Genomic DNA, 230,686 nt, shown 5'->3' on the forward strand with positions numbered 1-230,686 from the left:
CGGGCCTCATTTATTGTTAAGACCACGAACGACCCGGGCCGCATCCTCTCCGGGCGAGCAGACAAGGATAACAACGTGTCGGAAAGCTCCCCAGCCGACCCTTCAGCCTCGGACAAGCGCTCGGGCGCCGCGATCCTGACGCAATGCCTGGTCGATCAGGGCGTGGAATTCGTGTTCGGCTATCCCGGCGGCGCAGTGCTGCCGATCTACGACGAGCTGTTCGGCGACGAGCGCATCCGCCACATCCTCGTCCGCGCGGAAGCCGGCGCGGCGCATGCCGCGGAAGGCTATGCCCGCGCGACCGGAAAGCCGGGCGTGGTGCTGGTGACTTCCGGCCCCGGCGCGACCAACGCCGTCACCGGTATCGCCGATGCGTTCATGGATTCGATCCCCATGGTGGTCATCACCGGGCAGGTCCCGACTGCGCTGATCGGCACCGATGCATTTCAGGAAGCCGACACGATCGGCATTACCCGCCACTGCACCAAGCACAATTACCTGGTGAAGGACCCGACCGATCTGGCCGCGACCATCGAGGAAGCGTTTCGTATCGCCACCACCGGGCGCCCGGGCCCGGTCCTCGTCGATATTCCCAAGGACGTGCAGATCGCGGTGCCTTCGCAAAGCCGCGCCTCCAAGCTCGTCGCCTCGCACCGGTATGCCCCGCAGATGGCGGCTTCGGCAGAGCAGGTCATCGAGGCAGTGGAGCTGATCGCGCAGGCCAGATCGCCGATCCTCTACACCGGCGGCGGAATCATCAATTCGGGTCCGCAAGCGAGCGAGCTGCTGCGGAAATTCCAGGACCTGACCGGCGCGCCGCTGACTTCGACGCTGATGGGCCTCGGTGCGTTTCCGAGTACGCATCCCGACTGGCTCGGCATGCTGGGCATGCACGGCACCTACGAAGCCAACATGGCGATGAACCGCGCCGACGTGATGATCTGCATCGGTGCGCGGTTCGATGACCGGGTAACCGGGCGGCTCGACGCGTTCTCGCCCGACAGCACGAAGATCCACATCGATATCGATCGCTCCTCGATTAACAAGAACGTGCGGGTCGATCTCGGCATTGTCGGCGATTGCGCGACGGTGCTCGGCCAGTTGATCGAGGCGTGGGGCGACCGCAAGCCGCAGGATCTCGGCGAATGGAAGGCACGGATCGCTGGGTGGCGCGCGCGCGAATGCCTCGCCTACCCGGAAAAATCGCGCAAGAACCCCGGCATGATCATGCCGCAGAAGGCGGTCGAGCAACTGTACGAACTCACCCGCAAGCGCGAGCCGATCATCTCCACCGAAGTCGGCCAGCACCAGATGTGGGCTGCGCAGTATTTCGGGTTCGAGAATCCCAACAAGTGGCTGACCTCGGGCGGGCTCGGCACCATGGGCTATGGCCTCCCCGCCGCGATCGGCGCGCAGCTGGGCGATCCGGACGCGCTGGTGATCGACATCGCGGGCGAGGCTTCGATCCAGATGAACATCCAGGAGCTCGGCACGGCGAGCCAGTATCGCCTGCCGGTCAAGGTGTTCATCCTCAACAACGAATACATGGGCATGGTCCGCCAGTGGCAGGAACTCACCTACGAAAGCCGCTATTCGAACAGCTATTCCGACAGCCTGCCCGATTTCGTGAAACTCGCCGAGGCTTACGGCTGGAAAGGCATCCGCATCCATGACGAAAGCGAGCTGGAGGCAGGGATCGCGGCCATGCTCGATCATGACGGGCCGGTGATGGTCGATTGCCTCGTTGCGCAGGACGCCAATTGCCTGCCGATGATTCCGAGCGGTGCCGCGCACACAGAGATGCTGCTCTACGGTGACCATGTCGATGGCACCATGGATGACGAAGCGAAGGCGCTGGTCTAAGCGCGTTCGCCGGAGGGATCACCGAACATGAAAATCAAGAGCGCCGAGGCGGAGCGCCACGTCCTGACCGTTACGGTCGACAACGAGCCGGGGATCCTCGCCAAGATCACCGGGCTGTTCACCGCGCGCGGCTACAATATCGACAGCCTCACCGTGGCTGATATTTCGGAAGACCACGCCGTCAGCCGTATCACGATCGTCACCAGCGGGCCGCCCGAGGTAATCGACCAGATCGAAGCGCAGCTCGAACGGCTCGTGCCGGTCCACCGTGTGACCGATCTCACCACCGCCGGGGCCCATGTCGAGCGCGAACTGGCGCTGATCAAGGTCGCAGGCAAGGGTGAGCCGCGGGTCGAGGCGCTGCGGATCGCAGAACTGTTCCGCGCCAATGTCGTGGACACCACCACCAGCAGCTTCGTATTCGAATTGACCGGCGCGCCGGACAAGATCGACAGTTTCATCGCCCTGATGCGCGAGCTTGGGCTGGTCGAGGTCGGCCGCTCGGGTGTGGTCGGGATGATGCGCGGGGCCGAGGGCGCCTGAACAAAATCAAAGGGAAATAGGGAACACTGATGAAAGTCTATTACGATGCCGACGCTGATCTCGGCCTGATCAAGTCCAAGAAGATCGCCGTGCTTGGCTACGGATCGCAGGGCCATGCCCATGCGCAGAACCTGCGCGACAGCGGCGTCGCCGAGGTTGCGATTGCGCTGCGCGAAGGCTCCTCGACCCGCAAGAAGGCCGAGGATGCCGGGTTCAAGGTGCTGTCAAACACAGAAGCGGCGAAATGGGCCGATATCCTCATGATCCTCGCTCCCGACGAGCATCAGGCGGCAATCTGGGAGAATGACATTGCGGGCAACATGAAGCCGGGCAGCGCGCTCGCCTTCGCGCACGGCCTCAACATCCATTTCGGCCTGATCGAACCGCCCGCCGACATCGACGTCATCATGATCGCGCCCAAGGGCCCCGGCCACACCGTGCGCAGCGAATACCAGCGCGGCGGCGGCGTCCCCTGCCTGATCGCGGTCCACCAGGATGCAAGCGGAAGCGCGCACGACGTCGCCCTTGCCTATGCCAGCGGCGTCGGCGGCGGCCGCAGCGGCATCATCGAAACCAATTTCAAGGAAGAGTGCGAAACCGACCTGTTCGGCGAACAGGCTGTGCTGTGCGGCGGCATCACCCACCTGATCCAGGCCGGGTTCGAAACGCTGGTCGAAGCCGGATACGCGCCCGAAATGGCCTATTTCGAATGCCTCCACGAAACCAAGCTGATCGTCGACCTGCTGTATGAAGGCGGGATCGCCAACATGCGCTATTCGATTTCGAACACCGCGGAATATGGCGATATCACCACCGGCCCGCGGATCATCACCGACGAGACCAAGGCGGAGATGAAGCGCGTTCTCGCCGACATCACCAGCGGACGGTTCGTCAAGGATTTCGTGCTCGACAACCGCGCCGGGCAGCCCGAACTCAAGGCCGCGCGCAAGGCGGCTGAAGCGCATCCGATCGAAAAGACCGGTTCGGAGCTGCGCGCGATGATGCCGTGGATCGGAGCCAACAAGCTGGTCGACAAGTCGAAGAATTAGTAGTCTTCCCCCGCGCGATCGACGCGTGAGGAGGATGCACATGAGCAAGCCCTGGATCTACACCCAGCCCTTTGCCTCGATCTATCCGATGTATGTCGAGAAGGCCGAGAAAAAGGGCCGGGGTCGTTCGGAAGTCGACCGGGTGATCGGCTGGCTTACAGGCTACGACGAAGCAGCGATGAAGGCCGAGATCGAACGCAAGACCGATTGCGAAACCTTCTTCGACAAAGCGCCTGCACCCAATCCCAATCGTGAACTCATCACGGGCGTCGTCTGCGGCGTCAGGGTCGAAGACGTGGAAGAGCCGGTAATGCGCGAAATTCGCTATCTCGACAAACTCGTCGATGAGCTTGCCAAGGGCAAGGCAATGGAGAAGATTCTCCGCGAACCCTGACCCTTGGGGCCCGCGCCAACAAGCAGGTCGACATGTCGGAGAACTAGGCTATGCGACCAGGCGGCATGGAGACGTCCCGCAATACTGCCCTGATCTTCGGCGCGTGCGCAATCGCCTGGGTGGTGATCGTGGCACGGGCCTACACCAACGTGAAAGGGCCCGAAGACTTCGTCGTTACCGTGTCGCAGCCCGAAGTGCAGGCTTTCGCCCGCGACCAGCTCGGCGCGTTGCAAAAGCGGTCGTTCGCCGAGGATGTCGAACTGTGCGCGATCATCTTCGAGGACAGCGAAGGCAAACTCGGCAGCACCCCGGTGCGGGTCGGGGCCGAGGCGAGCTGCGACATCGCCTATTTCGACGAACCCGGCATGGCTCCCGTCGCCAGCTTTCACACGCATGGCTCGTTTGGCGAGGAATACGACAACGAAGTGCCCTCGCTGACCGATATTCAGAGCGATATCGGCAGCGGGATGGACGGCTATGTCTCGACCCCCGGTGGGCGGCTGTGGTGGATCGACTGGCGCGGCGAACGCGCGGTCGAAGTCTGCGGCGAAGGATGCCTGGAACAGGACCCCGATTATCGCCCATGCCCAGGCGACCGGATCAATCGCGAATTCTCTCTGACGCAGCTCGTCGCCCGGAACGACAGCGTCGCTGCCGATTGCTGATCGGTTTTTCAGATTCCCTCGCGCCACCGTTTGGTGCCTGCGGCAGCGCCAACACGCCGACAAGAAGAGATGTGACCGAGGGAATTAGGAGGACAAATCCCCCCGGCCACACCTCTAGAACGCGCCGTCAGGCTTTCGGCGCGCGAGCCGTGAACCTACGTACGACTGGCCGGGCTGTGGGCCTGTTCGGGCCATGATGCTGTTCCTCCAGAGCCAGCCGCGAGACGATCGTGCAGCGACCACCCGGCTGGTCATCGGGGTGGGGTCACAAGGGGGACTTGCCGGTGGGGGATTACCGGCAGATCATCCCGAGAGCTGCCAGATGGCCGCGCACATTCTGGAGTTCGCAGCGCCCGCCGGTTTGGTGACAGATCCTGCAAAAAATTTTCGAGACGTTCCGGAGATGCGAGAAAGGCCCGCTCTCGACAGGTTTCGCGCAATCGGTCACACGCGTCGCAGCGATGAAACTCCACGACTGTCACAGTATCGACGATTTCCGCCGGCTCGCGCGGGCGCGGCTGCCGTTCCCCGTGTTCGACTATATCGACGGCGCGGCAGATGACGAATTGACGAAGGCGCGCAACACCGCCGCCTACGACAGCGTCGATCTGGTGCCCGACGTGCTCGCCGGGGTGGAGACCATCGACACGTCCTGCACTATCCTTGGCCGCAAGAGCGCGCTGCCGCTGATGCTCTCGCCCACGGCAGTGCAGCGCGCGTTCCACTGGCAGGGCGAAACGGCGGTAGCGAAGGCTGCGGAGAAGTTCGGCCTGTGGTTCGGCATTTCCAGCCTCGCGACCCGCAGCATCGAGGATATCGCGGCGCTGACCGATGGCCCCAAGCTGTTCCAGCTCTACGTCCACAAGGACAGGGGGCTGAACACCCACATGATCGAACGATGTCAGGCGGCGGGATTCGACGCGCTCGCGCTGACGGTCGACACGATCGTATCGGGAAAGCGCGAGCGATGCCTGCGATCGGGCTTCACTACCCCGCCCCGCTTCACCCCGGCGAGCATGTGGAGCTACGCCACCCGCCCGCGCTGGACGCTCGATTACCTGTTTCGCGAAGCGTTCCGGCTGCCCAATCTGGACACGCATGTGAGGGAGGGATCGCGCAAAGCGGTGAGCATCGCGGAATATTTCAACACCATGCTCGACACGTCGATGGACTGGTCGACCGCCGCCGCGATCCGCGAGCAATGGGGCGGCACATTCGTGCTGAAGGGCGTCATGAGCGCAGGCGATGCGCGCCGCGCGGTCGAGCTAGGCGCGGATGCAATCATGCTGTCGAACCATGGCGGGCGGCAACTCGATGGCTCGCGCAGCCCGTTCGACCAGCTTCCCGAAATCGTCGATGCGGTCGGTGGCGAGATCGAGATCATCTGCGATGGCGGCGTGCGGCGCGGTACGCATGTGCTCAAGGCGCTGTGTTCGGGAGCGACCGCGGCGTCGGGTGGGCGGCTGTATCTCTACGCGCTCGCAGCGGCAGGTGAGGAAGGCGTCGAGCGAGCGCTCGGCATACTCAAGGACGAGATCGAGCGCGGGATGCGGTTGGCGGGCGTGACGCGGATCGATCAGCTGACCGAGGATCGTCTGCGACGGCGATGATTGTCACGATGCCAGATGCTGAGTGCATCATCCGCGACGCGCGCTGCATATAGACAAGAACCCCCGCCGCTGGCTCTGTGGCGGAGCTTCGCGACGGGGGCCCTGGTCAGCCTGAGGATTGCCTGGACCTAGTCCTGGAAATGTTCGTCGGGCGAATGGGTCGGATAGTTGACATCGCCCTTGGCGATGAAGCCGGGAATGTCCTTTTCCCAGCGGCCCTGAACGTCTTCGCTGAAATTCAGGTAGAGCGTGCCGTCGACGATTTCGTAGACGTTGGGATCGCCTGGCGCGAGCGCATCGTTTGCGCCGATCGCCCAGGCGCAATAGCCGCCGTAGGCCGGAGCGTACTTGGCCGGATCGGCGACAAACGTCTTCGCGTTGTCTTCGTTGGCGAAGCGGTAGTCGAAGCCTTCGTAGCGGACGGTATAATCGGCGACGCCTTCGACCGGAACGCCGTCCCCGGTGAAGTAGCTGACCACGTCGAAACCGCGCACGGCCAGCGTATCGCCCTTGGACTGGGTATAGATCGGGCCGGCCGGATCGCCGCCGAGATCGGCGTAAAGCGTGGTTTCCGCACCGGCTTCCACGGCGGCCGTCTGGTCGGCCTGGTCGGCGGTTTCGGCGGGGGCACTGCACGCGGCGGCAGTGGCAAGCAAGGCAATGGCAAACAGCGACTTCTTCATGATTTCCTCCTGGAACAAGATCGTTGCGGGGCAACGCCTCAGGGTTCGCGAATGGCGGACACAAGGTTACACAATTTTTTCGCGACGCGGTTCAACTCGCCGATTTCCGCTTTCGCCCCGGCTTGCCAAGCCGCGCGAATTGCGCAATGCAACGGGCATGACGGAACGCTTCGGATTGCTGCTACGACTTATTCGCCCTTGGGCGTGAGCGGCGGCGTGCGATTGGACGCGGCCTGACGCCCAAGGGTTCAGCCGCCACCAGACACCCCGAAACTTTCCGACGAGCCTTCTTTCATGCCCATGCTCACACAGCCTTCCCGAAAATACAGCGCCTTTCCGCAGGTGCCGCTGCCCGATCGGCAATGGCCGACGCGCACCATCACCGCCCCGCCCCGCTGGCTGTCGACCGATCTGCGCGACGGCAACCAGTCGATCATCGATCCGATGGACGGAGTGAAGAAGCGCCGGTTCTTCGATTTGCTGGTCGAAATCGGGGTGAAGGAGATCGAGATCGGCTTCCCCAGCGCGGGCGCGACCGAGTTCGATTTCATTTCGGGGCTGGTAACATCGGGCGCGATCCCGGACGATGTCACAGTGCAGGTGCTGACGCAGAGCCGCGAGGACCTGATCCGCACCTCGTTCAAAAGCCTCGCCGGAGCGCGCGCGGCGATCGTCCACCTCTACAACGCCGTCTCCCCCGCATGGCGCGATATCGTGTTCCGCATGTCGAAGGACGAGGTGCGCGAAATCGCCATTGCGGGAGCGAAAGTGATGCGCGACGAAGCAGCGAAGCGCCCCGACACCGAATGGCATTTCCAGTATTCGCCCGAGACCTTCTCCACCGCCGAGCTCGATTTCAGCATCGAGGTTTGCGCCGCGGTAATGGAAGTGCTCGCCCCGACCCCTGAAAAGCCGATCATCCTCAACCTTCCCGCGACGGTCGAGGCGGCCACGCCCAATATCTACGCCGACCAGATCGAATATTTCTGCCGCAACCTGCCGGGTCGCGAGGCGGCGGTCATCTCGCTCCACACCCACAACGATCGCGGCACCGGCGTAGCGGCGGCGGAACTCGGGCTCATGGCGGGCGCCGACCGGGTGGAAGGGTGCCTGTTCGGCAATGGTGAGCGCACCGGCAATTGCTGCCTCGTGACGATGGCGCTCAACATGTACACGCAGGGCATCGATCCGGGCCTCGATTTCTCGGATATCGACCGTGTGATCGAGACCGTCGAGTATTGCAACGACCTGCCGGTGCACCAACGCCACCCCTATGGCGGGGAGCTTGTTTTCACGGCGTTCTCCGGCAGCCATCAGGACGCGATCAAGAAGGGCTTCGAAGCACGCGACACGCAAAACGACGAAGGCTGGCGCGTGCCCTATCTCCCGATCGATCCAGCGGACCTGGGTCGCAATTACGAGGCGGTGATCCGCGTCAACTCGCAGTCCGGCAAAGGCGGCTTCGCTTGGGTGCTCGAACAGGATCAGGGCCTCAAGCTGCCCAAGCGGATGCAGGCCGATTTCTCGAAAGCGGTGCAGCGTCTTGCCGACGAATTGGGGCGCGAACTCAATGCAGCGGACATCTGGGCCGCATTCCAGCGCAACTACCACGTCCAGACGCCCGACAAGCATTTCCAGCTGGTCGATTACGAGGAAAGCCGCGCTTCGGACGGCACCCGCGTGTTCGTGGGCAAGATCGCGGTCGATGGGCAGGAACAGAGCGTGTCGGGGCGCGGCAACGGCCTGATCTCCAGCGTCGTGGCGACGCTCGAGGATACATTCGGCCTAGACCTGAAAGTGCTCGACTATACCGAGCACGCACTCGGATCGGGCCGCGACGCCCGCGCGGCGGCGTATCTGGAATGTGAAAGCGGCGGACACACGATCTGGGGCTGCGGCATCGACGAGGACGTGGCGACGGCCAGCGTTCGCGCGGTGCTGAGCGCGGCAAACAGCGCGTTGGCGGTCTGAGACTTCTCACGCCAGCGCTGTCGGCCTATGATCGGCGCCGATGACGGCGCGCCTGATCGAGATTTTCCTGCCCGAAAGCGAGGTCGAACGGCTCGAGTCCATCCTGGCGCGGCATTCGCGCAGGTTCTGGCGTGAAACCGTTCCCGGACGCGCCGAGAAATACACCTGTATCGTCCAGCAGAGATACACCGAGCGGTTGCTCGGCGATCTGCAAGCCGCTTACGGCGACAACCCAGATTTCACCGCGCGGATTTCCAGACTGGAAGCGGTGATCCCGCCCGTGCTCGAGACTGCTGATACCGAACTCCCCGCCCCCGACGAACTGCGCCCGCCGACCGCCATCGAACGGTTCTTCAGTCGCGATCGCATCAGCACCACCGAGCTTTACGAGGATATCGAAGAAAGCCTCCACATCACACCCACATTCCTGCTTACCGTTTTCCTGTCCTCGGTAATCGCCGCGCTGGGAATGCGCAGCGGACAGACGGCGGTGGTGATCGGGGCGATGGTCATCGCGCCGCTGCTGGGGCCGACAATGGGGATCGCCATCGCTGCCACGATCGGCGATCCGCGGCGCGGTGCCAAGGCGGCGACCGCGCTATGCGTGGGAAGCACGGTCGCGATCCTGGCCGGGGCATTGGTAGGCGCATTGGTCGATATCGACCTGACTGTATCGGAACTGCGCAACCGTTCGCTGGTCCAGCCCGCCGATATCGCGCTTGCGCTCGCCTGCGGCGCGGCGGGTGTGCTGGCGATGAGCAAGGCGGCCTCGCTATCGTTGGTCGGGGTGATGATCGCGGTCGCGCTAGTCCCGCCGCTCGCCGCGACGGGCATCTTTCTGGGCATTGGCGAATGGGTGCTGGCTGCCAATGCGCTGTTCCTGTTCACGATCAATTTCGTGTGTCTCAACGTAGCAGGGATCGTGATGTTTCTGGTCGAAGGGCTGCCGCCCAAGAGCTGGCGCGTCACCACCGGCCTGCTGTCAGCGTGGACCGCGATCCTCATCGTTCTGGCACTGGTTGCCGCCGGGCGATTGGTCTTCGGGCTCGGAACTCTGGAACGGATCGGGAGCCTGATGGTCTCAGGGTGACTTGACCCACCGCAAAGACGGGCACCGACCCGCGTGGTATGCTGCGCCATCCCCGGGAGAGGAGGAGCGTCGATGTCTACTCTGGATCAGGCTGCACCCGTCACGCCGCTAACCGCCACCGATCTTTCGCTCGCCGATCTGCGACCGGCGCTCGCAGCCGGATGGCGCGACTTTCTCGCCATGCCGCAATACGGCGCGTTCTTCGGCGGAGTCTATGTGCTGGCCGGGCTCACATTCGGCTATTTCGCCGTGGTCGGCGGCGAATTGTCATGGCTCATCCCCGCCATTGCGGGCTTCCCGCTGGTCGCCCCGTTCGTCGCGGTCGGTCTCTACGAGGCCAGCCGCCTGCGCGAAACGGGCGAGCCACGCACATGGGGCAAGGTGCTCGGAGCGCTGAGGGGACACGACGACGATCAGATCCTGAGCATGGGAGTGATCGTGTTCGTTGCCTTCGGCTTCTGGACGATCGTCGCGCATGCGGTGGTGGCCATCTTCATGAACGAAGCGGGTGCCGGATCGGAATCGCTCGCCTTCCTTACCACCGAGACCGGCCTAACCATGCTCGGCGTCGGCAGCGCGATCGGATCGGTCATGGCCTTCGGGTTCTACGCCATGACCGTCATCAGCCTGCCACTGCTGGTCGATCGACAGGCGAGCTTCCTTACCGCGATCATCGCCAGCTTCGCCGTCGTGCGCGACAACCTGTTCGTGATGGTGGTGTGGGCCTTCATCATTGCCGTCCTTCTCTTCATCGCGATGCTCCCGGCCTTCCTCGGTTTGCTTGTCGCTCTGCCCGTTCTAGGCCATGCAACGTGGCACCTGTATCGCCGAGCCGTGCACTGAGCGCGTTCCAGCCATGAAAGCGAGCCCATGAGCGAGACCATTCTCGAACCCGACCTGCCCATCATCGATCCGCACCATCACTTGTGGGACCTGCGCCCGATGCTGCCGATGTTTCCCGAGCCCCGGCACCACTTCATCGCGGGGCTGGTCGATAACGCTCATTACGGCTTCGACCAGCTGCACGCGCATCTTTCCGGCGGGCACAACATCGTCGCCACGGTCTTCATGGAATGCGGCGCGTTCTACAACGCCGCCTACGGCGAAACGAAGAAGGTCGTCGGCGAAGTCGAATATGTGAATGGCGTTGCGGCGCAATCGGCCAGCGGGATCTACGGCGATCTTCGCGCCTGTGCCGGCATAGTCGGCCACGCGGACCTGATGCTGGGCGGCGATGTGGCAGAGGTCCTTGACGCCCTGCAGGCTGCTTCCCCCCGGTTCCGCGGCATCCGCCACCAAGGGGCATGGGATGTCGATCCCGAAGTGCTCGGCCCTCCCTTCCACGCGCCGGAAGGCTTGTATCGCGAGGCGACCTTTCGCGAAGGCTTTGCCGAACTCGGCAAGCGTGGCCTCTCGTTCGACGCGTGGGTGCTCGAACCGCAATTGCCCGATGTCATCGACCTCGCGCGCGCTTTTCCCGATCAGCCGATCTGCCTCGATCACTGCGGCACCCCGCTCGGCGTCGCGAGCTACAGGGGCAAGCTGCACGAACGCTTCGACACCTGGCGGCGCAATATCCGTGAACTCGCGCAGTGCGAGAATGTGCAGGTCAAGCTCGGCGGGCTCGCTATGGCATTTTGCGCCCTTCCGGAGGAAGGCCCGGCCGCCGGAACGACATCCGAACACCTGGCTGGGCTGTGGCGCCCCTATATCGAAACCTGCATCGACGCGTTCGGCCCGAAGCGGGCGATGTTCGAGAGCAACTACCCGGTCGACTACTGGGGCGCGGACTATCAGGTTCTGTGGAATGCGTTCAAGCATCTGACCCACGGGGCGAGTTCGGACGAGAAGGCGGCGCTCTATGCCGGGAACGCGGCACGGTTCTATCGCATTGAAGAGGTGCTTGCGTAGTTGCAAACTGCAACTTACCGCGCGATTTGATCTCAGGAGACCTCAATGCCGCTTCCCGCCCCGTTCGACCGTTTGCGCCTGCCGCTGATCGGATCGCCGCTGTTCATTGTGTCCGGTCCAGAGCTGGTGATCGCGCAGTGCAAGGCGGGAATTATCGGCAGTTTCCCGGCGCTCAACGCCCGCCCGCAGCCGCTGCTCGACGAATGGCTGCACCAGATCACCGAGGAACTCGCCAAGCACAACCGCGAGCACCCCGATCGCCCGGCTGCGCCGTTCGCGGTCAACCAGATCATCCACAAGACCAACGACCGGGTAGAAGCCGACATGGCGACCTGCGAGAAATGGCAGGTGCCGATGATCATCACCTCGCTCGGCGCGCGGACCGAGGTTTTCGATGCGGTGCGCAATTGGGGCGGGATCACGATGCACGACGTGATCAACAACCGCTTCGCCAACAAGGCGATCGAAAAGGGTGCGGACGGTCTGATCCCGGTCGCAGCCGGTGCCGGTGGACATGCGGGCGCGTTGTCGCCCTTCGCTCTGATGCAGGAAATCCGCGAGTGGTTCGACGGGCTCGTGGCGCTCTCCGGCTCGATCGCGCACGGCGCCTCGATCCTCGCTGCGCAGGCGATGCGCGCCGATTTCGCCTATTCGGGCAGCGCCTTCATCGCGACCGAGGAAGCCAACGCGGACCAGGCCTACAAGCAGGGCATTGTCGAAGGCGATGCGAGCGGGATCGTCTACACCAACCTGTTCACCGGGGTGCACGGCAATTACCTGCGCAGCTCGATCGAAAAGGCCGGGCTCGATCCCGACGATCTGCCCGTAAGCGACCCGTCGAAGATGAACTTCGGCAGCGGCGGCAACACCAAGGCCAAGGCCTGGAAGGACATCTGGGGTTCGGGCCAGGGGGTCGGCGCGGTCAAGTCGGTCGGCAGTGTGGAGGATCTGGTCGCGCGGATGGAACGCGAATACCACGAGGCAAAAATGCGGGTGCTGGCAAACGCGAACTACACGCCGTGGACCGCGCTGGCCGAGGCTGCGGAGTAGCTTTTCAGGTCGCGACCCACAAGGCTTCGGCCATCGCGTCGAGTTCTGCAAAGTCGAAACCCGCGCCGAGCGGGTCCTTGCGGTTGAGGATGATCCGGCGTCGCTGATGGAGCAGGCGGCGACGCAGCGCGGTCTGGAGCAGGAATAGCCGCATCAGCGCCTCTTCCCCCGCAGCCTCGGCATCGCGACGGCGCGATTGCTGCCATCGCTCCTCGACCCGGCCGACCCACTCGATCACGATCTCGTTGTAACGGCGGTGCGGCCCGCGGTGCAGCGGCATCCCGGTGCGGATCGTCGCGGCTTCGGTGGCGGGCAGCAGCAACCCGTTGGCGCGAAAATCGTCGAACCCCACCTGCTCGCGACCCAGCTCCGCAAACATGGGGCCGAAACAGCGCTGGCCCAGCAATTGCCTCGGCAGCAGATGGTGACGCTGAAACGACGGATCGTGATCGGGTGCTCCAGCCCGGTTGACATGGCGAAACGGGATTGCTGCGCGTCGATGCGCGGCCGCCATCGCCGATCCGATGCAAGTGCTTTCGATGCTGCGCCCCCGAACCATCCGCTATTCGCGCCACACCCTTATGAATTTGCGGTTGCGCGAAGGACGCATGACCAGCTGCGTCCCGTCGGGAGCGATGATCCGTTCGGCCTCGGCGAGCCCACCCACGATCACCAGCTGATTGACGATGCGAACGCCCAGGCGGGTCGCGGCGACCTTGTCGGTGGAAAGCGGCGGTTCGATGCGCAATTCCTGCCCGATCCAGTATTCCAGCCCGACGCTTTGCAACGCCCCGTCGATCGTCTCGCGGAAGGCGGTAAGGCCAAGCGCAGGAAACGCGCCGCCTTCAAGCCAGGCGGTGGCGACCGATTCGAAGAACCGTCGTCCGATCACGCTCCTCGCCGGAGGCCAGACGATGGCCGCGAGATCCTCGAAATGGTGCGTCAGGTCGCGGGCTAGCGCGATCAGCCCCTTCATCACCGGCATGCTCGCCTCGCCGCCGGCGAGATGCTGCCCGGGTTGAAGCCGCAGGGTTTCCAACCGGAATGCTCCGGGCGTGCGATCGAGGTCGAAGCGATGTTCGAACTCGGGAAAATCGCAGGGCTCGCCCGGGGCAAGACCGTGGAGATCGAAGGTCAGCCCCTCGTGCAGCAACTCGAGCCAGACCGTGCCGTTCGCTTCGGGTCCGGTCTCGATCGGATGTTGCACCTCGCCGTCCGCCGCAACCAGATGGAGCGGAGACGATTGCGAAGGATCATGCGAAATCGACGCGGATCGCTGTGCTTCGGTGAACTGCCTGATTGCCGCGCGGGTCGGTCGCTTGCCCGCCGCGAACAGCAGGAGCATCCCCTTCGCATCGGCATGCTGCGATTGATCGATGGTCAAAGACCCCTCTTAGCCCCGCGGTTCCCTGTCCGGACCCTCGAAGCGAGACCTTGACCTGATTCGCAGCCAGCGTCGAGTCCCGATTTTTGACGGTTTGCCCCTTGAACTTTCAGTAAGGGCTAGAATACCCCCAGCGTTAACCCCTCGGCTAACGCCAGGCCCATTTCCCGGCATGCTTTCAGGGTGTTATCGGGAACCCGCTTGGGCGCCAGTATGGCCTCGGGAGTCTGCGCCGCGAAATTGACGATCATCGGGTCGGCCACCCGCTTTAGCCGCCATCCGGTGGCAATCCGATCGAGCTGCCGCTGGGCTCCCTCACCGTCGGATCCGGCAGCGATGATCGAAGCGTACGGCCGCCCCTCGATCCTGCCCAGCACGGGATAGTACGTGCGGTCGAACATCTCCTTCATCGCCCCGCTCATGGTCGCCAGATTCTCCGGACATACGAACAGGTAGCCCGCCGCCGCGATCAGGATTTCGGCAGTGACATCCTCGCACCGCAGCAACAGCGCGTTGTCGCCTGCAGCGGCGGCCTGCGCCATCTGCTCGCTCGCGCCGGTGCGGCTGTGCCAGGCAACCAGCAAGGTGTGAGGAGGCAGCGCAGGTGACATGGCCATCGAGCATGCAAGGCGCCTGTCGATTGTCAATCCCGGCACCTGTTGCGCAGCGTAGCGTTCGGGTAAGGCCAGCAGATGGCCACACAATCGCTGACCTATGTCTTCGGGGTTGCGCAGTCCCTGTCGGGCCGCGCCTGGCACTGGCGCGGAGGCAACATGGAGCTTGGCGACGGTGCCGGCGCGCTCGATCGCGACATCCTCTCGCAATTGCTGATGACGCGCGGCGTGGCGCGGGACGACGTCGCGCGCCATGCCCGCCCGACCCTGCGCGATTTCCTGCCCGATCCTTCGGCTTTTCGCGACATGGACCAGGCCGCCGAGCGGATCGCGCAGGCCATACTCGCTGCGGAACGGATCACGATTTACGGCGATTACGATGTCGATGGCGCGACCAGTGCCGCGTTGATGGTCGAAGTGCTGCGCGCGCTCGGCAGCGAGGCAGATTTCTACATTCCCGATCGCCTGCTGGAAGGATACGGCCCCAGCGGCGAGGCGCTGGTGGCGCTGGCCGAAGCCGGATCGAGCCTGATCGTTACCGTCGATTGCGGCGCGATGGCGCACGAAGCCCTGACCATCGCACGCGACGCCGGGGTCGACGTGATCGTGGTCGATCACCACAAATGCGCCGCCGATCTCCCCCCTACGGCGGCGCTGGTCAATCCCAACCGGCTCGACGAAAGCGACCTGGCCGCCAGCCATGGCCATCTGGCGGCGGTCGGGGTCGCGTTCCTGCTGGCGATCGCGCTCGTGAGGACCCTGCGCGCGCAGGATTATTTCACGCAGCGCGAGGAGCCCGACCTGATGGGCCTGCTCGATCTGGTGGCGCTAGGCACCGTGGCTGATGTTGCCGCACTTCACGGGCTCAACCGCGCGTTCGTGGCGCAGGGTCTCAAGGTGCTGGCCCGGCGCGAGCGGATCGGGATGGCGGCACTGATGGATGCAAGCCGGTTGAAGCGCGCACCGCAGGCCAGCGATCTCGGCTTCGCGCTCGGTCCGCGCATCAACGCCGGCGGAAGGATCGGCGAATCCACGCTGGGCGTGCGGCTGCTGACCACGCGCGACCCCGAAGAGGCGCGTGCCATCGCCGAACAGCTTTCCGCACTCAACGAAGAGCGCCGCGCGATCGAAGCGGAGGTGCAGGAAGCCGCAGAAGCGCAAATCGCCGGACAGCACAATTGCGCCGTGCATGTCATCGCCGGTGCAGGCTGGCATCCCGGTGTGATCGGCATCGTCGCAGGCCGGATCAAGGAGAAGACCGGACGACCCGCGATCGTGATCGCGCAGGACGATAAAGAGGGCACCGGCAAGGGCAGCGGTCGCTCGATCAGCGGAGTCGATCTCGGCGCGGCGATCATCGCGGCGCGCGAGGAAGGGCTGTTGGTGGCGGGCGGAGGGCATGCCATGGCGGCAGGCCTGACCGTGCCGAACGACAAGCTCGCAGCGTTCACCGAATTTCTCGATCAGCGGCTGGCACGCGATGTCGAACTGGCGCGCGCGGGCCAGGCGATGAAGCTCGATCTCGCGCTTGCTCCAGGCGGCCTGACGCCCGAACTGGTCGATACGCTCGAGACCGCAGGCCCCTACGGGGTTGGCTGGCCTGCACCTCGCGTCGCGGTCGGCCCCGTCCGGGTGGTAAAGGCGGACGTCGTCGGCAAGGATCATCTGCGGGTGATCGCCAGCGGTGGCGATGGCAAATCGTTCAAGAGCATCGCCTTCCGCGCGGCCGAGACCGAGATGGCGCAGACCCTGCTGCATCGCAGTGCAGGCCGGCAATTCCACTTTGCCGGGCGCGTGAAGATCGACGATTGGGGCACCCGCCCTGCCGCCGAATTGCATCTCGAAGATGCCGCATTTGCCGATTGAGCCGAGCCGCGCGCACATTTTCCGTGCGGGACGAAGAAAGGGTTGACCGGTTGTTGCTGCATCCCTAGATGGCGCGTCTCGCACCGAGTGTGGCCCCTTCGTCTAGCGGTTAGGACGCGGCCCTTTCACGGCTGAAACACGGGTTCGATTCCCGTAGGGGTCACCACCTCCCTTCCCGCTCGATTGGCACCGGTCTCTTGCACGGCAAGAAGGCTGCGCCGCGGCCTTTCCATCGGCCAAGCTTGTCGGTAAGGGCTGGCCGCATGAGGCAGTCGATCCCCATCGCCGGCATCGCGCTGGCCGCAGTGACTTTCATTGCTCTGCTCGCGCTCGGGATCGATCCGGTCATTGCCCTGTCGGTGCTGATCGTCTGGGCGGGTTCGCTGATGCTTGTTGCGGTTCGTTCACAGGAACCGGCAAACCCCGTCGCCGAGCAACCGATCGGCAGCGATGCGATGCGCAAGCTGATCGAAAACTCGGCCACCCCGTTGCTCGTCACCGAACGCAACACGATCGCCATCGCGAACAACGCAGCCAGGAGCCTGCTGGGCGGCCATATCATTGGCCAGGATTCGCGGGTCGCGTTTCGGCAACCCGAAGCGATCGAGCTGTTCGGCCAGCAGGGCAGCGGGCAGGCGATTGTCCGCGGGCTGGTGCGACGGCAGGATATCTGGCGGATCAATCGTCAACCCATCGATCGGCATCGCGCGGTTATCGAACTGGTCAACCAGACCAGCGAGGCCGCCATCAGCCGGGCGCACACCGACTTCGTCGCCAATGCCAGCCATGAATTGCGCACGCCGCTGGCCGCGATCCTGGGCTATGTCGAAACGCTCAGCGAAAGCGGTGAGACCCTCGATTCGCCCACCGCGCAGAAATTCCTCGGCACGATCATGCGCGAAGGCCGGCGACTGCAGAGCCTTATCAGCGACCTCATGAGCCTTTCGCGCGTCGAAGCCGAAAAGCACGATCTGCCAACGGAAGTGCTCGACCTCGGCTCGCTGGTCGGACGCGCGGCCCGCGATGCGGCTGGCCCCGAACGGGTGGAACGGATCGAATTCGAAGAAGCCCGCGCGGCGCAAATCAAAGGCGATCCACAGCAGCTTGAACAGATGGTCCGAAATCTGGTCGACAATGCGCTCAAATACGGCGCAGCCGATGCGGTGGTGAAGATCGTGCTGGATCATTCGCGCGACGGACAGGCACGGCTATCGGTCCGCGATGAGGGTGAAGGCATTGCCGCAGAACACATTCCCCACCTTACCCGCAGGTTCTTCCGCACCGATCCGGGCCGCAGCCGCGCTTCGGGCGGGACAGGGCTGGGCCTGGCGATAGTCAAGCACATCGTAGAGCGGCACCGGGGCCGGCTCGACATCGCTAGTGAACTGGGCAAGGGAACCGAAGCCGTGGTGCGTATCCCGCTCGTGGAGCCGGACGATGTCACCGGGAATCCCGCAACCGTTCCGGGCCGCGAACCCGAACCGCAGCGCTTGTCTTGAGATTGTCTTATTTCTCCGACATGCGCTGGACTGGATGCGCCTGCCTGGTTGGCCGGATTGGTCTCAGCAGGGGGCAAATGTGCATTCCACAGCCCGGCATGCTTCCACAGCCAAGGACGTTTGCCTAAGGCAAGCTACGAATCTCGCGGCGATGTCCGGTCGCCGTGGTCCGACCCGGTTGAGGTCGTTGCAGGGGTCTTGAAGCAGTTCCATGTCGCCGATCACGTTCATCCTGATTGCTATCGGACTTGGTCTTGCCGGCTGGCTGGCAGGGCGCGCGCGGGCATGGAGCTTTCAGAAAAGCGCGCCCGAAACGCGCCTTGTCGCGCGCCCGACCTACCATGCCTGGTACGTGGCGATCTGGGTTCTCGTCCCGGTGCTGGCTTTCGTCGTCCTTTGGTCGATCATTGCCCCGCAATTGGTGACCCAGTCGGTGCTTGCCTCACCGGGCGCACAGAACCTTCCCAGCTTCGGTTTCGAGCGCGAGGCCTGGCTGTCCGAGGCACAAGCCGTAGCGCGCGGAAACGCCAGCAACGTCTTCAACGAGGGGGCACGCGCGCTCATTGAGCCCTACCGCGAAGCGATCGCGCGCTACAACCTGATCGGCATCGCCACCACGTTCCTGATCGCCTTCGGCTGCGGGACCTTCGCATTCCTGAAGGTGCGCCCCGATTTCCGCGCCCGCACGCGGGTCGAGCGCAGCGTCATGATCGTGCTTTTGCTCGCCTCGCTGGTAGCGATCCTGACCACGTTCGGAATTTTCGCGAGCCTGGTGTTCGAAACGGTGCGGTTCTTCGGGATGGTATCGCCGATGGACTTCCTGTTCGGCACCTTCTGGGGGCCGGATCCGATGAGCAGCGCCGACAGTCCCGATGGCTCGCGCTATGGCGCGGTCCCGCTGTTCTGGGGGACGATATTCATTGGCGCGATCATCGCGATGATCGTTGCAATCCCGCTGGGGTTGATGAGCGCGATCTACCTCACCCAATACGCCGATCCCAGGCTGCGGGCGTGGGTCAAACCGGCGTTGGAAATCCTCGCCGGGGTTCCGACGGTAGTCTACGGCTATTTCGCGGCGCTCACGGTCGCTCCGGCGATCCGCGATGCCGCCGTGGCGGTCGGGATCAGCAACGCCTCGACCGAAAGCGCGCTGGCGGCCGGGGTCGTGATGGGGTGATGATCATTCCGTTCGTGTCCTCCATGGCCGACGATTCGATCGCCGCAGTGCCAAGCGCAATGCGCGACGGCAGTTACGCCATGGGTGCGACCAAGTCGGAAACCATCCGCCGCGTGCTGTTTCCGGCGGCGCTGCCGGGAATCGTGGCGGGCATCATGCTGGCGATCAGCCGCGCCATCGGGGAAACGATGATCGTGGTCATGGCTGCATCGACCGCAGCGAACCTGAGCGCCAACCCGCTCGAACGGATGACCACCGTGACGGTGCAGATCGTCAAGATGCTGACCGGCGAAGGCAGTTTCGATCACCCGGCCACGCTCAGCGCGTTCGCGCTCGGGTTCGTACTGTTCCTCGTCACACTGGCGCTCAACTTCATCGCGTTGCGCGTGGTCAAGCGATTCCGTGAGGCTTATGACTGAGATGGTAGAAATCGACGCGGCCGGCCCCACCCGCACGCCTGAATTCAAGGCGCGGCTCAGGCGTCGTTACCGCGCAGAGCGCAATTTTAAACGGCTCGGCCAGGCCGCGATCGTGTTTTCGGTCGCGGTGCTGGTGTTCCTGCTCGGCAACATGCTGATCAACGGGGTCGGCGGGTTCCAGCGGGCCGAACTGGCGGTACCGATCGACTTCGCCGAAAGCGGGATCACCGCCGACGCGGCCTCGCTGCGCGGGTCGAGCGCGGTGCAATCGCTCGAGATACAGGGCCTCCCGCAAGTTGTGGAATTCTATGCCGAACGCGCGCTCGGCGCCGAAGGTGCGGCGGAGCTCAGCAACGACGCGTGGCGCGATGTGGCCGAGGCGCTGACGTCCGACCCCTCGCTGATCCAGAAGACCAGCACCTTCTCGCTACCGGCGTCCTCGGATCTCGCCGCAGGCCTTGCGGACGAGGGATCTGCAGAAATGCAGGCGCTAGCGGATCGGCTGGCGGCGGATGGCAAACTCTCGGAAAACTGGGACCTTGGCTTCCTGGCACGCTCGGATGCTACCAGCCCGCAGCAGGTCGGCATCTGGGGGGCGCTCAAGGGGTCGATCCTGACCATGATCGTTACGCTGCTGCTGGCCTTCCCGATCGGCGTGCTCGCCGCGCTCTATCTCGAAGAATACGCGCCCAAGAACCGCTGGACCGATCTGATCGAGGTTTCGATCAACAACCTTGCGGCGGTCCCCTCGATAATCTTCGGCCTGCTCGGCCTGGCGGTGTTTCTAGCGATCTTCCCCAATTTCCGCTCCGCACCGCTGATCGGGGGCATGACGCTCGCGCTGATGACCATGCCGGTGATCGTCATTTCCGGGCGCAACGCGATCAAGGCGGTCCCGCCTTCGATCCGCGACGGCGCGCTCGCCGTTGGCGCATCGCCGGTGCAGGTGGTGTTCCACCATGTGCTGCCGCTGGCGATGCCCGGGATGCTGACCGGAACCATCATCGGCATGGCGCGCGCGCTCGGCGAAACCGCGCCGCTGCTGATGATCGGCATGCGTGCGTTCGTCGCGACCCCGCCCGAAGGCTTTACCTCGCCCGCGACGGTGCTGCCGGTGCAGATTTTCTTGTGGTCGGACGAAATCGACCGCGGCTTCGTCGAGCGGACCAGCGCCGCGATCATCGTGCTGCTGCTGTTCCTCCTGCTGATGAACGGCCTCGCAATCTATCTCCGCAACAAGTTCGAGAAGACCTGGTGACTGTGATTCACGAAAATATCGACCAGACCGACGCCAAGATGCGGGCGCGCAACGTGTCGGTCTCCTATGGCGACAAGAAGGCGATCGACGATGTCTCGATCGACATCTCGCCCGATTACGTGACCGCCTTCATCGGCCCGTCGGGCTGCGGAAAATCGACCTTCCTGCGCTGTTTCAACCGCATGAACGATACGATCGCCTCTGCGCGGGTCACCGGGGAAATCGAGCTCGAGGGCGAGAACATCTACGGGGCATCGATGGATGTCGTCCAGCTCAGGGCCCGGGTCGGCATGGTGTTTCAGAAACCCAATCCGTTCCCGAAAACAATCTATGAAAACGTCGCCTACGGCCCGAAAATTCACGGTCTGGCCGAAAAGAAGCCCGATCTCGATGCGATCGTCGAACGTTCGCTCACCCGCGCCGGACTGTGGGACGAGGTCAAGGACCGGCTCGAAGATTCCGGCACCGCGCTATCGGGCGGCCAGCAGCAGCGGCTGTGCATCGCTAGGGCGATCGCGGTCGATCCCGAAGTGATCCTGATGGACGAACCGGCCTCCGCGCTCGATCCGATTGCCACCGCCAAGATCGAGGAGCTGATCGACGAGCTTTCGGGGCGATACGCGATCGTGATCGTGACCCATTCGATGCAGCAGGCCGCCCGCGTCAGCCAGCGCACCGCCTTCTTCCACCTCGGGAAGATGGTGGAATACGGGCGCACGTCGGATATCTTTACCAATCCGATCGAAGAGCGCACAAAAGATTACATCACGGGACGTTACGGATAATGACAGAGCACACCGTCAAGGCTTTCGACGAGGACATCACCCGGCTGCGCGGCCTGATCGCGGAGATGGGTGGTCTCGCCGAGGTTGCCATCCACGAAGCGCTCGACGCGCTGGTACGCGGCGATGTGGATCTCGCCGACAAGGTAGTCGACCGCGACAAGAAGATCGACGCGATCGAATCCGAGGTCGACAAGCTGGCGGTCCGGATCATTGCGCTGCGCGCGCCGATGGCGGACGACCTGCGCGAAGTAATCGCGGCGCTCAAGATCGCCGGCGTGGTGGAGAGGATCGGCGATTATTCCAAGAATATCGCCAAGCGCGTGGGGTCGATCGAGGGGCGCGACCGGTTCGAGCCGCTCACCCTGCTCCCCGCAATGGGCGAGATCGCGAGCGAGATGGTGCACGACGTGCTGACCGCCTACGCCGCACGCGATCCCGAACTGGCGCGGGAAGTGATCGCCACGGACGACAAGGTCGACGCCTTCTATAACAGCATTTTCCGCAATCTGGTTAGTTACATGGTCGAGAATCCTGCCACCATCTCGAGCGCTGCGCAGCTGCTGTTCGTGGCTCGCAATCTCGAACGCATCGGCGATCATGCCACCAACGTCGCCGAAATGGTGCACTTCGCGGCAACCGGCACCTACCCGCCCGAAGAGGACCGCTGAGGCACGGTGCAAGTCTGTGGACGGCATGTGGATGGCGTGGGGATAACCCGGTCGGTTTCGTGTCACGAAACGGTAGCCGTAACGACGCATAGCGGCACAGCTGCCGCTTGCAGTGATGAGGGAGACAGCCAGCCATGTCCGGCGCCAAATTGCTGCTTGTCGAAGACGACCCGTCGCTGGCCGAACTGCTCGAATATCGCTTTCAGAACGAAGGCTACCGTGTCCGCAGCACTTCCGATGGCGATGAAGCGCTGGTGCTCGCGAGGGAGGAATTGCCCGACCTCATCATCCTCGACTGGATGATCGAAGGGACCAGCGGGATCGAAGTCTGCCGTCGCCTGCGCCGCGACAAGCAGACCGCGCACGTGCCGATCATCATGCTCACCGCGCGCGAGGCCGAAGACGATCGCGTACGCGGGCTCGAAACCGGGGCTGACGATTATCTGACCAAGCCGTTTTCGCCGCGCGAACTGCTCGCCCGCGTGGCCGCGGTGATGCGCCGTATTCGCCCTGCCCTCGCCGGCGAGACGATCAAGGTCGGCGATATCACGCTCGATCCGGTCGCTCACAAGGTCGAACGGCGCGGACAGGCATTGCAGCTGGGCCCGACCGAATACCGGTTGCTCAAGTTTCTCATGGAAAGCCCCGGCCGCGTGTTCAGCCGCGGTCAGTTGCTCGACGGCGTATGGGGCACCGGTTCGGATATCGAGCTGCGGACGGTCGACGTGCACATTCGCCGGTTGCGGATGGCGATCGACATCGATGGTGCAAGGGATCCGATCCGCACCGTGCGTTCGGCCGGATACGCGCTCGAACCGGCCTAGCCCCTAATAGCCCTCTAGCGGCAGACGCTGACCCAGCGGGCGTCCTGGTCGAAATGGAAATGATCGGTGTGCGCGGCGTTGTAATCGGGCGAAAGCGTCGTCGCGAACACGCCGCACGCGCCGTCGCGAACGGTGCGCAGAAAACGTGCCTCGCTTACGCTGCCGTCCCAGCCCTCGATCACGCTGATTCTGCGTCCGTCGGCAAGGCTAAAGGCGGCGATATCGATCGCATTGCCGGTCGCGTGCTGGCTCCATGCGCCCGCATTGTTGCCGCGCATCCGGCGGCAATTGTAGACACCAAGATGCTCGATCCGCGCCAGCTCGCTGCCGAATATGTCCCGCGCCGCAGGCTCGACGACCTTGACCCGCCACATTTCGAGCGCCGCTGCAACCGGACAGGTGGTCGCCGGGGTATCGGGCGACAGGGGATAGTTCGTCAGCCGGGTCCGGTCGGTGCGTTCGCATGGCCCCTCGCCTGCGGCAGGCAGCACCCCAAAGGCAACGTCGCTGCGTTCAAGTACCGCGCGGCATTGCGGCGCATCGTCGCGCAGCGCCACGAGTTTTTGCGTCGTGGCCCAGCCCACCGGATGGCGCAGATCGAGCGGCGCCCACGGATCGTGCTCGGGATGCGCTCGCAGCCAGCTCCATCCGCCGATCGCCAGTGCGAACAGGATCAGGATGAGGATTGCGCGTCGATCGCCGGCAAATGTGCCGATCCGGCGGCTGATTGCGAGATTGCCGTTCTTGCGAGCCATATCAATGGAAGTCACGAGACTTGGGAATGATCCGGTGATTGCGGGGATGCCCGGTGACGTTTGGCAGCTGATCGATCAGGTCGCGTGGTTTCACGGGTTCCTTGCCCGGCGGCAGCTTGTGACTGGTGAGCGGGGAATTGACGTGATCTGCCCGCGCGACCGGAGCGTTGAGCATGTCGTCCGAAAGACGATACAGCTGATCGGTCGCATCGGTCATGTGCTGGGCGATGACGTGGATCACTTCGTCGTCGTACTCGACCCGGCCGCGCACTTCCATCAGCCGCGCGCCCATCACGACGCGGCGCTGCTTCTCCTTGAGATCGGGCCAGACGACGAGGTTGATCACGCCGGTCTCGTCCTCGAGCGTGATGAAGCACACACCCTTGGCGCTGCCGGGACGCTGGCGGATCAGCACCACGCCCGCGACCTGCACCATCGAGCGGAACTTGCGCTCCCGCAGGTCGCAGGCACGCACGAAACCGCGCTCGGCGAGCTCGGGCCGCAGGAACGCCATCGGATGCGCTTTGAGGCTCAATCGCGTGGTCTGGTAATCGGCAACCACCTCTTCGGACAACGGCATCTGCGGCAGGCGTGTCATGGCACGCTCCGCACCCTCGTCGCGCTCCGCCGCCGCGCGGAACAGCGGCAGGTCCGGCCCGGCGATCAGGCTGCGCGCATCCCACAGCGCCTGCCTTCGCGAAAGGTTCATCGAGGAGAAGCAATCCGCGCTCGCAAGCCGCTCGATATGCGCAGGCGAAAGCCCCGCCCGCTCGCGCAGTTCGGCGACGTCGCGATAGGGGCCGTTCCCGGTGCGTTCGGCGATCAGCTGCGCGGCGACATGTTCGGGAAGGCCATCCACCTGCCGCAGGCCGAGGCGAAGGGCGATATGGTGGTCGAGGCGGCCCTCCTGCCTATCCTCTGCACACCCGATTTCCTCAAGCGTGCAATCCCACTGCGAGCAATTCACATCCGCCGGGAGTACCTTTACCCCGTGCTCGCGCGCATCGCGCACGATCTGCGCCGGAGCATAGAAGCCCATCGGCTGCGAATTGAGCAAGGCGGCTGCGAACGCTGCCGGGAAATGGCATTTGAGCCAGCTCGACACGTAAACGAGATGCGCGAAGCTCGCCGCGTGGCTCTCGGGAAAGCCGTATTCACCGAAACCCCGAATCTGGTTGAAACAGCGCTGGGCAAAGTCGCGTTCGTAGCCGCGCGTCACCATCCGTTCGACCATCATGTCCTGAAGCTCGTCGACCATCCCTCGCGAACGGAACGTCGCCATCGCCTTGCGCAGCCGGTTGGCCTCGAGCGAGGAGAACTTCGCCGCGTCGAGCGCGATCTTCATCGCCTGTTCCTGGAAGATCGGGACGCCGAGCGTGCGTTCGAGAATGCTCGAAAGCTCATCGGGCGGCCCGTGCTGCGGCGACGGCTTGGGAATGATCACCGGCTCCGCCCCACGGCGGCGCTTCAGATAAGGGTGCACCATGTCGCCCTGGATCGGCCCGGGTCGGACAATCGCGACCTGGATCACGAGGTCGTAGAATTCGCGCGGGCGCAGCCGGGGAAGCATGTTCATCTGCGCCCGGCTTTCGACCTGGAACACGCCGAGCGAATCCCCCTTGCGCAGCATCGCGTAGGTTTCCGGGTCCTCGCGCGGGACCGTCGCCAGCGTCAGCGCGCGGTCATGATGCGCCTCGAGCAGATCGAGACACTTCTTGATGCAGGTCAGCATACCGAGCGCGAGCACGTCGACCTTCAGGATACCGAGCGCCTCAATGTCGTCCTTGTCCCACTCGATGAAGCTGCGATCGGGCATTGCGCCATTCCCGATCGGGACGGTTTCGGTCAGCGCACCCTCGGTCAGGATGAACCCGCCGACATGCTGGCTGAGATGGCGCGGCATGCCGATTATCTGCTCGGTCAGCCTGAGCACACGCTTCAGATGTGGATCGGCGACGTCCATGCCGGTTTCGGCGGCGTGCTTCTCGCTGATTTCGCGTCCCCATCCGCCCCACACCGTGCGCGCGAGCGAGCTGGTGACGTCCTCCGAAAGCCCCATCGCCTTGCCGACCTCGCGGATCGCCATGCGCGGGCGATAATGGATCACCGTTGCGGTCAGGCCGGCACGGTGCCGACCGTATTTGCGATAGATGTACTGGATCACCTCCTCGCGCCGCTCATGCTCGAAATCGACGTCGATGTCGGGCGGTTCCTTGCGCTCTTCCGAGATGAAGCGGTCGAACAGCAGCTGGTGCTTGGCCGGATCGACGCTGGTGATTTCGAGGCAGTAGCAAACGGCAGAATTGGCCGCGCTCCCCCTGCCCTGGCACAGGATCGGCGGATCGACGCTGCGGGCGAAATCGACGATATCCTTGATGGTGAGGAAATAGCGCGCCAGGTCGAGCTTGGCGATAAGCGCCAGTTCGCGCTCGAGTGTCTGCTGCACGCCGTCGGGCACGCCGTTCGGGTAGCGCCGCTCCGCCCCGCGCCAGGTCTCGACTTCGAGATATTCCTGCGGGGCCATGCCGTCAGGGTAGATCTCCTCGGGATATTCGTAGCGCAGTTCGTCGAGCGAGAAGTCGCACGCATCCGCCACCTCACGCGCGGCGGCAATGGCATGCGGCCAGCGCGCGAACAGGCGCTGCATCTGCTCGGGCGATTTGAGATACCGCTCGGCATTGGCGTGAAGCAGGTGCCCCGCCTCGGCGACGGTGGTCTTGTGCCGGATCGCCGTCATCACGTCCTGCAACGGGCGACGCTCGGGCGCGTGGTAGTGCACGTCGTTGGTGGCGAGCAGGGCAAGGCCGTGCTCGCGCGCCAACGTATCGAGCCGGTCGATCCGGGCGATGTCGTTGCCGCGATAGAGGTAACTGGCCGCGAGGTGGCGCAGGGTGGGGAGTTGGCGGGTCAGGTGCGGGAGAATGTCGGGGAATGGGCCAGTGATCTCAATTCTGTCGTCACCCCGGACTTGATCCGGGGTTTGGCTTCTTTCTTGTTTTCCCGAAGAAAGCCTGGCCCCGGCTCGGGGGCCGGGGCGACGAAAGGGGACGACGTTACTGGGTACCCGAACCGTGAACTCCGCCCCAATATCCTCCGGTGGCAGCAGGATCAGCTGCACGTCCTCGGAATGCTCCGCCAGCATTGCCAGCGAAATTTCGCACACGCCCTTTTCCTGCCACTCCCCATTGAGCGTCTGCATCCGCCCCGCGCTGATGAGCCGGCACAATCGCCCATAGGCGGCGCGGTCCTTGGGATAGGCGAGGAAGGCGAGCCCCTCGACCGTCTCGATCCGGCATCCGATCACCGGGCGCAGCTTGAGCGTCGTCGCTTCGGTATGGATGCGCACGACGCCCGCCATCGAATTGGCATCGGCGATCCCGATCGCGTCGTAGCCGAGCGCCCGCGCGGTCATCGCGAGATCGACCGCGTCCGAGGCCCCGCGCAGGAAGCTGAAACAGCTGACCAGCCCGAGTTCGACGAAGGGTGCGCGCGGTGGCGCTTCGATCAGGTCGGGATCAAGCTCGATGGTCCGCTTGGGAATCTGGAGGTCGTTTTCGGGCATGACTGACAGGCCTCTAGGCCGCCGTCATCCCCGCGCAGGCAGGGGTGACGAAGAATGGGTTTACCGTTTTCATCCCAACTCCCCCACCCGCGCCTTCACCGCCGCGAGATCGCGCGCGAACAGCGCCGCCTGCTCCTCGCGCGCCGCGCCATCGAGCCGCAACAGGTAGGAAGGGTGAGCGGTGACCCACAGCTCGCTGCCATCCTCCAAGGCGATCGGTGTCCCACGCGCCTTGGAAATGCTCACCGTCTTGCCCAGCAACCCGCGCGCGGCGCTTGCACCGAGTGCGAGGATCACGCGCGGTTTGACGATGTCGCGCTCACCTTCGAGCCACCAGCGGCAGGTGTCGATCTCCTTGGCTTGCGGAGACTGGTGCAGCCGCCGCTTGCCGCGCTGGACGAACTTGAAATGCTTCACTGCATTGGTGACGTAGGCCGCGCTTCGATCGATCCCGGCCTGCATGAGGCACTCGTCGAGCAATTGCCCCGCCGGCCCCACGAACGGCCTGCCGACCAGGTCCTCCTGGTCGCCCGGTTGTTCGCCGACGATCATCAGCCCTGAAAAGCTTTGGGCACTATCAGGCCCCTCGCCCATCACCGCCCGCGTTCCGCATTCCGCAATCGGGCAGTCGCGGCAGGTCGCGATCGCTGCGCCGATTGCCGCCAGAGACTCGGGCCGCTGGCGCTCCTCGCGCTCTCCCGCCGCGACCATTCGCGCCTCGCGCGCCTGCGCCCCGGCGATCAGATCGGGAATCAGCTCGGCCTCAGGCATGTTCTTCCAGTATTTCTTGGGCATTTCCGACAGCATCGCGCCGACCTTCAGCCGCGCCGGGTTGAAGATCGAGGAATAGTACGACTTCCACAGCTCCTCGACCGGATCGCCCTGCGGGGCATCCTCGCGCCGGGCTGGCCCGCTTTCACGCATCGTCTCGCCGTCCCAATGAATACACCCGCGCGGGGTGAGGATCGACCAGTTCATGTTGGCGAAGCGGCGCATAAAGAACCCGGCATTGGCGCGCACGATGTGATGGTCGGGCTCGAACCACGCGACATAGTGCTCGCTACCGTCCTCGGAGCGGACTTCGCGGAAGCGGACGAAGGCGTGCATCTTGTGGCTGTCGCGGCGCACCGACTTGTCGAGCTCCTCGATCCGGCGGACGTCCGGATCGGCCTTGTCCTCCATCGCACGGAGATTGCGCTGGAGCCGCCACAGCATCCGGTAGAGCAGGCCGAAGCGCTGCGGATCGGAATGCAGCGCGGCGTTGCGCGCAAGCTTCATGAAACGCTTGGACGCGCGCACCGGGCGGGCATCCTTCTCCGGCACCGGCAGGCGTTTGTCCCCGCGAGATGGTCCCTCAACCGCAAACAGGTCTCCCGTCCCGCCCGGCTCGGCCCAGCTCACCCGATCGGGCGGCACGTCGCACTGGATCAACCCCCGCGCCCGCTCGCGCCAGAACGCGAAATCGTCAGGCGCGGCCAGGTGGACGACGTAATGCGCGCCGAGCGAGACATTCTGCATCGCGGTCATGGCGGGTCCCCCAACCCGTCACCCCTGCGAAGGCAGGGGTCCAGATAAGGTCCGTGGCGCACACCAACATCGTTATCCAGGCCCCTGCCTTCGCAGGGGCGACGAAATGAGACGATCATCAAAACAGCTCCAGCTGTACCTGCTTCGGTGCCAGCAGCGCGCGCAGGTCGGCGCGGTCGGTGAGCGTCGTCGGGCGCCAGTCGAGCGCGATCAGGAACGGGCGCACCTTGGCGATCGACTGGGTCAGCCGCGCCACATCGTCGAGCCGCAGCGTCCGGTGCCGCCGCGCCGAAAGGATCTTGCCCACCGCATTCGTCCCCAGCCCCGGCACGCGCAGCAATTGTTCCTTCGACGCGCGGTTCACATCGACCGGGAATTGCTCGCGGAACTTGAGCGCCCAGGCGAGCTTGGGATCGATATCGAGCGGCAGGTTCCCATCCGCCCCGGTCGCCTGCGCGACTTCCTGCGGGGCAAAGCCGTAGAACCGCATCAGCCAGTCCGACTGGTAGAGCCTGTGCTCGCGCAGCAGCGGCGGGCGCTTCAGCGGCAGCACGGCAGAGGCGTCGGGGATGGGCGAAAAGGCGCTGTAATAGACCCGGCGCAACCCGAAATTGCCGTAGAGCGCGCTCGCCTTGGTGACGATATCGGCGTCGTTCGCATCGTCCGCGCCGACGATCATCTGGGTCGACTGGCCCGCCGGGGCGAAACGCGGCGCGTGTTTGAACCGCTTACGCTCGTCCTTCGCCTGGATGATCCGCGCCTTGGTGTTGCCGAGCGCGCCTTCGATCTGGCGCGCGTCCTTGTCCGGCGCGAGGCGGGTCAGGCCGCTATCGGTCGGCAGTTCGACATTGATCGAGACCCGGTCGGCATAGAGCCCCGCCTGATGGATGATCTCGGGATCGGCCTCGGGAATGGTCTTCAGATGAATGTAGCCGCGAAAATCGTGCTCCTCGCGCAGGATGCGCGCGCACTCGACCAACTGCTCCATCGTGTGGTTCGAGCTCTTGATGATGCCCGAGGACAGGAACAGCCCCTCGATATAGTTGCGGCGATAGAAATTGAGCGTGAGGTCGGCGACTTCCTGCGGGGTGAAGCGCGCGCGGCGCACATTCGAGCTCTTGCGGTTGATGCAGTAGTGGCAATCGAAAATGCAGTGATTGGTCAGCAGGATCTTGAGCAGCGAGATGCAGCGGCCATCGGGCGCATAGGCGTGGCAAATGCCCATCCCCTCGGTCGATCCGATGCCCTTCCCTCCCAGCGAGTTCCTCTTCGCCGTCCCCGACGACGCGCACGACGCATCGTATTTCGCCGCATCGGCGAGGATTTCGAGTCTTTCGCGGAGCGATTGCGTAGTGATTTTCTGGGCCATGGAACACCTGTGTGTTCTTTATATGTTCCCATTCTCGTTTCGCCAAATGCAAAGGTTGCAAGTTGGCGGGAACCCTCCCGGCCAAGAGACATTGTAGCAGCACGGACCGGGCCCCTCTGGCGAGCAATCCTGCTCGTGATGTCGGACGTCGGCGGCGTTTTCGACGCCGCTCGAGCACAACGGGGGGCAGGATGCTCCCCGCTAGGGAGTATGACATGAAGAAATTTGCCAGTGTTTCTGTTCTTGGTTTGAGTGCCCTTGCCCTCGCTGCCTGCGGCGCGGATGAAACTGTCGCAGCCGAAGGCGGCGACAGCGATCCGATCACCGCCGAAGAGGTCGCAGAAGCCCAGAAAGCCTGGGGCGAAGGCATCGTTGCCATCGGCCAGACCTTCATCGACAAAGGCGATTTCCGCGCCCGCGCGGAAGAGCACATCAGGACGCATTACGCCTATGGCGACGATGCGACCGTCCTGTTCAAGCCCACCCTCGCTGCCGAAGACCAGTTCCGCGAGAATTACGACGAGGCGCTGAGCTATTTCGTCGGCACCGAAGGCACCGAAGACGGTGGCTTTGCGATCGCGCCGTACACCGCCGTCCGCTGGGAGAACCACGGCACCGTTATCGACGAGGATGGCGATATGGCCGTGGCGATGGGCAATTACTATTTCACCGGCACGGACGGCAACGAGACCAAGGTGGAATATTCGTTCGCCTACGAGAAAGACGAGAACGGCGATCTCAAGATCGTGCTGCACCACAGTTCGCTGCCCTTCAGCACGAACTGATCGTCGAAAGCTGGAAATGCGGGTCGGTGCCGGTCTCGGCACCGGCCCTTTTTACGAGACGCTGCGGCGCCCTTCGATGATTCTGTGTGCCGCCGGCGTGAGTTTGCTGCCGTTGCGCGCGCACAGGTGATCGATCACCGCCGGATGCATTTCGCCTTCGAACGAGACTCCGGCGAACTGGCCGTTGACCCAGGCGACGATGCCCAGCGGGGCGTTGATCCCGCCAACCTTCATCACCACCCGGTCGCCGACGCTGGCAAAGCCCGCGCGCGCCTTGATCTTGCAACCGCCTTCGGAAATGTCGATCAGGTCGACGAACACCACGCGCGACTGCACGCGGCTCTTCACCATCAGGCTCAGCGGACGACGCCGCTCCGAACGGGGGATCGAATACATATTCATCGCGACGAAGGGCGTAGCAAAAATGCGTAAACGAATGCTGACCGAAGCCGTACGGGAGTTGGGAACGGCAGTTCAGGCGCATAGCCCCTGAAGATACCAGTCGGGTGCGCCGCCGCGCCCGTCGCCGACGATCCCGTGGCGGTAAATCCAGAAGCGGCTGCCCCCCGCATCCTCGATCCGGTAGTAATCGCGCAGCCGCACCGTCGATTTCGCGCGCCACCATTCGGGGGCGATCCTCTCGGGCCCTTCGACGCGGACGACTTCGTGCACCCGTCCGCGCCAGCGAAACCGCTGCGGCAAGCCATCGGGCGAAGCATAGAGCACCGCCACTTTCTCGGGTCTATCCAGCAATTTCAATGGCCTGTGCTGAAATTCGAGCATCCCTTGCGAACTGGGTTCGGGATCGAGCGCGGCCTGCCAGCGCTGCGCGCGTTCGGGCAGGTGGCTGGCGAACGGAACCGGGCGGCGCACCGCGCCGGGGCCCAATCGCACCGTCAGCCGGTCGATGCAGGCGGACAGCGAAGTGCCGTGCCGTTCCGCCGCCTCCTCGACATCGCTCTGCGCCGGAGCCAGCGGCTCGGCCCAGCTCGTCCGCAGCCGCACCGTCTCGATCCCGAACCCGGCATCGATATCGTCAAGCCTGGTGGTGAACAGCCGGGTAATATGTCCGGGTTCGCGGGTCGCAGCGGCGAGTTCGATTCGCCGCACCAGCACCTCGCCATCGACCCGCCACAGCCCGAGTTCGAGACGCCGTGCCCCCTCGCCGCGCGCTTCGAGCTCGCGCGCCATGTCGGCGGCGAGGTCGGCGAGCACGCGGTCGAGCAGGCTGCGGTGCCGAATCGGCTCCATCAACCGCCGCTGCACCAGCGGCATCTGCTGCGGAACAACCGGCAGCAGCGGTTCGGGCACCTTGCCCAGCAACTGGTCGAGCCGGATCAGCGGGTTGGCCGAGGGCGACTTGCGGTTACGGAACCGGCGCTGGAGCGCATCGCGGGCGGCAGCCTCGGCGCGGTCGACCGCCCCGGTGGCAATGTTTGCGAGGTCTCCAAGGCGCTTGAGGCCAAGGCGGCGCAGGACGGTGAGCACATCCTGATCGAGCCGCAATGCCGCGACCGGGAGATCGGCAAGCCTTTGCAATGCGTTGTCCTGTGAGCCGACGACCGCTCGCACTGGCCCGTAATGCGCCAGCGCCCAGGCCGCTCCGGCGGTCGGGGCGATTGCCGTGCGCACCGCCAGTTTGCGCCGGGCAAACGCCGCTTCGACATCAGTCAGCAGGCGCGTCTCCCCGCCGAACAGGTGTGCCGCAGCGGTGATATCGACCAGCACGCCATCGGGCGGATCGAGCGTGCTCCATGGCCCCCAGCGCTGCACCCAGAGGGCGAGTTTCTCGAGGAAATCGAGATCGCCCGCCGGATCGGACGGCGCGACCCTGATCTGCGGGCAGATCGTGCGCGCATCGGCCAGCATCGTGCCCGGCTGCGCGCCCGCAGCGCGACCGGCGTGGTTGACCGCGTCGATCCGCGGCCCGTGCGCAGTCTCGGTGATCAGCGCGGTCGGCTCGGCATCCGCGCCCTCACCCAGATCAAGCCCGTGCGCAAGCCGCCAGCGATCGACCGACAGTCGCGCGCACCAGATCGCGAGAATCCGGCGTGGCGGCGTTGGCGGCAGATCGCGGTGGCGACTTTCGGGCGCTGAGGCGTCCGTCGTCATTGCTCAAAATCCACTTTCCGGGGGCGTGGCTGCGCGCGCGGAACAATTCGGCCTGCCATGCGGGCGCACCGGGCGCATCGGCGTTCCAGCGCGGGCGCGTCGAAGGCGCAGCTTCGATCCGCCAGCGCATCCGCGCCGAGGACAGGTCCGCTTCCGCTTCGAGCCGCACCAGCCACAGCGGCACGCCATGCTTTTCCGCCGCAAGGCTCAGGCGGCGCGAAGCGGTGAAATCGAGCGCGCGCGGATTGCCAACGATCTCGCCGATCACGCAGGCGAGGTCGCGGCAGCGCAGCCCCTCTTCAAGCGCGAACAGCGCGTCTTCGGGAGTCTTCGCCTCGACATGGATCAGCCGGTGGCGCAGCTCGCGCGGCAGGCCATGGTGGTAGGGGCGCCCGCTGCGCGCGATCGCGCGGGATTCCTGCACCCACAGCACCTGTCGGCGATCCTCGGCCTCGGTGAGCGGATCTTCGACTGCCTCAGCCACCCGCAACGCATCACGCGCCAAGGCGAGCGCCACCCCCGCCCCGCTGGCATCGCCGGTCGAGGCGAAAATCTCGCTGTGCAGCGGTTGGTCGGTCAGCCCCGGACGCCAGCGGGCCTCGCGCGCCTGCGACAGCGCAGCGATATCGCTCGCGGAAAGGCGCGCAGAGCCACCAGGCCTTGGGCGCGAGGGGACGGGAAAGTTGTGCAGCGCTTTCGCGCCGGAGGAGGAAACGGATTTTGGCATAGGAACACTCACGGAGACTCGTGCGAGTCTCATTTGTTCCTATTATGTTCCATATCTGCGGAGTGATTGCAACGCGGAATTCCGTCAGCGGCCACCACAGCCGCCTGAAACTCGATCAGCCAAACAGCCCGAACAGCAGGATAACCGTCAAAGCGATCGGGCAGACGAACCGCACCAACGCCCGCCACGTCTGATGCAGCCAGCCATCGAGCCCGTTCTCGTCGTCGATCAGACGTGCATCGGCGATCCAGCCGACGAAAATGCAGGTCAGGATCGCGCCGATCGGCATGAACAGCTTCGCCGTCACTCCGTCGAGCGTGTCGAAGAAATTGGTCTCTGCGAACAGCGGGACGAAGCCGAGCGGATAGAACTCCGCCATGTCGTTGAACGACAGCGAAGACAGCACGCCGAGTACCGCCGCGCCCGCGCCGACAATCAACGTTGCGACCATCCGCGGCATCTTGAACTTCTCGAACACATAGGCCGTCGGCGCTTCGAGCAGCGAGACCGAGCTGGTCAGCGCGGCGAAGAACACCATGGTAAAGAACGCCAGGCCGATCAGCGAGCCAAACGGCATCGCCTGGAACGCGACCGGAAGCGACTGGAACATCAGCCCCGGACCGGCATTGGTCGGCAGCCCGGCCGCGAAAACGATCGGGAAAATGGCAAGACCGGCGAGCAGCGCCACCCCGGTATCCGCACCGGCGATGATCCCCGATGTCTCGCCCAGATTGGTATCGCGGCTGGCGTAGGCGCCATAGGTCATCATCCCGGCCACCCCGAGCGACAGCGAAAAGAACGCCTGCCCGACCGCGGCGAGCATCACTTCCCCGGTCAGCTTCGAAAAATCGAAGGTGAAGAGATACGCAACCGCCTGCCCGAAGTTATCGGTAAACGCGCCGTAGACAGTAATGCCGAGAAACAGCAGGAAGAACAGCGGCATGAGATAGACCGCCACCCATTCGATGCCGCTCGAAACCCCGCGTGCGACGAAGAACATCGTCACCGCGAGAAATCCGAGATTGAGCCCGATCATCAACGAACCATTGCCGAACAGTCCAGGCATCAGCGCCTCGATATCCTCTGCCGGACGCCCCTGGAACGCGCCGCCAGTGAGGCCCGTCTGGATCAGGTCGCCCAAAAAGACGCCGATGTAATAGACCACCCAGCCGCCGACGACGCAGTAGAAGCTGAGGATCAGGAACGCGGCAAACACGCCCATCGAGGCGAGGATGCTCCAGCCTTCCGGCGCATTGGAATCGCGCGCGACACGGCGGACGCTTTCGGGCGCATTGGCCTGTCCGTGCCGCCCGATCAGCACTTCGGACAGCAGCACCGGCAAACCGATCAACAGCACGCACAGGATATAGAACAGCACGAACGCGCCGCCGCCATTCTCGCCCGCTTCCGCCGGGAATCGCCACATATTGCCGAGGCCGACCGCCGAGCCGACTGCGGCGAGAATGAACGCAGTGCGCGACGACCAGTTTTCGTGGCCCGAACCGGTTGCTGCCATGATGTGAAAAATCCCTCTTCCCGCGCGCTTCCTGACGCGCCGTCCCATATCATTGCACCCTGCAATGAAAATGCACGCGCGCCAAGGGGCAAGCTTTGCGTTCTCCCCGCGCGGGCGCTAGATGCTGCGCTCATGTCCACCACATTCCAGCTCGATACGAGTACCAGCCGGGCCAACCCCACACCGGCCCCGATGAAACGCCTCACTGTGCCGCGCATCCGCGCGCGCAAGTCAGACGGCGTGACCGCCGAACCGCTGGTCATGCTAACCGCCTACACCGCGCGGCAGGCGCAGCTGCTCGACGCGCATTGCGACATGCTGCTGGTGGGGGATTCGCTTGGCCAGGTGATCTACGGCCTGCCTTCGACGATCCCGGTTACGCTGGAGATGATGGCGAACCACGGCGCGGCCGTGGTGCGCGGGTCGTACCATTCGGTGGTGATCGTCGACATGCCGTTCGGCTCCTACGAAAGCTCGCCCGAACAGGCGTTCGAAAGCGCGGCCTACCTGCTGAAGGAAACCGGCGCTGCGGCAGTCAAGCTCGAAGGCGGCGAAGCGATGGCGCCGACCGTCGAATTCCTCAATTCGCGCGGCATCCCGGTGATGGGGCATGTCGGACTCACCCCGCAGGCGGTGAACGTGCTGGGTGGCTATGCCGCGCGCGGGCGATCGGATGCGGAAGCGGACAAGATCGTCAGCGACGCGGTTGCGCTCGATCAGGCGGGCGCGTTTGCGATCGTGATCGAGGGGGTGGTCGAACCGATCGCGATCGAAGCCACCAAAGCGGTCGGATGCCCGACCATCGGCATCGGAGCCTCGGCACAATGCGACGGACAGGTGCTGGTGACCGAGGATATGCTCGGCATGTTCGAGCGGGTGCCGCGCTTCGTGAAGCGCTACGAGGACATCGCCAGCGTCATCGAGAAGACCGTGGCGACCTATGCCGAGGAAGTGCGCGCGCGCAGTTTCCCTGGCGAAGAACAGACCTACCAGCCCAAGCGCTGATCCTCCCGCAACCGAGACCGAACCCCGATGCAAACGCTCCTGCGCTACTACACCTTTTCGCTCGCCTTCACGGCGGCCTGCTTCGCGCTGGCCGCCTGGTATGGCTGGGTCAGCACGGGTTCGATCGTCGGCATGCTCTCGGTCCTGTGGATCGTCATCGTCCTATCGATCCTCGAGGTTTCGCTGAGCTTCGACAACGCCGTCGTCAACGCCACCGTGCTGCGCGAGATGGACCCGGTGTGGCAACAGCGCTTCCTGACGATCGGCATCCTGATCGCGGTGTTCGGGATGCGGATCGTGTTTCCGATCGCGATCGTCTCGATCGCCGCGCAGATCGGGCCGTGGGATGCGGTGCAGCTTTCGCTCGGCAATCCCGAGGAATACGAACGCATCGTTTCCGGCGCGCATATCGGGATCGCCGGATTCGGCGGCGCATTCCTGGCGATGGTCGGGCTCACCTTCTTCTTCGACGAGGAGAAGGATGTGCACTGGATCCACGCGCTCGAGCAGTCGATCAATCGCTTTTCGAGCGTGCCGGCAGTCGAGATCGGGCTGGTCCTGCTGCTGGTCTATGGCGTTTCCACCATGCTCACGCCAGACGACGCGCTGACGTTCCTCACGGCCGGGCTGCTCGGCCTGGTCACCTTCATCGGCGTTCACGCGATCGGGGCGATTATCGAACAACGCGAAGCCCGGAAGAAGGCGGCGGGAGAGATCGTGCGATCGGGACTTGGCGGATTCCTGTATCTCGAGGTGCTCGATGCCAGCTTCAGCTTCGACGGGGTCATCGGTGCGTTCGCGCTGTCCAATAATATGATCGTGATCGCCATCGGCCTGTCGGTGGGAGCGATGTTCGTGCGCTCGATGACGATCCACCTGGTGCGTACCGGTACGCTCGCTCAATATCGCTATCTCGAACACGGCGCGTTCTGGGCGATCATCGTCCTCGGTGTGATCATGCTGGTATCGGCGCGGTATCACATCCCGGAAACGATCACCGGGCTGATCGGAGCTGTGCTTATCGGATTGTCGCTGTGGTGGTCGATCCGCCACAACCGCGCAGAGCGCGCGGCTAATGCGGCTGCGACCGAGCCAGGCGCGTAGCGATCGGCGCGGCCCAGACCAGCTGCAGCAGGTGATAGAGCAGCAGCGGCGCGATCACGAACCCGGCCACCTCCGGCGGAAACAGGATCGCGGCGAGCGGCGCGCCGATCGCGACGCTCTTCTGCGCCCCGGCAAACAGGAACGCGATCCGGTCGCCGCGCGGATAGCCGCACAGCCCCCGACGCTCCACGCCCCGAACGTGCCGACGATCAGGAACCCGATCACCAGCGCCAGCAGCACCGCCCAGTCCGCGGCCGAAAACATCGTCGCCAGCCCCTGCTCGACCGCGCCCGAAAACGCGACGTAGACCGCGATCCCGATCACCATCCGATCGAGCCAGGCGACCTGCGCCTTGCGGTCTGCCAGCCTGTCGATGGTCCAGCCCTGCACCGCCTGCCCGATCAGGAACGGCAGGATCAGGATCACGCCGATGCGCACGATCGTCTCGCTGCCGATATCCACCGCAGTGCCGCCCGCCAGCACCGCAAACAGCGGCGCGGTCACGAATACGCCGGCAATGTTGATCAGCGCGGCCCCGACGACTGAAAGCGCCACGTTGCCGCCCGCAAGGCTGGTGTAGGACGTCGCCGACTGGATCGTCGAAGGCAGCGTGCCGAGATAGAGAAAGCCGATCGCGACCATCGGCGGGAGCAGGGTCGATCCCAACTTGGCGAAGCCGAAACCTGCCAACGCCATCGCTCCGAACACCCACACGAACAGCGGCAGGAAGAAACGCCAGTTCGCCAGCCCTCGGGCGATCTCGCTGCGCGGTATGCGCATGCCATTGACGAGGAACAGCAGGAAAATGCCGACGCTCGAGACCGTGCGGGCGGTGTCGCCCGTGTCGCCCGTCGCAGGGGCCAGCAACGCCAGCAGCGTGGCGGCGATCAGGACCGCGATCATCGGATCGGCGAGCGGGGCGAGACGTGCTGGCATCGCCCGCGCCCCTGCCCCTCCTACCGGGAAAAGTCGAGCCGCCGCTTTCAGCCGGCTACGAAGTTCCCGGGGCGCAGTTCGCGCAGTCGTGCATCGAAACCGCGCGCCTCGTCCTCGCGCCCGAGCGCGGCAGCGGCATCGGCGCGCAATGCGATCAGCTTGGGATCGTTGCCCGCACCAAGCGCAATCGCGTGGTCGAGCAGCACCGCGACGCGCAACCAGTCGTCGGCCTGCGCGCTCCGTTCCGCGAGCATCAGCAGCGCTTCGGCATTGTTGGGTTCGCCAACCACGTGCCGCGCCAGCAGCGTGTCCGCCGCGGTATCGTCACCATAGGCGCGATAGGCGGCGATGATCTTGCGGGTTAGCGGCCACGGTCGCCGGATGGCGGCAGCAACGCGGTAGCGTTCGAGCGCGGTTTCAGGATCGCCCCCGGCAAATGCAATGTCCCCGGCAAGCGCGTGCGCATCCGACGAAAGCGGGAAGCGTTGCAAGAGATCGTCAGCGACGCGGCCGGCTCCGGCAAGATCGCCTGCCGACACGAGGTCGCGCAGCTCTGCGGTCGATTGCGGCAATTCGGCGCGCCCGAAAGGCGTGCTGCCAAGCACCGTTAGGCGGACCTGATACGCGCCCGAAGCACGTTCGAACAGGGGTGCCGCCGCGGCTCGATCGCCCAACCGTTCATGCGCGCGGCCGACCAGCATCGTCAGATAGGGCGAAGCGTCGGGTGAGAGCGCGCGCGCGCCGAAGCGCTCGACCAGTTCCTGGTCGCGTCCGCTGAACCACAGGGCCTGCGCGAGCAGTTCGAGCACGCGGATATTGCCGGGCTGGCGTTCGTGCAGCGCATCGAGCGTTTCTGCGGCCTTGTCGTTGTTGGCTTGCTGCAGGTCGGTCAAGGCATCGAGCAGGATCGCCGCCGGGACCCCGCCGCGCCCGCTCATGCCGCTGCGTTCGAGCAGGCTGCGCGCCAGCACCGGGTCCCCGGCACGCGCGGCGAGCACGGCCTGGAGATAGTAAATGCCCGGATAGGTGCGGTCGATTTCCGCCGCCCGGCGAACGATGGCGAGCATATCCCGGTAGCGACCCAGATCGCCAAGCGTGGCGGCATAGTCGACCAGCAGCTCGACATTCGCCGGGTCGGCGGCGACTGCGGATTCGAACCAGGGAATCGCGTCGGCGAGACCGTGCGCATCGCGCACCAGCTGAGCCCGCAGGAGCAAGGCGGGCGCATAATCGGGACCGAGTTCGAGTGCGTAGTCGGCTGCTTCGAGCGCGGTCAGGTGTTCGCCGCCGCTGAACCGCAATCGGGCGATGGTCACCCACAGGCCGGGATTGTCCGGCTCGATCGTGCGCGCCTGATCGAGCAGCACGCCCGCATCGTCCAGCCTGCCTTCGCGCATTTCAAAGCGCGCATCCTCAACCAGCCGGACGAATTCCGCGCTGCCGGATAGGTCCGATGCACTGCTGCGCTCGCCGCCGCCTGAGCAGCCGCACAGCAGCGCCGCAGCCAGGGCGACTGTGAAGAATGAGCGACCTCGATCAGGCATGCAGGTCGTATTGCTTGAGCAGGTCGTAAAGCGTCGGGCGGCTGATCCCGAGCATTTTTGCGGTGCTGGAAATGTTGCCTTCGCTGCGCGCGAGCGCGTGGCGGATGACGCGCCGGTCCGATTGTTCGCGTGCCGCCTTCAGATTGAGCACGTCGGACGGCTCCTCGTCGTTTTGACCCAGATCGAGATCGTCCGCGCTCACCAGCTTGCCTTCCGCCATGATGACAGCGCGCTTCACCCGGTTTTCCAGCTCGCGGACATTTCCCGGCCAATCGTGCGAATCGATCACGGCCAACGCATCGGGGCCGAAACCGGTCACCGCAGGGTTCATCTCGGCAGAAAACCGCTTGAGGAAAGCCTTCGCCAGCAGCACCGCATCGCCGTGGCGTTCGGCCAGCGTCGGGATCCGCACCACGATCTCGGCAAGCCGGTAGAACAGGTCTTCGCGGAAGGTCCCTTCACCGATCATTTTTTCGAGATCCTGGTGCGTCGCGCACACGATCCTGGTGTCGACCGCGATACTCTTGCGCCCGCCGATCCGTTCGATCGTGCGTTCCTGCAGAAACCGCAGCAGCTTGACCTGCAAGGGCAGCGGGATGTCGCCGACCTCGTCGAGGAACAGCGTGCCGCCATGCGCGCTTTCGATCTTGCCCTCGGTGGTCTTCACCGCGCCGGTGAACGCGCCCTTCTCGTGGCCGAACAGCTCGCTTTCGAGCAGGTTTTCGGGGATCGCGGCGCAATTGATCGCCACGAACGGGCCATCGCCGCGATCGCTCGAATCGTGCAGGCCCTGCGCCAGCAATTCCTTGCCCGTCCCGCTTGCGCCGAGCAGCATCACCGAAACGCTGGTGCAGGCGACCCGCTCGATCGTGCGGGCGACCTTGACCATCTCGGGCGCGCCGGTAATCAGGCGCCCGAGCACGGTCTTGTCCTCGCTGGCATGCGCGACAAGCCGACGGTTCTCGCTTTCGATCGCGTGGAGATTGAAGGCCCGGCGGACGATCAGGCCAAGCGCCTCGATATCGAGCGGTTTCTGGTAGAAATCGTACGCCCCGCGCTCGATAGCCCTGAGCGCGCTTTCGCGAGCGCCATGGCCGCTGGCGACGATCACCTTGGTGTCGGGCTTCAGCTCCATGATCGTGTCCAGCACCGCGAAGCCCTCGGTCGTGCCGTCGGGGTCGGGGGGCAGGCCGAGATCGAGCGTCACCACCGCCGGTGCCTCGCTGCGCAACGCCGCGATCGCACTGTCGCGGTCACCCGCGATCACCACTTCAAAATCGTCATACGCCCATTTGAGCTGCGCCTGCAGCCCTTCGTCGTCTTCGATCACGAGCAAAGTCGGTTTTTTGTCAGCCATCAGGCGACCTCATCGGTTTCGGAGTTGGTTTCGGGTTGCGTTGCTGTCGCACCGGCCAGCAAGCGGGCGGCCTCGGGAACCGGCAGGGTCACGCTGAACCGGGTGCCCACGCCTTCGCGCGATTCGACCTGCAATCTGCCGCCCATCGCTTTGATCATCTCGCGCGCTTCGAACGCGCCGATCCCGAAGCCGCCTTCCTTCGAAGATACGAACGGTTTGAACAGGCCGCTGCGGACGAACTCGGGCGACATTCCGCGCCCGGAATCGATGATCTCGATCTCGCCGGTGAGCCCGTCCTGCGCGATGTGGAGACAGACCGGAACGTCGGCTTCGCTCGCATCGATGGCGTTCTGGACCAGGTGGATCAGCGCCTGTTCGAGCGCTTCGGGATTGGCGACGACCAAGACGGGATCGTTGCGCGCCAGGGTGACGGGATGCAGCCGCTTGAAGCGGTCGCAGATGCTCGCCGCGAGCGCCGACAGTTCGACCTCGCGCACCTGCTGGGCGTGCCCCGGACCATAACGCCCGAGCCGTTCAAGCAGGGCCGTCAGCTTTTCCGATGATTTGCGCAGAGTGACCAGCATATCGGCACGGAAATCGGGATTGTCGGCATGCTTCTGCGCGTTGGCGGACAGCAGCGAAAGCTGGCTCGCAAGGTTCTTGATATCGTGCATCACGAACGCCATCCGGCGGTTGAACTCGTCGAACCGGCTCGCATCCATCAGCGCCTGCTGCCCCGATTGTTCCGCCAGATAGCTTGCCAGCTGCTGGCCGACGACGCGCAGCAGATCGAAATCTTCCCAGTCCAGCCGGCGCTCGATCCGCGGACGGGCGAGGATGATCGTGCCGACCAGACGATCGAAATGGATCAGCGGCACCAGCGCCCACGCGTCCTCCGCCTCGACCAGCCAAGCCGGAACATTCGCGACTTCGCCATGATGATCGGTCCCAGCGCGCACCTCGTCGAGATCGACGATGAAACTGTGCTGCTCGAGCAGACCGGACAGCGCGTATTCGGCCGCGATTCCCGGCACTTCGATCATCGGCCAGTTCCAGCGCGCCGACAGTTCCAGCTGCGCCTCCTCGTTCGGCACCAGCAGCAGTCCGGCCGGACTGTCGGTGATGTCGGCTACTGCCTTGACCGCGCGCTCGTGAAAGCTGGGGCTGGCGCTTGTCCCCAGACCGATCGTCCGGGTGAACCGCAGCCATTCCTCGCGATAGTCGTAGCGATGCTGGAACAGATGCTTGGTCGCCGTCACCTTGAACCAGCCGCGCACCCTTCCCGATGGCAGGAACGCGATCGCCGCCAGGATAGCGCCGACCAGGAAGATCATCTGGCTGGCGCGCGCGATGTCTTCTCCAAGCGCTTCGAGCGACCGCGTCACCAGCAGCATGACCAGCAGATAGCTGCCGATCACCAGCAGCGAGAGCGTCTGGAACGTCACGGCCCGCGACGGCCGGAATTGCATGCCCGCCCCGGCCTCGTTCGATCCGAAAGCGAGCAGACCGATCATCGCACCGGTCACGAGGCCGCGCGCAGCCAACAGCGCTTCGGGTTCCTCTCCACTCAGATAGGCGATGGTGTAGAGATTGAGATCGTAGGCGAAAATGCCCGCCAGCCCGATCCCGCTCCAGCGCAGGATTCGCCGCGAGGAGGGAGCCGCTCCGGCATACAGGTTGTGGAGCAGCACGAGCGCCCCGATTGCGACCAGCATGTGGAGGACGGCGGACACCTCGAAAGAGAGCTGCGCGATCTCCGGGAACCCGGAGAAGCGACCGTCGAAGATCAGCAGGATCGGATGCATCAGCTCGACCAGGACGAGCGTAACGACGACTGGACGGGTGGGCTTGAGGCTTTCGTCCCGTCCGTCGGCAGAGAACAGACAGAAAATGACCACCACGAGCACGACGTTGCGCGAGGTTTCGGCCAGCGCCACGGCCGCTTCGTCGCCGCCGATCGACGCAACGAGGCTGCACCACAGCGCGGTCAGGCCGCACGCGGCGAGCACCGCCAGGCGATCCGGGCGGGCGCGGTCGCCGAAGCGCCAGATCCACAGCCCCGCCCCGGCGCTGAGGACTGCCCCCGCCAGAAAGCCCGCAAGCGCGGCGTAGATGGCCAGGATCGACACGCCGGGCATCAGCGGGCGCCTTCCGGCCAGAGGATCACCCGGACCGTCTGGAGCAGGATCACGAAGTCGAGAAACGGTGTGTAATTCTTTGCATAATAGAGATCGTATTCGAGCTTCTTGCGGCTGTCCTCGGTCGACGCGCCATAGGGATAATTGATCTGCGCCCAGCCGGTGATGCCGGGCTTCACCATGTGGCGCTCGCCGTAGAACGGAATCTCGCTTTGCAGATCGTCGACGAAATCGGGAACTTCCGGACGCGGCCCGACGAAGCTCATCTGCCCCATGAGCACGCTCCATGTTTGGGGCAGCTCGTCGATCCGGACCTTGCGAATAAAGCGACCGATGCGAGTGATGCGCGGGTCGTTTTCCTCGGCCCACTTCGATCCGTCCTTTTCGGCGTCGGTGCGCATCGAACGCAGCTTGATGAGATGAAAGGGCTCGCCATACAGGCCGACGCGTTTCTGCCGAAAGAAGGCTGGTCCCTTGCTGTCGAGCTTCACCAGCAGCGCGAAGATCGCGATGATCGGGAACGTCAGCAGCAGCAGCAGCAGGCTCGCGACGATGTCGAACACGCGTTTCATTGCGCTCGAGAACATGCGCCCGCTGGAAAACCCGTCCGAAAAGATCAGCCAGCTGGGGTTGACCGTGTCGAGATCGACCCGCCCGGTCTCGCGTTCGATGAAGCTGGAGAAATCGTTGACGTGCACGCCCTTGGTCTTGATCCGCAGGAGGTCGCTCAAGGGCAGCGAATTGCGCCGTTCCTGCAACGCCAGCACCACCTCGCTGACGCCGAGGTTCTCGACGAAGCGGCCGAGATCATGGATCGCCTCGCGCGGGATCGCTTCTTCGACCACGCGTTCGGGTTCGCTCATCGCGATATAGGAAGCGATGGCAAAGCCGCTTTCCGGCCGGTCGGCGAGCTCGCGCAGGCGCTGCGCCCGGTCGCCAGCACCAAGCACCATCACCCGCCGTCGAAAGGCGGAGGACCCGATGAAGGAGTTGAGCAGCAACCGGTCGACAACCAGCACCAGCACCGCGAAGCCCATCGCGTAGAGCAGGGTCGAGCGCCAGAAGTTCTCACCTCCGATGAGGAAATCGATGAACGCCAGAGCGATGATCCCGAGGCTGATCGCCACCAGCAGGCGCGCACCGGCAAACCGCAGGCTGCGCAGGGCATTGGGTCCGTACACGCCGACCGCAACCATTGCGAGCCACACGACCGCAGCCGAACCCATCAGCGGTAGCCACCGATCCGACAGCATGCCTGGGTCAGTCGCGATCTGAGTTGCGCGCAGCTGCCACGCGAGCTCGCCCGCCAGCATCAGCAAGCCGAAATCCAGCAGGCCGAGCAGAAGAACGGCATGCGGGATGTAATGCTTGAAGAGACGGATCATCGCGTCGGCGCTTTGCTCGCAAGGGGAACACTGGCGCCGGCAATAGGCCTCAGAAATTAAGTGTCGGTAAACTTTACAGCACCGCCGCGCGCTCGCTTGGCAAGCGCAAGACGATGCTTAATCGATGGTTACTCGCCGGTCACCGAATCGGCCACGTCCTGCGCCGCTTCGCCGACCTGCCCGGCAGCTTCGCCGACATCGGAAGCAGCGTCCGCGATCGCGTTATCCTTGGCGATCTCGGCGCTGTTGGTCTGCGTCAGGAGATAAACCCCGACCCCGAGCGCGATGACGAGGATCAGCAGGAATGCCCATTTCGCCATTCCACCGCCGGAGCCGCCGGTTTCTATGGTGCGCGTGGTGTGGGTGTTGCCCTGTGCATCGGTGTGTTCGGTAATGCGTTCTTCTGTCATTTCGTATCCTCCCTTGGGAAAAATGATGGACAGGGCGAGAGGTTCCAGAGCACGCCCGGTCGGTCAGAGGCTGGCCGTCAGGCGCGGCGTAGCCGGGGTAAGGCAATCCGCGCGGCGACAGCGCGGACAGCCGACGCCGAGCGGCACCGCATCCTGCGGATCGAGCGAAATGCCGCGAGCCTGCGCGAGCTCCCCTGCGAAACGGGCTTCGACACCCAGCACGATCGCCTTGCGCGCCGAGCACGCGGCCCCGTCGACCTCGACCGTGCGGGCAATCGTGAGCCAGTGCTTGGGCGCCGCCTCGCCTTCGCCGAAGGTTACGGCCTGCGTCAGCATGGTGCCCCTACTCTCGAACGCGGCGTAGGGCACCCAGGCCGGCCACCGCGCCCCGGTAAGCGGGTAGATCGCGCCGCTCGCGCCTGCCGTGAAGGCGACCATGCGGCCTGTCCGGCCGAACCTGGCGCTGAAGAACGGCAGACCGCGCTCGCCGACCCGCTGCAGCGTGGTGAGACGCTGGGCGACCTGATCGAAGCTCGCAGCGAACCGGCGCTGAAGCACCGCGAGATCGTAACCGGTCTGCTCGCACGCGCGCAGAAACCGGCGATAGGGCATCAGCAAGGCACCGGCGACATAATCGGTCACGTGCTCGCGAAACAGGGCGCGCGCCTCGGGCGATCCGAGCCCCGCCCCCGCGACCAGCAGATCGATCGCCTCGCGCTGTTCGAGCGCGCCGATCTGCCGCGCGATCTGGAACCGCCGGGCCGCGCCGGGCAGCATTTCAGAGAGCTGCAACTGACGCGCATGCAGATCGAGCCGGTGCACGAGGCCGGGAATGACGTCCGACGGGAGTATGCGGACCGTGATCTGATGCTTTTCGCGCAGCCGGTCGCGCAGCGAGGCACCGATATCGCTGCTGGAAAGCCGCAATTGGTCGGACAGCTGCTCCGCCGCTTCGTCGAGATCGGCGAAGTGGTTCTGCCACCGCTCGACCGCCTCGCGCGCCTTCGCCGCAGGATCCTCGCGGTGCCCGGATTGGCTCCCCGCACTGTCGTACAGACGCGCAAAGGCCGCGGCCGCCTGCGGCGCAGCGGCGAGGAATTCCTGCACCTCCTCGCGGTCGATGCCGAGATCGACGAAACGCTCGTCGCTCAGGCGCCGGGCGAGGCCGTCCAGCCCGCCGATCGCTTCGTCTTCGCGCAGGCTGCGCGGATCGAAGTCGAACCGCTCAATCACCTGGACAAGAACGCGCGCGGAAAGCGGGCGCTGGTTGCGCTCGATCAGGTTCAAGTAGCTCGGTGAAATGCCGAGCGATGCCGCCATGGCGGCCTGCGTGAGCCCTTCGCGCTTGCGCAATCGGCGCAGCGCGGGTCCGGCAAGAAGTGCGTTATCGGCCATGGGAAAGGTCTGTAAATTACTTTACATCATGACACAAGATTTGCCGAATATCACCCGATACAGACAAGAAAGTCTGTAATTTTTCCTGTCATGTTGCACTGCAACAGTGCACACCGGTCTCACACCTCCCCAAGCAAGCAGGAGACCTCTCATGACCTATCAGACCCAGATCGCGCAGATGCGCAAGCTCATCGATGCCAACGGCCCCAGCTGGGGCGCGGTCGACGCCGAAAACGCCGCGCGCATGACGATCCAGAATCGCTTCAAGACCGGGCTCGACATTGCCAAGTACACCGCCGGAATCATGCGCGCCGACATGGACGCCTACGATGCCGATCCTGCGGCCTACACCCAGTCGCTCGGCTGCTGGCACGGGTTTATCGCGCAGCAGAAGATGATATCGATCAAGAAGCACTTCGGCAGCACCAAACAGCGTTACCTGTACCTCTCGGGCTGGATGGTTGCCGCGCTGCGCAGCGAATTCGGGCCGCTGCCCGATCAATCGATGCACGAGAAGACCAGTGTCCCGGCGCTGATCGAGGAACTCTACACCTTCCTCAAGCAGGCCGACGCCCGCGAACTCGGCGGCATGTTCCGCGCACTCGACGGCGCCCGCGAAGCGGGTGACGACATGGAGGCCAAGCGGCTCGAAAACGCGATCGACAACTACGAAACCCATGTCGTTCCGATCATCGCCGATATCGATGCCGGCTTCGGCAATCCCGAGGCGACCTACCTCCTTGCCAAGAAGATGATCGAGGCAGGCGCCTGCGCGCTCCAGATCGAGAACCAGGTTTCGGACGAGAAGCAGTGCGGTCACCAGGACGGCAAGGTCACGGTTCCGCACGAGGAATTCCTGCAGAAGATCCGCGCGATCCGTCACGCGTTCCTCGAACTCGGGGTCGATAACGGGATCATCGTCGCGCGCACCGACTCGCTCGGCGCCGGTCTGACGAAGCAGATCGCCTATTCGAAACAGCCTGGCGATCTGGGCGACCAGTACAACGCCTTCCTCGATTGCGAGGAGGTCGATCCGGCCAATGTCACCAACGGCCAGGTATTCATCAGCCGCAACGGCAAGCTGATGGCCCCCAAGCGTTTGCCTTCGAACCTGTTCCAGTTCCGCGCCGGCACCGGCGAAGACCGCTGCGTGCTCGATTGCATCACCTCGCTTCAGAACGGCGCAGACCTGCTGTGGATCGAGACCGAAAAGCCGCATGTCGAACAGATCGCCGGAATGGTTGACCGCGTGCGCGAAGTCATCCCGAACGCCAAGCTGGTCTACAACAACTCGCCCAGCTTCAACTGGACGCTCAACTTCCGCCAGCAGGTCTATGATGCGTGGGTCGAAGCCGGGAAGGACGTGTCCGCTTTCGAACGCGACAAGCTGATGAGCGCGGATTACGACGGCACCGAACTCGCCGCGCAGGCCGACGAGAAGATCCGGACATTCCAGTCCGACGCCGCAAAACGCGCGGGCATCTTCCATCACCTGATCACGCTGCCGACCTACCACACAGCCGCGCTCAGCACCGACAATCTCGCCAGGGAGTATTTCGGCGAGCAGGCGATGCTCGGCTACGTCAAGAACGTCCAGCGGCAGGAAATTCGCCAAGGCATCGCCTGCGTGAAGCACCAGAACATGGCCGGATCCGACATCGGCGACGATCACAAGGAATACTTTGCCGGCGAAGCCGCGCTCAAGGCGGGCGGCAAGGACAACACCATGAACCAGTTCGAGGCTGCGTGAACACAGCGATGGGGATCGAATTCGAGGCAGATTGATCCGGTTGGAGAGGAGGTTCCTGCAAGTTCGAGAAACTCTCGGTCTTGCGGGAACCATCCAAGCCTTCCATGAGCTGTAGCTCCATCCCCATCAGGAGAGAGACGATGAGCGATACCGACACCCAGAGCCGAGAGCCGTCGCGCGCCCGCGCCCTGCTTTCGACCGCCGATATGAAGCTGTTGCGCCGTGCACTGGAAAGCCACGCCCGCAACACCGAAGACCGGGACGAGCTCGCCAAGATCAACGCGTTGCACCATCGGCTCGGCACCTACGTGCCGTCCGCCGAATAGAAGAGCCGCACCCGCCCCCGGTTTGCACCAGTTCTCCTGGGGAGGAGAATACGACCGTCGAAGCCGGGCTTCGCCTTGCTTCGGCGGTCGTTCTTTGCGCGTTACCTAGCCGCCGTTTCCGGGCATCAGGTTCAGCGTCGCCGCGGTCAGCGCCTCGGTCGCGGTGGCGATCACGACCGGCGCGTCGGGTGCCCAGAACGGCGAGTGCAGCGACACCAGTTCGGCTTCGCCGCGCTGCGACGCTTCCCATGTCGCCATCGGCACCCCGCCGACCCAGAAGATCAGCGACTGGACATTGTCCGGATCGGCGCGGCGGAACTGCCCGAAATCCTCGCCACCCATCACGCTCGGCACTTCCTTGATCCGGCCTTCGAAACGCGCCTGCAATCCGGCCATGACTTGATCGGTGAAATCCGGATCGTTGTAGGTCGATGGGGTGTACGGATCCTGCACGGTCACGCGCGGCAGCTTGTCCTCGGGCATGCCCGCCGCCAGCGCTTCGCCGCGCGCGATCCGCGCGATCCCGTCGAGCAGCAGCTTGCGCGCCTCGTCGGTGTAGCTGCGCACCGTGATCTGCAACCGCGCCTCGTCGGAGATGATGTTGTGCTTTGACCCGGCCTGGAAACTGCCGACCGTGACCACGCCCGGATCGAGCGGATTGAGCTCGCGGCTGACCAGCGTTTGCAGCCGGGTGACGATGCTGGCCGCGATGACGATCGGGTCCTTGGTGGTGTGGGGATAGGCGCCGTGACCGCCGATGCCGGGGATCACCACGTCGACGCTGTCGACGTTGGCGAGCGCGAAACCCTTCGAATAGCCGATGAAACCCGCCGGAGCCTGCGCCGCGTCGTGGAACGCGAGCACGTAATCGGGCTTGGGGAACCGTTCGTACAGCCCGTCCTCGAGCATGGCGAGCGCGCCCTCGCCGGTTTCCTCGGCAGGTTGCAGGATCATCACCAGCGTGCCGGACCATTCATCCTTGCGCTCGGCCAGCAGCTGTGCCGCCCCGATCCACGCGGCCATGTGGGTGTCGTGGCCGCAGGCGTGCATCACCCCGGTCTCGATCCCGCTGGCCGGTATCGCCGTTTGCCTGGACGCATAGGGCAAACCGGTCTGCTCGATCACCGGCAGCCCGTCCATGTCGGCGCGCAGCATTACCGTCGGACCATCGCCGTTGCGCATCACTGCCACCACGCCGGTCCGGCCGACACCCTCGGTCACTTCGAAGCCGAGCGCGCGAGCGCGCGCCGCGAGCTTTTTCGCGGTCTCGAATTCCTGAAACGACAGCTCGGGATTGGCGTGCAGGTCCTGATAGAGCTCGATCAGGCCCGGCATGTCCGCCATGACGTCGTCGCGCAGCTCGTCGGCCTGCGCCGGAAGTGCGAATGCGGCGAGGCAGGCACCGGTCAGCGCCAATCGGATGTTCATGTCAGTTTCTCCCCAAGGTCCGGCTACAATTGGTAGGTGAACGAAAGCATCACGGACAGCGCGGTCACCATGATCAGCACCAGCGGCACGCCGGTGCGGATGTAGTCGACGAACTCGTAATTGCCCTCGGCCATGATCAGCATGTTGGTCTGGTAAGCGATCGGGGTGGCGTAGCAGAGGTTGCAGCCGAACAGCACCGCGAGCACCAGCGGTTCGGGCGGCAATCCGAGCTGCGCCGCGATGCTGAAGGCGATCGGCGTGCCGACCGTCGCCGCAGTGGCGTTGGACGCGAAATTGGTGAGCAGCGTCACGAACGCCATGATTGCTGCCAGCACCAGCGCGGGCGGGAGCATTCCGAGCCCGAGCGACAACGCCTCGCCGAGCCACGCCGCCGCCCCGCTTTCGTCGATCACCCGCCCGATCGCGATACTCGCCGCGACCAGCACGATCACCTGCCCCGACAAGGCTCTGCCGACCCGGTCGAACTTCACGCAGCCCGTCACGAACATCAGGATCGCGCCCGCCAGTGCGGAAATCGCGATCGGGAAAATCCCGATCGAAGCGGTGAACACCGCGAAGCCCATGATTGCAGCCGACAGCAACGCCTTCGAGCGGCGCGGAAGCTCGCGCCCGCCTTCGAGCATCAGCAGGCTGTCCCCCGCGAAAACGCCTCGAGGTCGTCCTGCAACCCCATCACCAGCAGCACGTCGCCTTCGACAATCCTGAGGTCGCCGCCTTCGGAATACTGGTCGCGCCCGCCGAGCAGGCGGTCCGGACGGTGGATGCCCAGCACCGCGACGCCATACAGATCGGCGATCCCGGAGGAAGGCAGGGTGCGCGAAATCAGCCGCGAATCCGCGGTTACCGTCATCTCGACGGCCATGATGTCGGTACCCTGCGCGGAGGCGAGCCGGCGGATCCGGTCGAGCACCCAGCTTGGTGCAAGCTCGCCCTTGAGCACCCGCACCGCGTCTTCGAGCGCTTCGTGGCTGCCCGAAATATGCAGCCGCTGTTGCGCCTGCAGCGGCCCGCGAGTCTGTTCGTGAATGGTGATTCCGCGCGGCAGGGTCGGCTGGATTTCGCTCACATCCTTGCCGATCAGCGCGCTGTCGCCCGCGATCCTCAGGCGGGTGTGAAACCGGCGAACGTTGTCGTCGGCCTCGACCCGGTTGTCTCCGAGCAGGCGCGGCGTGACCAGCCAGATGAACGGCAGCGCCACCAGCGAAGCGAGCAGCACGATCGGGGTGAAATCGAATACCCCGATCTCGCGCATCCCCAGATCGACCGCGATCGAGACGACCAGGATGTTGGTCGAGGTGCCGATCGTGGTCGCCATCCCGCCGAGCAGCGACGCCGAATTGAGTGGCATCAGCGTCTTCGAGGTCGGCATCGCCCCGCGCTGCGCCAGGGCTGCGAAGATCGGGATCATCAGCACCAGCACCGGGGTGTTGTTGACGAACATCGACAGGAAGAACGCGATCAGCAGCGACACCAGCAGCCCGATCTGGAGATTGACCTTGAACACCTGTTCGAGAATCCGCGCCGCCGGTTCAAGCGCGCCGGTGACCACCAGTCCCCTGCCCATCACCATCAGCGCGCAGATCGTGATCAGCGCGTAATGGCCGAACCCGCCGAACGCGAGCGCCAGCCCGTCGATCGGGCGCGTGCCTTCGAGCGGGAAGAAATACAGACCCACCGCGATCACCGCGATGGTCAGCAGCGACACGATCTCGATCGACATCCGCCCGCGGACGAAGCCCACGAACATCAGGATGGTAATCACCATGGCGGCGATGGCGTGATAGGAAGGCAAGGAAAGCATCGAGCGGTGGAATACCCTTCGCCCGCGAACTTTCAAAGCTTACCTTCAATTTCAAGCGATTTTGGTGCCCCTGGCCCGACTCGAACGGGCACTCCCGAAGGAAAGCGATTTTGAGTCGCTCGCGTCTACCAATTCCACCACAGGGGCACGCCTGAAACGGAGCGCGGCTGTTAGCGCCGCGCGCCGGTCACTTCAAGCTGTTGACGAGCAGCTTGTGCAGCTTCGAATGCAGCGCATTGTTCGCGGCCAGCACCTGCTCCGAGTGGATCGGATTCGACCGGCCCCGGAAATCGGTGACGAATCCGCCCGCTTCGCGGATCAACAGGCACCCGGCGGCGGTGTCCCAATCGTTCAGCCCGCTTTCCCAGAACCCGTCGAAGCGGCCCTGCGCGAGATAGGCCATGTCGAGCGAGGCCGCTCCGAACCGGCGGATGCCCGCGACTTCGGGTCCGATCGCGCCATAGATCCGGCTCCATTCCGCGAAATCGCCGTGACCCTGGAACGGGATGCCGGTCGCAATCAGGGCATCGGACAGGTGCGATCGCGCCGAAACGCGCAGTCGCGCATCCTGCAACCAGGCACCGCGGGTCTTTTCGGCCCAGTATGTCTGATCGTTGATCGGGTGATAGATGACGGCCGCAGTCACCTCGCCCCACCCCTTCCCGTCGAGCCGCGGTTCCTGCACCGCAATGCTGATCGCGAAATGGGGAATCCCGTGAAGGAAGTTGCTGGTCCCATCGAGCGGATCGATGATCCAGCGCGGCTTGTCCGGATCGCCTTCGATGATGCCCGCCTCTTCGAGTACGAAGCCCCAGCCGGGCCGCGCGTTGAGAAGCTCGTCGTAAAGCGTGCGCTCGGCGCGCATATCGGCCTTGCTGACGAAGTCCGCCGGCCCCTTGCGGCTCACCTGCAGGTGCTCGACCTCGCCGAAATCGCGCCGCAATCGCGCGCCCGCCTTGCGTGCGGCGCGCTCCATCACGCGGATCAGACCTGAAAACATCGACATCGGAGGTTAGCCAGCCTTCCCGACGTAGGATTGTTCGTAGACGTCGACCACGATCCGGGTGCCGCTTTCGATATGCGGCGGGACCATGATGCGCACGCCGTTGTCGAGCACGGCCGGCTTGTAGCTGGAGGAAGCGGTCTGCCCCTTCACCACCGCATCGGCCTCGACGATTTCGGCTTCGACCTGCGCGGGAAGCTCGACCGAGATCGGCTTTTCCTCCCACAGTTCGAGCTGCACCTGCATCCCGTCCTGCAGGAACGGGCGCGCATCGCCGAGCAGGTCGGCGGGCAGGTTGATCTGTTCGTAGGTGTCGCCGTCCATGAACACCAGCATGTCCCCGTCTTCATAGAGGAACTGGTATTCGCGCGTGTCGAGCCGCACCTTCTCGACCGTGTCGGCGCTGCGAAATCGCACGTTGGTCTTGCGCCCGTCCTGCAGGTTCTTCATCTCGACCTGCATGTAGGCCCCGCCCTTGCCGGGCTGGGTGTGCTGGATCTTCGCGACCTTCCAGATGCCGCCTTCATATTCGATGATATTGCCGGGGCGAATATCGACGCCGCTGATCTTCATGGGGCTGAGTGCCTTTGTATCCGAAGGAACGGGCGCGCACTCGCACGGCGCGCCGCAGAAATGAAGCGCGCCAATAGCCGAGCCGGTGGGGGTCGGCAAGCGCAGCGACAGCCGCCGGCCATGGATGGTTAACGAACTGGCCTCCAGTACCGCACAATGATATGTCATGGACCTATGGGATTATTGCCATGAAAACGCGCTACGTCCTGATCCTGACGGCGATAGCGGCAGCGATTGCCGCCGCCTCTCCATTCGCCACGCAGGCGCAGGATCCGAATGCGCCCGTCCCCGGCGGAATGCTGCGGACGATGCCGCACGGCACCTATCAATGCGCGCTGCCGGGCGATGCGGCGGGCAAGGCGTTTGAAGTGGTCGAGGCGGAGCAGTTCCGGATCGGAACGGCATCGAGCTATCGCAGCGAAGGTGGGCGCGGCGTCTACATCATGCGCGGCGACGAGCTGACCTTCACCCGCGGGCCCAGGAAAGGCGAGACGTTTCGCCGGGTCGGGACCAACCAGTTGCGCAAGCTCGAAAACGGTGTCGAGACCAAGCTGCTCTGCACTCGCCTCGGCGGGTCGGGCTAGGCCCTAGGGAGCGGTCAGCAACGGATAGGGATTGACCGCGTTCGCGGGCTCCCACCATTCCGCATCGGCGGTGGTGCGCAGGATCGCGAAATGCAGGTGCGGCGATTCCGCCGAGGCATTGCCGGTGCTCCCGACCGTCCCCAGCCGCTGGCCGCGCCGCACGCGCTGTCCTTCGCGCAGCCCCTCGGCATATTCATCCAGATGGGCGTAGAAATGGATCGTTTTCTTGTCGGGCGAGCGGATGTAGATCGAATTGCCGCCGCTCGCCGAGCGGTGCAGCTTTGCGATCGTGCCCGGCGCAGCGGCGACGACGCTGGTGCCCTTGGGGGCCATGATGTCGATCGCCTCGTGCGGCCTGCCGCCTTCTTCCTCGCTGGTTTCGAGAAAGGTGTCGGACAGATCGGAAGCGCGGACGTTGAGCACCGGGATCCGCAGCGCGATCGTGTCCTCGGTCGGCGATGGCGACGGTGTGGGATCGAGCGGCGGAGCGGCGGTGGGAGCAGCTTGCCCTTCCGGCACAGCGCTTTCGCTGACGAGCGGTGACGGCGCGGCCTCCGCCGGGCGAAGCGAATCCTCGCCCTCCTGCTGGCTTGCCAGTTCTATCAGACTGCCACCGGCGACGATCCATATCGCCGAAGTAAGCGTGGCGGTGACGACGATGGTAAGCAGACGGTCGAAAAAGCTCATGCCCGGCTTTTACTCTACGCCGACGGCTTTGGCGAATGCTTCGATGGCGGCCGACTCGTCGCCATTCCAAACCGCGCCCGACACCGCAAGAAAGTCCGCCCCGCCGCGATCAGGGGTGCGCAATTGTCCGGCGTGATGCCGCCGATCGCGACGCAGGGAATCTCGAACAGCTTTGCCCACCATTCGATCAACTCGGGCGAGGCGCGCTCCGCGTCGCGCTTGTCCTTCATCGTGCTTTCGTAGAACGCGCCGAACGCGACGTAGTCCGCGCCTGCTTCACCCGCTTCCATCGCGAGATGTCTGGACGCGTGGCAGGTCACGCCGATCTGCGCCTCGCGGCCCAGCGCCTCGCGCGCTTCCTTCGGGTCGCCATCGTCCTGCCCCAGATGCACCCCGTCGGCCCCGAGCCGCTTCGCCAGCGAAACGCTGTCGTTGACGATGAACGCCACGTCGTGCGCCGCGCAGATAGCCTGCAACGGTTCGGCCAGCGCCGCCGCCGCGTGCTGGTCGACATCCTTAACCCGGAACTGGAACGCGGCAACCAGCCCTTCGCATGCCTTTAGTGCGCGCTCGAGACGCTGCGGGAACTCGCCGCTGACATCGAGCGGAGAGATCAGATAGAGCTGGGTCGCGGTCGCGCTCCTCACCCCGCAAGGCTCGCATCGGTAATCCGGCCGATGGCACCGCTCAGTGCCGCATCGAACTCCTCGTCGGACTGGTCCTTGCGCAGGTCCTGCAGCAGGCCGCGGCTGAAGCTGGCGATCATTCCCGGATTCTTCGCCAGGTGCTCGCACGCCTGATCGGTCGAATAGCCGCCCGACAGCGCTACCACCCGCAGCACCTTCGGATGCGCGATGGCGGGAGCGTACAGCCCCGGCGTGACCGGGATCGAGAGCTTGAGCATGACCTTCCGGCCTTCGGGCACGGCGTCGAGCTGCTGCATGATCTCTTCCAGCAGGATAGCTTCGCCCCCCGCCCGGTCGAGCGCCATGATGTCGTATTCGGGCTCGAGAATTGGCACGAGCCCGGCATCTAGGATCTGCTTGCCGACCTCGAATTGCTGCGCGACGATCGCGGCGATGCCCGCGGGATTGGCTTTCTTGATGACGGATCGCATTTTGGTCCCGAACATGCCCTTGCCGACCGATTTTTCGAGCAGCGCGGGCAGCTTGTCGAGCGGCTTCATCAGCTGGACGCCGTCCGCTTCCTCGGCGAGTCCCTGATCGACCTTGATGAACGGCACGATACCGCGCGCCTTGAGCGCGTCAGCGGTCGGCATGCCGTCGACATCGCCGTCCATCGTCTTTTCAAACAGGATCGCGCCGATCACCTTGCCGCTGCCGAAGCATGGCGAGGTGATGACCCGGCTGCGCATCGCGTGGATCTGCGCGAACATCTCGTCATCGCCGTTCCACTCATCGTCCCCGACACCGTAGCCGCGCAGCGCCTTGGGCGTCGATCCGCCCGACTGATCGAGTGCCGCGATAAAGCCCTGCCCTGCGGCAATCTTTGCCGTCATCTGATCGCTGTTCATTGCTGTCCCTTGCCTCGGATGAAAATTTTGCATTGTGTTGTGACGCGGGCATTAGCCAGCGCGTTCGGCCCTCGCAACAGCGCGCGCGCAAACCGCCAACAGAAAGGGCGGAGCACCCGTGGATGCCCCGCCCTTCCGTTGTCAGAACCGGTCCGGCTTAGTCGCGATCGGCGATCTTCACCAGCCGGTTGGTCAGGACCTCGAGGCCCTCGTTGGAGCCGGTGCGCACGTCGATGTGACCGATCTTCTCGGTCACGCGTTCGAGCGCTTCGAGTTCCTTCAGGCGCATCAGCACCGGGTTGTCGGCCATCAGCTTCGCGGTGTTGAGCAGGCTGCGGGTCGCAGCCGTTTCTTCACGCCGACGGATCAGGTTCGCCTGCGCGACCTTTTCCGCTTCGACCACCCGGTTGATAAGCTCGCGCATCTCGCCCGGAAGGATCACGTCCTTGATGCCGAGTTCGGTCACCCGAACCCCGATTTCGCCCACTTCCTTGCGGACGTGCGCGACGATTTCGCCGTCGACCTTGACCCGGTCGTTGAGCAGCTCGTCGAGCGTCCGACCCGCCACGGCCTCACGGACCGCGAACTGGATCAGCTTGTAGACGTGCCCCTCGTAATCCGGGGTCGACAGCGCCGCCTGTTCGACGCCGGTAACCTGCAGGAACGACGTGAGCGTGATCCGCACGGACACACGATCCTTCGTCAGGATTTCCTGCGCGGTCACCTCCATCGGCACCGGGCGGGTGTCGAACGCCATGCTCGTCACCTTGCGGCCGACCTGCCAGTAACCGTGCTCTCCGGCACCGACAGTCTCGTGCAGCGCGCTATCGAACAGCACGATGGCGCTCTGCGCCTGCCCGACCGACACGATCTCGACCGGCGCCGGGATCGGACGCCCGAACACCGTCGCCTGCTTGACCTCGGCCAGAAGCCGCTTGGCAAGCGTCGGCTCGGCTTCGACATCGATCGCCTGCACGGTGACTTCGTCGAGAACCTTCCAGACCCGCGCGACGTCGCCCCCGCGCACGATCAGGCTGACCCGCCCGTCGATCCGCACGATCGCGACTTCGCCGACTGCCGGCGCGACGATCTCGAAATTCGCCTCCGCGAGCTCGGGGTGGCGCTTCTCGATTCCGTCTACCAACGGTGAGTGGCAGGCACCGGTCGCAGCCACGATATCGAGCTGCATCCGGGAGCTGTTCCACAGCCAGTAGAAGTGACGCCCGGGTTCGAGAACCCGAACGAGGCGGCCATCCTTGACCAGGAGACCGCGCTGGTTTTCTGCAATGATGAACCACTTCATCTTGCGTCTCCTGTGCTCGCTTTGTCGGGCCCATCCCGACAAGCCTCCCCGATTGGGGGAGCGCGCGGCTAGACGCGATTCGTTTCAGTTGCAACCGGTTTCTTCGCGATAATCTCCCGATGCCGTAGCGTCCTTGCTGTGATGTGCTCGGGAAATGGGTCGGCCGGGAGGCAATTCCCCGATACCGCGCCGGGCCCTCGGTTAAGGCAGACAGGCCCGGTTTCCGCTGCGCCCGCGTCCATGCCGCCGTAGCGAACATGCCGGTGGGCACCGCGTCATCGGGTGCCATGCCTGCCGGTATCCCCGAGAGCGCGAAGGCTCGATACCGGTGCCTTGGTCGCTTGGCTCGCCGAGCCCGAAGACCCGGCTCGCCGCGCTTCCGCGGCTGGATTGCCCGCCCGGCCTTCCCGTGCTCGAGAAGCCGTGTAAGGGCCGTTTGGTGCGGGAGTCGAACCCGCGACTCGTAGATTATCAGTCTACTGCTCTCCCACTGAGCTAACCAATGGTGCTGGATTCGAACCAGCAGGGCTTGCGCCGTTCCCATGGAGACGATTTTGAGTCGTCGCTTGGACCTGAACCAAGTGCCTTGCAGGGCAGCCTTCACCGGGAACACACACATGGCAGAGCCACAGCGCGCCCTGCGGCTCGCAATACCGCTGGCGAAGGGCCGCGCGGTTAGGCGCATCACTGGGTCGTGTAAAGCCCTTGCGGGTTCAGCCGCGCCTGGTCAGGCGGCGGATGATCCCGGTAAAGCTCAGCGCCGGTTCGCCATCGGCGGTCACCAGCCCACGCACGAAGATCGTCTTGCCGCCCCCGCGTGTAACCTCGCCGCGGGCCTCGACCAGCGCGCCTGCGGCGACCGCGCCCAGGAAATCGCCCGACAAGTTCATCGTTACCGCGTTGTCGCCGGCGAGTGCGTCGGTCGCGATTGCGAACAACGCGAAATCGGCGAAGGTCAGCAGGCACCCGCCATGCATGAACCCCGCGCCGTTCATGTGATGCTCCGCTGCGCGAAAAGCGCACACGAAATCCCCGTTATCCTCTCGCCGGGTGAAGAACGGGCCGGAGCGGTTTTCATAGGGATCGTGATTCCAGAAACGCCATCCCGCAAATTCGCCGTCGTGCGCCTCGACCGCATTGCCGTAACCGTATTCGGTTTCACTCATTGTGCGAACTGCTCCAGAAACCGCAACGCGATCGGGCTTTCGACGATCTCGGCCTTGACCAGCGAATTGCTCCACCACACCGCCTCGGTGTTCGCCAGCACGATCAGCGTCAGCCGCTTTTGCGGGACCTTGAGGTACAGCGCCGAGTACTGCTTCTCGTTCCAGCCCGAATGCCACATCAACCGCTGATCGTTCCAGTCTTCGAGGAACCAACCGTCGCGGTAGTCGCCCAGCGGTCCGACCGGCGTGGCGATCAGGTCCGCGGTCCCCGCAAACATGCCCGAATCGAATGCGATATCGAACTGGGCGATGGCTCGCGGGCTGGCGATGATTCCGGCCGCTGCGCGGAAGTCGTCGTCAGGAAGCGGTTGCTTGACTGCACGGCCATCGACAACATCAAACGGTTCGGCGAGGTATCGCAGTGCCGCACCGCCATCAGGATCGCGCCAGCCCAGGGCGGTATCCTTCATGCCGGCAGGGTCCGCGACCCTGTCGCGCACGATCGTGCGCAAATCCCGTCCCCCGCTCCCGAAATCGCGCGGTCGATCCGGGCGAAGGCAATGGGATTGTAGACGAACGCATCGCCGTTCACCCGCATGTCGAGCATGTCGCGCAGCGTCGATGGCTTGCTGCACGCCATCGGTGCGATGGCATTGCCGTGACGGTCCTTTCCGCCCGCCATAAAGGGAATACCGGTGGTTACGAAGAACTCGCACAGGTCGGTCCAGCCTTGGTCTGAAGTCATCGGTATCGCGAGGTCGATGCCGCCCGCTGCCGCTTCGGCGAGGATCGCGCTCGCCGCGATCGGCTTGGTCACCGATGCGATCTTGTAGGTGGTTTCGGCGCGCGTCGGCAATTCACCTTCGTCGTCATAGGTTCCCAGGTACGTTTCCCATGCGATCCCGCCATCCCTGACGATGACGGCACTGATTGCCGGTGTGCCCGTTTCCCTGCGGAACTCCTCGAGAAACGCGCCAAAGCTATCGTAGTCGGCATCCTCGGCAGCGGCAGGCGCGCCGACCATGGCCGCAGCGAAAGCGGCCAAGGAAGCCAACCGCCGGGCGACAAATCCGATTTTCACGCGTCGGGCTTTCGCGCCGGGATGAGATTGATCGCGATCGAGATGCGCGTGCCGGGTCCGTGGAACGGGCGCACCGCGTGTTGCAGCCAGCTGGGAAACATCACGATCATGCCGGTAGCAGGTCGAATCAGGGGTTCGCTGACCTGCGCCTGCCCGCCGGCGTCCTTCAACCGCAGATCGGGAGCGGTCATGCGGATCATCGGCATTCGCGGGTCCATCAGCTGCAGTTCCCCGCCCAGCCTGGGGTCTATCGCGCCGTCGTAACCATCGTCGATATAGGCGACCGCTGACCAGAAGCTACCCGGATGCATGTGGTATTGATTGGCATTGCCCGTGCCCGAAACGTTGGCCCACATTTCCGGGATCCAGCTGTATCGGCTGTCGCGCGGGGCCTGTGCATCGATGGTTGCTGCGTCGGCCATGGTCATCGCCTTGTAAGCGAGCGCGCGCGCCGCCTCGCCGCCCCAATCAATCATCTGCGTGTTCGAATGCCACCCGCCGATATTGGATATGCTGACACCGGCCTGGTCGCGCGCGCGCTCGGCCAGGATCGCGTCGCGCAGCACCTTGATCCCTTCGGGACTCTGGAGGCGGTCGACAACGAAAGGAGTTGCGAACAGGTGGCGCGTTTCGCTCATGATAGTGGCCTCTCCCGGGCGCTCAGTTCCATAGCTGCAATCGGTGCATGGCGTGAGCGAGCACCTCATCGGGCTCCATCCGCGCCAGGCTCCGCTCGGCGAGCTTCCAGCCACGCCCAAACGCGTTCTTGCGCCACAGGTCGGAGATCCAGAATTCTCCCTTCCAGTCGAGCCGACCGAGCTTCATCTCAAGGTCGAATCCCGCGGTAAACCACACGCTCTTGCCATGCTGGCGCGAGAACACCTCGCGCATGCGATAGGCGGAGCAGTGGAAGTCGCCCTGGCAGGCCTCGAGAAAGCTGGGACGGTCGAGCAGCTCGGGTCGCGGCGAAGCCATGACCAGCAGGAAGTCGCGTGTCAGCAGCTTCTTGAGCTCGCTCTTTTCGCGCTTCATCCACGCCCGCATGAAGCGGTGTTCGAGCGTTTCGATCTCGGCGGATATGTCGGCCATGGCTCAAGCGGAGAGCGCGGCGACGCCGGGCAGGTCCTTGCCCTCCATCCATTCAAGGAAGGCACCGCCAGCAGTTGAAACATAAGTGAATTCGCCCGCTACGCCCGCCTGCGCCAGCGCCGCCACGGTATCGCCGCCCCCGGCCACGGAGGTCAGCGACCCCTCCTGCGTGAGCGCGGCCGCATGCCGGGCCAGTGCGATGGTTGCGGCGTCGAACGGTTCGGTCTCGAACGCGCCCAGCGGGCCGTTCCACACCAGCGTGCGGCAGGTCTTGAGCACATCGGCAAGCGCCTCGGTCGCTCCGGGACCGATATCGAGGATCATCTCGTCCGCGGCGACTTCGTGAACGTTGCAGGTGCGCAGGGACGGCGGGTTGGCGGCGAATTCCTTGGCCACCACCACGTCGTAGGGCAGATGCACGGTGCACCCGGCATGATCGGCCTGGTCCAAGATGGTCGACGCGGTGTCGGTCAGGTCGTGCTCGCACAGCGACTTGCCGACATCGACTCCGCGCGCGGCGAGGAAAGTATTAGCCATGCCCCCCCGATGATGAGGTGCTGGACCTTGGTCACGAGGTTTTCGAGCACAGCAAGCTTGGTCGAGACCTTGGCCCCGCCGACCACGGCGGCGACCGGCTGCTCGGGATTGCCGAGCGCGGCGTCGAGCGCCTTGAGCTCGGCTTCCATCGCGCGGCCCGCGTAGGCCGGCAGATGGTGCGCCAGCCCCACCGTCGTCGCATGGGCGCGGTGCGCGGCGCTGAACGCGTCGTTGACGTAGAAATCGCCATGCGCCGCGATCGCCTTCGCGAGGTTGGGATCGTTGCCTTCTTCGCCGGGCCAGAACCGGGTATTGTCGAGCAGCCCGATATCGCCCGGGCTCAAGATGCCGATCGATTGTTCGACCACCGGCCCGGCGATTTCGGGCACGAACATGAGCTCCTTGCCCAGCACGCCTTCGACATCGCCGACGACCATGCTGGTCGAAAGAACGGACGAACGCTTGCCGCCCGGACGCCCGAAATGCGCCAGCAGCAGGACTTTCGCGCCTTTCTGCGACAATTCGAGGATGGTCGGCTTGACCGCCTCGACCCGTGTGACATCGCTGGCCGAGCCATCCTTCATAGGAAGGTTCAGATCGACCCGCACGAGCGCGACCTTGCCGGTCAGGTCGGCGGGGAGATCATCGAGGGTTTTGAAGCTGCTCATGTTCCAAGCCTATCCGTTCGGTTCGAGCGAAGTCGAGAACCATCAGCACAATCGTGTCTCGACTTCGCTCGACACGAACGGAGATGCCGAAACTACAGGAACTCCGCCATCACGCCAGCCGTGTCGATCATGCGGTTCGAGAAGCCCCATTCGTTATCGTACCAGCTGACGACGCGCGCAAGTTTGCCTTCCATCACGCTGGTTTCGAGGCTGTCGACCGTCGAGCTGGCCGGGTGGTGGTTGAAGTCGCTCGAAACGAGCGGCTGGTCGGTGTAATCGAGCACGCCTTTCATCGGGCCGTCGGCGGCCGCCTTCAGCGCAGCATTGAGCTCTTCGGCCGACGTATCGCGGCCCGGCTGGAACACCAGATCGACCAGCGAAACGTTGGGCGTCGGCACCCGGACCGATGATCCATCGAGCTTGCCCGCCAGTTCCGGCAACACCAGCCCGACCGCGCGCGCCGCACCGGTCGTGGTCGGGATCATGTTCTGCGCGCCGCCGCGCGCCCGGCGCATGTCGCTGTGCATCTGATCGAGCATACGCTGATCGTTGGTGTAGGAATGGATCGTGGTCATGAAACCACGCTCGATCCCCACCGTGTCGTGCAGCACCTTGGCCACCGGCGACAGGCAGTTGGTGGTGCAGCTGGCGTTGGAGACGATGACGTCGTCCGCCGTCAGAACATCGTGGTTCACGCCGTAAACGATCGTGGCCGATACGTTCTTGGCCGGGGCCGAGATCAGCACCCGTTTCGCCCCTGCTTTGAGGTGCGGTTCTGCAGCCTCGTGGCTCTGGAAGAAGCCGGTGCATTCGAGCACCATGTCGATGCCCTGCGCCGCGTGCGGCAGGTTGCCGGGGTCGCGCTCGCTGGTCACCGCGATCGACTTGCCGTTGACCACGATAGCGCCGTCGGCGACCTCGACCGTGCCGGGAAAACGGCCGTGGGTGCTGTCGTACTGGAACAGCAGCGCGTTCGACTTCGTATCGGCGAGATCGTTGATCGAAACCAGTTCCAGATCGTGATCGCTGCGCTCGAGGATCGCGCGCGCGACCAGCCTTCCGATGCGACCGAAACCGTTGATGGCGACCTTGGTGGCCATAAGAGAAACTCCTGCTTAGTGGTTCAGTTTGTTCTGGATTTGCGGGACGATCGCGTCCGCCGTGAAGCCGAAATGGGCAAACAGATCCTTGGCCGGGGCCGATCCGCCAAACCGGTCGAGCCCGATATTGAGGCCACCGCGACCGGTGTAGCGCTCCCACCCGAACGTGCTCGCCGCTTCGATCGAAACGATCAGCGCATCGCCAGGCAGGATTTCGGCGCGATAGGCCTCGTCCTGCTCGTCGAACAGTTCGGTGCAGACCATCGACACGACATCCGCGCCCACGCCTTCCGCCTCGAGCCGTTCAGCACATTCCATCGCCAGGCCGACTTCGGACCCGGTCGCGAGGATCACGACCTTGCGGTTGGCCCCTGCATTCCTGAGTCGGTACCCCCCGCGCGCCGAGCGGTTCTCGTCGACGGTTTCGAGCCGAACCTGCGGCAGGCCCTGTCGGCTGAGCGCGAGGACCGACGGGCGATCCTTCGCCTTGAGTGCAATTTCCCAGCATTCGGCGGTTTCGACCGCGTCCGCGGGACGCATTACCAGCAGGTTGGGCATGGCGCGCAGCGACGCGAGATGTTCGACCGGCTGGTGGGTCGGCCCGTCTTCGCCCAGCCCGATGCTGTCATGCGTCATCACGTAGATCACCCGGCATTCCTGCAAGGCCGAGAGCCGGATCGCGCCGCGGGCGTAGTCGGTGAAGACGAGGAAGGTTCCGCCGTAGGGGATCACACCGCCGTGCAGCGCCATCCCGTTCATCGCCGCCGCCATACCGAATTCGCGGATGCCGTAGTATACGTAGCGACCGGAATAGTCGTCAGCGGTGAAGGCTTCGATCCCGCCCGCCTTGGTGTTGTTAGATCCGGTCAGGTCGGCGCTGCCGCCGATCGTATCGGGCAGGCGCGGGTTGATTTCGGCCAGCGCCATTTCGCTCGCCTTGCGGGTCGCGACGCTTTGCGGGTTTGCGACGAGGTTGGCGATATGGTGCTTCGCCGCATCACCGTGGGGCAGTTCGCCCGCCATTCGCCGCTCGAATTCATCCTTGTGCGACGAATTCGCCAAGCGCGCATCCCACGCGGCGGACGCCTCGCGCCCTGTATCGCCGGTGGCGCGCCAGTTGGCGAGGATTTCGTCGGGCACGACAAAAGGCTCTGCGTCCCAACCGAGCATTTCGCGCGCGGCGGCGACCTCATCCGGCCCGAGCGGTGCGCCGTGGGTCGCGCTGGTGCCCTGCTTGTTGGGCGCGCCCTTGCCGATCACGGTCTTGCACGCGACCAGCGAAGGACGATCGGCTGCCTTCGCCTCGGCCAGCGCCCGCTCGATATCGGCGAAATCGTGCCCATCGCACTCGGTTACGTGCCACCCGGTCGCAGCGTAGCGCGCCCTGATGTCCTCGCTGGTCGAAAGGTCGGCGCTGCCGTCGATCGTGATGTTGTTGTCGTCCCACAGCACGATCAGGCGATCGAGCTTGAGGTGCCCCGCGAGCCCGATGGCTTCGTGGTTGATGCCTTCCATCAGGCACCCGTCGCCCGCGACGACCCAGGTGCGGTGATCGACCAGCTCGTCGCCGAACACAGCGTTGAGATGCCGCTCGGCCATCGCCATGCCGACGGCCATCGCCACACCCTGTCCCAGCGGACCGGTGGTGCATTCGACTCCGTCGAGCAGGAAGTTCTCCGGGTGCCCCGCGCACGGGCTGCCGAGCTGGCGGAAGTTGCGAATGTCCTCCATCGTCGGCGCCACGTATCCGGTCAGGTGCAGCAGGCTGTAAATCAGCATCGATCCGTGTCCGGCACTGAGCACGAATCGATCCCGATCGGCCCAGTCGGGACGGGACGGGTCGAATTTCAGGTGGTTCGAAAACAGCACGCTGGCGACGTCGGCCATGCCCATCGGCATCCCCGGATGTCCCGAACTGGCGGCCTGTACCGCATCCATCGACAATGCGCGGATGGCGTTGGCCATCGGTTGCAGGCGGGCGGCGTCAATCGTCATGCGCGAGGATGCTCCTGCTGGCAGCGAGATGCTGTGGAAGCCCGTCGAAATCCTGTTCGCCCGGGCGATTCGATCCGTGCGGAGAGCCATTGCCGAGCGGTAAAGTGAGGTCAAGCTGCGACCGGCGAGGGTCCCCGGCAGAGTGAGTGGCCATGGGCCAGAGCACTTATCAACAGGGCGCGGCAAGACTTTGCGCGCGCTTGTCAATCTTGGTAAATCGCAGATCATGACCGAAAGCCGGATCGAGCAGGCGATGGCGCGACTGGACGCGGCGATGGCGCGGATCGCGAAGGCGCGCACCGATGCAGCCGGCAAGGCGTCCGATCCGGCGGGGTCGGCACGCGTGATGGCGCTGGTGAACAACCACGAGAAGCTGCGCGAGGAAGTCGCCGACACGCTCGGCGAACTCGACGCGCTGATCGAAGAACTCGAAGGATGAAATCTCCGCGATGAGCCAGGTGACGATCACGATCGGTCCCAAGCCCTACACCATCGTCTGCGGTGACGGCGAGGAGGCGAAGATCGCCGCGCTGGGCGAGGTGATCGACGGCTACTATGCCAAGCTCGGCAGCAGTCGGGCGGTACAGGAAACGCAGAATCTGGTTTTCGCGGCCCTGTTCATGGCGGACGATCTCGAAGAAATCCGCAAGTCCGCCGATGCTGCGAGGCGCGCGGTCGAGCATACCGAAGCCAAGAACGGCGGACGGGACTCCGAAATGCGCACCGAGATCGAAACGCTGCGCAAGGCCGAAGAGCGCGCGCGTGAGGACGCGAACGCGCTGAGAGCGGAGCTTGCGAAAATGCGCGAGGCGGCCCGGCATCAGCACGACCTGTTTGGCGACGAGAAACAGGCCGAGGCGATTGCCGCAAAGCTGGAAGCGCTCGCCAGCCGCGCCGAAGAAACCGCTTCCGCGCTCGAAGGCGCCGCTTGAAGCGCGACCGATCGAGGCTTAAGTGGATGTTGGCGGGACTGCCCGGCACGAGCCGTTCGAATATCCCTGAGGCTATAAGCATTCCTAGGGAGCTGTCCCTGCCTGGGTCCACCGGTTCGGCCGTGGGACCCGGGTATACGGCGCCCACCTGACGTTTAGGCGTCAGAGGATTTCTCTGGCAACGACCCATGGTGGTTCCGTCACTTGCCGCACCATGCACAGCAATGATCCGTTCGGGCTGAGCCTGTCCAGGCCCCGCACTTCACTCATTCCGCAACCATCGAAGGATGAACGGCCTTCGGAAAGCTCAGGGCGACCGGGATTGGACAAGGCGAACCTCCGAACGACAATGCGCAAGGCCCGGCGCGAGCATGTCGCTGCGCAGTCGGACAGCATTCGCGCGCTGCTGTTCCACCGCCCGCCGGCGCCGCTGCTGACGATGGTGGAACCCGGGACGGTAATCGGGCTCTACCATGCAACCGGTCACGAAGCCCCGACATCGGGATACATGAAATTCTTTCATGAAAGCGGACATCCGATTGCCCTGCCGCACTTCGCCGACCGCGATGCGCCCATGACATTTCGCCGGCATTCCGATCCGCACGCCGAAAGCGATCTGGAGGCCGGGCCCTTCGGATTGCTCCAGCCCGCCGCACGCGCGCCGGTCGTAATCCCCGATCTGCTGTTCGTGCCGCTGCTGGGCTTCACCCGGCATGGTGACCGGCTCGGCCAGGGTGGCGGACATTACGATCGCTGGCTGGCGGAACATCCGGGCCGCACGACCATTGGGCTGGCATGGGATGCGCAGCTGGTCGATGCGCTCCCGCTCGAACCGCACGACATCAGGCTCGATGCGGTCGTCACCCCGACCCGGATGTATGGACTGGATTGATGCGCGAAACACCGACCTGGCGAATTCCGGTAGGCATCATCGGGCTGTTCGTGGCGCTGATCGTCTACGGCGCGATTATCGTCGGCCTGCTGGCGGACACGTTGCGGGCATGGCCGTGGTGGGCGCAGACGATCATCTACCTGGTCCTGGGGCTGGTCTGGCTGCTGCCGCTGAAACGCTATCTGATCTGGATGGAAACCGGCAAGTGGTCCGCCCCGGACCAGCAGCCCCCCCTGCCCAAGGACTAGGGCAGGTTGCGTCCCGGCGGCAGAATGCGCCGCCCGCAATTCCATTGAGCTTCATGAAGGTCCCAAGTGGCGCGAGTGACGGGACTCGAACCCGCGACCCTCGGCGTGACAGGCCGATACTCTAACCAACTGAGCTACACCCGCGCATTAACGCGTCAGCGCCTCTTGGGAAGCAGCGCCACTAGGGCAGTGCAGGAGGGCTGTCAACGCTCTCCGCATGCCCTCCGGCGCATTTTTTTCGCCGTCAATCCGACAGCAGAAGAACCGGCGTCTCGATCAGCTTTTTCAGCTCCTGAACGAAGCTCGCCGCGTCGTAGCCGTCGACCACGCGGTGATCGCAAGAGATCGAAATATTCATCAGCTTGCGCTTCTCGATCCGCTCGCCGCCCTGGCCATCGGATACGAACATCGGGCGTTCGATGATCCGGTTGGGGCCGATGATCGCGACTTCGGGGCGATTGATCACGGGGGTGGTCGCCACACCGCCAAGCGGGCCGAGCGAGGTCACCGTCAGCGTCGATCCCGAAAGTTCATCCGACTTTGCCGAGCCATCGCGCGCGGCGTTTGCCAGCCGCCCGATCTCGCTCGCCAGCTGCCACAGATTGCGGCTCTGCGCATCCTTGATCACCGGCACGATCAGCCCGCTATCGGTCTGCGTCGCCATGCCGAGATGCACACTGCCGTGGCGGGTGACGACGTTTGCCTCGTCGTCGTAGCGCGCGTTAATCATCGGGAAGTCGGGGATCAGCTTGCAGATCGCGCTGATGAGCAGCGGGAGCATGGTGAGCTTCGGCTTGTTGCCGCGTGCTTCGTTGAGCTGCGCGCGCATCCGCTCGAGCTCGGTGACGTCGCATTCTTCGACATAGGTGAAGTGCGGGATGTGACGCTTCGCGGCCGACATGTTCTGCGCGATCCGCTTGCGCAGGCCGATGACCTTGATCGCTTCATCCGCGCGGGTCCGGCCCGCAGGCGAGAAGCCGCCGCCGGAATTGTAGGCCAGGAACTGGTCAAGGTCGCCGTGGCGCACACGGCCATCCTCGGCAGGCTTGACCTGCGCCAGATCGATGCCGAGGTCCTTCGCACGCTTGCGCACGGCTGGTGAAGCGAGAACCTTCTCTCCCCCTCCCTCGAGGGAGGGGTCGGGGGGTGAGTTTCCGACGTATCGGGCGTGGCCCCCCCATCCCCAACCCCTTCCCCCACGGGAAGGGGCTTATCCGGTTCGTGCTCGGCTTCGGGCTCCGGTTCGGGTTCCTGCTTGACCGGCTCAGGGTCCGGAGCATCCTCCACATCCCCCTCTACCTCGATCACCAGCAGCATCGATCCGACCGCGATCGTGTCGCCGAGATCGCCGGCCACTTCGAGCACTGTGCCGTCGACCGGGCTTTCGATGTCGATCGTCGCCTTGTCGGTCATCACGTCGACGAGGTGCTGGTCCTCGGACACCGTGTCGCCGACCTTGACGTGCCATTCGACGATCTCCGCCTCTGCCACGCCCTCGCCCACATCGGGCATGTTGAATGTGAATTTCGCCATCGTCTCAAACCGTCCTTTTCAGCGCGCCGTGGCTCGCCGGAGAAGCCCTTCGAAGTTGACACACTTGACACTGTGTCATCCTGCGAAACCCGCTTCAATTACCTGAAATTGCTCGGTAAACATGCCCACTCGCGAAGTTGACGCTTTTCCAACCCGGTTTCGCGCCCAATCGCCAAGTATTGCATTTGCCCTGCCACCGGAAAGCGGGTGTAGGAAAGCCCTGCGCGCCATGCCCTACTCCCCGAGAATCTTGTCGATTGCCTCGCCGATGCGGACCGGGCCGGGGAAATAGGCCCATTCGAGGCTGTGCGGATAGGGTGTGTCGAAGCCGGTGACGCGCTCGACCGGCGCTTCGAGGTGGTAGAAGCAGCGTTCGGTCACCAGCGCCGAGAGTTCGGCGCCGAAGCCGCTGGTGCGGGTCGCCTCGTGGACGATCAGGCAGCGCCCGGTTTTCCTGACCGACGCTTCGATCGCCTCGATATCGAGCGGAACGAGCGTGCGCAGATCGAGGATTTCGGCGTCCACATCCTTCGCCGCGCACACTACCTCGGCCACATGAACCATCGTGCCGTAGGTCAGCACGGTCAGCGCCTCGCCCTCGGTCACGTAGCGCGCCTTGCCCAGCGGGATCTTGTAATAGCCCTCCGGAACGACGCTATCCTTGTGCTTTTTCCACGGTTCGACCGGCTTGTCGTAGAAGCCCGAAAACGGCCCGTTATAAATCCGCTTGGGCTCGAAGAAGATCACCGGATCGTTATCTTCGATGCAGGAGATCAGCAGGCCTTTCGCGTCGTAGGGCGTTGCCGGGATCACGGTCTTGAGCCCCGAGACATGGGTGAAGATCGCCTCGGGCGATTGCGAGTGCGTCTGCCCGCCGAAGATGCCGCCGCCGAACGGCGAGCGCACCGTCATCGGCGCGATATAGTCGGTCGCCGAGCGATAGCGCAGCCGCGCGGCTTCGGAGATCAGCTGGTCGAGGCCGGGATAGATGTAATCGGCGAACTGGATTTCCGGGACTGGACGCAAGCCGTAGGCGCCCATGCCGACCGCCACGCCGATGATCCCGCATTCGCTGATCGGCGTGTCGAACACGCGGGTCTTGCCGTGTTTCTCCTGCAAGCCTGCGGTGCAGCGGAACACGCCGCCGAAATAGCCGACATCCTCGCCCATCACGATCACGTCGGGATCGCGATCCAGCATCACGTCGAGCGCTTCGTTGATCGCCTCGATCATGTTGATGCGGCGTTCGGTCACTTCGGCGACACCGTCTGCTGTGGTTTCGGTCTGCGCGCTCATTTGCCTCGCCCCAAACCAGCAGCGTCCATCGGATGGTGATCGGGCCACTTGATCTGCCGTTCCCGCGTCGCCTGCGCCGCCTGCTCCTCGAGATGCCAGGGCAGCTCTTCGAACACGTCCTCGAACATGGTGTGGAACGGATGGTGCAGGCCGTGGCCGAGGATGCCGTTCTTCTCGGCTTCCTTGGTGGTGGCCTTGACCTCCTCGGCGCAGCGCTGGTCCATTTCGGCCTGCCGCTCCTCGTCCCACTCGCCGATCGCGATAAGGTGCTTCTTGAGCCGGTTGACCGGATCGCCCAGCGGCCATTCCTCGCGCTCTTGCGCGCTGCGGTAGCCGGATGGGTCATCCGAGGTCGAATGCCCTTCCGCGCGATAGGTGAAGAATTCGATCAGCGTCGGGCCGTGATTGGCGCGCGCGCGGTTCGCCGCCCATTGCTGCGCCGCATAGCACGCCAGCGCATCGTTGCCGTCCACGCGCAGGCCAGCAAGCCCATAGCCCAGCGCGCGCGCGGCGAAGGTGGTGCGCTCCGCCCCGGCAAACCCGCTGAAGCTGCTGATCGCCCACTGATTGTTGATAACATTGAGGATAACCGGTGCATTATACACGGTCGCAAAGGTGCAGGCGCTGTGGAAATCGCCCTCGGCGGTCGAGCCCTCGCCAACCCAAGTCGCCGCGATCCGGCTGTCGCCCTTGATCGCGCTCGCCATAGCCCAGCCGACCGCTTGCGGCGTCTGCGTGGCGAGGTTGCCGGAGATGCTGAAGAAGCTGTGCTCGCGGCTCGAATACATGATCGGCAGCTGGCGGCCCTTCAGCTTGTCGCCCTTGTTCGAATAGATCTGGTTGATCATTTCGATCAGCGGGTATCCGCGCTCGATCAGGATGCCCTGTTGACGGTAGGACGGGAACACCATGTCGTCGCTCGCCAGCGCCATCGAGGCGGCGACGCTGGTCGCCTCTTCGCCGGTGCACTTCATGTAGAAGCTGGTCTTTCCCTGCCGCTGTCCGCGAAACATGCGCTCATCGAACGCGCGCACCAGCGCCATGTGGCCGAGCATGGTGCGCAGGGTTTCGGGATCGAGCTTCGGATCCCACGGTCCGTGCGCCTGGTCGTCCTCGCCGAGCACGCGGATCAGGCCGTAGGCGAAATCTTTCATATCGCCGGGATCGGCGCTTTCGTCCGGGCGCGGCTGCGCACCCGCTTTGCCGATATCGATATCGCTGAAATCGGCCTGGTCGCCGGGGCGAAACTTCGGCTCGGGAACATGCAGCGCGAGCGCGGGACGATTGTCTCCGGTTGGCTGCGGGGTGTCGGCCGGATCGGCCATATGAGCGCTCTCCCTCGCTGGAACCGTCAGGGTGACGGCGCAATTCCAATCATTGCGCGCAAGGGAATTTTTATTTCAAAGGCGGGAGTCGGTCAAGCACTCCCACGCGGTGCGCATCAAACGGCAACAGGCGCTTTGATCGGAGGCAGCGGCGCGTAATCATGCACCACGAAATCGGCGATTGTGTAATCGAATATTGTTTCGGGCTTGCGGACGATCTCGAGCGTCGGGTTGCCCTGCGGCTCGCGCGAAAGCTGCTCCTCGATCAGGTGCGCGTGGTTGAGGTAGAGGTGCACATCCCCGCCCATCCACACCAGCTCGCCCGGTTCGAGACCGGTCTGCTGCGCGATCATCCGCGTCAGCAGCGCAGCGGACCACAGGTTGAACGGCAGGCCGAGCGCAACGTCGCAACTGCGCTGGTAGAGCATGCAGTTGAGGCGGTCCCCAGCGACGTGGAACTGGTAGGTCTTGTGGCACGGCGGCAGAGCCATCCGGTCCAGTTCGGCGACGTTCCAGCCTTCGATGATGTGGCGGCGGCTGCCGGGATTGGTGCGCAGGCTTTCGATCACCTCGGCGACCTGGTTGATCCCCTCGCCCTTCTCGTACAGCCCGTCCGCGCGGTAGCGGTAGGTCGGCCAGTCGACCCATTGCTTGCCGTAGACCGGGCCGAGATCGCCCCATTTTGCCGCAAACGCCTCGTCGTCGGCGATCCTCTGGACGAAGGTGTCGAGCGCGATATTCTCACCCGTCTCCTTGACGTAGCGGGCGTGCGGCCACTCGTTCCAGATCTTCACACCCTGCAGGACCAGCGGTCGGATGTTGGTTTCGCCGGTCAGGAACCACAGCATCTCGCGCGTCGCGGTCTTCCAGTAGACCCGCTTGGTGGTGAGCAGCGGCATCGCGCCATCGGCCAGGTCGAACCGCAGCATCGCCCCGGCGATCGAGCGGGTGCCGACGCCGGTCCGGTCCTCCCGCTCGCTGCCGCCGTCCCAGATGTGCCGCATCAGATCCAGATACTGCCACTCATAGTGACCCGACCCGTGAAGTTCGGAAGGAATCGTCTCAGCGGTTTCGAGCGTTGCCATGGCGAAAACTATAGGCGGCAATTGCCCGCTTGCCACCCCGCCCATCCACACCTATAGGGCGCGCCTTGCCTCGACCTGCGCGGGCTCGTTTCTGCGCAGGACCGACACGGTCGGGGAGTAGCTCAGCCTGGTAGAGCACTGTCTTCGGGAGGCAGGGGCCGGAGGTTCGAATCCTCTCTCCCCGACCAGTTTCGCAAAACTCCCAACCGCAAGGGCGGGAGGCGGCTCAGAGCCAAAGCCAGATCACGCTTCGATCCCAATACAAAAAGCCACCGCGCCGCAACTTTGTTGTTTAAGCGCGCCAATCGCGGTGCTATTTGCATCGCGCCGACTGGCTGGACGCAATTGCGCTGTCGCGGGTCGCCGAGAATTCCCACATGATACTAGACCGGATCAAGCCGCTCGACGCCATCCTGGCCACGGCGCAGAAGAAGTCGCTCAAACGTTCGCTGGGCTGGCTGCAACTCACCCTGCTCGGAATCGGATGCGTTATCGGAACCGGGATATTCGTGCTGACTGCCGTCGGCGCGCAGAAGGCGGGACCGGGTCTGATGGTCGCCTTTGCGATCGCCGGACTTGTCTGCATTGTCGCCGCGCTGTGTTACGCGGAGATCGCAGCGATGATCCCGGTGGCGGGCAGCGCCTACACCTACAGCTATGCGACGATGGGCGAATTCCTCGCGTGGACCGTCGGTTGGGCGCTCATCATGGAATACGCCATCGCCGCGAGCGCGGTATCGGTCGGCTGGTCGGGCTATTTCAGCGGTACGGTGCTCGGCGGGCTGGGGATCCATCTGCCCGCGTGGCTCAGCGCCGGCCCGCTTGCTTTGGGCGGAGCCGAGGGCGGTTTGATCAATCTTCCCGCCCTGGTCATCGCTCTGCTGGTCACCGGGCTACTGGTGGTCGGCACCAGCGAGAGCGCCAAGTTCAATGCGGTGCTGGTCGCGATAAAGGTCACCGCGCTGACGGCGTTCGTGGCGCTCACGCTGACCAGCGCGGATTTCACCGCTGAACATTTCAACCCGTTCCTGCCCGCCGGAATTTTCGGGGGTTGGGGCACCGGGGTCGGCGCGGTCGGCGCGGCGGCGACGATGTTCTTCGCCTATGTCGGGTTCGATGCGGTTTCGACCGCCGCCGAAGAAACCAAGGACCCGCAGCGCAACGTGCCGATCGGGCTGGTCGGATCGCTGCTGTTCTGCACGGTGTTCTACATCCTCGTTGCAGGCGGGGCGATCGGGACGCTGGGCGGACAACCGATCATGGACGCGATGGGTTTGCCGCTGGAGGCCGGCTCACCCGAACTGGCGCGGCAATGTGCCCTTCCCCAGTATGCCGATGCGCTGGTGTGTTCGAACGAGCCGCTCGCCCATGTGCTCAAGGTGCTGGGTTTTACCGGGTTCGGCAACGCCATCGGGCTTGCGGCTTTCGTCGCCCTGCCTTCGGTCATCTTGGTGCTGATCTTCGGCCAGACGCGGATTTTCTTCGTGATGAGCCGCGACGGACTGCTGCCGGAGGCGCTGAGCCGGGTGCATCCCAGGTTTCACACTCCGCACATCGTGACGCTGATCACCGGCGTGGCGGTCGCGATCGGTGCGGCATTCTTCCCGGTCGGGCAACTGGCCGATATCTCGAATGCGGGGACGCTCTATGCCTTCCTGATGGTCGCGATCGCGGTCATGGTGCTGCGGGTGAAGGACCCCGCGCGCAAGCGTCATTTCAAGGTTCCCGCCGTGTGGCTGATCGCGCCGCTGACGATACTTGGCTGCGTCCTGCTGTTCTTCAACCTGCCAACAGCGGCGATGCTATTCCTGCCCGGTTGGGGTGTGATCGGGATTGCGATCTACCTGTTCTATTCGCGCAGCCGCAGCCATCTCGGAAGGGGAATTGTCGAAGTGGTCGACGAGGTTGCGGGGGAACAGACCATGGTTCCGATCCACCCGCCGGGAGAATGATCGTCAGACGATCGCGTTGGCGACGAGGCCCAGTGCGATCGTCAGCGCACCGAGACCTGCCGAGAGTTGCACCCGCAATCGGAAAAAATCCTGCGCCGCGTATCCCAGCGCGCGGTCGACCAGCGGGGACAGCAGGATCAGCGCGCCGAGATACAGCAGCGCCGGGCCGGGCCATTCCCAACCGAGCGTCCACGGCAGAAACAGCGCGACGGAAAGCAGGCTGGGCATGACGGCAAGCACATAGGCGCCCGCTCCGCCTTTCCCGGCCTGAATCGCCTGCCCCCACCACACGCCGCCGAGGAAGCTGAAAATCGCAGCGGCATAGGCGAACCCTCCCGCAAGCGCGGTGTAGCCGTATTCGTGCCCACTCCACGCCAGCGCAAGACACAGGATTTGCGGCAACAGCCCGGCAAAGCCGAGCCAGCGCGACGCGGGGGTCAGCGATGTTTTTCCGTCCATGGGGCCAGAACCGCGTGGAGACCCCGCCGGTTCCCGGCTGCTTGCAGACCGGCAACATTTGCGGCACCGCCCACGCCCATGGACCTGTTCGATCTATCGGGCCGCGTCGCGGTCATCACCGGCGGCAATGGCGGCCTTGGACTCGGGATGGCGCGCGGGCTGGTGAAAGCCGGAGCCAATGTCGCGATCTGGGCGCGCAATGCGGAGAAGAACCGCGATGCGCTGGCAGAGCTGGCCGCATTCGGCGGCGGCGAGGCGATCGCGCTCGCTTGCGATGTCTCTCAGGAATACCAGATCGAAAGCGCCGTGGCCGCGACGCTGGAGGCGTTCGGCCGGGTCGATGCCTGCTTCGCGAATGCGGGCCGCCCGGGTCAGGGAGCGGGCGTGCCCGATCTTACCGCAGAAGGCTGGGACGCCGTGATGGCCGTCAACGCCCGCGGCCCTGCCCTTACTTACAAGCACGTCAGTCGCCATATGATCGAGCGCGCGAAGAACGGCGATCCGGGCGGAAAGCTGATCGCAACCTCGTCCGGTCAGTCGATCATGGGGGTGAACCGCAGCTCCGACTACGCAGCGTCGAAGGCTGCGCTCAACGGTCTGACGCGCGGGGCCGCCTTCGAGCTGGCACGGCATCAGATCACCGCCAACGCGCTGTTGTTTGGTTACTACGAGACCGATATCACCGCCGCCGCCGACCCGAAGTTCGCTGCATGGATGGAAAAGCGCATCCCGCTGCGCCGCCCGGGCGATCACGCCGGGCTTGAGGGACTGGCGGTGTTCTTCGCCTCGCCGCACTCCGACTATATCACCGGGCAATGCCTACCGGTCGACGGCGGGTTATCCATCAGTTGACGGCGCCTCCGCAAATGCATGAGCAAACTATTGGTTCCGCACAATTTGTCGGAACATGTTGCGCTCCGCAGCCGTTGATTGGGCAAACGACGACGCGACACCGCGCCACCCTGCAAACCCAATCACGGAGCCGCAAGACATGCTCGAACTTCTCGCTCTTATCGCCACCATCCTCATTCCGCCGCTGGGCGTCGCCATGAAGAAGGGTCTCAGCACCGATTTCTGGATCAACCTGATCCTGACGCTGTTGTTCTTTGTCCCCGGCCTGATCCACGCATTCTACGTGAACTACATCGCCGGCGGGACGCGTTCGATCGCGTAAACCGACGTCACATTCCCTCGACGATTATCGAGCGGCCGGAGCCCGGGATAAAACCCGGGCTCTTGTCGTTCTGTATGCGGGAACCACATGCTAACGGAAGCTCATGGACGACACGCCATCAGATAAATCACGCGAACGCGCGGTTCCTTCGGGTCGCCTGGCCCGCATCGGCACGTTCGGACGGCTCGTCGGCGGAGTTGCCGGAGGGATGGCGGCCGAAGGTGCGCGGCGACTTGCAAGCGGCGGCAGCCTGTCGGCGCGCGATCTGATCCTTACGCCGGGCAATGTCCAGCGGCTCGCTGATCGCCTGTCCCACCTGCGCGGCGCGGCGATGAAGATGGGCCAGATGATCAGCATGGATTCGGGCGATTTCCTGCCCAAGGAGCTCGCCGATATTCTCGCCACCTTGCGCGATCAGGCGAACTTCATGCCTGCGCGCCAGCTCGACGGTGTGCTCAAGGACCAATGGGGGCCGGATTGGCGCAAGCAGTTTCGCTGGTTCAATCCGCGCCCGATAGCAGCGGCTTCGATCGGTCAGGTGCACAAGGCGCTGACCCGCGACGGCGAATTGCTGGCGATCAAGGTGCAGTATCCCGGCGTCGCCAAAAGCATCGACAGCGATGTCGACAACGTCATGACGCTGCTCAGGATCGCCGGGTTTGCTCCACCCGAGCTGGAAATCGACAAGCTTCTGGTTGCGGCGAAGCAACAGCTGCACGAGGAAGCCGACTATCACCGCGAAGGCGCGCAGATGGAGCTGTATCGCAAGAAGCTCGCCGATACGCCCGGCTTCGTCGTTCCGCGTCTGCACCACGGGCTGACCCGTGAACGCATTCTCGCGATGAGCTTCGAAGAAGGCACTTCGATCGAAGCGCTGGCCGAAGAAACCGATGCGAGGCGCGACGAGATCGTTGGCCGCTTGATGAACCTGGTCGCGCGCGAACTGTTCGATTTCGGGGTGATGCAGACCGATCCGAATTTCGCCAACTTCCAGTATCGGCCGCGGACCGGGGAAATCGTGCTGCTCGATTTCGGCGCCTGCCGCGATGTCGATCCCGATGTCTCGAACGGCTATCGCAAGATGCTGCAGGCAGGCCTTTCCGGGGATCGCGAACAGGTGATCGAAGCGACGATCGACGCCGGGTTCATGATGCCGATCGTGTTCGAACGCCACCCCGAGCGGGTGGGCCGCATGGTCGATATCGTCATCGGCGAAATGCGCGAGGACAAGCCGTTCGACTTCGGTGACCGAGCATTTGTCCCTCTGCTGCGCGACGAAGGCTGGGCCATCGCGCAGGACAAGGAGACCTGGGCCTTCCCGCCGGTGGAAACGCTGTTCGTGCAGCGCAAGGTGAGCGGCACGGCGCTGCTCGGCGCGCGGCTGAAGGCGCAGGTGAACATTCGCCGGATCACCGAGGAGGTGCTGGCGAACACCGAACCGATGCCGGCGAAAGCGGCCTAGCCCTCCGCCTGCTCCCGCGCGATCCAGCGATCGACGTGCGCTTCAAGCACGTCGAGCGGCACCGCGCCGTTCTCCAGCACCGTGTCGTGAAACGCCCTGAGGTCGAAGTCCGGCCCAAGTGCTTCCTCCGCCCGCGCCCGCAACTCGCGGATCTTCAGCTCGCCGATCTTGTAGGCCAGCGCCTGGCCCGGCCAGGTCATGTAGCGGTTAACCTCCGCGTCGATATTGGCGGGTGAGAGCGCCGTGTTGTCGAGCATGAAATCGACCGCCTGCTGCTTCGACCATCCTTTCGAATGGATGCCGGTATCGACCACCAGCCGGGTCGCGCGCCACATTTCGTAGCTGAGCCGGCCCATTTCCTTCGCGGGTGTGTCGTACAGCCCCATCTCGATCCCGAGCCGCTCGGAATACAGCCCCCAGCCCTCGACAAAGGCGGTGAAAAACGTGCCGTTGGCGCGCAGCGGATGGATGTCGAGTTCCTGCTGCAGCGCGATCTGGAGGTGATGCCCCGGCACCGCCTCGTGCACGCCGAGCGCGGGTAGCTCCCACAGCGGGCGCTGGTCGAGTTCGGTCAGGTTGAGGCGGTAGATTCCCGCCTGCCCGGTCTCGAGCGAGCCGGGCTCGTAATAGGCGGTGGTGTTGCCCGGCGCGTTCGCGGCGGGGATCGGTGCCACGGTATAGGGCTGGCGCGGCAGGCGACCGAACAGCTTGGGCATGAAGCCGTCGATGTGCTTGGCCAGCGCCTGTGTGTAGCGCAGATACTCGTCCTCGTCGGTCATGTAGTATTGCGAGTCGGTTCGCAGGTGCTCGATGAACGCCTCGCGACTGTCGAACCCGGCGCTCACGGCGACTTCCTCCATCTCGGCGCGGATGCGCGCGACTTCGGACAGGCCGAGATCGTGCACTTCGTCGGGCGTCATGTCGGTGGTGGTGAAGCTCTTTACCCGGTGGACGTAATACTCGGCCCCGCCCGGCGTCGCGAGAATGCCCGGAGTGCCGGTGCGGCAATTGGGTTCGTATTCTTCGCGATAGAATTCTGCGAAGTCGCGGAACGCGCCGTTCACGCTACCGCTGATCGCCTGCCTTGCACGCTCGCTCAGGCGCTCCCAGTCCGCCTCGGAGATCGCGGCCGGCCGCTCTCCGGCGAAAGGCTGCCAGAATGCGGACGCTTCAAGGTCTTCGATGATGTAGGAATCGAGCCGGTCGCCGAAGCCTTCCATCGGTTCGCAAGGCTGCGTCAGGCCGAGTTCGATTGCCTTGCGGGTGCGTTCGATCCCGTCGTCATTGACCTTCGCATAGGCCTCCAGCCGCCCGACATAGCTTTCGTAATCGGCAAGGGTGAACAGCGGCGAGCGATAGGGGAGCGAATTGAAGCCGGAGAACCACCCCCCGCGATTGGTGAACAGGATGTAGTAATCGTGCTGGTGATCGCCCGCTTCGACCGCGTCGGACAGGCTGCTGCGGATCACGCCGAGGTCCACCTGCAGGTCCTGCGGCAGGGCATCGCGGTCGATCGCATCGAGCCGCTCCACGAATGCGCGCGCTTCCTCGATGCTGCGGGTATGCGCTTCGATCGACCAGTCGCCCAGCTTGCCGTCTCCCCGCCGGTCACCGACGCTCGTCGCCAGTGTCGGGTTGTTGTCCAATCGCCATTCCCACACCTCCTCACGCAGCGCTTCGTAATCCTCTACGGGTCCGGCCCACGCCGGTGCGATGGTGGCCATGGTCAGCGCGAGGCTACAAAGCAGGTGCCGCATGATTTTCTCTCCTGTTGCGAGACGCATATTGCGATGCGCTGCCGTGGTCCAGTAGGGTGGTCCCATGCCGCAAAATCCCGCGTACCTGTTCGTCTGCCTCGGCAATATCTGCCGCTCCCCCCTGGCCGAAGGGGCGATGCGTCTCGCCGCCGAGCGGGCGGCGCTGGACATCGCCATCGACAGCTGCGGCACGGCGGCATACCATGTCGGCGAACCGCCCGATCCACGCTCGGTCGAAGTCGCTGCGGCAAACGGGGTCGACATTTCCGGGCTGAAAGGTCGCCAGCTCGATCGCGAGGACTTCGCGCGCTTCACCCACATCTTCGCGATGGATCACCAGAACCTGCGCAATATCGAGGCGGTGCGACCGCCCAACGCTACCGCCGAGGTCATGCTGCTGCTCGACGTGGTCGAGGGGCGCGAAGGCGCAGCCATCGCCGATCCCTATTACGACGGGGAAGAAAGCTTCGAGGCCACCTGGGAGGATGTCTGGGCCGCAGCCGAAGCCCTCGCGGTCGGGTTAACCCGGTCCGGGTAGAATCGATTAACCATAGCCCTTGACGCATTTTGTTATGCGTGAGGCGCATAGACACGGGATTGCTTCGACAATGAGGTTGAATGTCGATCCTGAGTGCCTTTCGGATTCGCGGAATAGACCGGCGATCATCGGCGTGGCGCGGCCACGTCCTGATCGCTTTCGTCTTCCTGTTCGCGGTCCTGCTTGCCGCGACGAGCTTCTTCGCGCACCGGTCTGCGACCGAGCGCGGAGTGGCCGAACAGCGGCGCGCGCATGCCATGGAGGTCTTGCAGGCCACCGACGAGCTCAAGATCGCGACGCTCAGCATGGTGCGCGGCGAGCGCGGCTACGTGATCAGCGGCAAGAGCGAATTTCTGCAGCCCTATCTGGCCGGCCAGCCCAATGCGCGGGCGCAGATCGCGCTGCTCCGCTCGAAACTGGCGGACAGTCCGGAACAGATCGCACGGCTTGATCGGGTCGAAGCCGAATTCGATCATTACTCGGCGTGGTCCGCCGACGTGATCGCGCTCAAGCGTCGTTCGCTCGCAAGGGATGCAGTCGCTCAGGTTGCGCTCGGCGAAGCACGGTTGTCGCTCGATTCGATTCTGGGAGACCTCAGGCGGATCGAAGCCAAGGAGCAGGAAATCCTCGCGCGTCACGCGCTCGCCGCCAATCAGCGCGCCAGCGAGAACGAGATGTTCCAGTATTGTCTCAGCATCATCGGGATCACGCTGATCTCGTTGTGCGTGCTGGCGACCGGCGCGCTCAAGCGTGCGGTCGACGCCGAAGCGGCAACGCGCGCCGAGCTGCGCCGCCTTGCCTCGACCGACGAGTTGACCGGGACTGCGAACCGCCGCGAATTCATGCAGCAGCTGCAACGCTCGATTGAGCACGCGCAGAAACGGCACGAGTTGCTGGCTGTGGCGATTTTCGACATCGACCACTTCAAGCGGGTCAACGATCGCTATGGACATCCGGCGGGCGATGCGGTGATCCGCACCGTCGCCGCCATCGCGCTCGATACGGTGCGCGCGCAGGATATCGTCGGACGGATCGGCGGCGAGGAGTTTGCCATCATCCTGCCCGATTGCACGCCCGGCGATGCGTATATCGTATGCGAACGGTTGCGGATCGCGGTCCAGCAGGCGGACCTCGAAATGGAGACCGGCGAACCAATATTCGTGACGCTCAGCACCGGCCTGGCATCGATCGTAGAAGGCGACGATGCGCGCGGACTGATCGCGCGCGCCGACCGGGCGCTCTACGATGCCAAGAACAACGGCCGCGACCGGGTGCTGATGGCGGCGTGAGGCTAGCCGCCGCGCAGCAGCTGCACGCCCCAGTCGCGTTCGAACAAGTACAGCAGGATCCGCGCCGCTTCTCCGCGATCTGACGTCAAGCCACCATCGCGCTCGATCAGCAGCCGCGCATCGGCATGCGCGGCGGGGAGCAGCTTCTGAACCTGTTCCAGATTGGCGATGTTGAACGCCGCCTCGCCCGATTGGCGGGTGCCGAGCAACTCACCTCCGCCGCGCAATTCCAAGTCTTCCTCGGCGATGCGAAAGCCGTCCTGCGTCTCGCGCATCAGGGCGAGGCGTTTCTTCCCGGTTTCGGATAGCTCGTTGCCGCGCAGCAGCAGGCAGCGGCTCTTCTCGCTCCCGCGTCCGACTCGTCCGCGCAGCTGGTGCAGCTGCGCAAGACCGAAGCGCTCGGCCTGCTCGATCACCATCAGCGTGGCGGAGGGTACGTCGACCCCGACCTCGATCACCGTGGTGGCGATCAGCAGCTTCGCGTCACCGCCTGCAAAGCGCTCCATGTTGGCGTCCTTGATCTCGGACCGCAGCTGCCCGTGGACCAGCACCACATCATCGCCGAACCGCTCCTTCAGCGACGCGTAGCGCGCCTCGGCCGCCGCGATATCGGCGATCTCGCTGTCGCGGACCATCGGGCACACCCAATAGGCCTGCTGCCCGGTCTCCAGATGCCGCTCGACCCCAGCCACGACGTCATCGACCCGTTCCTGCGATACCACCAGCGTCTCGATCGCCTGCCGTCCGGGCGGCAGTTCGTCGAGGCGGCTGACGTCCATCTCGCCATATTGCGCCAGCGTGAGCGAACGCGGGATCGGCGTCGCGGTCATTGCCAGAGTGTGCGGTGCGCGCTTTCCTTTGCCCGCCAGCGCGAGGCGTTGTTGCACTCCGAACCGGTGCTGCTCGTCGATCACGACCAGGCCGAGATCCTTGTAGTTGACCGTGTCCTGAAAGATCGAATGCGTGCCCACCAGAATGTCGATCGAGCCGTCGAGCAGGCCCATCAGGATGCCCTCGCGCTCGCGACCCTTGGCGCGGCCAGTGAGGATCGCGACCTCGATTCCGGTCGGCGCCGCCATCGTGCGCAAAGTCTCGAAATGCTGGCGCGCGAGAATTTCCGTCGGCGCAAGCATTGCCGCCTGCCTGCCTGCCTCGACCGCGATCAGCATCGCTGCCAGCGCCACCACCGTCTTGCCCGCGCCGACATCGCCCTGCAGCAGTCGCAGCATCGGCGCTTCCTGGTGCAGGTCGCCTTCGATCTCGGCAATCGAGCGCTTCTGCGCCGCGGTCATCTCGAACGGCAGGTCCAGCTTACCGCGCAGCGATCCGTCGCCCTTCAACGCCTGCCCCTTGCGCCGCCGCCCTTCGGCCTTGACCAGCAGCAGCGCCAGACTGTTCGCCAGCAACTCGTCATAGGCCAGCCGGTCGCGCGCCTGCTCGTGCTCGCCCTTGTGCGCGAGATGCAGCGCATCGCGCCAGTTTGGCCAGCCCGCGCGCTCGAACTGGCCCGGCTCGATCCATTCCGGCAGCTCCGGCATGCGGTCGAGTGCCTGCGCAACCAGACCCGCGACGCGAGGTTGGGTCAGCCCTTCGGACAGGCGGTAGACCGGCTCGTTGAGCCGCGCGAGATGCGCTGAACTTTCCTCTTCGATATGATCCGGATGGACGATCTGGAGCATGTCGCCGTAGCGATCGAGCCGCCCGGCGACCCAGCGCTTCTCGCCCACCGGCAGCTGCTTTTTCGCGGTGTAGGACGCGCGCCCGAAATAGGTCAGCGCACAGATATTGCCCGCCTCGTCCTGAGCCAGCACCCGGTACGGCCCGCGCCCGGGGTTGCGCGCGGCGCGGTGTTCGGTCGGGGTCAGCGCGACGATCACCTGCTCGCCCTCCCCGGCCTCGTCGAGATTGGCGACCGCGCGGCGTGTCACGAACCGTTCGGGCAGGTGATAGGCGAGGTCGCGCACCCGCGTCAGCCCAAGCTTTTCGAGCGGCTTCATCAGCTTCGGCCCGACACCGTCCAGCGTCTGGGTCTCGGCGAACAGGGGATTGAGGGCGTCGGGGCGCATGGCGAACGTCTATACCCGCTTGAACGCGCTTGCCGAGTGCCTTACCTCGCGCGGCATGACGGATATGCCCACCTTCGACCAACGGCTCGCGCGCGCGAAGTTCCGCGCGTGGCATCGCGGCACGCGCGAGGCCGATTACATGATCGGCGGGTTCTTCGATCGCTATCATGCCGACTGGGGCGAGCCGGAGATGGACTGGTTCGAAGACCTGCTGGCCGAAGACGACGTGGACGTGATGGCGTGGGCGCTCAAGACCCAGCCCGTTCCCGAGCGGTTCCGGGGCGCGCAGATCGAGAAGATGCAGGCGCTCGACTACGTCGATATCCCGCGCTAGGCGCCACGCCGAACACACCATCTCAGCCCCGTGCGGGAACGCGCGGGGCCTTTGCCATTTGAGTCACCATCGATGCCCGACCTCAACCGCATCCTGAAGGCGGACCAGCCGCTAACCCTGTCGTCGCTCCCGCGCGGCGCGCTGCCGCTTGTGATGAGCGACCTGGCCCGCGCAGCGAAGCAGCGCGCGGTGTTCATCGCGCCCGACGATGCCGCGATGCGATCGGTAGCGGATGCGGCGCGGTTCTTCGCTCCCGAGGTCGAAGTGCTCGAGTTCCCGGCTTGGGACTGCCTGCCCTACGACCGGGCCTCGCCTGCGCTTTCCGTCAGCGCCGCACGCCTATCCGCGCTGTTCCGGCTGCAGCGGCCCGAGAGCGGCTCACAGCTGCTCGTCACCACCGTCAACGCCGTGCTGCAGCGCGTGCTGACCCCGTTCCGCATTCGCGAAAGCGTGCGCGAATTCAGACCGGGCACGACGATCGGGCACAATTCCCTCGCCGCGCTGCTCACCCGCCAGGGCTATTCGCGCACCGACACCGTGGTGGACCACGGCGAGTTCGCTGTGCGCGGGTCGATCGTCGATATCTTCCCCTCCAGCCTCGATCAGGGATTGCGGCTCGATTTCTTCGGCGATGAGCTGGAGAGCCTGCGGCTGTTCGATCCTTCGACCCAGCGATCCACCGGAATCGTCAACTCGCATCTGCTCCTGCCCGCATCCGAAGCGCTGATCGACGACGACAGCATCAAGCGCTTCCGCACGCGCTATCGCGAGCTGTTCGGCGCGGCAGCGACGCAGGACCCGCTCTACGTAGCGGTGAGCGACGGACGGCGGCTGGCCGGGATGGAGCACTGGTTGCCGCTGTTCGAGGAACAGCTGGCGACCGTGTTCGATCATCTCGGCGAGGACGATGTGGTGGTGATCGACAACGCCGCCATCGGCGCTGCCGAGGAACGCCTGAACGACATCGCCGACTACCACGACCAGCGAGAGCGCATCGCGGGCGACAAGTCGGGCAGCTATCGCCCGCTCGACAAGCGGGCGCTGTATCTCGGCAAGGACGAATTCGACGCGGCGCTGGCCCGAGCGCCCGCGCATCGCAGCGTGATCTTCGCCGCGCCGGAGGCGGAAGCGAGCCTGGATTTCGGCTTCAAGGCCTCGCGCGATTTCTCGCCCGAGCGCGCCCGCGGCGACAACGTCTACGAAGCCGCCGCCGGGCATGTGCAGGCTATCGCCAAGACGGGCCGGAAGCCGCTGCTCGCCGCCTATTCGACCGGCTCGCGATCGCGCATCGCCTCGATCCTCGACGAGGCCGGGTGCAGGACGGCGATCGCGGACAATTGGCAGGAGGCGCTGGGGCTTTCCGCCAAGGGGCAGGTCGCGGCCATGGTGCTCCCGCTCGAAGCGGGCTTCGCCAACGACGATCTCGAACTCCTCACCGAACAGGACGTGCTCGGCGACCGGCTCGTTCGGCGCAAGAAGAAGCGCAAGGATTCCGACGCCTTCCTCGCCGAGCTTCAGGCGCTCGCAAGAGGCGATCTCGTCGTCCATATCGAGCACGGGATCGGCAAGTATCTCGGCCTCGATCCGATCACGGTCGGCAAGAGCCAGCACGATTGCGTCGCGCTCGAATATGCGGGCGGCGACAAGCTGTTCATCCCGGTCGAAAATATCGACGTGCTGTCGCGGTACGGGTCGTCCGAAGACAACGTCCCGCTCGATCGGCTGGGCGGCGAAGGCTGGCAGCGCCGCCGGGCCAAGCTGAAGGAACGGATCACCGCGATTGCCGGCGAATTGATGAAAGTCGCCGCCGAACGCGCGCTGAAGAAAGCTCCCGTACTCGAGGCCGAGGAAGCCAGCTTCAACCAGTTCGTCGACCGCTTTCCGTGGGAGGAAACCGACGATCAGGACGCCGCCATCGCCGACGTGCTGCGCGATCTCGAAAGCGGCAGGCCGATGGACCGGCTGGTGTGCGGCGATGTCGGCTTCGGCAAGACCGAGGTCGCTTTGCGCGCCGCTTTCGTCGCGGCGATGAGCGGGCAGCAGGTCGCAGTCGTTGCCCCCACCACCCTGCTCGCGCGCCAGCATTTCCAGAATTTCGCCGAGCGCTTCGCCGGGTTCCCGCTCAAGGTCGGACGTCTCTCGCGCCTCGTTTCCTCGAAGGAGATGAGCGACACGCGCGAGGGGCTTGCCAACGGCACGATCGACATCGTCGTCGGCACCCACGCGATCCTGTCGAAATCGACCAGCTTCAAGAATCTCGGCCTCGTCATCGTCGACGAGGAGCAGCGTTTTGGCGTGACCCACAAGGAGAAGCTCAAGCAGCTGCGTGCCGATGTGCACATGCTCACGCTCACCGCCACCCCGATTCCGCGCACGCTGCAGATGGCGATGACGGGCCTACGGGAGCTTTCCACGATCCAGACGCCGCCGGTCGATCGGCTCGCGGTGCGGACCTATGTGATGGAGTGGGACGACATGGTGATGCGCGAAGCGCTGCTGCGCGAACACCATCGCGGCGGGCAGAGCTTCATCGTCGTCCCGCGCATCGCCGATATGGCGGCGGTCGAGGAATGGCTCCACCAACATGTGCCCGAGATCAAGGCGATTTCTGCCCACGGACAGATGGGCGCAGGCGAGATCGAGGAGCGCATGAGCGCGTTCTACGAGGGCAAATACGAGGTGCTGCTTTCGACCACGATCGTCGAGTCCGGACTCGACCTGCCAAGCGCCAACACCATAATCATCCACCGCGCCGACCGCTTCGGCCTCGCCCAGCTGTACCAGCTGCGTGGGCGGGTGGGCCGCGCGAAACTGCGCGCTTATGCCTACCTCACCTACGAGAAGGACGTGCAGCTGTCCGAGGTGGCGGAGAAGCGCCTCAAGGTGCTGGGCGATCTCGATTCACTGGGGGCCGGCTTCCAACTCGCCTCGCACGATCTCGACATTCGCGGCGCGGGCAACCTGCTGGGCGACGAGCAATCGGGCCACATCCGCGAGGTCGGGTTCGAACTCTACCAGTCGATGCTGGAGGACGCGATCCTCGCGGCCAAGGCGGGTGAGATGGGTCTGGAAGCGGCCAAGGACAAAGTCTCGCCGCAGATCACCGTCGATGCGCCGATCATGATCCCGGAAGATTACGTGCCCGACCTCGCGGTGCGCATGGCGCTCTATCGCCGCCTCAACCAGGCGCAGGACAAGGCCGAGATCGAGAGCCTCGCCGCCGAGATGATCGACCGCTTCGGTGACCTGCCCGGGCCGACCAAGAATCTCGTCCGCCTGATCGAGATCAAACATCAGGCGATCGAGGCGAACATCGCCAAGATCGATGTGGGGGCGCGCGGCACGCTGGTGACCTTCCACAACGACGATTTCCCCGACGGGCCGGGCCTGATCGCCTATGTCGACCGGCTGCAGGGCACCGCCAAGCTGCGCCCGGACATGAAGCTGGTGATCAACCGCGCGTGGGGCGACCCGCAAAGTCGCCTCAACGGGCTGTTCCAGCTGACCAAGGGACTGTCCGGAATCGCGCGCAAGGCGAGGAAGCGCGAAAAGGCGGCGGCCTGACCGCGCCTCTCTACCCGTGCCCCTGCCCGCGTGCGGTGCGCGACAGGGCGACCACGGCCTGACCCTTCATCGGCTGCGCGCGCAGGAAGCCCTGCCAGTAATCGCACCCTTCGCTGATGATCGCGGCGCGCTGGATTTCGCTTTCGATACCCTCGGCGTAGATTTCCAGCTCCAGCGCGCGGCACAGCGCGATGATCGCGCGCAGCACGGCCAATGCCTTGGCGTCGCCGGGCACGCCCACGAGCATCTGCCTGTCGAGCTTGAGCGCATCGAGCGGCAGGTCGCGCAGATAGCGAAAATTGCAGAATCCCGCTCCGAAATCGTCGAGCGCGGTGCGAAAGCCGAGCTTGCGCAGCGCCCCCAGCGCGGCCGCCGCCTGTTCGAGATTGCGCAGCAGCACGTCTTCGGTGATCTCCAGCATCAATCGCCCGGGTGCCAGATCGCTGCGACCGATCAACGCTGCGAAATCGGCGGCAAAGCGCGGATCGCCCAGTTCTTCGGGCGTGATGTTGAGCGAAAGGTGCAATTCCTCCGGCCAGCTTGCCGCTTCCTCCAGCGCCCGCGCGACCACGTGGCGCGACAGCGGCGCGACCAGTGCCGCGCGCTCGGCGATCGCAAACAGATCGCGCGCGCCGATCTCGCCCAGCGTCGGATGCCGCCAGCGTGCCAGCGCTTCCGCGCCCGCCACCGCGCCCGTGCGGCTCGCGAATTGCGGCTGGAACAGCACTTCGATCTCGCGCCGGTCGAGCGCGCGCAGCAGGTCTGCCTCGAGCGAGTCGGGCTTGACCCCGGGAAAGGTTCCCCGGGCCGGTTTTCTCAGCGACGGCGTATGCGACTCCATGGTGATCCCTTAACCGCGCGATCGGCACCATGGGCGGATCAATTGCAATCCGCCCGAATTTGGAACATCAGGATAAGTCATTTGCGATGCTGCGCAACGGCAGGCGGGGGTTGAGGATTACATGGCCAACGACAACGGCTCGACGCGCGCGGCGCTGGTCGCTTCGGACACCGAACGCTCGCAGGAAGCCTATGAAGCGCTCACCGGGCGGCACGACTGGGTCCCGCTCGAACAGGCGGACGTGGTGGTGGTGCTGGGCGGCGACGGTTTCATGCTCCAGACGTTGCACGCAATGCTGGATTCGGGCCGCATCATTCCGGCCTACGGGATGAACCTCGGCACGGTCGGGTTCCTGATGAACCGTTACGACCGGCGTGCCAATGTCTTGCAGCGGATCGCCAAGGCGCGGCGCATCCGGATCGCCCCGCTCAGCGGTCAGGCGGTGACGACCGGCGGAGAAACGCACGAGCTTTCCGCTATCAACGAGGTATCGCTGCTGCGCGAAACCCGCCAGACCGCGAAGATCGAAGTCACCGTCGGCAACCGCGTGCGCATCCCGGAACTCGTATGCGATGGCGTCCTGGTTTCGACGCCTGCCGGATCGACCGCCTACAACCTTTCGGCCAACGGCCCGATCCTTCCGCTCGACAGCAAGGTGCTGGCGCTGACCCCGATCAGCCCGTTCCGCCCGCGACGCTGGCACGGCGCAATCCTGCCAGACCGGGTGCGGATCGAATTGCGCGTGCTCGATCCGGTCAAGCGCCCGGTCGCCGCGGTGGCCGATCAGAAGGAATTCCGCGATATTGCCGAGGTGACGGTGGAAATCGACCACGAAACCGAGCTCGAATTGCTGTTCGATCCGGGCCAGTCGCTCGAGGAACGAATCGTCGCGGAACAGTTCGTCACGGATTGACGCAGGCGGGCGGCATCGGGGCAATCGGACGCGCCGCCGAAAACGAAAACCCCTCTTGCAAACCCGCCGCCGCGCCCATATAGGCGCGCTTCCGCCTTCGGGCTGCTCCCCGATAGCTCAGCGGTAGAGTAGGTGACTGTTAATCACTTGGTCGTTGGTTCGAATCCAACTCGGGGAGCCATTTCATCACAGCACCGCGTTAAGGTTTGACCGACCGGCGATCCCGTTTCGGGACTGCGCCGATACAGCGTTGTCGTTAACGTCTGAAACCCGACATGATTTCGGCCTTGGTAACAGGAGCCCGTCATGTCGATCTACAGTTTCCGCGGTAGCGGCCCCGATGCCTGGAGCAGCCCGCGTCCGTACCGCGATCCGTCGCTGCGCCGCTATCACTACGGCAAGATCCAGCCGATGGAAGAGGACCGTCCCGGTTTCCTCGCACGGCTGCTGCGCGCAAGCTGATATCACCCTTCAAGGGGCGATCAGCAGTCGCACTCCCACGGCGGTCACCAGCGCGGCAGTGAGCCACCGGATCCAGCGTTTGGGCAGGATTCTCACCGCCATCAGGCTGCCGATCTGGCCACCGATCGCGACCGCGATCAGCAGCGGAAGCGCGGCACCGACCGCGCCGCCGAGTGCGGCCGGCCCTTGTTTGAGCAGCTGACCGGCAAGGCCGAACAGCGAATTCACCAAAATGAAGAAGCTCGCGGTCGCGGCGATCGCGCGGGTGTCGCGCCAGCGGGTGAGGTGCAACAGCGGCGCAAGGAAAATTCCGCCGCCGATGCCGACCAGACCGGCGAGATAGCCCAGCGGCGCGGCGGCAACCGGCATGTAGCGCGCCAGCCTGCCCGGCTGCCCCATCGCACCTTCGTCTATCGGTATCAGCATCGTGGCGCCGGTCAGCAACAGGCTCGCGCCGAGCAGCAGCATGAAGGTCGCCTGGTCGATCGGCGTCAATCCGCCCAGCAGCGCCGCCGGGGCCGCGAGCGCGGTGAGCAGCAGCGCACCGCGCCACGGAGTCACCCCTGCCCGCGCGAAACGGATCGTTCCGCCCGCCACCACCACGATGTTGCAGGCCAGCGCCACCAGCGGCAGCAAACGATAGTCGAGTCCCGAGAGCGCCAGCAGCGCAGCATAGGTCGACCCGCCGCCGAACCCGACGCTGGCATAGAGCAGCGCGGTCAGCAGGAAGGCGAGCGCGAGCCCGATCGGCACCGCTGCGATCATCGCGGCTGGGTTCTCACCGCGCGCTCAGGCGCTCAGGCGATCTGCCTGGCGCCCGCTGCCCCGTGGCAATGCTTGTACTTGTTGCCGCTCCCGCAGGGGCACGGCGCATTGCGGCTGACGTTGAGATTGGCATAGGGATTGTCGGTGTTGGCCCCGCCCGGCCCCGACGCTGCGCGCGGACTGCCGGCGAGCGAACCGAACAGCTCGGGCCGATCCTCCGACCCGTCGCCATCGGCCGAATTGTCGAGCCCGGTCAGGGGATCGATATGGCCGGTGAGGAAATCGGGCAGGTCGGGCAAGGCATCGGCTTCGGGCTGCGCGATCCGCAGTTCGGCCTTGAACAGGATCTTGGTGACTTCCTCGCGCAGTTTCTCGAGCATCGATTCGAACAGGCCGAACGCTTCCTGCTTGTATTCGTTGATCGGCTGCTTCTGCGCGATCCCGCGCATCCAGATCACCTGCCGCAGCGCATCGAGCGTCGCGAGGTGTTCCTTCCAATGGAAATCGAGCTGCCGCAGCAGCACGTCCTTTTCGACCATGCGCCAGATCGATGGATCGTTGGAGGAAATCTTGGTCTCCATCATCTCGTCGGTCTGCTCGCGGATGCGTTCTTCGAGCAACTCGGGCTCGACCTGGTCTTCCTTCATCCAGTCGTCGATCGGCAGCTCGATACCGAACACTTCGCCGATCTTTTCCTTCAATCCCTCGACATCCCACTGCTCGGGATAGGAGCCCGGAGGACAGGCAGTGCCGACGAGTGCATTGATCGTATCGTGCCGCATGTCGACAACCACATCGTCGACCGTTTCGGATTCCATGATCTCGCCGCGCTGCTCGTAGATGACCTTGCGCTGGTCGTTCATCACGTCGTCGTACTGCACGACCTGCTTTCGGGCGTCGTAGTTGCGCGCTTCGACCTTCTTCTGGGCGGTCTCGATCGCCTTGGAAAGCCACTTGGACCCGATTGCCTCGCCGTCTTCGAGGTTCGAATTCATCATCTTGGCGAACAGGGTATCGGGACCGAAGATGCGCAGCAGGTCATCTTCGAGGCACAGGTAGAAGCGCGACAGGCCGGGGTCGCCCTGACGGCCGGAACGGCCGCGCAGCTGGTTGTCGATGCGGCGGCTTTCGTGGCGCTCGGTGCCGAGCACGAACAACCCGCCCGCTTCGAGAACCTTGGCTTTCTCGGCAGCGACCTCTTGCCTGATCCGCTCGATCGCGGCGTCCTTTTCCGGGCCATCCTCCATCTCGCCGAGCTCGTCGCCGATGCGGAATTCGAAATTCCCGCCCAGCTGAATGTCGGTCCCGCGGCCGGCCATGTTGGTCGCGATCGTCACCGCGCCCAATCGCCCGGCCTGTGCAACGATATGCGCCTCGCGCTCGTGCTGACGGGCGTTGAGAATTTCGTGCTTTACACCTTCCTGATCGAGGAAGTTGCTGAGCAGTTCGGACTTCTCGATCGAGACGGTGCCGACAAGGATCGGCTGACCGCGTTCGTTGTGCTCCTTGATCGTCTTGGCGATGGCCTGAAACTTGTCGAGCGTGTTCTTGTAGAATTCGTCTTCCTCGTCGATCCGCGCGACCGGCAGGTTGGTCGGAATCTCGACCACATTGACCTTGTAGACGTCCCAGAATTCGGCCGCTTCGGTCGCGGCGGTACCGGTCATCCCGGCGAGCTTGGGATACATGCGGAAGTAGTTCTGGAAGGTGATCGAAGCCATCGTCTGGTTCTCGGGCTCGATCTTGACGCCTTCCTTGGCCTCGACCGCCTGGTGCAGGCCGTTGGACCAGCGCCGCCCGTCCATCATTCGCCCGGTGAACTCGTCGATGATCACGACCTTGTCATCCTTGACGATGTAGTGATCGTCGCGGCGGAACATGTGCACTGCCTTCAATGCCTGGTCGAGGTGGTGGACGACCTGCGTGTTCTCGACGTCGTAGAGATTTTCGGTCTGGAGCAGGCCCTTGTCGATCAAGATCTTCTCGATCTGATCCAGCCCATCCTCGTTGAGCTGGATGTTCTTGGTTTTCTCATCCTTCTCGTACCATTCTTCCGGGATTTCCTTCGCCACTTCGTCGAGCGCGACATAGAGGTCGGACTTGTCCTCGGTCGGGCCGGAAATGATCAACGGCGTGCGCGCCTCGTCGATCAGGATCGAATCGACTTCGTCGACGATCGCGTAATTGAACGGGCGCTGCACCATCAGGCTGCGCTCGTGCTTCATGTTGTCGCGCAGGTAGTCGAAACCGAATTCGTTGTTGGTCCCGTAGGTGATGTCGGCGTTGTAGGCGTCGCGCTTGGCGTATTCGTCCATGTTGGGCACGATCACCCCGACCGTCAGGCCGAGAAATTCGTAAAGCTGCCCCATCCATTCGGCATCGCGGCGAGCGAGGTAATCGTTGACGGTGACGACGTGAACGCCCTTGCCCTCGAGCGCGTTGAGATAGACCGCGAGCGTCGCCATCAGCGTCTTGCCCTCGCCGGTGCGCATCTCGGCGATCTCGCCGCGCTGGAGCACGATCCCGCCGATCAACTGCACGTCGAAATGGCGCATGCCGAACACCCGGACCGATGCCTCACGCACCGTGGCGAAGGCTTCGGGAAGGATTTCCTCGTGCGTGCTGCCCTGATCCAGAAGGGCGCGAAACTTGTCGGTCTGCGCCTTCAGTTCGTCGTCGGACAGCGCCTTGATGCTGGCCTCCAGATCGTTGATCTGATTGACGATCTTACCGAGCGATTTGACATAGCGATCGTTGGACGAGCCGAAGATCGATTTGGCGATGGCGTTGAACATGGATCAAGTCCTGAAATATGGGAAAGGCCCGTTCGCGGGGCCGGATTTGTCTGGGCTGGATTTGCGCTGCCAATGGCGCGCAGCAGGAAAAATTCGCCGACGCTGCCTATTCGAAGGCGCGCTCTATCCCCATTGCCACCGGAACCCGCAGGACCTGCGGAAGCAACACGCGCCTGGGCACCGTCACGGTACGGCAACGCACACGCCGCCGGGTGTCGGCTTCCCGCACTTCGGAAGGCGCGCCGGCCTTGTCCTCGCGCGCATCGGCCGAGGCGCCGATATCGCACGTCACTTCGCTCAGCACCGACGCATGAGCCGGAGTGCCCAGCACGGCTAGGCCCGAAAGCAGGGCCAGGAAGGCAAAGAAGTGACGCGTCATCGCAACACTAAATAGGGGGTCTTGCCGCGTTCGTCCACATCCAGAAGCGAGGTAATTCTCAATCCTCGTCAGACGCCGATGGTCATTGCCGCGCAGGACTTTGCCGATTACGGCGGCCCCGACATGGACCTTCAAACCTCGCCCCTGGCTCTCCCCTTTCCCGAATTGCCGCCGATCGACGGCGTCACGCTGCGCGTCGCACGCGCACAATACAAGAGCTGGGATCGCTGCGATCTCACCTTCGTCGAGCTGACCGAAGGGACGACGGTTGCGGGTGTGTTCACGCAAAGCGCCTGCGCCTCGAGCGAGGTCGAGCTTGGCCGCAGTCAGGTCACGGCGGGCAGCGCCCGCGCGCTGGTGGTCAATGCCGGCAATTCCAATGCCTTTACCGGCTATCGCGGGCGCGAAGCGGTGGAGGCGATCATGGCGCAGGTGAGCGAGGCTCTGGGCTGCGAGCCCGCCCAGGTGTTCGTCTCCTCGACCGGGGTGATCGGCGTGCCGCTGCCGCAGGACAAGGCGCGCGCCGGTGTCGCCGCCGCGCTGTCGGCCGAGCCATGCGGCTGGCTTGATGCGGCCAATGCTATCGCCACCACCGATACTTTCGCCAAGGGAGCGCAGGCATCCGCGATGATCGGCGCAACACGCGTCGACCTCGCCGGGATTATCAAGGGTTCGGGCATGATCGCACCCGACATGGCGACGATGCTCGGCTACATCTTCACCGATGCGGCCGTGGCTCCCGCGTTCCTGCAGGAATGCCTGAACCGCGCCAATGGCGGGAGCTTCAGCTGCATCACCGTGGATGGCGACACATCGACCAGCGACACGGTGCTTGCGTTCGCGACAGGCAAGGCCGGCAATGCGCGGATCGAGAACTGGGATAGCCCCGGAGCCGACGCCTTTGCCGCCGCGCTCGCCGATATCTGCCGCCAGCTGGCGCAGCTGGTGGTGCGCGACGGCGAAGGGGCCACGAAATTCATATCCGTGCGCGTCTCCAGCGCCGTGTCCGACGAAAGCGCGCGCCGGATCGGGCTTGCCATCGCGAATTCACCGCTGGTCAAGACCGCGATCGCGGGCGAGGACGCCAACTGGGGCCGCGTCGTGATGGCAGTCGGCAAGGCGGGCGAACCGGCCGATCGCGACAGGCTCTCGATCGCGTTCGGCGACGTCTGGACCGCGCGCGACGGACTGCCGGTCGAAGATTACGACGAAACCCCCGTGGCCGATCATCTCAAGGGGCAGGAGATCGAGCTCGCGGTCGATATCGGCCTTGGCGAAGGCCGGGCTACCGTGTGGACCTGCGATCTGACGCATGGCTACATCTCGATCAACGCGGATTATCGGTCGTGACTGCGCTCGACGCCGAAATCCGCGATTTGCTGCTCTTCGCGGCGCAGCGATCGATGCTGCCGCGCTTCCGCGCGCTCGCCGACGACGAGATCGAGATGAAGGGCAAGGACGACCCCGTCACCGTGGTCGATCGCGAGATAGAGAGTTTCCTTACCGAAGCGCTGACGAAGCTCGCGCCCGGTGTCGCCGTGGTCGGCGAGGAAGCGGTTGCCGACGATGCAAGCGTGCTCGATCAGCTGACCGGCCAGTGCTGGATCATCGACCCGCTCGACGGCACGGCGAACTTCACCGAGGGGAAGCAACCCTTTGGGATCATCGTTGCCCTTGCCGATGCCGGGAAAGCGGTGGCGGGCTGGCTATACGACCCGATCAGGGACCGGCTCTGCCATGCGAAGGTAGGCGAAGGCGCGTTCGTGAATGGCGAGCGCATTGCTGCGCGGACCACCGGCCAGCAGCCGCCCGTCACCGCGGTGAGCCGGATGTTCCTGACCGAGGAGCAGGCGGCAATGGTCGATGCCAAGCTCGCGCCGCATTACACGCTGGTCGACATTCCGCGCTGCGCCGCCGAGCAGTATCCACGCCTTGCCCTTGGCGAAAACGACGTATCCAGCTTCAAGCGCACCTACCCATGGGATCACGCCGCCGGGGTGCTGTGGCTCAACGAGGCCGGCGGAAAGGCCGCGCGGCTCGATGGCAGCGAGTACCGGGTCGACGAGCACGGCAAGCCGGGGCTGGTCGGCGCGTCGAGCCCCGCCATCTGGGACGCATTCGTCGGGCGGGTCTTGGCGGAGAGGTGAGTCCCCGCGCAGGCGGGGACCTCTCAGCCGCAAACATGCTCCCGCCGGCGCGGGAGCTCACGATCGGATCAGATCTCGCTCTCGATCCATTCCTTGAGCTGGCTCTTGGGCGCAGCGCCGACCTTGCGCGCGACCGCTTCGCCGTTCTTGAACAGCACCATCAGCGGGATCGACTGCACACCGATATCGGCGGGCACGCCGGTGTTCTCCATGATGTCCATCTTGGCGATGGTCACCTTTTCGCCCAGCTCCTCGCTGATTTCCTCGAGCGCCGGGGCGATCATCTTGCACGGACCGCACCAGTCGGCCCAGAAATCGACCAGCACGGGCTTGTCGCTTTCGAGCACATCGGATTTGAAACTGGCATCGGTAACGTTGACGGTAGCCATGGCGGCGTCTCCTGTTTTGCGTTGGTCGGAACTTAGGCGGATTTGCGCTTCACTCAATATCGAGCGGCGCATAGGATTCCTGCGTCTCGCCCAATCGCTGCTTGTGCGGTGCGAGCCGGTCGGGCGAAATTTCGAACAGGCACGGCGTCTGCGTATACAGGATCGCCGCGCGAATGGCGCGGCCGGGATAGATCACCCCGAGCGCCGCCACATAGGCCGCCATCTGGCGCAGTGCAGCGGGAGGGATATCTTCTTGTCGGCGGGGCGGGCGGCGACTGGTCTTGAAATCGACCACCGTCACCGCATCGGAGGTCACCAGCAGCCGGTCGACGGTACCGGCAACGACCATCCCGTCGACCGTCGCGGCGAGCGGGACCTCGGCCAGCGCGTCGGGCGAGAAAATCACCGCAAAGCCAGGATGATCGAGCACCGCAAGCGCGCTTGCGAGCATCTCGGCACGTGCATCGGCATCGAACGCACCGCCCTGCCGATCGAGCCACGTCCGCGCCACCTCGGCCCGGGTTTCGCGCGGCACGTCGGGGAGGCGTTCGAGCAGGCGGTGGACCAGCACGCCGCGCCGAGCGGCCTGTTGCACAAGCTCGGGTGCGAGCGGCGGATCGGCGCCCTGATCCTCGCCTGCGGCGCTCGGCGCCAGCGGTCGCGGCGGGCGCGGTTCGGGGCCGATCGGGGCTGTGACCCAGCGCGGAAGATCCGGGCCGGTTTCCGACAATGTCTGGGCATCCTCACCGGACAGCGGATCGGCACGCCTGCCGATTTCGCGCCGCGCGCCCCAGATCGGGTCCGCGAGCTCATCTCCGAACAAGGGTTCGAGCCGGGCATACCAGCTGTCTTCGTGGGGGCCGTTCTTGAGGTCGCGCTTGCCCAGCGATCCGCCGATGAACAGCGCCTCTTCGGCCCGCGTCATCGCCACATAGAGCAGCCGCCAGTGCTCCTGCATCGCGCTCGCCGCCTTCGCTTCCGCTGCCGTCTTTACCGGACCCGCGCGTTCTTCCTTCTTGACCGAAGGCAGCGGGACCTTGCGGCGCTCTTGCTCGGGAGTGGCCTCGCCCAGCGGGGTCTCCCCAAGCTCGAGATCGCCGGGATCGCCCGGCTTTCCGGTCGCATCGGCGAGGATCACGATCGGCGCCTGCAATCCCTTCGACCCGTGCACGGTCATAACCCGCACCTGCCCGCCGGCATCGTCTGCATCGCGCTTCAATTCCTCGCTCGAAGCGTCGAACCATTCGATGAACGCAGCAAGGCTGGGAACGTGCGCGCTCTGATAGGCGAATGCGGTGTTGACCAGCTCGTCGATCGGATCGTTCGCCTCGCGACCCAGCCGTGAAACCAGCCTGCGCCGCCCCTGCCACGGGCCGGTGAGCAACCACGCCAGCAGCGCCTGCGGGGTCTCGAAGTCGGCCCGGGCCAGCAATTGCCCGAGCCGCGCGCACGTTTCCCGGACGAAGGGCGCGGCGTGATCGCGGAGGTGATTCCACAGCCGCACGTCGCGACCGCGCGGGACGTATTCCAGCAGGTCGTCCTGGCTCCAGCCGATCAGCGGCGATCCGAGCAAATTGGCGAGCGACAGGTCGTCGAGCGGCTGCGCGGCGAACCTCAACGCCGCCATCAGGTCCTGCACCGCCAGCGGCGCGCCGAGGCGCAGCCGGTCGACCCCGGCCACCGGCACCTTGCGCGCGTGGAGCTGCGCGACGATCTGCGCCGCGAGCGCACCGCGCTTGCGCACCAGCACCATGATATCGCCCGGTGCGGCATGGCGGCGCCTGCCGCCCTTTTCGAGCACGAAGCGCTCTTCGCCTTCGACCCAGCGCTGCACCTGCTCGGCGATCTTGCCAGCCAGCACGGTCTCGTGGGCGGGCAGCCAGTCGCGTTCCTGCGCTTCGTCTTCCTCCGGATCGAGCGTTTCTGCGGTCACCGGCGTCCACAACGTGACCAGTCCGGCGCGCTCGTCGCCTTCGTGCGGAGCGGGTGGATCGGGCAGGCCGAAGGCATCGTGCCCGAGCGTTTCGATCGCGCGGTTGACGAAGGCCAGCACCGGCTGCGACGTCCGGAACGACCGCCCGAGATCGAGCTCCTCCCAATTGGGGATCAGCCGATTGGCGCGCAGCTGCGACGCGTTCTCGCGCGCATCCATGATCCGTTGGCGGATCTTGATCTTGGCGCGCTCGTAATTCTCCGGACTGGTCCCCTGGAATCCGAAAATCGCCTGCTTGTAATCGCCGACCGTGAAGATGGTGCGCAGCTTGTCCCCCGCCGCGCCCTCGCCGCTGAAGAAATCGTCGATCAGCGCATCGACGATGTCCCATTGCGCGCGATTGGTATCCTGCGCTTCGTCGATCAGGATGTGATCGAATTGCCGATCGAGCTTGTAGCGAATCCAGTCGGACGCGATGCTGCCGTTGAGCAAGGCGGCCGCCTTGCGGATCAGGTCGTTGAAGTCGAGCAGCCCGTCGCGCCGCTTCGCCTCCTCCCAGCGCAGCCAGAACGCCCGCCCGAGCTCGAGCGCGTGAGTGAGGAGATCGGCGAGGTCGAGCAGGGCTTGGTGCTCAGAATAGATCGCTACCGCTTCGGCAACTTCCTGCTGCCGATTTATGAACTCAGGATCGTGCTTGGTAACAAATCTGATTTTTCCGTTGGGAAGCCCATCTGCATTGAGGACGGTTCCGAGGAGGCATGGAAGGCCCTGAGAACGGTCGGCCTTTCCAATGGCTAGCCATTCCCGAATAGCAGCCAGGGCCTTCAATCCATCTTTCTTTCCCCATTCTTCAAGCGGGCCGATCATCGCCTGAAGTTGATGGTCGGGGAACGTCGCAGGTTCGAGCAATCGGCTCGCCCAATTGTCATCGGCATCGGCCGGCATTTCAAGCAAAGTATGCACCCGCGGTCGCATCGGGGGCTGCCACGCGCCGGTCCCTTCCCACATCTCGGCCTGGCTGGCGCAGCGCATCAGCCAGCCGCGCAGCGCGCCCGGTTCCTTGCGCGTGGTGAACATCTCGACCGCATCGAGCACCGCCGCATCGCCGCGCGTGTCGGCGTCGTCGAGCATGTCGGCGAGGACTTCGCGCGCCAGCAATTCGCGCTCGCGATCCTCCATCGGCCGCGCTCCCGGCATCAGATCGGCTTCCTCGGGGAAATTGGCGAGCAGCCATTGCGAGAAGGCATGGATCGTATCGATTCTGAGGCCGCCGCCGGGGCAATCGAGCACGCTTGCGAACAGCGTTCGGGCGCGCTCGCGCACCGCGTCGGTCTGCTCCGCCCCCAGATCGCCGAGTTCCCTGAACAGCTTGGTGTCGTCCAGCCGCACCCAGCGCGCCAGCACCGCGTTGATGCGATTGGCCATCTCCGCCGCGCCAGCCTTGGTAAAGGTCAGACACAGGATTTCGGACGGTTTGACGTCGGGCCTCAGCAAAAGCCGCAGCACCCGCGCGGACAGCACCTGCGTCTTGCCCGTTCCCGCGGAGGCCGAAAGCCAGACATTGTCGCGCGGATCGACTGCGCGGCGCTGGTTTCCCTCCAGCGGAAAGACGAGGCCCGAACCGGAGCTGCTCATGTCGGATCCCCCCGCGTCCCTGACGCGGTCGCCTCGGCAATCCATTCTTCCAGCCGCATCAGCTGGTCATAATCGGTGTAGCCCGGATAGTCGGGATTTTCCTTGGCGGTGAACGGATCGCGACCGTTGATGAAGCGGCGGATCGCTTTGCCCAGCTTTTCCTCGTGCGCGGGAAGGAAGCGGTCGGGATCGAGCCCGGTGTTCTTTCGGTCGACCTTCAGGGGCTTGTCAATGAAACCGAATTTGCCGTCCTTGCGACAGCGCGCCAGGGACCAGTATTCGAACCCTGTCGCCTCGCCGCTGATCGATGCCCCGTCCGCCTTGAAGCTGCCGTCGCGCGCGATCAGTCCGAGCACGCCGAGTTGCAGGGCATACCCGGCTTCGACCTGCCTCGCAGTGGGCGGTGTGCCGGTCTTGTAATCGACGATCGCAAGCGAACCGTCGGCCAGTCGGTCGATCCGGTCGGCGCGGCCGCTGACGCGAACTCCGTCAAACACGATGCTGCCCTTGGTTTCCGTCGCGACAACCGTGCGCCCCTGCTCGCGCGCTTCGTCGATCCATCGCTCGAACCGCTCGAGCGCCGCGACGATCCGGGGTCGCCACAGGCCCCAGAACAGCGGATGGACCTCTGCCGCGCGCAGTTTGGCCTCTGCGAAGGGGCGGATCGCGAGGTCGGGCTGCTCCACCCTTGCCTTATGCCAGGCATCAAGGATGTCGTGCACCAGCGTTCCGCGCAAGGCGGCGTCGTCGAACGGATCCGCAGCCAGCGGATCGAGCCTGTCCAGCCGCAGGATTTTCTGCGCGTAGAACTGGTACGGATCGCCCAGCAGGCGATCGAGCGCGGTGGCGCTTATTTCGGTCTGTCGGAGCTCCGGCGCTGGGTCGGGCGCGGGCCGAGGATAGGGTTCCGCCTTGGGCGGCGCGCGGTCGAGCTGCGGCAGGATCGCCGGAATGCGCTCCTCGCGGTGATCCGTGGCCAGATCGCCCAGCAGCGCTTCGACCCGCAGCAGGAATCGCGAAGGCCGCGTCGGCCCGTCGGCATCGCGCTGCGCCCGGCTCAGCACAACTTCGGGCGCGCCCATCGCCCCCGCGAGATCGTGCGCCGAAAGACCGATCCGGAACTCCGCACCGGGCACGCCGAGCGCGCGCAACACGCCCGGTGCCAGCAGGGCGTCCGGCGCCGGTGCCTGCGGCCAGCTGCCTTCGTTGAGGCCGCCGCAGACAACCAGGTCGGCGCGCGTCATGCGGCTTTCGAGCAGGCCGTAGATCGCCACGCGCGGGTGCCCGCCATAGGGGGGGCGAACGGCAATCTCGTCCATCGCGTCGCGCAGCACCCCGGCGAGGTCGCGCGGCTCGATCATCGTTCCGACGTCGCGGGCGTGGAGGCGAAGGTCCTCGACCATTGCCGCCAGCGCCCGTCCATCCTCGCGCGCCCACACCGCCTCGCCGGCGAGCGTTTCGGTCGCGACGACCACCGCGTCGATCAGGCTCGCGAAGGGCAGCGCATGGCTGTCGAAAAGCAGCGGCTCGACGACCGCTTCGACCGCCTGCCACCACTCGGCGAGCTCAGCCTTCGCGGCCACCCGCCGCAGCGGCGCGAGACCCGGTGGAGGCGTGGGCCCACGCAGCGCGCGGTCGAATGTGCGCAGCGCGCGCAGCCACGCCGCCCGCTTCTCCCCGTCCTGCGAATGGACCAGCGGATGCGCGAGCAATGCAATCAGCCCGGCCGGCGGCAGACCATGCGAGACAATCTCCGCCAACAGAGCCAGCAACCGTCCGGCGGGTGTCAGCGACAAGGCGCGCCCGGCGGAATCGTCTGCGGCGATGTTCCAGCGCTCGAGGTGCTGCACCACGCGGCGCGCAAGCGCACGGTCGGCGGTCACCACCGCCACGCGCTTTTCAGGCTCCTCCAGTGCCTCTCGCACCAGCAATGCTATCGCCTGCGCCTCTTCCTCGCCGGTCGCGCTCGTCAGCAGGCGCACGCCGGACAAACGGCGATTGTCGGGGCCCAGGTGGACCCATGTCTGGCTCGCCTGCGGCGGCAGGAACAGCGAACTGATCGCGCGGCTGCGATCGGGCTCCGAAGCGGACGCACCCTTGCGGTGCCAGGGGCGGACTTCCTCGCGGGCGATGCCCATGCGGCCCAGCAGCAGCTTGAGGTGATATTGCGGATGGGTCAGCGCATCGCCCTGCGCAAACACGGTCTCGCCCGGTTCGGGAGCCATTCCCGCCCGGCCCAACTCGTCCCACGCTGCCTTGTCCATCGCGAGGTCGAGATCGGGCAGGATCACCGCGCCACGAGGCAGGTTGGCAATCGCGCGCAGCATCCGCGCCAGCGCCGGCGCGGCGCTGGTAACCCCCGCGGCCACGATCGGGGTCGGGGGCGGATTGGCACGCCAGCGCGCTGTGGCACGGTCGAACAACAAATTGCGCCGGGTCGCCGCATCGACTTCGCCCCGATCACCGAGCGTGAACTGCCAGCGCGTATGGACCTGTGCGAACAGCCGGATCGAGTCTTCCCAATGCCTGGCGAGGTTGGGAGCCAGATCGAGCACCCTGGGGTCGATCAGGTCGCCCGGCGACTTCTCCTCGACCAGCAACCGGTCGATCGTGCGCGCGATGTCGCGCGCCATCCGCAACCGCGCGGCTCCGGGAAGCGGTGGCTTGCCCTGCGCGGCCATGGCCTCATCGAGCAGGTCGGCAAGTTCGAGCCAGCGCCGCGTCGGTTCGACCGCCGGAGGGACATCAGTTGCGCCGAGCGGGTCAAGCAGGTTGCCCAGTGCCTCGTCGAGATCGAGGTCGCCGACGGTGACCATGCGGGGCCTCAGCAGGCCCGTGTCGCCCGAATGGCGGATAAACGCATCGGCTAGGGTGCGCGCGGCACGGCTGCTGGGCACCAGCAGCGTGAGCCGCGCCAGTCCCAGCTCCCCCTCGGAATAGCGCGGCACTAGCCCTGCGACGAGCGCATCGGCAAAGCCGCGATGCGCAGCGATCGAATAGATGCTGGGGGCGGCGGCCTCAGCCACGCTCGATCGCGTCTTCGGTGGGCTTGATCGCGTCCGGCGTTCCGACTTCGAACCATCGCCCGGTGAACGACAGGCCGAACAGCCGGTCTTCCTCGATCGCACGGTTCCACAGGATGTTGGTCGAGAACTTGCCCTCCGGCGCGTTACGCAGCAGCCGGTGCGAGATCAGCTGGATGCCGGTGTAGATGAACGGAGCGATGCGGCCCGAACTGCGGCGCGAAAGCCTCCCTCGCGGGTCCATGTGGAAATCGCCTGGCCCGTTGAAGTTGCTCGCGCGTGCGTGCGACACCACCAGAAGCAGTGCGTCCATTTCTTTCGGGTTCCAGCGCGCGGACAGGTCGGCAAAGGCGTCCCGCGGGCCTTCGAGCCAGATATTGTCGGCGTTGAGGCAGAAGAACGGATCGGGCAAATGATCCCGCGCCTTGATCAGTCCGCCGCCCGTTTCGAGCAGTTCCGCCCGCTCGTCGGAGATCAGGACCTGGGGGTGCGCGCGCTCGAGCACATGCGCTTCGAGCGCGTCGGCGAGATAATGCACGTTGACGACCGCGCGGGCGACGCCGGCTTCGGCCAGCCGATCGAGCGCGTGATCGATCAGCGGCTTGCCCGAAACCCGCACCAGCGGCTTGGGCATGGTCGCGGTGAGCGGGCGCATGCGCTTGCCGAGGCCCGCAGCCATCACCATCGCGGTGTCGCTCGCCAGCTTGCTCACGCGACCTTGCCCCCGCCCGATCTGCGCAATTCGTCGGGGACATTGGCGGCGAACCATTGCGCCACCGGCTCCAGCGCCGGGTGCGCCAGATCGCGCTCCATGGCCGTCCAGACCCGCGGGATGAAATCGAGGTAGCGCGGCTTGCCGTCGCGTTTGTGGAGCCGCGAGAAGATGCCGACGATCTTGGCATTGCGCTGCGCGCCGAGCCGCGCATAATCCGCCGCAAAGTCGCCATCGACCTCGACACGGTCGCAATAGCGCGCCAGCATCGCCGCCTCGAGCTCTTCCGAAACGTCGCGCCGGGCATCCTGCAACAGCGAGACCAGATCGTAGGCCGGGTGCCCGACCAGCGCGTCCTGAAAATCGATCAGCCCCTGCGGCGCGCGCCGGGCGGGGTCGCCCAGCAGCATGATGTTTTCCGCGTGGTAATCGCGCAGCACCGTCACACCGTTGCGCTGGCGCGGCATCATCGGAGCCAGCGCGGCATCCCATGCTTCGCCGTAACCCGCAACATCCACGTCCAGTCCCCGCGCCGGGCAATACCATTCGGTGAACAGCCCCGCCTCGCGCTGATAGGTCGGCATGTCGTAATCGGCAAACGGCCCCGCCGGTCGACCATGCAGTTCGACCAGCGTATCGATCGCGCCTTCATAGGCCGGCACCTCGCGGTCGGGGTGCGCGTCTAGCCAGTCGCGCATCCGGTCATCGCCGAAATCCTCGAGCAGCACCCAGCCTTTGGCGGGATCGGCAGCGAATATCTCGGGCGCGCGCATCCCGTGTCGGTTGAGCCAGTCCGCGACCTTGAGGAACGGTTCGGGGTCCTCGTGCGGCGGCGGGGCGTGCATCAGCATCGCGCGCGACCGGTCGGGGCGGCGCACGCGGAAATAGCGGCGGAACGAGGCATCGCCCGGAATGGGATCGACCGCCGCGCCGCCCCATCCCGCTTCGGCGAGAAATTCCTGCAACCCTTCGGGAAGTTCGCTCATGGTGCGCGCCCTACCCAATCCGTGCCGGGATTCGCAATCGCAACCCGCCCCTCGTCCGCATTTTCCAGCCGGATCGACAGGCAGCCCGGTTCGTGGCCGAACCCGCCCGCGTTTTCGGGCCATTCGGCGATCAGCGCCGCCCCCTCGCGATATTCGTCGAGCCCCAGCTCCACCAGCTCGGCGAGTGTCTCGATCCGGTAGAAATCCGCGTGCACGACAGGCACTGCGAGCGGCGGGGCGTCATAGGTCTCGATGATGGTGAAGGTTGGTGACGGCACTTCGCCCTCGTACCCGAGAGCGGCAATTATCGCGCGCGCCAGCGTGGTCTTGCCCGCGCCGAGCGCGCCGGACAACGCCACCACGTCGCCCGCGCGCAGCTTTGCGGCGATTGCGGCTCCATAGCGCGCCATGGCGGCGAGATCGGGCAGGTCGGTTTTCGTCATGGCAGGCGGATGATCGCGGCGGTGCCGACGCCTTCCTCGCTGGTCAGTTCCAGCTCACCGCCGTGCGCCTCGATCAGCTGGCGGGCGAGCGGAATGCCCAAACCCTGCCGCCGCTCGATCGCGCCATCCTCGCCCGTGCGCACACCATCGAGCGCGCGCCCGAGCTCATCTTCGGTCATCCCACTGCCGTTGTCGGAAATGACGAACTCGGCGGACCAGCGCCCGTCGCCGGGGTTCAGGATTTCCATCAGGATCTTGCCGTCCTGCGGGGTCCCGGCGATCGCGTTGTCCAGCAGTGCGCCGACGGCGCGGCCCAGCTGGCGCGGGTCGGCTTCGAGCGTGCGCCCTCGCCGCCCCTTGAGATCGAGGGCGAGGCCGGACTCGATGATCGCCTGCTCGCGCTCGCGCACGACCTTGGTCAGGAACCCGAGCAGGTCGATTTCTTCCTTGTAGATCGGCAGCAGTCCGGCTTCGCTCTGCGACAGGTCGAGCACGTTTTCGACCTGTTCGGTAAGCCGCGCGACCGATGCCAGGATCGCATCGACATATTCGCCGCCCTGTTCGCCCAGCTCGCCCGCCGCGCCGCCCTTGAGCAGCTCGGCATATCCGCCGATGGTGGTGAGCGGGGTGCGAAATTCGTAGGACATGTTGGCAAGGAAACGCGCTTTGACCGCGTCGGCCTCCTCGAGCGCGACGGCGCGATCGCGCAGCGCCTTTTCGGCCTTTTGCGAGTCGGTGATGTCGAGCACCGTGAGCAGCCCGTTGCCATCGGGCAGCGGCACCCCGGCGAATTGCAGCGTTCGCCCGTCGGCCAGTTCGACCCGCCCGACCTCTTCGTGCCGGTCGAGCGTCGCGGCGCGCACGACCGCACCAATCTGCGCCGCATCGCGGGGGTTCCTGAGGTTCTGCCCGATCGCCTCGAGCAGCCCGTCGGCGCTGGGATGCGTATCGAGGAATTCGGCAGGCAGACCCCAGGTCCCGGCAAAACTGCGGTTCCACAATTGCACCGAACCATCCGGCGCGAATATCGCCAACGCCTCGAACAGGCTGTCGAGCGTCGCGGTGCGAGTCCGCAACAGCGTATCGCGCGTGGCCGACAGCGCGAGGCTTTCGGTGCGATCCTCGGCGATCATCACCAGACCGCCATCGGGCATCGGCTGCGCGACGATCCGCAGGTGTGTACCACCGGGAAGCGGCCACGCCTCTTCCTGGGCCTCGCGCTCGCCGAACCATTCGACATGCTCGGCCCGCCATTCCGGAAAGTCGCGCACTTCGGGGGTTTTGCCGCGCTCGCGCGAATCGGCAAGGAATCGCTCGAACGACAGACGCTGCTCGATCATTTCGCCGGTCACGTCGAAGGTGCGGCGAAACGGGCGGTTGGCAAAGGTCAGGCGTTCATCCGAATCGAACAGCGCAACCCCGACCGAAAGCTGGTCGAGCATCGCGCGCTGGGCCTCGCGGAAGGCACGGAACTCACGGCGCTCCTGCTGCTGCTCCTCGATATCGATCGCGTATCCGGCGACCCCCTCGCGGCCGAGCGGCAATTCGCTGACCCTGAGGCTGCGTCGGGACCCGTGCAACGTCGAGGCGACCGTCCGTTCGGCCTCCTCCTGCGCTTCGAGCGTCGCCCGGGCAATGTCGGCAGGCGTGCGCCCATCTTCGGCTTCGAGCAGTTCGATCTGGTCGGCCACGACCTGTTCAGCACTGTCGGCACCGACCGCTTCGACATAGGCATGATTGACCAGCTGCAGGCGCATGTCGCGCCCGCGAAACCACATCGGCGTCGGCGCGGCCTCGATCAGCCCTACCAGCGCGGCGAAGTCTCCTTCGGCCCGCGCGGCGGCGGCGCGCAGCCGCGATAGCTCGTCCTCGCTTTCGGAAAAATCGAACACCCACACCAGCGCCGCACCACCGGGCGAAACCTGCGGATCGGCCAGCGCTCCCTGCATTGCCAGACTGCGACTCGATCCCGGAGGGGTCAGCGCCAGCTGGAACGGTGCCGCGGTCTTTTGCGTTACCCTCACCTTTTCGGTCAGCTCCGCGAGCTGCTGCGCGGACAAGCCGACGCCTTCTCCGCCATCGAGTTCGCTGAGGTATCCGGGCATCGTTTCGAAACCGAGCCAGCGTGCCAGCCGCTCGGACCCGTCGATCCTCCCATCGACGCGCACCAGCATCGGCACGGCCGGGGCGACGTCGAGCATATGCTGCATGCGCTTCTGCGAGGTTTGCAGCGCCTTCATCCGCCGCGCCTTGGCGTTGGCGCGCAACATCGCCAACGCCGCGCCGACCGTCCAGGCGGCCAGCACGAGGCCGATCAGGGCCAGCGCGGTCGGAGTGAGTTCCATGCACCACCAGCTATGCCGCGGACTGTCGCGATGCAACGGCCCGCAAAGAGAAAGCCCCCGCAGATGCGAGGGCTTTCAGGTGATTGGAGCGAGCGGCGCCCGCGTTCGCGGGAACCGAAACCGATCAGTAGCGGTAATGATCCGGCTTGAACGGCCCTTCCTGCGGCACGCCGATATAGTCGGCCTGCTTCCGCGAAAGCTGGGTCAGCTGGACGCCGAGCTTGTCGAGGTGGAGCGCGGCGACCTTTTCGTCGAGGTGCTTGGGCAGGACATAGACGTCATTCTCGTACTCGTCCGACTTGGTGAACAGTTCGATCTGGGCGAGCGTCTGGTTGGTGAAGCTGGCGCTCATGACGAAGCTCGGGTGGCCGGTGGCGCAGCCGAGGTTGACCAGGCGACCCTTGGCAAGGATCAGCAGGTTCTTGCCATCGGGCAATGTCACCATGTCGGTGCCTTCCTTGATTTCCTTCCAGTCGTAATTGTCGAGCGCGGAAATCTGGATCTCGCTGTCGAAGTGGCCGATGTTGCACACGATCGCCATGTTTTTCATGTTCTTCATGTGCTCGCCGGTGATCACGTCTTCGTTGCCGGTCGCGGTGACGAAGATGTCGGCGCGCTTGCACGCTTCTTCCATCGAGACGACCTCAAAGCCGTCCATCGCCGCCTGCAACGCGCAGATCGGGTCGATTTCGGTGACCATGACGCGCGCGCCGCCGTCGCGCAGCGACGCTGCCGAGCCTTTGCCGACGTCGCCGTAACCAGCGACGCAGGCAACCTTGCCGGCCAGCATGACGTCGGTCGCGCGGCGTATCGCATCGACCAGCGATTCCTTGCAGCCATACAGGTTGTCGAACTTCGACTTGGTCACGCTGTCGTTCACGTTGATCGCCGGGAACGGCAGCTTGCCCTGCTTGGCGATCTGGTAAAGGCGCATGACGCCGGTGGTGGTCTCTTCCGACACGCCCTTGATCGCCTTGACCGAACGGGTGAGATAACCCGGCTTCGCGGCGACATAGGCCTTCAGCGCGCGCTGGAATTCGATTTCCTCGGCATTGGCCGGGGCCGGCATTTCCTCGCCCGCTTCGATGCGGGCGCCCCACAGCGCGAACATCGTGGCATCGCCACCATCGTCGAGGATCATGTTGGCGGTCTGATCGGGATCGGACTCGGTCGCCCAATCGAAGATGCGGCCGACATAGTCCCAATAATCGGCCAGCGTTTCCCCCTTGATCGCGAACACCGGGATGCCCTGATCCGCGATGGCAGCGGCGGCATGGTCCTGGGTCGAGAAGATGTTGCAGGTGGCCCAGCGCACGTCTGCGCCGAGCGCGACGAGCGTCTCGATCAGCACCGCGGTCTGGATCGTCATGTGCAGCGATCCGGTGATCCGCGCGCCTTTCAGCGGCTGCGCAGCGCCGTATTCCTCGCGCAGGGCCATCAGGCCCGGCATTTCGGTTTCGGCGATGGCGATCTCGTCGCGACCATATTGCGCGAGACCGATGTCCTTGATGATATATTCGTGTTCGAGAGCTGCGGTGGCCACGGGGTTGTCCTCCTGCCTGTGAAATCGGGGTATGCGAAAGTCTGCGCATGGCCCTAGCGTCCGGGGCCTGCCCAAGCAAATATAAAGTTATCTTTATATGTGTAATTGTTGCCGCATCGCCAACAGCCTATATATCGGACCCGGCGACATGATTTTGCGAAAGGAAATTACGCGATGACGATTTCGGTGGGTGACAAGCTGCCCGATGTGACCATGGTGAAAGCGACCGCTGAGGGTCCGCAACAGGTCCAGTCGGGCGAATACTTCGCGGGCAAGAAGGTGGCGCTTTTCTCGGTCCCCGGCGCGTTCACGCCGACCTGCTCGGCCAAGCATCTGCCGGGCTTCGTGGAGAAGGCGGACGAGCTGAAGGCCAAGGGCGTCGACGAGATCGTCGGCACTGCCGTCAACGATGCCTTCGTGATGGGGGCCTGGAACGAGGCAGCCGGATCGGACGACATCACGATGCTCGCCGATGGCAATGCCGATTTCGCTGAGGCGGTGGGCCTGACGATGGACGGCTCGGGCTTCGGCATGGGCAAGCGCGGGCAGCGTTTTTCGATGGTGGTGAACGATGGGGTTGTCGAACAGCTCAACGTGGAAGAGCCAGGCGATTTCCGCGTCTCCAGCGCGGAGCACATGCTCGGGCAGCTGTAGACCTCACCCCATGCAAAACGAGAAGGGCGCCCGATCGCGGCGCCCTTTTTCGATTCAGCTAGGCCTGCGCCGATCAGGCTTTCGGGAACCGGACCGCTGTCACCTTGGCCTTGAAGAACGCAAAATAGTCGTCGGAGCCAAAGAAATTCCCGGCTTCGACTCTTGTCGGCAGGGTGAATCCGTCGAACTGTTCGAATTCCGAGAGGTATCCGCCGAACCGCTGGATGCGGTAGGTCTTTTCGGGATTGGCATCGCTCCAGCGATCGAATTCGACCCGGATCGGGCGACCGTCACGGGCGATGAAGATGTCGACCGACTGGCTGAGCCCGTCGTGGTCGACCGTGACCCGGGCGCAATCGTCCGCCACCGCTTTCCAGGAGACGCCGGGGCCGGGAAGAAACGCGGCGGGAGTCCAGAATGCGGCTTCGGCCACATATCGTCCGAAGGCGGCGCGGCGATGATCCAGCGTTCCACCCAGGCGAGCGACCGGGATCACGCCCGCGAGCCAGAAGCGGGTCCAGCTCGCGCTGTCGGACCCGGACATTCTGAAGGCTCCGCGTCCGGCGCGCATCTTCCAGACGAACCCGTGCGGTGCGGCCAGAACCTGAGTCGCCTCCATGTCGAGATAGTTGGGACTGCTGTTGTCCCCCATCCCGAATTCGCCCTCCATTTCCAGCTCGGCGACACGCCAGGTCGGTGTTCCTTCGGCAATCAGGTATGCGAAATACCGCCGCGCGGGCTCGGGTAGGTCGGCGACACTATCGAGCGCGAACGGCGGCGGATCGGACGGCTGCATCGCCGCGAGCCGCGCCATCTCGTTGAGGTCGTCGCGCGTATCGTTCGCGCGCCACTTCACGAGCCCTCCGATCGAAGCGGCAGCCGCGACACCGAAGAATGGAACAAACCAGGCCATGGCGATCGATCCTTGCTTATCGGTAACGAATGGCGATTCGACGTGCCTTCCCAATACGCGGGCGGTGCAAGCGGATGTTTGATGCGGATCAATTAGCTCCATCCGAAAAATGAATATTCTGAAGCGCGTCGCAGAGGCTCTCGCGGTTTCGGCGAACACGAAAGAACGCACCGACACGGAGCAGATATGGCCTGGTCTCGACGTCAGTTCCTTGCCGCGAGCGGCGCGGCGACCACCCTGGCGACCGTCGGTGGATGCACCGGACGCGGCATGGCGACTTACGATGCGGTATCCTCTGCATTGCGTGCCGAATTGCCGACCGAACCACGCCTGCAGGACCTGATCCGGTTCGCGACGCTTGCTCCCAATTCGCACAACACCCAGCCCTGGAAATTCCGTCCGGGCCACCGCGCCGTCGAGATACTTCCCGACCTCGCGCGCGCCTGTCCCGCGACGGATCCAGACGATCACCACGTATTCGTGACGCTCGGCTGTGCTGCGGAAAACCTCTTGATCGCCGGCAACGCAAGCGGGATGCCGGGCGAAATCGTCGTGAGACCGGCCCGCGAGAAATCCTCGATCGAAGTGGCGCTGGGCACTGGACAATCCAGCGACAGGGAATTGTGCGATGCCATTGCGTTGCGGCAATCGACCCGCTCGGAGTACGATTCTCAACCGCTCTCGCTGGAAGAGCTTCGGCTGCTCGAAGACGCGGCCGCTATGCCCGGTGTGCACACCATCTTCATTACCGACCGGACGAGGCTGGATGGGCTGCTCGCATATGTAATCGAGGCGAACAGCCTGCAATGCGACGACCCGGCTTTCGTCGAAGAGTTGAGGGACTGGATTCGGTTCAATCCCGAAGTTGCTCTGGATACGCGCGACGGGCTGTTTACCGCCTGCTCAGGCAACCCGACCTTCCCGACCTGGATGGGTCGTTTCATGTTCGACCGGTTCTTTTCAAAAGAGGCCGAAAATGAAAAGTATGCCAGCCACCTCAACACCTCCGCCGGGGCGGTGATTTTCGTCGCCGATGTGGAGGCACAGGAAGGCTGGATCGCAGTCGGCAGGAGCTTCCAGCGGTTCGCGCTTCAGGCCACGGCTCTCGGCATTTGCCATGCGCATCTCAACATGCCGATCGAAGTCGCAGCCGTCCGCCCGCAATTCGCGAATTGGCTGGGGATCGAGGGCAAGCGGCCCGATCTCGTCATTCGGTTCGGAAAGGCTTCGCCGATGCCGACGTCTTTACGCAGGCCCGCCGAAGCCGTCATGTTCGCCTGACGCGGCTTGGCTGTCAGCCGAAGCCCATCAGGGCCATCACTTCCTTGCGGCTGCGATGGTCTTCGAGGAAGCATCCCAGCATGCGGCTGGTTGTCATCTCGACGCCATGCGTCTTGACCCCGCGACCGGTCATACAGCCGTGCTGCGCCTCGATCACGACAGCGACGCCCTGCGGCTCGAGATGGTCCCAGATGCATTGTGCCACCTCTGCGGTGAGACGCTCCTGGATTTGAAGCCGCCGCGCAAAGCCGTGCAGCACGCGCGCGAGCTTCGAAATCCCGACGACCTTCTTGTCCGGCAGGTAAGCGACATGCGCCTTGCCGGTGATCGGGGCCATGTGGTGTTCGCAGTGCGACTGGAACGGGATGTCCTTGAGCAACACGATCTCGTCGTAGCCGCCGACTTCCTCGAACACACGGCTGAGGTGGATCGCGGGATCCTCCTGATAGCCTTCGCAATATTCGAGCCACGCGCGGCCCACGCGCTTGGGTGTATCGATCAGCCCTTCGCGTTCCGGATCGTCTCCGGCCCAGCGCAACAGAGTGCGGATGGCCTCCTGGACCTCCTCGGGAACATCGGGCTTGTTCAAGGGATTCTCGGGATCGAATTCGTCGTGATCATGGACATGCATGTAGTTCATAGCTTGCAGGCTTCCTTTGGCAACCGGCGGCCCGGCGCGTGGCCTTGCCCGATGTAATAATGATCCCGGAGGTAATACCGATCAGAACGCCAAGGGTTCCGCCACTTGCAAAGGTCGCAAGTGCCGGAACCGGCAGGCGTTTCGATCCGTGTGCTATTCCTTGGCGTCCTCAGCCGCTTCCGGCGTCACTTCCGCCTCGTCCTTCTCGACGGCTTTTCGCTCTTCGAAGACCTTCACCATTTCCTTGTCGCGCGCGCCATCGATTTTCTCGGCGAAATCGGGAAAGTGATCGTCCTCTTCCTCGGTGATATGGTGGCGATAGCGCTCGTCGAGCTGCTTGAATTTCTGCAGCCAGCCGGGCGAACTCATGTCGGTGGCAGCCAGGTCGTTGAGCATCTCGTCGATTTCATGATGTTCCGCGACCGAATGCCGCGTTTCTTCGGTGACTTCCGGTTCGGCGAGCATTTCCGAGTACACGGCCTGCTCTTCGGCTGCGGCGTGGCTTTTCAGCTCCTTGGTCAGCTGAATGAACAATTCGCGGCGACGTTCACTGTCGCCGGTGGTTTGCGCGATGTCATCGAGCAACTTGCGCTGTCGGTCGTGGTCGTTGCGAAGATGTTCGAGCACTTGGGGTTGGTCGGTCATGATTGCTCCTTTGATGGGTTTGGTGAATCAATGGAGAAGACGCGGCTCGGTTCCGGACTGTTGCGCTGCGCACGACAGTTCCCCACATGAAAGCGATGTACGGTTTCTCCCGCAGCCCGTCGCCGGACGAGTTCGACCGCGTCGCGCGTGCCGTGCTGTCGCGGCTGCCGCAGGAATTCCGCGACAAGCTGGGCGATGTCGTGCTCAAGATCGCGGAGTTCGCGACCGCCGAACAGCTTGCATCCGTCGGGATCGATAGCCGCTGGAACCTTTCGGGCCTCTACGAAGGAACGCCGCTGACCGAACAATCGGTATGGCAGGCATCGGAGATGCCGCCCGTCATCAGTCTGTTTCGCCAGCCGTTGCTGCTGGAAATGCGCGACACCGGCGTCGGGTTCGAGGAGCTGGTTCGGCATGTGGTGATCCACGAGGCCGGGCATCACTTCGGATTCTCCGACGACGACATGCACTGGCTGGAAGACAGCGTCGAAGACTAGGGCCTGCGGCAGGATTGCCCGCGCCGGGTCTCCTGAATCCCTTTCCTGTCCTTGACCCTACCAAAAAAGGGACCGCCCAGCGGGCAGTCCCTTTCTTGGCGCGCCAGGAAGGATTCGAACCTCCGACCGCCTGATTCGTAGTCAGGTACTCTATCCAGCTGAGCTACTGGCGCGCGAGAGACGCGGCACATAAGGTGGCACGCACGGCTTGGCAACCTCTGATTTGGAGCCTTCCGGTGAGGATCATCGGCGCGCGAACACCCGTTTCGCCAGCGCGCGATCGAGCGGCGGAGTCGCGAGTCCTGCAATCTCCGCCGGAGTAAACCAGCCGATTCCTTCGCCTTCCAGCGCCCGCGGTTCGCCACTCCAGCGCGTGACGGTGTAAAGCAGGATGACAATCGACCGACCGCCGGTTTCGCGCGATTCCTCTGCAAAGGCGATCGGTTCGCACGCGTCGGGATCGATCGCGATGTCCAGCTCTTCGCGCAGCTCTCTTTGCAAGGCTTCCGCTGGAGTTTCAGCAACTTCCACCTTGCCCCCGGGAAATTCCCATAGGCCGCCGTGATGCTTTTCCAAAGGTCTCTGGTGCATCAACCAGCGACCATCCCGCCCCCGCAACGCCCCTGCAACGACCCATGTTACGCCCGTAGTCATGTCGGATTTTTTTCCAAGAAGGAGCCGCCAATCAACCCTTTCTTAAACTTCTGCGGCGATTTGTAACTCATCAGGAGCGTAAGAAACGGGTGTTCCCATGATTTTGACGAAATTCCTAAAGCACATTGGAAACGACAAGTCGGGTGCCACTGCTGTTGAATACGGCCTGATTGCTGCGCTGATCGTGATCGCTGCCGTTGGCAGCTTCCAGGCCGTCGGCAACCAGAACTCGACGGGCTGGGGCGCTGTGCAGCAAGCTGTCGAAGATGCGATGAGTTAAGGTTTTTGAAAGGCTCCCAATTAGGAATTCTTCAAGAGCAGGCCGTTACATCATCGAATGTCTGATCGTTTTACGACGGGCACGGGTACCGAAGACTGAACCAGGAGACTACACATGAAGTTCATCAACAAGATGCTCCGCGACGAGCAGGGCGCCACCGCCATCGAATACGGCCTCATCGCCGCTCTGATCGCAGTTGCTGCGATCACCGCGATGCAGGGTCTCGGCAACCAGCTGAGCGACACTTTCTCGGAAGTTTCGACCGAAATGGCTGGCTAAGTCGAAAGACAAAGCTGAAACGGAAAGCGGCGGGGTTTCCCCGCCGCTTTTTGTTTGTGCGCAGCAAACGCCGACGGACCCGTCAGCGAGTCCGTACCACCAGCTTGACCTTGCTCCCGGCGATCAGGCCTTCGTTGGCGCCAAGACCGTTGAGCACCCGGAAGCGTTGTTCCTGCGCATCGCTATACGCCATCCGTCGCGCCAGCCCGCTGACCGTGTCGCCGCGCTGAACGGTGACGATATCGAGTTGGCGCGGGATCACTGAACCGGCTTCCGACTGGCTGATCCGCCGCATCGACTGGAACATCGACGTGAACGTCGCCGATCGACCTGCCGGGGTGATCGCAGCGAAGTGATAGGCGCGATCGTTCGCGAATTCGTAGGCGAACACCACCACATCGACCTGGCTGCCGCCGTTGTTGACCCTCGCCGTGCCATACGCGGCCCGCAGGCCGTTGACGGTCGTGCGCTGGATGCTCGCCGGCGCCAGATTGCTGTTCTGGCCGCCCAGTGCGGTGAATTGCTGCCGGACATAGCTGTCGAGATCGCCGGCATAGGGCGCGAGCGTCAGCTGCGCCTTGCCGCTCTGGCCGTTGATGCTGACCGCACGGGTGCCGTTGACCATGTAGAACCCCTGAGGCGCGGTGAAGGCCAGGCGCAGCTGGGGGTGGATGAACTGACTGCCTTCGATCACCCCCTGTTCGGGGTCATCGCCATACAGCAATCCGTCGATCCGGGTCAGAAAGGTATCGCGCTGGGTGACACCTCCGCCCAGCCCCTGCGTCTTGGCCAGCGCGGTCTGCACGCGGCTGGCCGGGTCGGGGTGGGTCGATGCCCATTCGGGCACCGTCGCGTTGTTGCGCCCCTGCAACTGCGCGTCGAGCGCATTTTGCGCCGCGAGGCTGGCCAGCACGGTGCTCATCGCGCGCGGATCGTAGCCGGCCCGGGTCAGATAGGTGATCCCGAGATCGTCGGCCTCGAGCTCCTGCTTGCGCGAGAAGCGCAGGGTCAGCAGCTGCGAGCCCTGCAGGAAACCGCGAGACAGCGTGTCGCCGATCCCGCTGTCGCCAAGCAGGATGCCCGACAGAATCGCGCCGCCGATCCCCAGCAACTGGTTGCGCTGCGCCGCCTGCTGGCGCCGCTGCGAATGGCGCGCGGCGACATGGCCGACCTCGTGACCCAGCACCGCCGCCAGTTCCGCCTCGTTGTTCATCAGCGAGACGAGCTGCCGGGTCGAATAGATATAGCCGCCCGGGATCGCGAACGCGTTGTTCACCGAGCTGTTGAGCAAGCTTACCGTGAAGCTTTCGCGGGCGTTGCCGAGGCCGGAATGGACTGCGATATTCTTTCCTACCTGCTCGACATAAGCCGCCTGCGTCCCTGTCATCGCCCCGCCGAATTCCGCAAGAAACTGCGGGTGGTACTCGGCACCCTGCTTTGCTTCGTTATCGGTGATCGGTGTCGATGCCGAAGGGATCGGCCCGCCGGCCATGCATCCGGCAAGCGAAATTGCGAGCGCCGATAGGGCCACGGTGCGGTACGATGTTTTCTTGATTTTCATGTGCCTGCTCCTCCTCGATCCGCATAAGCCCGGATCCTGTTCTGCGGCGAATGCCTGCCAAAAGAATGAGTGGCAGCGACAGTCGTTCCGCGACGAAGCGAGCGGCTCAACCGCCCAGTTGCAGGAAACGCTCCTCGCGACTTCGTATCAGGGTCTCGCTCGGCTGATCGACGAGCGCGTCGAGTTCCTCGCCCAGCGCTTGTCCGAGCGCCTGCGCCGCCGCCGCGATATCGCGATGCGCCCCGCCGACGGGTTCCTTGACGATCCGGTCGATCACGCCGAGCCGCAGGAGGTGTTGCGCGGTGACCTTCATCGCCTGCGCCGCTTCGGGTGCCTTCTCGGATGTCCGCCACAGGATCGACGCGCAACCTTCCGGCGAAATCACCGAATAGACCGCGTGTTCGAGCATCAGCACGCGTTCCGCACTGGCGAGCGCGACCGCGCCGCCCGATCCTCCCTCGCCGACGATTGCCGAAACCATCGGCACCGGTAGCGCGAGACAGGCCTCGGTCGATCGCGCAATCGCTTCCGCCTGGCCGCGCTCCTCGGCCTCGATCCCCGGAAACGCGCCCGACGTGTCGACCAGCGTCACCACCGGCAACCCGAATCGTCCGGCAAGATCCATCAGCCGGATCGCCTTGCGATAGCCTTCGGGCTTGCCCATCCCGAAATTGTGTTTCAGCCGGGACTGGGTGTCGTTGCCCTTTTCGTGCCCGAGCAGCATTATCTTGCGACCGTTCAGCTTCGCGAAGCCGCCCATGATTGCGAGGTCGTCCCCGAAATAGCGGTCGCCACCCAGCGGCGTGAAATCCTCGAAGGCGTGCTCAACGTAGTCGCGGAAATGCGGGCGCGCAGGATGCCGCGCTACTTGCGTTTTCTGCCACGGGGTAAGCGAGGAATATGTGCTTGCCAGCAATTCGGCGCTTTTGGTCTCGAGCCGGGCGATCTCGCTCGCGACGTCGACCTCGCCGCCCTCCTCGACATTGCGCAGGTCCTTGATGCGCTCTTCGAGCTGCGCCACGGGTTTCTCGAACTCGAGATAGGAAATCATTCGCCCGCGCTAGTCCGATGCGCGCCGCCGGGCAAGAGGATGCTTGGCATTGACCAGCGCAACCAGCCGGGCGGCATCGACATGGGTGTAGATCTGCGTGGTCGCGATGTCGGCATGGCCCAGCAGCGTTTGCAGCACCCGCAGATCGGCCCCGCCTTCGAGCAGATGCGTGGCAAAGGCGTGGCGCAGGACATGCGGGCTGATCCCCGCCGGATCGAGCCCGGCGCGCACCGCAAGTTCCTTGAGCAGCTGGAACAGGCGCACCCGGCTGAGGTGCTTTCCGCCGCGCGAGGGGAACAGGTAACGCGACGGCGGATCGGTGGGACGAAGCGCCAGCCACCGCCCCAGCGCGTCGCGCGCGCGTTCGCTCACCGGCACCATGCGCGCCTGCCCGCCCTTCCCCGTTACCGTCAGCAGCGGCGCGTCGCGCGGCACCGCGCCGAGCGGCAGGGCCACGAGTTCGCTGGCGCGCAATCCGGAACCGTACAGCAGTTCGAGCAAGGCAAGTTGCCGGATCGCCACCGGTTTTCCGCCCGCAGCTTCGGTCTCGGCCCGTTCGAACAGAGTATCGACCTGCGCGTGGCTCAACACCTTGGGCAACGGGCGGCGCGTGCGCGGCTTGGGCAGCGCACCCGACGGGTCGTCGTTGCGCCAGCCTTCGTCGAGCGCGAAGCCGAAGAATTGCCTCATGGCCGAAGCCTTGCGCGCGACGGTCGAGGGCGCAAGCGCGGACCATTCCCCCGCCAGTCTGGCCACCTGCGCGCGCGACACCCCGGCAAGGTCTCCGAGCAGTTCTTCCGCTCCTGCAAGATCGCGGCGGTAGGCGGCAAGGGTGTTGGCAGCCGCCCCCGCTCGGCGGCGAGCATGTCGAGAAAGGCCTCGGTCGCGGCGGACATTATCCCCGCGCGACGGCCTCGGCCGCGATCATGCGCGCTTCCGCATCAAGTCCCACCCGGCGCAGCGCCGAGGTGATGTGATAGAGATGCAACGGCGTCATCTGCGACCAGTCCGAACCCTGCATGCCAAGCCCGGCGAGCAGCGCGACCAGCGCAGGATTGCCGACATCGGCCGCGCGCGAGATCGCGCGGCTCCAGCGCGTTTGCCGCGAAATGTCGATATCCAGACGATCGGCAAAGCCCGCCGCTTCGCCTTGGCTAAGCCGCCCCAGCCCGGCAAGCCCGGCCACAAGGAACGCCGATTTGCGGGATTCATCGCTGTCGTCGTTGCCGATGAAGCCATCGACTCCGTCCTCGCTGGCGTAACCGGCATTGCTGCCGCCTGCAGCGATGAGCGCCCAGGCGAGGCTGCCGACTTCGACAGCATTGCCCCAGCTGGCCGCATCACGATCGAGCCCGGCCGACAGCATCGAGACGATCAGGTGGTCCGCATAGCGCGCGAAGTCGGCGCCCGGCGTGATGCGCGCGGCGGCATAGGCCGTGGTCACGCTGGCGGCGTAATCGGGCTGATCGAGATCCCCGTCGAGCGTACCCCATAACCGGCGCATGGCCGCAATCCGCGCCGCCGGATCGGTCGCGACATAGGCCTCGCGCAGCAGCCTCGCGCGGTTGGCGGAATCCCCCGTGATCGCGTTGTCGGCATAGATCTGGCTGTAAAGGTCGATCATCGCCTGCGACGAGAATACCCCATCGCGCGCCGCCCGTTCGGCGTAGGTAAGCCGCTGCGCCAGAGGAACTGCGGCCGTTATCGCCCCGCTGCGAGAATAATAGGCCGCCGGGTCCTCGATCAGGTCATCGGGCACCGGCTCGCCGACCGCGTTGGCGAGCGAAAATCGCCATGGGTTGAGCTCCTCTACTCCGTCCCATTCGATTTCGACCGCGCCGCGTCCGCGCCCCGCTGCTCCGGCATAGCGCTGGGCCAGAAGGATATCGATCGGCGGTGCGATCTCGTCGCTCAGCGCGCGGTTCAATTGCGACGCTGCGAGCGCGCCCTCGCCCGCGTAAGCGTTGCAGATCGCCTGCATCATCGCCCATTGAGCGTCTTCGCGGCGCGATCCCTGCAAGCGCACCGCGGGGCAGGCTCCGACGAAATCCGCTGCGGCGATATAGGCGGTCAGCGCTTCGTCGGTCAGCGCGTCGTTCCAGTTGCCGGTGTCGACATCCTGCGCCAGCCGACGCGCCACCGCGTATTCGCCAATCCGGTTGAGCACGCCCGTGCGCAGCGCCGCGAATTCTACCGGGTTCATCCCTTGCGGCGCGGCAAGGCGGCTGGCCAGTGCCCGGCGCAACAGAATATGGCCCCAGCGCGACACGACCGGCCCCTTGGTTCCGGAAAGCGCGGCGCGGACCAGCGACGCAGGCTGTTTCGCCAGCGATCCGGTCGGCAGGCCGCTTTCGGACGGTGCCAGAACCCCGACCTGTTTGAGCGAACGCCGCGCAGCCGGCGGAATATCGAAACGCGGCTTCAGTCCGAGCAGATCGTCGAGTTCGTCGGTCGACATCGATTCGAGCTGTTCGAGCGACGGCAGGCGGGAGAGCTCCTGGCTCGATACCTGCGGAACCGGTGGCAGGTTGCCCGGATCGGGCGCGGTCCCGGGCAGTACAGTGCCCGGCTGAACGCTGGGAGCGGCAGGCGAGCCCGGAGTGGAAGGTGGCGCGGCAGTGGCGCGCGGCGCCGGCGTCGGCGAAGGGGCTGGTGCCGGATCGTCGAACCCCGGCGGCAGAATCGATTCGGGTGCCTGCTGCGCGGTCAGCGAGCCGGTCGCGAAGGCTCCCGTCAACGCACCCGTCAGACCGACGGTCGCCGCCGTTGCCAGCCACATCCTGCGACGCATCAGCTGTTCCCCTGCACTTCGAGCGGTTGCACAATCGGGTGGATCGGCTCCTCCCCGCCATCGATCCACGCCAGCGCAAGCACGGCCAGCAACGCAGCTGCCGCGTAGTAGGGCAGGCGACGACGCAGCCCGGCCAGATAGGTCGATGACCCCGAGAGTAAACCGGGCTTCGAGGCGGTCTGCAATGATTGGCGCAATTGAGACATGTTGCGCGCGCTCTAGCCCATCTATAGGCCATGCGGCAATGACCGAGCAGGCCCTATCGAACGATGCCGAAATCGCCCGCATGGCACGGCGGATAACCCGTCCGATCGTGCTGGTCGGATTGATGGGTGCGGGCAAATCGACCGTCGGCAGGCGACTGGCGACAATGCTGGGTCGCGACTTCATCGATGCCGACGATGCGATCGAAGAGGCCGCGCAGCGCAGCGTCGGGGAGATGTTCGAGGAATTCGGCGAGGCCTATTTCCGCGACGGCGAGCGCCGCGTGATCGCGCGGCTGATGGAAGAGAACAGCGGCGTCATCGCGACCGGTGGCGGCGCGTTCGTCGATCCCGAGACGCGCGCGCTCATCCTGGAACAGGCCATCGCGGTGTGGATCGATTGCGATATCGACACTCTGGTCGAGCGCACTTCGCGGCGCGACACCCGCCCGTTGCTCAAGAACGGCGATCCCAAGGCGATCCTGACGAAGCTTTTCAACGACCGCAGCGAATACTACGCGCAGGCTCATGTGCGGGTGCTGAGCGAGGACGGTCCGCATGCCGACACCGCGCGAGCGATTATCGAGGCGATCGACCGATGGATGTGATCCGCGTAGCGCTGGCAGGGCGTGGATACGATGTGACGATCGAGCCGGGGCTGCTCGGCGACCTTTCTCGCAAGGCCGAGACGTCTCTTGCTTCGTATCGCGAGGGGCGAAAGATCCCGTTCGTCGCGGATTCAAACACGCATCAGCAATTCGGCGAGAGCGTCGATGCCACCTTGCGCTCGAGCGGCTACCGGGCCGAATGGTTCGTGGTCGAACCCGGCGAAGGCGCGAAATCGTGGCCGGTGCTCGAGAGGCTTACCGACTGGCTGCTCGATCTCGGCGTGACCCGCAGCGATCACGTCTTTGCACTGGGCGGAGGGGTGGTCGGCGATCTCACCGGCTTCGCCTGCGCAGTGACCAAACGCGGCTGCGGTTTCGTGCAGATTCCCACGACGCTGCTGGCGCAGGTCGATAGTTCCGTCGGCGGGAAGACCGCGATCAACACGCGCGCGGGCAAGAACCTGATCGGGGCTTTCCACCAGCCGTCCGCCGTGCTGATCGACCCGCAGGTGCTCGATACCCTGCCCGATCGCGAGATGCGTGCGGGCTATGCCGAGGTGCTCAAATACGGCCTGCTCGGCGACGCGGAGTTCTTCGCCTGGCTCGAAGCCAGCGGCGACAAGGTGCTGGCGCGCGAGCCGGAAGCGCTTGCTCACGCCATCGCCACCAGCATTCGCGCCAAGGCGCGCATCGTTGCCGAGGACGAACGGGAGACCAGCGGGGTGCGCGCGCTGCTCAATCTCGGGCACACGTTCGGGCATGCGCTGGAAGCCGAGACCGGCTTTTCCGACCGGCTGCTGCACGGCGAAGCGGTCGCGCTCGGCATGGTTCTGGCGGCACGCTATTCGGCGCGACGGGGGGAGATGCCGGCGGAGGAAGCGGAACGGGCAGCGCACGCCATTGCGGCGGCCGGCCTGCCCTCCGAAATCAGCGGACTGTCGCTGGATTGCGACGGGCGGCAGCTTGCCGATCACATGCGGCACGACAAGAAGATGGAGGGCGGCACCCTGCCGTTCCTGCTGCTCAAGGCGATCGGCACCGCGTATCTCGCGCGCGATGTGGAATTCGCCGATATTGCCGCATTTCTCGATCAGGAATTGCAGCGCAGCGAGACAGTTTCGGCGTGACCCGCTTCGTCGATCTTTCGATACCGATCACCAACGATGTCGTGTCCGACCCGGAGGTGATGCGGCCGAAAATCGAATACATGACTCACGAAGATACGTGGGCGCAGATTGCGATGTTTTTCCCGGGTCTCGAAAAGGACGACCTGCCCGATGGCGAAGGATGGGCAGTCGAGAAGGTCGAACTGGCAACGCATAACGGCACCCACATGGACGCGCCGTGGCACTATCATTCGACCACGGACGAAGGCGCCTCTCCCGCCCCGAGCATCGACGAAGCGCCACTCGACCTGTTCTTTCGCCCTGGCGTGAAGCTCGATTTCTCGCACCTGCCCCATGGCCACGTCGTCAGCGCTGCCGAACTCGAGGAAGCATTCGCCGCAATCGAGTACGATCTCCAGCCGCTCGATATCGTGCTGATCCAGTCGGGCGCGGTCTATGGTACCGACAATTTCATCGATCAGGGTGTCGGGCTGGGCGCGGAGGCGACCCTGTGGCTTACCGAGCGCGGCGTGCAGGTCGTGGGAACCGATGCGTGGAGCTGGGACGCGCCGTTCAGCCACACGGCAAGACGATGGGCCGAAACGCGCGATCCCGCGATCATCTGGGAAGGCCACAAGGCCGGCCGCATCCGCCCGTATTACCAGATCGAGAAACTCACCAATCTCGAAAGCCTGCCACCGCACGGCTTCATGTTCAGCTGCTTTCCGGTGAAGATCGAACGCGCCAGCGCGGGCTGGATCAGGGCGGTGGCGATGGTCGAGGCGTGAGCGGCAAAGTCATCATCCTGAACGGCGTCAGCAGCGCCGGCAAATCGACACTGGCCCGCGCCATCCAGCAGCAATCAAGCGCGACATTTCTGCATGTGGAAATGGACGCGTTCATCGCTTTCCTCCCGAACGGTCACGAATTCAGACCTGACTGGTTCAAGCTGGAAACAATCGCGACGGAGTTCGGCGAGCTGCCGCGGATTTCGAATGGCCCGCGCGGTGCTGCGCTTCTCGGCGTGATGCGAACTTTCGTGATCGACGCAGCCGGTAAGGGGCTGGATCTGGTTGTCGATGAAGTCTGTCATGCGCCTGAAGCAAACCAATACCGCAGCGGCTTGCCGGCCAGCCATTCCCGGTTCGTCAAGGTTTCCGCGCCGATCGAGATTATCGAGAAGCGCGAGAAAGCGCGGGGTGATCGACTGATCGGGCTCGCACGCGAGCAGTCCGCTCACCTGCACGAAGGGATTGATTACGATATTGAAATCGACACGAGCACCGCAAGTCCGAGCGAGCTTGCTGCTCAGGTGCTGAGGACCATGGGCGGCTGAACTAAACCGCCGGTCTGGTCGGCAGCTTCGACACCTTGCCGCCGACTTCGGTCAGATCGGCTGACTTTGCCGCTTCGTAATCCGCCATCATCTCGTCATGCTCGATGAATAGCTGTTCGATTTCCGCGCGCCGCTCGATCAGTTTCTGCGCAATCCCGGGTGCGAGGCTTTCGCCCTCGCCGATCTGGCCGAGCACCGATGCAATATCGCTGGCTGTCGCTTCGCGCGGGGTCTTGAAGAAGTGCCCCTTGCGATCGAAGTACCCTGTGCCTTTCCTGGCCATTACAATTTCCCCAGAGGGTCGCGGGCGCGGACAATACCGACTCGCTGACCCAATTGTCGCCAAAACAGTCGGAATAGACCACCCCGTTAACGACGTTCCGCTGGAAAACGCTCAAATTGACGCGGAATTACAAAGGCTTTGGAATATTGCGTTCTCGCGGAAAAATCTTGTTACGCAGTGAAGTCGATTAAGTTCGTCGCACGATATTTCCGGCAATCGCCGCGTGCCCTACTCGAGCTCGAGAATCACCGCATCGACCGCCAGGCTTTCGCCCTCGGCTGCGTTGATCGAAGCGATCGTGCCTTCCTTTTCGGCGCGCAGGATGTTCTCCATCTTCATCGCCTCTACCGTTGCCAGCGGCTGGCCGGGCTGCACCGCGTCGCCCTCGGCCACGTGCAGCTTCACCAGCATCCCGGGCATCGGGCAGATCAGCATCCTGGAAAGATCGGGCGGTATCTTCTCGATCATGTGTGCGGTGAGCGGTGCGATATCGCCGGGCAGGACCAGCGCTTCGTGCGACGCACCGCGCGTGGTGATCCGCCAACGCACGCCGATCCGCTCGATCTGGACTGTCATTGTGTTGTCGCCGGTAACCTGCGCTAAGCGGTTTCCGACTTCCCAGTCCCAGGTGCCGCGCACGCTCTCGCCATCGACGATCGCCCCGCCCTCTTCAAGCAGGACGTCGAAATCGCGTGCGCCGATCCGCACCATCCAGCGCGAGGGCGGATTGTCGGTGCCGTTGAGCTGGCCGGATATCTGTCGCGCGCGCACCTGTTCGGTGAACTCGGCCCCTGCAAACAGCGCGGCGAGCTGGCGCAGCCAGGCATCGTCGGCCGGCGCACCGGTAAAGCCGTCGGGATACTCCTCTGCGATGAAGCCCGTGGTGAGCTCGCCCGAACGGAACCGCTCATGCTGCATGATCGCGCTGAGGAAATCGACGTTGTGGCCGAGGCCCTTGATCCGGAACCGGTCGAGCGCCTCGATCTGCAGGTCGGCGGCCTCGTCGCGCGTGGGTGCCCAAGTGATCAGCTTGGCGATCATCGGATCGTAGAACATCGAGACTTCGCCGCCTTCGAAGACGCCATCGTCGACCCGCACGCCATCGACGCCGCGCCGCCCGTTGGCGCTGCCATCGTTGGTCCAGCCTGCGAGCGGCGGTTCGTATTCGACCAGCCTGCCGGTGGAGGGCAGGAACCCGCGATAGGGGTCCTCGGCATAGACGCGGTTTTCGATCGACCAGCCGTCGATCCCGATATCCTCCTGCGTCATTTCCAGCTTTTCGCCGGCGGCAACGCGGATCATCTGTTCGACCAGATCGACGCCGGTGATCGCCTCGGTCACGGGATGCTCGACCTGCAGACGCGTATTCATCTCGAGGAAGTAGAAGCTTTCGCCGGTCGGGTCCGCGCCGCTGACGATCAGCTCGACCGTGCCCGCCGAATGGTAATCCACCGCCCGTGCCAGCGCGACGCACTGCTCGCCCATCGCCTTGCGCATTTTTGGCGTCACAAAAGGAGACGGCGCTTCCTCGACAACCTTCTGGTGCCGCCGCTGGATCGAGCATTCGCGCTCGTTCAGATAGAGAATGTTGCCGTGCTTATCGCCGAGAATCTGAATCTCGATATGGCGCGGATTCTCGATGAACTTCTCGATAAGGACGCGGTCATCGCCGAAGGAATTAAGCCCCTCGCGCTTGGTCGCCTCGAACCCCTCGCGCACGTCCTTTTCGCTGTAGGCGAGCCGCATACCCTTGCCGCCACCGCCAGCGCTGGCCTTCATCATCACCGGGTAGGTGATCTCGTTCGCGATCTCGACTGCGTGATCGGTATCGCGGATCTCGCCGACGAAGCCGGGGACGACATTGACGCCCGCTTCCTTGGCCAGCTTCTTGGACTCGATCTTGTCGCCCATCGCCGCGATCGCGCCGGGAGGCGGGCCGATAAAGGCGATGCCTTCTTTCTCCAGCGCCTCGACGAAGCTCGCCCGCTCGGACAGGAAACCGTAGCCCGGATGCACCGCCTCGGCCCCGGTTTCCTTGCACGCGGCGATGATCTTTTCCGGGAGCAGATAGCTTTCGGCTGCCGGCGGCGGGCCGATATGCACCGCCTCGTCCGCCATCCGCACGAACGGCGCATGGCGGTCGGCATCGGAATAGACCGCGACCGTCGCGATGCCCATCTTCTGCGCGGTGGTGATCACCCGGCACGCAATCTCGCCGCGATTGGCAATCAGGATCTTGGAAAACATATCAGCCCTGTTTTTCTCTCTCTTGCGCGCTCGCATAGCCGATTAGAGCGCTTGCGTAAGCCCCCGCGCCGCGCCGGTCGCCTTCGCCTTCCACCAGCGACTGGATCGCCTGCGCGAGCATGGCGATGTTGTCCTTCGCCAGAGCGCCCAGCGGTTCGACGTAAATGCCGATTGTGAACAGGATTGCGCCCGTTTCGGGCAGGCGGCGCAAGGTCTGGCGTTCGGATCGAACGAACAGCGTTTCGCCCGCATTGTCCGAGGTGACATGGGTGAATTGCGCGTCGGATTTGCTCTCGGCGATCCAGCGCTTTGCTCCGGTGGGCGCGATGAACCAGTTGCAGCGCCCATAAATCCGCCCGGCCTCCAGCGTGTCCATGAAGCGGTCGACGCCGGTCGCAAGCTGCTCCCCGTAACCCGCAATCGGCGCGTGAAGCGCGCGCAGCGGCAGGCCGATCTTGTCCTTGGGATGCCAGTCGGACGGCCATGCAACCGCCGCGCCGATCAGGCGATACTGGTCGTCGCCTACGCGCTTGGTGAGCAGGCACATGTCCTCGTGCGCCGTGAGCGCAGCTTCAAGCAGTCCGCCATCGACACCCACCATTGCGGCCAGTTCGCGCCCCGGAGCTTCGACCTCGGGCGTAAGTTGGACACCCTCGGGCCAATCGACAAAGCCCATATGGCGCGCGGCGCAATCGGGCTCGGGCTGGAGCCACTCCTGCTCCACCAGACGCACCAACCCCATGCGAAGCTGCCCGCCCCTCGCGCCTTGGGGAGCAGTTCGTCGACGGAGAAACCCAGGCTCACCCCAGTGCCGCCAGCCCCTGGGCGAGATCGGCCTTGATATCGTCGATATGCTCGATCCCGACCGAAACGCGCACCACGTCCGGCCCGGCGCCCGCTGACACCAGTTCCTCCTCCGAAAGCTGGCTGTGCGTGGTCGAGGCCGGGTGGATGATCAGCGAGCGCGTGTCGCCGATATTGGCGAGGTGGCTGAACAGCTCCACCGACGACACCAGCTTCACTCCCGCATCGTATCCGCCCTTGAGGCCAAAGGTGAACACCGCCCCGCCCTTGCCGCCGAGATATTTCTGCGCGAGCGCGTTGTAGGGGTCGTCGGCGAGACCGGCATAGCTGACCCATTCGACCTGCGGCTGCTGCTTGAGCCATTCGGCCAGCGCCTTGGCGTTGGCGCAATGCCGCTCCATCCGCAAGTGCAGCGTCTCCATGCCCGTCAGCGCGAGGAAGGCGTTCATCGGCGCCATCGCCGGGCCGAGGTCGCGCAGGCCCAGAACGCGGCAACCGATGATGAACGCAATCGGCCCGACCGGCTCCAGCGCATCGACCAGCACCGCGCCGTGATACGACCCGTTCGGCTTGGTCAGCGAGGGATACTTGTCGCCCTGCGCCTTCCAGTCGAACTTGCCGCTGTCGACGATCACTCCGCCGATGGCATTGCCGTGACCATTGAGGAACTTGGTAGTCGAGTGCACCACGATATCCGCGCCGAACTCGATCGGGCGGCACAAGGCAGGCGAAGCCATCGTGTTGTCGACGATCAGCGGAACACCGCCCGCATGCGCGATATCGGCAATCGCGGTGATGTCGCTGACGACACCGCCCGGATTGGCAAGGCTTTCGATGAAGACGCAGCGGGTCTTGTCGTCCATAGCCGCGCGGACATTCTCGGGATCGTCGGTGTCGACGAAGCGCGTTTCCCAGCCGAATTTCTTGAACGCCTCGCCCATCTGGTTGAGCGATCCGCCATAAAGCTTCTTCGCCGCCACGATGTTGCAGCCCGGCTCCATCAGCGTGTGGAACGCGATCAACTGCGCGGCATGACCCGATGCCACGCCCAGCGCACCCACGCCCCCTTCGAGCGCCGCGATCTTCTTTTCCAGCGCATCGTTGGTGGGGTTCATGATGCGCGAATAGATGTTCCCGAACTCGGCGAGCGAGAACAGGTTCGCGGCATGCTCGGCGCTGTCGAAGACGTAGGACGCGGTCTGATAGATCGGCGTGATCCGGGCGTTGGTTGTGGGATCAGGCTCGCAACCTGCGTGGACGGAGAGGGTTTCGGGGTGGAGGTTTTTCATGGTTGGCTCGTTCCGATTTGTCATTCTTGCGGTCGTCGACAGGTTACTGAGCGACGCTTGAGTCGCAATGTACGCTCATCCCGTATTCTTCCAACCAGTCTGCCGTGGTGGGGAGCAGGAATTGCAGCGCTTCGGGAAGCAACTGATGCAGGGTGTTGGAGTGCTTCACATGGGTCTCGCGGCGGTCGGCGAAGCAGGCCGATGGTCCGGCCGCGGCGATGAATCGCATTGCGCCTTCCTCTGTCGTGCCGCCTTCATCAGCGAGCGAAACGAACAATGGCGGGCGATCCATCGCGGGCATATTGGCGAAGCGGAGCGAAAGCGATTGTTCGTCCCATTGGAAGCTCGGCGACAGAGCCGCGTAGCCAGTGAATGATCCGGGTTGCTCTGCCCAAGTCTCCGCCACGAAATGCCCTGCGGCGCTTTCCCCAATCAGAAACGCGCGCCCATCATCGCGGTATTGCGCGCGCAGCATCGGAAGGATTTCGCCCACAAGCCATGCACGGAATTGTTCGGCTTCCCCGGCGGTTGGATAGCGCTCCTGCTCTTCTGTGTTGCGCGTTTTGGGCAGCAACTCGCGTTGCCGATCTACCGTTTCGATGCCGACGATGATGGCTTCCTGACTGCGACCCCAAAGGCCATTCCAGCGGTTGATGCCGACTGCCATGAACAGGTCCTGCCCCTGCCCGCCGTCGAGGATCAGGACGAGCGGATATTCCTCCCCGCTTTGCGCATAGCCGGGCGGGAGGATCACGTTGATCCGGCGCTCGCTGCCGTGGGTGGTTACGCGATGCGATGTGCCGATCGTAATCGGTTCGGAAGCGGTCTGCGCGTCGGTTTGCGCCGCTGCGGGCAAAGTTATGGCAAGCGACAGAGCCGCCGCCAAAGAAGCAACAGGCTTCATGGCCGGATACGCCGGTCGCGATACCACGCCTTGAACGCGGCGCCATACCAGCCGATCAGCACCGCAAGGACAAACATCGCTACGGTGCCCAACACCTTGGGGAGCATGGGCTCGTCCGAGAAGAACAGAAACATCCACGCCACACCGACAAGCGTCGTGAGGATCGACTGGAAGTTGTCGAAAAAGAACCTGCCCAGCATTACTCCGCCGCCTCGTCCAGCCCTTCGCCCAGCGGCGGCATGTTGTGACCGAGCAGGGTCAGGATATCCGCCGCGCATTCGACCACGTTGGAGCCGGGGCCGTAGATGCCCTGCACCCCTGCCTCGCGCAGGAAATCGTAGTCCTGCGGCGGGATCACACCGCCGGCGGTGACCTTGATGTCCGGGCGGCCCGCTTCCTTGAGTAGTCGGATCAGTTCGGGGATCAGTGTCTTGTGGCCTGCAGCGAGCGAGCTTGCGCCGACAACGTCCACGTCCTTGTCGAGCGCCATCTTGCAGGCTTCTTGCGGGGTCTGGAACAGCGGACCGGAGACCACCTCGAAGCCCATGTCGGCAAAGGCGCTCGCGATCACGTTCGCGCCCCGATCGTGCCCGTCCTGCCCCATCTTGGCGACCATGATGCGCGGCTTACGGCCCAGGCGGCGTTCGACCGCATCGACCCCATCGGTGACCTGCGCCCAGCGGCGATCGAACTCGTAGGCACTGGCATAGACCCCGCTCACCGGCTTGGGCGTCGCGTCGTGGCGACCGAACGCCTGCTCCATTGCCGCGGAGATCTCGCCCAGCGTCGCATCGGCCCGCGCCGCATCGACCGCGCGGGCCAGCAGGTTGACATCGCCTTTCGCTTCAAGCTCGGCGATCTTCGAAGGCGGCAACGGCACGCCGCGTTCGTCGCGCCCAGCACCCAGCGCCGCGCGCGCGACCGCAGGGTCGGTCGCCGCCGCCTCGCTCAAGGCCTTCAGCGCCGCCTGGCACGCCGCCTCGTCGCGCTCCTCACGAACCCGCTCGATCCGCGCGATCTGGCCCTTGCGAACCGCCGCGTTGTCGATGTCGAGCGTTTCGATCGGGTCTTCCTTGTCCTTGCGGTACTTGTTGACCCCGACGATCACGGTCTCGCCCTTGTCGATACCGGTCTGCTTTTCCGCCGCGGCGCGTTCGATCGCGGCCTTGGGCGCGCCAGTATCGACATAGGCCGTCATCCCGCCCGCCGCATCGACTTCGGCGATCAGCTTTTCGGCCTCTTCGACCAATGTCGCGGTCAGAGCTTCGATGTAATGCGAGCCGCCGAGCGGATCGACGACATTGGTGATCCCGCTTTCCTCCTGCAGCACCAGCTGCGTGTTGCGCGCGATACGGGCGGAGAAGTCAGTCGGCAATGCAATGGCTTCGTCGAGCGCGTTGGTATGCAGGCTCTGGGTGCCGCCCAGCGTCGCCGCCATCGCCTCTATCGTGGTGCGAATGACGTTATTGTAGGGGTCTTGCTCCTGCAGGCTGACGCCACTCGTCTGGCAGTGGGTGCGGAGCATCTTGGAGCGTTCTTCTTCCGCCCCCAGCCCGTCCATCACACGATACCACAGCGTCCGGGCGGCGCGCAGCTTGGCGATCTCCATGAAGAAATTCATGCCGATGCCGAAGAAGAAGCTCAGCCGGCCCGCGAAGGCGTCGATGTCCAGCCCCGCCTCCATCGCCCGCACGACATATTCCTTGCCGTCGGCAATGGTGAAGGCGAGCTCTTGCACCGCCGTCGCCCCGGCCTCGTGCATGTGATAGCCGCTGATCGAAATGCTGTTGAATTTCGGCATGTTGGCCGAGGTGTAGGCGATGATGTCCGACACGATCCGCATCGAAGGTTCGGGCGGATAGATATAGGTATTGCGGACCATGAACTCCTTGAGGATGTCGTTCTGGATCGTGCCCGAAAGCTTGTCCTGCGACACGCCCTGCCGCTCGGCGGCGACGATGTAGAACGCCATCACCGGGATCACCGCGCCGTTCATCGTCATGCTGACGCTCATCGTATCGAGCGGGATCTGGTCGAACAGGATTTCCATGTCCGCCACGGTGTCGATCGCCACGCCCGCCTTGCCGACATCGCCGACCACGCGCGGGTGATCGGAATCATAGCCGCGGTGGGTGGCAAGGTCGAAAGCGACGCTCAGCCCCTTCTGACCCGCTGCGAGATTGCGGCGGTAGAAGGCGTTGGATTCCTCGGCGGTAGAGAAGCCCGCATATTGCCGGATCGTCCATGGGCGGCCGGCATACATGCTCGCCTTCACCCCGCGCGTGAACGGCGCGAAGCCGGGCAGGCCGGGATCGAAGTCCGCATGATCGGCCTCGGTATAAAGCGGCTTGATATCGAAGCCTTCGGGCGTGGACCAGGTCAGGTCACGGCCCCTGGATTCTGTGTCGGCGAGGGCTTTCCAGTCTGCGGGGGTGGGTTTGTCGGTCATGTCGCGATCCTTACCCGCTCGTGCTGAGCTTGTCGAAGCGCGAGCGCTGGTCATACTCACCCTTCGACAGGCTCAGGATGAGCGCACTTGCTACTTCCCCGTAAACTCCGCCTTGCGTTTTTCGAGGAAGGCCTTGCCGCCCTCTTTCGCATCGGCCGATCGGCCCGCAATATGCTGCGCTTCGGCTTCGGCAAGCAGCACCTGCTGCAGCGAGCCGTCCAGCGCGGTGGCGATGTTGCGCTTCATTGCGGCGTAGGCGAGCGTCGGGCCGTTGGCGAGCTTGGCCGCGAGCGCCTTCGCTTCGTCCATCAGCAATTCGTCATCGACGCATTTGTAAATCAGGCCCCATTCCTCGGCCTGTTCGGCGCCGATCTTCTCGCCCAGCATCATCATGCGGGTGGCGCGGGCGCGGCCGATGGCGCGGGCGAGCAGCCAAGTCGAGCCGCCATCGGGCACGAGCCCGATATTAACGAAGGCCTGCAGGAAATAGGCCGAACGTCCGGCAATGGTGAAATCCGCCGCTAGCGCGAGGCTGCACCCGACCCCCGCTGCCGGACCATTGACCGCACAGATCACCGGGACGTCGGCGCGGATCAGGTGGCTGATCGCCGGGTTGTAGTGGTTGTTGAGCGCCTCGTGACTGCCGCCCTTGCCGGTGAGCGCGTTGTCCGAGCCGCGCGCCGACAGGTCCGCGCCCGAGCAGAAGCCCTTGCCCTCACCCGTGATCAGCACCGCGCGGCTGTCGCCCAGATCGTAGAACACCTGCCCGATCTCGTTCGCCATCTGCGGCGGCATCGCGTTGAGGCGATCCGGGCGGTTGAGGGTGATGGTGGTCAGCGGGCCGTCTTTTTCGACGCGGATGGTTTCGTATTCGGACACGGGGCCTCTCCCAAGCGTTTCGGTTTGAAACTGTCCTAGGGGCGGATGTGGCTGGGTGGCAACCTATGAAAAACAGCACTTCGTCACCCCTGCGCAGGCAGGGGTCCAGACAACTTTGCGATTGGCAGAGAGCTTATCTGGATTCCTGCCTTCGCAGGAATGACGGGAGTTCAATTCGACCAGTGCGTGCCTTCCTTGGGCGTTTCCATGATCTCGGTCAGCATGCCCTGCATGTCCTTGGGATGGACGAAGAAGATCGGGGTGCCATGCGCACCAATGCGGGTGGGGCCGAGTATGCGCTTGCCCAGCTCCTCGAATTCCTTGCGCGCATCCTCGATATCGGGGACTTCGAAGCAGACATGATGCTGCCCGCCGAGCGGGTTCTTCTCGAGGAAATTGGTGAGCGGGCTGTCGGGGCCAAGCGGCTCGATCAGCTCGATCTGGGTGCCTCCACTGTCCGACGACCCTGAGCCTGTCGAATGGGCGGGCGTGTCGACGAAGCAGACCTTCACCCCCTGCGCCTCAAGATCGAAGGGCGTGTGGATCTTGGTCGCACCCATGACTTCGCGGTAATGCGCGATGGAGTCTTCGATCGAAGGCGTCGCGACGCCGATGTGGTTGAGACGGCCTAGTTTCATTTCTTCGTTTCCAGACCCAATTTTGGCGTTTCCGTCGCTATGTGACCTCGCAGCTTCGGAATAAACTCGGAAGCCAGCTGCTGATATTTGACTGTCATGATCATTGGCAAGCCCTTGAGGGTATCGAGCCCCGCTGCACCTTGCTCAGTTGCGGTTTTCGCTTGCTCAACGATAGCTGTCATGAGAACCCGGTTTTGCTTTTCGAAATCCTCGACAAGCGGCATAGCTGAAGGAAAGTAGATAGCTGTAATTGACCTAATTCGAGCTAGGTCAGGGATCCCCCGCACCTCAACGGTTTCATCCTTCAGGCGCGCTACCGCTGAGACTGATGCCTGCTGATAACCCGAAACGTAAGAATCGATTTCGTCGAACAGCTCCTCCGCCTTGTCGCGAAGTATGGCTTGATCCTCACGCTCTGCCTTCCACTTTTCATGAGCGCGTTGATAGAATGGGCTAACGAAGGATGCTGCAAGCGTCCCTATCACACCAATAGCGGCGACTATCACTAGGGCGACTTCGTTAGTCATCACAACGGAATATTGTCGTGCTTCTTCCACGGGTTCTCAAGCTGCTTCGTCCGCAGCTTGCGTAGCCCCAGCGCGATCCGTCGCCGGGTCGCGTGCGGGTGGATCACTTCGTCGATATAGCCGCGCTGGGCTGCCACGAACGGGTTGGCGAAGCGGTCCTCGTACTCCGCCGTCTTCTCCGCGATCTTCTCCGGATCGTCGCGGTCCTGGCGGAAGATGATCTCTACCGCGCCTTTTGCGCCCATCACCGCGATCTCTGCGGTCGGCCAGGCGTAGTTCAAGTCGCCTCGCAGGTGCTTTGACGCCATTACGTCGTAGGCGCCGCCATAGGCCTTGCGGGTGATGACGGTGATCTTGGGCACGGTCGCCTCAGCATAGGCGAACAGCAGCTTCGCGCCGTGCTTGATGATCCCGCCCAGTTCCTGCGCGGTGCCGGGCAGGAAGCCGGGGACATCGACGAAGGTCACGATCGGAATCTCGAACGCGTCGCAGAACCGCACGAAGCGCGCGGCTTTCTTCGACGAGTTGATGTCGAGCACCCCCGCCAGCACCATCGGCTGGTTCGCGACCACGCCCACGGTGCGCCCCTCGACCCGGCCAAAGCCGCAAATGATGTTGGCGGCATGCAGAGGCTGGATTTCGAAGAACGTTCCTTCGTCCACCGTCTTCGCGATTACCTCGTGCATATCGTAGGGCTGGTTGGCGTTGTCGGGGATCAGCGTGTCGAGCGAATGCTCCTCCCGGTCCCACGGATCGCTCGTCGGAAACTCGGGCACTTCCTCGCGGTTCGACAGCGGCAGATAGTTGAAGAATTCGCGCGTCGAAAGCAGCGTCTCGATGTCGTTCTCGAACGCGCAATCGGCGACGCTGGTCTTGGTCGAGTGCGTCACCGCCCCGCCCAGCTCCTCCTGCGTCACGACCTCGTTGGTGACGGTCTTCACCACGTCCGGTCCGGTGACGAACATGTAGGACGAGTCCTTCACCATGAAGATGAAGTCGGTCATCGCCGGCGAATAGACCGCTCCGCCCGCGCACGGCCCATGATGAGGCTGATCTGCGGCACGACGCCGCTCGCGAGCACGTTGCGCTGGAACACCTCGGCATAGCCGCCGAGCGACGCCACGCCTTCCTGAATGCGCGCGCCGCCGCTGTCGTTGAGGCCGATCACAGGCGCGCCGACCTTCATCGCGGTGTCCATCACCTTGCAGATCTTCTCCGCATGGCGTTTCGACAGACTGCCGCCGAACACGGTGAAATCCTGAGAGAAAACGTAGACCAGCCGCCCGTTGATCGTGCCGCTGCCGGTGACGACGCCATCGCCGGGAATGCGTTGTTCCTCCATGCCGAAATCGACGCAATCGTGTTCGACATAGGTATCGAGCTCTTCGAAACTGTCCACATCGAGCAGCACATCCAGACGCTCGCGCGCGGTCAGCTTGCCTTTGGCGTGCTGCGCGTCGATCCGCTTTTGGCCGCCACCCATGCGGGCAGCTTCGCGGCGGCGTTCCATTTCGGCGATATTGGCAGACATCCTCGGCCCCTGAAGTTTGTTTCAGGGGTCGTTGCCGCAGCGCTGCGGCAGGGTCAACTCGTCAGAAACGCAGCGTCACGCTCCGCGCCAGTGCGGGCGAGATCGACTCCGCCACCCGCAGCGCCCTGGTCATGCCGATATTCGCCTCGTTGCGACCTTTCTCGATCGCCTCGACGATCTGCCGCGCGCAGTCTTCGGGCGGCATCTTCTTCATCGGATTGCCGTCATTCATCTGCGTATCGACTACCGGCGGAAGCGCCTCGATCACGCTGACATTGGTGTCCTTGAGCTGTTCGCGGATCGCGAGCGAATAGAACCGCAATCCCGCCTTGGTCGCGCAATAGACCGGCTGGCGCGCGGCGGGCGCAATCGCGAGTCCGCTGGTGACATTGACGATCACCGCTTCTGGCCGCGCCTTGAGACGATCCATCAACCCCACCGTCAACCGGATCGGCGCGTTGAGATTGGCGTAGATGCAGGCGTCGGCGGCGTCGGGATCGACCGTGCCCCATTCTCTTCGGGGCGAAAATCGTGATCGACCAGCTGCCCGGCATTGTTGATCAGGATATCGAGTTCGCGCGCGCCCCACGTGGAAAGCAAGGCATCGACTCCGGCGGCGTCCGACAGGCTCGCGGGGATCGTCTCGAACCCCTCGCCCTCCATCGCGGCCAACCGCTCGGGATTGCGCCCGGTCAGAACGACATGCGCACCCTTCGCCTTCAGCTGCCGCGCTATTTCGCGACCGATCCCCGCACTGCCGCCGGTCAGCAGAACCGTCTTGCCCGCTATATCCATCAGAACTTCACGATGCCTCTGTCCACAAGACTGCGGACGGTCGCCTCGATCGCCTCTGCGGCGGGGATGTATTCCAGACCCAGCACGTCGGTCGCATGTCGGCCCGAAACATCGCGGTGCCGACCAAGCTCGGTCTTGACTTGCTTCAGATCCGCCATGAACGGCGCGAGCAGTCTGACCATGAACGACGGCAGCCTGCGGCTCGGCACCTTCCCCGCATAGGCAGGCGTGCGTTCGCGGATGACCTCGGCGATCTCGCTCATCCACATGAAGCGATCGGAGACCGCGAAGCGTCCGCCTTTCACTGTCTGCGCCGGAGCGTCGAGCGCGAGCAGGTGCGCCCTGGCAACGTCGCGAACATCGACGATGCCGACGCCGACATCGGGCAGCGCGGGAATTTTGCCGGTCAGCAGGCGCTGGACAAGCGCGACGGAGGTCGAAAGGTCGTCGCTTGCCACCGGACCGACCACCACGACCGGATTGATCGAGCAGAATTCCATGTCGGGCGCATGGGCTGAGACCCAATCGCGACAGGCCTTCTCGGCGACGGTCTTGGATCGGTGGTATGGCTGGACATCGGGATTCTCGAGCACGGTCCAGTCGGCTTCGGTAAAGAGCGACTTTCCGGGCGGGTGGCCATAGGCGATCGCGGCTGCGGAGCTGGTCAGCACAAACCGCTTCGCCCCGGCTTCGTAGGCATTCTCGAGCGCGCGCAGGGCGCCATCTCGTGCCGGGATGACCAGCTCGTCGGCGTGGTCGGGTACAGTCAGCGGGAACGGCGAGGCGACATGCGCGACCCCGTCGCAGCCTTCGCAGGCGTCTTCCCATCCATCGTCGCTTTCGAGTTCGGCCCAGAACACCTTCAGCCGTTTGCCCGCTGCGGGCCAGCGGGCGCGCAGGCGCGGCTCGCTCTTGGCGAGGTTGCGCACAGTCGTGTGCACAGTCTTGCCCGCCGCCAGCGCCTGATCGATCAGCTCGCCGCCGATGTAGCCTGTCCCGCCGGTGACTAGGATCGTGTCCGCCATGGTGTTCTCCGAAGTGCGGATTTCACTCTAGCAGGCGCAACGCGCAGCGCGACCTATTTGAGCAACACCAGCTCTTCGGCGACGGTTGGGTGAATCGCGGTGGTCGCGTCGAAATCGGCCTTGTTCATGCCCGCCTTCACCGCAACCGCAGCCGCCTGCATGATTTCGGGCGCTTCCGGGCCGATCATGTGAATGCCGAGGATTCTTCCATTGGCTCCATCGCAGATCATCTTGATCAGACTGCGTTCGTTGCGACCTGCCACCACGTTCTTCATCGGGCGAAAATCGGAGGTGTAGACCGCGACATCGCCGTACTGGTCCTTCGCCTCGCGCTCGTCGAGGCCGACGGAGCAGAGCGGCGGATGGCTGAATACCGCGCTGGGAATGCAGGTGTGATCGACGCTGTACGGTTCATCCGGACCGAACACGCTGTCGGCGAAGGCCTGCCCTTCGCGAATCGCAACGGGGGTCAACTGCACCCGGTCGGTCACATCGCCCACGGCATAGATGTAGTCGACACTGGTTCTGGAAAACTCATCAACCAGGATTTCGCCCTTGTCGCCAAGCTTGACGCCGACATTTTCGAGGCCCAGCCCTTCCGTGTTCGGATTGCGGCCCGTAGCGAGCATGACGCAATCGAAGTTGCGCATTTCATGGCCCGCGAGCTTCACGTCGAAGGTGCCGCCATCGGCTTGCGTCACCGACTCGATGTCGGCGTTGAACAGGAATTCGATCCCCTTCGACATGGATATCTGCATCAGGCGGTCGCGCAGGCTAAAATCGTAGCCGCGCAGAATCGTGTCCGAACGGTTGGCGATGACGACCTTGGCCCCGAACTCGTTGAAGATGCCGGCAAACTCGTTGGCGATGTAGCCGCCGCCCATGATCAGGATGCAACCGGGAACCTTGTCGAGATGGAACGCTTCATTCGATGTGATGCAGTGCGTCTTGCCGGGGAAATCGGGAATGTTGGGTCGCGCGCCGGTGGCGATCAGGATCTTGCCGGCGGTCACGACCTTGCCGTCGTCCAGGGTGATCTCGTGATCGCCGGTGATTTCCGCGCGCTGCTTGAAAATCGTGACGTCGTGCTTGTCGAGCGTGTCGGTGTAGACGCCCTCGATCCGCGCGACATCCTTCATCACGTGGTCGCGCAGCTTGACCCAATCGAAGCTCTTGCCTTCGATCGTCCAGCCGAATGCGGTTGCATCTTCGAGATCCTCGGCGAATTGCGCGCCGTAGACGAGCATCTTCTTGGGCACGCAGCCGCGGATGACGCAGGTTCCGCCGACACGGTGTTCCTCGGCCGCCGCGACGCGCGCACCATGCGCGGCCGCAACCCGGCTGGCCCGGGTGCCCCCCGATCCGATACCGATGGTGAAGAGGTCGAAATCGTAATCTTCGGCCATTGAGACGCTCCTGGAATGATGCGGGCGCTATGGCCTGCCCGACCGGGCTTGCCAACCGCACTTCGCACGACGCTGGTTCGCAGGGATCGTTGGGCCGGTTACGCCCGCTGTACCTCTTCGAGGCGTGTCGCGAAGAACGCTCCGGCGATACAGAACAGCGCCATGGCTCCCAGCACGAAGGCGTTGCCGAGCAGCTGCGCGACGACCCCGAACAGGCTGCCGGCCAGCAGCACAACGCCGATGATCGTGTTGGACAGCGCCGTATAGGCTGCGCGCGTGTCTTCGTTGGCCATGTCGACGAGATGGGTCGAGCGGCCCAGCCGGACACCCTGATAGGCGATCATCAGGCCCAGCAGCAGCACGGGCAAGGCCCACACCGTCTGCAACAGACCGAACACCGTCGCAGCAGTGGTCGCAGCCAGTGCGATGGCCCCGGCGATGGCGGAAAAGATCAGCACCTTCCGGCTCGACCTATCCGAGAGCCGCCCCCAGACCGCCGAGCTGACCAGCGCCGCTCCGGATGAAGCGAGAACAAGAAAACCCAGACCCTCGAATGCGGATTGGCCGTCCGAAGACGCCGCCGCGACCATGAAGGGCGGTGCCAATGCTGTCGCTGTGAGAAAGCCACGGGCAAGGATGAAGAGCCGCAATTGCGGCTGTTCTGAAAGCAGCGAGAGGTTGTCCTTGGCCACTTCCCACGAATTCCGACCACCTTCGCTCGCACCGGGCTGTTCGGCCAGTGTCGCGAACAACGCTCCGCCACCGATCCAGCACACCCCCGCAACGGCGAGGCCTGCGAGCACGAGATCGCGCCGGTCGACCAGTTCGGTCACCAGCAACAGCGCAAAGGCGATCACCAGCGCCGCCGATATCGACCCTGCCATGCCGGTCGCAGTCCCGCGCCGCGACTTCGAAACGGTCTTGCCCAGCACATCCTTGTAGGACACCGAACACACGCTGCGGGCGAGCGCGAGCACGGTGAGCGAGCCGAGGATTGCCCAGCCCGCCGCTGCCCCTTCGAACAGCAGCGCGCCGGCCAGAATCCCGAGCGCACCCAGCCCCTGCACCACCGCGCCCGCAGCCCAGGCATATTTTCGGAGCGGCATCGAACGGATCGCGCCGGCAGTGAACATTTGCGGCAGCAACGCACCGGCCTCACGCACCGGCACCAACAGCCCGATCAGATATCCCGGCGCACCGAGCGTGGTCATCAGCCAGCTCAGCACCAGTTTGGGATCGATCAGCCCGTCGGACAGCTTGCTGAGCGACAGTGCACCAACATGGGTGAAGAAGTTGCGCGGCTCTTCGTGGCAGGCGCTGTCGGGGATGTCCCGACATGCGCGCCCCTCGTCATCGATGACGATCGCCTGAAAGACCTGGTCGAGCGTGGTTTCCTGCTTGCCTGCCATGTCGCTTCAACGCGGCAGGCAGGCGCTGGTGCCCGATCTTATCCCTGCGAGCGGCGCTGCCGCGAGCGATTGCCACCCGGACGGCCACCGCTGCCGGTGCGATGCGGTTTCCCCGCGCGCGACGGATGCTTGCGCTTGGGCTTGCTGCGGCTTTGGCTTTCGCCCTGCACATTGGCGCCCTCGGAAGGGCGCTTGCCAAACGGCTTGGGCTTCACCTTCTTCTGCGACACCCGCGACGCCCCACGCGGAGCCGGCTTGGTCGGGCCGACCCCTTCGACCACCGCGCGGAAATTTTCGGGCAGCGGCAGGCGATCCAGCGAAGCATCGGTGTTGCGCTGGATATCTTTCAGATACGCCCGCTCGTCCTCGCCGCAGAACGCGATCGCGATACCGTCACGCCCGGCACGCGCGGTGCGGCCGATGCGGTGGACGTACTGTTCAGGCACGTTGGGAAGTTCGTAATTGATGACGTGGCTGACACCGGGAATGTCGATCCCGCGCGCGGCCACATCCGTGGCGATCAGTACGGAGACCTTGCCCCGGCGGAACTCGTCGAGCGCGCGCTGACGCTGCGGCTGCGACTTGTTGCCGTGAATGGCATTCGCCTGGATGCCGCGCTGGTACAGCTTCTTCACGACACGGTCCGCGCCATGCTTGGTTCGGGTAAAGATCAGCACGCGCTCGAGATCGCCGGGAACGTTGTGGTTCCCCGACAGGATCAGCTCGAGCAAAGCCTGCTTTTCGTCCTGCTGGACCATGAAAAGATACTGCTCGATCCGCTCGGCCGTGGTGGCGGCGGGGGTTACACTGACCTGCACCGGATCGGTGCAATAGCCGGACACCAGTTCCTTGATTGCCTTGGGCATGGTCGCGCTGAAGAACAGCGTCTGACGCTCCTTCGGCACCAGCTGGTTGATCCGCCGCAGGGCATGGATGAAACCGAGATCGAGCATCTGGTCGGCCTCGTCGAGCACCAGCACTTCCACGCCCGACAGGTTGAACGCCTTCTGGTCGATCAGGTCGAGCAGGCGGCCCGGAGTCGCCACGAGGATATCGGTGCCGCGATGCAGCTTGTTCCGGTCCTTGTTGACCGATGTGCCGCCGACGATGACCTGCACCTTGAGGCCAGCGAGCGCGCCGTAATCCTTGGCGCTCTGGGCGATCTGCCCGGCCAGTTCGCGTGTCGGCGCGAGCACCAGCATGCGGCAGGACTTGAACGGAATCTGGTTGTCGCTGTTGCGCAACCGGTCGATCGCAGGGAGCATGAAGGCGGCGGTCTTGCCGGTCCCGGTCTGGGCGATGCCGAGCAGGTCGCGACCTTCGAGCACCGGCGGGATCGCCTGATACTGGATCGGTGTCGGCGTATCGTAGCCCTTGAGCTCGAGCGCCTGGAGAACGGGCTGCGACAGCCCGAGTTCTGAGAATTTCATTGAGTTGTTACTCGCAATATGTGTGGAGCGCGCACGGAATCCGGGCGCGATCGCGGGGTAAGGGAACCGCCCGCGTGAAAAGGGAAGTTGTTGGAAATCAGGTGAAACGTGCGCCGGGGCGGATAAGGTCAGAGCCGCCGCTTCACGCTGGCTGGCACGGTTCGATTGCTGCGCCATATGGGTGCAAGCGGCGCAAATGTAAAGCTCAACGATCCTCGGGCTCAAGATAACCGCGCTGGGTCATCCACATGTCGAAGTCGATCGCACCCGTAAACGTGCCGGGGACGGCATTGCCATCCGCATCGCGCGCCGGTTCGAAACGCATGTATTTGAGCAGCGGTCGGCACAGCGCAATCTCGGTCGCCTTGCGCCTGAACTTGTAGGACAGCGCGCAGCCGATCGGTTTGCCATCGGCATCGATCGTCAAGGCGTAATGGAGGATTTGCGATAGCAGCCGCTGTCGCGATGCCTCGCGCGCCAGCTGGTGGCCGCCGTCGAACGAGACCAGCACCGGCCCGCGTTCCATTGGTTGATCGGCCGAAAGCGGCGCGATCCCAACGACGGCGAAAACTATCGCCGCAAAAGCCGGGATACGCGACCGCATCACCGGAAACCCGTCAATGCTTGGCGCGCAGGTCCATGTAGGAAATGCGGTTGGTGAACACACCTTCGACCGGCCGATCGTTGGCGTCTCGCGCCGGCTCGAACGTGTGGTTGGCGATCAACAGCTTGCACAGCTGCACCGAAACGTAGGCGCTGCGAAACTTCTCGGTCAGTTCGCATCCGACAGGGTTTCCGTCGGCATCCACGGTAAGCTTGTAGGCAATGTGCGAGCGCCAGATGCGCATCCGGCTCGACTTGCGCAGCAGCTCCTCTTCGCCGTCGAAGCTGACCAGCTTTGCCGGGATGGCCACGCTGTCTTCCGCTTTCGCGACTGCCGCACCTGCTTCCGCCTTGTCCAGATTGTCCGCCATCGCGGCAGGGGTGAACACCAGTGCAGCCATGGCTGCGGACAGCGTGAAGATGCGGGTCATGAAGTGGCCTCGTAACAGCAAATTAAGGATGCGTGCGACGTCGGGATAGATACGCAAAACGCACGCGAGTGCAAATTTATCCCGAATGCTGCGCCGCAGCGAAACGACTTTGTTCAGTGCTGCACGACTGAGTCATAATATGTCTCGTCCGCACAATTATGGGATAGCCGCGCAAAATTCGCACTGATCGCGCGAGAGAATCACTTCAATGGTGTGAAGCTTTGAAACCGCGCCTCAGCGCAGTCCGGCGGCTGCCATGAGTGCGGTTGTAGACGCATCAAACTGACCCTCGCCTGAATCGATCTGGCCGGCTATCGCCTTGCCCAGCTCCACGCCGAACTGATCGAACGGGTTGATCCGCATCAGCACCGCGTTGGCAAAGGTGCGATGCTCGTGGAAGGCGACCAGGGCACCGAGCGTCGCCGCGTCGAGATCGTCGACCAGGATCGTCGCGCTTGGCCGATCGCCAGGATAGGCGCGTGCTGGATCGTCCGATTCCTTGCCTGCCATCAGCGCTGCCCCTTGTGCGAAACAGTTCATCAGCAGCTGGCGGTGATGCGTCGGATCGAGCTCGTCGCCCGGAGCGATGCTGGCGATGAAATCGACCGGGACCAGCGCGGTGCCCTGGTGCAGCAGCTGGAACACCGCGTGCTGGGCATCGGTCCCTACCCCGCCCCATGTGATCGGCGCGGTCGGCGCGCTGACCGGCGCGCCTTCGATCGTCACGCCCTTGCCGTTCGATTCCATCTCGAGCTGCTGGAGATAGTCGGGCAACATCGCCAGCCGCTCGTCATAGGCAAACACCGCGCGGGTCTGGCAGCCGCGCAGTCGCGTGTAATACTGATCGGCAAAGGCAGCCAGCAGCGGGCCGTTGGCGCGCCCATCGGTCTCACGGAAATGGTCGTCCATCGCCTTTGCCCCGGCAAGCAGCGCGTGAAACTCCTCCATGCCCACCGCCAGCGCGACCGGGAAGCCGATCGACGACCACAGCGAATAGCGCCCGCCGACGCTTTCCGGGAACGGCAGGACCCGGGTCTCGTCGACGCCCCATTCAACCGCGCGTTCGGGATTGGCGGTGAGCGCAATCACCCGCCCGCCCGGATCGGAGACGCCGTTCTTGCCAAGCCAGTCGAGCGCACTCGCGGCATTGGTCATGGTTTCGATCGTGGTGAACGTCTTGGAAGCGACCGCCACCAGAGTCGTCGCCGGGTCGCAGGCCGCAAACGCCTGTTCGAGCGCCAGCCCGTCGATGTTCGAGACAACGTGCACGTCGACCAGACTGAGATCGCGGGTCAGCGCATCGACAGCGAGCTCCGGCCCGAGCGCGGACCCGCCGATGCCGATATGTATCAGGTGGTTCACTTCGCCAAGCGCGCCGCGGTGGATCGCGTCGACCAGCATGCCCATCCGGGCCAGCAGGGCCTCTGCCTCTTCGACGTGAGGCTGGGTCCCGCTGCCGCGCATCGCCCCGTGGGTTGCCGCGCGGCCTTCGGTTGGGTTGGCGATCCCGCCGCCGAACAGATCGGCGCGCGCCTGTTCGAACCCGCAGGCCGTAGCCAGCGCCTCGAAACTATCGAGCAGCGGATCGTCGAGATGCGTTTTCGACCAGTCGAGCAGCATGCCGACATCGTCGTGCCCTTGCAGCGCGAAATCGAGCCGCCTGCTGAGTTTCCCCACGCGCTCGGGATCGGCGCCGAACAGGTCGAAAAGCGTCGATTGCGGGCATTCGCGCAAGCGGTCCCAGGCGGAAGAAATCGGATCACTCATTGGCAAAACCCCTTGGCGTGGTGCGAACTGCGCGACTAAGGATGCGCGCGATGGATGTTAAGAGAAAATCCGGCGCATTGAACACGATTGCGACCGCCAAGACCGAAAAAGGGACGCAGGAGGAAAGCTGGACGAGTTTCGGCCTTTTCCTCATCAAGCTGCTGGTCGTGGTCCTGGTGTTCCGCAGCTTCGTGTTTTCGCCGTTCTCGATCCCGTCCGAAAGCATGCTGCCGCGGCTGTGGAACGGCGATTACCTGCTGGCGGCCAAGTGGCCGTATGGCTTCTCGCGCTATTCCCTGCCGTTCAACGCCCCGTTGATCCCGGGCCGGGTGCTCGCCGACGAACCGGAGCGTGGCGATATCGTGATCTTCAAGCATCCGGTCGACGAAGTCGATTACATCAAGCGGGTGATCGCGCTGCCGGGCGACACCGTCGCATTGAGCGGCGGACAGGTCATGCTCAACGGCGAGCCAGTCCCGCGCGAGGAAATCGCCGCGTTCGATATTCCGGTATCGCTCAACACCCGCTGCGAGTGGGGCGCGGAAGAGGCGATCGCGACCACCGGCGGCGCGGTCTGCCGCTATCGCCGGTTCCGCGAAACCCTGCCGAACGGTCGCAGTTACGAGGTGCTCGATTTCGGGCAGACCGCTGCCGATTCGTTCGAGCCGATCGTGGTCCCCGAAGGACGGATGTTCGTGCTCGGCGACAACCGCGACAATTCGAAGGACAGCCGGTTTCGCGCGGCCGCCAGCGACGGGGTCGGCCTGGTCCCGCAGGACAACCTTGTCGCGCGCGCGACGATCGTCATGTGGTCGACCGATGGCGCTGCCGAATGGATCAAGCCCTGGACGTGGTTCACGGCAGCGCGCTGGGGCCGGATCGGAGAAGTGCTGTGAGCGCGCTTGACCCCGAAACCCGCGCGTGGCTGACCGGGCTCGGTTTCCGGATCAGCAACGAAGCGCCGTGGGTCGAAGCGCTGACTCACGGCAGCTTCCATCACGGCAACGGCAATGGCGGGGGCAGCAACGGCGATTACCAGCGGCTCGAATTCCTCGGCGATCGCGTGCTCGGCCTGTCGGTGGCAAGCTGGCTCTACCGCTCGGGCAAGTCCTCCGAAGGCAAACTGTCGCAGCGGCTCAACGCGCTGGTAAGCGGGGCGACCTGCGCCCAGATCGCGCGCGATATCGACCTTCCGGTGCATGTCCGGCTGGGCAAACAGGCGCGCGAGGACGGGGGCGCAAACAGCGACAAGATCCTCGGCGACGTGCTGGAAGCCCTGATCGGAGCCAGCTTCGTCGAACACGGGTACGAAACGACCCGCGACGTCGTCTATCGCCTGTGGGCGTCCGAACTGTCGAGCGACGTCGGCAAGGCCAAACATCCCAAGAGCGCGCTGCAGGAATGGGCCGCGGGCAACCGCCGGGCGATGCCGGTCTACGAAGTGGTCGAACGCAGCGGGCCGGATCACGACACCCGTTTCAAGGTGCGGGTTTCGATCCACAATGTCGGCGCGGCCGAGGCGATCGCCAACAGCAAGGGCGAAGCCGAACGGATCGCGGCGGAAACATTTCTGGAGCATTTCGGGCGATGAACACGCAATCCCCCACTTCGTGCGGCGTGGTCGCGGTGATCGGCGCGCCCAACGCGGGCAAATCGACGCTGGTGAACCAGCTGGTCGGGCAGAAGGTCGCGATCACCTCGGCCAAGGCGCAGACGACCCGCGCGCGGATGCTCGGCATCGCGCTGTTCGGGACGGTGCAGATGATTTTGGTCGACACGCCCGGCATCTTCGAACCGCGCCGCAAGCTCGATCGCGCGATGGTGAGCGCCGCGTGGGAAGGTGCCGAGAGCGCCGACGCGGTGCTGCTGCTGGTCGATCCGATCAAGCAACGGCGGCACGAGCTCGAACCGCTGCTGGAGGCGCTGGCGAGGCGTCCGGAAAAGAAGATCCTCGTCCTCAACAAGGTCGACAGGGCGAAGAAGGAGCCGCTGCTCGCGCTGGCGCAGGAGCTTGGCGGCAAGCTCGAGTTCGAGGAAATCTACTTCGTGTCCGCGCTGACCGGCGACGGGGTGCCGGAAATGAAGGAGGCGCTGGCGAAGATGATGCCGCCGGGGCCGTGGATGTATCCGGAAGATCAGGTCTCCGATGCGTCCGAACGGCTGCTCGCGGCGGAGGTCACGCGCGAACAGCTCTACCAGCAGCTGCACGAGGAACTGCCTTACGACAGTGCGGTGCGGCCCGAGCAGTACAAGACCCGCCCCGACGGCTCGCTTGAGATCCACCAGCAGATCGTCGTCGCGCGCGAAAGCCAGCGCCCGATCGTGCTCGGCAAGGGCGGCAGCCGGATCAAGGCGATCGGCGAGGCAGCGCGCAAGGAACTGAGCGCAATGCTGGGCGTGAAGGTCCACCTGTTCCTGCACGTGAAGGTGCTGGAGAATTGGTCCGAGGACAAGGAAGTGTTCGAGGAAATCGGGCTGGACTGGGTGCGGTGATGCCGACACCGGAGATTTCGTCGAACGAAGCCGCGTGGGACTTAGCCTCGCAAAAGTACGCTGTCGAAGACGAGTTCGCTCGCGACGTGGAACTCCTGATGAACGGCGGCACAACGCTAATGCCGGTCGAAATCGAAGAACTGGGCGATCTGTCAGGCGTCGATTGCGCGGTTCATCTTTGCTGTTCCCATGGCTCCGACGTGTTGTCGCTGCTCAACCACGGCGTGACCAAAGTCGTTGGGATCGACATCAGCAACGAGATGCTGGCTCTGGCACGTCGCAAGACCGCTGCGCTCGAAGCCAATGCAAGTTGGATTCACGCAGAAGTGCTTGAGCCCCAGCCCTCGCTCACGGGAAACGCGGACTTGGTCTACACCGGACGGGGAGGTCTACCGTGGGTGCGGAATCTGAACGTCTGGGCTGCTCGCGTGGCCGACCTGCTCCGGACGGGAGGGCGGCTCTATGTATTCGAAGGCCATCCCCTGAACTGGGTTTGGGCGCGGGACACGCAGCAGTGGCAGGTGACCGGTGACTACTTTGAGCGCACCGCTCGCGCGAACCAAGATTTTCCTGCTATGGCGGTGGAACAATTCGCCGAACACGGTGCCGAGCGACCAAAAGCCTATGAGTGGCAGTGGACGTTGGGCGACGTTGTGTCAGCAGTTGCAGGCGCCGGACTCCGGATCGAATTTCTGCACGAACATGCGTTCAATTTCTGGCCGTTGTTCGACGAACTGGACAAAGAACAGGGCGGCAAGGTCCCGCAGAGCTTCTCACTTATGGCGATCAAAGCACAATAGCGCTACCCCCGGCCCAGCTTCTCCAGCTTGGCCCGCAGCGCAGCTTCGTCGAATGGCTTGACGATGTAATCGTCCGCCCCGGCGCCGATGCCCTGATGGATATCCGCCGCTTCGCTGTTCGAGGTGCAGAACACCACTGTCGGGGCGTGGGCGGTGGGGATGGCGCGGAGTTGCTTGACGAATTCGATCCCGTCCATTTCGGGCATGTTCCAGTCGGTCAGCACGAGATGGGGCATCGCCTGCTTGCAGCGCGCCAGCGCTTCCATGCCGTCCTGCGCTTCGATCGGCACGTAGCCCAGGCTCTTGGCGATCTTGCTCGAAACCTTGCGGATCACCCGGCTGTCATCGACGATCAGGCAGGTCTTCGCCGCCGCCTGCCCGGCTGCTGCGCCGGACTTGCCGTCGCGCATCGCTTTCGCGGCGCGCACGATGGCATCGGTATCTGCTGGGGCGTCGGCGTTTTCCTGCGGTACGTCCCACTTTTCTGGCTGGTCTTCCTTCCCCGCGCGCTCGGCAGGCTCGGTTTGCGCCTCGTCGGCGAACGGAGCCTCCCCGGATTCGGGCTTGCGGCGATGCGGGCCGACATTGCGCTTGATCAGATTTTGAATGGTTCGAGCTCCCCTGCCAGATCGGTGAAGCTCGGATCGTCTTCCTCTGCGATTCCGTAATCGGTCAGCGAGGGATCGCCCGCGCCTTCGCCCGGGGTCAGCCTGACGTGGAGATACGGCATCCAGATATCGCCATACTCGGCCTTTTGATACCACACGTCGATCACATCGTAGCTTGCCCACATTCCGTCCGGCTCGCGCAGGCGGATCCCTTCGCCGATCCGCGGCACTGCGGCAAAACGGATGCGATCCTGGGTCTGGTGAGTCTCGTTCTGGACTTCGATTTCGATCACGGCATGCGGCCCCTGGTCTCTCGGAGACAGGGATAGGCCAGAATGCTTGACGATTTACCAACGCCGCGCAGGAAGCGCGCGCAACGGCCTAAGTCACTTCGCAGCGCTCTTTTTCTTGGGCGCAGCTTTCTTCTTCGGCGCAGCCTTCTTGCGCTTCTTCTTCGCCGGCCCCTTGGCCGCGCGGGCATCGATCAGTTCGATCGCTTTGGCCGCTTCGATATCCTCAGGCTTGATATCCTTGGGAATTGTCGCGTTGGTGGTGCCATCGGTAACATAGGGGCCATAGCGGCCCGGCATCACCTTGATCTCGCCGCCACTGGTGGGGTGTTCGCCCAGCGTCTTGATCGGCTCGGCCTTGCCGCGAGAGCCGCCCTTGCGGTTTGCGGCCTCCGCGAGCAGCGTCACCGCCGCGTTCATGCCGGTATCGAACACGTCGCGCGTGCTCGATAGCTTGGCGTATTTGCCATCGTGGCGCAGGTACGGGCCATAGCGCCCGATCGCCGCCTCGATCTCCTTGCCCGTCTCCGGATGCGCGCCGATGATGCGCGGCAGGTCGAGCAATTTCACCGCCCATTCGAGGTCGAAATCGTCGAGGTCTTTGGGGATCGACGCGCGCACTTTCTTGTCGTCGATTTCCATTTCGACATAGGGGCCGAACCGCCCCGACTTGCGATGGATCTCCGCGCCGGTTTCGGGATGCTCGCCCATCACGCCGTCTTCGGCGGGGTCCGATCCGTCCGCCCCCGGCTGCGCAAAGCGGCGGGTGTATTTGCATTCGGGATAGTTCTGGCACGCCACGAATGCGCCGAACCGGCCGCCGCGCAACGACAGCCTGCCGCCCTCGCGCCCTTCCTGGTCGCATAGCGGGCAGAAGCGCGCATCCTTGCCGTCCTCGCGCGGCGGGAACAGGTAGTCGGACAGGTAATCGTCGAGCACCTCGGTCACTTCCGAGGGCAGCTTCTCCATCACCTCTTCGGTCTTCGGCTTGAAGTCCTTCCAGAAGTTGGCGAGCAGCTCCTTGTAGTCCTCGCGCCCATCCGAAACGGTATCGAGTTCCTCCTCCATACCGGCGGTGAAATCGTAGGCGACATAGGTCGGGAAGAACCGTTCGAGAAACGCGGTCAGCAGCCGGCCCGATTCCTCGGCGAAGAAGCGGTTCTTCTCCATCCGCACATAGTCGCGATCGCGCAGCGTCTGGATGGTCGAGGCATAGGTCGATGGACGCCCGATGCCGAGCTCCTCGAGCCGCTTGACCAGCGAGGCCTCGGAGAAGCGCGGCGGCGGCTGGGTGAAGTGCTGGTTGGCCTCGACCGCCTTTTTCGCGGGCGCATCGCCCCGCTTCATCGCGGGCAGCAGGCCATCCTCATCGTCTTCGCTGTCGTCGATCCCTTCCTGGTAGACTGCGAAGAAGCCGGGGAACTTGATGACCTGACCGGTCGCGCGCAGCTCGTGCTGGCCGGTGGCGTCGCGCAGGGTGATGGTGGTGCGCTCCAGCTGCGCGGCGGCCATCTGGCTCGCCATCGCGCGCTTGAAAATCAGGTCGTAAAGCTTGCCCTCGTCGCCCGATCCGGCGCGGTCGCGGCTGAAATTGGTCGGACGGATTGCTTCGTGCGCTTCCTGCGCGTTCTTCGCCTTGGTGCTGTAGAACCGCGGCTTCTCGGGCCGGTATTCCGCGCTGAATCGCTCGGCGATGGCATCGCGCGCGGCCATGATCGCCGACATGTCCATCTGCACCCCGTCGGTCCGCATGTAGGTGATCGCGCCCGCCTCGTAGAGCGACTGTGCGAGCCGCATCGTGTGGCTGGCGGAATAGCCGAGCTTGCGCGCAGCCTCCTGTTGCAGGGTCGATGTGGTGAACGGCGGCGCGGGGTTGCGTTTGAGCGGTTTGGTCTCGATCGCCTCGATGGTGAAGCGCCCGGCCTCGACCGCCGCCTTGGCTTCCAGCGCGATTCCTTCGTGGCCGAGCGAAAGCTTTTCCAGCTTCTCGCCCTTGAACCTGACCAGCCGCGCGTCGAACTCGGTTCCGTCCTGTTCGAGCCTGGCGATTACCGACCAGTATTCGTCCGCCCGAAACGCCTCGATTTCGCGCTCGCGTTCAACGATCAGGCGCAGCGCCACCGATTGCACTCGGCCCGCAGACTTCGCCCCGGGGAGCTTGCGCCACAACACGGGGGACAGGGTGAAACCGAACAGGTAATCGAGCGCACGCCGCGCGAGATAGGCGTCGATCAGCGGCTGATCGAGTTCGCGCGGGCTTTTCATCGCTTCGGTCACCGCAGCCTTGGTGATCGCGTTGAAGGTGACCCGGTCGACCTTGGTCGGCAACGCCTTGCGCTTCTTCAGCAGCTCCTGGACATGCCAGCTGATCGCCTCGCCCTCGCGGTCGGGGTCGGTCGCGAGCACCAGCCGCGAGGCGTCCTTGGCCGCGTCGGCGATTTCCTTGAAGCGCTTCTGCTTGTCGCGATAGAGTTCCCAATCCATCGCGAAATCCTCGTCCGGGCGCACGCTGCCGTCCTTGGGCGGCAGATCGCGGACGTGGCCGTAGCTGGCGAGAACCTTGAAGTCCGCGCCCAGATATTTCTCGATGGTCTTCGCCTTGGCGGGCGATTCAACGATCACAAGCTGCATGGTGAGGTATTCGATTTCCTTACGTGTGTACGTACGCGCGAGGGTGGAGTCGGTTGCGGCGAACCGTCAAGAGGGATTTGGAATCGGCATTGCGAATTCCGCTCACTCGAACATTTCGGTCAGCTCTTCGCTGCTGTCGTGCATCAGGCGGAAGGCACCCACCGCGAAGGCCGCGAACAGGACCGCGCTCGCATGGTCGGCCAGCGACTCCACGGCCATGGCTCCGATCGACCCGTCGCCGCCCAGCAGGTATGTCGCGCCGCCAATGATTCCGGCCGCTATGATGAGCAAGACCAGCAATACCACCATCGCACCGAAGATCGACCAGCCACGCCCCCGGGTCATTTCCCAGCTATTCCCAAAGCTGTCCATCGCCGGATCATCGCCAGCCAGAACCAGCGGAAGTACGGCGATCCAGCGAACCAGCAGGATGAACCCCGGGATCACCAGCAAGATGAAACCGAACACCATGCCGATGGTCGCGAGAATATAGATCCCGACAAACGGCAGGAAGCGCGAGAATGACAGTGCGGTGCTGCGCCGCACCATCCCGGCATAGAGCCAGTAATGCATGATTACCCCAGCGACGAAGACCGCGAGTCCGATGGTCGCGGTGACGATCCCTTGCTCGAAGATCGCAGGCGTGATCATGAGGCCGGTATCGAACCCGAAGAGCTCGCTATTGCCGCCGCTATCGAGCGCCAGCGCGACCGTGCCGACCGGGACCATCACCGCCAGGAAGATCGCAACCAGTCGCGCGTGCTCCCCGATCTGGTCGAAGGTTGCGGTCAGCAGGTTCGACAACGTCGCCTCGGAATTCATGATGATTTTGCCCCCTGAGTGTTCAATCTATTCGCTTGGTGCGCATCGGCTCACCATCCCGCCCGCATGGCGCTCCAGTTCGCCAGCCAGCTCGAGCTCCAGCAGCGCCATGTGTACCGCCGCCGAACCGACGCCCGATTGGCGGATCAGTTCGTCGACTGCAACCGGGGCCTTGGTCAGAAGCCTTGCAATATCGCCGCTCCGGTCGGCCCTTGCCTCGCCCCATTCGAGCTGGCGCAGTTCGGCGTAGTCGAACGGCGCGCCCGGTTCCTCGACATTGAAGCGCGAGCGCGGGGCGCCTGTGAAGCTTTCGAGCAATTCGACGATGTCTTCCACCGCCTGCACCAGCACCGCGCCGTCGCGGATCAGCTGATTGCAGCCGAGCGAGCGGGTATCGAGCGGCGAGCCGGGGATCGCCATCACCTCCCTGCCCGCTTCGCCCGCCAGCCGCGCGGTGATCAGCGAACCGGACTTGGGCGCAGCTTCGACCACCAGCGTGCCCGAGGCGAGGCCAGCGATGATGCGGTTGCGGCTCGGGAAGTGTCGCCCGCGCGGTTCGGTGCCCGGCGGCTGTTCGGCGATCAGCAGGCCTTGGCAAGCGATCTGCTCCTGCAGCTCGGTGTGCTGCGGCGGATAGGCGATATCGATCCCGCTGGCGATCACGCCGATGGTGCCCCCTGACGCTGAACCCAGGGCCCCTTCATGGCACGCCCCGTCGATCCCCCTCGCCAGCCCCGAAACCACGGTAAAGCCCGCCTGCGCCAGTTCGGTCGCAAAGTCGCGCGCCAGCTTGACCGCGGCGGCGGACGCGTTGCGCGCGCCGACCATCGCGACGCACGGCTCGCTCGCGAGCACGAGATTGCCGCGACACGTGATGATCGGCGGCGCGCTGTCGAGCTCGGCCAGCAGCGCGGGATAGTCAGGCTGGTCGTGGAACAGGTAACGCGCCCCGGCGGCGCGGACGCCGTTGATCTCGCGCTCGATCCGTTCGGTCGGTGCCGGGCGATAGGCGGTTTTCCCGCGCGCGCCGAGATCGGGCAGCGCGTCCAGCGCCTGCTCCGCAGTGCCGAACCGCGCGAGCAACTGGCGATAGCTGACCGGACCGATATTGGGCGAGCGCAACAACCGGATGCGCGCGAACGCCTCGGCTTGCGAAAGCGCGCCGCTCACGTCTTTCCGCCTACCTTCGGTTCCTCGCCGCGCATCAGCCGCCCGATATTCGCGCGGTGCTGCACCACGACGATCGCGGCGATCGCGATCAGCGGCAGGATCGCGTGCGGGTAGCCCATGGCCCAGGCCGCCAGCGGGGCGGCAATCACGGCCGTCAGCGACGATACCGAGGAAATCCGGCTGAGAAAGAGCGCCGCCGCCCAGATAGCCGCGCAGACCAGCATCACCGGCCATGCCAGCGCCAGCAGCACGCCCGCAGCAGTCGCGAAACCCTTGCCCCCTTGAACCGGAGCCACGGCGTAAAGCAGTGCCCCGCCACCGCCGCGATTGCGGCAATGCCCTCGCTGCCCGGCCAGACCTGCGCCGCGACCAGTACCGGCACTGCACCCTTGGCGGCATCGAGCAACACGGTCGCCGCCGCCAGCCCCTTGTTCCCGGTGCGCAGCACGTTCGTCGCGCCGATGCTGCCCGAGCCGATCTTGCGCACATCGCCCAGCCCGGCCGCGCGGGTAAGGATCAGGCCGAATGGAACGGACCCGAACAGAAAACCGAGCAAAGCCGCGAAAACCAGGTCCAATTCAAACACTCCGTTCGCCCCGAGCTTGTCGACAGGCCGCATTTCTTTATGGAAGCCGAGAGCTAGAAGAAGCGCAGTGCTTCGACAAGCTTGGCACGAACGGGCTTCACCGAATTGGACGCATCCTCTCCCATCCTGTTGTTCGATACCGGCGTCGGCGGGCTGACCGTCTACGACGCGCTGTGCCGTGTCCTGCCGCAGGCTCCGGTGATCTTTGCGGCGGACTATGCGGGGCTTCCCTATGGCAAGAAGACCGAGGCCGAGGTGGCCGCGCGTGTCTCCGGCCTGCTGGGGCGCATGAGCGAGCGCTATCGCCCGCGCCTCGCCTGCATCGCCTGCAACACCGCCAGCACCATCGCGCTCGGCATGGTGCGCGAGGTACTGGAGATCCCGATCGTCGGCACCGTTCCCGCAATCAAGCCCGCCGCCCTGCAAACGCAAACCGGCACGTTCGGCCTGATCGGGACGCAGGCGACGATCCGGCAGCGCTATGTCGACGATCTCGAGCGTGACTTTGCAGGTGGCAAGAGCCTGCTGCGCATCGCCGCGCCCGACCTGGTCGACGAAGCCGAAGCCAAGCTGCGCGGGAAGCCGGTCGACATGGCAGTTGTCGAAGAGGCAGTGCAGCGGCTGCGCGGCATGGAGGGCGGCGAGGATATCGACGCGGTGGTACTCGCCTGCACGCACTTCCCGCTGCTGCGCGAGGAATTGGGTGCATTGTTTCGAAGCGATGTTGCACTGATCGACGGCGCGGACGGGATCGCCCGCCGCATCGCGCACCTGCTCGAAGGGCAGGAATTCGCGTCGAAAGGCCCCAACCGTTTCGTCGTGGTCGGTGACGTCATGGCGGCAGACGGGCTGGAACGCGCGCTGGCCGAACGCGGCTTTGGTGCGCCCGAGGCATTCTGAGCAGCAAAACCTGCAAGTCGTTCGCAAAGATCGCAGTGGCCAAATCGATTACTCAAACCTAGATAACCGCGAAACAACGAGACCAGAGATCGGTTAGTCAGGCCAGCAGGCAATCAAGAGCGCGGACCAAAGTGAATTACGACCACATCTTCGACCAGGCGATAGACCGGCTGCACGATGAAGGCCGTTACCGTGTCTTCATCGATATCCTGCGCAACAAAGGTGCGTATCCGAACGCGCGCTGCTTTCACGGGCATAACGGGCCGAAACCGATCACCGTGTGGTGCTCGAACGATTACCTCTGCATGGGCCAGCACGACAAGGTGATCGGCGCGATGGAAGACGCGCTGCACGATGTCGGCGCGGGCTCGGGCGGCACACGCAATATCGGCGGCAACACGCACCTGCATGTCGAACTGGAGCAGGAGCTCGCGGAGCTTCACGGCAAGGAAGGCGCGCTGCTGTTTACCAGCGGCTATGTCTCCAACGACGCGACGCTCTCGACGCTCGCCAAGCTGCTGCCCGGCTGCGTGATCTTCTCGGACGAGTTGAACCATGCGAGCATGATCGCCGGCATCCGCAATTCGGGCTGCGAGAAGCGGGTGTTCCGCCACAACGACGTGCGCCATCTCGAAGAGCTGCTCGCCGCCGAAGACCCCGAAACGCCCAAACTCATCGCCTTCGAAAGCGTCTATTCGATGGACGGCGACGTCGCCCCGATCCACGCGATCTGCGACCTTGCAGAAAAGTACAACGCGCTGACCTATATCGACGAGGTCCACGCGGTCGGCATGTATGGCGAGCATGGCGGCGGGATTTCGGAGCGCGACAACGCCGCGCACCGGATCGACATCATTGAGGGCACTCTGGGCAAGGCTTTCGGCGTGATGGGCGGCTATATCGCGGCCGACAAACGCGTGATCGACTGCATCCGCTCCTATGCGCCCGGTTTCATCTTCACGACGTCGCTGTCGCCAGTGCTGGTCGCGGGCGTGCTCGCCTCGGTGCGGCACCTCAAGGAATCAAGCGTCGAGCGCAACGCGCAGCAGCGTGCCGCCGCGATCCTCAAGCTGAAGTTTGCCGAGGCCGGGCTGCCGGTGATGGACAGCGTCACCCACATCGTCCCGCTGATGGTCGGCGACCCGGTGCGCGCCAAGAAGATCAGCGATATCCTGCTCGCCGAATACGGCGTCTATGTGCAGCCGATCAATTTCCCGACCGTCCCGCGCGGAACCGAGCGCCTGCGCTTCACCCCCGGCCCGCATCACACCGAAGCGATGATGGACGAGCTGACCGAAGCGCTGGTGGAAATCTGGGACCGGCTCGAAATGCAGCTCGCCGAGGCAGCTTGAGAAGTACGTTGTGGGTTGCTTGATCTGCGGCGAAGAGCGCACAGTTCGAAGCCACATAATTCCAAAGGCTATTGCAAAAGACCTTCGCAAGGACGCACCTCACGCGATCCAAGGTTCAACTTCGTATCTTGGCGTACGAAAAACCCAGGGAGGTGCTTTCAGTGACGAAATCCTGTGCAGAGAACATGAAGCGTCGACGTCAATTTTAGACACATACGGCGTCAGTTTTCTAAGAAGGGCAAGAGAGGCATTTGACGCCTTCGGACCGGACGGCTTTTGGGTCGAGAATCCGAGCCCTCACACTCTTTCTCGCTTTGCCTTAGGGATAGTATGGCGTGAGGTGCATGCATTTGGCGAGAAAACACTGGGTCCGTATGAGAGCTCCGTTAAATCACACGTGTTTGACGGTGATGAGATCGGCTGGCCAATCATGGTTTCTAGGGAGAACTTCACTCTAGTCGGAAACAAACCGATCGAATTTATCACTCACCCACACTCCGTGAGATTTGCAGACCGAAACACTTGGAAATTCACCGTCTTGGGCTTCAGCTTTTGGATCGTATCAGACAAGCGCGGTTTGGAAAGGCTGCATACAGAGATGAGAGCAGACATGAATGATCCCGTTTTCGTGATCGTCGGCCATGAACAAGACTATCGATCCGTTAGAACCCTGCAGCCATTGCTCAAGAGAATGCTCAAAAGGTAGAAGTAGGCGCGCGAAGGAATCCAGACGTAACGGGGCGGTTGCGCCAAGCCGCCTGATAGCCCACAGTCACCCACCAGGGAGAGACGAATGGCCACCACATTCGACCGCGCGTCGCTCGACACCGGATCGCTCGACATTCGGCCGATGACGCCCGCGATCGGGGCGGAAATTCTCAATATCGACCTTGGCGCTTCCGGCATCGCGCGGCGCATTCCCGAAATCCGTGCAGCCTTGCTCAAGCACGGCGTGATCTTTTTCCGCGATCAGGACCTGACGCAGGAACAGCACATCGCCTTTGCGCGCCATTTCGGCGAGCTGGAGATCCATCCTGCTACCCCCAAGGACCAGCCCAACCGCGAGGTTTTGCGCATCTCGTATGGTCCCAAAAGCCGGGGTCAGGAGAACAACTGGCATTCGGACGTCACCTGGCGCGAAGAACCCTCGCTCGGCTCGATCCTGCTCGCCCGCGAAGTGCCCGAATGCGGCGGGGACACGCTCTTCGCCAACATGCACCTCGCCTATGAGCGGCTGTCCGAACAGATGAAGCGGTTTTGCGAAGGGCTGACGGCGGTGCACGATATCAGCCGGGTGTTCGCCAGGCGGCTCGGCAAGACGCCCGAGGAGCTGCACCAGCAATACCCGCCGATGCGCCATCCGGTGATACGCACCCACCCCGAAACCGGCGAGCGCGCGATCTACGTCAACACCGGCTTCACCAGCCATATCGAAGGGCTGTCGAAGGACGAGAGCCGCTGGCTGCTCGATCACCTCTACAAGACCGCGTGGGACGTCGAGATCCAGTGCCGTTTCCGCTGGCAGGCGGGTTCGATCGCATTCTGGGACAACCGCGTGTGCCAGCACTTCGCGGTATCCGACTATTTCCCTGCCCGCCGCAAGATGGAACGCGTGACCATTGCGGGCGACAAGCCGTTCTTCACACCCTGAAGACGGCTTTCCGTAGCGGATTTTGTGCGCTCGCAAGTCTGCGCTAGCTCTCCCGTCAAACACAGAATCGGGAGACAAGAGTGAGCGGCGATTACGGCAATCCGGACCAGACATATGACGAGGTCGTCCTCGGGCGCCGCTCGATCCGCGGCTATCTCGACAAGCCCGTACCGCAGGAATTGATAGAGGAGATCATCGGCCTCGCCATGCGCTCGCCTTCCTCGATGAACACGCAGCCGTATTACTTCCACGTGATCACCGGCGAACCGCTCGATCGCATCCGCGAGGGCAACACCGAGCGCATCCTCGCAGGCGAACCCGACAGCCGCGAGTTTCGCCGGGGCGAGCCGTTTGCCGGCGTCCACCGCGAGCGCCAGATCGGCTGCGCGGTCCAGCTGTTCGAGGCGATGGGGATCGAGCGCGACGACAAGGCAAAGCGGCAGGACTGGGTGCTGCGCGGCTTCCGCCAGTTCGACGCGCCGGTGTGCGTGATCGTCACCTACGACAAGGAGTTGTCGGGCAGCGACGATACGCCCTTCGATTGCGGCGCAGTCACCACCGCGCTGGTCAACGCGGCATGGTCGCGGGGTTTGGGCTGTGTGATCAACTCACAGGGGATCATGCAATCGCCCGTCGTGCGCGAACACGCGCAAATCCCCGACGATCAGGTCATAATGAAGGCGGTGGCGATGGGCTGGCCTGATCCTGACTTCCCGGCCAACCCGGTGAAGATCACGCGGCGCAAAGTGAGCGAGGCGGCGCGGTTTGTGGGGTTCGACTGACCCTGTCCGGTCGCGCAGGAACTAGTCGCTCCAATCAGCCAAAAAGGCTTTCGCGTCCTTGCGACCCTGTTCCCAGGTTTCTTCAATTTTCTCGCGCTTTGTGAAGTCGATCTTGTCTGCCTCGACCTCGCTCGACGGGGTGACATAGATCTTGTCTGGATCGCGCGGCGTGTTGCGATAATCCTTGGTCAACAAGACGAGCGTACGCCCCTCGTCCGGCTCCGGGTAAGGTGCTTTGGTCAGCATTCCGCCATCGACTACGTCTTTGCCTTCCCAACAGGGAATATCGAAGACGGGCGGGATCGTCGCCGCCGCACAGACCAGATCGATCAGTTTGCCGTCGCGCGCTGCCTGCCGAGCATCGACCAGCACACCGCGCAGCCCGACCCAGCGCGAAAACCTCAGCCGCGGTGTGCCGTAGATCAACTGCTCGATCTTGTATCCGGCGCCGCAGATGGCAGCGAACAAGCGGTTGGGCATGAAGGATGGTGGACTGCCGAGGAGGACCTGGAACGAGGGACCGTCGGCAATCCTGGCAATCGCATCGGCGGGCAGGATACCGGACACCGCCTCGCGATACAGTTCCTGATGCGGGGTGAGGTTGTCGCGACCCAGCGCAATATTGCTCTCGTTGCGCTCGAAAATGTCGCCCATCACGCGTTTGCAGCGATCGTCATTGCCGCTGATCCAGGCCGATCCGGACAGTGCGCCGCCCGACACTCCCGACACGCGCACCGGCGCGAATTCCTCGAACGATCCGGCTTCCTTCAGGAATCCGCCATGCCAGAAACACCGCGTCCCGCCGCCCGAAAAGACGACCTGATCGAACTGGGCTGGATCGAATGACATACTCGTCCAACCGACAAGGGCGAAGAGCCGTTCCCTTGTCGCTGGCCAGAATTGGAAGAGAAAGGACTCGCGCCCGGCATCGGGTCAGCGAAGGCTCACCACATTGTCGCTCGCTTCGCGCACCCGGCTGCCGTCGAACAAGCTCATCATCGGCTCGTCGGCGACCACCACGCATTCGGCGTCGCCGAAGCCGTTGAAGCCGGTCTTCATCGCCGCGCCATAGGCGCCCAGCATCCCGATCTCGATATAGTCGCCCGCCTGGATATCCGAGGGCAACGGAAACGGACCCTGCATGAAATCGGCATCGTCGCAGGTCGGGCCGTAGAACGCGAAATCGATCTCCGGATCGCGCAGATTGTCCGCCAGCGCGCGCACCGGATATCGCCACGCCACATGCGCCGCATCGTACAGCGCGCCATAGGCACCATCGTTGATGTAGAGCTCGTCGGCGCGGCGTTTGTTCACCTGCACGATCATGCTCGAATATTCGGCGCACAGCGCGCGGCCCGGCTCGCACCACAGCTCGGCGTTGTAGGCGATCGGCAAGGCCTCGAAATGCTTCGCGATCATCGCGAAATAATCTTCGAGCGGGGGCGGTTCCATCCCCGGATAGGCGCTCGGAAACCCGCCGCCGACATCGATCATGTCGATCACGACGGAGGCTTCGGCAATCGCGGCGCGGGTCCGGTCGAGCGCCTGCACGAAGGCGAACGGCGTCATCGCCTGGCTGCCGACATGGAAGCACACGCCCAGCCAGTCGCAATGCTGGCGCGCCTGCTGCAACAGGCCGGGGGCCTCAAGCAGGTCGCAGCCGAACTTGGCGGCGAGGCTCAGTTCGGAATACTCGCTGGAGACGCGCAGGCGCACGCACAGCCGCAGATCGGCCGCCGGATCGCCGGTTTCGGGATCGCGGCACGCCTCGACGATCTTCTCCAGCTCCTCGACCGTGTCGAGGCTGAAGGTCTTCACGCCGTGCTGGTGATACGCCTCGGCAATCGCCTTTGCGGTTTTGATCGGGTGCATGAAGCACAGGTTCGCTTCGGGCAGCACACCGCGCACCAGCCGCACCTCCGCGATCGAGGCGACGTCGTAATGCGTCACGCCTGCATCCCACAGCACCTCGATCAGGTCGGGCGCGGGGTTGGCCTTCACCGCGTACAGCACCTTGCCCGGAAACTTCTCGACGAAGAAGCGGGCGGCGCGCCGCGCGGCATGCGGGCGATTGAGGATCACGGGTTCGTCCGGCGCGAGGGCGCGGACTACAGCCTTGGCGTTGGGATAGATGTGCAACTCAAGGGACCCCCTAAGGTTCAGTGTTCAACCAAACGGTTCGAGGCTGCCTTGCGGTCGTGTCCCTTGGGGCAGCGGAAGCGCGCATATAGAGACTGTGCGCGCATTCGCAATGATAATTCGCGTTAGGCGGGATGGTTCCTGCCGGTTAAAAGGCGACCTGAGGGACCTGATCCACCGTGCCCTTCTCGCTGTCGTCGAGCCGATCGAAATCGGCCTCTTTGAAACCGAGGAAACCGGCGAACAGCACTGCCGGGAAGGATTCGCGCGCGGTATTGAAATTGGCGACGGCCGCGTTGAGCGCCCGGCGGGCGGCGGCCAGCTTGTCCTCGATATCGGACAATTCGGCCTGCAACTCGCGGAAATTCGCGTCCGCCTTGAGCTCGGGATAATCCTCGCCCAGCGCCAGCAGGTTGTCGAGCGCGATCTTCAGGCCCTGCTCCGTGCCCGACGAAGGGTTGCCCTTGGCCGCGACGTTGCGCGCCTGGATCACCGCTTCAAGTGTCTGCGCTTCGTGCCCGGCATAACCCTTCACGGTCTGGACGAGATTGGGGATCAGATCGTGACGCTGTTTCAGCTGCGCGTCGATGTCCGCCACGCCCTGATTCACGTTCTGTCGCTGCGCGACAAGATTGTTGTAGATCCCGATGATGAGGAAGATGATGCCAACCGTGATGACCACGATTGCCGACGTCCAGAACCATCCAAAAATCTCGATCATTTGTGCACCCCTCCTTTACCGGGCACCAGTATAGTAGCAGCAATTGGTTAAGGGAAATCGGCGCCAAGCGGCGCTCAAGGGGTTGAAATGCGCGCAGATGTTCAGGGATTGATGGGAGGCGAGCTGGGCAGCTGGCTCAACCAGCAATCGGGCATGCGCGAAAAAGCGAAGAAGACCGCGCACGATCGCTGGTTTTACGGGGCGCTGATCGTGCTGCCGCTCGCGCTCTACTGGTGGCTGATGGACGAGCTTAGTGGGTTCAAATTCTATCTGGTGATCTCCGGCGCGATCGCCGCGGGCTGGTGGGGATACCAGCCGATCGCCGAAGCGAGGAAGGCGATCAAGATCGGGATCAACACCGCGATCGCAAACAGCCTCGGCCTGGCCTACGAACACGATGTCGAGCCCGGCGGCGAGTTCGAGGCGGCGAAGGATTACGGGCTGGTGCCGCATTACGACCAATCCAGCTTCGAGGATCGCTGGCATGGCACGCTCGAAGGGCACGGCTTCAGCCTATACGAAACCCATCTCGAAGAACGACGCGGATCGGGCAAGAACCGGCGGATGGTCACCGTGTTCCGCGGGGCGATCATCAACATGCAGTTCGGGCGTGAATTCCGCTCGACCACGCTGCTACAGCGCGCCGGCAAGCACAAGAAGTGGTTCGGGCTCGGCGGGCGCAAGGACAATGTCAGCTTCGGCGGGCACCGGCTCGACCTCGTCGACCAGGTCCATCCGTCGTTCGAGAACGTGTTCGACCTCTACAGCGACGACCAGATCGAATCCCGCGTGCTGGTCCACCCGTCCTACATCGAGCACCTGCTGGCGGTGGAGCGGGCCTTCAACGGCGACGCGGTGCGCGCGCTGTTCCTGCGCGGCGAGGTAATCATCGCGGTCGAAAGCGGCGATCTGTTCGAAAGCGGTTCGCTGGATGCGGACGGAGACTCCGAGCGCGCCGAAGAAGCGGCACGGCAGTTCGAAGCGCTTGCCAAGCTGGCGCTGGCGATCAACCAGAACGAGCGCGGCCGCGTGGTCGGGCAGGCCGGACCCAGCGATGCGCGAGATCTCGGATCCGAGAGTGTACTCTCACCGAAACGCGCCGCCGGGGGCGGCTTCGGCCGAAGGGGCCTCTGACCCATCCCCTTGCCAGCAGCGCCGAGATGGTCGACCATGGCTTGCAAGCGGGCGCATAGCGGGGGTTACGAACGCAATGGTGGCCATTCCCGACACCGATCAGTTGATGGCGGGGCCACTCGGCCAATTTCTCGAACAGCAGCGCAGCGCGCGGAGCGAAGCCAAAGCGCAAGCGTGGGGTCGGGTATGGAAGTCGGCAATCGTTGCGGCGCCGTTGATGCTGGCGTTCCTGATCTTCGTCCCGATCGAATTCACACCCAAAATCTGGATTTGCGGATTCGCGACGACCGCCATCTTCGGCTGGACCCGCATCCCGATCCAGCAGGCGAAAAAGCGGGTCAAGATCGGCATCAACGAAGGCATCGCCGACGCGCTCGGGCTGTCCTACAGCCACGATGGCGAAGCCGGGCGGGAATTCGAACTGGCAAAGCAGTTCGATCTGGTTCCCTCGCACCAAAGATCGCATCTGGAGGATTTCTGGACCGGCGAGATCGAAGGCCACGCGTTCCTGCTCCACGAAGCGCACCTGCGCAAGAAGCGCGGCTCGGGCAAGAACCGCCGCTGGGTCACGGTGTTTCGCGGCGCGATCATCCGTATCGCATCGGGGCGCTCGTTCCACGGTACCACTCTGGTCCACCGCGCCGGCCAGCATGAAAGCTGGTTCGGCCTCGGCGGACGCAAGGACAGCGTCGATTTCGGCGGACACCGGTTGTACGCGGTCGACATGGTCCACCCCGATTTCGCGGACCGCTTCGACGTGTGGAGCGACGACCAGGTGGAGGCGCGCTATTTGGTCGATCCGCTCTATGTCGAGCGACTGCTGGCGCTGGAAAACGCCTTCGAGGGCGACGGCGTGTGTTCGCTGTTCGACAAGGGCGATATCATCGTCGCGGTGCGCGGGGGAATATGTTCGAAAGCGGGACAATGAACCCCCAAGCCGACCGCCGCATGGTCGAATCGTGCGCGAGACAGCTTGCGGCGATGGGGCGGCTCGCGCAGCAGGTGCAGCAGCAGCTGGGGTTCATCGAACGCCGCTAGCCGAGCCGGTCGCGGAAATCCTCGTATTCGAAGCGCTTGACGCATTCGAGCGCGTCGGTGTCGCTGTCCCACAGCCAGATGCTGGGAAGTTGCACCCCGTTGAAAGTGTTGGTCTTCACCATCGAATAATGCGCCTGGTCGAGGAACGCGAAACGCGCGCCCGGCTCTGCGGGGACCGGCAGACGATAATCGCCGATCACGTCGCCCGCGAGGCAGGACGGCCCGCCGAGGCGGATCGGGATTTGCTCTTCATCGGTGAGTTCGCCCAGCATCGCCGGACGATACGGCGCTTCGAGCACGTCGGGCATGTGGCACGTCGCAGAGATGTCGGTGATGCCGATCGGCACTTCGTTGAAGCCGGTGTCGAGCAGTGTCCCGACCAGGATGCCCGCATCGAGCGCCACCGCCTCGCCCGGTTCGATGATGATCTCCGCGCCCGTATCCGCCGCCGCGTCGCGCAGCAATTCGACCAGCTCGTCGCGCTCGTAATCGGCACGGGTGATGTGGTGGCCACCACCCATGTTGATCCATTTGATCTGTCCGAAATACGGCTCGATCGCGTCGAACACCCGGTCCCACGTCTGGCGCAGCGGCTCGAAGGTCTGCTCGCACAGATTGTGGAAGTGGATGCCCTCGACGCCTTCCATGTGCTCGTCGGTCACCTGGTCGAGCGGAAAACCGAGCCGCGAGCCTGGCGCGCTGGGATCGTATTTCGCGACTTCGCCGGTCGCGACTTGCGGGTTGATGCGCAGGCCGACGCTGACATCGCCTCCCGTGACCGCCGCCTGATCGAGGATCAGCGCGGCGCGCTGCATCTGGCCGGGGGAATTGAAGATCACGTGATCGGAGAGGCGGCAAATCTCTTCGAGTTCTTCGGGCTTGAACGCCGCCGAATACGTCGCGATTTCGCCATCGTAGAATTCGCTCGCCAGCCGCGCTTCCCACAGGCCGCTGGTGGAAACGCCATCGAGATATTCGCCGACGACGGGCGCGGTCGACCACATCGAAAATGCCTTCAATGCAGCGAACACCTTGATGCTCGCGCCATCGCTTGCCGCGCGATCGCGAATGTCGGCGAGGATCTGACAATTGGCACGCAGCTTGGCCGCGTCGACGACGAAAGCGGGGCTGTCGACACGCGAGAGATCAAACTGGGCGAAAGCGCCCGGATCGCCGGCTTTGGTTTCCATGGTCTTGTTACCTTACTTCGTCATTGCGAGGAGCCGAAGGCGACGCGGCAATCCAGCTTCTGACGTTGCGATTAAGTGCAAGTTCCGAAGTTGGATTGCGTCGCTTCGCTCGCAATGACGAAACTAGGGATTGTCAGGGGCGGACAGCAGGTCAGCAGTTGTGACCTTGAGAGCCCTTGCCAAGGCCCTTAAGTTGGAAAGACGAGGATCGCGCTTTTCAACTTCCCAATAGCCGATAGCGACATCACTTACCCCAACCATCTGGCCTAGTTCGGCCTGCGACAATTTCTTCGCTAATCGATGCTCGCGTATTCGGTTCGGAAAAACTGGCAATCTGTTTGACATAGAATCCTTCCAACGCGCAGTTCTAACGTATCGTTAGATATCAAAACTCCACCGGCCCGTCCAGTTCCTTCACCTGCCACGGCAGGCCGTGTTCGTTGAGCATGTCCATGAACGGATCGGGGTCCATTTCTTCCATGTTGAACACGCCCTCGCCGGCCCAGTTGCCGGTCACCATCATGGCGCTACCGATCATCGCCGGAACGCCGGTGGTGTAGCTAACCGCCTGATTTCCCGTCTCTTCATAGGCCGCTTCGTGGCTGCATATATTGTTGATGTAGAACGTCTTCTCACCCGACCCGTCCAGCGCCTCACCGGTAGCAATGACGCCGATATTGGTGTTGCCCTTGGTCGTTTCGCCCAGCGTTTCGGGCTTGGGCAGCACGGCGGCGAGGAATTGCAGCGGGATGATCTCCTTGCCTTGGTAGCGCACCGGCTCGATCGAGGTCATGCCGACATTCTGCAGCACGGTCAGGTGCTTGATGTACTCGTCGCCGAAAGTCATCCAGAACCGCGCGCGCTCGATTTCCGGGTTGAACTTCGCGAGGCTTTCGAGCTCTTCGTGATACATCAGGTAAGCGTTCTTCGGACCCACCGCCTCGAAATCGAATTCGGTCTTCACCTGCATCGCCGGGGTCTCGACCCATTCGCCGTTTTCCCAGTGCCGCGCAGGCGCGGTGACTTCGCGAATGTTGATTTCCGGGTTGAAGTTGGTGGCAAAGGCCTGACCGTGATCGCCGCCATTGCAGTCGAGAATGTCGAGCTGGCGGATGGTCTTGAGCTTGTGCTTCTTGAGCCACATGGTGAAGACGCTGGTCACGCCCGGATCGAAGCCCGAGCCCAGCAGAGCCATCAGCCCGGCTTCCTTGAAGCGGTCGTGATAGGCCCACTGCCACTTGTACTCGAACTTGGCCTCGTCCTTGGGCTCGTAATTGGCGGTGTCGAGATAGTTCACGCCCGCTTCCAGGCAGGCATCCATGATCGGCAGATCCTGATACGGCAGCGCAAGGTTGACCACGAGGCTCGGCTGAACCTTGCGGATCAGCTGCACCATCGCGGGCACTTCTTCGGCGTCGATTTCGTAGGTGGCGACGTCCTGCCCGGTGCGTTCCTTCACGCTCGCAGCGATGGAGTCGCATTTGCGCTTGGTGCGGCTGGCAAGGTGGATGTCGGAGAATATCTTGGCATTCATCGCCATTTTGTGGACGCAGACCGAGCTGACGCCCCCTGCCCCGATCACCAGAATTGTCGACATGGATATGACCTTTCGAATTCGAATCTTGCGCGCGCTCTAATGCAATGCGCTATGGCGGACAAATGATCCGAGCACCTGCGCGCGAAGGCGTGATCGAAGCCGCCGAGAAGATCGCAGCGATCCTGCCGCCGACACCCTTGCTGCCGGTCGAGATCGATGGGGTGCAATGCTGGGCAAAGGCCGAAAATCTTCAGCCGATCGGCGCGTTCAAGATCAGGGGTGCGTGGCACCGCCTGACCGCGCTTTCGGAGGATGAACGCTCGCGCGGGGTCGTTGCGGTGTCGTCCGGCAACCACGCACAGGGCGTCGCGTGGGCGGCCAGGCGGCTGGGCATCCGCGCCGCGATCGTGATGCCGCGCGACGCGCCGCAGGTGAAGCTCGACAATACCCGCGCTCTGGGTGCCGAGATCGTGCTCTACGATCGCCCCGGCGAGGATCGCGACGCGATTGCCGCAGAGCTGATCCGCGAGCGCGGCGGCACGCTGGTCCACGCCTTCGGCGATCCGTGGGTGATCGAGGGACAGGGCAGCGCCGGGATCGAGATTGCCGCGCAACTGGGTAAGCAGCCCAGCCGCATCGTCGCCTGCTGCGGCGGTGGCGGACTGGCAGCGGGCCTCGCGCTCGCCTGCCCCGACAGCGCGATCCACGTGGTCGAGCCGTTCGGATGGGACATGGTCGGCCAGGCGTTGGCGGCGGGCAAGATCGTGCCCGTAGCGCCGGACGCGCCCGCGACGATCTGCGACGCGCTCCAGCCCACAGCGACGAAGCAGCTCAACCTCGATCTGCTTTCCGGCCGCGCCGAACCGGGCGTGACCGTAACCGACGCCGAAGTACGCGATGCGCAGCGCTGGGCCTTCGCCCATTTGCGATTGGTGCTCGAACCAGGGGGCGCTGCGGCGCTTGCCGCTGCGCTGGCAGGCAAGGTGCCGCTCGATCGCGGGACCGCGATCATGCTGACCGGCGGCAATGCCGATCCCAAGGCTTTTGCGCGGACGCTCTCCGCAGACGCGTGAGGCACTGCGAAACGGCGAGGATATTCGGTTGCATTTGACAATCGGCCCGCGCTTTCGCAGGTAGCGCGCTCGAAAGACAGAGCGGAACAAGGGGAGGAGACGTCTCGATGCAAGCGCAAATGCTCGCACCGGCCGCCGTGCTGGTGATGTGGACGCTGATCGTGCTGCTGTGGATCATCCCAGCACGGTTCGGCGCAATCGCCAAGGTCGAAGACAAGTCGGCCCTGCCCAGCAAACAGGGCGTTCGCGGCAGCGACCTTGAAGGCGTGATTCCCGACAAAGCCAACTGGCCCGCGCACAATCACACGCATCTGCACGAACAGCCTACGCTGTTTTACGCGGTGGTGATCATCCTCGCGATCATCGGCCCCGGGCCGATCGATATCCTGCTCGCATGGAGCTATACCGGCATCCGCATCGTGCATTCGCTGTGGCAGATCCTGGTGAACAAGGTGCCGGTGCGCTTCGTCCTGTTCCTGCTCAGTTCGATCGTGCTGATCGCGCTCGCCATACGCGCGGTAATGGCCACCGCCTTTGCAGATCCGGGAGTTGTCGGATGACCATTATCGATTCGCAGATTTTCCAGCCGGTGGTCGCGCTGATGGCGTGGACCATGATCATGTGGGCGTGGATGTACGCCACGCGCATTCCCGCAATGTCGAAAGCGCCGGACATTCCGCAACCGTCCAAGCTTGTGGGAACCACCGGGTCCGAACTGCGCACCAAGCTGCCGGACAGGGTCAACTGGAAAGCCGACAACTACAATCACCTGCACGAACAGCCGACACTGTTCTATGCGGTCGCGCTGCTGCTGGGGATCATCGGGCACGGCGAAGGCCAGCACGCGTTGCTGGCGTGGATCTATGTGGGCCTGCGGGTCGCGCATTCGCTGATTCAGGTCACCGCGAACGTGGTGATGGTGCGGTTCGTGCTGTTCGCGCTGTCGAGTGTGGTGCTGATCGCGATGATCTTCCACGCGGGATCGGTGGTGTTCGGCTACATCGAATAGCCGGTCGTCACTCCGCCGCCTCGGTCACCTGCTCCCCGGGCGCATCCGCGCGCGCCGCGAGATATCGCTCGCCATCGAGTGCGGCCATGCAACCCATGCCCGCCGCCGTCACTGCCTGACGATAGACGTGGTCGGTCACGTCGCCGGCCGCGAAGACCCCGGGGATCGCGGTCTTGGGCGTGCCCGGCTCGACATCGAGATACCCGCTCTCGTCCATCGCCAGCTTGCCTTTGAACAGCTCGGTCGCCGGCGCGTGGCCGATCGCGACGAAGGCCCCGTCGACATCGATCGTGGAGGTCTCGCCGGTCTGCGTATCCTTGAGCACCAGATGCGACAGCGCACCGTCCTCGCCGGCCTCGAAGCTCTCCACCGTCTTGTTCCAGAGCGTCGAGATCTTCGGGTTCTTGAACAGCCGGTCCTGCAGGATCTTCTCCGCGCGCAACTCGTCGCGGCGGTGGATCAGCGTCACGTCGTCCGAGTGGTTGGTGAGGTACAGCGCTTCCTCGACTGCGGTGTTCCCGCCGCCGATCACCGCGACCTTCTTGCCGCGATAGAAGAACCCGTCGCAGGTCGCGCAGGCCGATACGCCCTTGCCGCCCAGTTCCTGTTCGCCCGGAGCGCCAAGCCACTTGGCCTGAGCGCCGGTGGCGATCACGATCGTGTCGGCGATGTATTCATCGCCGCTGTCGCCCACTGCGCGGAAGGGCGATCCGTTCTGGAGATCGACGGAAACGATGATGTCGTACATCATTCGCGTGCCGACATGCTCGGCCTGCGCCTTCATCTCCTCCATCAGCCACGGGCCCTGCACCACGTCGCGAAAACCCGGGTAGTTTTCGACATCGGTGGTGATCGTCAGCTGCCCGCCGGGCTGAAGCCCCTGAACCACGATCGGCTCGAGCATCGCGCGCGCGGCATAGATCGCGGCGCTGTAGCCGGCCGGGCCGGAGCCGATGATGAGCATCTTGGTGCGGTGGGTTGCCATGGTCGGATTCCTGTTTGTTCGTACGAGGTGATCTAGGGTCTCGCCCGTCGCGCTTCAATTCGCAGCGCGATGGAATGCGTTACTGTTCCACAAGCTCGGCTTTGAGGGCATCACGCATCCTTTGATCCACCTTCAGCACCTGTTCGAGGTAGGTATCGATCGATCCGAACCGCTCGTTGAGCGATCGCCGCGCAGCCTCGAGGAACGCGGCATCCACCCCCATCAGCACCCGGATGGTGGCGTCGTCCTTTGCGCCATACTTGCCGCCCATCAGCGCGCGCCCGTGAGCGATCCGCTCCTCGTTGCGCGGCGAGTGGTTGGTGAGCAGGTAATCCTCCATTGCATCGTCGGGATGCACACCGAGGACGTGGTGCAGCAGATCGACCGCGATGCCGGTACGATCCTTGCCCGCCGCACAATGCACAAGGCTCGCGCCCTCGCCCTGCGAGAGTGCTGCAAAATAGCGCTTGAGAATTGCGTTCAGCCCGCGCCGGTCGGGCAAGGCGGCATACAGTTCGATCATCGCCCGGTGTGCGCCTTGCGCATCGACGCTGCCCTCGGTCGCCTCGAGATGCGGGGCCAGCCCGGCGGTTTCGCCTTCGAAATACAATACGGTGGCGGAAAACCCTGCGGGTCTGCGGCACGAATGACGGGCCCGCTCGCTGTCGCCGCGCAAATCGATGACATGCGCGAGACCGAGCTCGGCTACGGTCTTCAGGTCCGCTTCGGTCGCCTCCGCGTGGTGGCCGGACCGGAACAGCTGGCCGGTCTTCACCCGCCCGCCGCCATCGACCGCGTAGCCGCCGTAATCGCGCAGATTGTGAATGCCCTCGGTGGGGCGGAACGGGGTGGTTTCGTGGTCTCGAATCATCGCGGCGGACACTGGCAGTCGCGCTTGTGCTGGGCAAGCAAGGCGAGGGACGACAGGCGGAAAACCGGCTAGGTAACCTTCCGCAGGGGGCGGCAGCCCGGTCTTGACGGTTGCAGCGCTAGGCCGGACGCTCATCGAATGCCGAGAAGGTGCGCTTGCCATGGCCCGAATCCTGATTGCCGACGACGACGAGTTGATCGCCGAACTGGCATCCGAAGTGCTGATCGACGCCGGGCACGCGTGCGGCTGGGTGACCAGCAGCGAAGCGGCGTGGAACGTGCTGCACAGGGGCCGTCGTCCCGATGTCGTGCTGCTGGATCAGGACATGCCCGGCATGTCCGGCGTGACCCTGCTGCGCCGGTTACGCGGTTCGCCGGTGTTCTACGACCTCCCGATCATCATGTTCACCGCGATGCGGGGGGATGAAGACGAGGCGCAGGCGATCTATGCGGGGGCGCAGGATTTCATCCGCAAGCCGTTCGAACCGCAGCGCCTCACCCACCGGGTAGAGCGCGTGCTCGAAAAGCGTGGCCGAACGCCTCGGCACCAGGATCTCAAAGCATGGCTTGCCGAACGCAACGGCATGGCCGGCAGCGGCGACATCCACGAGCGGCGGATGGTCTGACGACCGCTCAATCGTCGGCGAGATCGGTACAAAAGCGCATAGTCCAGGCGTGGACGTTTTCGTCGCGCACCGTCCCGATCATCGCTTCATAGCGCTGCTTGCGCTCTTCCAATGGCATGTCGAGCGCATTGTGGATTGCCCGTGCAAGCGCGTCACGGCTGTGCGGATTGACCAGCACCGCGCCCTTCCCCTCTGCGCCCAGCTGGTGCGCGGCACCGGCGAATTCGGTCAGGATCAGAACGCCGGGGTCCTCCGGATCCTGCGCTGCGACGTATTCCTTGGCGACGAGGTTCATCCCGTCGCGCAGCGGGGTCACCAGCCCGATTTTCGCCGCGCGGAAGAACCCGAACAGCTCGGCATGGCTGTGTCCACGGTTCACGTAGCGGATCGGAACGATATCGACTTCGCTGCGCGCGCCGTTGATCTGCCCGGTCTTCTGTTCAAGCAAGCTGCGAATGTTCTGATAGCTATCGACATCCTCCCGGCTCGGCGGCGCGATCTGGATGAACACGAGGTCGCGCGTGCGCTCGGGATGCTGATCGAAGAAGCGGCCGATACCGTCGATCCGTTCCGGCAGGCCCTTCGAATAGTCGAGCCGGTCGACCCCGATCATCGCGGTTCTGTGCCGGGTCGAGGAAAGCAGCCGCTGCTGCGCCTGGCGCGCTTCGCCGGTGTCGCCCTGGGCCTGGAAATGATCCCAATCGATCCCGATCGGATAGGCGCGCGCAATCGTCGTTCGGCCCTCGTGCGTGATCTGGCCGGTGCTGCGGTCGACTTTCGCCCCCAGTTCGTTTTCGCAATAGTGAACGAAGCTCGCCAGCCACTCCTCGGTCTGAAAGCCGATCAGGTCGTAATCGAGCATCGTCATGACCAGGCGCTTGTGAAACGGCAGCGAGGTCAGCAGCCTGGTCGGCGGCCACGGTATATGGAGGAAGAATCCGATCCGGTTTGTCGCGCCGCGCTGGCGAAGCCGCTCACCCAGAGGGATGAGGTGGTAGTCGTGGACCCAGACCAGATCGTCGTCCTCGATCAGCGGCATGACGCTGTCGGCGAACCGGTCGTTGACCCGCTCGTAACCCTTGCCGGTCTCGTTCTCGTATTCGGTCAGGTCGATGCGGTAGTGAAACAGCGGCCAAAGGGTCGAGTTGGCGTAACCGTTGTAATATTCGTCCACATCGCGGGTGGAGAGATCGATCGTGGCCGTCGTCACACCCTCGTTGCGTTGGAGGTTCATGTTGCCGGTGCGGTCTTCGCTTTCCTGCCCCGACCAGCCGAACCACAACCCGCCACGATCCTTCAATGCTGCATTGAGCGCGCCCGCCAATCCGCCCTGCGCGCCCGTGACGCCGCGCGCTTTCGGCACAGCGACACGGTTCGAGATGACGACGAGACGGGTTATCGAACTTCACTCCATGGTTTGGACAGCAATCCGGCGCAGTTTATCACTCCTACCAGCGAGTAGGTCTGCGGGAAGTTCCCCCACAGCTCGCCGGTCTCGTAATCGAGGTCCTCGCTCAGCAGCCCCGATTGCGTCGTGTGGCTCAGCATCGTGGAGAACAGCGCGCGCGCCTCTTCGTCGCGACCGGCGAGGTGCAGCGCCTCGATCAGCCAGAACGTGCAGACGTTGAAGGCCGTCTCGGGTGCGCCAAAGTCGTCCTCTGCGGCATAACGCAGCATGTGATCGCCGCGTCGCAGGTGCTTCTCGACCGCGGCGAAGGTCTGCTGAAACCGCTCGTTGTCGGGCGAAAGGAACCGCAGCTCGATCATCTGGAGCAGGCTGGCATCGAGATAGTCGCTTTCAAAGCTGGCGCCGTAGTGGCCGCCCATGTCGGAGCCATTCTCGACCCACGCCTCTTCCTCGATCTTGGCACGGATCGCGTCGGCGCGTTCGCGCCACACCTTTGCACGGTCCGCCTTCCCGATATGCTCGGCGACATTCGCCAGCCGGTCGCACGCGGCCCAGCACATGACGGCGGAATAGGTGTGCACCTCCTGACGGGTGCGGAATTCCCACAGACCCGCGTCGGGCTGGTCGTGCATCGCCCACGCCATCTTGCCGACCTGTTCGAGATTTTCGAAATCGTGCTCGGTCGCCGGGCGCAGCAACCGCCGGTCGAAAAACGCCTGCACGCTCGGCAGCACGATCTGGCCGTAGCAATCGTATTGCACCTGCTTGTAGGCGGCGTTGCCGCGCCGCACCGGCCCCATGCCGCGATAGCCCGCGAGATAACTCGCTGTCGTTTCGTCGAGCTCGCTTTCGCCCATCACCGAATAGAGCGGCTGGATCTGCCCGCCTTTCGCGCCGTCGACGATGTTGCGCAGATAGGCGAGATACTTCTCCATCACGTCGAGCGCGCCCAGGCGGTTCAGCGCCTGGATCGTGTAGTAGGAATCGCGGATCCAGCAGTATCGGTAATCCCAGTTCCGCTCCGAATGCGCCGCCTCCGGGATCGAGGTGGTGAGCGCGGCGACGATCGCGCCGGTTTCCTCGTGCTGGCACAGCTTGAGCGAGATCGCGCAGCGGATCACCTCCTCCTGCCATTCGAGCGGAATGTGGAGGCCGCGCACCCAGGTCTGCCAGTATTTGCGCGTGCCCTGCTCCATCGACCGGACCCGCTCGCGCAGGTTGCCGACGAACGGCTCGTCCGGACCGAGGAAGAAGTGCGTGTCCTCTTCCACGCGGAAGGTCCGCCCTTCCATGATGTAACCGATTGGCGCATCGGTGGAGAGACGCAGCGTGTGGTTTCCGGCGAGATAGCGGATGTGATTGGTGCCACTGGTGGTCTCGGCCAGGCCCGCGCCGTAATTCTTGGTAGGCGCCAGCACCACCTTGATGCGCGGGTTGCCGGCAATCGGGCGAACGATCCGGACATAGGCGACCGGGCGGTACATTCTGCCCGATCGTTCGAAGCGCGGGCAGAAATCGAGCACCTCGACCGCGCTGCCGTCGCGCGCTTCGAGCGTCGTGACCAGGTTGGGCGTGTTGCGGATGTACTCCTGCCGGGCGCTGATCTGCCCTTCCAGCTCGAACCGCCAGATTCCGGCGTCGCGTTGATCGTCGTTGAGCAATGCCGAGAACGTCGGATCGCCGTCGACGCGCGGTACGCAGCCCCACACCAGCGCGCCGGTCCGGTCGATCAGGCCCGACACCTGGCAATTGCCGATCGGCCAGAGTTCGAGGTCGGGAAGCTGCTGCTCGCTCACAGATCGAGCCATGCATGGACGGAGGCGACGTCGGGCAGGTGATAGCGCGCCCGGGTCGGTTCGCGATCGCCGACGAGAATGCCCGCTCCACCGAGATCGGCACAGGCGAGGAACCCCGCTTCGTCGGTCAGATCGTCGCCGATGAAGAACGGGCGGGAACCGGCGAAAGCCGCCGTCTCCATCAACGCGAACACCGCTGCGCCCTTGTTCGCGCCATTGGCGATCAGTTCGACCACGCACTTTCCGTGCTGCGCCGTCCAGCCATGAGCGAGCGCGAGCGTTTCGGCGAACTGCCGGGCGACGTCGCCGCACGCGGGGTTGGAGCGGTAATGCAGCGCCCCGCCATGCGGCTTGGCTTCGTAGTCGAGATCGTGCTCGGTCGCGAATTCGCGCAATTCGCGCTCGATCACCGGCGGAAGCCCCGACGGCACCTCGCCCTGGGTATTTCCGTCGGCATCCCGGATGTCGGTCCCGTGCGAGCCCGCCGCTGCGATCGGCAGCGGGCCGATGTGCCGCTCGATATCGCTCAGCGCGCGGCCGCTGACGAGCGCGCAACGCATGTCGAGGCGATCGCCGAGCCGTGCCAGTCGCTCGGCCAGACCGGGTCGCGGCTCGATCGCATCCGGTCGCGGTGCCAGTTCGACCAGCGTCCCGTCGAAATCGAGAAACAGCGCAATCGGCCCTGCCGCAGTCAATGCGGCGAGCGATGGCGGCGGGCTCAGGCCGATGCGGGAATCCATGCTGCGGTGCATAAAGGCCTGACCTACGGGGTCAACAAAGCGTCGCCCGGTCAAGCCGTTTCACGCGCCTTCCGCTCCTGGCTCGCGGGTTGCCCGGCCAGCAGGCCGCGCGCGATCACCTGCGCCTGGATCTCCGCTGCGCCTTCGAAGATATTGAGGATGCGCGCGTCGCACATCACCCGGCTGATCGGGTATTCGAGCGCGTAGCCGTTGCCGCCATGCACCTGCACGGCATTGTCGGCAGCGCTCCACGCCGTGCGGGCCGCCAGCAGCTTCGCCATCCCCGCTTCGATGTCGCAGCGCGTGCCGCGATCCTTCTGCCGCGCCGCAAAATATGTAAGCTCGCGGCTCATCACGATCTCGACCACCATCAGCGCGAGCTTGTCCGACACGCGCGTAAACTGCGTCAGCGGCGCACCGAACTGCTTGCGCCCCTGCGCATAGTCGAGCGCCAGCTCGAATGCGTTCCACCCGACGCCGACCGCGCGCGCGGCGGTTTGTATCCGTGCGCCCTCGAAGGTGCGCATCAGCTGCTTGAATCCCTGCCCTTCGACCCCGCCGAGCAGCGCATCACCGGCAACCGCAAAGCCATCGAAACCGAGCGCGTATTCCTTCATCCCGCGATAGCCGAGCACTTCGATCTCGCTGCCATCGATGCCGGGATCGGGGAACGGCTCGGCATCGGTGCCGCGGGTCTTTTCGGCGAGCAGCATCGACAGCCCGCGATAGCCCGGTGCATCGGGATCGGTCCGCACCAGCAGGGTCATCAGGTCCGCACGCGCACCGTGGGTGATCCACGTTTTCGCCCCGTCGACCCGCCAGTCGCCCCCGTCGGTCCTGCGCGCGCGAGTCCGGATCGATGCGAGATCCGAGCCGGTATCGGGCTCGGTGAACACCGCCGTCGGCAGCATGCTGCCATCGGCGATCCTGGGCAGCAGTGTCGCCCGTTGCGCTTCGGTGCCGTTCTCGCCGATCAGCTCGCCCGCGATCTCGGACCGCGTTCCGAGCGAGCCTGCGCAGATCCATCCGCGCGAAAGCTCCTCCGACACGATCGACATCGCCAGTTTGCCAAGGCCCAGTCCGCCGAAGCGCTCCTCGATGCAGATGCCGAACACACCCAGATCGGCCATCTCGGCTATCACCGCATCGGGGATGAGTGCGTCGGCGAGGTGCCAGCCATGCGCATGCGGAGCGATCTTCGCCGAGGTGAAGCTGCGGAACTGGTCGCGGATCAGATCGAGCGTGTCGTCGTCCAGGCTTTCGTCGGGCCGCGCGCCTTCGGCGAGCAAACGCGCCAGCTCGGCACGGTTTTGCGCGGTGCTGCCCTGTTTCAGCAATTTTGCCACGGCCGCTTCCGCTGCAAGTTGCCGTGCCGCCTCATGCGAACCGAACGCTTCGGGGCGCACGACTTCGCTCGCGCTCATCGGCACTCCATGGACGAGGTGCGCCAGATACTCGCCGAAACCGATCCGCAGCACCAGTTCCTCGACCCGGCCGAACCGCCCGGCCGCGTTCGCGCGGGTGGCCCAATCGGCGGTCGCCTCGAGCGCGGCAAGCGTCGACGCGATCCAGGCAAAGCCGTGCAGCGCGTGCTGCTCCCGCGTCAGCTGTTCGGGATCGGGCACGCCGCCGGGTGCGAAACGGATGCTCAGTCCCGCGCGTACTGTTTCGGAGTATTGCCGCGCCGCCGCAATCGCCACTTGCGCCAATTCGATCGCTGTTGCCATGGCCGGTGCTCTAGCAGGATCGCCTCGCATTGCGCATCATCTTTAATCGCATCTGGGCACACGCGCGGTGGGTGCTAGGATGTTCGGCGGGAAGCGGGGAAAGTCACGTGAGCGAAAGCGTCGCCTTTGCAGACGGCATGCTCGAGTTGCGCGGTCGCAGGAACCGGAAGGCGATTCCGAGCGAAGCGGTCAACACTGTGTGGATCTGCGCCCTGGAGGATTCGCTGCATCAGGGCGAAGAGGAATTTCACATCGTCATAACCGACGACGAATTCATCCTGATCGGTCCCTTTGTCGAAGGTGCGGATGGTGCGATCGCGGCCATGCTGGAGCATTCGCCTGCGATCCCCGTCGAACATCGCAACATCGGACGGATGCCGTTTCGCTTTCGCACATCGGGGCTTTTTGGGTTACGATTGTTTCCGATCGCGGGGCTCAAAACAGGCAAGCTGGCTGAGCTTGACGATCTGATGGTTTCACGGAGGGAGCGCCACGATGGCCAGTAGACCGCCCGATGCCGATGGCCAGGTATGCCGCGCGGACAGTGTCCTGCCCCAGATGTACAACCACCCCGGCGAAGTACGCTACACCCTGTCGCTCCCGATCGAGAGCGAGAATCAGGCGCTGGAGTTCCTCGAGGGGATAGGCGGAGATGCCGCCGGCGCAGGTCGGGCCATGACCCGGATCGGGATCGACGCACCCCTGATCCGCGCGCAGTACAAGGCAGAGGTCGAAGGGCTCGCCCGGCAGATTGCCGAGCGGCTGGATCGCGGCGACTCGGTCGAGCAAACCGCGCGCTGGGCCTCCGAACAGCGGCGCCTGATCGTCAATCGCATGCGCGCGAAGTCGGGCGGCGTGTCGCAGGTGGTCTACGAAGTGCGCGACTGGCGGAAATACGGTTATGGGGGCCGCAGCTATCCCAACATGGTGCGACACTATCAGGGACGCGGCGTGCCCCAGTCGCAAATCCCCGAGCGGATCCTGCGCGGCGCACAGCAATCCAACGAAGGCGTCAGCGCGGCGGTGCGCAACGCATCGTACCTGCGGCATGGCGGGCGCGTCGTGCTGGTCGTCGGAGTCGCGATCAGCGCGGCCCGCATCTGGAACGCCAGCGACGAGGAAATGCCGCGCGTCATCGGTGAGGAACTGGGCGGCTTCATCGGCGGCGGTCTGGGCGCGGGTGCAGGCGTGGGCATCTGCATCGTGTTCGGGATCGCGACAAGCGGCTGGGGCCTGCTCGCCTGCGGTGTCGTCGGCGGGGCTGCCGGGGGATCGGCGGGAGCATGATCGGCGGCGCGGCGGCCGACGGGATCTTCTATTCTGACGTCGACACGCCCGCAGACCAGATGGGCCAGATCGTCATCGAGATACCTGCCGACCGGCTGTATTCCGAGCCGCCGGAGAACATGTGCCTGCCATCCGATTATTGAAGCGCCGCGCGGCAGCCGGTCATTCGACCTGGTAGCGCACGGTCAGCGTATAATTGCCCCCGGCGGCAAACGTCCCACTGGGGCTTACGCGGAAATTCGTCACCGCACTGTCGCAATCGTCGCCATCGGGCACCGGCGCGTAACTCCAAGTGCCGCCGTTGTCGGCGGAAAATTCCAGATCGTCGCCGGGGTCTGCGAGGTTGACGAAGCTGTAGGTGAGAGCCGAATTGTTCCCCGGATCGCCGGTGATTACCGGTCCTCCCGCGCGGCTGATCAGACACAGCTTTGCATCGGCCGGGCCATCGTCGGTGATTGCGAGCGACCCGTTATCGACCGCGTCGCTGCCGGTGTTGGTGATCGTGATGAGATACTCGATCGTCGCGCCGGGGATCGCTTTCGGATTGTTCGTCAGATTGACCGGGTCGAATATCACCGAGCTGGTCTTGGTTACGTTCAGCGTCGTGGTCGGGTTGCAGACGGTGATGTCGTGCAATCCGATCCCCTGTTGACCGGGATCGGCGGGCGCGGTCGAATGGTTGCCGTACCGCACCACCACGGTGTCGACGGCCTGGGTAAAGGTGACGACGACATTGCCGAGCGCCTGATCGGAATTCGAAGCGCCATCGCCGAACGCCTGATTGCCGATCACGAAGTTGACGTTGCCGTTGGTAAGCGTGGGCGCGACATTCGACCCTCCGCGCGTTCCCACCACCTCAACCCGGTCGGCGAACTGTCCCGAGGCGAAGTCGACGTCGAAGATCGAGAACTGGAGGCCAGTGAAGGCGCGCGGCAGAGTGATCGTGATCTCGACTTCGCCCGCTTGGTTGGGCTGGTTGGCGAGGACCGTCAGACTGTCCTGTGCGGGCACCAGACCGCCGGTGAATGCGTCGAAAACGGTCGGCGACTGGCCCCCGAAGGTGGCGTTGTTGATGTAGGCTCCGTCGTTGGTCAGCTGGAACCGCACGTTGCCGAAGGTGGCGAACGGATACGTGTTGTCCACCGACCCGGCAGTCCAGCCGGAAATCGTGTCCCAATCGAACACGGCCCGACCAGCGGGGCAGGCGAGCACCGGAGGAACACCGGGAGGGCGTCCGCTCTGCACGGTGAAGCTTGCGGTCGCGTAGTCGTCCTCGGTCGTCACGCCGTTGTTGACGGTCGAATCCGGATCGGCAGCGCTGCTTGAAATGATTTCGGCGATGTTGGTGAGGGTCGTCCCCGCAGCGCTCGAAACGGTGCCGACCAGCGTGATCGTCGCGCTCTGGCCCGGTGCCAGCGTTCCTACCATCCAGTTTCCGTTGGCCGAATTGAAGGACCCGGCACCACTCGCGCTGGAAAAGGAAAACCCGCTCGGAAACGTGTCGCGCACGATCACGTTGTTGGTGCTGAGCGAAGAAAACGTATCGTTCGTGACCGTCAGCCGCCAGGTGGCCGTGCCGCCCTGGATCGGCGGCGACCCGACGAGCGACTTGGTCAGCGACAGGTCTGCACCCAGCCCGGCATAGGTGAGGTCCGAGATCGCCAGAAACTGGCCGACCGGATCGCCCGTTCCGGTGTAACTGAAATAGACGATCCGGATCCGCCGGACCGCCGTGCCGTTGAAATCGAACGCGATCTCGCCATCTGCGGAGGCCGTGTCCGAATTCGCCGTGCCGCGCCAGCCGTTGACAGTCGCGTCATTGGTGCGGGTGACCGCCGGCCCGATGGTCCAGAGCGCACTGTTGGGCGCGGCGTTGGTGAAGCTGCCGGTGAGATCGTCATCATAAGAGACTTCGACCGCGTCTGCGAAACTGCCGAGATCGATATCCTGCAGCGCGAAATTGAGGTCCAGCACCGACCGGCTCAGCACGATGGTGATCGTGACCTTGTCGCGGGGATCATAGGACGAGTTGTCGAAGCTCGCGAGCAGCGGAGATGCGCTCGTCCCGACCGTTCCGCTGAAATAGCTGAGATAGTCGCCCCCGAACGCCGGAGTGAAGGTGCCGGGGCCCTGCGTAGCCACGGTGCGGGTCACTGTCGCCGTCGTCCCGTCCGAGCCGGTAACCGTTGTGCCGCTTGGAAACGGGGTAAGGCTGGCCACACCGGCATTCTGCCAGTCGATCACCTGGCTCTGGGCGGACAATGTCGGGGTAAAGCAAAGACACAGGATTGCCGCAAAAAGCCTTGCAATCGCAGCGATTTTCGGTGTCGACGCTGTGCCTTTCGCCCGGTGCATACCGCGCGGATAGCGCATCACGGTAAACAGCGCGTTTACCATGGCGGCCATCGCGTGGAGCGGCCCGCTCATCGGCCCAACCCCAGGAAATCGAATGTGTCGGTATCGAACTTCATGCGGATCGCCGCGAACACGCCCTTGTCGGTGTTGCGTGCCTCGGCGAAGTCGCCATCGCGGAAACCTTCGACGTTGTAACCGAGGGTCAGCAGCATGCCCTCGACCGGCACGAAACCGACCGTCGGACCGTACGCGAAACTGGTGACATTGTCGTCGAGATTGGTGCGAACAGTTCCGCTGGCCCCGATCTCGAAGCGTTCGCCGATGCCGAACCGCGCATCAAGCCCGGCGAGCACGGTGGTGCCGGAGAATTCGGTGCCCTCGAACTCGTCGAAATTGTAGCGCGCGCCAAGGAACAGGCTGTATTCGTCGCGACGGGTCTGATGCCGGATTCCGGCCTCGTCCTCGTCCCAGCCGCGCGGGCTCCAGTTGGTCGACCAGCTGCCGATCAGACGGCGCGATGTCGCATCGCCATCCACCACCAGCGCGGTGCGGCCGGCACCGCCCGCTTCGCCTGCAACGCCTCCGGTGATCCGGTCGCTGCGATATTCGAGCTTGCCCAGCATCGCGATCTCGGACGCATCCGGGCGATGCGCGAAGGCCAGGCTTGCATCGAGGATCTCGGTCACCGCGCCGTTCGGCGTTTCGGCCCGCGTCCAGGTCGCACCCGAACCGACTATGCTGCCTTCGCCGAGCTGCCGGATCGCGCCGAAAGTCACGCCCTGCCGGTCGGCTTCCTCGCCATCGCGATACTCGCCGCGCGCAGTCAGGCTCCAGCGGTCCTTGCGCCACGCAGCGCCGAGCGTGACCGCGGTGAAATCCTCGAACAGGTTTGCGTCGGTCAACTGGCCGCCGCTGGCGATCGGCTGCGCAGGATTGACGACATCGCTGACATCGGGCGCACCGCCGAGTGTGCGGCTGCCGTCGAGCGTCGCGTCGAGCGTCAGCGTCGGGCTAACCTGCACCGTTTGCGACAGCCCGAACGCGGCGAAGGAGCGATTGCCGAATTCGTCGATGCTCTCCTGCCCCAGCGTGGTGATGATTTGTCCGCCCCGCCACGGAGCCACCTCGACCCCGCCGCGCAGGCTGCGCGCATCGATCTGCGCTCCGTCGGCGATTTCGTAGGTGCCGACCAGCCGGATGTCGTCGGTAACCGCATAGCGCACGCCCAGCCGGTGCCGCGCGGGCAGATCCACGCTCTCGGCATCGTCGAGCGCGATCGCCGTGGCTGCGCTCAGCTCAAGATCGTTATCGAACAGCCGCTGTGTCACGCCAGCCTCGAGCACGGTCGAGCTGTTGGTGGAGCCATCGGCGAGGCGATCGTTGAAATGCGCAAGGCCGAACCGCAGGTCGGTGCGCTGGCGGGTCAGCTGCAGTTGCGCCTGCGCGGCGCGGCGACGGATCGCGTCGGCCAGGCTGTCATCCTGCCACACGCTGCCCAGCAGGCTGAGGTGTTCATTGAGCAGGACCCGGCCATCGACGCCGAACTTGCGCCGACCGAGCTCGGCCCCGTTCTGCTGGCCGACCCCGTAATCGGCATCGAGCTGGCGGGCATAGGCGAGAATATCGAGCTTGCCGGTCTGATGCTGCGCCTCGACCATCCAGCCCGTGGCGGTCTCGCCTTCGCTGCGGCTGGCGCCGAATTCGGCGCGCAACTCGGTCGCATCGCCCAACTGTGCGCGCAGATCGAGCGCGCCGAGATCGGTCCGCGCACCCTCGCCCTTGTCAGTGATCGCGCTGGCCCCGATGCGGACCCGCCCGTCTGTGCTGGTCCAGTCGGTGCGCAGACCGGCGTTGAGTTCGGCCTCACCAAGTCCGTCCATTTCATAGGTTATTACAATGAATTGCGGGTTCAAGCTCTCATCGCGGCTCAGAACTGGTCGCGCAAAGGTGATGGTGCCCGACAGAAGGTCGATATTGTAGTCGATAAAGCGTGTAAGTTCACGCGAACTAACAACAATCTCCGAACGGAAGCGGTCGCGCACCTCGATCGTCACGCGCTCGCTGTTCGCCAGTATCCGGCGGCTACCGAGGTTGTAGGGGCCGCTGATGCCCTGCCCCTGGATTTCCTCGCGCCGCACGCGGCTCGAAATTTCTGCGGCAAAGCCCTGTGTCTTGATCTGACCAAACCGGGCCTCGCCCTTCACCCCGGTCGCGGTGCGATCGTAGCGCGCCAGGCGGGTCTGGTCGAAGCCGGTCTCGAAATCGCCGTAGAGCGCGTAGAAGGTCGCGGTTTCGATGCGGACGTAGAGCTTTTCACGGCTGGCCGCGTCGAAGCGCCGCAACGAGCCGTCGCCGAAGACGGTGTAATAGGCCTGCGGATCGAGCGCACCGAGCACGCGCTGGTCCTCGCGCTGCTTCGCGCTATCGTAGGCGAGCGTGAGCAGATATTTCCCGAGCACGCGGCCCTTGGCATAAAGCGCCACACGCGCGTTATCGCCTAGATCGCTGTCGAAACGCCCCGCCCGCTCCATGTTGTCGGCGACTGATTTCGCTCCGATCGACCCCTCGACCAGGCCGATAATGGTCCATTCGATGTCGCCCGGCTCGATCCATGCTTCCAGTTCCTGCCGCCGCGCGATCTCTCCATCGTCGAAGGTGAAATCGAGCCGCAGCGAACCGCTGACCATGGTGGGGGCGAGTTCGATCAACGCGATGCCTTCGCTCCCCTCGACCACCCAGCGGGCCGAGCTGGCGGCCAGACCGGTCAGCTGGTTCAATTGCTGGCGATCGAGCTGTTCGGCGCTCTCGTAGGGCGCGTTGAGCCGGAATTCGCCCGCGATCCCTTCGCGCAGCGGACGGTTGTTGCGGTCGAGCACGCGGATCGCGACCACCGGTCGGGTGCGCCCGTCGGCGACGAGGTTCGAAAGCTCCGGCACCAGTTCGACCTTGGTCGGGGTGCTGGTGAAGAACACTTCGCGGGTCAGCGTCCGGCTCACTTCGCCGAACGAGTTGACGATATCGGCTTCGAGCACGGTGCGCTCGTTGGCGAGCGGTACGCCGCGCCAGGTGCTGACCGCGAAACCGCCTTTTTCGGGTTGCAGCACTCCGTCGAAAGCCAGCGGATCGACTCGTTTGCCGTCGACGCGCAGGACGATCTTCTGCCCCCGGCGATGGCGGATCGCGACGCGAATGGCCGGGGCGCGCGGATTGGCGTCGACCGACGGGGTGAGGAACCCATCGTCGCCGTCGCCCAGCGCGATCCAGTCGGTATCGGGCGCGGATGCGGCTGCGTTCCGGCCCGGTGCCGCAACGGTTGAAATCGGCGCCCCGCCGGCCTCTGCAAGGCCTTCGCCGGGACGGACCGGGATTTCCGCCGGGGCAGCGCCGGTCGCGATGGCATTGGCCCGGCGCGCGCCCGCGCCATTCGGGCGCGTTTCGGCAAACAGCGCGGCCTTGGCCAGTTCTGCGGCGGGCACGGTCGCGTGGAAATCGGCCACAACGAGGCTGCCCCCCTGCCCGATAACGAACCGGGAACTGGCACTTCCCGCATTGCGGGTCGAGCGGATACAGTCAACGAATTCAGAACCTTCAGGCAAGGTCATGCGAGACGCCTGAACCACGTGCGTGCCCGGTACGACCCCTTCGAAGTGGTAGCGCCCGTTGGCATCGGTGATGGCGTAGCTCCCGTCCTCCAGCATCACGCGCACGCCGGGAATGCCGCGACGCTCGGTGTCCTCGAGCCAGCATGGTCCCGCGGTGACGCGCCCGATGATCGTCATCCGGTCGGCGATGCTCCCGCGTTCGATGTCGATTGCCGCGCTGGCCCGCGCGATCCTTCCGAGCGAGTCGGTGATCTGCGCCTCGTTGACGGCGCGACCGGGCGCTGCGTCGGGACGCACGGACATCGCATAGGTAATGCGCGAAGACGCGCCACCGGCCAGGTCGCCGAGATCGATCGTCAGGGAGCGTCCATCTGCCGCGATTGTCACCGCGTCGGAATTTTCAGCGCCGTTGATGCGTACGCTGCTGGGCCGGAGGCGCAGATCCGAGGCGGGCGTGTCGGAGATGACCACGTCGCGCTTGACCCGCGACGGGTCGGAATTCGTCGCGGTGAGCGTGTAGAAAACCACGTCGCCGGGCACCGCGCGCTGGCGCGAGGCGGTCTTCGTCAGTCCCAGTTCGAGGCTCGGCCGGTCGAGCGGAATGTCGACCTGGACCGGCGTAGGATCGTCGAGCACGAACGCCTCGCCATAGGATGCGTCGAGAATGACAAAGGGTCGCCCGTCGGGGCGCGAAATCTGTGCGATACTGGCGGGGGAAACGACCGATGGCGCCGTATAGGGATCGGGTGGCTCGATAACGAGCCGATACCGCCCCAGCAGGGTCAGCGGGAACCAGAACTCGCCGGGCCCGAGCAGGGTCGTTCGCCCCGCTCCGTCGGTCACGGCTTGCCCTGAAATTATGGTTGATGGCCAGGATGTTACGGCATCCTCGGCAAAGACGGTGGCCGGCAGGCCGGTCGCATCGTCGATCAGCGTCACCACCGCGCCGTTCACCGGCTCGCCGGTTTCGCTGTCGAACACCACGCCGAACGGATCGGCGAGCACCTCGACATCGGTGCGCACGATCACAGTGTTCTGACCCGGCAACGAGGCGGCGATCTCGATCGAGGCGCCGTCGACGATGCTCAGCCGGCAATCGCCCTGCACCGGCGCAGGCGGCATCCGCAAGGTATCGAACCGGCCGACGAAAACGCCGCTGTCCGGTGCCGTCTCGAAGATCGTCGCCGTTTCACGATCACCGGTGGAGGTGGTGACCACGACGTCGAGCGAATCTATGGCCGCGCTGTCGGAATTGGCCGCGAGCGCGGTGATCTCGAACAGCAGTGTCTGGCCCGCACGCAGGACGCGGGTCTGTTCGACCCGGGCGTTGAGCGGCTGCGCATTGGCGCTGGATGGGCCGGAGGCCGATGCTGCGGATTGCGAGGCTTGCCCCGCCACCGCGCAGAACGGGGCGCGGAAGCTGAGCTGGAAGCCGCCTTGCGGCGTGGGGCGCAAGGCCCGGATTTCGGGCGACGGAAGCGTGACGTCGATCGTGACCGGGTTCGACGTCGTGCTCGCCGCAGTACCGCGAAAGCGCCAGTTCGCCTCCGCGATATTCGTAATGGTGCCAATGACTTGCGGGCCTTCGCCCGTCGTCGCATCCTGCGCGCTCGCCCCCTCTCCGGGCACGGCAAAGGGCAGCAGCACCAAAAGGAGTGCTGCTGCCCAGTGCCTCAGAGAGGAGGGGACACGCAAAGTCTAGTTCCAGGCGATCTTAGTTGATCGTCACACGGAAATAGAGCGCGCGCGTCACGCCCGCCGCGATGTCGCTCAGGCCACCACTGACCTGGTCTTCACCGCCCGAACCGGTTCCGGCGCTGAAGCTGCCCCCGGCAACGCCATCGGCGGCACAGGTTGCAATATCATCGCTCGGATCGGCCGGCGTCGAGTTGTCATCGACCGTTGCCGTGCCATCGACAAAAATGCCGAAGGCCGACAGGTACGAGACGTCGAACGGCAGATCGTCGACCACGTTGACCGCCGTGGCGGTCGCGCCGCCCGAAGCGTTCGTCACCGCGATGCAATATTCGATCACGGCTTCCGGAATGGCCTTCGGATTGGTCGTTCCGTTGACCGGATCGCTGACGATACGGCTCGACTTGACTACCGATACCTGCGCGCCGGAGACGAAGAAGTCGCCGGTGTCGGAATCGTCGCCCTGGTTGGCCCCGTCGGTCGCGCCCGCCCCGTCGAACAGCACGGTGTCCACCCCGGCGGTGTTGGCACCGGCGGTTGCGGTCAGTTCCGCGCCGAGACCCGCTGCACCGGCAGCATGCGCATCGGCGGTCAGGGTCACGTCGAACGTATCGCCGTTGACGGCGCCGACATCGATGTCGCCGACCACGATGACTTCGATCGTCTGGGTTCCGGTACCGTCATCCGCCAGGACTTCGTCGAGGAAGGTGATCGGACCAGCGGCGAGTTCGGCCGCGCTCAGCGTGCGGTCGCCATCGGCATCGAGATAGATCTCGATATTGCTGATATTGGCCGCCGTACCGCCGGTCAGAGCGGTCGACAGGTCAAGGTCGATCGTGTCGTTCGACAGGTTGGTGACGTCGAACGCCAGTTCCGCCTGGTTTTCGCCGGGCGAAACCGACACGGTGCCGCCGACAAAGGTCACATCCACGTTGACGCGGCGGTCAACGGTGAAGGTGTCGCTGTCGGTGACATCGGTTTGTGCAATCCCGCCAACTTCGTAGCTGACGGTGACGTTGTTGGTGATGGAATCGCCGGCTGTGGTGCCGACGGCCATCGCCGGTGTGCTGGACATGACGATCAGCGCCGTAGCGCTCACCGTCCCCAGCCACTGCGTGGTAGGCCTCATTGTTGTGGTCCTTTGCGTGTGCCCCGCGACTGATCAAACCGCCCGCAGGACGTGGCGGTTACCGTCCGCCCCTCAGCGGATGATTGCTGGATATTCGAGCCGTCCGCCCTCGCCCGGCGCAATGGACGCGAGCGTCCAGCGCACATGGGTGACATCGGCGTGCGTTGCCGTGCGGGCCGCGCCGTCTTCATCGATGACGGTGAGCGTATCGAGCGTGCCCCAGGTCGCGCCCCCGTCGACCGAGACGGTCAGCGCCGGGTCGGCATCGGGCGCGAGCCGAACGGCGGCGGGCAGCGGGTTGGTGACCACGAAATCGGTCACGGCTTCCGCGCCGTTGTTGGCATAATCGGTGCCGAAGACTAGGCGGTCGCCCGGAACGATCAGTTCGGGTTCGACAAGTTCGGTGCGTACTTCGCCCGTCTCGTCGATCACGGTCTTTACCGCTTTCACGTCGCCCGACAGGGAGACCGGATTCTGCGCCAGGGCGGGAACCGCCGGAAGCGAGAATGCAAGCAGCGCTATGACCAGTTTTGCAATGATGTTCATTGTCTTAATTCCTCAACTTCAAATTCTTCTCAATCGATCGTCACAGCGAATGTGACCGAACGGCTGGTTCCACCCGCGACCGTTCCGAGATCGACGCTGATTCCGGCAGCATCGGCCTCGCCGGCATCGTCGCCGCTCGCATCGGTGAGCGGTGCGCCGTCGAGCGCGAGCGTTCCGGCGGTGTAGGAGGTGCCTGTCGGGATCGCGTCGGTGACGATCAGGTCGTCAACCGAGCCGCTGCCCGCGACATTGGCGGTGATGGTGAAGGTCACGACCGATCCCGGCACGGCGCTGGTTCCGCCGAACGGGTCGGCGATGGTGGCGCTCTTGATGAGATCGACCGAAGTGATGCCGACCTGCAGCGCGCCGGTGGCGATCGCGGAGGCACCGGTGGTTCCGGCGATCGCATCGCCGCCGCCCACACCCTGCCCGGCAAAGGTGGTGCCGGGTGCCCCGGTTCCGGTGACGGCGTTCGCGGTCAGCTCGACGGTGCTTTGCTGCGTATCTGTCACGCCGGTGGGTACCGTCACCAGCACGAACAGAGTCAGCCGCTCGTCGGCGGCAAGCACCGCCGTGGTCTGCGGGGCGGTAAGGATCTCGTCGACGCCGGGATCGTAAGTCCCGTTGCCGTTGGTATCGACCGCGACATCGTCGACCGTCACATCGAAATCGTTGCCGGTTACGGTTGGGTTGGTGACCAGTTCGAACGCTTCCGGGCCGTTGCCCTGGTTGGTCAGTTCGAAGGTCAGCACGGCGTCGCCCGGGACAGCGGCGACCGCGCCCGAATTCAGCGAGGTCACGGTCACGTCGAGCAATTCGTCGACGCGCAGGGTGACGGTGTTGGAATCGACCGACTTGGGCCCGTCGCCGTCGTCATAGGTTGCCGTCGCGGTGTTTTCGATCAGCGTGCCCGCGCTCACCCCCTCGGCCAGCGCCGGGTTGCCATGCACGAAAAGAGCCGCCAGTCCGGCGACGTACAGCGATCGGGTGATAGGCCTCGTATCCATACGTAGGCCGGATACCGGGGAATGGTTAGCAACCCGTTAGTGGCTTGCGCCAAAAACGCCGGAAACCCGCGCTTTTCTGGGAAGATCGGCGTTTAGGCGTTGGGTTAATTCGAACATAATCAGAGGGCTAGTCGGATGGCGTTCCTGCGCCCCGCCGTTTCGGCAACCGATCGCCGCAGCCCCGCCCGGCCCGCGATGATCCGGATCAGTTGTCCATGAACCAGATGCTGACCGCAAGCGACGCACTGCCAAGCGCCATCGCTCCCGAGATCAGCTTGATGTTCATGGCTGCAACCGGCTCGGCCTCGTGCGCATCAAGGCGGTCTTTCACCCGGCAGCCGTTGCGCTGCGCCGCCCAGAAAATGAAGATCCCGATGACAATGAACAGGGTGGCGATGGTCTTGGGCAACCAAACGGGGTCAAGTTTGCCAAACAAAGCATTGAAACCAAGACCAATTCCAGCAGCAGCAAGACCGGTCCGCATCCACCCGGCAAAGGTCCGCTCGTTGGCCATCAGGGTCCGGTCTTCGGCCCAGTCGGTGCGGTTCTCCGCCATCGAGGTCCGCTCTTCGGCAAGGTCCTGGTTGTCTTGTTCCGCGCTCATGTTCGCGTCCTCCGCCTCTGTGTGGAGCGCCGGAGCCAGCGCTCCCGCTACTTCGTGAAGCGCGCGATCACATCATCCACCGGCAATTCCTCGCGCTCGCCCGTCGCCCTGTTCTTGAGCTCGACGACGCCTTTCTCGATGCCCTTCGGGCCGATAATTACCTGCCATGGCAGGCCGATCAGGTCCATGGTCGCAAACTTGGCCCCGCCGCGCTCGTCGCGGTCGTCGTAGAGCACGTCGACGCCGGCCTCGCCGAGCCGCGCGTAGAGCGTTTCCGCAGCCGCATCGCATTCGGGATGTCCGGCGCGCACGGTGATGATCCCCACCCGGAATGGGGCAATCGCTTCGGGCCAGACTATGCCATTCTCGTCATGGCAGGCCTCGATCACGGCACCGACCAGCCGCGACACGCCGATCCCGTAGCTGCCCATTTGCGGCACGAACACGCCACCGTCGCTGCCCTGCGCCTTCAGCCCCATCGAGCCCGAATACTTGTCCCCGAAATAGAAGATGTGGCCGACTTCGATCCCGCGTGCGGTGCGCAGATCGTCGCCCAGTTCGGCTTCGCGTGTGTCGTCGCGCATCTCGTCGGTCGCGGCATAGTAGTGCGTCTGCTCGGACACGAAGCGATCGATCGTATCGTCATCGGAGAAGTCGGGGATGGCATCGGCTACTCCTTCCTCCCAGTGGCGGTGATAGAACACGTCGCTTTCGCCGCTGCTGGCGAGGATCACGAATTCGTGGCTCATGTCGCCGCCGATCGGGCCGGGATCCGCCTGCGCCGGGATCGCGCGCAATCCCATCCGCGCGAAGGTGCGCAGATAGGCGACATACATCCGGTTGTAGCTGCGCCGTGCGGCCTCCTGGTCGATGTCGAACGAATAGGCATCCTTCATCAGGAATTCGCGCCCGCGCATCACGCCAAAACGCGGGCGGATCTCGTCGCGGAATTTCCACTGGATGTGATAGAGATTGAGCGGCAGATCGCGGTAGCTGTTGATGCTGCCGCGGACGAGCGACGTGACCAGCTCTTCGCAGGTCGGCCCGTAGAGCAGCTCGCGATCGTGGCGGTCCGTGATCCGCAGCATTTCGGGACCATACGCGTCGTAGCGGCCGGATTCGCGCCACAGATCGGAAGGCTGGATCGTCGGCATCAGGATCTGGATTGCGCCCGCGCGGTCCTGTTCCTCGCGCACGATCCGCTCGATCTTGGCGAGCACGCGGTAACCGAGGGGGAGCCACGAATAGATCCCGGCGGCCGCTTGCCTGACGAGCCCCGCCCGCAGCATCAGGCGGTGGCTGACGATCTGTGCATCGCCCGAATCCTCGCGCAGGACGGGAAGCAGGTATTTCGACAGACGCATGAATTTCTCCTCGCTGCTGCGCAGCCGACGCTCGCAGCGCGCAAGGCAAGTATGTCAGCCCCCCGCCTTTGGCAACCGAAGTTTCCGGCGGCGACACTGCTCCTGGCAGGGCACACAAATACGGCACGCGGACCTAGAATCGATGTAGTATTGCGATCTCAAATTATTGCTTAGATTGATGTTTGTGATACTCGATCAATCGAGCCCCAGGCGGTGCATACTATCGGGGGTGCAGCGCGGCAGCAACCGAGATTGCGCGCATCGGCGCTGGCTTTGTGACGCGGTGACGTCATCGATCCCAGCCACGGCTGGAGAGAATCGAGTCGCGTGGGCCCCGTTTTCCGAACCGCACGGCTTAATTTTTCAATGGACGAAAATTTCATCCGAAATCGGCAGCCAGGCTCGATTTACCCGGTCTTTACCTTTCCTAACCCGCGATTCCGCGATTTCCGCCAATTCAACCCGATTTCTGCGGTTCGCAAGGAGCTGCCAAACTTCTTAAAATCTTAACCAATCGCATCAACCGGGTTCCAATCGGACCAAGTTAGACGGGTGTTGTTCGAAGTCGGCTTTCGGCTTCACCCATTGAGAATTGGTGCGACCATGTTGAAGACACTCTCGTTCGGAACTGCTGGAATCGCCATCGCGGCGTCCTTGGCAGGAACAGCGCATGCAGAGGAAAGCCTTGCCCTACCGCTTGTCGCGGAAGAGGAAGCGCGCATCGTGCTTGCGATCGAAGCGGACGATACGGGCGACGAGCAGTCCGAAAAGGACGCGGGCCAGGAGACGATCGAGCCGATCTCGGTCGCGGTGGACACCGCCGCATGGGCGATCCCTGCGGACCTGCTGTTGGCGAACGCGCGACTCGATGCCAATTCTGCCCCGCTCGGTCCGGTTCGCGCCGGTATCGCTGCGCAGACCGTGCCGGCGACCACCGTTGCGATCGACAGCGCCGCATCCGGAGTGGTCACGCCGCAGGGCATCGATACTTTCTACGGGCACATCAATCCGTTCTACGGCAACATCAATCCGTTCTATGGCGACATCGATGCGTTCTGGGGCAACATCAACCCGTTCTATGGCGACATCGATGCGTTCTGGGGCCACATCAATCCGTTCTACGGCCACATCAACCCCTTCTACGGCGACATTGACGCGTTCTGGGGCGATATCGATGCGTTCTACGGTGACATCGGCGCATTCGACGCCGCCCACCTGAACTCGCTCGGCAATTTCTGGACCGCCGCCGGGGCGCAGATCAAGACCACCGAGACCAGCTGGTCCAGCCTGAAATTCACGACCAGCTCTTCGGGAGCGGTCACCGTCACATTCGACGGCACGCCGAACAAGGTCCGGACTTCGCTCGAAACGCTGATCGCGCAGGCCGATGCGCAGTTCGGCGCGGCCTACACGGCCAAGACCGGCAAGAATTTCCGCACCGGTCTGGTCGCCGAGATTCTCGCGCGGCACGGTCTGGACCTTGGAGACAGCGGCACCGCCAAGACCACGCTGGCGAAAACGGACGCCCAGCGCGCCGCCTTCTACCTCGACTGGCACGATAGCCTGATGCAGTACGCCGGCATCGACCAGATCGACCACTGGATGGCCGCGACCAACTGGACGCCTGCGGTTACCCAGATTCAGGGCGAAGGTGCAGACTCGGTCATTGGAATCATCGACGGAAGCTTCTCGACCGACACTGATCTCGCCAACAATATCGTCTGGGCCGGAGGCAGCAGCAACAGCCTCAACGGGCACGGGGCCGGTGTGGCAAGCCTGATCGCCGGCGCGCATGACGGCGTGGGCGTCATGGGGATCGCCCCGCGTGTTCACATCGCCACCTACAACCCGTTCGGCACGGACGGCACATCGTCCTGGGATGCGGTGGCTAACGGCATTCAGCAGCTGCAATATGCCTACGTTCGCGGCGTCAACGAAACCGGCTATGTCAGCATCATCAACCTTTCGCTCGGCGAAAAGGGTTGGACTCTGTCGCAGGGTCTCGCCGATGTTCTGGCCCGTCCCGGTATCGCGCAATGGCACGACGAAAACGTCTTCGTCGTCGCCGCCGGCAACGATGGCATCACTCAGACGACCAACATCAACTGGGATTTCAGCAGGGATGCCCCGCTGATCCTGGTCGGGTCGATCAACCCGCTGGGCGAAATCTCGAACTTCTCGAACCGTCCGGGCAACGCGTGTCTGCTCGACAATGGCGTGTGCCATGCGGGCAACGAAATCTTCAACCGCTTCGTGGTTGCTCCCGGCGAGCTGCTGCTCGTGTCCGACGGGCACAACGGGGTCGTCCGCCGGTCGGGAACGTCGTTTGCGGCACCGCTCGTATCGGGCGCGATCTCGCTGCTGCACGATCGGTGGCCGTGGCTTGTCCGTCACTCGTACGAGACGACCGAGATCATTTTCCGGTCGGCGCGCGATCTGGGGGCTCCCGGCGTGGACCCGGTCTACGGTCACGGCCTGCTCGATGTCACCGCATCGCAGTCGCCGCTCGATTTCAACGCGATGACCTTCCGCTCCTATCAGAAGATCGGCTTGAGCTGGGTGCAGCGCGACGTTTCGACGCTCGACCTCCTGGCGGGCGGGATCCCGGCCTGGTGGAACACGAGCGAGCTGTTCTTCACGATGTTCGAGAATATCGGCGACACCTACCGTGATTTCTCGGTGCCGGTGTCGGCGCTGACCTTCGGGACCAGCACCAACGTGCTCGGCCGCGGAAGCGAACGCCTGCAGGACTTCGTCAGCGCGCGCTTCGCCCGCTGGATCAATTCCAACGGAGCCGACTCCAACGGCGACGGTGCGCCCGGCTTCAGCGAGGTTCGCTCGAACGGTTCGCAGCTGCCCGGCGATTGGTCGCTGCGCTACGACGCGATCATGCCGAGCCTGTCGCAGGACGGAGCATGGACCCCGACCCACGGCGCCGCGACGCTGACCAATCCGAACGGCTCGATGTCGTTCACCATCGGCCACGGACAGGGCTCGATGGCGCTGTCGGGCTACCGCTTCGGCGTGATCAGCGATCACGATCCGTTCACCGGCGGGGTCAACCCGGTGCTCGGCCTGGCCTCCGGCGACGTGTTCGCCGCTGCGGCCTACCAGATCGCGCCGGGCACGACTGTCCGCGTCGGCTACAGCGAAAACCGCGAACGCTGGGATGATATCGCCAATGTCGATCCGCAGACGCTGATGGTCCGCCAGCAGCTCGGCGACCGTCCGGCCAGCGCAGTGACGCTCGATCTCGAGCAGCAAGTCACCGACCGCATCTCGCTCGGCGCGCAATACACCAGGCTGCGCGAGGTCAACGCGATCCTCGGCACGCAGACCGCGGTCAATGCGCTGCTGGGCAACGGCTCGCACACCGAAGCGATGAGCGTCTCGGCCACGATCGATGCCGGCAACGGCTTGAGCTTCGACCTGTCGGCCACCGGTGCCCGCACCGAGACCGCCGGAGGCCAGCTGCTTTCCAACAGCGGCAAGATCTGGAGCACCGCAGGACAGTTCACCGCCACTAAGCGCGGGGTGCTGGCAGGCAACGACACGCTTCGGCTGTCGGTCGCCCAGCCGCTGCAGATCGAACAGGGCGAGCTCCAGTTGCGCAGCGACCAGGTGGTCGATCGCGTGACCGGCGAAACCGCCCCTGTAACCCAGACGTTCGGGATCCAGACCCGCAAGCGCATCACCGGCGAAGCTGTCTATGCCTTGCCGCTGTCGAACCGGTCGGAATTCGGAGCGTTCGCCCGCTATGTCAGCGCTGGAGAGCTTGGCGACGAGGAAAGCGTCGTTGCCGGTGCGACCTTCAGCGTGCGGTTCTAATCGGGAAGGAGGGTCAAGATCATGTTCTACGCAGCAACCACATCGTTCAAGGCGCTCTCAGCCGGTGTTCTCCTTGCCATCGCTTCGCCGGCTCTGGCCGGGGGCGAGGTACAGCCCCAGGGCTTCGAAGCGGCGATCGGACGGGCCAAGTCGCTGATGATGGCAGACTCGGCTGCGGCGCTTGAACTGGCGCGCCAGGCCAAATCGCTGGTCCGCAACGAGAATGGCGCCGCGGCGAAGGATCGCCTGACCGCGCAATGGCTCGAAGGCGAAGCCCTGATGCGGCTGAACCGCGGCGACGAGGCGGCCAGCGCGATCGAATCCGCGCTCGCCCTCGCGTCGAAGGAATTCCAGGAAGACAAGATCCACGCGGACCTGCTGCGTTCGGCCGCCTCGCTGAAGGCGCGCGCGGGCAAGTTCGGCGAAGCCCGGTCGTTCTTCTCGATGGCCTACGACCGCTATGAGCGGCTCGGTGACGGACGCAGCCAGGCAATCGTGCTGCAGAATATCGGTTCGCTTTACTCGCACGCCCGCGATTTCGAACAGGTCCTGCATCATTATCGCAAGGCGGAAGAGGTCTATTCGGGCGACGTGGCGCTGTCGCTTTCGGCGCACAATAACATCGGCAATGCCCTCAAGGAGCTCGGCCGGTTCGAAGAGGCCGAAGCGGAAATGACCGCGGCGCTGACGCTGGCGGGCAAGATGGGGAGCCCGATGCTCGAGGCTCGCATCCTCACCAATCTCGCCTCGACCCAGTATCTGCGCGGTGCCGATCAGGAAGCGGAGCAGACCGCAAACCGGGCCATGGCGATCGCAGACGAACACGCTGCCGACTGGACGCCGTTCATCCACGGGGTCCTCGCGCAGATCAAGCTCGGTCAGGACAACCTGGACGACGCCGCGAACCACATCGCGCTGACCTTCGCCAACCAGACGCTCAACCAGACCAACGCACTGTTCCGCGATTTTCACATCACCGCGTCGGAGATTTTCGCCCGCACCGGGAACGCGGAACTGGCCGCGATGCACGCCGCCGCGCTCGAACGCATCGACGGCAAGGCAAAGGAACTGCGCCTCTAGTCACTGCCCGGATCGCTTTCTCGGCGACATGATCCGACCCTGGATACATCGCCAGAGCCAGCGACCGGGTCGCGATCGACAACGAACGCCCCGGGACTGACGGTCGCCGGAGCGCACTTCGAGAGAACACGCTTCTTTGCAGATAGTCCCGTCTCGTTTGCGGCAAGTCTCCCAATTTCCCATCGGTATTGCAGAAGGTCTCACCTCGATCATGTGATGGCTGCGCCGAACTGTGGCGCGGCTTAACGAGGAAAGACTATGACCACCCGACTTTGCGTGTGCCTCAGCCTGCTGGCTTCGGCCATGGCTGCTGCAGCCCCCGCGCACGCGGAAAATTTCGAAGGCCCGTTCGTGGGCGCCGCGATCGGCTACTCGCGCGACGACATCGGACCCGATCTCGGCGACGGCGACACGATCGATGCCGAGCTGGACAGGGATGCCGTCTATTTCCAGGCCTTCGCGGGATACGACCACGCGATCACGGAAAAGGCCCGTATCGGCTTCGAGGCAGCGTTCGGAATCGGTGCGGAAGATGATCTGAGCCTCAGCGATGCGACCGGCTCGATCGAGCTGGATCCGGAATACACGTTCGAATTCACGGGGCGTGCGGGCTATCTCGTTGCTCCCAACGCCCTGCTCTATGCCCGTGGCGGATACCAGAACAGCCGGGTCGAGGTGCGGCTCGAGGAGGCCGGTTCGCCAGTCTTCCGAGACAAGGACAATGTCGATGGCTGGCTCGTCGGCGGTGGCCTCGAATACGCCTTCGGCAGCAATCTTCGTAGCCGGATCGAATACCGCTATTCCGATCTGGGCAACGATGGTGCGGAGTGGGACCGTCATCAGGTTCTGGCGGGCGTCCTCTGGAACTTCTAGGTTGCGAACGGGGCCGGCCCTGGCTGGCCCCGTCCGTTGCTAGCGACAAACGGGAGCAGAAAAGTGGATTTGCTAAGTGACATTCTGGATTCGCTCTCCTTGCAGGGGCAATTCTATTTCAGCACCTGTTTCAGTGGCCCCTGGTCGATCGGTGTACCCACGCACCCTGCAGCGATCAGGTTTCACTATGCGTTGCAGGGTGAATGTTACGTCAGGGCCGGAGACGCCCGGCCCGTGCATCTGCGCCAGGGGGATATGGTCCTTATCCCGGCCGGCGCTTCGCACGCCATTTCCGATACGCCGGAGCGTAAGCCGGTCGAGCTCGAGACGGTGCTGCAGGATGCGGGCTATACCGGCACCGGAACGTTGATCATCGGCGAAGGTTGCGAGCATGCCGCGACACAGCTCATGTGCGGGCACTTCAGTTTCGCGGATGGAAGCGACCATCCGCTTCTGCGATCGCTGCCCGACATCATTCATGTCAGCGCCAGCCTTCGCAGCTCGACCTTCTGGCTGGACGAGGCGCTCAGGCTGATGGCCAGGCAAATGGCCGATGCCAATCCGGGATCGATGGCTGTGGTGCGGAGAATGTCCGAAATCATCTTCATCGAAACGGTCCGGTCCTCCGCCTCGCAATCGCCGGAACTGGCCGGGCTCATGGAGGCGCTCAGCGACCCCAGGATTTCGCGCGCCATCGCAGCGATGCACCGCGATGTCGCCTCCCACTGGACGGTCGAAGCGCTGGCGAGCGAAGCGGCGATGTCGCGCAGCCGGTTTGCCGCGCGGTTCCAGGAACTGGTTGGCTGTGGCCCCCTCACTTATCTTGCCGAATGGCGGCTGCAAAAGGCACGCGGGATGCTGCGCGAAGGGCGGATTTCGGTGCAGGAAGTCGCCGGACGAATCGGCTACCAGTCACCCGCCGCATTCACGCGGGCCTTTGCCAACATGTTCGGCGAGTCGCCGTCCAGTTTTCGTGCCCGGCCTGCGGCATGAATTTGCAGATCGTCCAAAGCACTTACCCGGAAATCCCAATCTAGGCCCGATACATTGCCCAAAGGTCTCATCCAGCGCATCTCCTCTGTGTCACAACGACAAACAAGGAGATACCAATGCAACGCATCGAGGCCCTCTCTCTCGAGACATCGAACGACGAACTGAACGAGCTTTTCGGCGCCATCCGCCAGAAGATGGGCGGTGTGCCGAACATCCTGCGGACAATGGCGCAATCGCCCGCAGCCCTGAAAGCCTATCTCGGCTTCAGCGCCGCGATCGAGACCGGCCGCTTCACCGGCCAGCAGCGCGAGCTCGCCGCGCTCGCCGCGGCGAGCGAAAACAGCTGCGATTACTGCGCTTCCGCGCACACCGCAGTGGGCCAGATGGTCGGGCTCGACCAGGCCGACATGCAACAGGTCGTCGCGGGCGGTGATCTGGCCGGCAAAGACGGCGCGATCGTCGCCCTGACGCGCAAGATCGTGAACCAACGCGGCGTTCTCAGCGACGCCGACATTCAGGCCTTCCGCGATGCCGGGTTCGATGATGGCCATCTGGTGGAACTGGTGGCGCTGTCGGCGCACAACATTTTCACGAACTATTTCAACCATATCGCCGCGACCGAGATCGACTTCCCGGTCGTCCCGACCAAAGTCGCCGCATGAGCGAAGACGTCGGCATGGCGTTTCGGGAAGTTGAAGCCGGCGCAGCCGCCCAAGCCGAAACCGCCTGACGCCAGGTCTGCATCACACCGGCGGCCGAACTGCAAACGGCCGTCCGGACGGCGGTGTTCCTTGAGGCTTGACCCCCGCCTCGCACCTTACCCTGTCCAGGTGAGGAACACCGTCGTCCACATTCTTCAGGAGTAACACCCATGAATGTTCTCGATCACGTCAGTCTCGGCGTTACCACGATTGACGACGCCCGACGCTTCTACGATCCCGCTATGGCCGAACTCGGCCTCAGCTGCCTTGCCGCAAACGAAGCGTTCGCCGCCTACGGCACCGACACCGTCCAGTTCCTCGTCATGGTGCCTGCCGACGGGCAGAAATTCACGCGTGGCAACGGTACGCACATCGCCTTTCGCGCCGACAGCGCCGATCATGTGGAAGAGTTCTACGCCGCTGCCCTCGATCACGGCGGAACGTGTTCGGGCAAGCCGGGACCGCGTCCCGAATACCCGGCCAACGATGTATTCGCCGCCTTCGTGATAGACCCGTTCGGGCACAAGCTCGAAGCGATCCATAATGGCTTCAACGGGTGAGGATTGACCGATGAGCCAGGCTTACCATTTTCTCGCCCTCGCAGGCATCGCGACCGTATTGATGTGGGTGCCCTACATCGTCGCGCGGCTGTTCGTGTGGGGTCCGCTCAATTTCCTCAGCAATTACCCGGCGGGGTTTCCGGCGACCGAACCCGACCCGCCGATGTGGGCACAACGGGCGAAGCGGGCACATCTCAATATGGTCGAAACGATGCCGGCTTTCGTCGCGGTCGTTGCGGCCGCCGCGTTCCTGCCCGGCGAGACCGACGGCGAGGTGATCGGATTCTGGGCAATGGTCTTTTTCAACGCCCGCATCGTGCACTACGCGGTCTATACGCTGGGAGTGCCCTATCTGAGGACTCCGGTTTATCTGGTGTCCTGGGCGGCGATCCTGATGATCGGAATTCAGGCAATCTGACTGCGGTGGCTCCTGCGAAACCGAGGGATGCGAACATGGCCGAACGCGATGCGAGGGACGATGCGGAACTGGAACTGTCGATCCGGCAGTGCCAGCTTTGCACCACGTTGCCGCTCGGCCCGCGCCCCATCTTTCAGTGGGACCGGAAGGCTCCGATCCTGATCGCCGGCCAGGCTCCCGGTCAGCGGACGCATCAGGTCGGGGTGCCGTTTCACGATCCCTCGGGCGATCGGTTGCGGGATTGGCTGGGTGTCGACGAACCGACCTTCTACAACCCCGAATTGTTCGCGATCGTACCGATGGCGTTCTGCTTTCCGGGCACGGCAGCGCGGGGGGATCTGCCGCCACCCCCGATCTGCGCGGAAACCTGGCGTGAGCGGCTGCTCGGCCGGATGGAAAACCTCCGGCTCACGATCATCGTTGGGAAATACGCTGCCGCATGGCACCTCGACCATACGGCTCCGACCTTGACCGAACACGCGGCCCAGTGGCGCGAGACGTTGCCCCACGCGATCGTGCTGCCCCACCCAAGCCCCAGAAACAGGATGTGGCTCAAGCGCAATCCCTGGTTCGAAACCGAAACGCTCGTGGCGTTGAGGGCCCGGGTTCGCGAGATCGTTTCGGGAGAGGACTGAGTCAGCCACCCGGGCGAACCCGGCGATCCGTAGCCCGTGCGGCCAATCGACCGGATTGCGCAAATCGCATTACCGGCTTGGGGAGAACAGCCGAGAACCGGATGTCGAGAAACATGTCGGCCGACGCGCGGTTGGCAGGTCCCAGGTTCTGTTTGCGGAGGAGGGACGCCAACTTATGCGGATTCGGCATTGGTAGCGGAGGAGGGAAATACAGGGAGCCTATAACATGTTGATTTACCTAATCAATTTTTTGAATCACCTTGCAAATACCCCCATCAATACCCCCAAAATCGGACAGATGAGATAAAGCGCCTTTGGCAAACGACGACATGTTATTCGTAGTGACAGGTGAAAGGAGCGTCGGCCGTTTTCGGGCCGATCAGAAGGCGAAACGCCAGGTCATGAACCATCCGCCCGATCGTACATCGAGGACATGTCATGGTCTGGCATGGACGGCATATTGTGGCCCGCATGCGGATCGGGTGTGTCGCTAGGCTTCGCATTCATCGGCGGGGGAGTGGCCGCAGGTGACGGCGCTACTACCGGAGTGCTCGCCGGTCGGTCTGGTTGCCTACCGGCAGTCACAGCTTCACCCGACCGGTTCGTGTTGGCCTCTCCAACGGGAGAGGCAGCGTTGTCTCTTTCGCCTTCGCCAGGACCTGTGCTCTCGGTCGACGGGGCCGTATACAGTGGCAAGGCTTCAGCTTCTGATGAAGTGTCCTGCGTCTGATCACATGCAGCGAGCCCTAGCCCCAGTGCCGCCGCAGCAAGGGGGGCAACAAACCCGTTCCGATTCGATCTGCGCATCATTCTATCCTTCCAAGCTAGGAGATACCAAGATGATTGGCACCGTGCGCAAGCTCGCCGCCCAGAAATCCCTGCACCAGCACTAGAGCGGCCATGGCAAAGATTGCGGCGCGAAGCGCGGTCCGGCTCGCGGAAGCACGGCTCGCCAGATAGGCCATCGCCAGACCGAGGACCGCGATCAGCATCCCGTTCCATCGATGGACCTGCATGACGGCATCGCCGCCGAACCAAAGGCCGGTGTGGATCCATCCGAACAGGACTGCGACGACTGCGCCGATTGCTCCGCCGTAGACGAGTACGCGCACCGCGCTCTCAAGCCCTGCATCTTTCCGGCGCATGACGAACAACTCGGTGGCAGCAGCCATGAGAAACAGGGCGATCGGGAAGTGGATGGTCGCCGGATGCAGTTTTTTCAGGACGGCGATGACGCCGGAATCGCCCTCATCAGCATGGCCACCAGCGTCGTCATGGCCTCCACTTGCTTCGTCGTGCCCGGCTGAGGGCTCGCCAACCGCTCCGCCGTCGCCCATCTGCGCCATGGCCGCCTGGTCGTGCGCATCGCCATTCGCGGCGGCAGGCGCGGCGCTCGTCTCTTCGCCGTGCTTTTCGTCGCCATGAGCCTGAACTGGTCCGACGAAGAGCAAGCTGGCGGCCACGATAGCCATGAATTGTATTCGTTTCATTCTTTACGGGCTCCGGTCTTGGCGATGGTCGTGCAACCTATTGTGTCTGTAATGCTCTGCGAACCTTCATCTCTTGCGGTGATAGAGCGCGGCGATCGTCGACGCGTGAGGGTTCAAATTTTACTCACGAGATGGTCGGGCCTCCTGCCTTGCACCGCGCCCTGGTAAGAGTGTGGCCAGGCTCAGGCACAAAGCGAGAGCCCGGCCACCGCCTCCTAATCGTCTTGCGCCATGTTCTCGTGAGCCGCCATCTGCTCCATCATGTCATGCATCATCATCATGTGCTGGTGACAGGCCGCCATCATATCGGCGTTGTCCCCCTGCATCATGCCCGCCATGTGTTCCTGCATTTTTGCACGATGTTCGGCCATAAGCCTTTGGCGTTCGGCAAGATCGCTCGCCGCGTGGGCCTGCTGCAACAGCGCGCGCATTTCAGCCATCTTCTCGCGGTGGGCCGTCATGGCCGCCGAATCCTGCATCATATGGCCAGCGTGTGACTGCTGCTGCGCCGCCGCTTGATCCCCGTGGTCATGCTGTTGCCGGGCCATTGCCGGGGTGGTTGCCAGGCCGGTGGCGAGCGCGAAAGCTAGAACTGTCAGTTTCATGGTCGATTTCCTTTCGTCGGTCTTCCGGTGGATGCTGTGTTCATTCATCCTCTTTACGCAGCCGCCATCTCTTCCCCTCAAACAATCCGCAGCAGCGGTGGGGCTGGTGGGCCGAAGCACGGCCGGTTGCAGCGGTGCTGTTTTTCGGCCACCTTTTTGAGAGAAGCCGATAACGACGAATGGGGAGTATCATGGTGCCAGCAGAGCCGTCGGAGAAGCAGTCGTGAGCACGGTCAATGAGAACGGTAGCTGGGATATCCCGGAGCCCGATCATGCCGATCTGGTGCAAATGCGCATTCGCCTCATTACTCTCGAGAACATAGTTCTTGGCCTTTTGTCCGGGGCGAGCGATGAACAGATCGAACAGATTAGGAAACGTGCGGACATGATCGAACCGCGCCCCGATGCGAGCCGGCACCCGCTTACCGAACTGGCAGCAGGTGACATGCGGAAATTTCTCAAACGCGCTGCTCGCATGGCCGAGTCGGAGGGCCGCGAAAATCATGACTGATCCAGGCTTTGGGGCAGCGAAGGCGCTATGCAGGAAGTGGAAATCCGGCCGCTTGCTATTTGCTGGCGCAGATTATTCCGGCGTACCTGCAGCATGACCAGAACCCATTGGCTGATCCTTATTTGCGGGAGCCTGGTCGCGTTCGTCTGGGAGATTTTCCAGATGCCATTCTTCGAACCGGGTGATCTCGAACCCTTCGAGCGGACCATTCGCTGCGGCATTGCAAGCCTGGGCGATGGCGTGATCCTGCTGACAGGTTATAGCCTTGCAGCACTACGTGGCGGGCACGCATGGCTCTGGCAAGCCGCCAAAATGCCCTATGCGGTCTATTTCGGCTTCGGGCTTGTCGTCGCAATCGCCGTCGAAATGATCGCCACATCGCTTCCGGCAAACAGTTTCCTGAGCTGGCGCTACAGCGAGTTGATGCCGCACGAGCCAGTGACGGGACTAGCGCTGATCCCGATCGCGATGTGGACGGTCGTGCCGGCGCTAACGATCCTTCTGGTCCGCTTTGCCCGAGCCGAACCTGATTAAACTGGGAGCGGCTTCAGGGTGCATTCGGCACATGTTTCGCCCGCCGCCTGATCCTGGGAAACCGGTTGGCAAGCAGCACGAAGCCCGAAACCGCGATGATTGTCCCGCCGATCCCGAACAGTAGCAGCCACCAGCTGTTGATCCGGTCGCGCTGCGTCCAGTCCATGATATGCAGCCCCCAGACAAAGTCAAACAAGCGCCAGGTGTCGCTGCGGGCAGCGAGCACCGAGCCGCTCGATGCATCGATGTAGACGCGGGTATTATCCTCATCGCCGTAAGTGATTTGCCACGCCGGGAACGGACCGCGGAATTCGGTCCCGACTGCGTCTTCCACGAAAAGTGTTTTCGCTATGGTGGTTCGCGGCCCGGTCCAGGCACGTCGGGCGATGGCCTGTGCGCTCGCAGCGGGAAGAGGCGAGAGGAGCATGCCGCTTTCCGGATCGCGGAGCGTGACGCTTCCATCTTCCCGACGGACCTCGGTCACGGCCCTGCCGCCGACCGCGCGCGTCGCAAGGGAAACCACCCCCTCGCTGCTATCGAGCCATTGGGGCATGACAGCATCAGCGGGCAGGACCTCCGGCGCGCGCGAAACGACATGTTCGGACCGAACCTCTTCGATGTCGAGGAACGACATCAGCGCCCCGGTGGCCATCCATAGTAGCACCTGGACGCCGACAAAGATCGCCAGCCATTTGTGAAACTTGCTGCCCAGCACATGCAGACGCAGCTTGAAAGAGCGAGTCGCCAATCGGTGTTCCCCCGATCAAATCAGTTGTTACGCGGCGCTCGTGACGACGAATGGTACTGAACGATCTTCCAGCCATCCGCATCATGGGCGAGCACCGAGGTCGCAACGCCTTCGCGGTCGATCACGCGGCCGTCGGCAAGTTCGATCCGATAGGTGTACGTTTCGCGGCCATAAGCCATATGTCCCATCCGGGTGACTGCGAGCGTCGGTTCGCCGAAGGTGAAGCTGGTTATTGCGTCAAGTTCCGGTCCCAGGTGATGCTCCATGTAATGCGTGAAGCTGCCTTCCGCCTTGCCGTTTTCGTAAACGAAGGATTCCTCGGCAAACAGCGCGGCCATCGCCTCTGCATCGCGCGCTGTAAGGGCATCGCGATATGAGGTCAGAACCGCCTCGGCTCCCGTAACGTCATCGTTCATCGCAGCCATATGTTCGGCATGGTTCATGTCCTGGCCCGAATGGTCCATCGGCATCGCCTCGGAATGTTCCGAATGCGCCGAATGGTCCATGGATTGTGCCACGGCGGGAGTGGCACCCGCGGCCAAGGCCAGGGCGACCGCGCTTAGAGATAGTCTCGTTCTCATTGTATATTTCCTTCTCTTAAAACCAGAATCGCAAGCCCACGATGTAATTCGTCACGCTCGGGTCTTCACCTGCAGCGCGTGCAAAATCGGCGCTCTGACCGATCCGCCATTCCTGCGAAACGCCGACATAGGGCGCGAATTCGCGTGCGAACTCGTAGCGAAGACGCAGACCTGCCTCGATCCGGTCGAGGCCAGCGCCAATGCCGAGTTCGGGAATATCCTGAGCGGAAAGTGCGATTTCGGCACGCGGTTGAAGGATCAGCCGCTGCGTGATGCGCTGATCAAGCTCGCCCTCAAAACGCGCCGTCACATCGCCTTTGTTCGATACGAACGCTGCAACGTCTACCTCGAACTGGTAGGGAGCAATGCCCTGTATGCCAATGACCGCATGGGTCCGCTCGGGCCCTGTCAGATCCTTGCGGACACCGGCTTGGAAATCGAAGAAGGGCGCGATGGCGCGGCTCCAGAGCGCCTGGACCTCGGCGCCCTCGACTGGCTCACCGAAGCTGCCTTCACCTTCGGACTTGAACCAGAACTTGTCGATATCACCGCCATAATATCCCTGGATATCCCAAAGATATCCATCAGCTCCTTCGCGTGCGCGATACTCAAGCCGGTCGCCCTGAAACCAGAAGCGCATCCCGCCGTCGGTCTCGCGGACAAGTTCGCGCCGCGCTTCGTTCATGGCTTCCTCGCCCCAGATCGCAACCGCCGCGCGCGCGGGACCGCTCCCGGCTTCGGGAGGAGGCGGCAGCAGCGGGATATCGTCGTTCGAGCCCATCTGCATCGCCGAATGGTCCATGCCCTGCATGTCCTGCGATCCCGTCTGCCGATGGTTCATCTGGCTGTGATCCATCTGCCCATGGTCTGTCGACGAGCTGCTGGCTTCCGCCTGCCCCATGTCGCCGTGATTCATCTGCGAATGATCCATCGTCGAATGGTCCATCGCAGCTTCAGGCTGGGCAGTACGTTCGCACGCCCCCTCTGTTACCGGATGCCCCATCGCACGATGGCGCGCGGCTTCCTCCTCGCACTTTACCTTGGCGTCAGCCTGCGCCTGGGCGCTCTGCTGCGGCTCCGCCGGCGAGTGACCGGCATGCTGGGCTGCGGCGGGCGAAGCGAGGACTGCACCTGCTGCGACGGAGGCGAGGAAGCTGAAATTGAAAGTCTTCATGCTTCGCTCCCGTCCGGATTGGCAACCGTGACGATCTGAAACATCCCGGCATGCATGTGGTAGAGAAGGTGGCAGTGGAAGGCCCAGTCGCCCGGCTCGTCCGCCGTCAGGTCGAACTGCGCGCTGCCACCCGGCTGCAGGATAACTGTGTGCTTGAGCGGTTGACGGTCGGCCGGGGCGCCATTGACCAGCTCGAAGAAGTGCCCGTGCAGATGGATCGGGTGCGCCATCATCGTGTCGTTGATGAGCTTCACGCGCACGCGCTCGTTATAGGCGAAACGGATCGGCTCGTCGGAGACGGCGGAAAACTTCTTGCCGTCAAACGACCACATGTAGCGTTCCATGTTCCCGGTGAGATGGATTTCCATCCGCCGCGAGGGAGTCCGGCCCTCCCGATGAGGTGTCAGCGAGCGGAGCTTGCGATAGTCGAGCGTGCGGTGAGGGACATCGGCGAGGCCGATGCCGGGATCGCCCATTCGGTCGACCGGGTTCATCGAGACCATGTCTAGCCCGGGTCCGACCTTCACATCGGGAGGCAAGCGCGAGATATCACGCATCTGCATGCCTCCCGCCATTCCGGCCATGCCCGCCATATCCGAATCGCCGGACGAACCATGGTCCATTCCCGCCATGTCACCGCCACTGCTGTGGTCCATTCCGGTCATGCCGGCATCGCCGCCGGAGCCATGGTCCATGCCGCTCATGCCCATATCGGCCATGGTCAGCAGCGGGGGATCGCGCAGCGGAGGTATGGCGGCGCGCGCGCCGGGTGTGCTCGCAAGTGTGGCAATACCCATGCCGGAGCGGTCCATGGACTCTGCCACCAGCGTGTAAGCCTGTTGCTCGCCCGGCGTCACGACGACATCGTAGGTTTCGGCAACGCCGATCTGGAACTCGTCGACCTCGACCGGTTCGACATCCTTCCCGTCCGCCTGCACGACAGTCATCGGCAAGCCGGGAATACGGATATTGAAGAAGGTCATGGCTCCGGCATTGATGAAGCGCAGGCGTACGCGCTCGCCGGGGCGGAAGAGATATTCCAGGTTGTCGAGCGGGCCGTGACCATTGAGGAGGTAAGTGTAGGCAGCGCTCGACACATCGAGGATGTCGGTCGGCATCATGCGCATCCTGGCCCACATCCGGCGGTCCTCGCCCGAAAGCGAATAGTCGTCGGTCCAGGTGCTCTGGTTGTAGTTGAAGTAGCCTTCGCCCTTCTTGAGCTTGTCGAAGATCGTGTGGGGCGACATATCGCTGAATTCGCTCAGCACCACGATATATTCGCGGTCGGCCCGCACCGGATCGGGTCCGGCGGGATCGACCACGATAGCGCCGTAGTGCCCGGCCTGTTCCTGCAACCCGCTATGCGAGTGCCACCAATAAGTTCCTGCCTGCCGCACGGGAAATTCCGCTGTGAATGTCTCGCCTGGTTTGACGCCGGGAAAGCTCACGCCGGGTACACCGTCCAGTTGGAACGGCACGAGCAGACCGTGCCAGTGAATTGAGGTATCTTCCTCGAGCTGATTATGAACGTTCAACCGCACGGTCGTGCCCTCTTGCAAACGCAACAGCGGACCGGGGATCGTGCCGTTGACGGCGATGGCGCCGCCGCGCCTGTTACCCGTCGCGAAGGCAGAACGTGCGACGGTGAGGTCGATATTCGGCCCCGCTACCTCGTCCAATCCTTTCCTAGCGTTACCCGCCAGGATGTCCGCACCGCGCGCCCAGGCCGGCATGGCACCGGAGAGACCAAGCAGGCCCAGCCCGCTAGCACTTGTTCCAAGGAATTTTCGGCGATTGAGGGCAGGCATAGGGGGCTCCTGAAAATGCGTATACCGTCACATACGCGGTCAGCTGCCCTACCCCTCAAACTTTTCGAACCGCTCCTTCAGCCGGTTGCGCGCACGATAGATGCGCGTCTCGACGGCTTTCTCGGTGGTGCCGAGCAGCTCGGCAGCCTCGGCCTGGCTGTACCCCTCGACAGTGACCAGCACGAGCGCCTCTTGTAGGCGCACCGGCAAGCGCCCGATTTCGGCCTGGACCAGCCGCAGCTGTTCGCGGGCTCCGGCAACATTTTCGGGATTAGGGGCATCGTCGGCAACGGCGTCGGCTTCCCGGCCGCTCGGCAAGCCAAGGAAGCCCGCAACTTTCCTCCGGCGAAGCTTGTCGCGGCACTTGTTGAGAACGATTGTCGTCAAATAGGGACCGATGGGCTTGCTCGGGTCGAGGCGATGCCGTGTCAGCCAGACCGAAGCGAGACCGTCCTGGACGACATCTTCGGCCAGCGATGGTGAACCCAGCATACGCGTGGCAAGCGCGATCAACCGGGCGATCTCATGTTCGACGAGAGTTGTGAACGCCCGCTTGTCACCGGCTATTGCCCGCCCGATCAGCGCTGCGTTCGAAGTGTCATCCACCGCTGCCAAGGCTGATCAGTCACGCGGATCGCGCGTGAGGGCCGCGGACACTTTCCGGTCGAACTGGAGCTGCTGATCGGGATCGAGAATTTCCCGCATATCGAAGACGTGCCGCACGGTCGCTTTCTGCAATTCGCCCATGCGCGCATGCACCTCGTCGATCGCGGCACTGACTTCGGGTCCGTATTCGTGCTCGGTTTCCATTGCCTGGGCGAGCTGTGCGTTGGCTGCGCGCGCAGAGGCTTCGAGCCTTGCCTGTTCTACCGCGAAACGCGCTTCGAGCGCATCGAGCCGCTCCTCCTGGTCAGCCGTGAGCGAGAGTTCATCGTGCACGAACTGGTGCAGGCTGTCCTCCGCATCGTCGTTGGACCAGCGATCGGCGGCAAGCGCTCCGAGGCATCCGGCGAGCGCCGCCAGCAGAACCGCGAGGACAAGGTGAAACTTCTTCAACGCCTATGATCCCACATGAAGCAAAGCAGCGGGTGACAGGGATTCTCCGCCAACGAGGCTCTCGCCAACAATTTCTGTAGGAGCGCCATATTCGGAAGGCCATCCGCTGGTCCCTGCGCCAGCTGCCAGCCCGACGACAAACAGACCGGCGAACAAGGCCATTCTGCGTCGCTGATCGACAATTTCGCCAAGCTGTCCCGCGCGCTGCCAGACGCCGTTCATGAAGTCGGGCGGCACGTCGCCAGCCTTCTGCGAGGCCATGGTGCCGAGCATCGCATCGAGTGTCTGATTTTCACGCATCCCTTGCTCCTGTCGGTTGCACGGTTCCTATACGCGACACTTCGCGCAAACCCTCAAGTTTCTTTTTTGAGGGCTGCGGGTTGGCGACGCGTAAGAGGAGATATCTGTAGCAACAGCGGTATGTACCAGCGTCGAATGGGAGCCATGGCATGAAAAGCGCGGCAGTTCCGTCAAAAGAACGCGAGTTCACTCCGCCGCTTGGCAAAAGCTGGCTCACGCCGCTCTATGATGGCGCGATCGCATTTTTTACGCGCGAGAGCCGGTGGCGCCGCGCAATCGTCGAGGAGGCCGCATTGGTGCCCGGCGACAAGGTCATTGATGTCGGGTGCGGCACCGGGACCTTGCTAAGGGCGCTGATGGCCAACTGCCCCGAAGCCGGCTTCATCGGCGTTGAGCCAGACCCCGCAGCGCTGGCGATCGCGCAGCGCAAATTCGGTGCCGGAGTCGATATGGTCCGGTGGCACAACGGCTTTCTTGACAGTCTCGAGCTTTCCGACGGCTGGCAACCAGATAAGATCGTCAGCAGTCTCGTCCTTCACCAGGTGCCCGTTTCGCAAAAACGCGCGATCCTCGAGCAGATCGAGAACCTGCTGGCCCCAGGGGGCATGGCGCTGATTGCCGACTATATGGGGCAGGATGCTCCACTCATGCGCGCGCTGTTCCGTTCGAGCGTTCAGCTACTCGACGGCGTGAAGGACACCCAGCCGAGCGCCGACGGAGCCGTCGAGAAATTGCTCGCCGAGATTTTCGCGGACACCGAATTGCTCGATCGTATCCATACCGCGACCGGAACCATTTCTCTCTGGCGCGGCATCAAGAAAGGCAATGTTCAATGAACCTCATGAAAGACTCGAGACCGCTGCGCCGTTCGCTGGCGGCCTCGCTCCTCCTCGCCCTTGCAGCCTGCTCGAATGCAGCCCAGGCCGCGACCTACACCATGTACCGCGACGCAGGATGCGGCTGCTGTCTCAACTGGGCCGGTCACGTCGAACATGGGCTCGAAGCAGAGGTCGCCTCGGTCGACACCGACGACATGGCTGCGCTCAAGACAGCCAGGGGTGTGCCGCAGGATCTGTGGTCGTGTCACACGATGGAAGTCGATGGCTATATCATCGAAGGCCACGTGCCCGCCGATGCCGTCGCGAAGCTATTGCGCGAACGCCCTGAGGGCGTTGCCGGTCTGGCCGTGCCCGGAATGCCGCTTGGCTCGCCCGGAATGGAAGTCGGGTACCAAGTGCAGCCTTATGACGTCATCGCCTTCGGTCCAGGCGGGCGGAGCGTGTTCGCATCCTACCCGTGACTATGGACGAGCCAGTTTCGTGCCAACTCTAAAGGAGGACCATCATGTCGGACTATTCGGTCAAAACTTCAATACTGATCTGGGGCTGGACGCTCAGTCTCTTCCTGCTTTTCAGCTACCTAATCTGCATCGGTTTCGGCCTGCTCGCGCCCGAACAGGCGCACATGCACGAAGCGTGGGCGCCGCTGCTTCCCGGTTTCGAATGGCTGACCCTTTCGGGCTTTCTGGCAGGCGCTCTCGGCAGCTTTCTGTACGGCTGGTACATCGCGGTCATTGGGGTGCCACTGCTGCGATTTTTCCGAAACCGGTTCAGGACGTAGTAAATCGGCGGCGATGGACGCGTGCCTTGACACTAGCGGAGCGTTTTTCGGTCGCGAAGGCCGTCCGCTTTAGGCCGCAATTTGCTCGAACGCCCCAAGCAAAACGCGACCCTCCAGCTTTGTCTTGAAAAATTTTGAGGGATGAGCTCCGGCTGAACGTACTGTTCGGCATGATCTTTCTTGGATGGGAGGACATCGACAGGGGAAAGTCTTGCAAGACCATGAGCACGAGAATCAAAGCGAGGCAGCTGGCTCGATAACCCTGCTGGGCGGCGTGGCGATGGGAACCGGCGTCATGATCGGTGCCGGCATATTCGCGCTGACCGGGCAGATCGCCGAGCTCGCCGGTCCGCTCTTCCCCTTATCCTTCATCGCCGGCGCGCTGGTAACTTCGCTGGCGGCCTACAGCTATATCAAGATGTCGAACAAATGGCCGTCTTCGGGCGGCATCGCGATGATCTTGCAGAAAGCATACGGACCCGGCGTCATTGCCGCGTCGGCATCGCTCCTGATGGCTCTGTCGATGGTCATCAATGAAAGCCTCGTGGCCCGCACCTTTGCGACTTACGCGCTGCGCCCGTTCGGCCTCGAAAGCAGCGGGTGGCTCGTTTCTCTCGCAGCGCTTGCCCTCATCATCTTCGCCTATCTCGTCAATGCAGCGGGCAACAAATCGGTAAGCGGCTTCTCGCTCATCATGTCGGCCATCAAGATCGGCGGCATCGCGCTATTCGCAGTCGCGGCGATCTGGGCCAGCGGTTTTTCATCAGGCGCGTTTTCGCAGCCCGTTTCGCTGACCAACGCAGAAGCCCTGATTGCCTCGGTTGCTTTCTCGATCCTCGCCTTCAAGGGCTTCACCACGATTACCAATAGCGGCGGCGAAATCGTCGACCCGCACAAGAATGTCGGTCGGACCATCATGATCTCGATCGCGGTCTGCATCGTGATCTATCTGCTCGTCGCAGTGGCGGTGGGTTCGAGCCTGAGCATATCCGAGATCGTCGAGGCGCGCGATTATTCGCTCGCGGCAGCGGCGCGTCCGGCGCTGGGTGAGCTGGGCTTCTATTTCACCGTCGCGATCGCGATCGCCGCAACGACTTCGGGCGTGATCGCGAGCGTATTTGCTGTGTCGCGCATGCTTGCGATGCTGACCGACATGAAGATGATCCCGCACAGCCATTTCGGCATGAGCGGCGGAATTCGCAGCCACATGCTGGTCTATACGGTGGTCATTGCCGGGACGCTTGCCGTCCTGTTCGATCTGTCGCGGATCGCCTCGCTGGGCGCCTTCTTCTACCTCGTCATGGATATGCTGGTGCATTGGGGCGTCCTGCGTCACCTGCGCAAGGAAGTCGGCGCGCGCGCAACAATACTTCTTACAGCACTCGCGGCAGATGGCGTGGTCCTTGCAGCTTTTACCGCGGCCAAATTGCGCAGCGATCCTGCCGTTGTCGCCTATGCGGCGATCGGCATCGTCGCAGTCTTCATGGGAGAATGGATTTACCTTTCGCACAATTCCGAAGCGCCCGCTTCTCACAAAGATGATCGGTCAGGAGAGAAGAGTTGATGGCAACTTTTCGCTGGGCCTTGAGGCTCTTGCAGCGGGGTTTTTCGAAACCGTTCACCGAAAACCGGCGTTGAGCACGAGACACGTCAGGCAAAACAGATGGAGCGATTCATGACGACCCGAACAGCGGCGGTCTACCGCATGGTAATGGAGGACCATGTCTGTCCCTATGGCATCAAGACGGTCGATCTTCTCAAGCGGCAAGGTTTCGAGGTCGACGATCATCACCTGACCAGCAGGGAGGAAACCGACGCATTCAAGGACAAGCACGGCGTCGAGACCACCCCGCAGACCTTTATCGAAGACAAGCGCATTGGCGGCTATGACGATGTCCGCGAGTTCTTCGGCAAGAGCCGTTCGCAGCCAGAGGAAGGCGAGACCAGTTATCAGCCGGTCATTGCGATTTTCGCGGTCGCGCTTCTGCTCGCGCTCGGACTGAGCTGGGCTTTTTTTGATAACCTCTTCACTGTCCGGGCCGCCGAATGGTTCGTGAGCCTATCGATGACCCTGCTCGCCGTTCAGAAGCTTCAGGACGTGCGCAGTTTCTCGACGATGTTCCTCAACTACGACCTACTCGCACGGCGCTGGGTGCCCTATGGCTTCGTCTACCCGTTCGGCGAAGCCGCTGCCGGCATTCTCATGACCGCGGGCGCGCTGACGTGGCTTTCTGCTCCGTTGGCATTGTTCATCGGCACCGTCGGCGCTGTCAGCGTCTTCAAAGCTGTCTACATCGACAAGCGTGAGCTCAAATGCGCCTGCGTGGGCGGCAGCAGCAATGTGCCGCTCGGCTTCGTCTCGCTGACCGAAAATCTGTTCATGATCGGAATGGGTCTGTGGATGGGCGCGAAGCTTCTCGCATGATCACCGCGCTCCTTCTCGCCGTCCTTCTGTTCCTCTCGGCTGTCGCTTCGCACCTTGCCATTCTGGGTGTCGGTCACCGGCTTCTCGACCGGCGCCGCGATACGCTGGCAAAGCTTGCCGTTTCGCTGCTCGTGCTCGCGTCGCATTTTCTGGTCGCGATCCTTTTTGCAGCAGGTTTCTGGCTGGGCGCGCAATGGGCCTGGGAGGTTTCGACAAGGCGCCTTCCATGGACTGGATGGACTACTTCTATTTCTCGCTCATCAACGTGACCACACTGGGCCTGGGCGACATTTATCCGACCGAGCACCTGAGAGTTCTCGCCGGCGTCGAGGCCCTCACCGGCTTCGCTCTCATCAGCTGCTCGGCGCAGCTATTCTGGACCATGATGCAAAAAGGAGAAAAAGCATGACTGAAAAGACGACCCACTCGGACAAGGGAGGGGCGGCAGCTACTGGCGATTCATGGCCATGGTGTCGACCTCGACCGTGATCATGTTCTTCCTGATGTATGCCAACACCTTTACCGTCGATGATCTTTTCTGGAGCGAAACGCGCTTCTGGATGATGTTTGTCATGGGCGCGATGATGATGGTTGTCATGCTGCTCTTCATGTGGGGCATGTACAAGGACCGGACCAAGAACTTCATTATTCTGGGCGTCGGCGCCTTCGTGTTCGCCCTCGCGCTGTGGCTGGTGCGCAGCCAGACCACCGTCGACGATACCGAATATATGGCAGCGATGATCCCGCACCACTCGATCGCGATCATGACCAGCGAACGCGCGAGCCTGAAGGATCCTCGCGTGCGCGAACTCGCTCAGGCCATCATCGTCGCCCAGCGCCGCGAAATCGCCGAGATGAAATATCTCATCGACGATATCGAACAGAACGGTCCTCGGACCGAAGAACGCCTGCCCGAGGAGATGCAGCCATGAACAAGATAGCTTTCACGGCGCTCATCGCGCTACCGCTTGCCGCCTGCAATTCGAACACCGCTCCGGGCAACGACCGCGAAGCCCAGCTCGACCCGCCTGCCACTGCCGCGCCGATCGAGGATGCGGCCAGTGCACTGGCAAATGTTGACCCGGGCCTCATGCTTCCCGGGACCATGAATGACGCGGACCTTGCTGCTCTGGGCGCAGGACAGGCCTGCCAGTTCCGCCTGACCGAAGTGGCCTTTCCCTCATTTGTCTATGACGGTGACGGGAGCGGAGCGATCAAGATCAATGGCAAATTGATCCCCGTCGCTTCTGATGGTCCCGGTAGCTATTCGAATGGCGAGCTTCGGATCAAAACCCGTATGTTGGATGGTGAAGGCGATGCGGGCTTGCAAATGCAGGAGATGATCGTCGCAGCGCCAAGAGCCAAGGATGAATTCGGCTTTTGGGGCTATACCACCTGTCCGGCTGAAGGAGCCTGAAACTGGCAGGGCGCACGGGCGGGCCACCGGCTACCCCATGCGCCCGCGCCTCCTCCGTTCGTCGCCCCCGCCAGTTTTAACAGGAACAAGCAGATGACTGATACGAGGCCCATCGCTGTCTTCGGGGCGGGCGGGAAGACCGGCACCGAGCTATTGAGGCGTGCCCTTGCCTCGGACATACCGATCCGCGCCTTCGAACACACAGTGCCTGGATCAGACGAGCGGGTGGGCGACTTCGAATATATCGAATGCGATGTGCTGTCGGACGATTTCGCGGGCGATCTCGATGGCTGCCGCGCGGCTATCTCGACGCTCGGTGTCGCTTTCGGTCCGGGCAATGCGATGGATCCACCGCCGCTCTATACCGATGGCACGCGCAACCTGCTCGAGGCGATGGCACAGACGAAGATCGACCGCATTGCCGTGATCTCCGCTGCCTTCGTCGAACATCAGTCGAGCGTCCCAACGTGGTTTGAACTCACCGCCAAGCCTGCGTTGTTCAATATACTCGAGCAGATGCGCGCCATGGAAGCGATGCTCAGCGACGCCCAAGGCATCAAATGGACGGCCGCACGACCGGGCTGGCTGCTGGATGAGCCTTACACCGGCGATGCCGTCATTACGGACGAACGCTTGGCAGAAGGCTGTTTCCGCTGCCGTCATGCTGATCTCGCGGCGAGCCTGCTCGATTTCGTGTGCGAAGATACCTGGATCAACGCAAAGCCTGCCATCGGCAGGCCCGAAGCCGAACATTTCGAAAGTCCCGCCGCCATCAAGGCCGAACTCGGGATCGATTGAGCGCCGTATAATTTTGCGATTTGTGACAGGCCCGCACGTTGCAAGTTGTGAGCAACAGACAAGGAAATCGTATGTTTCTGGAGAAAATTAAAACCCCTGGCCTCTCGCACCTTTCCTACATCATCGGCTCGGGCGGACAGGCAGCGGTCATCGATCCGCGCCGGGACTGCGAGATCTATGTCGAAAAGGCCCGGGCCGAAGGACTGGAGATAACGCACATCTTCGAAACCCATCGCAATGAGGATCTGATCAGCGGCTCGCCGATCTTGGCCGATTTGACAGGAGCCAAGGTCTATCACGGGCCCAACGCGGCAGGCGAGATCGTTTTTGCCAATACCGCACGCGAGGGCGATTGTTTCGAGCTGGGTCAATTGCGGATCGAGGTGCTGGAAACACCTGGACACACCGACGATCATCTCGCTTTCGTCATCCATGACGGCGAATATTCCGAGGGACCGGTCGGCGTCTTTACCGGCGATGCCCTGTTTGTCGGCGATGTCGGGCGCACCGATTTCTATCCCGAGCGCAAGGAAGAGGTCGCAGGCCTTCTGTTCGACTCACTGCAGAAACTTTGCGGCCTCGGCGATCAGGCGATTATCTACCCGGCGCATGGTGCGGGCTCGGTCTGCGGGTCGGGAATGGCGGATCGGGAATTCTCGACAATCGGCCACGAGCGACGCAACAACCCTCGCCTGCGCATCTCCGACCGCGACGAGTTCATCAAGGCGAAGGTGGCAGAACACCACCACCAACCTCCCTATTTCCGGCTGATGGAACGGCTTAACCTCGAAGGGGCCGATGCCGCGCCGCGGGTCATACGACCAAGGCGCTTAGGGCTGGGAGAGCTTGACGAGATCGAAGCCGATCACTTGGTCGATGTGCGCGAGCCGCTCGCCTACGCTGCCGGCCATCTGCCGGGTGCCATGTGCCTTCCGGTGGGAATGATACCGGCCTTTGCCGGATGGTTTCTCAGTGAAGGCGACAGGATCGCCCTCATCGCTTCCGAGGAAGACCAGCTAGCCCAGGCCATGGCCCATCTGGTGCGTATCGGTCTCGATAATGTTGTCGGCGGCTATGTCGGCGTGGTTCCAGCTGCCGCACAGGGCAAAGCGATGCGCAGCATTCCCATGATCGGCACAAAAGAAATCGCGCGCAGGCTCGATCAAGACAGCGGCGAGTGGACCTTGCTCGACGTGCGCGACGCGGACGAACGGCAAGTAGCAAGGATCGACGGGTCAGCACATATCTATGTCGGTGAGCTCAACACGCGGTGGGAAGATCTCGACCGCGACCGCCATTACACGCTGATGTGCGCGAGCGGTATGCGGGCGAGCGTTGCTGCGGGCTGGCTGGCAAGCCAGGGCTTCAAGCGCCTCGACATCTATCTCGGCTCCATGGGCGCTTGGAAAAAACGCGTATAGCTGAAGTTTGGCCTCTCAGACTTCGAGGCGCAGACCCCGCAGCCGCAGCGCATTGCCTATCACCGATACGGAAGAGAGGCTCATGGCTGCGGCCGCAATCATCGGGCTGAGCAGCACTCCGAAGAAGGGATACAGCACGCCTGCCGCGACCGGGATGCCGAGTGTGTTGTAAGCGAAGGCGAAAAACAGGTTCTGCCGGATGTTGCGCATCGTCCCACGCGACAGCACGATGGCCTGCACCACTCCTGTCAGGTCGCCGCGAACCAGCGTCACGCCGGCGCTTTCGATTGCGACATCGGTGCCGGTGCCCATGGCAATGCCGACATCGGCGGCGGCCAGTGCAGGCGCATCGTTGATCCCGTCCCCTGCCATGCCGACGCGGCGACCTTGCGCTTTCAGCTCTTCGATCTTGCGGTGCTTGTCTTCGGGCGAGACATTCGCATGCACTTCATCGATTTTCATTTCGCGCGCGACCGCTTCGGCAGTGCTGCGGCTGTCGCCCGTCAGCATAACGACCCGGATGTCGCGCTTGTGCAGCGCCGCAATAGCCGCTGCGCTGGTAGGCTTGATCGGATCGGCCACCGCGATAAGGCCTGCCGGCCGGCCATCGAACGCAACGAACATCACCGTCTGACCCTGCTTGCGACCATTTTCGGCCGAGCCCAGCCAGGCCTCGTCATTGATCCCGACGCGCCGCATCATCTTCTCATTTCCGATCGCAACACGGCGGTCCTGGACGTTGGCTTCAACGCCTTCCCCAGTCGTCGAAGCGATATCCGTGGCATTGGCAGGAGAAACGCCGCGCGTCCGCGCGCCCTCGACAATGGCATGGGCCAGCGGATGTTCGCTCCCCATTTCGACACCTGCCACCGCAGCCAGGAAATCGCTTTCCTTGATGTCATCTGCCGGCGTCACCGCCACCAAATCGGGTTTGCCCATCGTCAGCGTGCCGGTCTTGTCGACCACCAGCGTATCGATTTTCTCGAGTGTCTCCAGCGCCTCGGCATTGCGGATCAGAATCCCGTGCTGGGCACCCTTGCCTGTGCCCGTCATGATCGACATCGGCGTAGCGAGACCGAGCGCACAGGGACAGGCGATGATCAGGACTGCAATGGCATTGACCAGCGCATAGGCAAGCGCTGGTGCGGGCCCCCAGATTCCCCATACCACGAAGGTGGCGATGGCTATCACCACCACCGCAGGCACGAACCAGCCCGCCACCTGATCTGCCAGTCGCTGGATCGGTGCGCGGCTGCGCTGCGCCTCGGCCACCATCTGGACGATCTTGGACAGCATCGTGTCTTTGCCCACACCGGTCGCGCGCATGACGAACCCGCCAGTCTGGTTGACCGTGCCGCCAATGACTGTGTCGCCAGCCTGTTTGGCGACCGGCAGCGGTTCGCCGCTGATCATGGATTCGTCGATGGCGCTCGATCCCTCTTCGATCTCGCCATCGACCGGAACCTTATCGCCCGGTCGAACGCGCAGACGATCGCCTGTGGCCAGCTGGTCGAGCGGCACCTCGCGCTCATCGCCGGAGCCGAAGATCTTGACCGCGCTGGGCGGCGCCAATTCGAGCAATGCGCGCAAAGCGCTCGAGGTCGAGCCTCTTGCCTTGAGCTCGAGGACCTGTCCGAGCAAAACGAGTGTGGTTATGACCGCTGCCGCCTCGAAATAGATCCCGACCCGTCCCGAATGGTCGCGGAACGCCGCAGGGAACAGATCGGGCGCGACCGTCGCCACCACGCTGAACAGATAGGCGATGGCAACGCCAAACCCGATCAGCGTGAACATGTTGAGATTGCGCGTCTTGAGCGACTGGACGGCCCGAACGAAGAACGGCCAGGCTCCCCAAAGAACAACCGGTGTGGCAAGGGCAAACTGCGCCCATTGCGCCCAGGCAGGTTCGATCAGCCGGTCGAAACTGAGCCCCGGTGCCATGTCGCTCATCGCGTAGACGAACAAAGGCAGCGTGAGCAGCGCGCTCCACCCGAACCTACGCCGCATGTCGACCAGTTCGGGATCGGGGCCATCGTCTAGCGAAACCGTTTCCGGTTCGAGCGCCATGCCGCAAATCGGGCATGAACCCGGCCCGGGCTGGCGGATTTCAGGGTGCATCGGGCAGGTGTAGATCGTGCCTTCGGGCACATCCTCGACCGCGTCGAGATGCGCGCCCGAGAGATAGAGCTCGGGATCGGTGACGAACTTGTCGTGACATCGCGGCGAACAAAAATAGTGCTCGGCCCCCGCATGCTTCGCGATATGCTCTGCTCCGTCGATCGCTACGCTCATGCCGCAGACGGGATCGATGGCGGTGCCTTCGAGCAAGCTTGCGTCCGTGCTCATCGCTCTTCCTTTCTCACTCTACAGCAGACCTCTTACAGCCTTGTGCCGAATACCTTCGAATTGCCGTCACGATACCAGATTCCGGTCGCCCCGCATCTCATTGGGCGGCACCAGGTTTGCCAGGCACCACCCAACCGACTCACTGCTTCGTGATCGACGTGATCACATTGCCTTCAGAACCAGTACGAAATTCAAAGGCAATTCCCTCACCGACGCTTACTTCGCTGCGCAGTTGTTCATCGGCTCCAAAAGCCATGGTCATCGCAGGCCATTCGATCGCCGGGACCGGACCGTGGTCGACGGTTATCGTGCCCGCTTCGGCATCGATTGCAGTGACCGTGCCTTCTGCGTTGGCGGTTTGCATTCCGCTGCCAGGTTCCATCATCGGCATATCTTCGCCGTCCATCATTTCATTCTCTGCCATCGGCATGTCGTTCATCTGGGCAGTGTCCTGGCCAGAATCGCAGGCCGCCATCGCCAGCGGAAGGGCCAGTAGGCTCATGAGGGTTGTGGTACGCATTCTTCTTCTCCTTGGGGTTGGGTTGGCCGTTCGGGCCGGGGGCGCCGCATCAACAAATATGCGGCGGGGATAACGAACATCGAAAGCAGCGGTGCGGTGATCATGCCGCCCACCATCGGCGCGGCGATGCGGCTCATGACCTCCGAACCTGCGCCGGTTCCAATGAGGATAGGGAAGAGACCGGCAAGAATGACGGCCACGGTCATCGCCTTGGGACGCACGCGCAGAAGAGCACCCTCCCTGATGGCTTCGCCCACGCCGTCCGCATCGAGGGCACCGCTGCGCCGGGCCAGCGCAGACTTGAGGTAGATCAGCATGATGACGCCGAACTCGGCAGACACACCGGCAAGCGCAATAAAACCCACCGATGTCGCAACAGACTGGTTGTAGCCCATCAGATAGAGCAGCCAGAAGCCGCCGGTGAGGGCAAAGGGCAGTGTGCCCATAACAAGTAGCGCTTCGTCGAAGCGGCGGAAGATCAGGTACAGCAAAACGAAGATGATGCCGAGCGTCGCGGGAACGACGACCTGCAACCGCTCATTGGCGCGGGTGAGATATTCAAACTGGCCCGCGTAAGAGATGCTCACACCGGCAGGCAGATCGACGCCCTCTGACACCGCCTCCTGAAGATCGCTTACGACCGAAGTAAGATCGCGCCCGCGCGTGTCGACATAGACCACGCTGATAAGACGGCCCTGCTCATTCTTGAGCATGGGGGGCCATCGCTGACGCTCACCTGCGCTACGGTGCCGAGCGTAATTTGCTGGCCAGAGGGGGTTAGCAAAGGCAGCGCGCGCAGTTCTCCGAGACTGTCGCGGATCTCGCGCGGATAGCGGACATTGATAGGATATCGCGCCAATCCTTCGACTGTCCGTCCGATATTCGCGCCGCCGATCGCGCCTGACACAATTTGCTGAACATCGGCGATATTCAGCCCGAAACGCGCCGCAGCGACCCGGTCGATGTCCACATCGACATAGCGGCCTCCCGAAAGACGCTCTGCCAATGCGGAGCTGACGCCAGGAACCTGTTTTGCGACATTCTCGACCTGCAAAGCTACGCGCTCGATTTCGGCAAGGTCCTCGCCGGACACTTTCACGCCGATCGGGCTTTTGATACCGGTCGCGAGCATATCGATGCGGTTGCGGATCGGGGGCACCCAGACATTGGCGAGTCCCGGCACCTGCACAGCACGATCGAGCTCGTCGACGAGCTTCTCTGGCGTCATGCCCGGCCGCCAGTCTTCGCGCGGCTTGAACCGGATGGTTGTCTCGAACATCGTGAGCGGCGCGGGGTCGGTCGCTGTATCGGCCCGCCCCGCTTTTCCGAAAACGGTGTCGACTTCCGGTACGGATTTGATCAGTCGGTCCGTCCGCTGAAGCAATGCGGACGCTTCACCAGGAGACAGGCCAGGCAGAGCGCTCGGCATGTAGAGGAGATCGCCTTCATCGAGCGGGGGAAGAAATTCTCCTCCAAGACGGGTGAACGGGATCAGCGCTGTAAGGAATACCAGTCCGGCCACAACCAAAGTGGTTTTCGGTCGGCGCATTACCCAATCAAGACCGGGCCGGTAGGCGTTGGTCAGCAAGCGATTGAGGACGTTGGTGTCCTCCTTGGGTATCTTCCCGCGGATCAGCCAGCCCATCAGAACGGGAACCAGCGTCACCGACAGAATGGCGGCCGCCGCCATGGCATAGGTCTTGGTAAAGGCCAGTGGGGAGAAGAGCCGCCCTTCCTGCGCCTGCAGAGTAAACACCGGCAGGAACGATAGGGTTATGATCAGGAGGCTGAAAAACAGCGCTGGCCCCACCTCTTTCGATGCGTCCGCAATCAGTTTCCAGCGCTCATCGTTGGACATCTTCTCGTCGGGATGGTCCTCTTCCCAATGCTCGATATGCTTGTGCGCGTTCTCGATCATGACGATGGCAGCGTCGACCATCGCGCCGATTGCGATGGCGATGCCGCCCAAGGACATGATGTTCGCATCGACCCCCTGGAACCGCATCACGATAAAGGCCGCCAGCACCCCCAATGGAAGCGTGACGATCGCCACCAATGCTGATCGCACATACCACAGGAACAGCGCGCAAACGATCGCGACGATGATAAATTCGGCGATGAGTTTTCCGGTCAGGTTTTCGATCGAGGCGTCGATCAGCTTCGAACGATCATAGGTCGTGACAATCTCGACCCCTTCAGGAAGACTGGCCTGGAGCACGTCGAGCTTCTCTTCGACAGCCGCGATCGTTGCCCGCGCATCCTCGCCTTGTCTAAGCACAACAATACCGCCTGCGACTTCGCCTTCGCCATTGAGTTCGGCGATTCCTCGCCGCATTTCGGGGCCAAGCTGGATCGTGGCGATATCGGATAGAGTAACCGGTATACCGTTCCCGACTGATTTGAGAGGGATCTGCCGGAAGTCGTCGAGAGACGTGAGATAGCCTGAAGCGCGGACCATAAACTCGGCCTCGCCCATTTCGACCACCGATCCGCCAGCCTCTTGATTGGAAGCTTGTATGGCGCGCACGACATCGCTGTAAGTGACGCCAAGCGAAGCCATGCGATAAGGCTCCAGGACGACCTGGTATTGCTTGACCATGCCGCCGACGCTGGCGACCTCTGCGATGCCCGGAATGGTCTGCAGCTCATAGCGCAAGAACCAGTCCTGAAGGCTCCGAAGGCCAGCAAGGTCGCTGTTCCCCGTTCGGTCAACCAGCGCATATTCGTAAATCCAGCCTACGCCCGTCGCGTCCGGCCCGAGCGAGCTGGTCACTCCGTCGGGCAATTCGTTTTGCACCTGGTTGAGATATTCGAGCACGCGCGAACGCGCCCAGTAGAGGTCCGTCCCATCCTCGAAGATCACGTAGACGAAGCTGTCGCCGAACATCGAATAGCCGCGCACTGTTTCCGCGCCCGGCACCGAGAGCATCGTCGTTGCGAGCGGATAGGTGACCTGGTCCTCGACGATGCGCGGAGCTTGCCCCGGATAATTCGACCGCACCACGACCTGCACATCAGACAGATCTGGGATCGCATCGACAGACGTTGCGCGCACCGCCCAGAAGCCGGCGAGCGCGACCGCGAAGGCCGCCAGAACGATGAAAAACCGATTGGCGATCGAGGCATCGATTATGCGCGCGATCATCGGTCGGTCTTCCGAATGGATTCGATGCGCGGACCGGTGTCGTGCTGCGAGAAGGTAAACTCGACCTTGTCGCCCGGTTCAATACCGTCAACTAGAGCGGCGTCGGCGAGGGCGAAGGGCATGACCATGCTTGGCCATTCGAGGGCGGGAACCGGCGCGTGGTTGAGAGTGATCGAAGCACCAGCGATTTTCGTCACTCTTCCCGTAGCGGTGTATGCCCTCATCTTTGGCGAGCCGTCCGACGCCATGCTCATGGTCCCATCGATCGACCTGACGTCGATCCCGCCAAGACTTGCTTCGGAGTCGATCAGGAACTGACCTGAAGTGACGACCTGCTCGCCCTCCGCAAGGCCTGCGAGTATCTCTGTCCTGCCATTCGCTTCGCGCCCGATTTCGACCTCGGCAGGCAGGAACGCGCCTTCATCCTGCTTGAGCATCACGAGATTTCGGCGTCCGGTTCGAATGACCGCCTCCGACGGTACCAGCAAGGCTCGCCGTGTGTCGGGTGAAAGCGACACCTGCGCGAACATCCCTGGTTTCAACCTGCTGCGCGGATTGGGTAGCTCAGCCCGGACGGTGATGGTTCGGCTCGCGGCATCGGCGCTTGGAAGGATGGCAACAATCCGTCCCGCAAATCGCTGATCCGGATACGCTGCCAGGGTCGCACTGATGGGCTGGCCCTGCCGGATATTTGCGGCCTGGGCTTCAGGAACCGAAGCTTCAAGCCATATCGGCGAAAAGCCCGTAATCTCGGCCAAAGTCTGACCTTCCATTACAGTCATGCCGGAGCGCACCCCAAGCATTGTTACGGCACCGCCCACCGGAGCCGTGACGGTGATCGTGTTTTGGGCTCTGCGTGTGCGTTCGACCGATGCGATCATTGCGTCGTTCATTCCAAGCAATCGCATGCGCTGCCGCATCGCATCTGCCAGCGCCCGATCGCCAGTATTGAGCACAGCAATGTACTCGCGCTGCGCGCCGCCCCAATCAGGGACCAAAATATCGACGATCGGAGCGCCGCGACTGACGACATCGTCCTGCGTAAGGCCATAGGTGCGTTGGACGTAGCCCCCCGCGCGCGGCTGGACGATAGCTATATCCCTGCTGTTGTATGCGAGGACACCCGTAACGGTGATCTCCGGTTCGAGAACGCCGAACTCGGCTGCTGCGGTGCGAATTCCGAAATTCTGCACAAGGCCGGGATCAATCCGGACGCCCGCTTCCGCAGCTTCTCCGGCGCACTTGGGAACCAGCATCATGTCCATGAAGGGCGACTTACCGGGCTCGTCAAAACGTTGTCCGGGCACCATCGGATCGTACCAATAAAGCACATCCTCACAGTCAGTATCCGTCGGCGAGCCAGCTCCGCTGCTCTCGCCGCCGAGCATGTGAAGACCGTAGCCAGCAGCCAGGCTGACAAGGGCAATACCTAGCCCAGCCGCAAACATGCGTCGGCGCTGCGTAAATCGTTCGAGCACGGAGTTCATGGCCTGCCCTCCCCGTATGTGAGTTGTAGCTCGACCGCCGCCTGCACGGCCGCCTGTTCGCGTTCGAGAATTTCCAGCTCGAGCAAGGCAAGTGCGGATTTCGCCGCAATCACATCGACGAGATCGGCACGCCCGGCCGCAAAGCTGGCTGTCTCGAGGTCAACGCGGTCACGCGCGAGCGGAAGAAGTTCATCACGCGCGCGGCGCCATTGGCGCATAGTGCTGCGCCAAGTGGCGAGATCGGCTTCGAAATCCGCGACCAGCGCGCGTCTGCGATCCTCGCGTTCGGCCAAAGCGGCAGCGGCATCGGCTTCGGCGGCGGCGATGCGCGGATTCTGCCGCCGGTCGGTGAAGATCGGAAGAGTAATCGACCCCATGACCGACACCGCATCGCCAAACGCCTGGTCGCGACGACCATAGTTGACGCTCACCCCAAAATCCGGCCTCTTTTCAGCGCGAGCGAGCGCGACACCGGCTTCGGCCCGGTCTCGTTCCGCATCGGCCAGAATGAGTTCGGGATTCCCTTCCAGTTCGAAGCGAAGCTGGTTTTCATCCAGAGCCGCCGTGGGAGCCTCACCCAAGGCAACCGGGTCAGGGAACGGTATGTATCGGGAAAGCTGCGCTTGCGCCGTCTCGCGCTCGGCCTCGATCGACGTCGCTGCATCCTCGATCCCAAGCAATTCGCGCCGTATCACGAGGCTTTCGGCCGGGCGGGCCGAGCCCGACGCAACTGCGCTATTGGCAACAGGGATGAAGGCTCGCAGCTCATCGAGCGCTGTGCTGGCGAGATCGAGGCGTTCTTGCGCGTAGAACAAGCTGACCCAAGCGGTTCCAGCGCTTGCGAGAAGATTGCGCTCCGCCATACCGAGCCGTGCTTCCGCCACCCGAACTTCGGAACTGGCAACGCCATACCTCGCCCGTCGCCGCGCAAGATTGGGTATCTCCTGCTCGATACCGATGGCGACTTGCGTAGGAAGTTGCCGGTCAAGCTCGAACGCCGCGGGTCCGCTTACCGGAAGGTTCATAACCCCTGCGCGTAAACGCGGGTCGGGAAGCTCGTCCGCCGCTTCCGCAGCCTCGCGCCGTGATTGTACACGCAGCGCGCCAGCTTCCAAAACGGGTTGCTCGCCCCGCACCGCTGCAAGTGCTTCCTCGTATCCGACAGACTGCGCTTGCGCAGCTTGCGCGGCGAGCAGTGCCGAAAACGGCACCCAGCCAATTCGCCAATCCATAATTCTCACTCTTTCAAAGCGAACTGGCCGGGAACGACTTCGGCGTACGCGTCAATCGACACGGCGCAAGTCAAGTAATCCGTCAAGCTCGCAAACGGCGCAGAGCACCGCCCGGGAAATGCTAGATGGTGAGTTCGGTTTGTGGAGGCGGAGATTCCGGCGGTCGAGGCTGGCTGTCGAGCCTGTTGGCGCTAGCGGCCAGATACGTAGGCGCAACAGGAAACGGTCCTGCATGCGCCAGTCCCGGACCCGCAAGCGCCAGCGGTGGCAGGCAATTCATGGCTACGAGACAATCGAGGCTCATCTCGCAGCATGAGCCATGCTGTTCGGCCGGGTCCGTTTCGGAAACCATCTGTTCGGGCATCGCGTGTTCAGACATGCCGTGCTCGGCCATGCCTTGCGCCATTTCAGCACAATCAGCCGACCCAGCCATTTCGCTCTGCGGAACGGCCGCCTGCGCAGCAACCTGCACAAGCAGTCCAAAGCTGAAGCAAATCAGGGTCAAGGCGCGAACAAATTTCACGAAGCTGCGATAGTCTGAATAAGGAGCCGAGGCAATCCAGCGGCCAAAATGCAAAATTCGAGCATCATCTTCGGAATTCGTCGCCTTTGATATGTTGGGTGCCCGCTTCCTCATGCTTATCCCTGTGCGCATCGCGAAGGATATCGATCCCGCCATACAGGGCGATGCCAGCAACCGCGATCCCAACCACGAGATCCGGCCAATTTGCGCCTGTAAGCATAACGATGATCCCGGCGACGATGATACCGCCGTTCGATATGAAATCGTTAAAGCTAAACGTGGTCGCTGCGCGCAGATTGACATCCTTTTGCTGAAGCTTCTGGAGCATGCGCAGGCATATGAGGTTCACCACCGCCGCGATGCCCGCCATGGCGATCATCATCAGGCCGCCCGGCTCGGAGCCTTCGATGAAACGCCTGACGGCATCGGCGATAACGCCTCCGGCGAAGACTAGGAGCATAATGCCTGAGAAACGCGCGGCCCCTCGTTTCCAGGATTGCGAACGGGTGAGAGCCAGAAGACTGAGCGCGTAGACAAATGCATCGGATGAATTGTCGAGCCCGTTGGCCAAGAGCGCGTTCGAGTCCGCAAAATAGGCAACGACAAAGAAACCAACCGCGATTGCGACGTTGAGCCACAATACGATCCACAATGTGCGTCGCTTGTCCGCCGAATCCAGATCGAAGTCATCGTTGCAGCTCATACTGGCTTCCCCGTTCTCTCTTTTGTGCCGCCCTTCTCCTTATACGCCAGCAGCCGGAGCGCGTTGGCGACCACGATCAGTGTCGATCCTTCGTGAACCGCGACAGCGGGGCCTATCCCGAGACCGAAAATGGTTGCCGGGATGAGCACGACGACAATTCCGAGACTGACGATCATATTCTGCCGGATGATCGACCGGGTCTGTCGGCTCAGATCGACGGCGAAAGGCAGTCGGGCGAGATCATCGGCCATCAGCGCGACATCGGCTGTCTCCAATGCAACGTCCGATCCGGCAGCCCCCATTGCTATTCCGACCGTTGCGTTCGCCATGGCCGGAGCGTCATTGACCCCGTCTCCGACCATCGCAACCTTGTCCTGGCCGGCAAGCTTGCGGATGGCCTTGACCTTGTCGTCGGGCATGAGATTGCCCCAGGCCTCGTCGAGGCCGACTTCCTTTCCAACCGCATCGGCCACTCTTTGGTCGTCGCCCGAGATCATGATCATTCGGGTGATCCCGAGGCCGCGCAACGCTTCGAGCGTCGCCTTTGCCGCCGCACGCGGCGTGTCGAGCAAGCCGATCGCTCCGAGATCGCGCGTTTCCGAGCGAACGCCCATCGTCGTCCGCCCGCGCTCGCGCATGGACTCTATAGCATCCGACAGTTCGGCACTGAGCGGAGGGACCCCATCTTGCCCGAACATTTCGAGCTTTCCGATCCACACCCGCTCACCGCCGACAAGCGCGGTGATGCCCTTGCCTGTGAAGCTTTCGAGATCGGTTGCTTCGGGCAGAGTCTCATCGCCAAGCCGCTGCTTGCCGTCCCTGACAATCGCCTGTGCCAGGGGATGATCGCTCAGATTTTCAGCCGCCGAAGCAATCGCAAGCAGTTCGTTTTCAGATACACCCTGCGCGGGTTCGACATCGGTAATGCGGGGTTCGCCTTCGGTAAGAGTACCGGTCTTGTCGAACGCGATGGCCTTGAGCGCACCGAGATCCTCGAGCGGCGCGCCGCCCTTTACCAGAATGCCGCTGCGCGCTGCTCTGGCCACTCCGGACAAGACCGCGCTCGGGGTCGCGATCGCCAAAGCGCAGGGGCTGGCAGCCACAAGCACCGCCATCGCCCGGTAGAAACTGTCGCGGAAGGGTTCGTCGATGACGACCCATGCGAAAAGGAGCAGGCCGGCCAGAGCGAGCACGGCAGGCACGAAAATTCGCTCGAAGCGCTGCGTGAAGCGCTGGGTAGGAGATTGCTGAGCCTCGGCTTCGCTCACCATTTGGACGACCTTGGCTAGGGTCGTATCGCTCGATCGCCGGGTCACTTCCACTTCGAGTGCGCCCGATCCGTTGATCGTCCCCGCGAAGACGCGATTGTCATCCGCAAGATTGTCAGGATTGGCGCGCGCAGAAGCGACATCCGAAACCGCGCTCTTGTCGACCGGCACGCTTTCGCCGGTCACCGGAGCCTGATTGATGGCACTGACGCCGTCCAGGATGAAGCCATCAGCCGGAAGGCGTTCGTTCGGACGCACGATTACCACGTCGCCTAGCGCAAGCTCCTCGACCGGGATCTCAACTACGTCAGTTCCGCGCTTTACCCGTGCGGTGTCCGGGGCAAGCCCGGCGAGCGCTTCGATAGCTTTCTTCGCGCGCCCCATCGCGTAGTGTTCGAGCGCGTGGCCGAAACTGAACAGGAACAGCAGTAGCGCGCCTTCGGCCCATTCCCCGAGAAAGGCGGCGCCCGCAGCGGCGACAAGCATGAGGCTGTCGATTTCGAACCGGCGGAGGCGCAAATTGTCCCACGCCTCTCGGAGAGTGAAGAAGCCTCCGAAGAAATATGCCACTATATAACAAGCGAACGGCAGCCAGACCGGATGCCCGTCCCATAGCTTCTCGATCCCGAAGCCGATGGCGAGAAATGCGCCCGAAGCGAGCGAGAAAAAGAGTTCAGTATTAGCGCCGAAGATGCCGCCGTGACTGTGCCCGGAATGATCTTTATCGTCATGGCGGTGTTCTTCAGCATCTCTGGCATTTGCGGCGATTTTGTCGGCCTTGATTGAAACCCCCAGTTCTTGCAGCGCATTGGCAATCGCGGTCTCATCGGTACGCCGGCGGTCGAACTCGGCGACCAGCTTTCCGCTCGCATCGGCATTTGCTTCAAGTACGCCGGATTCGCGGGCTACCAGATCTGCGACCGTCTGCGCCCGGCGCACCGAATTAATGCCCTCGGTTTGCCACACAACATGCCCGTAGCGCCCGGAAATTTCCGCTCCTGCTACGTGCGCAAGTTCTCTGATCCGCGCGATCGTGAGACGATCGGGATCGTAAGATATTGCAAGCTGGGCAGGTGCACTGTTCGATCCTTCAACGACCTCGACCCCATGCACACCTGCCCGCGAACTGAGCAACGACTGCAGCCGAGCGATACATCTGTCGGTGTCGCTCGGAATGTCCGGGAGAAGCGACGATAGTTCGAGTTCGATATTCCGTGTCACTAGCTGTCGCTCCTCGCTGCTGCTGATGTCTCAACCTGGGTCGCGCGCGGTTTTCTCGCGAAGATCAGGCTTACAATGGCAGGCAATACGAACAGGGTGAGCGCGGTGGCGGTGATCAACCCACCAATGACAACCGTAGCCAATGGACGTTGCACTTCGGCCCCGGTTCCCGTCGCAAGCGCCATCGGAACAAAGCCGAGCGATGCAACTAGCGCTGTCATCAACACCGGCCGCAGCCGCGCGATCGCGCCCTCGATGATCGCGTCGCCCAGTTCCAAGCCTTGCTCGAGACGCTGCTTGATCGCTGTGATCATGACGAGGCCGTTCAGCGTCGCAACTCCGGAGAGAGCAATGAACCCCACCGCTGCCGAGATGGAAAAAGGCATGCCGCGCAGAGCCAGGAAAAAGACCCCGCCAGCCAGTGCCATAGGGATTGCGCTGAACACCGCCAGCGCAGGGACCCAACCGCCGACCGCCAAATACAGGAGCAACAAGATGACGCCGAAGGCGAGCGGAACCACGATCAGCAGACGCTGCTGAGCCTGTTGCAGGTTCTGGTACTGACCGCCCCATTCGATGAACGATGCGGACGGCAAATCAACATTCGCGGCAACCTCGGACTGTGCCTGCTCGACGAATGACCCAAGATCACGTTCACGAACGTTGGCGGACACAATCACCAGCCGGCGACCCTGCTCGCGCCGGACCTCGGCCAAGCCATCGATCACCTGAAACTTTGCCACTGCGCGCAACGGCACGGTTCCTCCATTGGGAAGCACGATCGGCAATGATCCGAGCTGGTCGAAGTCATTGCGATTTGCATCCGATAGCCTGACCACGACATCGAAACGTCGATCGCCTTCGAACACCAGCCCTGCGTTTCGACCTCCAAGCGCTATGGCAACGGACTGCGCCACGTCTTCGACCGTGAGGCCGTAGCGCGCAATCGTTGGCCTATCGAAGGCTATATCGAGCGTCGGAAAACCCGAAACCTGCTGGACCTTCACATCGGCCGCGCCCTCGACACCGCGGAGCACGACCGCGACCTGGTTTGCAGCCGCAGTCATGGCCGTGAGATCATCGCCGTAGAGTTTGATCGCGACATCGCCGCGAACGCCTGCGATAAGCTCGTTAAAGCGCAGCTCGATGGGCTGGCTGAATTCATAGAGATTGCCAACGAGATTGCCGAGCGCCTCTTCCATCTCGCTTACAAGTTGATCCTTAGACAGCGAGGGGTCAGGCCATTCTTCGCGCGGTTTGAGGATAACATAGGCATCCGAGATGTTCGGCGGCATGGGGTCGGTCGCGACCTCTGCCGTGCCGGTGCGCGAAAATACCAGCTCAACCTGCGGGAATTGCTTCAATCGCGCTTCAACCTGGCGCTGCATTGTAAGCGACTGCTCCAGTGGGGTGGAAGGAATACGCAATGACTGGACAGCCAGATCACGCTCGTCGAGCTGCGGTGTAAATTCGCTGCCGATGAAGCTGAAGACAAGCGCCGCGAGCGCGAACACGCCGACTCCGGTACCGATGACAGGCCATGGACGGGCAAGCGCTCTGCGCAGCAGCGGACCATAGCGCTCCTTTGTCATTCGGATGGGCTTTGCTTCCTGTTCGTTGATTTTCTTGTTCAGCAAGAGAGCGATCATCGCGGGGACGAACGTGAGCGAGAGGATGAATGCCGAGGCAAGTGCCAGCATCACCGTGATGGCCATGGGCGAAAATGTCTTGCCCTCAACCCCGGTGAAGGTGAGGAGTGGCGCAAAAACCAGAAAGATGATCGCCTGGCCATACACCGTTGGCTTGATCATCTCATGCGCCGCTGCCCGCGTCTCGGCAAGGCGTTCGCGCAGTGTGAGCAAACGTCCCTCGTGCTCCTGCCTTGCGGCGAGGCGCGCGATGCTGTTTTCGACGATGATTACAGCGCCATCGACAATCAGGCCGAAATCAAGCGCACCAAGACTCATCAGATTGCCAGATACGCCAAGCCGGTTCATGCCAATAGCTGCCATCAGCATCGACAAAGGGATGACCAGAGCTGCAATGATCGCGGCGCGGATGTTTCCAAGCAGCAAGAACAAAATAACGATGACGAGAAGCGCGCCCTCGACAAGGTTGTTGCGTACCGTCACGATGGTCGCATCGACGAGTGTCGAACGGTTGTAGACGATCTCCGCCTCAACTCCTGCTGGAAGCGACGACCGTACCTCGTCGAGCCTGTCGGCAGCACCCGCAGCTACGGTGCGGCTGTTTTCGCCTGCGCGCATCAGCACAGTACCCACGACGGCTTCCTCGCCATTCAGCGAGGCTGCACCAGTGCGGAGATCGCCGCCAATCTCGACCGTTGCCACGTCGCCGACGCGGATCGGCACACCTTCGCGCGTTGCCACCACTGCCTGCGCAATGTCTTCTACGGAATTCAGCCGGGAATCGACCCGTGCAAGAAGAGCTTCGCCAGCCCTTTCGACAAAGTTGGCGCCTTCGGCTTGGTTCGCCGCTTCGAGCGCGGTAATCAGCTGGTCGAGCGAAACGCCGTAGCCGTTGAGGCGGTCGGGGTCTGGCTGCACCAGGTACTGCTTCTCAAAGCCACCGATCGAGTCCACGCCCGCCACGCCGTCGGCCGTACGCATCAGCGGCGCGACAACCCAATCCTGTACCGTGCGCAGATAGGCGGCTCTTGCCACCGCCGTGTCCAATCGCTCGCCCCGGTCCGTGAGAAAGCTGCCGTCCTTCTGCCAGCCAACAGCACCACCCTTGGGCGCATCGGTTCCACCCGGATGCTCGAATTCGATGGTATACATCAACACCTCGCCGAGACCGGTTGCAATCGGACCCATTGACGGCTCCGCACCTGCAGGAAGCGAAGAGGCCAGGTTGGCGATCCTCTCTTCGACCTGCGACCGGGCAAAGTAGATGTCGGTGCCTTCTTCGAAGATCGCGGTGACCTGGCTGAAGCCGTTACGCGAGATCGAGCGGGTCATCTCAAGTCCCTCGATACCGGCTAGTCCGGTTTCGACAGGGAAGGTTACCTGCGTTTCGATCTGCGAGGGCGAGAGGGCCGGTGCCTCGGTGTTTATCTGCACCTGAACATTGGTGATGTCCGGCACCGCATCAATCGGCAGTTTTGCTAGATTGAACGCGCCCCAAATGGCAACACCTAGGGCAAGGGCTACGACCGCCCAGCGATTGCGCACCGACCAGTCAAGGACGCCGCCAATCAGGCCATCATGGCTGCTGCGCTCCTCCTCGAAACCGCTTTCAGACCGATC

The 230,686-nt window shown here is 63.8% G+C and carries 206 protein-coding genes, 7 tRNA genes, 1 other RNA gene and 9 pseudogenes (1 of these 223 cut by a window edge); 91 read left to right on the plus strand and 132 right to left on the minus strand.

Annotation, left to right across the window (positions count from 1 at the left end; all coding sequences use genetic code 11):
* Positions 1-75: 75 nt before the first annotated feature.
* The 6 genes from ilvB to KDC96_RS05545 all read left to right on the plus strand — a co-directional run bounded on the left by ilvB (position 76) and on the right by KDC96_RS05545 (position 6,124).
* Positions 76-1,863 (plus strand): biosynthetic-type acetolactate synthase large subunit, encoded by a 1,788-nt coding sequence (gene ilvB, locus KDC96_RS05520; protein WP_212451374.1) that lies wholly within the window; start codon positions 76-78, stop codon positions 1,861-1,863.
* Positions 1,864-1,890: 27 nt separating this feature from the next.
* Positions 1,891-2,406, plus strand: a complete 516-nt coding sequence (ilvN, locus tag KDC96_RS05525; protein ID WP_212451376.1) for an acetolactate synthase small subunit — start codon at positions 1,891-1,893, stop codon at positions 2,404-2,406.
* A gap of 29 nt (positions 2,407-2,435) precedes the next feature.
* On the plus strand, positions 2,436-3,455 hold the full coding sequence (gene ilvC / locus KDC96_RS05530) for a ketol-acid reductoisomerase (RefSeq protein WP_212451378.1): 1,020 nt from the start codon (positions 2,436-2,438) through the stop codon (positions 3,453-3,455).
* Positions 3,456-3,495: 40 nt separating this feature from the next.
* Positions 3,496-3,849, plus strand: a complete 354-nt coding sequence (locus KDC96_RS05535) for a DUF2200 domain-containing protein (protein WP_212451380.1) — start codon at positions 3,496-3,498, stop codon at positions 3,847-3,849.
* A 65-nt stretch (positions 3,850-3,914) separates the two neighbouring features.
* Entirely contained in the window at positions 3,915-4,514 is a 600-nt protein-coding gene (locus KDC96_RS05540; protein WP_212451382.1) for a DUF4329 domain-containing protein, read from the plus strand.
* Positions 4,515-4,975: 461 nt separating this feature from the next.
* Positions 4,976-6,124: an alpha-hydroxy acid oxidase gene (locus KDC96_RS05545; protein ID WP_212451384.1), complete on the plus strand. Its 1,149-nt coding sequence runs from the start codon at positions 4,976-4,978 to the stop codon at positions 6,122-6,124.
* A gap of 128 nt (positions 6,125-6,252) precedes the next feature.
* On the opposite strand, the gene KDC96_RS05550 is transcribed toward KDC96_RS05545, so the two are convergent.
* Positions 6,253-6,807, minus strand: coding sequence for a YHS domain-containing (seleno)protein (locus tag KDC96_RS05550; protein WP_212451386.1), 555 nt, complete (start codon positions 6,805-6,807; stop codon positions 6,253-6,255).
* A gap of 294 nt (positions 6,808-7,101) precedes the next feature.
* Here KDC96_RS05550 and leuA point away from each other — a divergent pair, with 294 nt between their 5' ends.
* The 5 genes from leuA (at position 7,102) to KDC96_RS05575 (ending at position 12,829) form a co-directional block, all read left to right on the plus strand.
* Entirely contained in the window at positions 7,102-8,778 is a 1,677-nt protein-coding gene (gene leuA, locus KDC96_RS05555; protein ID WP_212451388.1) for a 2-isopropylmalate synthase, read from the plus strand.
* A gap of 40 nt (positions 8,779-8,818) precedes the next feature.
* Positions 8,819-9,868 carry a TIGR00341 family protein gene (locus KDC96_RS05560; RefSeq protein WP_212451390.1) on the plus strand — a complete coding sequence of 350 codons (1,050 nt, stop codon included), beginning with the start codon at positions 8,819-8,821 and terminating at the stop codon, positions 9,866-9,868.
* Positions 9,869-9,940: 72 nt separating this feature from the next.
* A complete protein-coding gene (locus tag KDC96_RS05565; RefSeq protein ID WP_212451392.1) occupies positions 9,941-10,711 on the plus strand; it encodes a DUF2189 domain-containing protein in 771 nt (256 codons plus the stop codon).
* Positions 10,712-10,738: 27 nt separating this feature from the next.
* Positions 10,739-11,779, plus strand: coding sequence for an amidohydrolase (locus KDC96_RS05570; RefSeq protein ID WP_212451394.1), 1,041 nt, complete (start codon positions 10,739-10,741; stop codon positions 11,777-11,779).
* 45 nt (positions 11,780-11,824) lie between these two features.
* Positions 11,825-12,829 (plus strand): nitronate monooxygenase family protein, encoded by a 1,005-nt coding sequence (locus tag KDC96_RS05575; protein ID WP_212451396.1) that lies wholly within the window; start codon positions 11,825-11,827, stop codon positions 12,827-12,829.
* 4 nt (positions 12,830-12,833) lie between these two features.
* Here the strand turns inward: KDC96_RS05575 and KDC96_RS05580 are convergent, their stop codons facing one another.
* From KDC96_RS05580 to KDC96_RS05590, 3 genes are all read right to left on the minus strand, one after another.
* Positions 12,834-13,343: an AHH domain-containing protein gene (locus KDC96_RS05580; protein WP_212451398.1), complete on the minus strand. Its 510-nt coding sequence runs from the start codon at positions 13,341-13,343 to the stop codon at positions 12,834-12,836.
* 48 nt (positions 13,344-13,391) lie between these two features.
* On the minus strand, positions 13,392-14,213 hold the full coding sequence (locus KDC96_RS05585) for a hypothetical protein (RefSeq protein WP_212451400.1): 822 nt from the start codon (positions 14,211-14,213) through the stop codon (positions 13,392-13,394).
* Positions 14,214-14,332: 119 nt separating this feature from the next.
* On the minus strand, positions 14,333-14,830 hold the full coding sequence (locus tag KDC96_RS05590) for a flavodoxin family protein (protein ID WP_371815533.1): 498 nt from the start codon (positions 14,828-14,830) through the stop codon (positions 14,333-14,335).
* A gap of 75 nt (positions 14,831-14,905) precedes the next feature.
* Between KDC96_RS05590 and recJ the strand changes: the two genes are divergently transcribed.
* The 8 genes and pseudogenes from recJ to phoB all read left to right on the plus strand — a co-directional run bounded on the left by recJ (position 14,906) and on the right by phoB (position 23,323).
* Positions 14,906-16,693 (plus strand): single-stranded-DNA-specific exonuclease RecJ, encoded by a 1,788-nt coding sequence (gene recJ, locus KDC96_RS05595; protein WP_212451403.1) that lies wholly within the window; start codon positions 14,906-14,908, stop codon positions 16,691-16,693.
* Between the two features lie 91 nt (positions 16,694-16,784).
* Positions 16,785-16,859: transfer RNA gene (locus KDC96_RS05600), tRNA-Glu, on the plus strand.
* A 97-nt stretch (positions 16,860-16,956) separates the two neighbouring features.
* Positions 16,957-18,192 (plus strand): ATP-binding protein, encoded by a 1,236-nt coding sequence (locus tag KDC96_RS05605; protein ID WP_212451405.1) that lies wholly within the window; start codon positions 16,957-16,959, stop codon positions 18,190-18,192.
* A gap of 211 nt (positions 18,193-18,403) precedes the next feature.
* Positions 18,404-19,788, plus strand: a pseudogene (gene pstC / locus KDC96_RS05610) (phosphate ABC transporter permease subunit PstC).
* Positions 19,781-21,046 (plus strand): phosphate ABC transporter permease PstA, encoded by a 1,266-nt coding sequence (pstA, locus tag KDC96_RS05615; protein WP_212451407.1) that lies wholly within the window; start codon positions 19,781-19,783, stop codon positions 21,044-21,046. Before pstC ends, pstA begins: the two are co-directional and overlap by 8 nt.
* A gap of 38 nt (positions 21,047-21,084) precedes the next feature.
* The gene (gene pstB, locus KDC96_RS05620) at positions 21,085-21,831 is read left to right on the plus strand and encodes a phosphate ABC transporter ATP-binding protein PstB (RefSeq protein ID WP_249171997.1); all 747 of its coding nucleotides are present in this window, start codon (positions 21,085-21,087) and stop codon (positions 21,829-21,831) included.
* Positions 21,831-22,499, plus strand: coding sequence for a phosphate signaling complex protein PhoU (gene phoU / locus KDC96_RS05625; RefSeq protein ID WP_212451411.1), 669 nt, complete (start codon positions 21,831-21,833; stop codon positions 22,497-22,499). The genes pstB and phoU overlap by 1 nt, the downstream gene beginning before the upstream one ends.
* Before the next feature lie 134 nt (positions 22,500-22,633).
* Positions 22,634-23,323: a phosphate regulon transcriptional regulator PhoB gene (phoB, locus tag KDC96_RS05630; protein ID WP_212451413.1), complete on the plus strand. Its 690-nt coding sequence runs from the start codon at positions 22,634-22,636 to the stop codon at positions 23,321-23,323.
* A gap of 14 nt (positions 23,324-23,337) precedes the next feature.
* On the opposite strand, the gene KDC96_RS05635 is transcribed toward phoB, so the two are convergent.
* The 4 genes from KDC96_RS05635 to KDC96_RS05650 all read right to left on the minus strand — a co-directional run bounded on the left by KDC96_RS05635 (position 23,338) and on the right by KDC96_RS05650 (position 30,536).
* Complete coding sequence (locus KDC96_RS05635) at positions 23,338-24,078, minus strand: extensin family protein (RefSeq protein ID WP_212451415.1); 741 nt, start codon at positions 24,076-24,078, stop codon at positions 23,338-23,340.
* Position 24,079: 1 nt separating this feature from the next.
* Positions 24,080-27,640, minus strand: a complete 3,561-nt coding sequence (locus KDC96_RS05640) for an error-prone DNA polymerase (protein WP_212451417.1) — start codon at positions 27,638-27,640, stop codon at positions 24,080-24,082.
* A 69-nt stretch (positions 27,641-27,709) separates the two neighbouring features.
* Positions 27,710-29,167, minus strand: coding sequence for a UdgX family uracil-DNA binding protein (locus KDC96_RS05645; RefSeq protein ID WP_212451419.1), 1,458 nt, complete (start codon positions 29,165-29,167; stop codon positions 27,710-27,712).
* Between the two features lie 118 nt (positions 29,168-29,285).
* Entirely contained in the window at positions 29,286-30,536 is a 1,251-nt protein-coding gene (locus tag KDC96_RS05650; RefSeq protein WP_371815534.1) for a putative DNA modification/repair radical SAM protein, read from the minus strand.
* Between the two features lie 215 nt (positions 30,537-30,751).
* Here KDC96_RS05650 and KDC96_RS05655 point away from each other — a divergent pair, with 215 nt between their 5' ends.
* A complete protein-coding gene (locus KDC96_RS05655) occupies positions 30,752-31,321 on the plus strand; it encodes a phosphoribosyl-AMP cyclohydrolase (RefSeq protein WP_212451421.1) in 570 nt (189 codons plus the stop codon).
* A 51-nt stretch (positions 31,322-31,372) separates the two neighbouring features.
* On the opposite strand, the gene KDC96_RS05660 is transcribed toward KDC96_RS05655, so the two are convergent.
* The 4 genes from KDC96_RS05660 to KDC96_RS05675 form a co-directional block, all read right to left on the minus strand.
* Complete coding sequence (locus tag KDC96_RS05660) at positions 31,373-31,723, minus strand: PilZ domain-containing protein (protein ID WP_249171935.1); 351 nt, start codon at positions 31,721-31,723, stop codon at positions 31,373-31,375.
* A gap of 72 nt (positions 31,724-31,795) precedes the next feature.
* Complete coding sequence (locus KDC96_RS05665; protein ID WP_371815548.1) at positions 31,796-33,391, minus strand: DNA polymerase Y family protein; 1,596 nt, start codon at positions 33,389-33,391, stop codon at positions 31,796-31,798.
* Positions 33,306-34,160, minus strand: coding sequence for an ImuA family protein (locus KDC96_RS05670; RefSeq protein WP_249171936.1), 855 nt, complete (start codon positions 34,158-34,160; stop codon positions 33,306-33,308). The genes KDC96_RS05665 and KDC96_RS05670 overlap by 86 nt, the downstream gene beginning before the upstream one ends.
* 115 nt (positions 34,161-34,275) lie before the next feature.
* Positions 34,276-35,676 (minus strand): sodium-dependent transporter, encoded by a 1,401-nt coding sequence (locus tag KDC96_RS05675; RefSeq protein WP_212451425.1) that lies wholly within the window; start codon positions 35,674-35,676, stop codon positions 34,276-34,278.
* 132 nt (positions 35,677-35,808) lie between these two features.
* Here KDC96_RS05675 and panB point away from each other — a divergent pair, with 132 nt between their 5' ends.
* On the plus strand, positions 35,809-36,681 hold the full coding sequence (gene panB / locus KDC96_RS05680) for a 3-methyl-2-oxobutanoate hydroxymethyltransferase (RefSeq protein ID WP_212451427.1): 873 nt from the start codon (positions 35,809-35,811) through the stop codon (positions 36,679-36,681).
* A 27-nt stretch (positions 36,682-36,708) separates the two neighbouring features.
* Positions 36,709-37,785, plus strand: coding sequence for a DUF475 domain-containing protein (locus KDC96_RS05685; RefSeq protein ID WP_212451429.1), 1,077 nt, complete (start codon positions 36,709-36,711; stop codon positions 37,783-37,785).
* Here KDC96_RS05685 and KDC96_RS05690 read toward each other — a convergent pair.
* From KDC96_RS05690 to KDC96_RS05720, 7 genes and pseudogenes are all read right to left on the minus strand, one after another.
* Positions 37,754-38,721: pseudogene (locus KDC96_RS05690) on the minus strand (bile acid:sodium symporter family protein). The gene KDC96_RS05685 and the pseudogene KDC96_RS05690 overlap by 32 nt on opposite strands.
* A gap of 47 nt (positions 38,722-38,768) precedes the next feature.
* On the minus strand, positions 38,769-40,265 hold the full coding sequence (locus KDC96_RS05695; protein WP_212451431.1) for a lipopolysaccharide assembly protein LapB: 1,497 nt from the start codon (positions 40,263-40,265) through the stop codon (positions 38,769-38,771).
* Complete coding sequence (prsR, locus tag KDC96_RS05700; protein ID WP_212451433.1) at positions 40,258-41,622, minus strand: PEP-CTERM-box response regulator transcription factor; 1,365 nt, start codon at positions 41,620-41,622, stop codon at positions 40,258-40,260. Before prsR ends, KDC96_RS05695 begins: the two co-directional genes overlap by 8 nt.
* Positions 41,622-43,760, minus strand: coding sequence for an XrtA/PEP-CTERM system histidine kinase PrsK (gene prsK, locus KDC96_RS05705; RefSeq protein WP_212451435.1), 2,139 nt, complete (start codon positions 43,758-43,760; stop codon positions 41,622-41,624). The genes prsR and prsK overlap by 1 nt, the downstream gene beginning before the upstream one ends.
* Positions 43,760-45,145: a TIGR03013 family XrtA/PEP-CTERM system glycosyltransferase gene (locus KDC96_RS05710; protein WP_212451437.1), complete on the minus strand. Its 1,386-nt coding sequence runs from the start codon at positions 45,143-45,145 to the stop codon at positions 43,760-43,762. The genes prsK and KDC96_RS05710 overlap by 1 nt, the downstream gene beginning before the upstream one ends.
* 128 nt (positions 45,146-45,273) lie before the next feature.
* A complete protein-coding gene (locus tag KDC96_RS05715; protein ID WP_212451439.1) occupies positions 45,274-45,555 on the minus strand; it encodes a hypothetical protein in 282 nt (93 codons plus the stop codon).
* 63 nt (positions 45,556-45,618) lie between these two features.
* A complete protein-coding gene (locus KDC96_RS05720) occupies positions 45,619-46,950 on the minus strand; it encodes a short-chain fatty acyl-CoA regulator family protein (protein ID WP_212451441.1) in 1,332 nt (443 codons plus the stop codon).
* 151 nt (positions 46,951-47,101) lie between these two features.
* On the opposite strand from KDC96_RS05720, the gene KDC96_RS05725 reads away from it, so the two are divergent.
* Together KDC96_RS05725 and KDC96_RS05730 are read left to right on the plus strand one after the other, a co-directional pair.
* Positions 47,102-48,700: an isocitrate lyase gene (locus KDC96_RS05725; RefSeq protein ID WP_212451443.1), complete on the plus strand. Its 1,599-nt coding sequence runs from the start codon at positions 47,102-47,104 to the stop codon at positions 48,698-48,700.
* A 140-nt stretch (positions 48,701-48,840) separates the two neighbouring features.
* Positions 48,841-49,026, plus strand: coding sequence for a hypothetical protein (locus KDC96_RS05730; RefSeq protein WP_212451445.1), 186 nt, complete (start codon positions 48,841-48,843; stop codon positions 49,024-49,026).
* A gap of 105 nt (positions 49,027-49,131) precedes the next feature.
* Here the strand turns inward: KDC96_RS05730 and KDC96_RS05735 are convergent, their stop codons facing one another.
* From KDC96_RS05735 to efp, 6 genes are all read right to left on the minus strand, one after another.
* Complete coding sequence (locus KDC96_RS05735; RefSeq protein WP_212451447.1) at positions 49,132-50,454, minus strand: amidohydrolase; 1,323 nt, start codon at positions 50,452-50,454, stop codon at positions 49,132-49,134.
* 23 nt (positions 50,455-50,477) lie between these two features.
* Positions 50,478-51,098 carry an SLC13 family permease gene (locus tag KDC96_RS16370; RefSeq protein ID WP_249171937.1) on the minus strand — a complete coding sequence of 207 codons (621 nt, stop codon included), beginning with the start codon at positions 51,096-51,098 and terminating at the stop codon, positions 50,478-50,480.
* Positions 51,098-52,276 (minus strand): SLC13 family permease, encoded by a 1,179-nt coding sequence (locus tag KDC96_RS05740; RefSeq protein WP_249171938.1) that lies wholly within the window; start codon positions 52,274-52,276, stop codon positions 51,098-51,100. The genes KDC96_RS16370 and KDC96_RS05740 overlap by 1 nt, the downstream gene beginning before the upstream one ends.
* Positions 52,277-52,338: 62 nt before the next feature.
* Positions 52,339-52,423: transfer RNA gene (locus tag KDC96_RS05745), tRNA-Leu, on the minus strand.
* Between the two features lie 40 nt (positions 52,424-52,463).
* The gene (locus tag KDC96_RS05750) at positions 52,464-53,282 is read right to left on the minus strand and encodes an inositol monophosphatase family protein (RefSeq protein ID WP_212451449.1); all 819 of its coding nucleotides are present in this window, start codon (positions 53,280-53,282) and stop codon (positions 52,464-52,466) included.
* Between the two features lie 6 nt (positions 53,283-53,288).
* Positions 53,289-53,852, minus strand: a complete 564-nt coding sequence (gene efp / locus KDC96_RS05755) for an elongation factor P (protein ID WP_212451450.1) — start codon at positions 53,850-53,852, stop codon at positions 53,289-53,291.
* Positions 53,853-54,040: 188 nt separating this feature from the next.
* On the opposite strand from efp, the gene KDC96_RS05760 reads away from it, so the two are divergent.
* Entirely contained in the window at positions 54,041-54,436 is a 396-nt protein-coding gene (locus tag KDC96_RS05760) for an elongation factor P (RefSeq protein WP_212451452.1), read from the plus strand.
* 3 nt (positions 54,437-54,439) lie between these two features.
* On the opposite strand, the gene KDC96_RS05765 is transcribed toward KDC96_RS05760, so the two are convergent.
* The 13 genes and pseudogenes from KDC96_RS05765 to tkt all read right to left on the minus strand — a co-directional run bounded on the left by KDC96_RS05765 (position 54,440) and on the right by tkt (position 65,596).
* Positions 54,440-55,123 carry a M23 family metallopeptidase gene (locus KDC96_RS05765; RefSeq protein WP_212451454.1) on the minus strand — a complete coding sequence of 228 codons (684 nt, stop codon included), beginning with the start codon at positions 55,121-55,123 and terminating at the stop codon, positions 54,440-54,442.
* Between the two features lie 9 nt (positions 55,124-55,132).
* A pseudogene (thiE, locus tag KDC96_RS05770) lies at positions 55,133-55,770 on the minus strand (thiamine phosphate synthase).
* Positions 55,767-56,657 (minus strand): fructose bisphosphate aldolase, encoded by an 891-nt coding sequence (locus KDC96_RS05775; RefSeq protein ID WP_212451456.1) that lies wholly within the window; start codon positions 56,655-56,657, stop codon positions 55,767-55,769. Before KDC96_RS05775 ends, thiE begins: the two are co-directional and overlap by 4 nt.
* 157 nt (positions 56,658-56,814) lie before the next feature.
* Positions 56,815-57,960, minus strand: a complete 1,146-nt coding sequence (locus tag KDC96_RS05780) for a slipin family protein (protein ID WP_212451458.1) — start codon at positions 57,958-57,960, stop codon at positions 56,815-56,817.
* A gap of 433 nt (positions 57,961-58,393) precedes the next feature.
* A tRNA-Ile gene (locus tag KDC96_RS05785) sits at positions 58,394-58,463 on the minus strand.
* 210 nt (positions 58,464-58,673) lie between these two features.
* The gene (locus KDC96_RS05790) at positions 58,674-59,126 is read right to left on the minus strand and encodes a PaaI family thioesterase (RefSeq protein WP_212451460.1); all 453 of its coding nucleotides are present in this window, start codon (positions 59,124-59,126) and stop codon (positions 58,674-58,676) included.
* Positions 59,123-59,596 carry a serine hydrolase gene (locus KDC96_RS05795; RefSeq protein ID WP_249171939.1) on the minus strand — a complete coding sequence of 158 codons (474 nt, stop codon included), beginning with the start codon at positions 59,594-59,596 and terminating at the stop codon, positions 59,123-59,125. The genes KDC96_RS05790 and KDC96_RS05795 overlap by 4 nt, the downstream gene beginning before the upstream one ends.
* Positions 59,593-60,207, minus strand: a complete 615-nt coding sequence (locus tag KDC96_RS05800; RefSeq protein ID WP_212451463.1) for a serine hydrolase — start codon at positions 60,205-60,207, stop codon at positions 59,593-59,595. The genes KDC96_RS05795 and KDC96_RS05800 overlap by 4 nt, the downstream gene beginning before the upstream one ends.
* Positions 60,204-60,845: a 2OG-Fe(II) oxygenase family protein gene (locus KDC96_RS05805; RefSeq protein WP_212451465.1), complete on the minus strand. Its 642-nt coding sequence runs from the start codon at positions 60,843-60,845 to the stop codon at positions 60,204-60,206. Before KDC96_RS05805 ends, KDC96_RS05800 begins: the two co-directional genes overlap by 4 nt.
* Before the next feature lie 22 nt (positions 60,846-60,867).
* Positions 60,868-61,296 (minus strand): nuclear transport factor 2 family protein, encoded by a 429-nt coding sequence (locus KDC96_RS05810; protein WP_212451467.1) that lies wholly within the window; start codon positions 61,294-61,296, stop codon positions 60,868-60,870.
* A gap of 3 nt (positions 61,297-61,299) precedes the next feature.
* Positions 61,300-62,501: pseudogene (gene pgk / locus KDC96_RS05815) on the minus strand (phosphoglycerate kinase).
* Positions 62,502-62,593: 92 nt separating this feature from the next.
* The gene (gene gap, locus KDC96_RS05820; protein ID WP_212451469.1) at positions 62,594-63,601 is read right to left on the minus strand and encodes a type I glyceraldehyde-3-phosphate dehydrogenase; all 1,008 of its coding nucleotides are present in this window, start codon (positions 63,599-63,601) and stop codon (positions 62,594-62,596) included.
* A gap of 15 nt (positions 63,602-63,616) precedes the next feature.
* Positions 63,617-65,596 (minus strand): transketolase, encoded by a 1,980-nt coding sequence (tkt, locus tag KDC96_RS05825; protein WP_212451471.1) that lies wholly within the window; start codon positions 65,594-65,596, stop codon positions 63,617-63,619.
* Between the two features lie 226 nt (positions 65,597-65,822).
* Here tkt and KDC96_RS05830 point away from each other — a divergent pair, with 226 nt between their 5' ends.
* The 5 genes from KDC96_RS05830 to KDC96_RS05850 all read left to right on the plus strand — a co-directional run bounded on the left by KDC96_RS05830 (position 65,823) and on the right by KDC96_RS05850 (position 67,668).
* Positions 65,823-66,035: a hypothetical protein gene (locus KDC96_RS05830; RefSeq protein ID WP_212451473.1), complete on the plus strand. Its 213-nt coding sequence runs from the start codon at positions 65,823-65,825 to the stop codon at positions 66,033-66,035.
* A gap of 10 nt (positions 66,036-66,045) precedes the next feature.
* Positions 66,046-66,528, plus strand: coding sequence for a cell division protein ZapA (gene zapA / locus KDC96_RS05835; protein ID WP_212451475.1), 483 nt, complete (start codon positions 66,046-66,048; stop codon positions 66,526-66,528).
* A 32-nt stretch (positions 66,529-66,560) separates the two neighbouring features.
* Positions 66,561-66,730, plus strand: a non-coding RNA gene (gene ssrS / locus KDC96_RS05840) — 6S RNA.
* Positions 66,731-66,850: 120 nt separating this feature from the next.
* Positions 66,851-67,420: a 5-formyltetrahydrofolate cyclo-ligase gene (locus tag KDC96_RS05845; protein ID WP_256439039.1), complete on the plus strand. Its 570-nt coding sequence runs from the start codon at positions 66,851-66,853 to the stop codon at positions 67,418-67,420.
* Complete coding sequence (locus tag KDC96_RS05850; RefSeq protein ID WP_212451479.1) at positions 67,420-67,668, plus strand: DUF2842 domain-containing protein; 249 nt, start codon at positions 67,420-67,422, stop codon at positions 67,666-67,668. Before KDC96_RS05845 ends, KDC96_RS05850 begins: the two co-directional genes overlap by 1 nt.
* Before the next feature lie 67 nt (positions 67,669-67,735).
* Here the strand turns inward: KDC96_RS05850 and KDC96_RS05855 are convergent.
* The 5 genes and pseudogenes from KDC96_RS05855 to thyA all read right to left on the minus strand — a co-directional run bounded on the left by KDC96_RS05855 (position 67,736) and on the right by thyA (position 72,907).
* A tRNA-Asp gene (locus KDC96_RS05855) sits at positions 67,736-67,812 on the minus strand.
* A gap of 100 nt (positions 67,813-67,912) precedes the next feature.
* Positions 67,913-69,201 (minus strand): annotated as a pseudogene (locus KDC96_RS05860) (dihydrolipoamide acetyltransferase family protein).
* Positions 69,202-69,435: 234 nt separating this feature from the next.
* On the minus strand, positions 69,436-70,497 hold the full coding sequence (locus KDC96_RS05865) for an alpha-ketoacid dehydrogenase subunit beta (RefSeq protein ID WP_212451481.1): 1,062 nt from the start codon (positions 70,495-70,497) through the stop codon (positions 69,436-69,438).
* Positions 70,494-71,822, minus strand: coding sequence for a 3-methyl-2-oxobutanoate dehydrogenase (2-methylpropanoyl-transferring) subunit alpha (locus KDC96_RS05870; protein ID WP_212451483.1), 1,329 nt, complete (start codon positions 71,820-71,822; stop codon positions 70,494-70,496). Before KDC96_RS05870 ends, KDC96_RS05865 begins: the two co-directional genes overlap by 4 nt.
* Positions 71,823-71,938: 116 nt before the next feature.
* A complete protein-coding gene (gene thyA / locus KDC96_RS05875) occupies positions 71,939-72,907 on the minus strand; it encodes a thymidylate synthase (protein ID WP_212451485.1) in 969 nt (322 codons plus the stop codon).
* A 111-nt stretch (positions 72,908-73,018) separates the two neighbouring features.
* Here thyA and KDC96_RS05880 point away from each other — a divergent pair.
* Positions 73,019-73,095, plus strand: a tRNA-Pro gene (locus KDC96_RS05880).
* A gap of 189 nt (positions 73,096-73,284) precedes the next feature.
* The gene (locus KDC96_RS05885; protein WP_212451487.1) at positions 73,285-74,859 is read left to right on the plus strand and encodes an amino acid permease; all 1,575 of its coding nucleotides are present in this window, start codon (positions 73,285-73,287) and stop codon (positions 74,857-74,859) included.
* A 3-nt stretch (positions 74,860-74,862) separates the two neighbouring features.
* On the opposite strand, the gene KDC96_RS05890 is transcribed toward KDC96_RS05885, so the two are convergent.
* Positions 74,863-75,318: a DUF3429 domain-containing protein gene (locus KDC96_RS05890; protein WP_212451489.1), complete on the minus strand. Its 456-nt coding sequence runs from the start codon at positions 75,316-75,318 to the stop codon at positions 74,863-74,865.
* 78 nt (positions 75,319-75,396) lie between these two features.
* Here KDC96_RS05890 and KDC96_RS05895 point away from each other — a divergent pair, with 78 nt between their 5' ends.
* The 3 genes from KDC96_RS05895 to KDC96_RS05905 all read left to right on the plus strand — a co-directional run bounded on the left by KDC96_RS05895 (position 75,397) and on the right by KDC96_RS05905 (position 77,954).
* The gene (locus KDC96_RS05895) at positions 75,397-76,170 is read left to right on the plus strand and encodes an SDR family NAD(P)-dependent oxidoreductase (protein ID WP_212451491.1); all 774 of its coding nucleotides are present in this window, start codon (positions 75,397-75,399) and stop codon (positions 76,168-76,170) included.
* Positions 76,171-76,309: 139 nt separating this feature from the next.
* A complete protein-coding gene (locus KDC96_RS05900; protein ID WP_212451493.1) occupies positions 76,310-76,492 on the plus strand; it encodes a YqaE/Pmp3 family membrane protein in 183 nt (60 codons plus the stop codon).
* Between the two features lie 103 nt (positions 76,493-76,595).
* Positions 76,596-77,954 carry an AarF/ABC1/UbiB kinase family protein gene (locus KDC96_RS05905; protein WP_212451495.1) on the plus strand — a complete coding sequence of 453 codons (1,359 nt, stop codon included), beginning with the start codon at positions 76,596-76,598 and terminating at the stop codon, positions 77,952-77,954.
* Here the strand turns inward: KDC96_RS05905 and KDC96_RS05910 are convergent.
* Positions 77,951-79,711 (minus strand): DUF885 family protein, encoded by a 1,761-nt coding sequence (locus KDC96_RS05910; protein ID WP_212451497.1) that lies wholly within the window; start codon positions 79,709-79,711, stop codon positions 77,951-77,953. The two genes, KDC96_RS05905 and KDC96_RS05910, sit on opposite strands and share 4 nt — an antisense overlap.
* Before the next feature lie 64 nt (positions 79,712-79,775).
* Between KDC96_RS05910 and KDC96_RS05915 the strand changes: the two genes are divergently transcribed.
* A complete protein-coding gene (locus KDC96_RS05915; RefSeq protein ID WP_212451499.1) occupies positions 79,776-80,249 on the plus strand; it encodes a low molecular weight protein-tyrosine-phosphatase in 474 nt (157 codons plus the stop codon).
* Positions 80,250-80,329: 80 nt separating this feature from the next.
* Positions 80,330-81,538 carry a diguanylate cyclase gene (locus KDC96_RS05920; protein WP_212451501.1) on the plus strand — a complete coding sequence of 403 codons (1,209 nt, stop codon included), beginning with the start codon at positions 80,330-80,332 and terminating at the stop codon, positions 81,536-81,538.
* 2 nt (positions 81,539-81,540) lie between these two features.
* Here the strand turns inward: KDC96_RS05920 and recG are convergent, their stop codons facing one another.
* Positions 81,541-83,604 carry an ATP-dependent DNA helicase RecG gene (gene recG, locus KDC96_RS05925; protein ID WP_212451503.1) on the minus strand — a complete coding sequence of 688 codons (2,064 nt, stop codon included), beginning with the start codon at positions 83,602-83,604 and terminating at the stop codon, positions 81,541-81,543.
* A gap of 55 nt (positions 83,605-83,659) precedes the next feature.
* Between recG and KDC96_RS05930 the strand changes: the two genes are divergently transcribed.
* Both KDC96_RS05930 and mfd read left to right on the plus strand, forming a co-directional pair.
* Positions 83,660-83,938: a succinate dehydrogenase assembly factor 2 gene (locus KDC96_RS05930; RefSeq protein ID WP_212452446.1), complete on the plus strand. Its 279-nt coding sequence runs from the start codon at positions 83,660-83,662 to the stop codon at positions 83,936-83,938.
* Positions 83,939-84,010: 72 nt separating this feature from the next.
* Positions 84,011-87,502, plus strand: coding sequence for a transcription-repair coupling factor (gene mfd / locus KDC96_RS05935; RefSeq protein ID WP_212451506.1), 3,492 nt, complete (start codon positions 84,011-84,013; stop codon positions 87,500-87,502).
* Positions 87,503-87,512: 10 nt separating this feature from the next.
* On the opposite strand, the gene KDC96_RS05940 is transcribed toward mfd, so the two are convergent.
* A complete protein-coding gene (locus KDC96_RS05940) occupies positions 87,513-88,343 on the minus strand; it encodes an EAL domain-containing protein (RefSeq protein WP_212451508.1) in 831 nt (276 codons plus the stop codon).
* 121 nt (positions 88,344-88,464) lie between these two features.
* On the opposite strand from KDC96_RS05940, the gene KDC96_RS05945 reads away from it, so the two are divergent.
* The 3 genes from KDC96_RS05945 (at position 88,465) to KDC96_RS05955 (ending at position 89,718) form a co-directional block, all read left to right on the plus strand.
* Positions 88,465-89,256 carry an NAD kinase gene (locus KDC96_RS05945; protein WP_212451509.1) on the plus strand — a complete coding sequence of 264 codons (792 nt, stop codon included), beginning with the start codon at positions 88,465-88,467 and terminating at the stop codon, positions 89,254-89,256.
* Between the two features lie 106 nt (positions 89,257-89,362).
* Positions 89,363-89,437: transfer RNA gene (locus KDC96_RS05950), tRNA-Asn, on the plus strand.
* A gap of 125 nt (positions 89,438-89,562) precedes the next feature.
* Complete coding sequence (locus KDC96_RS05955) at positions 89,563-89,718, plus strand: hypothetical protein (RefSeq protein WP_212451512.1); 156 nt, start codon at positions 89,563-89,565, stop codon at positions 89,716-89,718.
* Positions 89,719-89,727: 9 nt separating this feature from the next.
* Here the strand turns inward: KDC96_RS05955 and KDC96_RS05960 are convergent, their stop codons facing one another.
* From KDC96_RS05960 to KDC96_RS05970, 3 genes are all read right to left on the minus strand, one after another.
* Entirely contained in the window at positions 89,728-90,483 is a 756-nt protein-coding gene (locus tag KDC96_RS05960; protein ID WP_212451514.1) for a sulfite exporter TauE/SafE family protein, read from the minus strand.
* Positions 90,484-90,515: 32 nt separating this feature from the next.
* Positions 90,516-93,278 carry a preprotein translocase subunit SecA gene (gene secA, locus KDC96_RS05965; RefSeq protein ID WP_212451515.1) on the minus strand — a complete coding sequence of 921 codons (2,763 nt, stop codon included), beginning with the start codon at positions 93,276-93,278 and terminating at the stop codon, positions 90,516-90,518.
* Between the two features lie 106 nt (positions 93,279-93,384).
* Complete coding sequence (locus tag KDC96_RS05970; protein ID WP_212451517.1) at positions 93,385-93,657, minus strand: hypothetical protein; 273 nt, start codon at positions 93,655-93,657, stop codon at positions 93,385-93,387.
* Between the two features lie 123 nt (positions 93,658-93,780).
* Between KDC96_RS05970 and argJ the strand changes: the two genes are divergently transcribed.
* The gene (argJ, locus tag KDC96_RS05975; protein ID WP_212452448.1) at positions 93,781-95,007 is read left to right on the plus strand and encodes a bifunctional glutamate N-acetyltransferase/amino-acid acetyltransferase ArgJ; all 1,227 of its coding nucleotides are present in this window, start codon (positions 93,781-93,783) and stop codon (positions 95,005-95,007) included.
* Positions 95,004-95,804, plus strand: a complete 801-nt coding sequence (locus KDC96_RS05980) for an inositol monophosphatase family protein (RefSeq protein WP_249171941.1) — start codon at positions 95,004-95,006, stop codon at positions 95,802-95,804. The genes argJ and KDC96_RS05980 overlap by 4 nt, the downstream gene beginning before the upstream one ends.
* 68 nt (positions 95,805-95,872) lie before the next feature.
* Here KDC96_RS05980 and trxA read toward each other — a convergent pair whose 3' ends face one another.
* From trxA to ahcY, 8 genes are all read right to left on the minus strand, one after another.
* Positions 95,873-96,193, minus strand: coding sequence for a thioredoxin (gene trxA / locus KDC96_RS05985; RefSeq protein WP_212451519.1), 321 nt, complete (start codon positions 96,191-96,193; stop codon positions 95,873-95,875).
* Positions 96,194-96,242: 49 nt separating this feature from the next.
* A complete protein-coding gene (addA, locus tag KDC96_RS05990) occupies positions 96,243-99,761 on the minus strand; it encodes a double-strand break repair helicase AddA (RefSeq protein ID WP_212451522.1) in 3,519 nt (1,172 codons plus the stop codon).
* Positions 99,758-102,787, minus strand: a complete 3,030-nt coding sequence (addB, locus tag KDC96_RS05995) for a double-strand break repair protein AddB (protein WP_212451524.1) — start codon at positions 102,785-102,787, stop codon at positions 99,758-99,760. The genes addA and addB overlap by 4 nt, the downstream gene beginning before the upstream one ends.
* Positions 102,780-103,496 (minus strand): nucleotidyltransferase family protein, encoded by a 717-nt coding sequence (locus KDC96_RS06000; protein ID WP_249171942.1) that lies wholly within the window; start codon positions 103,494-103,496, stop codon positions 102,780-102,782. Before KDC96_RS06000 ends, addB begins: the two co-directional genes overlap by 8 nt.
* Complete coding sequence (locus tag KDC96_RS06005; protein ID WP_212451528.1) at positions 103,493-104,482, minus strand: aminoglycoside phosphotransferase family protein; 990 nt, start codon at positions 104,480-104,482, stop codon at positions 103,493-103,495. The genes KDC96_RS06000 and KDC96_RS06005 overlap by 4 nt, the downstream gene beginning before the upstream one ends.
* Positions 104,479-104,925, minus strand: a complete 447-nt coding sequence (gene tsaE / locus KDC96_RS06010; RefSeq protein WP_212451529.1) for a tRNA (adenosine(37)-N6)-threonylcarbamoyltransferase complex ATPase subunit type 1 TsaE — start codon at positions 104,923-104,925, stop codon at positions 104,479-104,481. Before tsaE ends, KDC96_RS06005 begins: the two co-directional genes overlap by 4 nt.
* On the minus strand, positions 104,922-107,270 hold the full coding sequence (locus KDC96_RS06015) for a PAS domain-containing sensor histidine kinase (protein WP_212451531.1): 2,349 nt from the start codon (positions 107,268-107,270) through the stop codon (positions 104,922-104,924). The genes tsaE and KDC96_RS06015 overlap by 4 nt, the downstream gene beginning before the upstream one ends.
* A gap of 124 nt (positions 107,271-107,394) precedes the next feature.
* On the minus strand, positions 107,395-108,813 hold the full coding sequence (gene ahcY, locus KDC96_RS06020; protein ID WP_212451533.1) for an adenosylhomocysteinase: 1,419 nt from the start codon (positions 108,811-108,813) through the stop codon (positions 107,395-107,397).
* A gap of 174 nt (positions 108,814-108,987) precedes the next feature.
* On the opposite strand from ahcY, the gene KDC96_RS06025 reads away from it, so the two are divergent.
* A complete protein-coding gene (locus KDC96_RS06025) occupies positions 108,988-109,467 on the plus strand; it encodes a peroxiredoxin (RefSeq protein ID WP_212451535.1) in 480 nt (159 codons plus the stop codon).
* Positions 109,468-109,540: 73 nt separating this feature from the next.
* On the opposite strand, the gene KDC96_RS06030 is transcribed toward KDC96_RS06025, so the two are convergent.
* Positions 109,541-110,380 carry a DUF6544 family protein gene (locus KDC96_RS06030; RefSeq protein WP_212451537.1) on the minus strand — a complete coding sequence of 280 codons (840 nt, stop codon included), beginning with the start codon at positions 110,378-110,380 and terminating at the stop codon, positions 109,541-109,543.
* 186 nt (positions 110,381-110,566) lie between these two features.
* Between KDC96_RS06030 and KDC96_RS06035 the strand changes: the two genes are divergently transcribed.
* Positions 110,567-111,661 (plus strand): twin-arginine translocation signal domain-containing protein, encoded by a 1,095-nt coding sequence (locus tag KDC96_RS06035; protein ID WP_212451539.1) that lies wholly within the window; start codon positions 110,567-110,569, stop codon positions 111,659-111,661.
* 13 nt (positions 111,662-111,674) lie between these two features.
* Here the strand turns inward: KDC96_RS06035 and folE are convergent, their stop codons facing one another.
* Together folE and KDC96_RS06045 are read right to left on the minus strand one after the other, a co-directional pair.
* A complete protein-coding gene (gene folE / locus KDC96_RS06040) occupies positions 111,675-112,292 on the minus strand; it encodes a GTP cyclohydrolase I FolE (RefSeq protein ID WP_249171999.1) in 618 nt (205 codons plus the stop codon).
* Between the two features lie 162 nt (positions 112,293-112,454).
* Entirely contained in the window at positions 112,455-112,946 is a 492-nt protein-coding gene (locus tag KDC96_RS06045) for a hemerythrin domain-containing protein (protein WP_212451544.1), read from the minus strand.
* A gap of 86 nt (positions 112,947-113,032) precedes the next feature.
* Here KDC96_RS06045 and KDC96_RS06050 point away from each other — a divergent pair, with 86 nt between their 5' ends.
* Positions 113,033-113,443, plus strand: coding sequence for a metallopeptidase family protein (locus KDC96_RS06050; RefSeq protein WP_249171943.1), 411 nt, complete (start codon positions 113,033-113,035; stop codon positions 113,441-113,443).
* 96 nt (positions 113,444-113,539) lie between these two features.
* On the opposite strand, the gene KDC96_RS06055 is transcribed toward KDC96_RS06050, so the two are convergent.
* Positions 113,540-113,616: transfer RNA gene (locus tag KDC96_RS06055), tRNA-Arg, on the minus strand.
* A gap of 70 nt (positions 113,617-113,686) precedes the next feature.
* Positions 113,687-114,097: a (deoxy)nucleoside triphosphate pyrophosphohydrolase gene (locus KDC96_RS06060; protein WP_212451546.1), complete on the minus strand. Its 411-nt coding sequence runs from the start codon at positions 114,095-114,097 to the stop codon at positions 113,687-113,689.
* 97 nt (positions 114,098-114,194) lie between these two features.
* On the opposite strand from KDC96_RS06060, the gene KDC96_RS06065 reads away from it, so the two are divergent.
* The gene (locus KDC96_RS06065) at positions 114,195-114,377 is read left to right on the plus strand and encodes a Flp family type IVb pilin (protein ID WP_212451548.1); all 183 of its coding nucleotides are present in this window, start codon (positions 114,195-114,197) and stop codon (positions 114,375-114,377) included.
* Between the two features lie 114 nt (positions 114,378-114,491).
* The gene (locus KDC96_RS06070; RefSeq protein ID WP_212451550.1) at positions 114,492-114,656 is read left to right on the plus strand and encodes a Flp family type IVb pilin; all 165 of its coding nucleotides are present in this window, start codon (positions 114,492-114,494) and stop codon (positions 114,654-114,656) included.
* A gap of 82 nt (positions 114,657-114,738) precedes the next feature.
* Here the strand turns inward: KDC96_RS06070 and KDC96_RS06075 are convergent, their stop codons facing one another.
* From KDC96_RS06075 to KDC96_RS06095, 5 genes and pseudogenes are all read right to left on the minus strand, one after another.
* Positions 114,739-116,217 (minus strand): M48 family metalloprotease, encoded by a 1,479-nt coding sequence (locus KDC96_RS06075; RefSeq protein ID WP_212451552.1) that lies wholly within the window; start codon positions 116,215-116,217, stop codon positions 114,739-114,741.
* Positions 116,218-116,323: 106 nt separating this feature from the next.
* Positions 116,324-117,268: an acetyl-CoA carboxylase carboxyltransferase subunit alpha gene (locus KDC96_RS06080; protein WP_212451554.1), complete on the minus strand. Its 945-nt coding sequence runs from the start codon at positions 117,266-117,268 to the stop codon at positions 116,324-116,326.
* A 9-nt stretch (positions 117,269-117,277) separates the two neighbouring features.
* Positions 117,278-118,164, minus strand: a pseudogene (locus KDC96_RS06085) (tyrosine recombinase).
* A complete protein-coding gene (locus KDC96_RS06090) occupies positions 118,164-120,059 on the minus strand; it encodes a hypothetical protein (protein WP_212451556.1) in 1,896 nt (631 codons plus the stop codon). The pseudogene KDC96_RS06085 and the gene KDC96_RS06090 overlap by 1 nt, the downstream one beginning before the upstream one ends.
* A complete protein-coding gene (locus tag KDC96_RS06095; RefSeq protein WP_212451558.1) occupies positions 120,059-120,265 on the minus strand; it encodes a hypothetical protein in 207 nt (68 codons plus the stop codon). The genes KDC96_RS06090 and KDC96_RS06095 overlap by 1 nt, the downstream gene beginning before the upstream one ends.
* A 38-nt stretch (positions 120,266-120,303) precedes the next feature.
* On the opposite strand from KDC96_RS06095, the gene KDC96_RS06100 reads away from it, so the two are divergent.
* Genes KDC96_RS06100 through KDC96_RS06115 form a run of 4 tightly spaced genes read left to right on the plus strand, consistent with a single transcriptional unit; the run spans position 120,304 to position 123,312 of the window.
* Positions 120,304-120,870, plus strand: coding sequence for a shikimate kinase (locus KDC96_RS06100; protein ID WP_212451560.1), 567 nt, complete (start codon positions 120,304-120,306; stop codon positions 120,868-120,870).
* A complete protein-coding gene (aroB, locus tag KDC96_RS06105) occupies positions 120,861-121,997 on the plus strand; it encodes a 3-dehydroquinate synthase (RefSeq protein WP_212451562.1) in 1,137 nt (378 codons plus the stop codon). Before KDC96_RS06100 ends, aroB begins: the two co-directional genes overlap by 10 nt.
* Positions 121,994-122,764, plus strand: coding sequence for a cyclase family protein (locus KDC96_RS06110; protein ID WP_212451564.1), 771 nt, complete (start codon positions 121,994-121,996; stop codon positions 122,762-122,764). Before aroB ends, KDC96_RS06110 begins: the two co-directional genes overlap by 4 nt.
* Positions 122,761-123,312 carry a chloramphenicol phosphotransferase CPT family protein gene (locus KDC96_RS06115; protein ID WP_212451566.1) on the plus strand — a complete coding sequence of 184 codons (552 nt, stop codon included), beginning with the start codon at positions 122,761-122,763 and terminating at the stop codon, positions 123,310-123,312. The genes KDC96_RS06110 and KDC96_RS06115 overlap by 4 nt, the downstream gene beginning before the upstream one ends.
* A 1-nt stretch (position 123,313) precedes the next feature.
* Here the strand turns inward: KDC96_RS06115 and KDC96_RS06120 are convergent, their stop codons facing one another.
* The 20 genes and pseudogenes from KDC96_RS06120 to pgi form a co-directional block, all read right to left on the minus strand.
* The gene (locus KDC96_RS06120; RefSeq protein ID WP_212451568.1) at positions 123,314-123,595 is read right to left on the minus strand and encodes a hypothetical protein; all 282 of its coding nucleotides are present in this window, start codon (positions 123,593-123,595) and stop codon (positions 123,314-123,316) included.
* 228 nt (positions 123,596-123,823) lie between these two features.
* Positions 123,824-125,842: an acetyl/propionyl/methylcrotonyl-CoA carboxylase subunit alpha gene (locus KDC96_RS06125; protein ID WP_212451570.1), complete on the minus strand. Its 2,019-nt coding sequence runs from the start codon at positions 125,840-125,842 to the stop codon at positions 123,824-123,826.
* 1 nt (position 125,843) lies between these two features.
* Positions 125,844-126,584: a DUF3445 domain-containing protein gene (locus KDC96_RS06130; protein WP_249171945.1), complete on the minus strand. Its 741-nt coding sequence runs from the start codon at positions 126,582-126,584 to the stop codon at positions 125,844-125,846.
* Between the two features lie 58 nt (positions 126,585-126,642).
* Complete coding sequence (locus KDC96_RS06135) at positions 126,643-127,935, minus strand: O-acetylhomoserine aminocarboxypropyltransferase (RefSeq protein ID WP_212451572.1); 1,293 nt, start codon at positions 127,933-127,935, stop codon at positions 126,643-126,645.
* Between the two features lie 43 nt (positions 127,936-127,978).
* Positions 127,979-128,839, minus strand: a complete 861-nt coding sequence (locus KDC96_RS06140; RefSeq protein ID WP_212451574.1) for an alpha/beta hydrolase — start codon at positions 128,837-128,839, stop codon at positions 127,979-127,981.
* Positions 128,836-129,039, minus strand: a complete 204-nt coding sequence (locus KDC96_RS06145; RefSeq protein ID WP_212451576.1) for a hypothetical protein — start codon at positions 129,037-129,039, stop codon at positions 128,836-128,838. Before KDC96_RS06145 ends, KDC96_RS06140 begins: the two co-directional genes overlap by 4 nt.
* Entirely contained in the window at positions 129,039-131,288 is a 2,250-nt protein-coding gene (gene scpA, locus KDC96_RS06150) for a methylmalonyl-CoA mutase (protein WP_212451578.1), read from the minus strand. The genes KDC96_RS06145 and scpA overlap by 1 nt, the downstream gene beginning before the upstream one ends.
* A gap of 90 nt (positions 131,289-131,378) precedes the next feature.
* A complete protein-coding gene (locus tag KDC96_RS06155) occupies positions 131,379-132,167 on the minus strand; it encodes an enoyl-CoA hydratase-related protein (protein ID WP_212451580.1) in 789 nt (262 codons plus the stop codon).
* Positions 132,168-132,337: 170 nt separating this feature from the next.
* Positions 132,338-132,805: a methylmalonyl-CoA epimerase gene (mce, locus tag KDC96_RS06160; RefSeq protein WP_212451582.1), complete on the minus strand. Its 468-nt coding sequence runs from the start codon at positions 132,803-132,805 to the stop codon at positions 132,338-132,340.
* A complete protein-coding gene (locus KDC96_RS06165) occupies positions 132,802-133,332 on the minus strand; it encodes a hypothetical protein (RefSeq protein WP_212451584.1) in 531 nt (176 codons plus the stop codon). Before KDC96_RS06165 ends, mce begins: the two co-directional genes overlap by 4 nt.
* Positions 133,332-134,863: pseudogene (locus tag KDC96_RS06170) on the minus strand (acyl-CoA carboxylase subunit beta). Before KDC96_RS06170 ends, KDC96_RS06165 begins: the two are co-directional and overlap by 1 nt.
* A 61-nt stretch (positions 134,864-134,924) precedes the next feature.
* Positions 134,925-135,338 carry an SDR family NAD(P)-dependent oxidoreductase gene (locus KDC96_RS16545; protein WP_371815549.1) on the minus strand — a complete coding sequence of 138 codons (414 nt, stop codon included), beginning with the start codon at positions 135,336-135,338 and terminating at the stop codon, positions 134,925-134,927.
* Positions 135,305-135,658: an SDR family NAD(P)-dependent oxidoreductase gene (locus tag KDC96_RS16550; RefSeq protein ID WP_256439042.1), complete on the minus strand. Its 354-nt coding sequence runs from the start codon at positions 135,656-135,658 to the stop codon at positions 135,305-135,307. The genes KDC96_RS16545 and KDC96_RS16550 overlap by 34 nt, the downstream gene beginning before the upstream one ends.
* Complete coding sequence (locus KDC96_RS06180; RefSeq protein WP_212451586.1) at positions 135,658-136,683, minus strand: NAD-dependent epimerase/dehydratase family protein; 1,026 nt, start codon at positions 136,681-136,683, stop codon at positions 135,658-135,660. The genes KDC96_RS16550 and KDC96_RS06180 overlap by 1 nt, the downstream gene beginning before the upstream one ends.
* Before the next feature lie 53 nt (positions 136,684-136,736).
* Complete coding sequence (gene gorA / locus KDC96_RS06185; protein ID WP_212451588.1) at positions 136,737-138,089, minus strand: glutathione-disulfide reductase; 1,353 nt, start codon at positions 138,087-138,089, stop codon at positions 136,737-136,739.
* A 98-nt stretch (positions 138,090-138,187) separates the two neighbouring features.
* Entirely contained in the window at positions 138,188-139,498 is a 1,311-nt protein-coding gene (locus KDC96_RS06190; RefSeq protein ID WP_212451590.1) for a hypothetical protein, read from the minus strand.
* A gap of 38 nt (positions 139,499-139,536) precedes the next feature.
* Positions 139,537-140,928 carry a DEAD/DEAH box helicase gene (locus KDC96_RS06195; protein ID WP_212451592.1) on the minus strand — a complete coding sequence of 464 codons (1,392 nt, stop codon included), beginning with the start codon at positions 140,926-140,928 and terminating at the stop codon, positions 139,537-139,539.
* Positions 140,929-141,133: 205 nt separating this feature from the next.
* Positions 141,134-141,532 (minus strand): hypothetical protein, encoded by a 399-nt coding sequence (locus tag KDC96_RS06200; protein WP_212451594.1) that lies wholly within the window; start codon positions 141,530-141,532, stop codon positions 141,134-141,136.
* A 13-nt stretch (positions 141,533-141,545) separates the two neighbouring features.
* Positions 141,546-141,962, minus strand: coding sequence for a hypothetical protein (locus tag KDC96_RS06205; protein WP_212451596.1), 417 nt, complete (start codon positions 141,960-141,962; stop codon positions 141,546-141,548).
* A 234-nt stretch (positions 141,963-142,196) separates the two neighbouring features.
* Positions 142,197-143,729 (minus strand): glucose-6-phosphate isomerase, encoded by a 1,533-nt coding sequence (gene pgi / locus KDC96_RS06210; protein ID WP_212451598.1) that lies wholly within the window; start codon positions 143,727-143,729, stop codon positions 142,197-142,199.
* A gap of 50 nt (positions 143,730-143,779) precedes the next feature.
* Between pgi and lepB the strand changes: the two genes are divergently transcribed.
* From lepB to KDC96_RS06230, 4 genes are read left to right on the plus strand one after another with little or no spacing between them, the layout of a single operon-like run.
* Positions 143,780-144,625: a signal peptidase I gene (gene lepB, locus KDC96_RS06215; RefSeq protein WP_212451601.1), complete on the plus strand. Its 846-nt coding sequence runs from the start codon at positions 143,780-143,782 to the stop codon at positions 144,623-144,625.
* A complete protein-coding gene (gene rnc, locus KDC96_RS06220) occupies positions 144,622-145,320 on the plus strand; it encodes a ribonuclease III (RefSeq protein WP_249171946.1) in 699 nt (232 codons plus the stop codon). Before lepB ends, rnc begins: the two co-directional genes overlap by 4 nt.
* Positions 145,317-146,222 (plus strand): GTPase Era, encoded by a 906-nt coding sequence (gene era / locus KDC96_RS06225; protein ID WP_212451605.1) that lies wholly within the window; start codon positions 145,317-145,319, stop codon positions 146,220-146,222. Before rnc ends, era begins: the two co-directional genes overlap by 4 nt.
* Entirely contained in the window at positions 146,222-147,022 is an 801-nt protein-coding gene (locus KDC96_RS06230; RefSeq protein ID WP_212451607.1) for a class I SAM-dependent methyltransferase, read from the plus strand. The genes era and KDC96_RS06230 overlap by 1 nt, the downstream gene beginning before the upstream one ends.
* Positions 147,023-147,024: 2 nt before the next feature.
* Here the strand turns inward: KDC96_RS06230 and KDC96_RS06235 are convergent, their stop codons facing one another.
* From KDC96_RS06235 to plsY, 6 genes and pseudogenes are all read right to left on the minus strand, one after another.
* A complete protein-coding gene (locus tag KDC96_RS06235; RefSeq protein WP_371815535.1) occupies positions 147,025-147,450 on the minus strand; it encodes a response regulator in 426 nt (141 codons plus the stop codon).
* 167 nt (positions 147,451-147,617) lie between these two features.
* Positions 147,618-147,923 carry a hypothetical protein gene (locus tag KDC96_RS06240; RefSeq protein ID WP_212451609.1) on the minus strand — a complete coding sequence of 102 codons (306 nt, stop codon included), beginning with the start codon at positions 147,921-147,923 and terminating at the stop codon, positions 147,618-147,620.
* A gap of 93 nt (positions 147,924-148,016) precedes the next feature.
* Positions 148,017-150,551 (minus strand): type I DNA topoisomerase, encoded by a 2,535-nt coding sequence (gene topA, locus KDC96_RS06245; RefSeq protein WP_212451612.1) that lies wholly within the window; start codon positions 150,549-150,551, stop codon positions 148,017-148,019.
* Between the two features lie 102 nt (positions 150,552-150,653).
* Positions 150,654-151,373 (minus strand): glycerophosphoryl diester phosphodiesterase membrane domain-containing protein, encoded by a 720-nt coding sequence (locus KDC96_RS06250; protein WP_212451614.1) that lies wholly within the window; start codon positions 151,371-151,373, stop codon positions 150,654-150,656.
* Between the two features lie 27 nt (positions 151,374-151,400).
* On the minus strand, positions 151,401-152,543 hold the full coding sequence (dprA, locus tag KDC96_RS06255; protein WP_212451616.1) for a DNA-processing protein DprA: 1,143 nt from the start codon (positions 152,541-152,543) through the stop codon (positions 151,401-151,403).
* Positions 152,540-153,162 (minus strand): annotated as a pseudogene (plsY, locus tag KDC96_RS06260) (glycerol-3-phosphate 1-O-acyltransferase PlsY). Before plsY ends, dprA begins: the two are co-directional and overlap by 4 nt.
* Positions 153,163-153,234: 72 nt before the next feature.
* Between plsY and murI the strand changes: the two are divergent.
* From murI to KDC96_RS06280, 4 genes are all read left to right on the plus strand, one after another.
* Entirely contained in the window at positions 153,235-154,029 is a 795-nt protein-coding gene (gene murI / locus KDC96_RS06265; RefSeq protein ID WP_212451618.1) for a glutamate racemase, read from the plus strand.
* Positions 154,030-154,160: 131 nt separating this feature from the next.
* A complete protein-coding gene (hemA, locus tag KDC96_RS06270) occupies positions 154,161-155,381 on the plus strand; it encodes a 5-aminolevulinate synthase (RefSeq protein WP_212451620.1) in 1,221 nt (406 codons plus the stop codon).
* Positions 155,382-156,174: 793 nt separating this feature from the next.
* Positions 156,175-157,032 (plus strand): TauD/TfdA family dioxygenase, encoded by an 858-nt coding sequence (locus KDC96_RS06275; protein WP_212451622.1) that lies wholly within the window; start codon positions 156,175-156,177, stop codon positions 157,030-157,032.
* Positions 157,033-157,112: 80 nt separating this feature from the next.
* Positions 157,113-157,814, plus strand: coding sequence for a nitroreductase (locus KDC96_RS06280; RefSeq protein WP_212451624.1), 702 nt, complete (start codon positions 157,113-157,115; stop codon positions 157,812-157,814).
* Positions 157,815-157,835: 21 nt separating this feature from the next.
* On the opposite strand, the gene KDC96_RS06285 is transcribed toward KDC96_RS06280, so the two are convergent.
* From KDC96_RS06285 to KDC96_RS06295, 3 genes are all read right to left on the minus strand, one after another.
* The gene (locus KDC96_RS06285; protein ID WP_212451626.1) at positions 157,836-158,663 is read right to left on the minus strand and encodes a patatin-like phospholipase family protein; all 828 of its coding nucleotides are present in this window, start codon (positions 158,661-158,663) and stop codon (positions 157,836-157,838) included.
* 84 nt (positions 158,664-158,747) lie between these two features.
* Entirely contained in the window at positions 158,748-159,953 is a 1,206-nt protein-coding gene (locus KDC96_RS06290) for a type III PLP-dependent enzyme (protein WP_212451628.1), read from the minus strand.
* A gap of 148 nt (positions 159,954-160,101) precedes the next feature.
* Positions 160,102-160,674 (minus strand): LemA family protein, encoded by a 573-nt coding sequence (locus KDC96_RS06295; RefSeq protein ID WP_212451630.1) that lies wholly within the window; start codon positions 160,672-160,674, stop codon positions 160,102-160,104.
* A gap of 87 nt (positions 160,675-160,761) precedes the next feature.
* Here KDC96_RS06295 and KDC96_RS06300 point away from each other — a divergent pair, with 87 nt between their 5' ends.
* Together KDC96_RS06300 and KDC96_RS06305 are read left to right on the plus strand one after the other, a co-directional pair.
* Complete coding sequence (locus KDC96_RS06300; protein WP_212451632.1) at positions 160,762-161,808, plus strand: DUF3137 domain-containing protein; 1,047 nt, start codon at positions 160,762-160,764, stop codon at positions 161,806-161,808.
* A 76-nt stretch (positions 161,809-161,884) separates the two neighbouring features.
* Entirely contained in the window at positions 161,885-162,736 is an 852-nt protein-coding gene (locus KDC96_RS06305; protein ID WP_212451634.1) for a DUF3137 domain-containing protein, read from the plus strand.
* A 106-nt stretch (positions 162,737-162,842) separates the two neighbouring features.
* Here KDC96_RS06305 and KDC96_RS06310 read toward each other — a convergent pair whose 3' ends face one another.
* The 3 genes from KDC96_RS06310 to KDC96_RS06320 form a co-directional block, all read right to left on the minus strand.
* Positions 162,843-164,036 carry a carboxynorspermidine decarboxylase gene (locus KDC96_RS06310; protein WP_212451636.1) on the minus strand — a complete coding sequence of 398 codons (1,194 nt, stop codon included), beginning with the start codon at positions 164,034-164,036 and terminating at the stop codon, positions 162,843-162,845.
* A gap of 123 nt (positions 164,037-164,159) precedes the next feature.
* Positions 164,160-164,381, minus strand: a complete 222-nt coding sequence (locus tag KDC96_RS16675) for a helix-turn-helix domain-containing protein (RefSeq protein WP_371815536.1) — start codon at positions 164,379-164,381, stop codon at positions 164,160-164,162.
* A 40-nt stretch (positions 164,382-164,421) separates the two neighbouring features.
* Positions 164,422-165,633 (minus strand): saccharopine dehydrogenase family protein, encoded by a 1,212-nt coding sequence (locus KDC96_RS06320; protein WP_212451640.1) that lies wholly within the window; start codon positions 165,631-165,633, stop codon positions 164,422-164,424.
* A gap of 62 nt (positions 165,634-165,695) precedes the next feature.
* On the opposite strand from KDC96_RS06320, the gene KDC96_RS06325 reads away from it, so the two are divergent.
* From KDC96_RS06325 to KDC96_RS06335, 3 genes are all read left to right on the plus strand, one after another.
* A complete protein-coding gene (locus tag KDC96_RS06325) occupies positions 165,696-166,646 on the plus strand; it encodes a threonine/serine dehydratase (RefSeq protein WP_212451642.1) in 951 nt (316 codons plus the stop codon).
* A 107-nt stretch (positions 166,647-166,753) separates the two neighbouring features.
* Positions 166,754-167,206 carry an MAPEG family protein gene (locus KDC96_RS06330; protein ID WP_212451644.1) on the plus strand — a complete coding sequence of 151 codons (453 nt, stop codon included), beginning with the start codon at positions 166,754-166,756 and terminating at the stop codon, positions 167,204-167,206.
* Entirely contained in the window at positions 167,203-167,655 is a 453-nt protein-coding gene (locus KDC96_RS06335) for an MAPEG family protein (RefSeq protein ID WP_371815537.1), read from the plus strand. The genes KDC96_RS06330 and KDC96_RS06335 overlap by 4 nt, the downstream gene beginning before the upstream one ends.
* A gap of 7 nt (positions 167,656-167,662) precedes the next feature.
* On the opposite strand, the gene trxB is transcribed toward KDC96_RS06335, so the two are convergent.
* Positions 167,663-168,640, minus strand: coding sequence for a thioredoxin-disulfide reductase (gene trxB, locus KDC96_RS06340; RefSeq protein WP_212451646.1), 978 nt, complete (start codon positions 168,638-168,640; stop codon positions 167,663-167,665).
* Positions 168,641-168,719: 79 nt separating this feature from the next.
* A complete protein-coding gene (locus KDC96_RS06345; RefSeq protein ID WP_212451648.1) occupies positions 168,720-169,511 on the minus strand; it encodes a tyrosine-protein phosphatase in 792 nt (263 codons plus the stop codon).
* Between the two features lie 160 nt (positions 169,512-169,671).
* On the opposite strand from KDC96_RS06345, the gene KDC96_RS06350 reads away from it, so the two are divergent.
* Positions 169,672-170,136 (plus strand): PleD family two-component system response regulator, encoded by a 465-nt coding sequence (locus KDC96_RS06350; protein WP_212451650.1) that lies wholly within the window; start codon positions 169,672-169,674, stop codon positions 170,134-170,136.
* Positions 170,137-170,143: 7 nt separating this feature from the next.
* Here KDC96_RS06350 and KDC96_RS06355 read toward each other — a convergent pair whose 3' ends face one another.
* Genes KDC96_RS06355 through KDC96_RS06370 form a run of 4 tightly spaced genes read right to left on the minus strand, consistent with a single transcriptional unit; the run spans position 170,144 to position 175,807 of the window.
* Positions 170,144-171,535, minus strand: a complete 1,392-nt coding sequence (locus KDC96_RS06355; RefSeq protein WP_212452458.1) for a trehalose-6-phosphate synthase — start codon at positions 171,533-171,535, stop codon at positions 170,144-170,146.
* Positions 171,532-173,340, minus strand: coding sequence for a glycoside hydrolase family 15 protein (locus tag KDC96_RS06360; protein WP_249171947.1), 1,809 nt, complete (start codon positions 173,338-173,340; stop codon positions 171,532-171,534). Before KDC96_RS06360 ends, KDC96_RS06355 begins: the two co-directional genes overlap by 4 nt.
* Positions 173,337-174,080 (minus strand): trehalose-phosphatase, encoded by a 744-nt coding sequence (gene otsB, locus KDC96_RS06365; RefSeq protein WP_212451654.1) that lies wholly within the window; start codon positions 174,078-174,080, stop codon positions 173,337-173,339. The genes KDC96_RS06360 and otsB overlap by 4 nt, the downstream gene beginning before the upstream one ends.
* A gap of 50 nt (positions 174,081-174,130) precedes the next feature.
* Entirely contained in the window at positions 174,131-175,807 is a 1,677-nt protein-coding gene (locus KDC96_RS06370) for an acyl-CoA dehydrogenase family protein (RefSeq protein WP_212451656.1), read from the minus strand.
* Positions 175,808-175,914: 107 nt separating this feature from the next.
* Between KDC96_RS06370 and KDC96_RS06375 the strand changes: the two genes are divergently transcribed.
* From KDC96_RS06375 to KDC96_RS06385, 3 genes are read left to right on the plus strand one after another with little or no spacing between them, the layout of a single operon-like run.
* On the plus strand, positions 175,915-176,313 hold the full coding sequence (locus KDC96_RS06375; RefSeq protein WP_212451658.1) for a hypothetical protein: 399 nt from the start codon (positions 175,915-175,917) through the stop codon (positions 176,311-176,313).
* Positions 176,303-177,094 carry a hypothetical protein gene (locus tag KDC96_RS06380; RefSeq protein WP_212451660.1) on the plus strand — a complete coding sequence of 264 codons (792 nt, stop codon included), beginning with the start codon at positions 176,303-176,305 and terminating at the stop codon, positions 177,092-177,094. The genes KDC96_RS06375 and KDC96_RS06380 overlap by 11 nt, the downstream gene beginning before the upstream one ends.
* Positions 177,091-177,237, plus strand: coding sequence for a hypothetical protein (locus KDC96_RS06385; protein ID WP_212451662.1), 147 nt, complete (start codon positions 177,091-177,093; stop codon positions 177,235-177,237). The genes KDC96_RS06380 and KDC96_RS06385 overlap by 4 nt, the downstream gene beginning before the upstream one ends.
* Positions 177,238-177,256: 19 nt before the next feature.
* Here KDC96_RS06385 and KDC96_RS06390 read toward each other — a convergent pair whose 3' ends face one another.
* The 7 genes from KDC96_RS06390 to proS all read right to left on the minus strand — a co-directional run bounded on the left by KDC96_RS06390 (position 177,257) and on the right by proS (position 189,396).
* Positions 177,257-179,521, minus strand: a complete 2,265-nt coding sequence (locus KDC96_RS06390; protein WP_249171948.1) for a DUF11 domain-containing protein — start codon at positions 179,519-179,521, stop codon at positions 177,257-177,259.
* Entirely contained in the window at positions 179,518-184,698 is a 5,181-nt protein-coding gene (locus KDC96_RS06395) for a hypothetical protein (RefSeq protein WP_249171949.1), read from the minus strand. Before KDC96_RS06395 ends, KDC96_RS06390 begins: the two co-directional genes overlap by 4 nt.
* A gap of 67 nt (positions 184,699-184,765) precedes the next feature.
* Positions 184,766-185,875: a hypothetical protein gene (locus KDC96_RS06400; RefSeq protein WP_212451665.1), complete on the minus strand. Its 1,110-nt coding sequence runs from the start codon at positions 185,873-185,875 to the stop codon at positions 184,766-184,768.
* A gap of 72 nt (positions 185,876-185,947) precedes the next feature.
* Entirely contained in the window at positions 185,948-186,421 is a 474-nt protein-coding gene (locus KDC96_RS06405; protein WP_212451667.1) for a hypothetical protein, read from the minus strand.
* Positions 186,422-186,450: 29 nt separating this feature from the next.
* The gene (locus KDC96_RS06410; RefSeq protein WP_212451669.1) at positions 186,451-187,428 is read right to left on the minus strand and encodes a hypothetical protein; all 978 of its coding nucleotides are present in this window, start codon (positions 187,426-187,428) and stop codon (positions 186,451-186,453) included.
* Between the two features lie 205 nt (positions 187,429-187,633).
* Complete coding sequence (locus KDC96_RS06415; RefSeq protein ID WP_212451671.1) at positions 187,634-188,032, minus strand: YidH family protein; 399 nt, start codon at positions 188,030-188,032, stop codon at positions 187,634-187,636.
* 47 nt (positions 188,033-188,079) lie between these two features.
* A complete protein-coding gene (gene proS / locus KDC96_RS06420; RefSeq protein WP_212451673.1) occupies positions 188,080-189,396 on the minus strand; it encodes a proline--tRNA ligase in 1,317 nt (438 codons plus the stop codon).
* A 654-nt stretch (positions 189,397-190,050) separates the two neighbouring features.
* Here proS and KDC96_RS06425 point away from each other — a divergent pair.
* From KDC96_RS06425 to KDC96_RS06460, 8 genes are all read left to right on the plus strand, one after another.
* Entirely contained in the window at positions 190,051-193,224 is a 3,174-nt protein-coding gene (locus tag KDC96_RS06425; RefSeq protein WP_212451675.1) for a S8 family serine peptidase, read from the plus strand.
* 21 nt (positions 193,225-193,245) lie between these two features.
* On the plus strand, positions 193,246-194,304 hold the full coding sequence (locus KDC96_RS06430) for a tetratricopeptide repeat protein (protein ID WP_212451677.1): 1,059 nt from the start codon (positions 193,246-193,248) through the stop codon (positions 194,302-194,304).
* Between the two features lie 258 nt (positions 194,305-194,562).
* Complete coding sequence (locus KDC96_RS06435) at positions 194,563-195,177, plus strand: outer membrane protein (protein WP_212451679.1); 615 nt, start codon at positions 194,563-194,565, stop codon at positions 195,175-195,177.
* Between the two features lie 63 nt (positions 195,178-195,240).
* Positions 195,241-196,170 (plus strand): AraC family transcriptional regulator, encoded by a 930-nt coding sequence (locus KDC96_RS06440; protein WP_212451681.1) that lies wholly within the window; start codon positions 195,241-195,243, stop codon positions 196,168-196,170.
* 116 nt (positions 196,171-196,286) lie between these two features.
* Positions 196,287-196,832, plus strand: a complete 546-nt coding sequence (locus tag KDC96_RS06445) for a carboxymuconolactone decarboxylase family protein (RefSeq protein WP_212451683.1) — start codon at positions 196,287-196,289, stop codon at positions 196,830-196,832.
* Positions 196,833-197,041: 209 nt separating this feature from the next.
* Positions 197,042-197,431: a VOC family protein gene (locus KDC96_RS06450; RefSeq protein ID WP_212451685.1), complete on the plus strand. Its 390-nt coding sequence runs from the start codon at positions 197,042-197,044 to the stop codon at positions 197,429-197,431.
* 10 nt (positions 197,432-197,441) lie between these two features.
* Positions 197,442-197,849, plus strand: a complete 408-nt coding sequence (locus KDC96_RS06455) for an MAPEG family protein (RefSeq protein ID WP_212451687.1) — start codon at positions 197,442-197,444, stop codon at positions 197,847-197,849.
* Between the two features lie 35 nt (positions 197,850-197,884).
* Positions 197,885-198,484, plus strand: a complete 600-nt coding sequence (locus tag KDC96_RS06460) for a uracil-DNA glycosylase family protein (protein WP_212451689.1) — start codon at positions 197,885-197,887, stop codon at positions 198,482-198,484.
* Positions 198,485-199,308: 824 nt separating this feature from the next.
* On the opposite strand, the gene KDC96_RS06465 is transcribed toward KDC96_RS06460, so the two are convergent.
* Both KDC96_RS06465 and KDC96_RS06470 read right to left on the minus strand, forming a co-directional pair.
* Positions 199,309-199,956 carry a DUF2231 domain-containing protein gene (locus KDC96_RS06465; RefSeq protein ID WP_371815538.1) on the minus strand — a complete coding sequence of 216 codons (648 nt, stop codon included), beginning with the start codon at positions 199,954-199,956 and terminating at the stop codon, positions 199,309-199,311.
* Positions 199,957-200,189: 233 nt separating this feature from the next.
* Entirely contained in the window at positions 200,190-200,579 is a 390-nt protein-coding gene (locus KDC96_RS06470) for a hypothetical protein (protein WP_249171950.1), read from the minus strand.
* A gap of 223 nt (positions 200,580-200,802) precedes the next feature.
* Here KDC96_RS06470 and KDC96_RS06475 point away from each other — a divergent pair, with 223 nt between their 5' ends.
* Together KDC96_RS06475 and KDC96_RS06480 are read left to right on the plus strand one after the other, a co-directional pair.
* The gene (locus tag KDC96_RS06475; RefSeq protein WP_007163866.1) at positions 200,803-201,090 is read left to right on the plus strand and encodes a hypothetical protein; all 288 of its coding nucleotides are present in this window, start codon (positions 200,803-200,805) and stop codon (positions 201,088-201,090) included.
* 27 nt (positions 201,091-201,117) lie between these two features.
* Entirely contained in the window at positions 201,118-201,624 is a 507-nt protein-coding gene (locus KDC96_RS06480; RefSeq protein WP_249171951.1) for a hypothetical protein, read from the plus strand.
* Between the two features lie 13 nt (positions 201,625-201,637).
* Here the strand turns inward: KDC96_RS06480 and KDC96_RS06485 are convergent, their stop codons facing one another.
* The 7 genes from KDC96_RS06485 to KDC96_RS06515 form a co-directional block, all read right to left on the minus strand.
* Positions 201,638-202,372, minus strand: a complete 735-nt coding sequence (locus tag KDC96_RS06485; RefSeq protein ID WP_249171952.1) for a PepSY domain-containing protein — start codon at positions 202,370-202,372, stop codon at positions 201,638-201,640.
* Positions 202,373-202,392: 20 nt separating this feature from the next.
* A complete protein-coding gene (locus tag KDC96_RS06490) occupies positions 202,393-202,890 on the minus strand; it encodes a nuclear transport factor 2 family protein (RefSeq protein ID WP_249171953.1) in 498 nt (165 codons plus the stop codon).
* A gap of 79 nt (positions 202,891-202,969) precedes the next feature.
* On the minus strand, positions 202,970-204,127 hold the full coding sequence (locus KDC96_RS06495; protein WP_212451695.1) for a copper resistance protein B: 1,158 nt from the start codon (positions 204,125-204,127) through the stop codon (positions 202,970-202,972).
* On the minus strand, positions 204,124-205,935 hold the full coding sequence (locus tag KDC96_RS06500) for a copper resistance system multicopper oxidase (protein ID WP_212451697.1): 1,812 nt from the start codon (positions 205,933-205,935) through the stop codon (positions 204,124-204,126). Before KDC96_RS06500 ends, KDC96_RS06495 begins: the two co-directional genes overlap by 4 nt.
* 48 nt (positions 205,936-205,983) lie before the next feature.
* On the minus strand, positions 205,984-206,550 hold the full coding sequence (locus KDC96_RS06505; protein ID WP_212451699.1) for an RNA polymerase sigma factor: 567 nt from the start codon (positions 206,548-206,550) through the stop codon (positions 205,984-205,986).
* A 6-nt stretch (positions 206,551-206,556) separates the two neighbouring features.
* Entirely contained in the window at positions 206,557-206,991 is a 435-nt protein-coding gene (locus KDC96_RS06510) for a periplasmic heavy metal sensor (protein ID WP_173214117.1), read from the minus strand.
* A gap of 3 nt (positions 206,992-206,994) precedes the next feature.
* The gene (locus KDC96_RS06515) at positions 206,995-207,291 is read right to left on the minus strand and encodes a hypothetical protein (RefSeq protein WP_173214115.1); all 297 of its coding nucleotides are present in this window, start codon (positions 207,289-207,291) and stop codon (positions 206,995-206,997) included.
* Between the two features lie 149 nt (positions 207,292-207,440).
* On the opposite strand from KDC96_RS06515, the gene KDC96_RS06520 reads away from it, so the two are divergent.
* The 11 genes from KDC96_RS06520 (at position 207,441) to KDC96_RS06565 (ending at position 214,972) form a co-directional block, all read left to right on the plus strand.
* The gene (locus KDC96_RS06520; RefSeq protein WP_212451701.1) at positions 207,441-208,127 is read left to right on the plus strand and encodes a class I SAM-dependent methyltransferase; all 687 of its coding nucleotides are present in this window, start codon (positions 207,441-207,443) and stop codon (positions 208,125-208,127) included.
* The gene (locus KDC96_RS06525) at positions 208,124-208,591 is read left to right on the plus strand and encodes a DUF411 domain-containing protein (RefSeq protein WP_212451703.1); all 468 of its coding nucleotides are present in this window, start codon (positions 208,124-208,126) and stop codon (positions 208,589-208,591) included. Before KDC96_RS06520 ends, KDC96_RS06525 begins: the two co-directional genes overlap by 4 nt.
* Positions 208,592-208,635: 44 nt before the next feature.
* Positions 208,636-208,911 (plus strand): hypothetical protein, encoded by a 276-nt coding sequence (locus KDC96_RS06530; RefSeq protein WP_212451705.1) that lies wholly within the window; start codon positions 208,636-208,638, stop codon positions 208,909-208,911.
* A 280-nt stretch (positions 208,912-209,191) separates the two neighbouring features.
* A complete protein-coding gene (locus tag KDC96_RS06535; protein WP_249172001.1) occupies positions 209,192-210,475 on the plus strand; it encodes an APC family permease in 1,284 nt (427 codons plus the stop codon).
* 141 nt (positions 210,476-210,616) lie between these two features.
* Positions 210,617-211,336: a glutaredoxin gene (locus KDC96_RS06540; RefSeq protein ID WP_249172002.1), complete on the plus strand. Its 720-nt coding sequence runs from the start codon at positions 210,617-210,619 to the stop codon at positions 211,334-211,336.
* Positions 211,333-211,605, plus strand: coding sequence for a hypothetical protein (locus KDC96_RS06545; RefSeq protein WP_249171954.1), 273 nt, complete (start codon positions 211,333-211,335; stop codon positions 211,603-211,605). Before KDC96_RS06540 ends, KDC96_RS06545 begins: the two co-directional genes overlap by 4 nt.
* On the plus strand, positions 211,563-211,745 hold the full coding sequence (locus KDC96_RS16375; RefSeq protein WP_249171955.1) for a potassium channel family protein: 183 nt from the start codon (positions 211,563-211,565) through the stop codon (positions 211,743-211,745). The genes KDC96_RS06545 and KDC96_RS16375 overlap by 43 nt, the downstream gene beginning before the upstream one ends.
* A gap of 58 nt (positions 211,746-211,803) precedes the next feature.
* Entirely contained in the window at positions 211,804-212,268 is a 465-nt protein-coding gene (locus KDC96_RS06550) for a DUF305 domain-containing protein (protein WP_033193303.1), read from the plus strand.
* Complete coding sequence (locus KDC96_RS06555; RefSeq protein ID WP_173214105.1) at positions 212,265-212,753, plus strand: DUF6692 family protein; 489 nt, start codon at positions 212,265-212,267, stop codon at positions 212,751-212,753. Before KDC96_RS06550 ends, KDC96_RS06555 begins: the two co-directional genes overlap by 4 nt.
* Before the next feature lie 93 nt (positions 212,754-212,846).
* Positions 212,847-213,551 carry an NAD(P)-dependent oxidoreductase gene (locus KDC96_RS06560; protein ID WP_212451711.1) on the plus strand — a complete coding sequence of 235 codons (705 nt, stop codon included), beginning with the start codon at positions 212,847-212,849 and terminating at the stop codon, positions 213,549-213,551.
* Positions 213,552-213,622: 71 nt separating this feature from the next.
* Positions 213,623-214,972 (plus strand): rhodanese-like domain-containing protein, encoded by a 1,350-nt coding sequence (locus KDC96_RS06565; RefSeq protein ID WP_212451713.1) that lies wholly within the window; start codon positions 213,623-213,625, stop codon positions 214,970-214,972.
* A 15-nt stretch (positions 214,973-214,987) separates the two neighbouring features.
* Here KDC96_RS06565 and KDC96_RS06570 read toward each other — a convergent pair whose 3' ends face one another.
* The 10 genes and pseudogenes from KDC96_RS06570 to KDC96_RS06615 all read right to left on the minus strand — a co-directional run.
* The gene (locus KDC96_RS06570) at positions 214,988-217,318 is read right to left on the minus strand and encodes a heavy metal translocating P-type ATPase (RefSeq protein ID WP_212451715.1); all 2,331 of its coding nucleotides are present in this window, start codon (positions 217,316-217,318) and stop codon (positions 214,988-214,990) included.
* A gap of 139 nt (positions 217,319-217,457) precedes the next feature.
* Positions 217,458-217,820: a copper-binding protein gene (locus tag KDC96_RS06575; protein ID WP_172970324.1), complete on the minus strand. Its 363-nt coding sequence runs from the start codon at positions 217,818-217,820 to the stop codon at positions 217,458-217,460.
* A pseudogene (locus KDC96_RS06580) lies at positions 217,817-220,983 on the minus strand (efflux RND transporter permease subunit). Before KDC96_RS06580 ends, KDC96_RS06575 begins: the two are co-directional and overlap by 4 nt.
* Positions 220,980-222,470 (minus strand): efflux RND transporter periplasmic adaptor subunit, encoded by a 1,491-nt coding sequence (locus KDC96_RS06585; protein ID WP_173214097.1) that lies wholly within the window; start codon positions 222,468-222,470, stop codon positions 220,980-220,982. Before KDC96_RS06585 ends, KDC96_RS06580 begins: the two are co-directional and overlap by 4 nt.
* Entirely contained in the window at positions 222,467-223,702 is a 1,236-nt protein-coding gene (locus tag KDC96_RS06590) for a TolC family protein (RefSeq protein ID WP_152434344.1), read from the minus strand. The genes KDC96_RS06585 and KDC96_RS06590 overlap by 4 nt, the downstream gene beginning before the upstream one ends.
* A gap of 121 nt (positions 223,703-223,823) precedes the next feature.
* Positions 223,824-224,339 (minus strand): hypothetical protein, encoded by a 516-nt coding sequence (locus KDC96_RS06595; RefSeq protein ID WP_234030081.1) that lies wholly within the window; start codon positions 224,337-224,339, stop codon positions 223,824-223,826.
* A complete protein-coding gene (locus KDC96_RS06600) occupies positions 224,290-224,928 on the minus strand; it encodes a cation diffusion facilitator family transporter (RefSeq protein WP_152434343.1) in 639 nt (212 codons plus the stop codon). The genes KDC96_RS06595 and KDC96_RS06600 overlap by 50 nt, the downstream gene beginning before the upstream one ends.
* Positions 224,925-227,417: a heavy metal translocating P-type ATPase gene (locus tag KDC96_RS06605; protein ID WP_173214095.1), complete on the minus strand. Its 2,493-nt coding sequence runs from the start codon at positions 227,415-227,417 to the stop codon at positions 224,925-224,927. Before KDC96_RS06605 ends, KDC96_RS06600 begins: the two co-directional genes overlap by 4 nt.
* Positions 227,417-230,638: an efflux RND transporter permease subunit gene (locus tag KDC96_RS06610; RefSeq protein ID WP_173216237.1), complete on the minus strand. Its 3,222-nt coding sequence runs from the start codon at positions 230,636-230,638 to the stop codon at positions 227,417-227,419. The genes KDC96_RS06605 and KDC96_RS06610 overlap by 1 nt, the downstream gene beginning before the upstream one ends.
* A gap of 46 nt (positions 230,639-230,684) precedes the next feature.
* Positions 230,685-230,686 carry a 2-nt sliver of an efflux RND transporter periplasmic adaptor subunit gene (locus KDC96_RS06615; protein WP_173214093.1) on the minus strand. The gene runs 1,150 nt beyond the window's last position, so just 2 of its 1,152 coding nucleotides fall inside the window; its start codon lies off the right edge, out of view; only part of the stop codon is in view: it crosses the right edge, with 2 bases visible at positions 230,685-230,686.

The organism is Erythrobacter sp. JK5 (genome assembly GCF_018205975.1).
GTDB lineage: Bacteria > Pseudomonadota > Alphaproteobacteria > Sphingomonadales > Sphingomonadaceae > Erythrobacter.

Coding starts and splice junctions, on each gene's coding strand:
- KDC96_RS05565 (WP_212451392.1), top strand. CDS start 9,941: ATGTCTACTCTGGATCAGGCTGCACCCGTCACGCCGCTAACCGCCACC.
- KDC96_RS06400 (WP_212451665.1), bottom strand. CDS start 185,875: ATGAGGCCTACCACGCAGTGGCTGGGGACGGTGAGCGCTACGGCGCTG.
- KDC96_RS06435 (WP_212451679.1), top strand. CDS start 194,563: ATGACCACCCGACTTTGCGTGTGCCTCAGCCTGCTGGCTTCGGCCATG.
- KDC96_RS06530 (WP_212451705.1), top strand. CDS start 208,636: ATGTCGGACTATTCGGTCAAAACTTCAATACTGATCTGGGGCTGGACG.
- KDC96_RS06305 (WP_212451634.1), top strand. CDS start 161,885: ATGGTGGCCATTCCCGACACCGATCAGTTGATGGCGGGGCCACTCGGC.
- KDC96_RS06445 (WP_212451683.1), top strand. CDS start 196,287: ATGCAACGCATCGAGGCCCTCTCTCTCGAGACATCGAACGACGAACTG.
- KDC96_RS06310 (WP_212451636.1), bottom strand. CDS start 164,036: ATGGAAACCAAAGCCGGCGATCCGGGCGCTTTCGCCCAGTTTGATCTC.
- KDC96_RS05540 (WP_212451382.1), top strand. CDS start 3,915: ATGGAGACGTCCCGCAATACTGCCCTGATCTTCGGCGCGTGCGCAATC.
- KDC96_RS06080 (WP_212451554.1), bottom strand. CDS start 117,268: ATGATTTCCTATCTCGAGTTCGAGAAACCCGTGGCGCAGCTCGAAGAG.
- KDC96_RS06135 (WP_212451572.1), bottom strand. CDS start 127,935: ATGAAAAACCTCCACCCCGAAACCCTCTCCGTCCACGCAGGTTGCGAG.
- mfd (WP_212451506.1), top strand. CDS start 84,011: ATGCCCGACCTCAACCGCATCCTGAAGGCGGACCAGCCGCTAACCCTG.
- KDC96_RS06520 (WP_212451701.1), top strand. CDS start 207,441: ATGAAAAGCGCGGCAGTTCCGTCAAAAGAACGCGAGTTCACTCCGCCG.
- KDC96_RS16375 (WP_249171955.1), top strand. CDS start 211,563: ATGGACTGGATGGACTACTTCTATTTCTCGCTCATCAACGTGACCACA.
- KDC96_RS05915 (WP_212451499.1), top strand. CDS start 79,776: ATGCCGCAAAATCCCGCGTACCTGTTCGTCTGCCTCGGCAATATCTGC.
- KDC96_RS06095 (WP_212451558.1), bottom strand. CDS start 120,265: ATGTCTCAATTGCGCCAATCATTGCAGACCGCCTCGAAGCCCGGTTTA.
- KDC96_RS05685 (WP_212451429.1), top strand. CDS start 36,709: ATGCAAACGCTCCTGCGCTACTACACCTTTTCGCTCGCCTTCACGGCG.
- KDC96_RS06295 (WP_212451630.1), bottom strand. CDS start 160,674: ATGATCGAGATTTTTGGATGGTTCTGGACGTCGGCAATCGTGGTCATC.
- KDC96_RS06410 (WP_212451669.1), bottom strand. CDS start 187,428: ATGGATACGAGGCCTATCACCCGATCGCTGTACGTCGCCGGACTGGCG.
- prsR (WP_212451433.1), bottom strand. CDS start 41,622: ATGGCTGACAAAAAACCGACTTTGCTCGTGATCGAAGACGACGAAGGG.
- KDC96_RS06590 (WP_152434344.1), bottom strand. CDS start 223,702: ATGGATTGGCGAATTGGCTGGGTGCCGTTTTCGGCACTGCTCGCCGCG.
- panB (WP_212451427.1), top strand. CDS start 35,809: ATGTCCACCACATTCCAGCTCGATACGAGTACCAGCCGGGCCAACCCC.
- KDC96_RS05895 (WP_212451491.1), top strand. CDS start 75,397: ATGGACCTGTTCGATCTATCGGGCCGCGTCGCGGTCATCACCGGCGGC.
- KDC96_RS06390 (WP_249171948.1), bottom strand. CDS start 179,521: ATGAGCGGGCCGCTCCACGCGATGGCCGCCATGGTAAACGCGCTGTTT.
- KDC96_RS05735 (WP_212451447.1), bottom strand. CDS start 50,454: ATGAACATCCGATTGGCGCTGACCGGTGCCTGCCTCGCCGCATTCGCA.
- KDC96_RS05910 (WP_212451497.1), bottom strand. CDS start 79,711: ATGCGGCACCTGCTTTGTAGCCTCGCGCTGACCATGGCCACCATCGCA.
- KDC96_RS06565 (WP_212451713.1), top strand. CDS start 213,623: ATGTTTCTGGAGAAAATTAAAACCCCTGGCCTCTCGCACCTTTCCTAC.
- KDC96_RS05900 (WP_212451493.1), top strand. CDS start 76,310: ATGCTCGAACTTCTCGCTCTTATCGCCACCATCCTCATTCCGCCGCTG.
- KDC96_RS06285 (WP_212451626.1), bottom strand. CDS start 158,663: ATGTCATTCGATCCAGCCCAGTTCGATCAGGTCGTCTTTTCGGGCGGC.
- KDC96_RS06200 (WP_212451594.1), bottom strand. CDS start 141,532: ATGCGGTCGCGTATCCCGGCTTTTGCGGCGATAGTTTTCGCCGTCGTT.
- zapA (WP_212451475.1), top strand. CDS start 66,046: ATGAGCCAGGTGACGATCACGATCGGTCCCAAGCCCTACACCATCGTC.
- KDC96_RS06335 (WP_371815537.1), top strand. CDS start 167,203: ATGACCATTATCGATTCGCAGATTTTCCAGCCGGTGGTCGCGCTGATG.
- KDC96_RS06075 (WP_212451552.1), bottom strand. CDS start 116,217: ATGAAAATCAAGAAAACATCGTACCGCACCGTGGCCCTATCGGCGCTC.
- KDC96_RS06430 (WP_212451677.1), top strand. CDS start 193,246: ATGTTCTACGCAGCAACCACATCGTTCAAGGCGCTCTCAGCCGGTGTT.
- ilvC (WP_212451378.1), top strand. CDS start 2,436: ATGAAAGTCTATTACGATGCCGACGCTGATCTCGGCCTGATCAAGTCC.
- KDC96_RS06050 (WP_249171943.1), top strand. CDS start 113,033: ATGAAAGCGATGTACGGTTTCTCCCGCAGCCCGTCGCCGGACGAGTTC.
- KDC96_RS05865 (WP_212451481.1), bottom strand. CDS start 70,497: ATGAGCGCGCAGACCGAAACCACAGCAGACGGTGTCGCCGAAGTGACC.
- efp (WP_212451450.1), bottom strand. CDS start 53,852: ATGAAGATCAGCGGCGTCGATATTCGCCCCGGCAATATCATCGAATAT.
- KDC96_RS05885 (WP_212451487.1), top strand. CDS start 73,285: ATGATACTAGACCGGATCAAGCCGCTCGACGCCATCCTGGCCACGGCG.
- KDC96_RS06165 (WP_212451584.1), bottom strand. CDS start 133,332: ATGACTAACGAAGTCGCCCTAGTGATAGTCGCCGCTATTGGTGTGATA.
- KDC96_RS05795 (WP_249171939.1), bottom strand. CDS start 59,596: ATGAAGGATACCGCCCTGGGCTGGCGCGATCCTGATGGCGGTGCGGCA.
- gorA (WP_212451588.1), bottom strand. CDS start 138,089: ATGGCCGAAGATTACGATTTCGACCTCTTCACCATCGGTATCGGATCG.
- KDC96_RS05570 (WP_212451394.1), top strand. CDS start 10,739: ATGAGCGAGACCATTCTCGAACCCGACCTGCCCATCATCGATCCGCAC.
- KDC96_RS06570 (WP_212451715.1), bottom strand. CDS start 217,318: ATGAGCACGGACGCAAGCTTGCTCGAAGGCACCGCCATCGATCCCGTC.
- KDC96_RS06090 (WP_212451556.1), bottom strand. CDS start 120,059: ATGCGTCGCAGGATGTGGCTGGCAACGGCGGCGACCGTCGGTCTGACG.
- ilvN (WP_212451376.1), top strand. CDS start 1,891: ATGAAAATCAAGAGCGCCGAGGCGGAGCGCCACGTCCTGACCGTTACG.
- mce (WP_212451582.1), bottom strand. CDS start 132,805: ATGAAACTAGGCCGTCTCAACCACATCGGCGTCGCGACGCCTTCGATC.
- KDC96_RS06370 (WP_212451656.1), bottom strand. CDS start 175,807: ATGGCAACAGCGATCGAATTGGCGCAAGTGGCGATTGCGGCGGCGCGG.
- KDC96_RS05650 (WP_371815534.1), bottom strand. CDS start 30,536: ATGGCCCAGAAAATCACTACGCAATCGCTCCGCGAAAGACTCGAAATC.
- KDC96_RS06555 (WP_173214105.1), top strand. CDS start 212,265: ATGAACAAGATAGCTTTCACGGCGCTCATCGCGCTACCGCTTGCCGCC.
- KDC96_RS05750 (WP_212451449.1), bottom strand. CDS start 53,282: ATGTCGATGTTTTCAGGTCTGATCCGCGTGATGGAGCGCGCCGCACGC.
- KDC96_RS05870 (WP_212451483.1), bottom strand. CDS start 71,822: ATGGCCGATCCGGCCGACACCCCGCAGCCAACCGGAGACAATCGTCCC.
- KDC96_RS05890 (WP_212451489.1), bottom strand. CDS start 75,318: ATGGACGGAAAAACATCGCTGACCCCCGCGTCGCGCTGGCTCGGCTTT.
- KDC96_RS05645 (WP_212451419.1), bottom strand. CDS start 29,167: ATGACCGCGATGCAGAATGTCTCGCTCGGCGCGCATTACGTCGTCCAC.
- KDC96_RS16370 (WP_249171937.1), bottom strand. CDS start 51,098: ATGCTCGAAGGCGGGCGCGAGCTTCCGCGCCGCTCGAAGGCGTTGCTG.
- KDC96_RS06205 (WP_212451596.1), bottom strand. CDS start 141,962: ATGACCCGCATCTTCACGCTGTCCGCAGCCATGGCTGCACTGGTGTTC.
- KDC96_RS06120 (WP_212451568.1), bottom strand. CDS start 123,595: ATGGCCAGGAAAGGCACAGGGTACTTCGATCGCAAGGGGCACTTCTTC.
- era (WP_212451605.1), top strand. CDS start 145,317: ATGAACACGCAATCCCCCACTTCGTGCGGCGTGGTCGCGGTGATCGGC.
- pgi (WP_212451598.1), bottom strand. CDS start 143,729: ATGAGTGATCCGATTTCTTCCGCCTGGGACCGCTTGCGCGAATGCCCG.
- KDC96_RS06550 (WP_033193303.1), top strand. CDS start 211,804: ATGGTGTCGACCTCGACCGTGATCATGTTCTTCCTGATGTATGCCAAC.
- KDC96_RS06045 (WP_212451544.1), bottom strand. CDS start 112,946: ATGACCGACCAACCCCAAGTGCTCGAACATCTTCGCAACGACCACGAC.
- KDC96_RS06140 (WP_212451574.1), bottom strand. CDS start 128,839: ATGAAGCCTGTTGCTTCTTTGGCGGCGGCTCTGTCGCTTGCCATAACT.
- pstA (WP_212451407.1), top strand. CDS start 19,781: ATGACTGAGATGGTAGAAATCGACGCGGCCGGCCCCACCCGCACGCCT.
- KDC96_RS06455 (WP_212451687.1), top strand. CDS start 197,442: ATGAGCCAGGCTTACCATTTTCTCGCCCTCGCAGGCATCGCGACCGTA.
- pstB (WP_249171997.1), top strand. CDS start 21,085: ATGCGGGCGCGCAACGTGTCGGTCTCCTATGGCGACAAGAAGGCGATC.
- otsB (WP_212451654.1), bottom strand. CDS start 174,080: ATGGATTCCCGCATCGGCCTGAGCCCGCCGCCATCGCTCGCCGCATTG.
- KDC96_RS06125 (WP_212451570.1), bottom strand. CDS start 125,842: ATGTTTTCCAAGATCCTGATTGCCAATCGCGGCGAGATTGCGTGCCGG.
- KDC96_RS06035 (WP_212451539.1), top strand. CDS start 110,567: ATGGCCTGGTCTCGACGTCAGTTCCTTGCCGCGAGCGGCGCGGCGACC.
- KDC96_RS05695 (WP_212451431.1), bottom strand. CDS start 40,265: ATGCCTGATCGAGGTCGCTCATTCTTCACAGTCGCCCTGGCTGCGGCG.
- KDC96_RS06015 (WP_212451531.1), bottom strand. CDS start 107,270: ATGGAACTCACTCCGACCGCGCTGGCCCTGATCGGCCTCGTGCTGGCC.
- recJ (WP_212451403.1), top strand. CDS start 14,906: ATGGCCACACAATCGCTGACCTATGTCTTCGGGGTTGCGCAGTCCCTG.
- KDC96_RS05730 (WP_212451445.1), top strand. CDS start 48,841: ATGAGCGATACCGACACCCAGAGCCGAGAGCCGTCGCGCGCCCGCGCC.
- KDC96_RS06575 (WP_172970324.1), bottom strand. CDS start 217,820: ATGAGCCTACTGGCCCTTCCGCTGGCGATGGCGGCCTGCGATTCTGGC.
- KDC96_RS06540 (WP_249172002.1), top strand. CDS start 210,617: ATGGTAATGGAGGACCATGTCTGTCCCTATGGCATCAAGACGGTCGAT.
- tkt (WP_212451471.1), bottom strand. CDS start 65,596: ATGACGATTGACGCCGCCCGCCTGCAACCGATGGCCAACGCCATCCGC.
- KDC96_RS05675 (WP_212451425.1), bottom strand. CDS start 35,676: ATGGCAGCAACCGGTTCGGGCCACGAAAACTGGTCGTCGCGCACTGCG.
- KDC96_RS06030 (WP_212451537.1), bottom strand. CDS start 110,380: ATGGCCTGGTTTGTTCCATTCTTCGGTGTCGCGGCTGCCGCTTCGATC.
- KDC96_RS05830 (WP_212451473.1), top strand. CDS start 65,823: ATGACCGAAAGCCGGATCGAGCAGGCGATGGCGCGACTGGACGCGGCG.
- phoB (WP_212451413.1), top strand. CDS start 22,634: ATGTCCGGCGCCAAATTGCTGCTTGTCGAAGACGACCCGTCGCTGGCC.
- KDC96_RS05850 (WP_212451479.1), top strand. CDS start 67,420: ATGCGCGAAACACCGACCTGGCGAATTCCGGTAGGCATCATCGGGCTG.
- KDC96_RS06465 (WP_371815538.1), bottom strand. CDS start 199,956: ATGGCTATCGTGGCCGCCAGCTTGCTCTTCGTCGGACCAGTTCAGGCT.
- KDC96_RS06480 (WP_249171951.1), top strand. CDS start 201,118: ATGCAGGAAGTGGAAATCCGGCCGCTTGCTATTTGCTGGCGCAGATTA.
- KDC96_RS05955 (WP_212451512.1), top strand. CDS start 89,563: ATGTCGATCTACAGTTTCCGCGGTAGCGGCCCCGATGCCTGGAGCAGC.
- KDC96_RS05545 (WP_212451384.1), top strand. CDS start 4,976: ATGAAACTCCACGACTGTCACAGTATCGACGATTTCCGCCGGCTCGCG.
- KDC96_RS06320 (WP_212451640.1), bottom strand. CDS start 165,633: ATGTCGACAATTCTGGTGATCGGGGCAGGGGGCGTCAGCTCGGTCTGC.
- KDC96_RS05920 (WP_212451501.1), top strand. CDS start 80,330: ATGTCGATCCTGAGTGCCTTTCGGATTCGCGGAATAGACCGGCGATCA.
- addA (WP_212451522.1), bottom strand. CDS start 99,761: ATGAGCAGCTCCGGTTCGGGCCTCGTCTTTCCGCTGGAGGGAAACCAG.
- KDC96_RS05740 (WP_249171938.1), bottom strand. CDS start 52,276: ATGCTTTCCTTGCCTTCCTATCACGCCATCGCCGCCATGGTGATTACC.
- KDC96_RS05775 (WP_212451456.1), bottom strand. CDS start 56,657: ATGAACAGCGATCAGATGACGGCAAAGATTGCCGCAGGGCAGGGCTTT.
- KDC96_RS05580 (WP_212451398.1), bottom strand. CDS start 13,343: ATGGCGGCCGCGCATCGACGCGCAGCAATCCCGTTTCGCCATGTCAAC.
- KDC96_RS06180 (WP_212451586.1), bottom strand. CDS start 136,683: ATGGCGGACACGATCCTAGTCACCGGCGGGACAGGCTACATCGGCGGC.
- KDC96_RS06230 (WP_212451607.1), top strand. CDS start 146,222: ATGCCGACACCGGAGATTTCGTCGAACGAAGCCGCGTGGGACTTAGCC.
- KDC96_RS06065 (WP_212451548.1), top strand. CDS start 114,195: ATGATTTTGACGAAATTCCTAAAGCACATTGGAAACGACAAGTCGGGT.
- KDC96_RS05765 (WP_212451454.1), bottom strand. CDS start 55,123: ATGAGCTTTTTCGACCGTCTGCTTACCATCGTCGTCACCGCCACGCTT.
- argJ (WP_212452448.1), top strand. CDS start 93,781: ATGGACCTTCAAACCTCGCCCCTGGCTCTCCCCTTTCCCGAATTGCCG.
- KDC96_RS05535 (WP_212451380.1), top strand. CDS start 3,496: ATGAGCAAGCCCTGGATCTACACCCAGCCCTTTGCCTCGATCTATCCG.
- KDC96_RS05710 (WP_212451437.1), bottom strand. CDS start 45,145: ATGATCCGTCTCTTCAAGCATTACATCCCGCATGCCGTTCTTCTGCTC.
- KDC96_RS06195 (WP_212451592.1), bottom strand. CDS start 140,928: ATGAAATTCTCAGAACTCGGGCTGTCGCAGCCCGTTCTCCAGGCGCTC.
- prsK (WP_212451435.1), bottom strand. CDS start 43,760: ATGCCCGGCGTGTCGATCCTGGCCATCTACGCCGCGCTTGCGGGCTTT.
- KDC96_RS06600 (WP_152434343.1), bottom strand. CDS start 224,928: ATGAGCTGCAACGATGACTTCGATCTGGATTCGGCGGACAAGCGACGC.
- folE (WP_249171999.1), bottom strand. CDS start 112,292: ATGCATGTCCATGATCACGACGAATTCGATCCCGAGAATCCCTTGAAC.
- KDC96_RS06495 (WP_212451695.1), bottom strand. CDS start 204,127: ATGAAGACTTTCAATTTCAGCTTCCTCGCCTCCGTCGCAGCAGGTGCA.
- KDC96_RS06450 (WP_212451685.1), top strand. CDS start 197,042: ATGAATGTTCTCGATCACGTCAGTCTCGGCGTTACCACGATTGACGAC.
- KDC96_RS05945 (WP_212451509.1), top strand. CDS start 88,465: ATGGCCAACGACAACGGCTCGACGCGCGCGGCGCTGGTCGCTTCGGAC.
- trxB (WP_212451646.1), bottom strand. CDS start 168,640: ATGGCAACCCACCGCACCAAGATGCTCATCATCGGCTCCGGCCCGGCC.
- KDC96_RS06145 (WP_212451576.1), bottom strand. CDS start 129,039: ATGCTGGGCAGGTTCTTTTTCGACAACTTCCAGTCGATCCTCACGACG.
- KDC96_RS06300 (WP_212451632.1), top strand. CDS start 160,762: ATGCGCGCAGATGTTCAGGGATTGATGGGAGGCGAGCTGGGCAGCTGG.
- KDC96_RS06345 (WP_212451648.1), bottom strand. CDS start 169,511: ATGATTCGAGACCACGAAACCACCCCGTTCCGCCCCACCGAGGGCATT.
- KDC96_RS05970 (WP_212451517.1), bottom strand. CDS start 93,657: ATGACGCGTCACTTCTTTGCCTTCCTGGCCCTGCTTTCGGGCCTAGCC.
- KDC96_RS06130 (WP_249171945.1), bottom strand. CDS start 126,584: ATGGGGTTGGTGCGTCTGGTGGAGCAGGAGTGGCTCCAGCCCGAGCCC.
- trxA (WP_212451519.1), bottom strand. CDS start 96,193: ATGGCTACCGTCAACGTTACCGATGCCAGTTTCAAATCCGATGTGCTC.
- KDC96_RS06585 (WP_173214097.1), bottom strand. CDS start 222,470: ATGAACTCCGTGCTCGAACGATTTACGCAGCGCCGACGCATGTTTGCG.
- KDC96_RS06560 (WP_212451711.1), top strand. CDS start 212,847: ATGACTGATACGAGGCCCATCGCTGTCTTCGGGGCGGGCGGGAAGACC.
- KDC96_RS06275 (WP_212451622.1), top strand. CDS start 156,175: ATGGCCACCACATTCGACCGCGCGTCGCTCGACACCGGATCGCTCGAC.
- KDC96_RS06525 (WP_212451703.1), top strand. CDS start 208,124: ATGAACCTCATGAAAGACTCGAGACCGCTGCGCCGTTCGCTGGCGGCC.
- KDC96_RS05715 (WP_212451439.1), bottom strand. CDS start 45,555: ATGACAGAAGAACGCATTACCGAACACACCGATGCACAGGGCAACACC.
- KDC96_RS05640 (WP_212451417.1), bottom strand. CDS start 27,640: ATGCCCGAAAACGACCTCCAGATTCCCAAGCGGACCATCGAGCTTGAT.
- KDC96_RS06515 (WP_173214115.1), bottom strand. CDS start 207,291: ATGCGTGAAAATCAGACACTCGATGCGATGCTCGGCACCATGGCCTCG.
- secA (WP_212451515.1), bottom strand. CDS start 93,278: ATGTTCAACGCCATCGCCAAATCGATCTTCGGCTCGTCCAACGATCGC.
- KDC96_RS05780 (WP_212451458.1), bottom strand. CDS start 57,960: ATGAAGTGGTTCATCATTGCAGAAAACCAGCGCGGTCTCCTGGTCAAG.
- KDC96_RS05720 (WP_212451441.1), bottom strand. CDS start 46,950: ATGGCCGATAACGCACTTCTTGCCGGACCCGCGCTGCGCCGATTGCGC.
- thyA (WP_212451485.1), bottom strand. CDS start 72,907: ATGGCAACGCTCGAAACCGCTGAGACGATTCCTTCCGAACTTCACGGG.
- KDC96_RS05560 (WP_212451390.1), top strand. CDS start 8,819: ATGACGGCGCGCCTGATCGAGATTTTCCTGCCCGAAAGCGAGGTCGAA.
- KDC96_RS06460 (WP_212451689.1), top strand. CDS start 197,885: ATGGCCGAACGCGATGCGAGGGACGATGCGGAACTGGAACTGTCGATC.
- KDC96_RS06190 (WP_212451590.1), bottom strand. CDS start 139,498: ATGGCAGGCAAGCAGGAAACCACGCTCGACCAGGTCTTTCAGGCGATC.
- KDC96_RS06060 (WP_212451546.1), bottom strand. CDS start 114,097: ATGACTACGGGCGTAACATGGGTCGTTGCAGGGGCGTTGCGGGGGCGG.
- KDC96_RS05905 (WP_212451495.1), top strand. CDS start 76,596: ATGGACGACACGCCATCAGATAAATCACGCGAACGCGCGGTTCCTTCG.
- KDC96_RS05960 (WP_212451514.1), bottom strand. CDS start 90,483: ATGATCGCAGCGGTGCCGATCGGGCTCGCGCTCGCCTTCCTGCTGACC.
- KDC96_RS06415 (WP_212451671.1), bottom strand. CDS start 188,032: ATGAGCGCGGAACAAGACAACCAGGACCTTGCCGAAGAGCGGACCTCG.
- KDC96_RS06595 (WP_234030081.1), bottom strand. CDS start 224,339: ATGAGGAAGCGGGCACCCAACATATCAAAGGCGACGAATTCCGAAGAT.
- KDC96_RS05805 (WP_212451465.1), bottom strand. CDS start 60,845: ATGAGCGAAACGCGCCACCTGTTCGCAACTCCTTTCGTTGTCGACCGC.
- KDC96_RS06500 (WP_212451697.1), bottom strand. CDS start 205,935: ATGCCTGCCCTCAATCGCCGAAAATTCCTTGGAACAAGTGCTAGCGGG.
- lepB (WP_212451601.1), top strand. CDS start 143,780: ATGGATGTTAAGAGAAAATCCGGCGCATTGAACACGATTGCGACCGCC.
- KDC96_RS05635 (WP_212451415.1), bottom strand. CDS start 24,078: ATGGCTCGCAAGAACGGCAATCTCGCAATCAGCCGCCGGATCGGCACA.
- KDC96_RS06380 (WP_212451660.1), top strand. CDS start 176,303: ATGGCCAGTAGACCGCCCGATGCCGATGGCCAGGTATGCCGCGCGGAC.
- KDC96_RS06005 (WP_212451528.1), bottom strand. CDS start 104,482: ATGAGCGAACTTCCCGAAGGGTTGCAGGAATTTCTCGCCGAAGCGGGA.
- KDC96_RS05590 (WP_371815533.1), bottom strand. CDS start 14,830: ATGGCCATGTCACCTGCGCTGCCTCCTCACACCTTGCTGGTTGCCTGG.
- KDC96_RS06405 (WP_212451667.1), bottom strand. CDS start 186,421: ATGAACATCATTGCAAAACTGGTCATAGCGCTGCTTGCATTCTCGCTT.
- KDC96_RS06535 (WP_249172001.1), top strand. CDS start 209,192: ATGGGAACCGGCGTCATGATCGGTGCCGGCATATTCGCGCTGACCGGG.
- KDC96_RS05810 (WP_212451467.1), bottom strand. CDS start 61,296: ATGGCCGACATATCCGCCGAGATCGAAACGCTCGAACACCGCTTCATG.
- KDC96_RS16550 (WP_256439042.1), bottom strand. CDS start 135,658: ATGGATATAGCGGGCAAGACGGTTCTGCTGACCGGCGGCAGTGCGGGG.
- proS (WP_212451673.1), bottom strand. CDS start 189,396: ATGCGTCTGTCGAAATACCTGCTTCCCGTCCTGCGCGAGGATTCGGGC.
- KDC96_RS05760 (WP_212451452.1), top strand. CDS start 54,041: ATGAAAACGCGCTACGTCCTGATCCTGACGGCGATAGCGGCAGCGATT.
- KDC96_RS05790 (WP_212451460.1), bottom strand. CDS start 59,126: ATGAGTGAAACCGAATACGGTTACGGCAATGCGGTCGAGGCGCACGAC.
- KDC96_RS06325 (WP_212451642.1), top strand. CDS start 165,696: ATGATCCGAGCACCTGCGCGCGAAGGCGTGATCGAAGCCGCCGAGAAG.
- gap (WP_212451469.1), bottom strand. CDS start 63,601: ATGGCCACCAAGGTCGCCATCAACGGTTTCGGTCGCATCGGAAGGCTG.
- KDC96_RS05655 (WP_212451421.1), top strand. CDS start 30,752: ATGAAGAAATTTGCCAGTGTTTCTGTTCTTGGTTTGAGTGCCCTTGCC.
- phoU (WP_212451411.1), top strand. CDS start 21,831: ATGACAGAGCACACCGTCAAGGCTTTCGACGAGGACATCACCCGGCTG.
- KDC96_RS05550 (WP_212451386.1), bottom strand. CDS start 6,807: ATGAAGAAGTCGCTGTTTGCCATTGCCTTGCTTGCCACTGCCGCCGCG.
- leuA (WP_212451388.1), top strand. CDS start 7,102: ATGCCCATGCTCACACAGCCTTCCCGAAAATACAGCGCCTTTCCGCAG.
- recG (WP_212451503.1), bottom strand. CDS start 83,604: ATGCGCCCCGACGCCCTCAATCCCCTGTTCGCCGAGACCCAGACGCTG.
- KDC96_RS05725 (WP_212451443.1), top strand. CDS start 47,102: ATGACCTATCAGACCCAGATCGCGCAGATGCGCAAGCTCATCGATGCC.
- topA (WP_212451612.1), bottom strand. CDS start 150,551: ATGCAGCTTGTGATCGTTGAATCGCCCGCCAAGGCGAAGACCATCGAG.
- KDC96_RS06250 (WP_212451614.1), bottom strand. CDS start 151,373: ATGAATTCCGAGGCGACGTTGTCGAACCTGCTGACCGCAACCTTCGAC.
- aroB (WP_212451562.1), top strand. CDS start 120,861: ATGGATGTGATCCGCGTAGCGCTGGCAGGGCGTGGATACGATGTGACG.
- KDC96_RS05575 (WP_212451396.1), top strand. CDS start 11,825: ATGCCGCTTCCCGCCCCGTTCGACCGTTTGCGCCTGCCGCTGATCGGA.
- KDC96_RS06385 (WP_212451662.1), top strand. CDS start 177,091: ATGATCGGCGGCGCGGCGGCCGACGGGATCTTCTATTCTGACGTCGAC.
- KDC96_RS05670 (WP_249171936.1), bottom strand. CDS start 34,160: ATGCCAAAATCCGTTTCCTCCTCCGGCGCGAAAGCGCTGCACAACTTT.
- KDC96_RS05930 (WP_212452446.1), top strand. CDS start 83,660: ATGACGGATATGCCCACCTTCGACCAACGGCTCGCGCGCGCGAAGTTC.
- KDC96_RS05940 (WP_212451508.1), bottom strand. CDS start 88,343: ATGGAGTCGCATACGCCGTCGCTGAGAAAACCGGCCCGGGGAACCTTT.
- KDC96_RS06070 (WP_212451550.1), top strand. CDS start 114,492: ATGAAGTTCATCAACAAGATGCTCCGCGACGAGCAGGGCGCCACCGCC.
- KDC96_RS06100 (WP_212451560.1), top strand. CDS start 120,304: ATGACCGAGCAGGCCCTATCGAACGATGCCGAAATCGCCCGCATGGCA.
- KDC96_RS06545 (WP_249171954.1), top strand. CDS start 211,333: ATGATCACCGCGCTCCTTCTCGCCGTCCTTCTGTTCCTCTCGGCTGTC.
- KDC96_RS05660 (WP_249171935.1), bottom strand. CDS start 31,723: ATGAATATGTATTCGATCCCCCGTTCGGAGCGGCGTCGTCCGCTGAGC.
- KDC96_RS06330 (WP_212451644.1), top strand. CDS start 166,754: ATGCAAGCGCAAATGCTCGCACCGGCCGCCGTGCTGGTGATGTGGACG.
- KDC96_RS05605 (WP_212451405.1), top strand. CDS start 16,957: ATGAGGCAGTCGATCCCCATCGCCGGCATCGCGCTGGCCGCAGTGACT.
- KDC96_RS16675 (WP_371815536.1), bottom strand. CDS start 164,381: ATGTCAAACAGATTGCCAGTTTTTCCGAACCGAATACGCGAGCATCGA.
- KDC96_RS06470 (WP_249171950.1), bottom strand. CDS start 200,579: ATGAAACTGACAGTTCTAGCTTTCGCGCTCGCCACCGGCCTGGCAACC.
- tsaE (WP_212451529.1), bottom strand. CDS start 104,925: ATGACGAAAACCGACCTGCCCGATCTCGCCGCCATGGCGCGCTATGGA.
- KDC96_RS06025 (WP_212451535.1), top strand. CDS start 108,988: ATGACGATTTCGGTGGGTGACAAGCTGCCCGATGTGACCATGGTGAAA.
- KDC96_RS06350 (WP_212451650.1), top strand. CDS start 169,672: ATGGCCCGAATCCTGATTGCCGACGACGACGAGTTGATCGCCGAACTG.
- scpA (WP_212451578.1), bottom strand. CDS start 131,288: ATGACCGACAAACCCACCCCCGCAGACTGGAAAGCCCTCGCCGACACA.